Below are 225540 nucleotides of genomic sequence, written 5' to 3'. Positions count from 1 at the left end.
CATTGGCCACGGAACTCCGGCTTGCGTTTCTGCAGGAAGGCGCTGACGCCCTCGGCATAATCGGCGCTGCGGCCGGCGCGGCGCTGGCCGTCGCGTTCCAGGTCCAGCTGCCGGTCCAGGCTGTTGTCGGCGGCGGCCTGGATCAGCTGCTTGGTCAGGCCCAGGCCCAGCGTCGGCCCGGCCGCCAGCGTCTTGGCCAGCGCCATGGCCTCGTCCATCAGCTGGGCGTCGTCGACGGCCTTCCAGATCAGGCCCCAGTCGGCGGCCTTTGCGGCCGGCAGCGGCTCGGCGGTCAGCGCCAGCGCCTTGGCACGGGGCTCGCCCAGGATGCGGGACAGCGACCACGAACCGCCGGCATCCGGCACCAGCCCGATTTTCGAGAACGCCTGCACGAAGCGCGCCGATTGCGCCGCCAGCACGATATCGCAGGCCAGCGCGATATTGGCGCCGGCGCCCGCCGCCACGCCGTTCACCGCGCAGACCACCGGCTTTTCCAGCGCGCGGATCAGCCGGATCGTCGGGTTGTAATAGGTCTCCAGCGTCTGGCCCAGGTCCGGCGCCTCGGTCGCCTTGGACGGATCGCGGTCGCCCAGGTCCTGCCCGGCGCAGAAGCCGCGCCCGGCGCCGGTCAGCAGCACGGCACGCACCGCCGCGTCGTCATGGGCGCGCTTCAGCCCGGCGTGCAAGGCCAGGTGCATCTCCACATTGAAGGCATTCAGTTTCTCGGGGCGGTTCAGCGTCAGAACCAACACGCCATCGGCCAGGGCCGTCAGGACCGTTTCCGTCATGAGTTGCTCCCAGGCCCACTCCCTCCGGGCCTCTGAAAATTTTTGTTGCATAAACCGACCGGCCGGTCAATGATAAATCGGAGCAAGCGAGGGAGGACGCTTTGGACGAGCTTTTCGAACGCCATCGGGACATGCTGGATGCCGCGCTGGCGGCGGCCCGTTCGCGCGCGTTCTGGACGCCCTTCCCCGAGGTGCCGAGCGGCAAGGTCTATGGCGAATCTGCGCGCGAGGACGGCGCGGCGGCTTTCGCGGCCTTGCGTGATTCGCGGCTGGACCTGCCCGGCCATCCAGGCACGGACTGGATCGGGTCCGAGGTCTCGCCCTTTGGCGGCGCCTTGGGAATCACCTATCCGGCGGCGGATGCGGCGACGCTGATCGCCGCCGCGCAGGCCGCCGCCCCGGCGCTGGCCGAAGCCGCGCCCGAGACCCGCGTGGGCGTCTGCCTCGAGGCGCTGGCGCGGCTCAACCGCGACAGTTTCCTGATGGGGCATGCGGTAATGCACACCACCGGCCAGCCCTTTGCCATGGCATTCCAGGCGGGCGGGCCGCATGCCCAGGACCGGGGGTTGGAGGCCGTGGCGATGGCCTGGGACGAAATGACCCGATTCGCCCCCGCCGCGCGCTGGGAAAAGCCGCAGGGCAAGGCCGCGCCCATCGTGCTGGAAAAGCACTGGTCGCTGGTGCCGGCCGGGCTTTCGCTGGCCATCGGCTGCAATACCTTCCCGACCTGGAACAGCTATTCGGGCATTTTCGCCAGCCTCGCCACCGGCAATCCGGTGATCGTGAAGCCGCATCCGGCGGCGGTGCTGCCGCTGGCGCTGGCCGTGCGCACCCTGCGCGCGGTGCTGGCCGAGGCCGGGCTGCCCGCCGATTCGGTGCTGATGGCCGTGGACCGCAAGGGCGCCGAGATCACCACGCGGCTCGCCACCGATCCGGCGGTGCGGCTGATCGACTATACCGGCTCGGGCGCCTTCGGGGGCTGGCTGCGCAGCCACGCGACCCAGGCGCAGATCTTTGCCGAAGAGGCCGGGGTCAATACCGTCACCATTGCCGCGACGGACGATTTCGCCGGCATGTGCGCCAATCTGGCGTTCTCGCTGGCGCTCTATTCCGGCCAGATGTGCACGGCGCCGCAGAACATCTATGTGCCGGAAGCCGGCATCGACACCGACCAGGGCCGCAAGAGCTTCGACGAGGTCGGCCGCGCCCTGGCGGCGGCGGTGGACGCGCTGCTGTCGGACCCGGCCCGCGCCGCCGGGGTCTGCGGCGCCGTCGCCAACCCGGCCACGCTGGCCCGCATCGCCGAGACCCGCGGCCGCGGCCGCATCCTGCGCGATTCGGCGCCGCTGGGGCAGGGGCGCACCGCGACGCCGCTGCTGCTGGCGCTGAACGACGGCGACCCCTTGGCCGAGGAGGAATGCTTCGGCCCCATCGGTTTCGTCATCGCCGTGCCGGATGCCGATGCGGGCATCCGTCGCGCCGCCGACCTGGCCCGGCGCAAGGGCGCCATCACCGCCGCGCTTTACGACACCGACGAGAGCCGCATCGCCCGCGCCGCCCGCGCCTTTGCCGCGGCGGGCGTCAACCTGTCGGTGAACCTGACCGGCAATATCTTCGTCAACCAGTCGGCTGCCTTCAGCGACTTCCACGTCACCGGGGCCAACCCGGCCGGCAATGCCAGCCTGACCGATACCGCCTTCGTCGCCAACCGTTTTCGCCGCGCCATGTGGCGGCGGCCGGTGGCGGCCTGAACCAAGAATCTCTGGGAGGAGAAAACCATGAAGACGACCCTGAAGACGGCCGCCCCGGCCGCCCTGATCGCGCTTGGCCTGGCCACGGCCGCCAGCGCCGAATTGAAGATCGGCGCCTCGGTCTCGGCCACCGGCCCGGCCGCGTTCCTGGGCGACCCCGAGGCCAAGACGCTGGAAATGCTGGTCGAGGACCTGAACGCCAAGGGCGGCATCAATGGCGAGCCGGTCGAGCTGGTGCTGTATGACGACGGCGGCGACGCCAACAAGGCGCGCACCTTCGCCACCCGCCTGATCGAGGATGACGAGGTCCAGGCCATCATCGGCGGCACCACCACCGGCACCAGCATGTCGATCCTGGCCGTGGCCGAGGATGCCGAGGTGCCCTTCATCTCGCTGGCCGGCGCCATCGACATCATCCAGCCGGTCAAGCCCTGGACCTTCAAGACGCCGCATACCGACCGCATGGCCTGCCAGAAGATCTTCGAGGACATGCAAAAGCAGGGCATCGCCCGGATCGGCATGATTTCGGGCACCGACGGGTTCGGCGCCTCGATGCAGGCGCAATGCAAGGACGTGGTCGCGGATTACGGCATCGAGGTCGTCGCGGACGAGACCTATGATCCGAAGGACGCCGACATGACGGCGCAGCTGACCAAGATCAAGAACGCCGAGGGCGTGCAGGCGGTGCTGAACCCGGGCTTCGGCCAGGGCCCGTCCATCGTGACCCGCAACTACAAGCAGCTGGCGATCGACCTGCCGCTGTATCAGTCGCATGGCGTCGCCTCGGACGGGTTCATCGAGCTGGCGGGCGCGGATGCGGCCGAGGGCGTGCGCCTGCCCGGCACCGCGCTGCTGGTCGCCGCGCTGCTGGCCGAGGGCGATGCGCAAAAGCCGGTCGTGACCGCCTACAAGGCCGCCTACGAGGGCAAGTTCAAGCAGCCGGTCAGCACCTTCGGCGGCTATGCCCATGACGGCTTCGCGCTGCTCACCGACGCCGTGACCCGCGCCGGCTCGACCGAGCCGCAGGCGATCCGCGACGCGCTGGAGGCGACCAAGGCGCTGGCCGGCACCACCGGCATCTATACCATGACGCCCGAGGATCACCTGGGCCTCGACCTGTCGGCCTTCCGCATGCTGCAGGTCAAGGACGGCAAGTGGACCATCGCCCCGTAAGGCCGCCGCGGCCCCCGGCCGGGGGCCGTTCCCGCCCGACAAGGGTATAGCCAGCCTGAAAGCCTCATCATGTCTGAACTGTTGCAATTCCTGTTTTCGGGGCTGACGGTCGGCGCGGTCTATGCGCTTGTCGCCCTGGGTTTCACCATCATCTTCAACGCCTCGGGCGTGGTGAATTTCGCGCAGGGCGAATTCGTCATGCTGGGCGGCATGATCACCGTCTTTGCCCATGCCGCCGGCCTTCCGTTGCCCTTGGCCGCGCTGATCGCCATCGCGGTGACGGCGGGGGTGGGCGTGGCGCTGAACCAGCTGGCCATCGAGCCGGCGCGCGGCGCCCCGGTGGTGTCCTTGATCATCATCACCATCGGCGCCTCGATCTTCATCCGCGGCGCGGCGCAGCTGGTCTTCGACAAGCAGATCCACAGCTTCCCGGCCTTTTCGGGCACCGAGCCGATCCATGTGCTGGGCGCGACGATCCAGTCGCAAAGCCTGTGGGTGATCGGCGGCGCCTTCGCGGTCTTTGCCGGGCTGTGGCTGTTCTTCACCCGCACGCTGCTGGGCCGGGCGGTGCTGGCCACCTCGAACAACCGGCTGGCGGCGCAGCTCGTCGGCATCAACACCCGCTTCATCATGACGCTGAGCTTTGCGCTCTCGGCCGCCATCGGCGCCTTCGGCGGCGTGCTGGTGACGCCGATCACGCTGACCTCCTATGACGTCGGGCTGGCCTTGGCGCTCAAGGGCTTTGCCGGCGCCATGCTGGGCGGCATGGGCAATCCCAAGGGCGCCTTCGTCGGCGGGTTGATGCTGGGGCTGCTGGAATCGCTGACGGCGGGGTATCTCTCGTCGCAATACAAGGACGCGGCGGCCTTTGTCGTCATCCTGGCGGTGCTGTTCCTCATGCCGCAGGGCCTGTTCGGCCGCAAATCGACGGAGCGGGTGTGATGTCGCAGAAACATGCAACGCTCCTGGTGCTGGCGGCGCTGATCGCGCTGTCGCCGCTGTTCTTTCCCTCGGGCTATTACTACCGCATCGGTGCCTTGATGTTCGTCAACGCGCTGGCGGTGACCGGCATCGTCATCCTGACCGGATATGCCGGCCAGATCAGCCTGGGCCATGCCGGTTTCGCCGGTATCGGCGGCTATGCCTGTGCCTTGGCGCCGGTGCATTGGGGCCTGCCCCCGGCGCTGGCCGTGGTCCTGGGCGCGGCGATCTCGGCCGTGCTGGCCTGGCTCGTCGGCCGGCCGATCCTGCGGCTCAAGGGCTATTACCTGGGCGTGGCCTCGCTGGGCTTCGGCATCCTGGTCGCCATGGTGCTGAACAACGAACGCTGGCTGACCAAGGGCCCGGACGGGATCGAGGTGCCGGACCTGGGCCTGCGCGGGCTGTTGAAAGACGTGGGCCTGGACCTGTCGAACGGCGAGTTCTGGTATGGCCTGACCGGCATCGCGCTGCTGGTGGGGGCATGGCTGGCGCTGAACCTCTATCACAGCCCCACGGGCCGGGCGCTGCGCGCGCTGCATGGCTCCGAGGTCGCGGCCGGCACGGTGGGCATCGACGTGGCGCGGGTCAAGTTGCAGGCCTTCGTGATCTCGGCGGTCTATGCCTCGGTCGCGGGCTCGCTGCTGGCGCTGCAGAACAAGTTCATCACCCCCGATGTCGCGGGCTTCATGCACTCGATCGAGATGGTGACCATGGCGGTTCTGGGCGGCGTCGGCTCGGTCCCGGGCGCGGTGATCGGCGCCGGCATCCTGACGCTGCTGCCGCAGGTGCTGACGGTCTTCGCCGATTACGAACAGGTCATTCTGGGGCTGGTGATGATGCTGGTGATGATCTTCCTGCCGCAGGGGCTGGTGCCGTCCGTCCTGCGCAAGCTAAGGGGGAAGGACGAATGAGCCTGTTGGAAACCCAGGGCCTGGGCATCAGCTTCGGCGGGCTCAAGGCGGTGCAGGACGTCAGCTTCAAGGTCGAGCCGGGCGAAATCGTCTCGGTCATCGGTCCGAACGGCGCCGGCAAGACCACGCTGTTCAACATGATCTCGGGCGTCTACCAGCCCGGCGCGGGGCGGGTGGTGCTGGACGGCCAGGACGTGACCGGGATGGAGCCGTTCCGCCTGGCCGCGCGCGGCATGTCGCGCACCTTCCAGAACCTTCAGATCTTCCAGAACATGACGGTGCTGGAAAACGCGGCCTCCGGCTTTCACCTGCGCGAACGCGGGCCGGTGCTGGCCGACCTCTTGAACCTGCCCGGCGCCCGCCGCCGCGCCCGCGCGGCCGAGGCGGGCGCCCGCGCCCTGCTGGCCCGCGTGGGCCTGGAGCGGGCGGCCGACCGGCAGGCCGGCAACCTGTCCTATGGCTCGCTGAAGCGGCTGGAAATCGCCCGGGCGCTGGCCCTGCAGCCCAAGGTGCTGCTGCTGGACGAACCCGCCGCCGGCTGCAACGCCGTCGAGACCGAGGAGATCGACCGCCTGATCGCCGAGGTCGCCGCATCCGGCACCGCCATCCTGCTGGTCGAGCATGACATGAAGATGGTCATGCGCATCTCGAACCACATCGTCGTGCTGGACCATGGCGAAAAGATCGCCGAGGGCGCGCCGCTGGAGGTCAGCCGCAACCCGGCGGTCATCGCCGCCTATCTGGGAACCGAGGAGGCCACCCATGCTGACGGTTGAGGGGCTGCGCTCGCGCTATGGCCGCATCGAGGTGCTGCACGGCATCGACCTGGCGGTGGAATCGGGCGAGATCGTGACCGTGGTCGGCGCCAATGGCGCCGGCAAGACCACGCTGCTGCGCTGCCTGTCGGGGGTGCAGCCGGTCTCGGCCGGGGCCATCACCTTTCGCGGCGAGGGGCTGACCACGGTGCCGGCGCACCGCCGGCTGTCGCGCGGCCTGGCGCAATCGCCCGAGGGCCGGCAGATCTTTACCAACCTGACGGTCGAGGAGAACCTGCGGCTCGGCGCCTTCCTGTTCAGCGACGACCGGGTGGACAAGGACATGCAGGATGCCTTCGCCATGTTCCCGATCCTGCGGGAAAAGCGCAACCTGGCGGCGGGCGGGCTGTCAGGCGGCCAGCAGCAGATGCTGGCCATGGCGCGGGCGCTGATGGGCCGGCCGGCCTGCTTGCTTTTGGACGAGCCGTCGATGGGGCTGGCGCCGATCATCGTGCAACAGATCTTCGACGTGGTAAGCGGGCTCAAGGCGCTTGGCGTCACCGTGCTTCTGGTGGAACAGAACGCTTTCGGCGCCTTGAAGATCGCCGACCGCGGCTATGTGATGGAGACGGGCCGCATCACCATGACCCGCCCGGCCGCCGAACTGATCGCCGACCCGCGCATCCGCGAAGCCTATCTGGGGATTTGACCATGACTGTCGTCAGCATCGAAAAGCAGGGCGACATCGCCGTCGTCACCGTGGACAACCCGCCGGTCAACGCGCTGAGCCAGGCGCTGCGGCAGGGTCTTTGGGACGCGGCCGAGCGGCTCGACGCCGATCCCGGCGTGCGGGCGGTGGTGCTGGCCTGCGCCGGCCGCACCTTCATCGCCGGGGCGGATGTCACCGAATTCGGCAAGCCGCCGGTGCCGCCGCACCTGCCCGACCTGGTCGCCCGGATCGAGGCGGCCGCCAAGCCCTGGGTCGCAGCCATCCACGGCTCGGCCCTGGGCGGGGGGCTGGAGGTGGCGCTGGGGTGCCGGTTCCGCGTCGCCGCGGCCGAGGCCTCGCTGGGGCTGCCCGAGGTGACGCTTGGCATCGTCCCCGGCGCCGGCGGCACGGTCAGGACGCCGCGTCTGGTGGGCGTCGAGGCGGCGGTGGATCTGGTCACCACCGGCAAGCCGGTCCGCGCCGCCCGCGCCCAGGCGCTGGGGCTGGTCGATGCGGTGATCGAAGGCGATCTGCTGCCCGGCGCCCTGGCCTTTGCCGCCGAGGCGCTGACCCGGCCCTTGCCCGCGCCGCTGTCGTCGCGCGCGGTGACGCCGCCCGAGCCGGGCTTCTGGGACCGTGCCGAACCGGCCACGGCCAAGGCGGCCAAGGGCGCCGCCGCGCCGCTGCGCGCGCTGGCCTGCCTGCGCAAGGCGGCCGAGGCGTCCTTCGACCAGGCCATGGCCTTCGAACGCGAGACCTTCCTCGACCTGCGCGGCTCAACGCAGGCGGCGGCGCTGCGGCACGTGTTCTTCGCCGAACGCGCCGCGCCGCGTCCCGCCGCGCTGCGCGACGTCGCGCCGCTGCCTCTGGCCCGCGTCGCGGTGATCGGCGGCGGCACCATGGGCGCGGGCATCGTCGCCGCCCTGCGCGAGGCCGGCCTGCCCGTCGCCCTGATCGAGCGCGACGCCGAGGCCGTCGAGCGCGGGCTCGCCAATGTCGCATCCATCTTCGACGGCGCCGCCAAGCGCGGCAAGCTGACGCCCGAGCGGGCTGCGGCGCTGCGCCAGGGCGTGACCGGCAGCACCGACTACGCCACGCTGGCCGAGGCCGATCTGGTCATCGAGGCGGTGTTCGAGGACATCGCCGTCAAGCGCGCCGTCTTCGACCAGCTCGGCCGGGTCTGCCGGGCGGATGCGGTGCTGGCGACGAATACCTCCTATCTCGACCCGCGCCTGATCGCGGAAGGGCTGGCAAATCCCGGCCGCTTCATCGGGCTGCATTTCTTCAGCCCGGCCAATGTGATGAAACTGCTGGAAATCGTGCCAGTGCCCGAGACCGCGCCGCGCACGCTGGCGACCGGCTTTGCCCTGGCGCGGCTCTTGAAGAAGATCCCGGTGCAATCGGGCATCTGCGAGGGTTTCATCGGCAACCGCATCCTGAAACGCTATCGCGCCGCGGCCGAGGCGCTGGTGCGCAGGGGCGTGCCGATCGACCGGATCGACGCTGCGATGCGCGGCTACGGCTTCGCCATGGGGCCGTTCCAGGCGCAGGACCTGGGCGGGCTCGACATCGCCCATCTGCAACGCGAGGGTGCGCGCGCGGCCGGGCAGGATGTGCCCGAGACGCTGGGCGACATCCTGGTCCGCGCCGGCCGCAAGGGCCAGAAGACCGGCGGCGGCTGGTACGACTATGCGCCGGGCGAGCGTCAGCCGCAGGTCTCGCCCACGGTGGCGGCGCTGCTGGCGCCTGCCGTCACCCCCGGCGCCGCCATGACCGGGCCCGAGATCGCGGCGGCCCTGGTGGCCGAGATGGCCGCCGAGGGCCGCGCCATCCTGGCCGAGGGCATCGCCGAAAGCCCCGCCGCCATCGACCTGGTGGAAATCCACGGCTACGGCTTTCCGCGCTGGCGCGGCGGGCCGATGTTCGCAAGCGGGGCCTGATGCCGCCCGTGTAACGAAACATTGCTGGGCGGCGGTGCAGCAACATCGGGTTGCAAATCCGGCCCGCCCGGCAAGCATTCGTCACGCGGCGGACCTAAGCCGGACACGGGCGGGCGCTAGCCTTGGGCATCGAAACCCAAGGAGCCCCGCTGATGCAGCGATTCCCGATCAAGGCCGTGCTGGCCGCCAGCCTGCTCGCCCTGCTGAGCGCGCCGGTGGCCGTGCAGGCGCAAAAGGCCCAGCCCCAACCTCGGGCCGAGGCCCCGGTGCGCCATGCCCCCCATGCTGGCGGCCCGATGGCTCTGCCGATGCCGGCCCCGGGGCGGATGGCGGGCGGGCTTGACCTTGCCGCGCATCTGTCCGCCACCGAGACCTATCTTGGCATCACCCCTGAACAACAAGGGCCTTGGCGCGATTATTGCCAGGCGCTGATCGGCTTCATGCAGCCCGAACCGCCGCCCGGGCCCGATGCCGGCCAACTGATGGCCGAGCGCATGGCGCAGGCGGTGCTGGCCCGGGCCGACAAGGCGCAGGCGCTGCTGGTGGCGACCACCGCCCTGCGTGGCGCCTTGCAGCCCGAGCAACTGGCGCGGCTGGTCGAAAGCCAACCCGGGCCGCAGAGCCCCGAGCGGCCGGACCGCGCCGGCTGATCCCCTCGAATTTCCACGAAACCGAAAGGATAACGCGATGCGTCGTCTTCTGATGATGGGCGCCATGGCCGCCCTGGTCCTGTCCGCGCAGGGCGCCCTGGCCGAAAGCCGTCCCGAGGGCCAGCCGCCCGCATGCCGGCAGCAGGATCGCAAATGCCCCGCCCCGCCGCCGCAGGGCAAGCAGGCCGGGCCCGAGCACCGCCGCGAGGTCCGGAACGAGACCCGCCGCGATGGTCCCCCGGCGCCGCATGTCGGCGGGGATGCCCGCGCCGGCCGGCCCTGGACGCCGCCGCGCGACAGCCGCATGGCGAAGGCGCCCCGGGGGCAGGAATACCGCGTGATCGCCGACCATCTGGTGCTGGTGGACAAGAAAAGCCACCGCATTGTTTCGGTCGTCGCGCCGGTCCGGGCGCGCTGAAAGCACCGGGAACGCATCAATAAGGCGGCGGTCGGGATGCTCGGCCGCCGTTTTCCCATGCCGGGACCACGGGCCCGGCCCCGGTCGGTCGGGCTAGTCGGCGCAGAGCGCCGCGGCCCCGGCCTCCAGCGCCGCCATGGCCGCCTGCGGGTCCAGCAGCAGCAACAGCCCGCGCTTGCCGCCGTTGATCGCGACCTCGGGCGTGGTCAGGGCGGCGGCCTCGAACAGCACCGGCGCGGGGCGGCGCTGGCCGAAGGGGCTGATGCCGCCGGTGTGATAGCCGGTCAGCCGCTCGGCCTTGGCGGGCGGCATCATCGCCGCCGACTTGCCACCAAAGGCCGCGGCCACGCGCTTCATCGACAGCACCCGGTCGCCCGGCACCACGGTGCAGGCGGGCCGGCCGTCCACCTCGACCATGAGCGTCTTGAGCAGGCGCTCGGGCGGCAGGCCGATGGCTTCGGCCGCTTGCAGCGCCACCCGGTCCGAGCCGGGGTCATAGCGGTATTCGACCGGGCGAAAGCTGACGCCCTTGGCTTGCAGGAAGCGGGTCGCGGGGGTGGCGGTGCTCATGCCGGGGCCTCGGCGGCGGGCCGGCCAGCGGCGCGGATATTGAGATAGTTGCCGGCCAGGATCAGCGTCGAGCCGAGGACCACGGCCAGCCCGACCGGCTCGGCGTAAAGCAGCAGCCCGACCACGGCGATCACCGGCAGGCGCAGGAAGTCGAAGGGCATGACCAGCGTCGCCGGCGCCAGCCCCAGCGCCCTGGTGATGCAGAAATGCGCCCCGAGCCCGGTCAGGCCCAGCACCAGCACCCAGGGCGCCGCCGCCGCCGAGGGCAGGGCGATGCCGCCGTCGATGCCGGCGCAGGCCAGCCCCATCAGCGCCTGGCTGAGCGACATCCACCACAGGATGCAGGACGCCCCGGCCACGCCGGTCAGCATCTTGGTGCAGACATAGGTCAGCCCGAAGCCCACCGCCGCCAGCGCCGCCGCCCCGACTCCGACCAAGGCCCCGGCCGAGATCCCGGCCGCGCCCGGCTGCACGATCACCAGGATGCCAAGAAAACCCAGGCCCGCCGACAGCGCCCGCGCCCGCGTCAGGCGCTCGCCCAGAAGAAACGGCGCCAGGATCAGCACCCACAGGGGCGCGGTGAATTCCAGCGCAAAGACCTGCGCCAGCGGGATGGTGAACAGGGCGTGGAACCACAGGTTCTGCGCGACGAAATGCGTGACGTTGCGCGCCAGGTGCAGCCCGGGCCGGCGCAGGTTTACCGCACCCCAGTCGCCCCGCAGGCTCAGCACGGCGGCGATGATCGCCATCCCGATCAGCGAGCGCCAGGCCAGGATCTCGAACGTGTCGAGCTCACCCTGGACCATGCGCCCGGCCACGGCCATCAGCGTGAAGGCCGCGACCGCGCCCATCATCCAGGCGGCGGCCAGCAGCGGGCGGGATTCGGTCGTGGTCGGCATCGGCTTCGTCCTGTTGCGCCGCAAAGGGCTAGCGGATCGCCGCCCGGCCGGCAAGCCGCCGGCCTAGCGTTCCGACATGGCCGAGAAGCTGGCCGGATAGCGCCCGCCCGAGACGTTTTCGGGCGCAAAGGCGCGTTCCAGCGTCTCGCGCTCGGCCGCGGTCAGGGTGATGCCGGTTGCAGCGACGTTCTGCTCCAGGTTCGGGATGCGCTTGGCGCCGGGGATCGGCACGATGTCCTGGCCCTGCGCCAGCACCCAGGCCAGCGCCACCTGCGCCGCGCTGACGCCCTTGGCCTGGGCGACGCCCTCGACCACCGCGACCAGCTTGCGGTTCGTCTCGGCATGTTCGGGCTGGAAGCGCGGCAGGCGGCGGCGGAAATCGTCCTGGCCCAGGGTTTCGGTCTGCACCTGGCCGGTCAGGAAGCCGCGGCCCAGCGGGCTGAAGGGCACGAAGCCCACGCCCAGCTCGCGGCAGGCGGCCAGCACGCCGTTGGTTTCCACATCCCGCGTCCACAGCGAATATTCGCTTTGCAGCGCGGTGATCGGATGCGTGGCATGGGCGCGGCGCAGCGTCTCGGCCGAGACTTCGGACAGGCCGAGCGCGCGGACCTTCCCTTGGGCCACCAGTTCGGCCATGGCACCGACGGTGTCCTCGATCGGCACGGCCGGGTCGGCGCGGTGCAGGTAGTAAAGGTCGATCACATCGGTCTGCAGCCGCTTCAGCGAGGCCTCGGCCACGGCGCGGGCATTCTTCGGCGTGCCGTCGGTGCCGGTGATCTCGCCAAAGCCGTTGGCGTCGCGGCTGTAGGTGAAACCGAACTTGGTCGCGATCACCAGCCGGTCGCGGAACGGCTTCAGCGCCCGGCCCAGCAGGATCTCGTTGTGATGCACGCCATAGACCTCGGCGGTGTCGAAGAAGGTCACGCCCAGATCGACCGCGCGCTCCAACGTCGCGACCGAGGCGGATTCGTCCTGGTGGCCATAGGCCTGGCTCAGCCCCATGCAGCCCAGCCCGATGGCCGAGACCGTCAGCGTCGCGCCCAGTTTGCGCTGTTCCATAGCCTGCTCCTTGCATTGTCCGGGCGGCAGCATAGCCGCGCGCCCGGCACTTGCACAGGGTCAGGCGCGGGCGACCGCGCCATGCACCAGCCGGCCCTTGTGGAAGGTCGCGACCCGGGGCGAACGCCGCGCCACCGCCTCGGCCGAGCAGCTGCAATCGGCCAGCGCGAATTCCGCCGCGTCGCCTGGCCGGGGCCAGGCGCGGTTGCCGTCCTGGTCCAGCGGCAGCACGTCGCCGGTGGCGATGGCCAGCGCCCGGGTCAGGGCGAATTCGTCGCGCCCGCCATAGACCTGGGCCAGCAGGTTGGCCTTTTCCAGCATGTCGCCGGTGCCGAAGGGCGACCAGTGGTCGATAACGCTGTCGGTGCCCGACATCAGCGTCACGCCCTTCTCGCGCAGCCGGGGCAGCGGCATGACCAGCGACCCGATGGGCACGGTCGAGATCACCGTGACGTCATGCTCGGCCATGCGCTCGGCCAGCGGGTCCAGCTCGGCTTCGGGCAGGGTGGCCAGGGCAAAGGCGTGGCTGAGGTTCAGCTTGCCCTTCAGCTCGGGCGTGCGCGCGACCGTCTCGACCATGTAGCGGATCGCCTCGGCGCCGGCCGGGGTGGTTTCGTGGATATGGATGTCCACGCCCTTGCCGTGGTCCAGCGCGATGGCGAACATCGCATCGACCGAGGCCTTCATGTCGCCGTCGACATTGGTCGGATCCAGCCCGCCGACGAAATCGACGCCCAGGGCCATGGCCTCGCGCATCAGCCCCTCGACCTTGGAATGCAGCAGCCCGTGCTGCGGAAAGGCCACGATCTCGCAGTCGAAACGGTCGCGGTTCTTCTGCAGCGCGGCTTGCAGGTGCTCGAGGCTTTTCAGCCCGCTGACCGGGTCGATGTTGCAATGGCTGCGCACCATGGTGGTGCCCTGCGACAACAGCAGTTCGATCAGCGCCTCGGCCCGCTCCTGCGAGGTCGGCAGCAGTTTCGGCAGCAGCACCTCCTCGCGCGCGATCATGTCCATGATCGTCTTGCCCTGGCGCGGCAGCGGCGCCTGCCAGGGCCCGCCGTAGAAGGTCTTGTCCAGGTGGATATGCATGTCGCGAAAGGCCGGCAGCGCCAGCGCGCCGCCCGCCGAATAGCGCGGGACCGAGGCATCCAGCACGACATCCGCCGCGTGGATCGCGGCAATGGCGCCGTCGCGGATCTCCAGCGTGTAAAGCGCCGTGCGGGTGGCGGCGACATAGCCGCCCTCATGCGTGAAGCCGTCCTCGAGCCGGACCTCGGCCAGGTGGTAATGCGGGTCGTCGATGGCGGTCGCGGTGGCCTCGGGCGTGGCGGCCGCGGCGGTGCCGGCGCCCAGCAGGGACGAGACGGCAATCATTCCGCCGCCGGCGCCCAGGAAGGTGCGGCGGCTGGGGTGGGACAGGGGCTGCATGGGGATCTCCGGTCAGGAATCGGGTCGCCTCGCAGGATAGGGCCGGGGCATATCATCTGGAAATTAAATGTCGGCATGATAATCATTCGAAAGCCGAATGAGGAATCGATGCTCGATCCCCGCCTGCTGCGCGCCTTCGTCGCCATCGTCGAGACCGGCAGCTTCACCCGCGCCGCCGGCCAGTTGAACATGACGCAATCGACGATCAGCCAGCAGCTGTCGCGGCTGGAACAGGCCGCGGGCCAGCCGCTGGTCGCGCGCGAGGCGCGGCCGGTGCTGCCGACGCCGCAGGGCGAGCGGCTCTTGGGCTATGCCCGCCGCATCCTGGCGCTGCACGAGGCGGCGGCCGTGGCGCTTGGCGATCCCGCCGGCAGCAGCGCCCTGCGGCTGGGCCTGCCCGAGGACATCTTCAACCCGGCGATGTGCGACATCTTTCGCGATTTCACCGCGCGCTGCCCGCAGATCCGGCTGGACGTGACGGTGGGCCTTAGCCGCGAGCTGATGCGGCGCTATCGCGCGGGCGAGCTCGACATCGTCGTCGTCAAGGAACAGGCCGCCGCCCGCGACAGCCGCGCCAGCTTTGCCGAGGCGATGGGCTGGTTCGAAAGTGCGGCGCTGGCGCGGGACTGGGCCGATCCGGTGCCGCTGGTGGTGTTCCCGCCCGGCGGGCTTTACCGCGACGTGATGTTCCAGCGCATCGAACGCGAGGGTCGGCGCTGGTATGTCGCCTTTTCCGGCAGCAGCCTGCACAGCGTGCTGCTGGGCGTCGAGCGCGGGCTGGGCATCACCCTGCTGCCCCTGGCCGCGGCCGAAGGCGCCGGGCTGCGGCGCTGCGCCGCCTTCGGGACCGAGCCGGCCATGGTGGTGGCGCTTTACGCCTGGGAATCCGGCGGCGCGGCGGGCGATCTGGTGGCGCGCATGACCGATCTGCTGGAACGGCGCCACCGGCGCAGCCGGGCGATGCTTTGACTTCGTGTTCCGGCCTGCCCATATCCTTGCGCATGGGGCTTGGATATGCGGAGGACGAGCCATGCGCGGCGCAATCGCGAAAACCCTGGGATTGACGGTGATGCTGGCCATGGCCGCGCCAGTGGCGGCCCTGGCGGCGGGACCGGTCGGCGTGACCTATGTCGCGCCCGAGACGTTCCGGGACCGCGAGTTCCGACAGGCGCGCAGCCGCGCCTCGGCCCTGGCCGAGTTCGACTGCTGGTTTGCCGAACTGGGCGCGCGTTACCTGCCCAGCGGGCAGAGCCTGCGGATCGAGGTGCTGGAGATGGACCTTGCCGGCGATTTCGAGCCGTGGCGCACCGGCTGGCAGGACGTGCGCTTCCTGCGCGACACCACGCCGCCGCGCATCCGCATGCGCTGGCAGCTGGAACAGGGCGGCAAGGTGATCCGCCAGGGCGACGCGCGGCTTCACGACATGAACTACCTGTGGGACCCGCGCGGCAAGGGCGACAGCCGCCGCTTCGTCCATGACAAGCTGCTGATCCAGGACTGGTTCCGCAAGACCTTCGCCCCGGGGGTATCGGGATGAGCGGCGCCGACGGAATCGAGCTGGGCAAGGAGCCGGGCCGCTATGTCGCCCGCATTCCCGGTATCGCGGGCGAGGGCGAGATCACCTTCACCGCCGAAGCCCCGGGCGTCATCAGCGCCGACCATACCGGCGTTCCGGACAGCATGGCCGGCAAGGGCGTGGCGCGGGCGCTGCTGGACTTCATGCTGCAGGACGCGCGCGCGCACGGCTTTCGCATCGTCCCGCGCTGCCCCTTCGTGCGCGGCCAATATGCCCGGCATCCCGAATGGGCGCCGCTGTTCACCACGAAGCCCGGCGAGGACCCCTAGAGGCTGGCCGCGAAGCCGGCCAGATAGTCGCGCAACTGCCCGCGCGTCTTGTCGTCGGTCAGATTGCCCTGGTCGTCGAAGACGCTGCCCGCGCGCGACACCATCAGCCGGCCCTCGGTCCACAGCTGCGTCTTCAGCGTGCGCAGCACCGGCAGCCAGTGGCTCTGCGCCAGGATCGTGCCGAAACCGCCGGGCGAGGCGCCGATCAGCGCCACCGGCTTGCCGACGAACAGGCCCAGCCCCTCGCCGCGCGACATCCAGTCGATGGCGTTCTTGAACACGCCCGGCACGCCGTTGTTGTATTCCGGTGTCACCAGCAGCAGCCCGTCGGCGGCGGCAAGCTGGGCCTGAAGCGCCTGCACCGCGCCCGGCAGGCCCGAGGCGGCTTCCAGGTCGCCGTCGTAGAGCGGCACCTCGCGGATCGAGCCGATCTGGATGGTCGTGCCCTCGGGGGCGGCTTCCGCCGCGGCGCGCAGCAGTCCGCTGTTGAAGGAGGCGCGGCGCAGGCTGCCGCTGAGGCCGAGAATGGTCTTGGTCATGGCTGGTTTCCCCGTTCTTGCGTGGCGGCGATGCTGCCGCAGTCCGGCCGGCAGGGCCAGCGCCTTGGTCAGCGCCCCGGGAACCGGCGATTGTGCAGCAACGCTTGAAATAGCCTTGCGGTTTCTTTGCCTGCCCATCGCCGCCGGACCGGGTCAGGATGGGGCGCAGGCATGGGAGGAAGCGATGAAGGCGGAAGACGGCGACAGGGATGCGATGCGGGCCTTTCTGATGGACCTGCTGCTCAGCACGCCGCTGTTGCGGCCCGGGCGCGAGCATGAGACGGCGCGCGCCTATCAGGACCGGGCGGCGGTGGTGCATCCCGAGGTGGCGGGCGTGCTGCGCGAGGCCGCCCACCGCCTTTTGCACGGCTGAGGCGACAGGGAAAGGCCGGCGCGCCGTCTCCAGCACGCCGGCCCCGGGGGTTGGTCCTGGCGCCTTCAGTCGGCGCTGGCCTCGTTCAGTTGCAGGCCGGCGGGGGCCGGATGCAGGTCGCGGACCGGACGGGCCGCGCCGGTGGCCTCGCCGTTCAGGGCGCGGTCAAACTGCTCGCGGTCCAGCGCGCCTTCCCAGCGGCTGACGACGACGGTGGCGACGGCATTGCCGATGAAGTTGGTGATCGAGCGGCATTCCGACATGAAGCGGTCCACGCCCAGGATCAGCGCCATGCCGGCGACCGGCACCGTGGGCACCACCGACAGCGTCGCAGCCAGCGTGATGAAGCCCGCCCCGGTCACGCCCGCCGCGCCCTTCGAGGACAGCATGGCGACCAGCAGCAGCAGCACCTGCTGTTGCAGCGACAGGTCGGTGTTGGTGGCCTGGGCGATGAACAGCGCCGCCAGCGTCATGTAGATATTGGTGCCGTCCAGGTTGAAGCTGTAGCCGGTCGGCACGACCAGGCCGACGACCGAGCGCCTGCAGCCGGCCTTCTCCATCTTCTCCATCAGCGAAGGCAGCGCCGATTCCGAGGACGAGGTGCCCAGCACCAGCAGCAGTTCGGTCTTGAGATAGGAGATCAGCCGGAAGATCGAGAAGCCGTTCAGCAGGCAGACCGTGCCCAGGATCACCACGATGAACAGCGCCGCGGTCAGGTAGAAGGTGCCGACCAGCGCCGCCAGGTTCACCACCGAGGCGATGCCGTATTTGCCGATGGTGAAGGCGAAGGCGCCGAAGGCCCCGATGGGCGCGGCCTTCATCAGGATGTCCACCATGCGGAACACAGCATGGCTGATTGCCTCGAACAGCGCCACGACCGGCTTGCCCTTGTCGCCGATCAGGATCAGGCCGATGCCGAACAGGATGGCGATGAACAGCACCTGCAGGATGTTGCCCTCGACAAAGGCCGAGGTCATCGTGGTGGGGATGATGTCCATGATGAAGCCGGTCAGCGAGGTCTCATGCGCCTTGGCGGCATAGTCGGCGACCTTGCTGGCATCCAGCGTCGCCGGGTCGATGTTCATGCCGGCGCCGGGCTGGATGACGTTCGCGGTGATCAGCCCGACGATCAGCGCGAGCGTCGAGAAGGTCAGGAAATAGCCGAAGGCTTTGCCCACGACCGAACCCACGCCCCTGAGCGTGCCCATGCCCGCAAGGCCGGTGACGATGGTCAGGAAGATGACCGGGGCGATGATCATCTTGACCAGTTTAATGAAGGCGTCGCCCAGGGGCTTCAGCGCCTCGCCGGTCTGGGGATAGAAATGGCCGATCAGCGCGCCGGCCGCGATGGCGATCAGCACCTGGAAATACAGGTGGCGGTAGAACGGGCGCGGCGCGTGAACGACCGGCGCTGCCGAGGTGTCGATTTGCATGGGGCCTCCTCCGACCTGCGAATGACGGGTATGTGACAGCCATGATAAGGCGGCGGGCGCCGGCGCCCAAAAGCCGGGCGCATGACAGCAATGCGTTGTAATCATGGGTTTTTGGCGGCGTTCGGGGCCGCGATATGTGTGGTTTTCCGCACAGGCCCGCCGTGCTAGTGTGGAATTCCACACAAAGGCCGGGAGGAAGGCACGAATGGCTGATTCGGCGCGGATGCGGCGGCTGGCGCTGGTGCTTGCCGTTCTGGCGGGGGCGCTGGCGGTTCTGGCGCTGACCTTCGTCACGGTGCGCGACAATGCGCTGCGCGAGCTGCACCAGCAGCTCGAGGTGACGGCGCGCAGCCGGGTGCAGGCGCTGGAAAGCGTGCTCGCCAAGCAGCGGGCGGTGGCCGCGGTGCTGGCCGACGACAGCCTGATGCGGGACGCCCTGGCCGCGCCGGGCGCCGGGACCGTGGCGCGCGCCTCGCGCAAGCTGGAGCGGCTGCGCGCCGATACCGACAGCGCGGTGATCTATCTGCTGGACCGCGAGGGGCTGGCCATCGCCGCCTCGAACTGGGACCAGCCGGCCAGCTTCGTCGGCTCGAACTACGGCTTTCGCGACTATTTCAGCCAGGCCCTGCTGCGGGGCGAGGCGACGCAATTCGCGCTTGGCACGGTCAGCAAGCGGCCGGGCCTGTATCTGTCGCATGACGTGGCGGTGAACGGCCAGCCGCGCGGGGTCATCGTGGTCAAGGTCGAGTTCGACCGCACCGAGCAGAACTGGGCCCAGGCCGGCGAGCGGATCATGGTCACCGACGCGGCCGGGCAGGTGATCCTGTCCAGCCGGCCCGCGCTGCGCTTCGGTCCGCTGCCGGCGCAGGCGGCGGGCGAGGTCGGGGCCGAACTGCCGGTGCCGGGGGCGGATTGGCGGCTGGTGATCCGCGCGCCCTCGGCTCCGGCCGCCAAGGCGGCGGCGCTGGCGACCGGCACGGTGGGGTTCCTGCTGTCGCTGCTGCTGGGTGCCGGCATCTGGGCCGCGCGCGCCCGCACCCGCGCCGCCCGCCGCGCCGAGGCCGAGCGGCGCTACCGCGCCGACCTGGAGCGTGCCGTGGACGAACGCACCCGCGACCTGACCGCCGAGATGCGCGAGCGTCGCGCCGCCGAACAGCGGCTGGCGCAGTTGCAGGGCGAGATGGTCCAGGCCAACAAGCTGGCGACGCTGGGCCAGATCACCGCCGGCGTCGCGCATGAGGTGAACACGCCCTTGGCCACCATCCGCCTTCTGGCCGAGAACGGCCGCCAGATGCTGCCCGAGGGCGCGGCGCCGGATGTGGCGGGCAACCTGGACCAGATCCTGCGCATGTCCGACCGCATCGCCCAGATCACCACCGAGCTGCGCGGCTTTGCCCGCAAGGCCACCGGCGAGCTTGGGCCCGTGGCGCTGAAGGACGCGCTGGACGCCGCGCTGCTGCTGGTCGCCAGCCGCCGCCGGGCCGAGGGCATCCGCGTGCTGCTGCCGCAGATCCCGCCCGGCCTGACCGTGCGGGCCGAGCGGGTGCGGCTGGAGCAGATCCTCGTCAACCTGATCCAGAACGCGCAAGAGGCGCTCTCGGGCCGCCCGGACGCCGAATTGCGCATCGAGCTCGACCAGCAGCCCGACCGCGTGCGGCTGAGCATCCGCGACAACGGGCCGGGGCTGGCGCCCGGCATCGCGGCGACGCTGTTCACGCCCTTCGCCACCTCGAAACCCAGCGGGCTGGGGCTGGGGCTGGTGATCTCGCGCGAGATCGCCCGCGACTTCGGCGGCGAGCTGACCGCCGCGCCCTCCGAGCCGGGGCAGGGCGCCGCCTTTCACCTGGACCTGCCGAGGCTGCCATGACCGAAGCCCCGCTTGTCCGCCTGGTCGACGACGACCCCGATCTTCTGGCCGCGCAGGCGCAGGCGCTGAAGCTGGCCGGTTTCCGGGCCGAAACCTTCGACGACCCGGCCGAGGCGCTGCGCGGCCTTGGCCCCGACTGGCCCGGCGTGGTGCTGTCGGACGTGCGCATGCCGGGCATGGACGGGTTCCAGCTGTTCGAGCGCATCCATGCGCTGGATCCGGAACTGCCGGTGATCCTGCTGACCGGGCATGGCGACGTGCCGATGGCGGTCGCGGCGCTGAAGCAGGGCGTCTATGACTTCCTGACCAAGCCGATCGGCGGCGGCCCCCTGGCGGCGGCGCTGGCCCGAGCCGCATCCGCGCGGGCGCTGGTGCTGGAAAACCGCGCCCTGCGCGCCCGCCCCTCAGAAGAGCCTGCGACCGAGATCGGCCTTTCCGGCGCCTCGCCCGTCATGGTCCACCTGCGCGACAGCATCGCGCGGCTGGCCGAGCGGGGCGGCGACGTGCTGATCATCGGCCCCCAGGGCTCGGGCAAGCGCACGGCGGCGCGGGCGATCCACCGGCAAAGCCCGCGCCGGGGCCGCGCCTTCACCCGCATCACTTGCGCGGCGCTGGACGAGGCGCGGTTCGAGGCCGAGTTCATCGGCCAGGAGCCCGCTGGCTCGCGCCAGCCGCGCCAGCCCGGCAAGCTGGAAAAGACCCATCGCGGCACGCTGTTCCTGGACGAGATCGAGGCGCTGGCCCCGGCCCTGCAGGCCCGCTTGCAGGCGATCCTCGACGCGGGCGAGATCTGGCCTGCCGGCGCCGCGGCGCCGCGCCCGCTGGACCTGCGGCTGATCGCCTCGACCCGGGCCGACCTGGGCCAGATGGTCGAGGCCGGGACGTTCCGCGGCGATCTCTACTATCGCCTCTCGGCCGCGACCCTGCAGATGCCGGCGCTGGCGCAGCGGCGCGAGGACGTGGCGGCGCTGTTCCGGCAGTTCCTGTTGCAGGCCTGCCAGCGGCTGAACCTGCCGGTGGCGCCGGTGACGGGCGCGGTCAAGGCGCGGCTCGCCGGCTATGGCTGGCCGGGCAATCTCAGCGAATTGCAGCAATTCGCCGAAAGCCATGCGCTGGGGCTGTCCGCCTTCGACGGGGCGGGGGGCGATGCCGCGCCGCCGGGCCTGGCCGAGTTGGTCGCCGATTACGAGGCCGAGCTGATCCGCGACGCGCTGCGCATGGCCGAGGGCAACGCGACCCAGGCGATGGCGCGGCTGAAACTGCCGCGCAAGACCTTCTATGACAAGCTGACCCGGCACGGCATCCGGCCGGCCGATTTCCGCGCCGCCAGCGGCTGAAAATGACCAGCCCCACGGATTTTTCCGCGGGGCTGGTCAATGCGCCTGTGTCCAGACCGGACGAACTCGGGACCATGAAACGGCAAAGGCAAACACCGCCTTCTCCTCCTGCGGGTATCGCACCGGGGGAGGCGCGCGGAAATGGCCGTGTTTGCCTAGGCAATATTGCCTAGGGCGCCGCTGCAACGCCGCCGTGGCAAAAATGCCGGCCCGGCTGTTGCCGAGCGGGCTTCGGCTGTATGGAACACCGGCGCGGCGCCAGGCCGCGTTCCGGGATTCGGGGGCCCTTGGGCATGATCAGGACGCTCAGCGCGGGCGGCGGTCCGGCAACGGGCGGGCCGCGATGAAGAAATCGCTGGGCGCATCGCTGGCGCTGGGACTGGCGGGGCTGCAATTCCTCGCCATCCTGCTGGTGGTGTTTTCGTCCTATCTGACCTCCGAGCGGGCGCTGATCCGCCATGCCCGCGACCTTTTGCGCGACGTCGGCATCAACACCATCGAGCATTCGCGCGGCTTCCTCAGCCCGGCGCAGGGCGCGGCGGAGCTTGCGGCGCAGCTGGCGCAGAACAGCGTCATCGCCAGCGAGGATACGCCGCTGCTGGAGCAGCTCCTGTTCCAGCAGCTGAAGATCGCGCCGCAATTCGCCGGGCTCTATTACGGGCGCGAGGACGGCAGCTTCCTCTATGTCATGCGCACCCCCGGCGCGCGCGGCGATTTCCGCAGCAAGATCATCTCGGTCCGGGACGGCCAGCGCCGGGTCGAGTTCATCTGGCGCGACCACAACTTCACCCCGGTCGCCCGCAGCGAGGATCCCGCCGACCGCTATGACCCGCGCGAGCGGCCCTGGTATGTCAAGGCCAAGGCCGAGCGCGCGACGATCTGGACCGATCCCTATATCTTCTTCTCGTCGCACCAGCCGGGGATCACGCTGGCCGCGCCGGTGCAGCAGCCGGACGGCGGGTTGCGCGGCGTGGTGGGCGTCGACATCGAGATCAGCATGATCTCGGAATTCCTGGCGCGGCTGAACATCGGCCAGCACGGCCGGGCGCTGATCATCAACCGCAACGGCGACGTGATCGCCCATCCCGACAGCAGCCTGATCCGGGCGCGCAACGCCGACGGCAGCCTGCGCTTCGCCGCCATCAGCGAGATCGGCGACCCGATCGCCCGCGCCGCCTTCGGCCCCGCCGCGCTGGCCGGCGCCCTGCCGGTGGCGCAGGAGACGCCGGGCGAGTTCCTGCACGACGACGCCTCCTATGTCTCGACCATCATGCCGGTGATCAGCGACAAGCTGCCCTGGACCATCGCGGTCTATGCCCCCGAGGACGATTTCACCGGCGCGCTGAAGCGCAACCGCACGCTGAACATCTGGCTGGCGGCGCTGGTCGCGGGGCTGACCGGGCTCTTGGGGCTGGCGCTGGCCGACGCGATCTATCGCCCGGTGCGCGCCTTTGCCGTGCGCACCGCGCTGGTCTCGCAGGGCGAGCTGGACCCGGACGCGCCGCTGCCCAGGACCTACAAGGAGCTCGAGCGCGCCAATGACGCGCTGGTCCAGCAGATCGTGGCGCGGCGCAAGACCGAACGCGAATACGGCCAGACCTTCGACATGTCCTCGCGCGGGATGGCGCAGATCGCGCCCGACAGCGGCCGCTTCATCCGCGTGAACGCCAGCATCTGCCACATTACCGGCTACAGCGCCGCCGAGCTGTCGCGCATGCGGCTGTCTGACCTGGTCCACCCCGAGGACCCGACCTTCGTCGGCGCCTTCTTCCACAGCCCGGCCGGCGATTTCTCGGTCAACCGCGAGATGCGCTGCATCCGCAAGGACGGCAGCACCATCTGGATCACCCTGAACGAGATCCTGATCCGCGACGAAAGCGGCAAGCCGCTGCATTCGGTGCTGACCATGGACGACATCACCCAGGGCAAGCGCGCCGAGGCGCAGATCGTGCAGCTGAACCGCGACCTGTCGCACCTGGCGCGCGGCAATACCATGGGCGAGATGGCCGCGGGCCTGGCGCATGAGCTGAACCAGCCCTTGGCCGCCATCGCCCAGAACGCCGATACCGCGCTGCTGATCCTGGACCAGATGGCGGCCAAGGACCCCGAGCTGCGCGACGTCCTGATCGAGATCGAGGGCCAGTCGCTGCGCGCGGGCGAGATCATCCGCGCCCTGCGCAGCTTCATCAGCAAGGACGAGGGCGCCGCCACCAGCTTCGACCTGTCGGATCTGGTGCAGCAGACCCTGCACCTGATCCAGGCCGAGGCCGCCGAGGCGCGGGTGCTGGTGCAGATCGACCTGGCCCCCGGCCTGCCGCCGGTGCGCGCCAACCGCGTCCAGATCGCCCAGGTCATCGTCAACCTGCTGCGCAACGCCATCGAGGCGCTGGCCGACCATCCCGCCACCGACCGCCGCGTCCTGCTGGCCGCCCGGCGCGACGACGGGCAGGTGCGCATCAGCATCGAGGACACCGGCCCCGGCATCGCCCCCGGCATCAGCCTGTTTTCGCAGTTCGAGACCAGCAAGCCCGGCGGCATGGGCCTTGGCCTGTCGATCTGCCGCTCGATGCTGGCCGCGAACGGCGGCGCGCTGTGGCACGAAAGCCGGCCGAGCGGCGGCGCGCGCTTCGTCTTTACCCTGCCCGTCAGCCAGAAGCTGGCGTGATGGCCAGGCCCTCCCCCGGTATTCCGTTCTTGCAGGCAGGCCCGCCATGACCGATTCCCCGCTGACCGTCTTTCTGATCGACGACGACGAGGGCATCCGCCGCTCCTTGCAGCGGGCCCTGGAAAAACGCGGCTACGCGGTCGAAAGCCATGCCTCGGCCGCCTCGTTCCTGGCGGCCTATGATCCGGCGCGGCAGGGCTGCCTGCTGCTCGACTACGGCATGCCCGGGATGAACGGGCTTGAGCTGCAACGGCACCTGAACGTGCTTGGCGCGACCATTCCGGTGATCTTCATCACCGGCCATGGCGGCGTGCCGGAATCGGTGCAGGCGATCAAGGCCGGCGCCGTCGATTTCCTGGAAAAGCCGTTTCGCCAGGCGCATCTGGTCGAGCGCATCGAGACCGCCTTTGCCGTCGCCCGCGAAAGGCTGGACCTGCACGAGCAGGACCGCCGCCTGCGCGCCCGGTTCCAGAGCCTGACCGCGCGCGAGCTGGAAATCGTGCAGCGCATGATCGCCCGCCCCTCCGAGATCTCCAGCAAGGAACTGGCGGCGGCGCTCGGCATCAGCCCGCGCACGGTCGATCACCACCGCGCCCGCATCCTGGAAAAGATGAACGTGAAATCCGTGGCCGAGCTGATCGCGCTGGCGACGCGCTGAGCCTGGTCCCGGCCCGGCGCCCGGCGGTCAGCCCTCCAGCCCGTCCTGCACCCGGTTCCAGGCCTGGTCCATGTGCTCGCCGATGATGGCGGCCAGCCGGTCGGGATCGCGCGCCTCCAGCGCGGCGATCATCTCCTCGTGCTCGGCCACGGCGCCGGCCCATTTCTGCGGCCCCTCGTGGCCGATGAAGCGGATGCGCTTCAGCCGGGTCTGCAACAGCTGGTGCACGTCGGCCAGCGCGGCATTGTCCGCCAGCGCCACGATGGCGCTGTGGATGGCCTGGTTCAGCTTGTAATAGGCCAGCCGGTCGCCGCGCTGGTAACAGCCGATCATCTGGTCGTGCAGCGCCCGCACATGGGCGATGCCCGCGTCGCTGGCGGTGGCGCAGGCGGTGCGGCCGGCGTGCTGTTCCAGGGTGCGGATCACGTCGATCATGTCGCGCACCTCCTTGGCGGTGAATTTCTTCACCACGGCGCCGCGGCTGGGGATGAGCTCGATCAACCCCTCGCTGGCCAGGAACTTGATCGCCTCGCGCAGGGGCGTGCGCGACACGCCCAGGAAGGCGCCGACCTGGCCTTCGTTGATGCGCGTGCCCGGCGCCAGCTCGCCCTCGATGATCATGTCGCGCAGGCGGGTCAGGATGGCATCGTGCAGCGAATGCCGCTCGATCCGGTTCGGGGTCTCGGGCAATCCGGCGCTGCGGATGCGGGATTCCTCCACGATGGCTCTCCTTGCTAGCTTTCGTCATGGCTACGCATGGCCGGGGCGCAAGTCAATGACGTGCTCTGAATGCTGCATACAAAATAATTGCTGTGCGAACCACCATGCGCTAGGACAGGCGCAAGGGGATGATTCGAAAGGGGGGAGACATGGCGCAGCATGCCAAGGCCGCCGGCTGGACGGCCGAAAGCTGGCCGATCGCGGCGGCGATGATCCCGTTCCCGGCGGTGCTGCCGGACGGGCGGGCGATGCAGGACGGGGGGCCCGAGCTTTGGGCCGGGCCGCTGGGCCAGGTGGCCGCCGCCGGCTTCGGCGCGGTGGACCCGACCGATTCCTGGCTGCGGGTCGCCGACCTGGACCCGGCGCGCCGGGCGGATTTCGCGGCGCTGTGCCGCGACCTGGGGCTGGCGGTGCCGGCGATCTCGACCTCGCGGCGCAGCCTGATCGACGCCCGGCACGGCGCCGAATACCTCGCCTATGGCCATCGCGTCATCGACTGCGCGGCGGAACTGGGCGCGGGCCATGTCAGCTTCGGCTTCTTCGAGCCGCTGACCCCCGCGCAGCAGCAGGCGCTGTGGTTCTGGACCGAAGACGGGCCGCGCAACCCCGACGATCCGGCGATCTGGCGCCTGGCGGTCGAGCGCGTGCGCGAGCTCGCCGGCCATGCCGCGGCATGCGGCGTCAGCATCGCGCTGGAAATGTACGAGGACACCTATCTGGGCACCGCGCGCGATGCCGTGCGCTTCGTGACCGAGGTCGACCATCCCGCCGTCCGGCTGAACATCGACATCGGCAACCTGGTCCGCCTGCACCGCCCGGTCGAGCCCTGGGCCGAGATGATCCGGCTGTGTGCGCCCTTTGCCGGCTATTGGCACGTCAAGAACTATTACCGGATGGAGGACAGCCGCAGCGGCCTGGTCATGACCCATCCCGCGCCGCTGCTGGGCGGCACGATCAACTGGCGCGCGGCCATCGGGACGGCGCTGGACCTTGGCTTTTCGGCGCCCTTCCTGTGCGAACATTACGGCGGCGACGGGCTGGGCGTCTGCGCGCAGAACCGCGACTATATTCGCAGCATCCTTGCCGGCAGGAGGAACCATGACCAGGCTGTTTGACGATCCCGAGGAATTCGCCGCCACCGCGCTTGCGGGATTCTGCGCCGCGAACCGCGACCGCGTGCGCCCGGTGCCGCATGGCGCCCTGCGCGCCGCGCCCGGACCCCGCGGCAAGGTGGCGCTGCTGGTCGGCGGCGGCTCGGGCCATTACCCGGCCTTTCTGGGCTATGTCGGCGCGGGCCTGGCCGACGCGGCGGTGGCGGGCGACGTCTTCGCCTCGCCCTCGACCAGCGCCGTGGCCGGCGTGGCGCGGGCAGCGCATCGCGGCGGCGGCGTGATCCTGGGCTTTGGCAATTACGCCGGCGACGTGCTGAACTTCGGCGCCGCGGCCGAGCGGCTGCGGGCCGAGGGCATCGACGCCCGCATCCTGGCCGTGACCGACGACGTGGCCAGCGCCGGCCCGGCCGAGCGTGCGAAGCGCCGCGGCGTGGCGGGCGATCTGCTGGTCTTCAAGATCGCCGGTGCCGCCGCCGAAGCGGGGCTCGACATCGACGCGGTCGAGGCGGTGGCGCAGCGCGCCAATGCCGCCGCCGTTTCCTTCGGGGTCGCCTTCGACGGCTGCACCCTGCCGGGCCAGGCCGCGCCGCTGTTCCGGGTCGCCGAGGGCGGCGTCGCCCTGGGCCTTGGCATCCATGGCGAGCCGGGCATCCGCGAGGAACCGATGAAACCCGCCGCCGAGATCGCCCGCATGCTGCTGGCGCCCTTGCTGGCCGAGCGGCCGCAGGGCCATGCCGGCCGCGTCGCCGTGGTGCTGAACGGCTTGGGCCGCACCAAATACGAAGAGCTTTTCGTGCTCTGGCACCACATCGCGCGGCAACTCGAAGCCGAGGGGCTGGAGGTGGTCGACCCGGAGGTCGGCGAATTCGTCACCAGCCTCGACATGGCCGGCTGTTCGCTGTCGATCCTGTGGCTGGACGCGGAACTCGAGGCGTTCTGGCGCGCTCCGGCCGATGCCCCGGCCTTCCGCAAGGGCAATGTCGCGCCGGGCGAGGCCGTCGCCGAGGATGCCGCGCCGCAGGTCGCGCCGGCGCAGGGCATCGCGCCCGGCTCGGCCGAATCGCAAAAGGCCGGCGCCTGCATCGCCGGGCTTCTGGGCCGGCTGGCGCAGGCCCTGGCCGAGGCCGAGGAGATGCTGGGCCAGATCGACGCCCGGGCCGGTGATGGCGACCACGGGCAGGGCATGGCGCGCGGCTCCAAGGCCGCCGCGGCCGCTGCCGCCGAGGCGACGCGGGCCGGGGCCGGCGCCGCGACGGTGCTGGGGCTGGCGGGCGACGCCTGGGCTGATCGCGCCGGCGGCACCTCGGGCGCGCTCTGGGGCGTGGCCCTGCGCGGCTGGGGCGCGGCCTTGACCGATGCCGAGCCGGCCTCGGCCGCGCGTGTCGCCGAGGGGGCGCAGGCGGGCCTGGACGCGGTGCTGCGGCTGGGCGGCGCCCGGCCCGGCGACAAGACGCTGGTCGATGCCTTCGTGCCCTTCGTCCAGACGCTGCGCACGGCGGTCGAGGCCGGCACGCCGCTGGCCGACGCCTGGCAGCGCGCCGCCGACAGCGCCACCCAGGCGGCCGATGCCACGGCGCAGCTGCTGCCGAAACTGGGCCGCGCCCGCCCATTGGCCGAGCGCAGCCTGGGCCATCCCGACGCCGGCGCTGTCTCGCTGGCGCTTTGCGCGCGGGTCGTAGCCGAGGCGCTGCGCGAGGCCTGATCCGCCCCCTGCCAGACGGCTTGGCGGCGCCGGGGCGACACCGGCGCCGTTTGCTTTTGGCTAAGGTTAAGAAACTCGTGGACAGGGCTCAAAATTCTGTATACAGAATTCTAAATGTAAGCCGAGGGGGAGATTCGGACATGCGGATGGCACTGGCAATCGGGGATGCGGGCGGCGTCGGGCCGGAACTGGCCGCGAAGCTTCTGGCGCATCCTCAGATGCAGGACCGCGACATCGTGGTCGTCGGCGACGCGCGGGTGCTGCGCATGGGGGCCGAGTATGCCGGCGTGGCGCTGGACCTGCCGGTGCTGGCGGCCGATGCGCTGCAAGCCGAACTGCCCGCCGGCCGCGTCATCGTCGACCTGGCGAACTGCCCGGTCGAGGGGCGCAGCCTGGGCGCCTCGTCGCCGGAAGCCGGCGCGGCCTCGTTGCAGAACTTCGCCGCCGTCTTGCGGCTGGCGCAATCGGGCCTGGCCGATGCGGTGATGTTCACGCCCTTCAACAAGCATTCGATGCGGCTGGCGCGCCCGGCCTATGTCGACGAGATCGGCTTCATCGACGCCACGCTGGGCGCCGCCCGCAGCGGGCGCGAGTTCAACGTGCTGGACGAGGTCTGGAACGCCCGCGTCACCTCGCATATCCCGCTGCGCGAGGTCGCCTCGCGCCTGTCGGTCGAGCGTATCCTGGACAGCATCCGCCTGACCGTCGAGGTCATGGAGGGCGCCGGCAAGCCCAAGCCCCGCATCGGCGTCGCGGCGCTGAACCCGCATGCCGGCGACGGCCGCAACTTCGGCGACGAGGATGACGACATCATCGCCCCCGCCGTGGCCCGGGCCGCGGCCGAGGGGATCCGGGTCTCGGGCCCGATCCCGTCGGACACCGTATTCGTGCGGGCGACGCGCGGCGAATTCGACGCGGTGCTGACCATGTATCACGACCAGGGCCAGATCGCGATGAAGCTGATGGGCTTCGACCGCGGCGTGACGCTGATCGCGGGCTATGGCTTCCCGATCGTCACCCCGGCGCATGGCACCGCCTTCGACATCGCCGGCCAAGGCAAGGCCGACCTGGGCGCGACGCTGGCCGCCGCCCGGCTGGGCTTCGACCTGGCGAAACTGAACCCGCCCCGGCAGGGGCAGGCCGCCCTGTCCGCGGACTGGGCCACCGAAGCCGTGGCAGAAGCGGCGCGCGTTGCCGGCTGAGGAGCCCGGCGCAAAGATCTGTGGAGGAGGAACGACCATGAACCATCTCAAGACCGGAGCCATCGCGGCGCTGGCGCTGGCGGCAGCCTTGCCCGCAAGCGCCGAATGGGCGCCCGAGCGGCCGCAGGAATTCGTCGTCGCCTCGGGCGCCGGCGGCGGCACCGACAATTTCGCCCGCACCATCCAGGCGATCCTGACCCGCGACAAGCTGGTCGATGCGCCCATCGTGGTGCTGAACAAGGGCGCCGGCTCGGGCGCCGAGGCGTTCCTTTACGCCAAGCAGAACGCCGCCGACCCGAACAAGGTGATCTTCGGCACCAACAACGTCTACCTGCTGCCGCATATCGCCAAGCTGGCCTACAAGGCCGAGGACCTGCAGCCGGTCGCCGCGCTGGCGATGGACGAGTTCGTGGTCTGGGTCAAGGCCGACGCGCCCTATCAGACCGTGCTGGACCTGGTCGAGGCGGCCAAGGCCGAGCCCGGCAAGATCCCCTTCGGCGGCAGCCAGTCCAAGGACACCGACGAGACCCTGGTGGCCCTGATCGAGCAGACCACCGGCGCCGATTTCAAATACGTGCCCTTCAACGGCGGCGGCGAGGTCGGCGTGCAGCTGGCCGGCGGCCATGTCGCGGCCAATGTCAACAACCCGAACGAGAACCTGGGCCAGTGGCAGGCCGGCGCGGTGCGCCCGCTTTGCGTCTTCTCGCCGACCCGCATGGCCGAGAGCGCGCCGATCCACGACGGCAAGGGCTGGCAGGACATCCCGACCTGCAAGGAGCAGGGCCTGGCCATCGACAGCTACCAGATGCCGCGCACGGTCTGGCTGCCGGCCGGCGTGCCGGAAGAGGCCGTGGCCTTCTATCGCGACGCGCTGAAGAAGGTCGCCGAATCGCAGGACTGGAAGGACTACCTGGCCAAGACCTCGCAGACCGGCGCCTATCTGACCGGCGAGGAACTGTCGAAGTTCATCGCCGACAGCGAGACCCGCACGGTCGAGGTCTTCAAGGCCGAGGGCTGGTCCAAGGAGTGACAGGCTGACGCGGGCGCCGGCGGGGGATCCCCGGCCGGCGCCCCTCCATATCCGGACGGCAACCTGAGGGGGAGCGATGACCGTCAGACGTTTTCACGCCGAGATCGGCACCGCCATCGGCACCGGCGCCATCGGCGCGGCCGCGGTGATCGGCGCCACCGAGCTGGGCTATGGCTGGGAGGAAAGCGGCCCGCAATCGGGCTATTTCCCGTTCTATGTCGGGCTGATCCTGATCGCCGCCAGCCTGTGGAACCTGGTCGCCGCCTTCGTCAAGCATCGCCGCCCGGCGCTGGACGATGCCGGCATCGAGGAGCCGTTCCTGGACGGCGAGCGGCTCGCGCGGCTGGGCGGCTTCCTGGCTGCGATGCTGGCCTTTGTCGTCGCCACCCTGACGCTGGGCATCTATGTCGGCGCGACCGGCTACATCGCCTGGAACGCCTGGCGCAAGGGCGGCTATCGCGCGGCCGTGGCGCTGGCCATCGGGCTGGGCTTCGCCGCCGCGCTTTACGTCATCTTCGAGGTGATCTTCCTGATGCCGCTGCCGAAGGGGCCGATCGAGCCGCTTCTGGGCATCTACTGATAGGGGCGCGTCATGGGCAATTTCGATCTTCTGATGCATGGCTTCGGCGTCGCCATCACGCCGATGCACCTGCTGCTGATGGTGGTGGGCGTGCTTCTGGGCCTGGTCGTCGGCGTGCTGCCGGGGCTCGGGGCGCCGAACGGCGTCTCGTTGCTGATCCCGCTGACCTTCACGCTGGACCCGACCTCGGCCATCATCCTTTTGTCCTCGATGTATTGGGGCGCCCTGTTCGGCGGCTCGACCACCTCGATCCTGTTCAACATCCCGGGCGAGCCAAGCTCGGTCGCGACCACCTTCGACGGCTATCCCATGGCGCGCTCGGGGCAATCGACCCGGGCGCTGACGCTTGCCTTCATGTCGGCCGGCATCGGCGCGCTCCTGGGCGTGATCGTCATCACCCTGCTGGCCGGCTGGGCCTCGAACTTCGCGCTGCGCTTCGGCGCGCCGGAATATTTCGCGGTCTATTTCCTGGCCTTTGCCGCCTTCATCGGCATGGGCAGCGCCTCGCCGGTCAAGACGGTGGTGGCGCTGGCGACGGGGCTGCTGCTCGCCTCGGTCGGCATGGACAACGTGACCGGAGAGGTCCGCCTGACCTTCGGCTTTTCCGATCTTCTGGGCGGCATCAGCTTCCTTGTCGTGGTGATCGGCCTGTTCGGCATCGGCGAACTGCTGGCCACGGTGCAGGAGGGGCTGTCGTTCCGCGGCGTCTCGTCCCGCATCGACCTGCGCGACGTGCTGCGCACCATCGCCGAGCTGCCGCGCTATTGGGCGACCTCGGTGCGTTCCGGCCTGGTCGGCATCTGGATGGGCATCACGCCCGGCGGGCCGACGGCGGCATCCTTCATGTCCTACGGCATCGCGCGCCAGGCCTCGCGCAAGGGCCAGGCCTTCGGCACCGGCCGCCCCGAGGGCATCATCGCCCCCGAGACCGCCGACCACAGCGCCGGCACCTGCGCCATGCTGCCGATGCTGGCGCTTGGCGTGCCGTCCTCGGCCACGGCGGCGGTGATGATGGGAGGGCTGATGATCTGGGGCCTGACGCCCGGGCCGATGCTGTTCGCGACCAAGCCGGATTTCGTCTGGGGCCTGATCGCCAGCATGTATGTCTCGAACGTGATCGGGGTGATCCTGGTCCTGCTGACCGTGCCCATGTTCGCGGCGCTGCTGCGCATCCCGTTCTCGATCATCGGGCCGATGATCGTCGCGATCTGCTTCGTCGGCGGCTATACCGTCTCGAACGCCAGTTTCGATCTGTGGCTGGTGCTGCTCTTCGGCGTGGTCGGCTATCTGTTCACCCGGCTCGACTATCCGCTGGCGCCCCTGGTGCTGGCCATGGTGCTGGGCCACAAGGCCGAGAACGCCTTTCACCAGTCGATGATCCTGTCGGACGGCTCGCTGTCGGTGTTCTTCTCGAACACGCTGGTCAGCTCGATTATGGCGCTGGGGCTGGCGCTGCTGATCCTGCCGAAACTGCTGCACCTGGGCGGGCGCCTGCGTCGCCGCCAGCCGGTCGAATAAGGAAAGAGGGCCGCCATGAACCACCTGCGGATGTTCGCCGGGCGCGAGACGCGCCGCATCGAATGCGCCCTGATCGGCAGCGGCGGTTTCGGCCGCAGCTTCCTGTCGCAGGCGCGCCATGTGCGCGGCCTGTCCTGCCGGCTGGCCTTTGACCGCGACCCGGCCATTGCCGCCGCCGCCCTGGCCGCGACCGGTCATGACCGCGCCGAGATCGCGCAATGCGCCGACGCCGCGCAGATCCGTGCGGCCTGGGCGGCGGGCAAGCCCATCGCCGCCAGCAACCCCGAGCTCTTGGCCGAAGTGCCGGTCGAGGTGGTGCTGGAGGCGACCGGCAATCCCGAGGCCGGCGCCCGCCACGCCCGGTTGGCCATCGAGGCCGACAAGCATGTCGTCATGGTGACCAAGGAGACCGATAGCGTCGTCGGCCCGATCCTGGCGCGCATGGCGGCGGCGCGGGGCCGGGTGGTCTCGCCGGTCGACGGCGACCAGCCCAGCCTGCTGATCGGCCTTGCCACCTGGGCCGAGGTGGTCGGGCTGCGCCTGGTCGCGGCCGGCAAGTCCAGCGAATACGACTTCGTCTATGACCCGGCGACCCGGACCATCATCAGCAACGGTGTGACCGTGCCGGCGCCGGACTTCTGCGCCTGGACCCTGGCCGGCGACCGGCCTTGGCCCGAAGTCGCCGCCGGCCGCGCCAAGGCGGCTGCCGCCCTGCCGCAGCGCGCCGTGCCGGACCTGTGCGAGATGACGGTGGTCGCCAATGCGCTTGGTCTTGGCCCCGACCGGGCCGATCTGCACGCGCCCATCGCCCGCATCACCGAACTGGCCGATATCATGGCGCCGGCTGCCGACGGCGGCTTGCTGGCCAGGGCGCCGGCGCTCGACGTGTTCCACTGCCTGCGCCTGCCGGGCGAGCCCAGCTTTGCCGGCGGGGTCTTCGTCACCGTCGCCTGCGAGGACGACGAAAGCTGGGCCATGCTGCGCGACAAGGGCCATGTCGTGGCCCGGAACGGCCGCACCGCCATGATCGGCCTGCCGCGCCACCTGCTGGGGCTGGAAGCCGCCACCACCGTCTTCGAGGTCGCGCTGCTGGGCCAGTCCTCGGGCGTCGCGTCGCCGCGCCCGGTCATCGACCTGACCGCCCATGCCGACCGCGACCTGCCCGCCGGCACGCTGCTGGCGGCCGAGGGGCATCACCACTCGATCGCCCATGTCTCGGGCCGGATGACCCCGGCGGCGGCGCTGGCCGAAGACGCGCCGATCCCCTATTATCTGGCGGCGGGGCGCAGGCTCGCGCGCGATGTCGCGGCCGGCCAGCCGATCCGCTGCGCCGACGTGGCGCTGGACGAGGGGTCCGAGCTCTTGGCCTTGCGCCGGGCGCAGGACGCGCAGGACTGGAGCTAGGCCATGCTGCTGGGCTGTATCGGCGACGATTTCACCGGCTCGTCCGACCTGGGCAATACGCTGGTCAAGGCCGGCATGCGGACCGTGCAATATTGCGGCATCCCCGAGGTGCCGGCGGATCCCGCGGTCGAGGCCGGGGTGGTGGCGTTGAAGACCCGCTCGGTCCCGGCGGCCGAGGCGGTGCGCCAGTCGCTGGCGGCGCTGGACTGGCTGCGCGCCCAGGGCTGCCGGCAGTTCCTGTTCAAATATTGCTCGACCTTCGATTCGACGCCGCAGGGCAATATCGGCCCGGTGGCCGAGGCGCTGGCCGAGGCGCTTGGCGCCGATGCGGTGATCTTCTGCCCGGCCTTTCCGGCGGCGGGGCGCACGGTCTGGCAGGGCCACCTGTTCGTCGGCGACCGGCTGCTCAGCGAAAGCGGCATGGAGGCGCATCCGCTGACGCCGATGACCGACCCCGACCTGCGCCGCTGCCTGGCCGCGCAGGCGAGGTGCGGCGTCGGCCACCTGCCGGCCGCCACGGTCTGGCAGGGGGTGCCGGCGATCCGCGCGCGGCTGGCGGCCGAGGCCGGGGCCGGGCGGCCGCTGGTCATCGCCGATGCGATCCGCGACGCCGATCTGGTGGCGCTGGGTCAGGCGGCGGCCGATATGCCGCTGATCACCGGCGGCTCGGGCATCGCGCTGGGGCTGCCAGGAAACTTTGCCCGCGCCGGCCTGCTGGCCGGGGGGGCCGCCCCGTGGCAAGGCCAGCCGGGCCGGGCGGCGGCGCTGTCGGGTTCCTGCTCGCGCGCGACGCGGGGACAGGTGGCGCGGCATGTCGCGAGCGGTGCGCCGGCGCAGGAGATCGACCCCGAGGCGGTGCTCTCGGGCGCGGCAACCCCGCGGGCGGCGGCCGATTGGGCGCTGGCGCAGGAGGGATTGCCGCTGGTCTATTCCTCGGCCGATCCGCAGGCGGTGCGCGCGGTGCAGGACCGCCACGGCGGCGCCCGGGTCGCGGCCGCGCTGGAGGCCTTCATGGCCGAGACCGCGCGGCTCCTGGTCGCGGGCGGCGTGTCCCGGCTGATTACCGCCGGCGGCGAGACCTCGGGCGCGGTGGTCGAGGCGCTGGCCCCCGGCGCGCTGGAGATCGGCCCCGAGATCGCGCCCGGCGTGCCCGCGATGCGCGCCGGCGCGGGGCTGGTGCTGGCGCTGAAATCCGGCAATTTCGGCGCCGAGGACTTCTTTGCCGCCGCCGATTCCGTGCTGGCGGGCCGGGCATGAGCACGGATGCCCGCCTGCGCGAGCGGCTTTGCGACCTTGCCGCCTCGATGTTCGCGCGCGGGCTGACGGCGGGGTCCAGTGGCAATATCTCGGTCCGCACCCCGGATGGCGGCTTGCTGGTCAGCCCGACCGGCAGCAGCTTCGGCCGGCTCGATCCCGGCCGGCTGGCGCATTTCGACGCCTCGGGCCGGCAGGTCGGCGGCGATGCCCCGACCAAGGAAATGCCGCTGCACGCGGCCTTCTACCAGACCCGGGCGCGCACGGCGGCGGTGGTGCATCTGCACTCCTGCCATGCCGTGGCGCTGTCGGCGCTGCCCGAGGCGGATGCCGAGGATTTCCTGCCGCCGATCACCCCCTATGCGCTGATGCAGCTGGGCCGGGTGCGGCTCTTGCCCTATTTCCGCCCCGGCGACCCGGCCATGGGCGAGGCGGTGCGCGGCCTCGCCGGCCGCCGCTCGGCGGTGATGCTGGCCAATCACGGGCCGGTCGTCGCCGGGCTCGACCTCGAAGGCGCCTGCAATGCCATCGAGGAACTCGAGGCCACCGCCCGGCTGGCCCTGCTGTTGCGCGGCACCCGGCCGAACATGCTGGACACCGCCCAGGTCGCCGAACTGCTGCGCCTGCACGAGATCGCCTGGCAGGACTGACCTAATCATATCAAAATTGATATGGCGAATGGTGGTAATGTCATTTTATCATCATGTCGTCGCGGCGTTATCGTTCCGTCAGGCCGCCGTCGCAAGCCGGGGCCGATGCGGCGGCGCTGCGCCGCCGGGAGGGGGATGCAAGGCAATCGGATGCGCCGCCATGCGGACGTCTGACCACGCATGACCTGAGCCCGGCGCGGCCCTCGCATCCATCGCAAGCGCAAGGGGGATCGGCCCATGTTCCTGTCGCAAATCAGACTGCCCGACGGCAGCCGCGCCGTCGCCCTGCGGCACGAAACCGAGGCCCGGCTGGTGCCCGGCGCCACCGCGACCCGCGACCTGGCGCTGGACGCCATCGCCGCCGGCCGCAGCCTGGCCGACGAGGTCCAGGCGCGCGGCCAAGGCGCCCCGGTCGACCTAGGCGCCGCGCTGGCCGAGGGGCGGATGCTGCTGCCGCTGGACCATCCCGACCCGGCGCATCTGCACCTGACCGGGACGGGGCTGACGCATCTCGGCTCGGCCGCGACGCGCAATGCCATGCATGCCAAGCTGGACGGCGACGAGCTGACCGACAGCATGAAGATGTTCCGCATGGGCCTTGAAGGCGGCAAGCCCGGCACCGGCCAGGTCGGCGCGCAGCCCGAATGGTTCTACAAGGGCAACGGCCATGCCGCCGTGGCGCCCGGCGCGGCATTGGACAGCCCCGGCTTTGCGCTGGACGCGGGCGAAGAGCCGGAAATCGCCGGGCTTTATGTCATCGGCCCGGACGGCACGCCCTTCCGGCTGGGCTTCGCGCTGGGGAACGAGTTTTCCGACCACGTCACGGAACGCGGCAATTACCTGTGGCTGGCGCATTCCAAGCTGCGCCCGGCGAGCTATGGCCCCGAGCTGCGGCTGGGCGACCTGCCGCAGCATGTCGAGGGCACCAGCCGCGTCATCCGCGACGGCGCCGTGATCTGGGAAAAGCCGTTCCTGTCGGGCGAGGCGAACATGAGCCACAGCCTGGCCAACCTGGAACACCACCATTTCAAATACCCGCTGTTCCGCCAGCCGGGCGACGTGCATGTGCATTTCTTCGGCACGGCGACGCTGTCCTTTGCCGACGGCGTTTCGGCCCGGCCGAGCGACAGTTTCGAGATCAGTTGCGACGCCTTCGGCCTGCCGCTGAAAAACCCGCTGAGCCAACAGCCCAACGCATCGGCGCCGGTCGCCGTCTTTGCCCTCTGAGGTCGCCCATGTCCTTCAAACCCGCCCCCTGGCCCCGTCAGCTTCGTTCGCAGCACTGGTATGGCGGCACCTCGCGCGACACGATCTATCATCGCGGCTGGATGAAGAATCAGGGCTATCCGCACGACCTGTTCGACGGCCGCCCGGTGATCGGCATCCTGAACACCTGGTCGGACCTGACGCCCTGCAACGGCCACCTGCGCGAACTGGCGGAAAAGGTGAAGGCCGGGGTCTGGGAGGCCGGCGGCTTTCCGGTCGAGGTGCCGGTGTTCTCGGCGTCCGAGAACACCTTCCGGCCGACCGCGATGATGTTTCGCAACCTCGCCGCGCTGGCGATCGAGGAGACCATCCGGGGCCAGCCGATGGACGGCGCGGTGCTGCTGGTCGGCTGCGACAAGACCACGCCCAGCCTGCTGATGGCGGCGGCCTCGACCGACATTCCCTCGATCATCGTCACCGGCGGCCCGATGCTGAACGGCTATTTCCGGGGCGAGCGGGTGGGGTCCGGCACGCATCTGTGGAAGTTCAGCGAGGCGGTGAAGGCCGGCGAGATGACGCAGGAGGAGTTCCTGGAGGCCGAGGCGAGCATGTCCCGCTCATCCGGGACCTGCAACACCATGGGCACGGCCTCGACCATGGCCTCGATGGCCGAGGCGCTGGGGATGGCGCTGTCCGGGAATGCCGCGATCCCGGCGGTGGATTCGCGCCGCCGCGTCATGGCGCAGCTGTCGGGCCGGCGCATCGTGCAGATGGTCAAGGACGACCTGAAGCCCAGCGACATCCTGACCAGGCAGGCGTTCGAGAACGCGATCCGAACCAATGGCGCCATCGGCGGTTCGACCAATGCCGTGGTGCATCTGCTGGCGCTGGCCGGCCGGGTCGGAGTGGATCTGACGCTGGACGACTGGGACCGCTGCGGCCGCGACGTCAAGACCATCGTGAACCTGATGCCCTCGGGTCAATACCTGATGGAGGAGTTCTTCTATGCCGGCGGGTTGCCGGTGGTCATCAAGCGGCTGGGCGAGGCCGGGCAGCTTCACAAGGACGCGCTGACCGTCAGCGGCGCCACGATCTGGGACGAGGTCAAGGACGTGGTGAACTGGAACGAGGACGTGATCCTGCCCGCCGACCGGCCCCTGACCGACCAGGGCGGTATCGCCGTGCTGCGCGGCAACCTGGCGCTTAAGGGCGCGGTGCTGAAGCCCTCGGCCGCCAGCCCGCATCTGATGGTGCATCGCGGCCGTGCCGTCGTCTTCGAGGACATCGACGACTACAAGGCCAGGATCGAGGACGAGGCGCTGGACATCGACGAGACCTGCGTCATGGTGCTGAAGAACTGCGGCCCCAAGGGCTATCCCGGCATGGCCGAGGTCGGCAACATGGGCCTGCCGCCCAAGGTGCTGCGCAAGGGCATCACCGACATGGTGCGGATTTCCGACGCGCGCATGTCGGGCACCGCCTACGGCACCGTGGTCCTGCATACCTCGCCCGAGGCGGCGGCGGGCGGGCCGCTGGCCGTGGTGCGCGACGGCGACATGATCGAACTGGACGTGCCGAACCGCCGGCTGCACCTGGACATTTCCGACGCGGAGCTGGCGGCGCGGCTGGCGGCGTGGCAGCCGCTGCCCGATCAGCCGGCGAGCGGTTACGCCTGGCTGCATCAGGCGCATGTCATGGGCGCGGATACCGGCGCGGACCTGGATTTCCTGCGCGGCTGCCGTGGCAACCCGGTCGGAAAGGACAGCCACTGATGAAACTCGCGCTCGTCGGCATTGGCAAGATCGCGCTGGACCAGCACGTTCCGGCGCTGGTCTCCAGCCCGGACTGGGAACTGGCCGCGACGGTCAGCCGCCACGGCCGGGTCGATGGGGTCGAGGCTTTCCCGCGCATCGAGGACATGCTGGACGCCCGCCCCGACATCGGCGCGGTCAGTCTGTGCCTGCCGCCCGTGCCGCGCTTCGAGGCGGCGCAGGCGGTCTTGCGCGCCGGGCGGCACCTGATGCTGGAAAAACCGCCCGGCGCGACCTTGGCCGAGGTGCATATCCTGCGCGACCTGGCGCAGGCGCAGGGGGTGACGCTTTATGCCACCTGGCATTCGCGCATGGCCCATGCCGTTGCCGGTGCCAAGGCGTGGCTCGCCGATCGCGTGATCCACGAGGGCCGCATCACCTGGCGCGAGGACGTGCGCAAGTGGCATCCCGGCCAGGACTGGATCTTTCAGGCCGGCGGCATGGGCGTCTTCGACCCCGGCATCAACGCGCTGTCGATCCTGACCGAGATCCTGCCGATGCCGGTGCATCTGCGCGCGGCCGAGCTGGATTTCCCGGAGAACCGCCAGGCCCCCATCGCCGCGCGGCTGGCGCTGTCGGGCAACATCACCGCCGATTTCGACTTTCGCCAGCAGGGCCCGCAGACCTGGGACATGGAATTCGCGACCGATGCCGGCCGCCTCGCGCTGCGGCTGGGCGGCAATGTGCTGGAGATCGACGGCACCGAGGCCGGCGGGCAGGCCAGCATCATGGGCGAATACCCGGCGCTTTACGCGCGCATGGCGGAACTGGTGCGCAGGGGCGCCTCCGAGGTGGACCTGTCGCCGATGGTGCTGGTCGCGGACGCCTTTACCCTTGGCAGCCGCAATACCGTGGACGCATTTGACTTTTGAAGGAAAACCGATGGACTGGACACCGCAAGGCAAGCATCTGATCGCAGGCGAATGGGTCGGGGGCGAGGCGACATTCCGCTCGGCCCCCGCGCATGGCCCGGCGCATGGTTTCGCCAGCGGCACCGTCGATCTGGTGGAGCGCGCCTGCGCGGCGGCCGAGGAGGCGTTCTGGACCTATGGCTGGACCGCGCGCGAAGAACGCGCGGCTTTCCTCGACGCCATCGCCGACGAGATCGAGGCGCGGGCCGAGGCGATCACCGCCATCGGCACGCAGGAAACCGGCCTGCCCGAGGCCCGGCTGCAAGGCGAGCGTGGCCGCACCGTGGGCCAGTTGCGGCTGTTCGCGGATCATATCCGCAAGGGCGATTACCTGGATCGCCGCCACGACAAGGCGCTGCCGGACCGCCAGCCGCCGCGTCCCGACCTGCGGCTGATCCAGCGCCCGATCGGGCCGGTGGCGGTGTTCGGCGCCTCGAACTTTCCGCTGGCGTTTTCGACGGCGGGCGGCGACACCGCCTCGGCCCTGGCGGCGGGCTGCCCGGTGGTGGTCAAGGGCCACCCCGCCCATCCCGGCACCGGCGAGATCGTCGCCGAGGCCATCCTGGCCGCCATCCGCGCCACCGGCATGCCCGCCGGCACCTTCGGCTTCATCCACGGCGACCGGCACGAGACCGGCGCGGCGCTGGTGCAGCACCCGCTGATCCGCGCCGTGGGCTTCACCGGCAGCCTGGGCGGCGGCCGGGCGCTTTACGACCTGTGCGCCGCGCGGCCCGAGCCGATCCCCTTCTTCGGCGAACTCGGCAGCATCAACCCCTGTTTCGTGCTGCCCGAAGCCTTCGCGGCGCGCGGCGCGCAGATCGCGCGCGACTGGACCGCCAGCCTGACCATGGGCGCCGGGCAGTTCTGCACCAATCCGGGCCTTCTGGTGCTGCGCGCCGAGGATGCCGAGACCTTCACCGCCGCCGCCACCGAGGCGCTGGCAAACGCCCCGGAACAGGTCATGCTGACCGATGGCATCGCCGCCGCCTATCGCGCAGGCGCCGCCCGTATCGGAGCCCATGCCGCGCCGGTGCTGGCCTGCGACAGCCGGGGCCGCAATGCGCGGCCCGGCATCTACCGGACCAGCGCGCGGGATTTCCTGCACAGCCACGCCCTGGGGGAAGAGGTGTTCGGCCCGCTCGGCCTTGTCGTCACCACCAGTTCGGACGACGAGATGCTGGGCCTTGCCCGCGCGCTGGACGGCCAGCTGACCGCCACCTTGCAGATGGAGGCCGGCGACACCGCGCTGGCCCGCCGGCTGATGCCGATCCTGGAACGCAAGGCCGGCCGGGTGCTGGCCAATGGCTGGCCCACCGGGGTCGAGGTCGCCGACGCCATGGTGCATGGCGGGCCTTATCCGGCATCGACGAATTTCGGCGCCACCAGCGTCGGCACCCTGGCGATCCGCCGCTTCCTGCGGCCGGTCTGTTTCCAGAACCTGCCCGACGCGCTGCTGCCGGAGGACTTGCGGGGCTGAGAGGACAGCCCCGTAGAAAACGGTCATACAGGGAGGAAACCATGACCAGATTCCTGATGAGCACCGCCGCCGCTGCCGCGCTGGCGATCTCGGCCACGGCCGCCATGGCCGAGGGCGAAACTATCGGCTTTTCCCAGATCGGCTCGGAATCCGGCTGGCGCGCGGCCGAGACCACGTTGACCAAGACCCAGGCCGAGGAACGCGGCCTGAAGCTGCAATTCTCGGACGCGCAGCAGAAGCAGGAAAACCAGATCGCCGCGATCCGCTCCTTCATCGCGCAGGGCGTGGATGCGATCCTGCTGGCCCCGGTCGTCGCCACCGGCTGGGACGCCGTGCTGCAAGAAGCCAAGGAGGCCGAGATCCCGGTCGTGCTTCTGGACCGGCAGGTGGACAGCTCGGACGATCTTTACCTGACCGCCGTCGGCTCGAACCTGGTGCATGAGGGCGAGGTCGCCGGCAAATGGCTGGTCGATACCGTCGGCGACAAGGAATGCCGCGTGGTCGAGCTGCAGGGCACCACCGGCTCCAGCCCCGCCATCGACCGCAAGAAGGGCTTCGAGAACGCGCTGGCCGGGCACGACAACCTGAAGATCGTGCGCAGCCAGACCGGCGACTTCACCCGCGCCCAAGGCAAGGAGGTGATGGAGAGCTTCCTGCAGGCCGAGAACGGCGGCAAGGACATCTGCGCGCTCTATGCCCATAACGACGACATGGCGGTCGGCGCGATCCAGGCCATCAAGGAGGCCGGGCTGAAGCCGGGCACCGACATCCTGGTCGTGTCCATCGACGGCGTGCCGGACCTGTTCCAGGCCATGGCCAATGGCGAGGCGAATGCCACCGTCGAGCTGACGCCGAACATGGCCGGCCCGGCCTTCGACGCGCTCGCCGCCTATTGGAAGGACGGCACCCAGCCGGCGAAGTTCCTGCAGACCGAGTCGAAGCTCTACACGCAGGCCGACGATCCGGCCGGCGAATACGAGCGCCGCAAGGGCCTGGGCTACTGACAGCCGGCGGCCGGGCCGTCCATGCGGCGGCCCGGACCGAGCAAGGAGGGGCACGATGCTGCTGACCATCCGGTCTTTGACCAAGACATTCCCGGGAACGAAGGCGCTGGACGCGGTGGATTTCGACCTGGCCGCCGGCGAGGTCCACGCGCTGCTGGGCGAGAACGGCGCCGGCAAGTCCACGCTGATCAAATGCCTGACCGGCGCCTATCGCCGCGACGGCGGCACCATCACTCTGGACGGCGCGACCATCGACCCGCAATCCACGGTCGAGGCGCAGGAGCAGGGCATCGGCACCGTCTATCAAGAGGTGAACCTGCTGCCCAACCTGACCGTGGCGCAGAACCTGATGTTCGGCCGCGAGCCGCGCCGCTGGGGGCTGATCGACAGCCGCGCCCTGCGGGCCGGGGCGCGCGAGACGCTGCGGCCCTATGGCCTGGACATCGACGTGGACCGCGATCTGGGCAGCTATTCCGTCGCCATCCAGCAGATCGTCGCCATCGCCCGCGCCGTGGCGCTGTCGGGCAAGGTGCTGATCCTGGACGAGCCGACCGCCAGCCTGGATGCGGCCGAGGTGCGCATGGTCTTCGACGTGGTGCGGGGGCTGCGCGAGCGCGGTCTGGGCATCGTCTTCGTGTCGCATTTCCTCGACCAGGTGTTCGACCTGACCGACCGCGTGACCGTGCTGCGGAACGGCCGCAAGATCGTCACCGAGCGCACGGCCGAGCTGGACCGGGTGAAGCTGATCGAGCACATGCTGGGCCGCGCGCTGGAGCATGAGGTGGCCGAGCAGGCCGCCCGGACCGCCGCCGCCCGCCCGCCCCTGCTGGAATTCCGCGGCTTCGGCCGGCGCGGCGTGGTCGAGCCCTTCGATCTGACCGTGGGGCAGGGCGAGGTGGTGGGGCTGGCGGGCCTGCTGGGCTCGGGCCGGACCGAAAGCGCCGAGCTGATGTTCGGCGTGCGTCCCGCGCAATCGGGCGAGGCCAGCGACGGACAGTCCCGGCTGGACCTGTCCAGCCCGCGCGCCGCCATCGCCGAAGGCTTCGGCTTCGTCCCCGAGGAGCGCAAGACCGACGGCGTCGTCGCCGAACTGTCGATCCGCGAGAACATCATCCTGGGCCTGCAGGCCCGGCGCGGCTGGGCGCGCAGGATCCCACGCGCCGAGCAAAACCGCATCGCCGACGACTATATCAAGCGGCTCGACATCCGCACCTCGGGCCGGGAAAAGCCCATCGGCGAGCTGTCCGGCGGCAACCAGCAAAAGGCCATCCTCGCGCGCTGGCTGGCGATGAACCCGCGTTTCCTGATCCTGGACGAGCCGACGCGCGGCATCGACGTCGGCGCCCATGCCGAGATCCTGCGCCTGATCCGCGAGCTGACCCAGGCCGGCATGTCGATCCTGCTGGTCAGCAGCGAGATCGACGAGCTGGTGGCCAGCGCCGACCGGGTGATCGTGCTGCGCGACCGCCGCCATGTCGCGGAGCTGGCCGGCCCGCGCGTGACCGGGGCCGAGATCATGCGCGCCATTGCCGGCGGGGAGGTGGCGGCATGACCCTGCTGAAACGCATCGCCCCGCAACTGGTGGCGCTGGCGCTGCTGGTGGCGCTGGTGACGGTGTTCTATCCGGATTTCCTGAAGATCGGCATCAGCGGCGACCGGCTGGTCGGGCCGATGATCGACGTCTTGAAGCGCGGCGCGCCGGTGGCGCTCTTGGCGGTGGGCATGACGCTGGTCATCGCCACGCGCGGCATCGACCTGTCGGTCGGCACCACCATGGCGATCTGCGGCGCGGTCGCCGCATGGGCCGTGGCCGGCGGCTGGGGGCTGGTGCCCGCGCTGCTCTTGGCGCTGGCCGCCGGTGCGCTCGCGGGGCTGTGGAACGGGCTCCTGGTCGCCGTGGTCGGCATCCAGCCCTTCGTCGCCACGCTGATCCTGATGACCATGGGGCGCGGCATCGCGCAACTGATCACCGAGGGCCGCATCCTGACCTTCACCGACGCAGGCTTCGCCTTCTTCGGCTCGGGCAGCCTCTTGGGCCTGCCGGTGCCGGCCTGGCTGTGGCTGGCCTGCGGGTTGGGCATGGCGGCGCTGATGCGGCGCACCGCGCTTGGCCTGCTGGTCGAATCCATCGGCATCAACCGCCGCGCCAGCGCCCTGGCCGGGGTGAACGCCACGGTGCTGCTGATCGCGGTCTATGTCGTCTCGGGGCTTTGCGCGGCGCTGGCCGGGATCGTCGTCACCGCCGACATCCGCGGCGCCGACGCCAACAATGCCGGGCTGTGGCTGGAGCTTGACGCCATCCTGGCCGTGGTGATCGGCGGCAATTCCCTGCTGGGCGGGCGGTTCTCCATCATCGCCTCGCTCTTGGGCGCGCTCATCATCCAGACCATCGACACCGGCATCCTGCTGGCCGGGTTCCCGTCCGAATACAACCTGGTCATCAAGGCCGGGCTGGTGCTGGTGATCCTGGTGCTGCAATCGCCGCGCATCGCCGGGGAATGGCGGCTGTGGCGCGACAGCCACCGCGCCAGCCGCGAGGCCGCGCTGCAACGAGGAGCCGCGAAATGAACACCCGCGCCCTGCCGCTTTACGCGACCGTCGTGATCTTCCTGCTGGCCTATCTGCTGTGCTGGCTGCAATTCCCGAATATTCTGTCTACCCGGGTGGTGGGCAATCTGCTGACCGACAACGCCTATCTGGGCATCGTCGCGGTCGGCATGACGCTGGTGATCCTGTCGGGCGGCATCGACCTGTCGGTGGGCAGCGTCATCGCCTTTTCCGGCGTCTTCATCGCCGTGATCCTGCGCGAGACGTCGCTGCACCCGCTGGTCGTCTTCGCCCTGCTCTTGGCGCTGACCACGGCGTTCGGCGCGGCCATGGGCTTCCTGATCGACCGGCTGGCCATGCCCGCCTTCATCGTCACGCTGGCCGGCATGTTCCTGGCGCGCGGCGCGGCCTATATGCTGTCGATCGACTCGGTGCCGATCGCGCATCCCTTCTACAAGACCCTGCAATCGGCCTATTGGCTGATGCCCGGCAAGGGCCGGCTGACGCTGATCGGGGTCGTCATGCTGCTGACGGTGCTGGCGGGCATGGTCGTCGCCCACAAGACCCGCTTCGGTGCATCCGTCTATGCGCTTGGCGGCGGCGAGGCCACCGCGCGGCTGATGGGCGTGCGGCAGGGCCGCACCACCATGCTGGTCTATGCCTTTTCCGGGCTGATGGCGGGGCTCTCGGGCATCGTGTTTTCCATCTACACCGGCTCGGGCTATTCGCTGGCGACGGTGGGGACGGAGCTGACCGCCATCGCGGCGGTGGTGATCGGCGGCACGCTGCTGTCCGGGGGCGCGGGCTATATGTTCGGCACGCTGGTCGGCGTGCTGACCATGGGGCTGATCCAGACCTACATCGTCTTCGACGGCACGCTGTCGAGTTGGTGGACCAAGATCGTCATCGGCGTGCTGCTGCTGGTGTTCATCCTGCTGCAGAAGGGGCTGCTGAAACTGTCGCAATCCCGTCTGGCGTGATCGCGAAGGTTGCGGTTCCCGTCCGCTGCTTTCATAGTCGGCGCGGGCAGCGATGAGACGGCGGAATGGACGCAAGCGCGGAGGATGAAAAGACCAAGCCTCCCCGGCGGATGCTGCGGGAGGCCGCGCCGTCGGCGCTGTTCGCCGAGATCCCGCAGCTGGCCGAGCTGGTCAAGCTGCGCCCGCGCGAGGCCGAGGAGGGGTTGGCCTTCCTGCACCGGCTGCGCGCCTCGACCACACCGGAAGAGGCCGTGACCTTCACCGCCTTCGCCGCCCTGCCCAGCGTCGCGGCGGGCTGGGGCTATGAATGCCTGCGGCTGATGGCCGACCACCTGCAACCGCAGGAGCGCCCGGCGATGCAGCAGATCGCCGCCTGGCTGGCGCAGCCCAGCACCCGGCAGAGGCACGAGATCATGCGCACGGCGCTTTGGGCGCCGACCCGCAGCCCCTCGGTCCTGCTGGCGCTGGCGGTGGGTTGGTCCACGGGCACGCCGGCGCCGAACGATCCCGAACGCTCGGCCCCGCACAAGGCGCCGGTGGCGCTGAACAGTGCGGTGCTGTCCTGCCTTGCGCGGGCGGACCTGTCGCGGCGGTCGTTCTATCTTGCGCGTTTCCTGGATATGGCCGATGCGCTGTTTCGTGCCTATTGACAAGACATGACCCTGACCCTGCAAATCGAGAACTTCCATGTGCTGGACGACGGCGGCCCGGTCAGCGTCGCCGTGCCGCAGCGCGGGCTGCAGGTCGGGCGCCGCGCGGGCATGGACTGGGTGCTGCCCGATGCCAGCCGCCATATCTCGGGCCATCATTTCGACGTGGGGTTCGAGGAGGGGCGCTGGCTGCTGCGCGACCGCTCGACCAACGGCACCTTCCTGCAAGGCCATCGCCACCGGCTGGACGGGCCGCATGTCCTGCGCCACGGCGACCGCTTCCAGGTCGGGCAATATGTGGTGGTGGCGCTGTTCAACCAGCCGGAGGGTGCGCCGATGACGCCGGGCTCGCTGCCCGAGCATCGCGTGGACAGCCCGGTGGACGAGCCGGTGATCGACGACCCCTGGGCCTTGGCCCCGGCACCCGCGCCCATCGACGTGACGCCGCCCTCGGACATGCGGCGCGGCGCGGATTTCGCCAGCGACTTCATGGCCTTTCCCAGCCCTGCACCCGAAGCCGCCCCCGCGCCGGTGGCGCCCGCCCCGGCCCCTGCGCCCCCGGCCGAGGATCCGTCCGCCGTGCTGCGCGCCTTTTGCGAGGGTGCGGGCCTGCCGCCCGAGCTGGCGCGCAATGTCGCGGCCGAGGATCTGGCGCGGGCGCTTGGCCAAGCCCTGCGTGCCGTCGCGGGCCAGATCATGGCCGGCTTGCAGGACCGGGCGGCGGCGCGGCATTTCACCCGCTCGGCCGAGCGCACCATGCGCGGCGCCAGCGACAACAACCCGCTGAAATTCCTGCCCGATGCCGGCGAGGCGCTGGAGGCGCTGTTCCTGCGCCCGCGCGCCGGCTTCCTGACCGGGGCCGCCGGTTTCGACGCGGCGCTTGGCGACCTGCGCCGCCACCAGACCGCGCTGTTTGCCGCGCTGCAACCGGCGCTGCTGGGCCTGGTCGGCGATCTCGCGCCCGAGCGGATCGAGGGCGAGGTCAAGGGCGGCGGGCTGATGGGCAACCGCAAGGCCAAGGCCTGGGACGAATATGTCGCGCGCTGGGACGCCCGCACCGCCAGCGAGAACGGCATCCTGGACGAATTCCTGCGCTTGTTCGCCGAAGCCTATCGCAAGGCCCATGACGGTGGCGCGCCGTAACGAGAGGATTTCGCTTTGGCTGATTTCAACGTGCTGGAACCCGTGGCCGAACAGCCGCCCTGCGGACCCGACCTGGAGGCGCAGGAGGACGACGCCTTCCTCGACTATTACTACGAGGCGGAATCGCGCCTGCCCGAGCGTTACTTCATCCCCGGCAATCCCGGCGACCGGCGCGAGGACCGGCTGTTCGACCCGCGCTCGGTCGATCTGGCGGCCGAGACCGCGGCGATCCGGGCGCTGCTGGCGCGGTCGCGCGACCTGCGGCTGCTGAGCCTGCTCGCGCGGTTCCAGATCCTGGCCGGGCGGCTCGAGGATTTCACCGCCACGGTCGAGGACATGGCAGCGGCGCTGGCGCAATGGCCGGACGATCTGCATCCGCAGGGCAGCGCGCGCCGCGCCGCCATCGAGGCGCTGAACGCCCAGGCGACCGCGGTGATGCCGCTCATGCACCTCTCGGTGGTGCCGAACGGCGAAGTGACGTTGCGTCGCTATATGGTGGTGACCGGCAAGGCCAGCCCGCGCGAATCCGAGCAGGATCTGGCGGGCTCGGACTTCCTGGGCGCGCTGCGTTCGGACGCCAATCTGCGCGCGGTGACGCAGGTGCATGAGCGGCTGTCGCGGCTGCTGGACGCGCTGCACCGCATCGCGGCGCTGGCGGCGGGGCAGGGCTTCCGCCCCGACCTGGCCGCGCTGCGCGATGCGGCGGCCGAGATGCAGGGCATGATCGCCGCCGCCCGGCCCGAGCTGTCGCCCTGGCAGGCCGCGCCCGAACCCGAAGCGCCGCCCCCCGCCGCTGACCCGGCCGTCGCCGATGCGCCCGCGCCGCTGCCCGCCCCGCCGGCGGGCGAACGCCCGGTCCCCGACCGCGCCGCGGCCGAGGCGGCGCTGGACGCGGCGCGCGACTGGCTGGCGGCGCAGGAGCCCTCGTCCCCGGCGCTGATGCTGGTCGCGCAGGCCCGCGCGCTGATCGGCCGCCCGCTGGTCGAGGCGCTGGAGATGCTGATGCCGCAGCAGGCCGGCGCCGCGGTGTTGCGCATCGGCCAGGGCACGCCCTTCGCCCTGCCGATGGAGCGGCTGAAGGCGCTGACCCAGGCCGGGCTGGAAGGCCGCCCCGCGGCCGTGGCTGCGCCCGCCGCGCCGCCGCCGATCACCCGCCGCGCCGACCTGGTCGCCACGCTGCAAGGCGTCGAGGGCTATTTTGCCGCCCACGAACCGGCCAGCCCGGTGCCGTTGCTTCTGGCCAAGGCGCGTGACATGCTGCACAAGCGTTTTGACGCCATCGTGGCGGAATTGCTTGCCCAGGCGGGTTCCGGCGGGGAAACTTAGGGCAGTTTTGCGGAATTGACTCGCCGGGTGTTTTACAGTTTGCCTTGCGCAATGGAGGATTGATCTGATGGCTTCGGACAAGGCGACCGATTTTATCAAGCGCAACCGCCCGCCTCGGGTGAATATTTCCTACGAAGACCCCTATGACAGCGAGAAGATGGTCGAGCTGCCCTTCGTCATGGGCGTCATGGCCGACCTGTCGGGCAATGCCTCCGAGGTCGAGAAGCCCGAGATGGAAGAGCGCGACTTCGTCGACGTGACCGCCGCCACGCTGGACGACTACATGAAGAGCGTGGCTCCCGGTGCCAGCTTCAACGTCCAGAACAAGCTGGGCGGCGAGGGCCGGCTGGGCGTCTCGCTGACCTTCGAAAGCATGGACGACTTCAACCCGGCCGCCGTCGCGCGCCAGATCCCGGCGCTGAAGAAGCTGCTGGAGGCGCGCCAGCACCTGGCGAACCTGCAGCGCTACATGAACTCGAAGCCCAAGGCGCAGGAGCAGATCCGCAAGCTTCTGAACGACCCCGAACTGATGGCCGCCTTGGCCGAGCGCGAGACGTCGAAATCGGCCGAGGAAGAGGATAACTGATGGCGCAGAAACAGCAGGCCGAGGCCGCAGGCAGCCTGACCGGCCTTGACGAGTTCTCGGACATCCTGAAGCAGACCATCAAGCCGCGCACCGACGTCGCCGCGAAAGAGGTCGACAATGCCGTCGTGGCGCTGGTGCGCGAGGCGCTGGACGACGAGACCCTGATCGCCGAGGACGTGATCGACACCATCGACGCGATGCTGTCGAAGCTGGACCAGAAGCTGACCGAACAGTTGAACGAGGTCATCCACAACGAGGAATTCCAGAGGCTGGAATCGTCGTGGCGCGGGCTGGCCTATACGATCAACCATTCCGAGACCGACGCCTCGCTGCGCGTGAAGGTGATGAACGTCTCGAAGAAGGAACTGCAGCAGATGTTCCGGCGCTATCCCGGCGCCAAATGGGACAAGTCGCCGCTGAACATGCGCGTCTACGAGGCCGAGTTCGGCACGCTGGGCGGCAAGCCCTTCGGCGCGCTGATCGGAGACTTCTACTTCGACCATTCGACGGCCGATGTGGCGCTGCTGCGCGACATGTCCAAGATCGCCGCCGCGGCGCATGCGCCCTTCATCTCGGCCGCCGCGCCCGAGCTGCTGGGCATGGACAGCTGGACCGAGCTTGGCACGCCCCCCGACCTGTCGGAAATCTTCGACACGCCGGATTACGCCGCCTGGAACGGGCTGCGCGACAGCGAGAATTCGCGCTATGTCGCGTTGACCATGCCGCGCGTGCTGGCGCGCGAGCCCTACAGCCAGAACTCGAATTCCGTGGTCGAGGAGTTCAACTTCGAGGAAGAGACCGACGGCCACGCCGGTCAGAAATATTCCTGGATGAACGCCGCCCATGCGCTGGCGGTGAACATCAACCGCGCGCACAAGGAACATGGCTGGACCGTGCAGATCCGCGGCGTGCAGTCGGGCGGCGAGGTGCTGAACCTGCCCACGCACAACTTCGACACCGGCGACGGCTCGAAGGACCTGAAATGCCCGACCGAAGTGTCGATCACCGACCGCCGCGAGGCCGAGCTGTCGAAAGCCGGCATGATCGGCCTGATCCATCGCAAGCACACCGACAAGGCGGCGTTCATCGGGGCGCAGACGCTGTATCGGCCCAAGAAATACGTCGACGACCAGGCGACGGCCTCGGACAACATGTCCTCGCGGCTGCCCTATATCTTCGCGGTGTCACGCTTCAGTCACTATCTGAAGTGCATGGTGCGCGACAAGATCGGGCAAAGCCCGGACCGGCTGCAGCTGCAGACCCAGTTGCAGACCTGGATCAACAAATACGTCTCGGGCAACCCCGAGAGCGCGACCGAGCGCGAGAAGGCCAAGAAACCCTTGGCCGGTGCAAAGGTGGAAGTGGTGGAGGACGAGGAAAACCCCGGCTACTACATGGGGAAATTCTACCTGAAACCGCACTTCCAGCTGGAAGGCATGGATGTCGGCATGTCGCTGGTCTCCAAGCTGCCGAAAGGCAAGTAACCCATTGAGATGATTATTATAGCCAAGGAGTGATCGAATGGCTGTCGATATCTTTCTGAAACTTTCCAACAATATCAAGGGCGAGTCGCAGGACGACACCCACCGCGACGAGATCGACGTGCTGGCCTGGAACTGGGGCCTGACCCAGTCGGGCACCACCCATGTCGGTTCGGGCGGCGGCGGCGGCAAGGTCAACGTGCAGGATATTACCCTGACGAAATACGTCGACCTGGCCACCAACGACCTGATCAAGCGCTGCACCAACGGCGAGCACATCGAAAACGGCGAGCTGATCGTGCGCAAGTCGGGCGGCGCGGCGCCGGTCGAATATTTCCGCATCAAGATGGGCAAGATCATGATCACCAGCTATTCGACTGGTGGCGCCAAGGACGGTCTTGACCGCATCCAGGAAACCGTGACCCTGAACTTCCGCCAGTTCGAGGTGGCCTACACCCTGCAAGAGGACACCGGTGCCGCCGGCGCCGAGACCCTGGCCGGCTGGGACATCGCCGAGAACAAGGAGTGGAGCGCCTAAGCGCCCCCTTGCCAGCAATCGGGGACAGGGTCGGCCAAGCCGGCCCTGTTCCTTTGCGCGCCGGGCCTTTGCCCGGGCGCGCCGCAACCGGGGGCCGATGATGGCGCGTCGCTCTGATGCAGAGACCGGGCGCAGGGGCCTGCGCGAAATGTCGCTGATGCATATCTTTCGCGATTCCGCCCGCCGGCGCGATTCGCGCGACCCCGGCCGCCGCTATACCGAGGGCGAGCGCGACCTGACCCTGATGAGCCAGAAGCACCGCGAGGGCGCGAGCGAGGAATCCCTGCGCCGCAACCTGGTTCTGGACTTGGCCAGCCTGATGAACACCATCCGGCTGGACGTCTGCACCGACCTGTCCGACACGCCGCGCGTGCGCGATTCCGTCGTCAACCACGGCCTGCCCGACATGGACACGCTGTGGCGCGACCATCGCACGCCGATGGACCTGGCCCAGGCCATCCGCGAGGCGCTGATCCGCAACGAACCGCGCCTGCGCCCCGAGACGCTGGAGGTGCGGGTCGAGGATCTGGACCCCGGACCCGACCAGCGCGTCACCTTCGAGATCCTGGCCGAGATGATCTCGGACCCGACCGACATCGCGGTGCAGTTCCATGCCGAGGTCGACCCCGCCGCCGGCAAGATCGCCATGAAACGCATGCAGGCCGAGTCATGAGAAAAGCCTTCCGCGACGCCTATGAGCGCGAACTGGACATGCTCTACGAGCGCTCGGCCGAATTCGCCGAGGAATTCCCCGGCCTCGCCGAACGCCTGGGCGGCGTCATGCGCGAAAACATCGACCCGACCATCGCCGGCCTGCTGGAGGGCTCGGCCTTCCTGGCCGCCCGCGTGCAGCTGAAGCTGGACGAGGAGTTCCGCGACTTCACCACCGAACTGCTGGAGCAGATCTTTCCCGACGCGCTGGCGCCGATCCCCAGCTGCATGATCGTCGAGGCCGCGCCGCTGTCGCGCCGGAACGAGGGGCCGCAGGTCTTCAAGCGCGGCGAATACCTGGACGCGCGCTTTCGCGATGCCGAAAAGCGGGTGGCCTGCCGCTTCAGCCTGACCTCGGATCTTCTGGTGCTGCCGCTGGCGGTTGCGGGCCTGACCTATCACGATCAGACCACGACGCTGGGCGGCCTGGGCCAGGACCCCGACCCGGCGACCCGCGCCGGCCTGCAGATCGACCTTGCCCGCACCGATGGCGAGGCGATGGGGCTGAACGCGCCCGACGCGCTGACCTTTCACCTGACCGCCGACCATGTCCGCGCCATCGCCGCCTATGAGCAGATCCATTGCAACCTGACCCGCGTCTCGCTGCGCTGGCTGATGCCGAACGGCGATCCGGCCTTTTTGCGCCTGCGCGAGAGCCAGGTCGAGCAGATCGGCTTCGCGCGCGAGGAGCTGCTTTTCGACCGCGACGGCCGGCTGTTCGAAGGGTTCGCGATCCTGCGCGACTTCTTCGCCTTTCCGCGCAAGTTCATGGGCTTCCGCCTGACCGACATGCGCAGCGCGCTGTCGCGCATCCCGGTGGGCGAGGTGCAGCTGGTGCTGGAATTCGACCGCGCCAATGACGAGCTGGCGCGCCAGATCCAGCCGCGCGACATCCGGCTGAACTGCGCGCCGGCGATCAACCTGTTCGAGGAAAGCTCGAACCAGGTGCGGCTGGACGACAAGCGCCACGAATATGTCGTCACCCCGGATTCCAGCCCGATCACCCATTACGAAATCCAGCGCATCCTGCGCGTGCAGGCCAGCTATGGCACCGCGCATGACCGCGTCGATGTGCATCCGCTTTACGCCCTGCCGCAGGGCGGGGCGCCGCGCGCGGCCTATTACCACACCATCCGCCGCAAGCCGCGCCGCCTCACCGAGACCGAGCGCCGCACCGGCCAGCGCCACGACTATCGCGGCACCGAGAGTTTCATCGCCATCTACGAGCCGCCCGAGTCGGTCGTCGGCCGCCGGGCGCAGCGGCTGCATATCCGCGCGCTGTGCTCGAACCGGCACCTGCCGGCGGTGCTGCCGCTGGCCGGCTCGGACGATTTCGCCATGGTCTCGGACCAGGCGCTGTCCCTGACCTGCGTGAACGGCCCGACGCCACCGCGCGAGGCGATGACCGAGATCGAGCGCGGCGGCCCGCACCGCATGCGCCAGGGCGACGTCTATTGGCGGCTGATTTCCTATCTGTCGCTCAATCATTTCGGCCTCGACGACCGCTTCGGCCGCGACGGTGCCGCCAGCCTGCGCGAGATCCTGACGCTGTTCGCGGACGCCTCGGACCATGTGACCGAGGTGCAGATCGCCGGCCTGACCGGGCTGGCGGTGCGGCCGATCACCCGCTCGCTCCGCCGGCCCGAGGGGATCTTTCCGGCCCGTGGGCTGGAACTGGTGCTGAGCTTCGACGAAACCGCATTCGAGGGCAGCGGCATCATCCTGCTGGGCGCGGTTCTGGACCGCTTCCTGGCCGAATATGCCAGCATCAACAGCTTCACCCAGACGGTGATCGCCAGCCGCCAGCGCGGCATCCTCAAGCGCTTCCCGCCCCGCACCGGCATGGGGCCGCTGATATGACCGCGCCCGGCTTTCTGGCGCTGCTGCGCCGGCTGGAGCGCGAGGCGGTTGCCCGCCCGCGCATCGGCCGCAGCACAAGGCGCGCGCAGGACATCGCCGATATCGGCCAGGACCCGCGCCTGGCCTTCCCGGCCGAGGATCTGGCCGACGTCCAGACCGAAGGCCCCCGCCCGCGCATCCGCGCGCAATTCACCGGTTTCTTCGGCCCGCAAGGCGCGCTGCCGCTGAACACCACCGAAGAGGTGCTGCGCTGGCAGGACGCGGGCGAGGATGCCTTCGTCGCCTTCACCGACATGCTGTCGGCGCGGTTCTACCAGCTGTTCTTTCGCGCCTGGTCCGACGCCCATGCCATCACCCAGCACGACCGCCCCGACCAGGACCGCTTCCAGTCCTATGTCGGCGCGGTGGCGGGGATCGGCTCGCCCGCCTTTCGCCAGCACGACGATTTTCCCGACATCGCGCGCCTGCCGCTGGTGCCGGTCTTTGGCGGCCGGGTGCGCAGCGGCGTGCGGCTGCGGCAATTGCTCGGCGGCTATTTCGGCTTTCCGGTGACGGTGCAGGAACATGTCACCAGCTGGCTGGAATTCGAGCCGGACGAGCTGCGCGGCCTGGGCCGGGGCGGGGCGCTGGGGCGCGACAGCTACCTGGGCGCGCGGCTGCAATCGGTGAACGAAAAGATCTGCATCCGGCTGGACCTGCCCGATGCCCGGACCTATCGCAGCTTCCTGCCCGGCCAGCCGCGCCATGGCCAGCTGGCGGCGCTGGTCTATTGGTATCTGGGCAAGTGCCTGGACGTGGACCTGGCGCTGGCGCTGCCGGCCGACCGCATTCCCGCCGCCACCCTGGGCGGCGATGCCGCCATTGGTTGGCTCGCCGCCATGCGCCCCGAGGGCCTGCCCCAGAGCGGCGTCCCGATTGAAGTCGCCCGTTTCGCGCTTGGCCGCGATGCGGGCCAGCATTCCGCGAAAGGCCATTGATGACCGCGATCACCATCGAGAAATTCGCCGGCAAGATGAACCGGCTGGGCTATGAAGCCTTCCTTCAGGCGATGCGGCAGGCGCGCGGCGACGGCAACCGCAATGTCGAGCTGTCGCATTGGCTGTTCCACGCCGTCTCGCAACAGGACGGCGACATTTCCGTCACCCTGCGCGGGCTGGGGCTGGACCGGGGCCGCATGCTCAAGGATCTGGGCCGGGCCATGGACGGGCTGCAGAAGAACGTGACCGAGACCCCCGGCATATCGGAACGGCTGGCGGACGGGCTGAACCACGCCTGGACCTATGCCACGCTGTTCTTCGGCGAGGCGCAGATCCGCACCGGCCACCTGCTAGTCGCGCTGCTGAACGACCCGGTCCTGCGCCGCGAGATCGAGCAATATTCGCCCCTGTTCGCCGAGATGTCGGCCGAGCGCATCGGCTCCGAGGCGCGCAGCCTGTGGAAGGACTCGGAAGAGGAAAGCCTGCGCCCGATGGACGGCACCGGCATCGGCGCCGCGCCCGCCGGCCGCGAGGGCGCCGCGACTGCGCTGGGGCGGTTTTCCGTCGACATGACCGCGCAGGCCGCCGAGGGCAAGATGGACCCGGTGGTCGGCCGCGACGACGAGATCCGCCAGATCGTCGACGTGCTGATGCGGCGGCGCCAGAACAACCCGATCCTGACCGGCGAGGCCGGGGTCGGCAAGACCGCCGTGGTCGAGGGCTTTGCGCAGAAGCTCGCCTCGGGCGAGGTGCCGCAGGCCCTGCGCGGCATGCGGCTGCACATGCTCGACATCGGCGCCATGCAGGCCGGCGCCAGCATGAAGGGCGAGTTCGAGCAGCGCCTGCGCTCGGTCATCGACGAGGTGCAAAGCTCGGCCACGCCGATCATCCTGTTCATCGACGAGGCGCATACGCTGGTCGGCGCCGGCGGCGCGGCGGGCACGGGCGATGCCGCGAACCTGCTGAAGCCGGCGCTGGCGCGCGGCACGCTGCGCACCATCGGCGCGACGACCTGGGCCGAATACCGCAACTATTTCGAGAAGGACCCGGCGCTGACCCGGCGCTTTCAGCCGATTTCCGTGGACGAGCCCTCGGTCGAGGTCGCCTGCGCCATGATGCGCGGCTTGCTGGCGCCGATGCAGGCGCATCACAAGGTCCGCATCGCGGACGCGGCGCTGGAGGCGGCGGTGAAGCTGTCGGCGCGCTACCTGCCGGCGCGGCAGTTGCCGGACAAGGCGGTGTCGCTCTTGGATACCGCCTGTGCCCGCGTCGCGGTCAGCCAAAGCGCCGTGCCCGCCCGCATCGCCGACCTGCGCGCCGAGATCGCCGGGTTGGAAACCGAGATCGCCGCCCGCGAGGCCGAGCGCGACCTGGGCGAGGGCGATGCCGCCCGGCTGGACGAGGCGCGCGCGCGGCTGGACGACGCGCGTGCCAAGCTGGCCGATCTGGAAGCCGCCTTTGCCGACGAGAAAACGCTGGTCGAGCAGATCCTGGCCCTGCGCAAGACGCTGGCGGCCCGCGAGGGCGAGGATTTCGACGAGGACACCATCCGCGCCGAGCTGACCGGCGCCATGGACCAGCTGGGCCAGATCCACGCCGACGAACGCATGATCTGGCCGCATGTCGACGAGCAGGCGGTGGCGAGCGTCATCAGCGACTGGACCGGCATCCCCGCCGGCCGCATGGTCGCCGACGAATTGCAGGCGGTGCTGGGCCTGTCGGATCTGCTGCGCGCGCGGGTGATCGGCCAGGACCAGGGCTTGCGGATGATCGCGCGCCGGGTCGAAACCGCCCGCGCCGGTCTCGGCAACCCGGAAAAGCCCATCGGCGTCTTCATGCTCTGCGGCCCCTCGGGCGTCGGCAAGACCGAGACCGCTTTGGCTTTGGCCGAGGCGCTCTATGGCGGCGAACAGAACGTCATCACCATCAACATGTCCGAATTCCAGGAGGCGCATTCCGTTTCCCTGCTGAAGGGCGCCCCCCCGGGCTATGTCGGCTATGGCGAGGGCGGCCGGCTGACCGAGGCGGTGCGCCGCAAGCCCTATTCCGTGGTGCTGCTCGACGAGATGGAAAAGGCCCATCCCGACGTGCACGAGCTGTTCTTTCAGGTCTTCGACAAGGGGCGGATGGAGGACGGCAACGGCCGTCCGATCAACTTCCGCAACACGCTGATCCTGATGACCTCGAACGTCGGCACCGGCACGATCATGACCCTCGCCCCCGAGGGCAGCATCACCGACGAGGAAACGCTGGAAGCCAGCCTCAAGGAGGAGCTGCTGGGCACCTTCCCGCCGGCGCTGCTGGGCCGGATCGTCACCATCCCCTATGTGCCGCTGTCGGCCGAGGTGCTGGGCGGGATCAGCCGCCTGAAGCTGGGTTCGGTGGCGCGGCGCATGCGCGAAAGCCACGGCGCCAGCCTGACTTGGGACGATGCGGTCATCGACCATATCGTCGCCGCCTGCCGCGACCCGGACAGCGGCGGCCGGATGATCGACAATATCATCACCGATTCGATCCTGCCCGACCTGTCGCGGCAGGTGCTGTCGCGCATGGTCTCGGGCCAAGGCATGTCGGACGTGGCGATCCGCATCCGCGACGACGGCTTCGCCTATGATTTCGCGCGGACATAGACGCTGCTGACTCCGACCAGCGCCTCGGGTCCGACCTCGCGCGCGAGCCGCTCGAAGAAGGTCTCGGCCAGTTCGCCCGCGCCGGCGCTGACGCTGGCCGGACGGGCGGGGGTGGCGACCGCCAGCAGCAGCTGATGCGTGTCGCGCCCGGCGCCGTCGCGGGCGATGGGCAGGTCGAAGCGGATCTGCCCGCCGGCGCTGACCATGAAGCGGCGCAGGTCGTGGGTCACGCCATTGTCGTCGATCAACAGCAGCGTGACCTGCCGCCCGGCCCCGCCCGAGATGGTGCCGCGCAGGCTCGCGCCGCTGGCCACGTCCTGCGATTGCAGGTTGATGCCCAGCGGAAACACCGGATAGCGCGGATCGCGGCGGGCAAAAGCCAGCGCCGGGCATTGCCGGCGGTCGAGCAGCACCGCCTGGCCGTCAATGCCGGTTTCCAGCCCCTGCGTCAGTCCCCGCAGCAGGCCGGGGATCTGCGCGTCGTCGGCGGCCAGCAGGTTCAGCCGGATCCGCCCCTCGGCATCCAGCGCCGGCAGCGCCAGCAGGCAGGGCGCGGTCAGCTGGCTGCGGATGCGCTGGAACAGGGCGACCAGGCGCGGATCGGCGTCGGGACCGGTTTCGGCCCCGGCCTCGGGCTGCGGTTCGGGCTGGGGCGGCGCGGCCTCGCGGCCGGTCGGCAGGGCGTTGCTGGTCAGCACGGGCGAGGCGCCCTGCGGCACCGCCGGCGCCAGCGTGGGCTCCGTTTCGGTGTCGGGCTCGGGCGGCACCGGGGCGGTGATCGGGCGCAGAACCTCGGTCTCGGGGGCCAGCGTCGGCAGCGGCAGGGCGCTGACCTGGATCTGCGCCGGCGCCGGCGCCGGCTCCTGCCAGGGCAGGGCCGGGCGCCACAGGAACGCGCCCGCCGCCGCGCCATGCACCGCCAGCGACAGCGCCGCCGCGACCGCCCAGCCGCGCGCCATGGGCTGCTGGCCGATCACGGCGCGACATCCTTCCGCGTCACCAGCCGGATGTCGTGATCGACCAGTTCGGGACGGCGCAGGACCTGCATCAGCAGGCTCGACGGGGCCGCGCGGTCCATCAGCAGATGCACCGGCCCCGACACCGAGGCCAGCGCCGCCGGCAGCATCTCGGGCCGGATGGCGGCGCCGTCCAGCAGCCAATCCTGCGGCCCCCGGATCTCGAGCACCGGCGAGGGCAGGTCTTCGGCCGAAAGCGTGGTCGAGCGCGCCAGCTCCAGCGGCGTCTCGACCCGCGGCGCCTGGCCCGTCAGCAGGAAATAGAAGATCAGCAGCAGCACGATGTTCACGATCGACAGCGAACTGTCGACCTGCACCCGCCGCTCGCGGCGCGAGGGCAGGTGCAGGCTCATCCCGCGCCCCCCGGCGCTTCGGCGATCTGCACCGAGTCGATGCCGCGTGCCGAGAGGATTTCCAGCACCTGCACCAGGTCCTGCACCGGCACCGCGGGGCGCAGCACGATCAGCACGTTGCGCGTGCCCTGCGCCGCCAGCGCATCGGCCAGCGCCGCCACGCCGGGCAGGGCGAATTGCTGGCCCGAGGCGGTGATGCCGCCGGGGTTCAGCGTCCAGACGGCGGTGGCGCGCGCCTCGGTCAGGGTGGTGCCAGCCTGCGATGCCTCCTCGCCGGGCGCCACGCCACCGCCGCTGTCGCGCAGCGCGCCGCTGCGCAGCGGCAGCAGCGAATAGCTGACGAGGCTCGCCGAGACCATGAAGAAGATCAGGAGCTGGAACAGCACATCCGCCAGCGCCGTCATGGCGAAGAAGCCCCGCCGGCGCGGCCTGCGCGGCAGGTCGAGCCCGGGTGGCCGGATCGAGGGCCGCGCCACCTGCATGGCCTAGTGTCCGGGCCGCGCGATCCGGCCGTGGATCGCGGCCGAAACGGCCAGCTCGATGCCCTGGCGCTCGTCCTCGATCCGGCCCTCGAGCCAGGCCGAGACGAAATAGGCAACCAGCGCGATGGCAAGCCCGGCCGCCGTGGTGGTCAGCGCCGTCCAGATCCCGCCGGCGAGCAGCCGCGGGTCCGAGGTCTGCTGGCTCAGCGCCAGGTTGCCGAAAGCGTCGATCATGCCGATGACCGTGCCCAGAAGCCCCAGCATCGGCGCCATCTGCACCACGGCCTCCAGCAGGCGCATGCGGGCGCCCATCTGCACCAGCTCGGCCAGCGCGACCTGGCGCGCCAGTTCCTCGCCATAGCCGGGTTCCGAGGGGCGAGCGCGCAGGCCCGACATGGTGGCGCCCAGCACGCGGGCCAGCACGGTGCGGCCGGAATTGGCCTTCCTCTGCGCCTCGTCCGGGCGGCCGTTCAGCCAGTCGTCCAGGATCGCCTCGGCCAGGCGGTGGCCGCCGACGCCCATGCGGCGGAACTGCATCAGCTTGAAGATCACGACGGTCAGGGTCAGCACCGAAAGCCCCGCCAGCGCGGCAAAGACGATCCAGGTGACAAGCGGCAGGTCGGCGAACATTTACAATCCGAACTCGATTTCGCTGCGGTTCTGGGCATCGAGCCCGGTCAGGCAGGCCATGCGCTGGTCCGAGCCGTCCTCGGCCAGACATTCCGCCACGTCATTGACGACGATGCGGCCGATCCGGTCGCAGCCCTGGCCCGGCAGGGCAAATTGCGCGACCTTGGTCTTGCCGGCCAGCAGCGCGCCGAAGTCGAGGATAGGCAGCCCCTGCACCGCGCCCGCGCGGTCGAAGATCGCCACCTGCCAAGCGGCACGGGTCAGGCCGGTCGGCAGCGCATTGGTCGCGACCAGGGTCAGCTGGCAGCCGCCGTCCTCAGTGGTGACGGCGCCGTTCAGTTCCAGCAGCAGCGGCTTGGCGGCGGGGGCGTCCTGCTGCGCCAGGGCGGGCCCGGCCAGCACCGCCAGCAGCGCGGCCGCCCGCAAGCCAGGGCCCCGGCTTCGCGGAAAGGTTGCGCCCGCTGTCAGGATCGGTTTCATGCTGTTGAAACTCCTTTGCCCGACCCGGGCTGTAACATGGCTGAAAGCGGTGCTCAATCGGCGCTCGATCAACCCTGAATTGAAAATCCTGGCCCTGGGCGTGCTGGCCACACTCGGCCCGGCACCCGCATGGGCCGAGCTTCGGCTGTGCAATCAGTCCTTTGACGTGCTGAACGTGGCGCTGGCCCGGCCTTCGGGGCAGGATTTCGCCACCCGGGGCTGGTGGCGGGTGGCGCCGAACCAATGCGCGACGCTGGAACGCGAGCCGCTGCGCTCACGGTATTATTACATTTTCGCCGCCGATGTGTTCGGTAATGAAGTGCTGGCGGGGGCGATTCCGATGTGCGTGGCGCCGCGCCGATTCCAGATCGAGGGCCAGCGGGACTGCCTGCTGCGCGGCTATCTTGACGCCCGTTTCGCCGAGATCGACACTCAGGACCGCGCCGACTGGACGGTCTTCGCCACGCCAAGGCCGAATTGAGGCGGGGATGGGCAGGCGCGGGGCATATCTGGCGATGGTCGTGCTGGCGGGCTGGACGGCCCCGGCCGGCGCGCAGGGGCTGGTCATCACGCCCCTGCCCTCGGGCCAGGTGATCGAGGCGGTGGCGGCGCCGATGCCCACGCCCTTGCCCGACAGCGGGCCGCAGCCGCCCGCCCGTCCCGGCCTGCCGCAACCCTCGATCATCGTCGGCGACCTTGCCGTGCTGGCCGGCTTCGATCCGCGCGGGCCGCTGGGCCTGGCCTTCGAATCGCGCCAGGCGATCCGGCAGCGCGACGCCGGGCTTTTCGAGCGCCTGCTGGGCGACGGCGCCTTCGATCCCGATGCCGACCGTCTGGCCGAGGCGATCCAGACCGAATTGCGGCGCATGGTCTGCTATGCCGGCAGCATCGACGGCGCCTGGGGCTCGGGTTCGGCGGGGGCGGTGCGGCGCTGGTCGCAGGCGGCCGGCGCCGAGGCGGCCGAGCGTCCGGACACCGGCCTCTTCCGCGCCATCCTGCGCCGGGGCGAGCTGCGATGCCCTGCGCCGGCCACGGCCGCGACACAGCCCGCGGCCACGCCCCGCGCCGCCGCGGCGCGCTCTGCCCCGGCACGCGAAAGCCGCGCCGCGCCTTCGGCCAGCCGCGCCCAGCCGGCAACGCCGCGTCGTCAGCCTGCGCCGGCGCAGCAGCCCACGCCCAGCCGGCAGATCAACCCGTCTCTGATGGGTTCGGGCCTGTTCCGCTAGGCCATGACCGGGATCGACCCCCGTTTCCGCCAGATGGGCCAAGGGGCGCGCCGGCGCCGACGCCGGGGCCTTGCCCTGCGCGGCGCGCTGGCGGTGCTGGTGCTGGCGGCCTTCGGGGCCTGGCTGTGGCCCAGCCTGCAGCCGCGCCTGTCCGCCCTGCTGGCGTCCGAGCCGGCCATGGTGCGGGTCGAATCGCAATTCGACATCGCGCCCCTGGTGCGCGGCGACACCTTCACCGACATTCCCGGCGACCCGATCATCATCCCGCCGCCCGGCGACGGCGCCGAGGCCGAGACGCGCCGGCTGCCCGCACCGCCGGCGCTGGCCGCTTCGGGGCGGGTGCCGGGTCCGGCGGCGGGGGTGCGGCTTCTGGACAGCGCGCTGGTGCCGCAGGACCGGCAGCTGGTGGCGGCGCTGCCCTCGACGCGCGAGGAATTCGCGCTGTTCCAGGCCGAGCGCGGCCGCGAGCGGCTGATGAACGCCAGCCTTGCCGCGCCGGCCCAGGTCGATGCCAGCGCGGACGTGCTGTTCCTGCGCGACGCCGCCAGCCGGGCGCCCTTGTGGCGCGAGATGGTGCTGGAGACGGCGCGCGACACCACGGCCGCGGCGCTGCTTTCGGAAAACGGCTTCGATGCCGGGGCCGCGGCCCGGGTCGAGGAGCGCCTGCAAAGCCAGCTTGCGCTGGACGGCAAGCTGGCGCGCGGCACGGTGCTGGCGCTGCGCTGGCGGCCGCGCGACGGCGGGCGCGAGGTGATCCAGCTGTCGCTTTACGGGCCGCAGGGCTATCTCGGCTCGCTGGCGCTGTCGGCGGCGGGGCAGCTGGCGGCCTCGGCCGATGCCTGGGCCGACCAGCCGCTGATGCAGGACGCCATGGCGCGCGCCGGCGATGCCGCGCCGCCGCAGGGTCAGCAGCGGCTGCTGGACGTGATCTATTCCGCGGCGCTGCGCGGCGACGTGCCGCCCGCCGTCATCGGCGAAGCGCTGGCGCTGATGTCGCAGGTTTTCGACCTGGACGGCTTCGCCGATGCGCAGGACCGGCTGACATTGATCTATGCCGATGCCGCCGCCGAACGGCCGGGGGCGGTGTTGTTCGTCGGCGTCAGCGGGCCGTCGGGCGACAAGCCCTGCTATGTCGTGCCGGCGGCCGAGGGTTTCGAATGCTACGCCCCCGGCGCGCGGGTCCGGCGCGCGGAGGGGGCGGCGCTGCTGCAACCCGTGGGCGGTGTGCTGTCGCAGCGCTTCGTGCCGGGCGATGCGGCGGCCGGGCGCGGCCAGGTGATCTGGAGCGCACCGCAGGGCAGCCCGGTGCTGGCGGTCGCCGCCGGGCGGGTGTCGGTGCTTGGCGCGGGCCTGGTCGAGATCACCCATCCCGGCGGCTTGGTCAGCCGCTACCTTGGCCTTGCGCCCGAGGTGGCGCAGGGGGCGGAGCTGGCCCAGGGCGCCGTGATCGGCCGCGCCGGCCTGGCCCCGGGCCGGGCCGAGCCGGGGCTGGCGCTGCAACTGCTGCGCGACGGCACGCCGGTCGATCCGCTGCCGCTCCTGGGCGGCGGGGGCGAGGTGCTGGCCTCGGATTCCATCGAGACGCTGATCGGCCATATCATCCGGGTCGAAAGCGGCGGCGATGCGGCGGCGAAAAACCCGCGCTCGACCGCGACCGGGCTTGGCCAGTTCATCGAGAGCACCTGGCTGCGGATGATGCGCAGCTATCGCCCCGACCTGGTGGCGAGCCTGTCGCCGCGCGAGGTGCTGGACCTGCGGCTGGATGCGGCGCTGTCGCGGCAGATGGTGCGCCATCTCGCGCAGGAGAACGAGGCCTTCCTGCGCGCGCGCGGCCATGCCGTCTCGGCCGGGCGGCTGTATCTGGCGCATTTCCTGGGCCCGGGCGGCGCGGATATGGCGTTGCGCGCCGACCCGGCGCAATCGGTCGAAAGCGTCATGGGCGGCGCGGTGGTGGCGGCGAACCCCTTCCTGCGGCGCTGGACGGTGGCCGACCTGCGCGACTGGGCCGAGCGGCGCATGTCCGGCCCCGGCGGTGCGGTCGCGGCGGTCGAGACCGTGCCGGCCCGGCCGCTGACCGCCGCGCTGCGCGCCTTCGTGGCCGAGGTGGACCGGATGCGGCATCCCGGCCCCGGCTGAGCGCGAAAATCGCCGCAGGGGGCGGTTCGGGACTTGTGCAGGCCCGGCGGGCCAAAGTAACCCTGTTAAGCAGAGTTCCGTGCGTGCCACATTATTCCTTCGCAAAAAGTGAATTCAGATGCTGCCAGTTTTCATATCGGACATTTCCCTGCCGCTGCGGCGCTTCGCCCGCTCGCGCCTTTTCGCGACCACGGCGCTGATCTCGCTCGCCGCGCTGCCGGGGGCGGCACGGGCGGACATGGAACTGGACAATGACCGGCTGGGATGGGGCTGGTCCTCGATCAATCAGATCTGGCTGGACGAGGACGGCGACCACCAGGTGCTGCCGGCGACCGAAACGGGGGTGCTGGTCGGCGACTCGTCCACGCCGGAGTTGCGGATCTGGGGGCGGGTCGAAGCCGGCGGACTGCGGTTGAGCGGCGGCAATTTCCGGCTCCACAGCGGCACCCTGGCAGCAGGCGCGGCGACGTTGCAACTGGCTGCCGACGGCGGTTCGCGCCTGTTCATCGACTCGGATGTCGATGGCGATCTCGAAGTGTCGGGCAACGGCCAGATCGTGCTGCGCGGCGAAAGCGAGGGCGACATTTCGGTCATGACCGGTGGCTCGGTGCTGCTTCTGGGCGAATCCAGTGGTGACATCACCAATGCCGGCGAGGTGAACCTCAGCGCGGACCGGACGGGCAATATCGTCAACAATCGTCTGCTGGGCCTTGGCGGCCTTCTGGACGGCGACGTGACGAACAATTCCCGGGTGAACCTGCGCGGAGAGGTCGACGGGCAGTTCGACAATGCCGGCAATACCTATGTCGTCGGCAACAGCACCCTGCGCGACCTGACCAACACCGCGGCCGGCCTTGTCGAGGTGACCGAGGGCAATACGCTGCGGGTCAGCAATCTGGTCGAAAACGCCGGCCGCATCGCGGTCGCAGGCGATCTGCGCGCCGATATCGACAACCAGGCCGGCAGCCGCCTGACCATGACTGGCGGCACGATGACCGGCGATGTCGGCAATGACGGCACGATCGATGGCACCGGCACCATCGACGGCATCGTGACCAACGGCGGTCAGGTCAATACGGTCGGCGACCTGACGGTCGATGCGCTGGTCAATGACGGCCAGGTCAATGTCCGCACCGGCGACCGGCTGGCGATCGTGGAGGGCCCGCTTCTCAACAACGACCGGCTGACCGTCAACGGCAGCCTCAGCGGCGGGCTGGACAACAGCGCCACCGGCACGGTCAACATGGGCGCGAACGGCGCGATCTCGGGCGGGGTCGACAATGCCGGGACGATGAATATCGCGGGCCAGGTCGCGGGCCGGCTGACGAACGACAATATCCTGGCCACCTCGGGCGACGTCCGGGTCGGGCAGCTGACCAACAATGTCACCGGCACGATGACCGTCGGCGCCGGCCATGTCCTGACCGCCGACCAGCGCGTGGTGAACCGGGGCCAGGCCACGGTCGCCGGCACGATCGCGGGCGATTTGCTGAACGGGGCCGGCGCGACCACGGCGCTGAACGGCGGCAGCGTCACCGGCACGCTGGAAAACGACGGCGTGCTGAACGCGCGCGGTTCCGTGGGCACGCTCGACAACAACCAGACCCTGAACCTGACCGGCGACCTTCAGGTCGAGCGGCTGGACAATTCCGGCACCGCCACCGTCGACGCGGGCGAGACCGTGACCGCGACCCAGCGCATCGACAACAGCAGCGCGCTGAACATCGCCGGCACCGTGACCGTGAACGGCACCGCCGGCATCCAGAACAGCGCCAGCGGCACGGTCACGCTGGACGGCGCCGAGGTCAACGGCAACCTGACCAACCGCGGCACGCTGCTGGTCAATTCCTCGTCGCAGGTGAACGGCGACCTGACCAACCGCAACCAGCTGACGCTGGACGGCACCAATGGCAGCGTGACCCTGGGCGTGGACGGCATCTTCACCAACTCGGGCCGGGTGGACGGCACCAACGGCACCGAGGACACGCTGACCATCGTCGCCGACCTGTTCGCCAACGAGGGCGGCACGGTGAACAACGTCGACATCATCGGCGACCTGCTGAACCGCAGCACCGTCACCTATAGCGAGGATTCCTTCCTCGAGGGCAACCTGACCAACGATACCAGCGGCGACATCACCGTCTCGGCCGGGCTGGACATGCGCGGCCACGATCTCGACAACCGCGGCGACCTGCATGTCACCACCGATGCCGATTCCAGCGGCGCACTGAACAATGTCCGCGCCCTGACGAACGAGGGCACCCTTGCCATCGACGCCGGCACCACGGCCACGGCGCAGAGCGTGCGCAACCACGACGACGGGGTGATGGAGGTCGCGGGCACGCTGACCACGGCCACGGCGCTGGAGAACGAGGCCGAGCTGAACCTCTCGGGCCAGCTGACGGGCGACCTGGACAATTCGGGCACCACGACGCTAGCGGCGGGAACGGTGGCCGGATCGGTCACGAACAGCGGCAGCCTGCAAGGCGCCGGCACCATCACCGGCGGGGTGACGAACAGCGGCAGCATGGAGATGACCGGCACGGTCACCGGCACGGTCACCAATACCGGCACCCTGACCCAGGACGGCAGCCTGTCCGTGGCGGGGGTGGTGAACGACGAGGTGGTCGACATCACCTCGACCGGGGTGCTGACCGCGACCGGCGTGGTCGAGAACCGCGACCGCCTGACCGTCGCCGGCCGGCTGAACGGCATGGTGCAGAACCAGGCGAACGGCCGCCTGACGCTGAACGGCGGCACGGTCGACGGCCGGGTCGTCAACCTGGGCCAGACCTCGGGCAGCGGCACGATCACCGGCGCGCTGAGCAATGCCGGCAGCGCCACCCTGTCCGGGCGGGTCGGGGGAGAGGTGGAGAACGCGGCCACCGGCGTGCTGACCTCGCAGGGCCGGCTGAGCGTCGCCTCGGTGCAGAACGCGGGCCTCGTGGACGTGGCCGCGGGCAGCACGCTGCAATCGGACACGGCGGTGCAGAACGGCAACGAGCTGATCGTCTCGGGCCGGCTCGAGGCCGATGTAGTCAACCACGACAGCGCGACGCTGGACGGCGGCACCATCGCCGGCACGGTGACGAACGCGGGCACGCTGACCGGCAACGGCACCATCGCCGCGCTGGCCAACAACGGCACGGCCACGCTGGCCGGACGGGTGACGGGCGCCGTCACCAATGCCGGCACCCTGACCAGCAGCGGCACGCTGCGCGTCGGCTCGCTGGTCAATGACGAGGTGCTGAATGTCGCCGCCGGCAGCACGTTGCGCGGCGACGGCACCCTGGTCAACAACGACCGCGCCACGCTGGCCGGCCGGATCGAGGGCACGCTGAGCAACCGCGGCTCGGCCGTGCTGGCCGGGGGCACGCTGGCGGGGCGGCTGGAGAATGGCGGCACCCTGACCGGGACCGGCACCGTGACCGGCACGCTGGCCAATGCCGGCAATGCCACTATCGCGGGCCGGGTCGACCGGCTGGAAAACACCGGCACGCTGGCGCTGCAAGACGACCTGAGCGTCGCCACGCTGATCAATGACGAGCGGGTGACGGTCGGCGCGGGCCACCGCCTCAGCCTCGACGACGGCATGGTGAACAACGACCGGCTGAGCCTGGCCGGCACCCTGGACGGCTTCGTGGAAAACCACGGCACCGTGACGCTGGACGGCGGCACGGTCGAGGGCGACGTCGCCAGTGCCGGCACGCTGAACGGGCGCGGGCGCATCACCGGGCGGCTGGTCAACGACGGCACCCTGACGACCGGCGCCCGGCTGAACATCGGCCAGCTTTTCAACAACCAGACCATGTCGATCGCCGAGACGGGCGTGCTGACCTCGGCCGCGACGGTGCAGAACGCCGGCGGCCTGACCCTGGCCGGCCAACTGCAGGCCGATCTTGCGAACCGCGCCGGCGCCACCGCGACGCTGACAGGCGGCACCATCGCCGGCGATGTCGGCAACCTTGGCCGGCTGACCGGCACCGGCACCATCGCCGGCACGCTGGAGAACGCCGGCACGGCCACGCTGGGCGGCAGCGTCCAGTCGCTGCGCAACCTCCGGAACGGGCGGCTGGACGTGGCGGGCACGCTTTCGACCGACGAGTTCCTGAACGCGGGCACCGCCAGCATCGCCGCCGGCAGCCGGCTGACCATGGCCGACCCGGATGCGCAAGGGGCGCCGGTCGCGGCGCAGAACCTGGCCAGCGGCGCGCTGACCGTGGAAGGCACCCTGCAGGGCGCGCTGGTCAATGCCGGCACGCTGGCCGGTGCCGGCACCATCACCGGCCCGGTGCTGAACACCGGCAGCGCCGACTGGGCCGGCCGCATCCAGGGCACCGTTACCAACCGCGCCGACCTGACCCTGGCCGGCACCCTGGCCGGCGGGCTGGTGAACGAGGCCGGGACCTTCACCACCCGCGGCGGCGATGCCACCGTCTCGGGCGGCATGCGCAACGAATCAGGCGCGACGGCGCGCATCGTCGCCGGCAGCACGCTGACCGCAACGGGCGGCATCCTGAACCAGGCGGGCGGCAATTTCTTCCTGAACGGCCGGCTGACCGGCGATCTCGACAACCGCGGCACCCTGACCCAAGCGGGCACGCTGGACGGCTCGCTGGCGACCTCGGGCCGGGCGACGCTGGCCGGCACGGTCACGGGCGACCTGATTTATGACGGCGGCACGCTGGTCCTGCGCGACGGCGCCAGCATCGGCCGCGATTTCCGGCTGAATGCCGATTACACGCTCGGCGCCGGCAGCCAGGTCTCGGCGGCGCGCACCGTGGTCGGCTCCGGCACCACGCTGGCGCTGGCCGGCCTGCTGGACGGCGCGCTGCTGAACCAGGGCACGGTCGAGGTGGCGGGCAACCAGGCCCGTGTCTCGGGCGCGGTCACGAACAGCGGCACCCTCGACATGGCCGACAATTCGACCTCGGGCGTGCTGCGCGTCGGCGGCCTGAACGGCAGCGGCACCTATCGGCTGGACCTGAACCTGCGCACCATGACCGCCGACCGGATCGAGGTGCTGGGCGGCGCGGTGCATGGCAATTACCACCTGGATTTCGACCTGACCGACCGCGATACCGTGCCGCAGCGCGGGGCGCGGGTGACGCTGATCGACGTCGACGAAAGCTTCGGCAGCGCCAATGACTTCAACTATACCCGCAGCGACCTGCCGGCCGGGTCCGAACGCATCGTCTATTCGGTGCAGCGCGCCGGATCCGACCGCCAGGGCGACCTGGAGCTGGTCAGCCAGCTGAACCCGGCCATGGGCGCGATCTTCGGCAACGTGGCGCTGGTGCAGTCGCTGATCGGCTCGGTGGTGAACCGCCCGACCAGCCCCTTCGTCACCGCGCTCGCCTATGAGGACCAGGAAAAGCCCTGCGGCATCGGCAGCTGGGGCCGCGCCATCGGCGGCCACGCCACCGCCAGCGGCCGCACCGACAACGGCATCAGCAATGTCGAGACCGAGGTGAATGCCGATTACTACGGCCTTCAGGTCGGCACCGACCTGGCCTGTTTCGACAACCGCTTCGGCGGCTGGAACATGGCCTTCGGCGCGCTGGCCGGGATCAACCGCGGCTCGACCAGCCAGCCGGTCTATGCCATCGACCCCTCGAATTCGCAGGACCTAACCTCGATCCTGACCTCCTATACCTCGACCGATTTCGAGCAGCGCTATGCCGGGCTCTATGCCACCGCGACCAAGGGGCGGTTCCAGGCCGACCTGCAATACCGCATCGAGCGCACCGACTTCACCATCGAGAACAAGCCGCTGCCGGGCTATACCGGCCTGGGCCTGGACGAGACCGACTTCTCCTCGGACACCCAGACGCTCAGCGGCTCGATCAGCTACGGCTTCCCGATCGGGGACAGCGGCTGGGCGGTGCTGCCGACCATGGGCTTCGCCTGGTCGAAGCTCTCGACCGACTCGATCCGCTTCGACGAGGATTACACGCTGATCTTCAAGGACAGCACCCGCAAGATCGGTTTCGCCGGCGCCACCCTGGCCAAGACCTTCGTCGACAACGGCCGCAACACGGCGCTCTACGCCTTCGCGACCGGGACCTGGTACAAGGATTTCGCCGACCCGACGATCTCGCTTTTCGCCTCGGCCGAGAACACCGAGACGCTGACGACCGAGAACCTGGGTTCTTACGGCGAGCTCAGCCTGGGCGCCAACTGGATCAAGGTGATGGGACCCAAGGCGCGGGGCCGCCAGGTCAGCGCCGGGGCGCGCATCGACGCCCGGTTCGGCGACCAGCTGGACAGCGTCGGCGTCTCGGGCCAGTTCCGCTGGCAATTCTGACTGGTCACCCGGGCGGCGCGTCGCTAGTTTGGCCGCGCCGCCGCGGGAAGACACAACGAGAACGGGAGTTCGCTGACGCATGTCCTGGTTCAGCAAGGTCGCCTGGAAAGAGGGGCTGTTCCTGCAGCCCCAGCATCTGCAACAGGCCGACCGCTATCACGAGCATCTGGTCCAGGCCCGCACCCGGCTGATTACCCCCTATCCCTGGGGCGTGGGCGAGCTGGTGCTGGACCGCGACCAGGCGCAGCAGGGCATGATCGCACTGCGCGCCGTGGCCGGGATCATGCCCGACGGCACCCCCTTCGACGCGCCGGGCACCGGGCCGCTGCCGGTGCCGGTGCGGGTGCCGGACGACGCGGCCGGGCAATTCGTCTGGCTGACCCTGCCCGATTCCAGCCCCAACATGCGCGACGCCGCCCCTTATGAGGACGAGGGCGCGACGACCCGCTGGGGCATCGTGACCGAGACGGTCAGCGACAGCGCCTCATCCGCGCGGATCGAGCAGGTGCTGGAGCTGGCCGTGCCGCGGCTGGAGATCGCGATCCGCAAGACCCCGCGCCCCGGCTACCAGAACATCCGCCTGGCCCGCATCGCCGAGGTGCGCGACGGCGTGGTGACGCTGGACGAGACCTTTCCGCCGCCTTCGCTGGTCATCGGCGCGCATCCGCAGGTCATGGGCTACCTGACCCGGGTGATCGGCTGGATCGAGGCGCGGCTGGAAAGCCTGTCGCGCTATGCCACCGACCCCTCGGCCGGGGGCGGCTTGCAGGCCAGCGACTACCTGATGCTGATGGCGCTGAACCGGCAGATCGGCGTGTTGCGCCACCTGTCGCGGACCTTGGCCGTGCATCCCGAGCAGCTTTACCGCGAGCTGGTCTCGCTGGCGGGCGAGCTTGCCAGCTTCGACAGCGCCAGCCGGCACGCGCCGGATTACCCGGCCTATGACCACGAAAACCCCAAGGAAAGTTTCGGCGAGATCGTGGCCGATATCCAGCGCCTGCTGTCGCGCGACGTGGGCCGGGCGATCCGGCTGCCCTTGCAGCAGGTGCGGCAGAACTCCTATCTGGCGGCGGTGGCGGATCGCAACCTGTTCCGCGAGGCGACATTCATCATCGAGGTGGAAAGCGCCAAGCCGCTGTCGCAGGTGCAAATGCAGTTCCCCGAGCTTTGCAAGGTCGGGCCGAACACCCGCATGTCGGAAATCGTCAACAACAACCTGCCGGGCATCGCGTTGCAACATCTGCCGAACCCGCCGCGGCAGATCCGGGTGCTGTCCTCGAACGTCTATTTCCGGCTGGAGCGCAACTCGCCGCTGTGGCGTGAATTCTCGACCGCCACGGCCATCGGCATGCATTTCGCCGGCGACTGGCCGAACCTGAAACTGGAACTGTGGGCGGTGCCCGAGAGGTCGTGATGGCGGGCAAGGACGACGACGGCGACAAGACGGTCTTCGGCGGCCCGCTTCCGGGTCAGCGCCCGCAGGACTGGTCGCGGCCAGGGCCGGGTGGCGGCTCGGGCTCGCCCTTTGGTCAGCCGGCCGAGGGCCAGACTTGGATCGGCGGCCCGGCGCGCCCGGCAGCACAGCAGCCGGCCCCCGGCCATCAGGGCTATCCCGGTGGCTGGCAGCCGCCGGGGCAGGGCGGACACAGCCCCTTCGGGCCCGCCGATCCCGCGCAGATCGGGCGGGCGGCGGGACCGGACCAGCGCGGCTTCTTTCCCGACATCGCCACGCCGCAGCAGCCGAACCGCGTCGCCCCGCGCATCCCGCAAGCGCAGGCGATGCAGGTGCGCGATCTGGGCGCGGCCAGTTCGGCGAACCCGCTGATCGCCTCGGCCGCGCCTTTGCTGATCCTGCTGGGACGCCTGCGCACCGGCCTGGTCGAATTGCAGGTCGCGCCGCTGATGGAGCATGTCACGCGCGAAATCGACCGCTTCGAGCGCAATGCGCTCTCGCACGGCGTCAACCCGCATGAGGCGCTGGTGGCGAAATATGCGCTGTCCGGCACCGCGGACGACATCGTCCAGAACCTGCCCGGCGCCGACCGCGGCAACTGGCAGCAATATTCCATGGTCGCGCGGTTCTTCCACAAGCGCGATTCCGGCGTCGGCTTCTTCCAGGAGGCCGAAAAGGCGCTCTATGCCCCGGCGCAGAACTACAACCTGCTGGAGCTGATGCTGGTCTGCCTGTCCCTGGGCTTCGAGGGCCAGTTCCGCACCATGCCGAACGGCGCGGCAGAGCTGTCGCGCATCCGCAGCGCCATCTATGAAAGCCTGCGCCGGGTGAATCCACGGCCGGACGAGGATATTTCCGTAATGTGGGTGCCGGTGGTGCAGGGCAGGGCGCGCCGCTTCGGCGCTATCCCGGTGCCGGCGGTGGCGGGCATCGCCGCCGTGGCGCTGGTCGCAGCATTCGCGACCCTGCTGACGCTGATCAACCGCGACGCCGCCGTCGCGGCCGAGGACCTGCGCGGCGTGGCGCTGGACGCGCCGGCTATCCAGATCGACCGCACCCCGGGCGAGGTCTATGTGGCCGAGATCCCGCAGCTGCAACGCATCCGCGACGCTTTCGCGGCCGAAATCGCGGACGGCCGCGTCGGCGTCGAGGCCAAGGGCGACTATATCGCCATCCGGGTCGGCAACCTGCAACTGTTCGATCTGGGCTCGGTCACGGTGAAGCCGGGCTTCGCCGATCTGGCCACCCGCATCGCCGAGGTGCTGAACGCCGAACCCGGCCCGATCTTGATCGAGGGCCATACCGACAACGTGCCCGTTTCGGGCCGCGGCCGGTTCAAGGACAATTACCAGATCTCGGCCGCCCGGGCCGAGGGCGTGGCCGAGGTGCTGAAGCCGCTGCTGAAAGACCCCGCCCGTATCACCACCGAAGGCCGGGGCGAAGACGATCCCGTCGCCGACAATGCCAAGCCCGAGGGCCAGGCCGCCAACCGCCGGGTCGAGATCATGCTGGCGCGCGAGGGCACCTATGACGCCCCCGCCGCGCAGGAGGCCGCGAATTGAGACTGCTAGGCATCTACGTCCCGACCCCGCGCTGGAGCAAGCATGGCTGGTGGCGCTGGACCGTCACCCTGCTGGGCATCGCGGCGCTGTGCGCGGCGGTCTGGATCGGCGGGCCAATGACGGGATGGGGGCCCCTGGCCTCGGTATTCTGGCGGGGGCTGATCGTCGGGCTGATCCTGGCCGCGACGCTGACGGTCCTGCTGGTGCGCTGGCGCCGCCGCGTCCGCGCCGCCCGCGCCATCGAGCAGGCGCTGGTCCCGGCCGAGCCCGAGGGCGACGGCAAGGCGCTGGCCGAGAAGATGTCCGAAGCCCTGGCGGTGCTGAAGAAATCCGGCGGCGCGGCCTCGCTCTACGACCTGCCCTGGTATGTCATCATCGGCCCGCCCGGCGCCGGCAAGACCACGGCGCTGGCGAATTCCGGTCTGGATTTCCCGCTGGCGCAGACCCAGGCGATCAGCGGCTTCGGCGGCACAAGGAACATGGATTTCTGGTTTGCCGAGGATGCGGTGCTGATCGACACCGCCGGCCGCTATACCACGCAGGACAGCGACAAGGTCGCCGACAAGGCCAGCTGGGACGCCTTCCTGGACCTGCTGAAACGCACCCGCCCGAACCGGCCGGTCAACGGCGTGATCCTGTCCTTCTCGGTCGAGGACATGATGCAGCAGGACGCCGCCACGCTGCAATCCCATGCCGAGACGGTGCGCGCCCGGCTGGCGGAACTGCATGAGCATCTGAAGATCGATTTCCCGGTCTATGTGATGTTCACCAAGGCCGACCTGATCGCCGGTTTCCGCGAATATTTCAGCAGCTTCAGCCTGAACCGCCGCAAGCTGGTCTGGGGCGTGACCTTCCAGACCGCCGACCGCAAGGCGATCACGCATGAGGCGGTGCCGGCCGAGTTCGACCGCCTGGTCTCGCGCCTGTCGGACGAGATCATCGACCGGCTGTCCGAGGAACCCGACGGCGTCGCCCGCATCGCCATCTTCGGCCTGCCGGGCCAGATGGCCCTGCTGCGCGACAGTGTGGCCGCCTTCCTGCGCCGTGTGTTCGAGCCGACGCGCTACAAGACCAACGCCATCCTGCGCGGCTTCTACTTCACCTCGGGCACGCAAGAGGGCACGCCCATCGACCAGGTGCTGGGCGCGATCCAGGAGCCGGGCATGGGCATCGGATCAGGCTTCATGTCCGGGCGCGGCAAAAGCTTCTTCATCCACGACCTGCTGCGCGGCGTGGTGTTCCCGGAACAGGGCTGGGTCTCGCATGACCGCAAGGCGGTGCGGCGGGCCTTCGTGCTGCGCAGCGTGGCCTTGGCCGCCATCGCCGTGGTGACGCTGGGCGCCGGCACCGCCATCGGCGTCAGCTACTGGAAGAATCGCGAGCTGGTGCGCACCGCCGAGGCCGAGACCACCAACTGGCGCCGCGCGGCCGCCGAGGAATTGCAGCGCGACGTGATCGACGACCCGGACCTGACGCCGGTGCTGCCGCTGCTGAACGACCTGGCCTCGATGCCCGCCGGCTATGGCGACAGCGAGGAGCCCAGCCTGTGGGAGGGCTTCGGCCTCAGCCAGCGCGACCGGCTGAACAAGGTCGCGACCGACAGCTATTCCAATGCGCTGGAGCGGATGCTGCGCCCGCGGCTGATCCTGGACCTGGAACGGCGGATGCCCGAGATCATCGCCTCGGGCGAGATGACCGAGATCTATCGCGCGCTGAAGGTCTATCTGCTGCTCGGCAAGCAGGGCGAGACCACCGACGACCCGGCCATCGAGGCCTGGTTCGCGCAAAGCTGGCGGCAGGATTATCCCGGCCGCGCGGGCCTTGAGATGATCGACCAGCTTTCCGGGCACCTGAAGGCCATGCTGGCGCTGGACGACCGCCGCGACTTGCTGGTGACGCTGGACCAGACCACGGTGGACAAGGCCCGCGCGGCGATCTCGCAGCTGCCGCTGGACGAGCAGGCCTATGCCATCATCAAGGACGGCGCCGTGACCGCCGGCCTGCCCGACTGGGCGCTGGTGCAGGCGGCGGGCGGCCAAGCCGCGACGCAGGTCTTTGCCGCCCGCGACGGCAGCGACATCGCGGCCATGACCGTGCCGGGGCTTTACACCTACGAAGGCTTCTGGAGCTATTTCTACGATCAACTCGCCGTGGTGGGCGAGGAATTGCGCCGCGACCAATGGGTGCTGGGCGATTACGCCAATTCCGACGAGATCGAGGGCCGGCTGGCGCGGCTGGACCGCGACCTGCTGGACCGTTACCGCGCCGAATTCATCGCCGCCTGGGGCAAGGTTCTGGACAACCTGACGCTGGCCTCGATGGTCGCCGACAAGCCGCAATATGCCGCGCTGGGGACGGCGGCGCAGGCGCAGAATTCGCCCATCCTGGAACTGGTCAAGTCGGTCGCCGACCAGACCCAGCTGACCCGCGAATACGAGCAGCTGGAGGGCGAACTGCCCGAGGCGCAGGCCCAGGCCGAGGCCGAGGGCAGCACGGCGGGCGGCATCGGCGATGCGCTGGCCTCGCGCATCCAGTCGCGCTCGTCCGGGGTGCAGCGCATTCTGATGGACGCGGCGATGCGCAAGCAAGGCAAGGCCGCGCGCCGCGCCGGCGCCGGGGCCGAGGAGGAGACCAACAGCGTCACCGCCCCCATCGAGGCCATCGCGAAAGCCTTCGAGAACTGGCAGCTGCTGGTCGCGGGCGAGCCGGGCAAGCGGCCGATCGACACGCTGCTGGGCAACCTGGGCGCGGTCTGGGAAAACCTGCGCCTGGCCGAGCACAACCCCGACCAATCGGCCGCCGCGCTGCCGACGCTGCTGAATTCGCTGACGCAATACAATTCGCAGCTGCCCGACCCGCTGGCGCGCATGGTGACCAAGGCCGAGGGCGATTTCCGCTCGGGCGCCTCGGATGCCTCGATCGAGGTGATGAACCGGGCGCTGACCGACCGCATCACCTTCATGTGCCGCGACACCATCGCGCCCGCCTATCCCTTCGGCAGCGGCGCGCGCAGCCTGTCCATCGACAATTTCGCCCGCTTCTTCGGACCGGGCGGCGAGATGGACAAGTATTTCACCGAATACCTGGAACCCTATGTCGAGCGCACCCCCGAGGGGCTGACCTGGCGCGCCGACAAGGAGGTCGCGCAGCGCCTGTCCACCGCCACCCTGCGCCAGTTCGAGCGTGCCGAGCGCATCCGCCGCGCCTTCTTCGCCGGCGGCGGCACCAGCCCTTCGGTCGAGATCACCGTGGCCCAGGTCGATGCGCATCCGACCGTGCGCTCGGCGATCCTGGCGATCAACGACACCGTGGTCGAGACCGCGACCGGCTCGATGCCGCGCACCGTGGTCTGGCCGGGGGCGGGCAAGTCCACCATCCTGCAACTGTCGCCGCCCTTGGAGCGCGACTCGGTGCTGCGGTTCGAGGGCAGTTCCTGGACCTTCATGCAGTTCCTGTCTGCCGCCCGCTACAAGGAGCAGCGCGGCGACACGCTGCGCGCCACCTTCATGCTGGGCGGGCGCAACATCACCTATGACTTCACCATCAACGCGGTGGCGAACCCCTTCACCATGCCCGAGATCAAGGATTTCCAATGCCCGCAGAGCATCGACTGACCGCCGGTGCGGCAGGGCTTTACGGCAAGCATCCGGGCTTCGGCGATTTCATCTCGGCCGGGCTGGCCGAGGGCTGGCCGGGTTTCGCGGACTGGGTGCAGGCGGGCTTGGGGGAATGGCGCGAGGCGCAGGGGCCGGACTGGCAGGCGCGCTTCGATGCGGCGCCGGTGGTGCGGTTCTGGATCGGCCCGGCGCTGACCGGGGCGGGGCAGGCGCTGCGCGGCGTCATGGCGCCGTCGCGCGACCGCAGCGGCCGGCGCTTTCCGCTGGCCCTGGCGCAGGCGGGCGGGGCGCCCCCGGTGCTGGAGCCAGGCCAGGATTTCCACGACGCGGCCGAGGCGGCGCTGGCCGGCCTGCTGGCCGCCGACAGCTTCGATCCGCGCGCGGCGGTCGCCGCACTGGCGCTGCCCGCGCCCGGTCCGCCGGTGCCGGACTGGCCCGGCTTCTGGGCCGCCAATCCGGCGCTGTCGCCCGAACGGCTGCTGGCGCAGCTGGCCATGGCCGACCATGCGCATGCCACGGCCGGGCGCAGCTATTGGTGGTTCGGCGCCGGGGACGGCCCGTCGGGCGCCGCCTGTTGCCAGGGCTGGCCGGGCGTGGCCGAGCTGGGCTGGCTGATCGCCCGCGCGGCACCGGACGAGGTCGGGGCATGATCGAGATGAACACGAATTTCCGCTATGATTTCGCCGCCTTGACCGACCGGGGCTGCCTGCGCGACCAGAACGAGGACAGCGTCATCGCCCTGCCCGAATTCGGGCTCTGGGCCGTCGCGGACGGCATGGGCGGCCATGCGGCGGGCGAGATCGCCAGCGGCATGATCGTCGAGGAGCTGGCCTCGACCGGCGTTGCGGTCAGCGCCCAGGACCAGCGCGCGCGCGTCATTGCCCGCATCGACCGCGCCAATCGCCGCATCCTCGACCACGCCGGCCGGAACGGCGCGCGCGGCGCCGGCTCGACCGTGGCGGCGCTGCTGTTGCACGAGGGCGAGCTGGCCTGCGTCTGGGCCGGCGACAGCCGGGTCTATCTGCTGCGCGACGGCCGGCTGACGAGGCTGACCCGTGACCACAGCGAGGTGGCGCTGCTGATCGCCGCCGGCCAGATGACCGAGGACGAGGCCCGCGCCTCGTCGCGCCGCAATGTCATCACCCGGGCCATCGGCGTCGGCGACCCTGCCGCGCCCGAAGTGGTGACCGGGCTCGCCATGGACCGCGACCGCTTCCTGATCTGCTCGGACGGGCTGACCGAGCATTTCGAAGATGCCGAGATCGCCCGGCTGCTGGGCCAGGCCGGCCGTGCCGCCAGCGTCGCCGAAGCGCTGATCCGCGAGACCCTGGCGCGGGGCGCGCGCGACAATGTCAGCGTGATCGTGGTCGATTGCCAGGCGCCGCCCGCCCCGGCCGAGGAGCTGGACTGACCATGTCCGACCCGGACCCCGACCCCGACGCCCCCCGTCCCGCGCCGCCCGACGCGACGGTGATGGCCTCGGCCGCCGATCCCACGGTGATCGGCGCCGGCGCGGCCACGCCCGAGCCGCGGCTGGTCCAGCCCGGCACGCTGATCAACAACAATTACCGCATCCTCGGCCTGGTCAGCGCCGGCGGCATGGGCGAGGTCTATCGCGCCGAGAACGTCTTCACCGGCGACCCGGTGGCGGTGAAGGTCATCCTGCCCGGCCTCGCCGACGACAAGGCGGTGCTGGAAATGTTCCGGCGCGAGGCGCGGGTGCTGGTGCAGCTGCGCGACGATTCCATCGTGCGCTATCACAACTTCGTCCTCGACCCCGGGCTGGGCCGCTATTGCCTGATCATGGAATTCGTCGAGGGCCGGCACCTGGGCGCGCGGCTGAAGACCGACGGCGCGCTGTCCGAACCCGAGGTGCTGGTGCTGATGCGCCGCATCGGTGCCGGGCTGATGCGCGCCCATGACAGCGGCGTCACCCACCGCGACCTGTCGCCGGACAACGTGATCCTGCGCGACGACCGCATCGCTGAGGCGGTGCTGATCGACTTCGGCATCGCCCGCTCGACCGAGCTGGGCGACGGGCTGGCCGGGCGCTTTGCCGGCAAGTTCAAGTATATCGCCCCCGAACAGCTGGGCCATTGGGGCGGCGAGATCGGCCCGCGCACCGATGTCTATGGCCTGGCGCTGCTGATCGCCGCCGTGGCGCGCGGCAAGCCGCTGGACATGGGCGATTCCGTGGTCTCGGCCTCTGCCCTGCGCGGCGCCATTCCGGACCTGTCCGGCATCTCGCACCGGCTGTTCCCGCTGCTCCAGCACATGCTGGAACCCGACCCGGCGCTGCGGCCCGCCGACATGGGCGCGGTGCTGGCGATGCTCGACGACCCTTCGCGCATCCCCTCGCGCTATCGCCTGCCGCTGTGGCAGGACGGCGCCGCCGAGCCGCTGGCCGAGGCCCAAGCCCAGGCCAGCGTGGTGACCGGCTCGGGCCTGGGCTCCAGCCTCAGCGGGCCGGCGCATTCCGCCAGTCCCTTCGGCGCGGCCCCGCCGCCGCCCGCCGAAGCGCGGCCGGTGCCGCCCGCACCCGAGTCGCGGCGCTGGCCGCTGATCGGCGGCGCGGCGCTGCTGCTGGCGGGGATCGCCGGCCTTGGCTGGGTAATGCTGGACCCGGGCGAGCCCGCCGTCGCGCCGCCCGACGCCCCGGCCGCGACGCCGGCCGGGCTGCCGCCGCGCGACCCCTCGACGCGCGAGGGCTTCCTGGCCGAGCAGGCGCTGCCGGCCTGCGCGACGGTCGAGCGCATCACCGCCGGTCCCAATGCCGGCCAGCTGCAATTCATCGGCCCGGGCGACCTGCAACCGGCGCCGGTGGTCGCGGCCTATGGCAGCCGCTTCGGGGTCAGCCCCTCGGTCCAGCAGGCGACGGCCAGCGCGGCGCAATGCCCGGCGCTGGACTTCCTGCGCGAGATCTCGGGCCGCCCGGCGCCGCCCCTGCTGTTGCGGGCCGAGGCCAGCGCCGGCGACCAGCAGCTGCAGATCCGCGGCGCGGTCGAGGCGGGCCGGGACCGCAACCTGTGGCTGTGGATCGTGCCGCCCACGGGCGAGGTCTATGACCTGTCGGCGCAGCTGGCCGCGCCGGGCGAGGGCGCGCGCGACTTCGGCTTCGCGCTGTCCTTGGGCGGGCAGGCGCCCGGCACCTATCTGCTGGTGGCGCTGGCGACCGAGGCGCCGCTGGCGGCGGTCGCGGCCGCGCCCTCGGGTGCGCCGGCGGCGCAGCTGCTGCCCCGGGTGCTGGAGGAACTGCGCGCCGGCGGCCAGGCCGCCGCGGTCGCGGTGCAGCCGATCATGGCGCCCTGAACGGCTCAGCGCCCGGCCCGGCGCGTGGTCAGCAGCAGGCTGGTCTCCGAGGTCACCACGCCCTCGAGATTGCGGATCCGGCGCAGCACCTCGTCCAGTTCCGCCAGCGATTCCGTGGCCAGCTCCACGATCATGTCCCAGCGGCCGTTGGTGGCATGCACCGCCATCACCGCCGGCATGCCGGTCAGCCGCGCGGTGATGCGGTCGCTGCCGCGCCCCTCGATCCCGATCATCATCAGCCCGCGCACCGGCGCCTCGGACACATCCGCGCGGGTCAGCACGATGAAGCCCGCGATCTCGCCCGCCGCCTTCAGCCGCTCGAGCCGGCTGCGCACCGTGGCGCGGCTGACCCGCAGCCGCTCGGCCAGCTCGGAAATCGGCGCCCGCCCGTCGCGGCGCAGCTCGGCGATCAGCCCGTGGTCGAGATCGTCCATAATGGTGGCCTTACCTGCCAGTTTGGTTGAACTTCTGTGCAAATTAGCCAAAGATCCGGTTGAAGTCACCACCAGGCGGCAGGAATTTCCGTCAAAGAAGGAGAGCGGAATGAGCAGAATTTCCCTTGTCGGCGCGCCCATCGACTCTGGCCAGCGCCGCCGCGGTTGCCTGATGGGGCCGGCCGCCTATCGCGTCGCCGGCATCGAGCGGGTGCTGGCCGAACTGGGCCACGCGGTCACGGATCTGGGCGATGTTTCGCTGGCCGGCCTGCCGCAGGCCGAATGCCCGAACCCCGCCGTGGACCAGCTGCCCGAGACCCTGGCCTGGACCGCCGCCCTGCGCGAGCGGGTGGCAGGCGTGCTGGGCGCCGGCGGCATGCCGGTGGTGCTGGGCGGCGATCACAGCCTGGCGCTGGGGTCGGTCGCGGGGGCGGCGGAACATGCCGCCGCGGCCTCGCGTCCGCTGTTCCTTTTATGGCTGGACGCGCATAGCGATTTCCACACGCCGCTGACCACCGAATCCGGCAACCTGCACGGCACGCCCGTCGCCTATATCGCCGGCCGGCCGGGTTTCGAGGCCTTTCCGCCCTTTCCGGCGCCGGTGCCGCAGCAGAATATCTGCATGTTCGGCATCCGCTCGGTCGACGAGGCCGAACTGGCCGCGCTGCGCGAAACCGACATCATCGTCAACGACATGCGCGTGCTGGACGAACGCGGCATCGTCGCGCCCTTGCGCGAATTCCTCGACCGGGTGCGGGCCGAGAACGGCATGCTGCACGTGTCGCTGGACGTCGATTTCCTCGATCCGTCCATCGCGCCGGCCGTCGGCACCACCGTCCCCGGCGGCACCACCTTCCGCGAGGCGCATCTGGTCTGCGAACTTCTGCACGAATCCGGGCTGATGACCTCGCTGGACCTGGTCGAGCTGAATCCCTTCCTGGACGATCGCGGCCGCACGGCGCGGCTGATGGTGGACTTGGCCGGCTCGCTTTTCGGCCGCCGGGTCTTTGACCGTCCTACCCGCAGCTTTCACTGAGTATCCAAATGCTGAAACCCTCCGAAACCGCCTATGTCCCCTTCGTCAGCGTCGAGAACATGATGCGGCTGGTGCTGTATGTCGGCGTCGAAAAGATGCTGGCCGAGCTGGCCGCCGAGATCGAGCGCGACTTTGCCCGCTGGCCCTTGTTCGACAAGACGCCCCGCGTCGCCAGCCATTCCGATATCGGCGTCATCGAGCTGATGCCGACCTCGGACGGCGAGACCTATGGTTTCAAATACGTCAACGGCCATCCCTCGAACACCCGGCAGGGCTTGCAGACGGTGACGGCCTTCGGGCTTCTGGCCGATGTGGCGACCGGCTATCCGCTGATGCTGTCGGAAATGACCATCCTGACCGCGCTGCGCACGGCAGCGACCAGTGCCATGGCGGCGAAATGGCTGGCGCCCCAGGGCGCGACCACCATGGCGATGATCGGCAATGGCGCGCAGGCCGAATTCCAGGCCCTGGGATTCAAGGCGATCTGCGGCATCGCCGAGGTGCGGCTCTATGACATCGACCCTGCGGCGACGGCGAAATGCGCCCGCAACCTTGCCGGCCGCGGGCTGAAGGTCGTGGCCTGCCGATCGGCCGAAGAGGCGATCATGGGCGCGCAGATCGTCACCACCTGCACCGCCGACAAGCAATATGCCACCATCCTGACCGACAACATGGTCGGCAGCGGCATCCATATCAACGCGGTCGGCGGCGACTGCCCCGGCAAGACCGAGCTGCACCGCGACATTCTTCTGCGCGCCGGCATCTTCGTCGAATACCCGCCGCAGACCCGGATCGAGGGCGAGATCCAGCAGCTTTCCCCCGACCACCCGGTCACCGAACTGTGGCAGGTCATCGCCGGGCAGGCGCAGGGCCGCACGGATGCGCGCCAGATCACGCTTTTCGACAGCGTCGGCTTCGCCATCGAGGATTTCTCGGCACTGCGCTATGTCCATTCGCGGCTGAAGGAATCGGGCCTGTTCCAGCGGCTCGACATGATCGCCGACCCGGACGATCCGCGCGATCTTTTCGGCATGATCCTGCGGGCCGAGGCGGCCAAGGCCGCCTGAGGCGCTTGCGGCCCCGTCCATGGGGCCGCTAAACGCGCCCCATCATGTCCCCGGAGGTTTCCATGACGCCCGTTTTCCCCGGCATCCGCATCGACGCGGCCGAGCTTCGGCTGGTGCGCCTGCCCCTGCTGACGCCTTTCGTCATCTCGACCGGCACCATGACGGAAAAGCTGTTCCCGCTGCTGGTGCTGCGCGGCGAAGGGCTGGAAGGCTACGCCGAGGGCGTCATGGACCCGCTGCCCGACTATCTGGAAGAAACCCTGCCCGGATCGCTGGCCTTTCTGCGCCAGGCGGTGCTGCCGCAGCTGGTGGGCCGCCGTTTCGACAGCCCGGCGGCGCTGGCGGCGCTGCTGGACCCCTGGCGCGGGCATCGCATGGCCAAGGCCATGGTGGAAATGGCGCTGTGGGACCTGTGGGCCAAGGCGCTGAATCTGCCCTTGTCGGCGGCGCTTGGCGGCGTGCGCGATGCGGTCGAGGTCGGCGTCAGCCTTGGCATCGCCGACATTCCGACCACGCTCGACCGGGTGCGGGTTGCGGTGGAGGCCGGCTATCGCCGCGTCAAGCTGAAGATCAAGCGCGGCCATGACACGGCCTTGCTGGCGGCCGTCCGGGCGGAATTCCCCGACACAAAGCTGACCGTGGACGCCAATACCGATTACCGGCTGGGCGGCCTGCCGCTGTTGAAATCCATGGACGCCTTCGGCCTCGACTATATCGAGCAGCCGCTGGCCTATGACGACATCCACGACCATGCCCGCCTGCAGGCGCAGATGCTGACGGCGATCTGTCTCGATGAAAGCATCCGCTCGGCCACCGATGCACGGCGGGCGCTGGTCGCGGATGCGGCGCGGGTCGTCAACATCAAGGTCGGGCGCGTCGGCGGCTTTGGCCAGGCCCGCGCCATCCACGACCTTTGTGCGGCCTTCGACGTGCCGGTCTGGTGCGGCGGCATGCTGGAATCCGGCATCGGCCGGGCGCAGAACATCCACCTGGCGAGCCTGCCGAATTTCACCAAGCCGGGCGATACCTCCTCCGCCAGCCGCTATTTCCGCCGCGACATCGTCGAGCAGCCGCTGGAGGCCGAGGCCGGGCTGATGGCCGTGCCGCGTCACGGGCCGGGCCTGGGCGTCACGCTGGACCGCGCCTATCTCGCCCAGGTCAGCGACGCGCCCGAGGTGTTTGCCGCATGACGGTGGCGATCCGCGAACTCGACGGGCTGGCCGAGCTGAAACGCTCCGAGGATCTGCAACGCGCAGTCTGGGGTCAGGGCGACCCGGCCGACAACGCCGACCTGATGCTGGCGATCCAGCACGAGGGCGGGCTGGTCGCCGGCGCCTTCGACGGCGCGGACATGCTGGGCTTTCTCTTCGCCTTTCCCTCGGCCACGCCGGGGGTGCAGCATTCGCACCGGCTGGCGGTGCTGCGCCGGGCGCGCGGGCTGCGGCTGGGGGTGCGGTTGAAATGGTTCCAGCGCGACTGGTGCCTCAAGCGCGGCATCCGGCTCGTGCGCTGGACCTATGACCCGCTGCGCGCGGTCAATGCCGGGCTGAACGTGGCGGCGCTGGGGGGCGTCTCGACCACCTATCTGCCGGATTACTACGGCGCGATGGAGGGGATCAATGCCGGACTGCCCTCGGACCGGCTGATGCTGGACTGGCAGCTCAGCAGCCCCGGCGTGGCCGCCCGCGCCGAAGGGGCCGCCGCGCCCGCGCCCTTCGTGCAGCGCCGCGTGCCGATCCCGCGCGACCTGGACGCGCTGCTGCGCGCGGCGCCCGACCAGGCGCTGGCGGCACGCATGGAACTGCGCGCCGCGCTGACCGAAGGTTTCGCCGCCGGCTTGGGCATCATCGGTTTCGATACGGAAAAGGCGGAATATTGGCTGGGCTGAGGCCCGGCGCCGCGAGGACAAGGAGGGAGGAACAGATGGCCGAGATGCCAAGCCTAGGACAGCGCCTGATGCGGCGAAAGCCGGTCGAGCAATTCGTGATCCAGTCGCAGGCGCATGGCGGCGAATTGCGCCGCAGCATCACGCTGTTCCAGCTGACCATGTTCGGCGTCGGCGCCACCATCGGCACCGGCATCTTCTTCGTCCTGGCCGAGCAGGTGCCGGTCGCGGGGCCGGCGGTGCTGGTCTCGTTCCTGATCGCGGGCCTGGCCGCCGGGCTGACCGCGCTTTGCTATGCCGAGATGAGCTCGATGATCCCGGTCTCGGGCTCCAGCTACTCCTATGCCTATGCCACCCTGGGCGAGGGGCTGGCCTTCATGGTCGCGGCCTGCCTGGTGATGGAATACGGCGTCTCGGCCGGCGCGGTCGCGGTCGGGTGGAGCGAATATCTGCACAATCTCCTGATGATCACCACCGGGCTGGAACTGCCCCGCGCGCTGCTGCACGCGCCCCTGGTGGCCGAGGGCTATGCGCTGCATTTCGGCGGCGACGGCATTATCAACCTGCCGGCGGCGATCCTGGTGTTCCTGTGCTGCATCCTGCTGACGCGCGGCTCGCGGGAATCGGCGCGGGCCAATGCCATCATGGTGCTGGTCAAGCTGGGCGTGCTGGCGCTGTTCATCGCCATCGCCTTCTCGGCCTATGATCCGCAGAACATGGCGCCCTTTGCCCCGCATGGCTTTGCCGGCGTCAGCGCCGCGGCGGGATCGATCTTCTTCACCTTCGTCGGGCTGGACGCGGTCTCGACCGCCGGCGAAGAGGTCGAGAACCCGCGCCGCAACCTGCCCTTGGCGATCATCCTGGCGCTGGTGATCGTCATCAGCTTCTATCTGCTGGTGGCGCTGGCGGCACTGGGTGCCCAGCCGCAGGCCGCCTTCGAGGGGCAGGAGGCCGGGCTGTCGGTGATCCTGCAGAACGTCACCGGCTCGGCCATCCCCTCGGTGATCCTGTCGGCGGGGGCGGTGGTCTCGGTCTTTTCGGTGACGCTGGTGGTGCTTTACGGCCAGACCCGCGTGCTTTTCGCCATGTCGCGCGACGGCATGCTGCCGCCGATCTTTTCGCGGGTGAACCCGCATACGCTGACGCCGACCGCAAACACCGTCATCGTGGCCTGCTGCGTCGCGGCCATCGCGGCCTTCCTGCCCTCGGCGGTGCTGTGGGACCTGACCTCGATGGGCACGCTGGTCGCCTTTACCGTGGTTTCGGCCGGGGTCATCATCCTGCGCTATCAGCGGCCCGACGCGCATCGCGGCTTTCGCGTGCCGCTGTTCCCGCTGCTGCCGATCCTCAGCATCGTCTCGTGCCTCTACCTGATCTCCAGCCTGTCCTCGATCGTCTTCAAGCTGACGGCGATCTGGGCGGTGCTGGCGGCGGTGCTGTACCTGACCTACTCGGCGCGCAATTCGGCGTTGGAGCGGGGCGGCGACGCCGTGATGGATGCCGCGGAATGAAGACGTTCCTGGTCGGTCACTCGGCGGACAAGGGCGGGGCCGAGGCGCTGCGGCTGGCCGCCACGCTGGCACGGGCGGGGGGCGGGCGGGTGGTCGCGGCGGTGATCCTGCCGCAGACCTGGGACCACCCCTCGCCGGCTATGGTCGACGCGGAATATGCCGCCTTCCTGGAGCGCCATGCCGCGCGCACCCTGGCTGCCGCGCGGGCGGCAATGCCGCCGGACGTGCCGGCGGAATACCTGGCGCGGCACGGCGCCTCGACCGCCGCCGGGCTGCTGGCGCTGGCCGAGGAGACCGATGCCGACGCCATCGTGCTGGGTTCGTCGCGCAAGGCGCCGATGGCGCGCTTCCAGGAAGGCGTCGTCGCCAGCGAGATCCTGCGCAGCGCCCAGGTGCCGGTGGCGCTGGCGCCGCGCGGCTATGACGCGCTGTCGGGCGGCGTGTCGCGGGTGACCTGCGCGCTGTCCGCCTCGGAGCATTCCATCGCCCTGGCCCGGCGCGCCGGCCAGATCGCGGCGGGGTTCCACGCGGCCCTGCGGCTGGCCACCTTCATCGTGCGCGACCGACAGATGTATCCCAGCGATGCGGGCTATGACGCCGAGAACCTGGTCGCGAACCAGTTCCGCCGCCAGGCCCATGCCCTGCACGACCGCATCCGCACCGACTGGCCGGACGAGGCCTTGCCGGAGTGCGTTCTGGGCGACGGGCGCAACTGGCGCCAGGCGGTCGGCGCGCTGGACTGGCGGCCGGACGAGCTGCTGGTGATCGGCTCCAGCGGGCTGGGCGGGCTGATGCGGGTCTTTGTCGGCTCGAACTCGGGCAAGATCCTGCGCCACGCCCCGGTGCCGCGCCTGATCGTGCCAAGGCTGACGGCCTGAGCATCGGCCATCACGCCGGCGTGAGCTTCTGCTGGGCCGGGCCAGACGCTGCTGCGCTATGGCAGTCATGGTGCAATCGGGCCTGGACATGGCCGGCGTCAGCCGCGACGGTGGCCTGGCGTGTCGTCGGCTTCGCGCAATCGGGCAGCATGCAGATGGACGCGGTGCAGGACGACCGCATCTATCTGGCGCCCAGCCTGACAAGCCCTGCGAACCGACCAAGGCCGAGCAATACGAGATCGGGGTGAAATACCAGCCGCCGGGCTCGGACGCGCTGCTGACCGTCCGGGCCTATCGCATCGCGCAGCAGAACCTGCTGACCACCGACCCCGAGCACCCGGATTTCTCGCGCCAGACCGGCGAGGTGCGTATGCTCTGCGCAACGACGCGCTGCCGGCCGCCGACCTGTCGCTGGGCTATGACTTCGGCGTCCGCAACCCGGCGCTGGAGGGGCTGAAGCTCGACCACCGCCCGGAACCTGGGCGCGGGCGAACAGACGCAATGCACGGCCTGGGCCGATCACTCGGCCGCCGGGGCCTTGACCGGACGGCGCACGGTCGGACGGCGCACCAGCGGCTCCTGGCTGCGCTCGGCCGCGCGCTGGACGGCGGCATCGAATTCCTCGGGCGTCGCATCCTGCCACAGGCCGGCGTCGGCGATCAGGCCCAGCTCGGCCAGGCGCTGCGCCAGGCGCGGCTGGTCGAGCTCGCCCCAGGTGACATGGTTCGCGATCTTTTGCCGCTCGGGCATCCAGTCGGCGACCAGTTCGTCGATGACTTCGGGCCGGCGGCCGGTGAAGCCGGCAAGATGCTCGACGATATGGTGATAGGCGGGATGGTTGCGGCGCAGGATGATGCAGGCCTGCTGGTCGGGATTGGCGACGAAGCCCAGCATGTGGAAGGCCGAGCTGTCCAGCCCGACGATGCGCCTGGCGCCCTTGAAGATCGACAGCTGCTCGCGGATCGACAGTTTCTCGGGGTAGACCGGGGTATAGCCCTGGGCGATCAGGTTGTCCTCGACCAGCTGCTCGTTGATGATGCCGCCCTTGCCGCCGAAGCGGGTGCGCGAGACATAGACGTTTTCCAGCCCGCCCGGCTCGATCGGGGCGAAGGCGTCGCGGATGAAGCTGCGGAATTCCTCGGTCCCGGCCGAGATCCGCCCCAGGCCGAAGCCCTGGCCGGCGACGACCAGTTCTTCCACCCGCGTCGGTTCGCGCAGGATGCGGACCGGCAGGTCGGGCAGGGTCAGCTCGATCAGCTCCTTCTGGTAGGAGACGAAGTCGCGCAGCCGGCTGTGGCGCGGGGTGAAGATGACGCTTTCCACGCCCTCGGCGCGCGCGGCCCAGAGCCGCGACAGGGTCTCGACCAGGAAATGGCCGAAATGGCCGAAATAGATCCCGGCCCAGAGATGCCGCCCGGCCAGCGTGGTGGTGGGCTCGGGCGCCTGGGTCAGCGGCAGCGTCACCCGGGCGCCGTCGCGCCAGGTCGTGGCCTCGGCCACGTCGCCGTCGCACCAGACGCCGGGGATGTCCTGATGCGTCTCGGCCGGGCAGACCAAGGCGTTGCGCAGGTTCAGGATCTGCCGCGACCAGCCGCCGTCGGGAAGGGGTTCGTGAATCATGTTCAGCTCTGCAAAGGGTCACGTCAGGGTGATGGCCCTTCAGACCATGTGCCGCCGTCCGAAGCAAGCCGCGCCGCTGCTGGCCTGGCGATCCGCCATGGCGGAAACCGTTCCGGTTCGGGGCGGGGTATCGCGGCAAAGCCGTGATCATTTCCCGCGATCGGGCATTTCTGGAATGCTGTTCCGCGCCGCCGCCTTCGCGGCGCCGGCCAAGCCCCGTTAACCAGCCCGGCGGTTTTCGCGGCGGCGCGGTTTCGCGGCCACGTTTCGGGCCACCGCCCCCGTCTGTGGCACGGGCGGCGGGGTATTTCGAAAACGGAAAGCCGCGGACCGGGGCGTCAACTGAGGTGGAAGTTCTGCTCGACCACCGCCTCCATCGAGACATGGCTGGAGGTGCTGTTCACATGCGGCAGGGTCGAGATCTTTTCCGCGAGGATCCGGCGGAAATGCGCCATGTCGCGCGAGCGGATCTTGAGCAGATAGTCGAAGCCGCCGGCGATCATGTAGCACTCCTCGACCTCGGGGATGGCGCGGGCGGCGGTGTTGAACTGCTGCAGCGCCGCCTCGCGCGTGTCGTTCATCCGCACCTCGAGATAGGTCACGTTGGTCAGGCCCAGCTTCATCGGCGACAGGATGGCACGATAGCCGGTGATCAGGCCGATCTCCTCGAGATGCCGGATGCGCAGCGCGACGGGCGTCTTCGACAGGCCGACCTTGCGCGCCAGTTCCGCCACCGGGATGCGCGCGTTCTGCGTCAATTCGGCCAGGATCCTGCGATCCACGGCGTCGAGTGCATGATCCATCCTGAAACCTGCCCCAAAAATGTTCTCTTCGCCTAGCAGATAGCATGACTTCGGACGCATCGACCAGCATCCTTGTGGTAAACCACGCGCATCGGATCAAGGAGATCGGCATGTCCTCTGTCAGCCCCCGGGTGTTTTCCCGCCAAGCCAAATTCGCGGACGAATCCGCGCTGCTCGAGGGGCTGGTCGCGCAGGCGGGGCTGGACGCCGGCCAGCGCGCCGCCATCACCCGCCGCGCCGCCGATCTGGTGCGCCGCATCCGGGCCGAGGCCAAGCCTTCGATGATGGAGCATTTCCTGGCCGAATACGGGCTGTCGACGCGCGAGGGCGTGGCGCTGATGTGCCTGGCCGAAGCCATGCTGCGCGTCCCCGACCGCCAGACCATCGACGCGCTGATCGAGGACAAGATCGCGCCCTCGGACTGGGGCAAGCACCTGGGCGAGGCGACCTCGTCGCTGGTCAACGCCTCGACCTGGGCCCTGATGCTGACCGGCAAGGTGCTGGACGACGACCAGGCCGGCACCTTGCGCCGCATGGTGCGCCGGCTGGGCGAGCCGGTGATCCGTTCCGCCGTCGGCCGCGCCATGAAGGAGATGGGCCGGCAGTTCGTGCTGGGCCAGACCATCGACGACGCGCTGGTCCGCGCCCGCAAGCGCGAGGCGCAGGGCTTCACCTACAGCTACGACATGCTGGGCGAGGCGGCGATGACCGGGGCGGACGCCGCGCGCTATGACCGCGCCTATGCCGATGCCATCGCCTCGATCGCCAGGGCCTGCGACAAGGGCTCGGTCGAGGCCAATCCGGGCATCTCGATCAAGCTCTCGGCGCTGCATCCGCGCTATGAGGTGGCGCAGGAAGCGCGCGTCATGGCCGAACTGGTGCCGGTGGTGCTGCGGCTGGCGCAACAGGCCAAGGCCGGCGGCATGGGCATGAACATCGACGCCGAGGAGCAGGACCGGCTGGTCCTGTCCTTGAAGGTCATCGAGGCGGTGCTGTCGGACCCCTCGCTCGCCGGCTGGGACGGCTTCGGCGTGGTGGTGCAGGCCTATGGCAAGCGCGCCGGGCAGGTGATCGACTGGCTGCATGCGCTGGCCACCCGGCTGGACCGCCGCATCATGGTGCGGCTGGTCAAGGGCGCCTATTGGGACAGCGAGATCAAGCGCGCCCAGGTCGAGGGCCTGCCGGGCTTTCCGCTGTTCACCAGCAAGGTCGCGACCGACGTCAGCTATATCGCCAATGCCCGCAAGCTGATCGGCTATGCCGACCGGATCTATCCGCAATTCGCCACCCATAACGCCCAGACCGTCGCCGCAATCCTGGAGATGGCGGGCGACATCCGCTTCGAGTTCCAGCGCCTGCATGGCATGGGCGAGCGGCTGCACGACATCGTGCTGCGCGACTATAACGGCCGCTGCCGGATCTATGCGCCGGTCGGCGCGCATCGCGACCTTCTGGCCTATCTGGTGCGCCGCCTGCTGGAGAACGGCGCGAACAGCAGCTTCGTGAACCAGATCGTCGACGAATCGATCACGCCCGAGGAGGTCGCCCGCGACCCCTTCGACGCGCTGGCCGAGGCGCGCCCGCCGCGCGGCCTGCTGGCGCCCGCTGCACTTTACGGCGACGAGCGGCCGAACTCGCAGGGCTTCGATCTGTCGGACGAAGAGGTGCTGGCGGCGATCTTTGCCGCCCGCGACGGCGCCATTCCGGATGCGCAGCCGCTGACGGTCCGCGAAGCCTCGGGACAGGTGCAGGACGTGCTGAACCCGGCGACGGGCGAGGCCATCGCGCAGGTGCTGATGGTCGATGCCGCGACCGCGACGCGGGCCATCGACGATGCCCGGGTCTGGGAGGCGCCGGCGTCCGAGCGTGCCGCCGTCCTGCGCCGCGCCGCCGATCTTTACGAGGCAAACGCCGGTCCGATTCTGGGCGTGCTGGCGCGCGAGGCCGGCAAGTCGCTGGCCGATGCCGTGGCCGAGCTGCGCGAGGCCGTGGATTTCCTGCGCTATTACGCCGCCGAGGGCGAGGCGAGCCCGCAGGGCCCGCGCGGCATTATCGGCGCGATCAGCCCGTGGAACTTTCCGCTGGCGATCTTCTCGGGCCAGATCGCGGCGGCGCTGATGGCGGGCAATGCCGTCATCGCCAAGCCCGCCGAGGCGACGCCGATCATCGCCATGCTGGGGGTCCAGCTGCTGCACCAGGCCGGCGTGCCGGCGGCGGCGCTGCAACTGCTGCCCGGCGCCGGCCGCGTGGTCGGCGCGGTGCTGAGCGCCGACCCGCGCATGGCGGGGCTGGTCTTTACCGGCTCGACCGCGACGGCGCAGACCATTGCGCGCAGCATGGCGGCGAACCTCGCCCCCGGCACGCCGCTGGTCGCGGAAACCGGCGGGCTGAACGCCATGGTGGTCGATTCCACCGCGCTGCCCGAGCAGGCGGTGCGCGACATCGTCAACGGCGCCTTCCGCAGCGCCGGCCAGCGCTGCTCGGCGCTGCGCTGCCTTTACGTGCAGGAGGATATCGCGCCGCATCTGATCGAGATGATCAAGGGCGCCATGGACGAGCTGGTCGTGGGCGATCCGTGGGATCTGGCGAGTGATGTCGGCCCGGTGATCGACCCGGCGGCGCAACGCGGCATCCTCGACTATGTCGCCGCCCGGCAGGACCGGGTGCTGCATCGGCTGGCGGCGCCGGAGCGCGGCTTCTTCGTCGCCCCGACGCTGATCGGGGTGCGCGGCATCGCCGATCTAGAACGCGAGGTCTTCGGCCCGGTGCTGCATGTCGCGACCTTCAAGGGCGACGAGTTGCCCAAGGTCATCGCCGACATCAACGCCCGCGGCTTCGGCCTGACCTTCGGCCTGCACACCCGCATCGACAGCCGCGTGCAGGAGGTCTCGGACGCGATCCACGTCGGCAATATCTATGTCAACCGCAACCAGATCGGCGCCGTGGTCGGCAGCCAGCCCTTTGGCGGCGAGGGGCTGTCGGGCACCGGACCCAAGGCCGGCGGGCCGCGCTATGTGCCGCGCTTCTTCGCGCCGCAGCCGCCGGCCGCCATCGGCATGGAATGGAAGGGCCCGGCGGATGAGACCCGCCTGCGCGCCGCGCTGGCCTCGGCCGCGCCGCGCCGCATCGAAGAGCGGCTGATGCCGGGCCCGACCGGAGAGCTGAACCGCCTTTCGGCCCACAGCCGCGCGCCGGTGCTGTGCCTGGGTCCGGGCCGGGCGGCGGTGGCGGCGCAGGTCACCGCGGTCGAGCGGCTGGGCGGCAATGCCGTCGCCGTCGACGGCGCGTTGCCGGCCGCGTCGCTGACCGGGCTTCAGGGCATCTCGGCGGTGCTGTGGTGGGGCGACGCCGCGCATGGCCGCGCCTATGCCGAGGCGCTGGCGGCGCGCGAGGGCGAGATCGTGCCGCTGATCGCGGCGATGCCCGACCTGGCCCATGTCGCGCATGAGCGCCACCTCTGCGTCGATACCACGGCGGCGGGGGGCAACGCGGCGCTGCTGGCGGGCTGACACGGCACGGGCGGCCCGGTTTTTCCGGTGCCGCTCGCCGGCCGACCGGGCTATGCTCGGCGGCAGGCAGAGCAAGGGCGGCGCGCATGGACAGATTCCGCATGCAGATCACCGGCCAGTGCCATTGCGGCGCGGTCGGCTATCGCGCCGTGATCGACCCCGAGGCGGTGTCGATCTGCCATTGCACCGATTGCCAGCGGCTGACCGGCTCGGCCTTTCGGCTGACGGTCCGGGCCCGGGCGCAGGATTTCACCCTGACCGGGACGGCGCCCCGCTGCTATCTCAAGCACGGCGACAGCGGCGCCAAGCGGTTCCAGTATTTCTGCGGCGACTGCGGCGCGCCGATCTATACCACGGGCGAGGGCGAGGCCGCGCAGATCGTCGGCATCCGCGCCGGGACCATCGATCAGCGCGCGCAACTGGTGCCGCGATCCCAGATCTGGGGCCGATCCCGGCTGCCCTGGCTGGAGCAGCTGAACGCCATTCCCTGCAACGACAGGGAATAGCGTCCGGCACGCCTCAGGCGCCGGCCGAGACCGAAATCGCGCGTTTCAGCGACAGCTGCCCGACCGGACGGCCCTGGGCGTCCTCGACCCCTAGCGCCTGCACGCCGCGGCCCATCATGTCGCGCAGCGCCTCGGTCAGGGTCACGTCGGCGCGGATCGTCGCCTCGGGCGTGGTGCCGTTCAGCGGCTCCATCACCGAGCCGACCTGGACCACCTTGCCGCGATCGACGTGCTGGACGAAATTCGTCACGTAATCGTCGGCCGGGTTCAGCACGATATCCTGCCCGGTGCCCTGCTGGATCACCGAACCGTCGCGCAGCAGCGCGATGCGGTCGCCGATGCGCAGCGCCTCATCGAGGTCGTGGGTGATGAAGACGATGGTCTTGCGCACTTCCTTCTGCAGGTCCAAAAGCACCGTCTGCATGTCATAGCGGATCAGCGGGTCCAGCGCCGAATAGGCCTCGTCCATCAACAGGATCGGCGCGTCATTGGCCAGCGCACGCGCCAGGCCCACCCGCTGCTGCATGCCGCCCGACAGCTGCGCCGGATATTTTGCCTCGAAGCCCTTCAGCCCGACGCGCTCGATCCAGCGCATCGAGACCTTGTTGCGGGCCGCGGAATCGAGGCCCTGCACCTCGAGCCCGTAGCCCACGTTGTCCAGCACGGTGCGATGCGGCAGCAACGCGAATTTCTGGAACACCATGGCGGTCTTGTGGCGGCGAAAGGCGCGCAGCTCGTCCGGGGACATCTTCACCACGTCCTGGCCCTCGACCAGAATCTGGCCCGCCGTGGGGTCGATCAGCCGGTTGATGTGGCGGATCAGCGTCGACTTGCCCGAGCCTGACAGCCCCATCACCACCTGGATGGCGCCTGCGGGGATGCTGATGTTGATGTCGCGCAGGCCCAGCACATGGCGGTGCTTCTCGTTCAGCTCCTGCTTGGTCATGCCGCGGTTGACCGCGTCGATGAACGTGGCGCCGCGCGGGCCGAAGATCTTGAACAGGTTCCGGATCTCGATGCCGATGGGATCAGACATGGCTGCCTCCGCGATGCTTTTGCAGCCGGTGGCCCCAGGCCTGGCTGATGCGGTCGAACAGGATGGCGATGCCGACGATGGCCAGGCCGTTGAACAGCCCGAGCGTGAAATACTGGTTCGAGATCGCCTTCAGCACCGGCTGGCCCAGGCCCTGCACGCCGATCATCGAGGCGATGACGACCATGGCCAGCGCCATCATGATGGTCTGGTTGATGCCCGCCATGATGGTGGGCAGCGCCAGCGGCAGCTCGGCCTTGACCAGGCGCTGCCATTTCGAGGAACCGAAGGCGTCGGCGGCCTCCAGCACCTCGCCATCGACCTGGCGGATGCCGAGATTGGTCAGGCGGATCATCGGCGGGATGGCATAGATCACCACCGCGATCAGCCCCGGCACCTTGCCGATGCCCAGAAGCATGACCACCGGGATCAGGTAGACGAAGCTGGGCATGGTCTGCATCACGTCGAGGATCGGGTTCACGAAGGCCTGCACCCGGTCCGAGCGCGACATCAGGATGCCGATCGGCAGCCCGACCGCGATGGCCAAGAGCGTCGAGGTCAGGATCATCGAGATGGTCTTCATCGTATCGGCCCACATGCCGAAGATGCCGATCAGGCACAGGGTCACGATGCTGGCGATGACGATCTTGAGGCTGCGGCTGGCGAACCAGGCAATGGCGGCGACCACGGCCAGGATGATCGGCCAGGGGGTGTTGGTCAGCAGGTTCTCGGACCAGATCAGGAACACGCGCAGCGGCTCGAACAGGCCCTCGATGGCGTCGCCGTAGCTGCGGGTGAAAGAGCGGAAGCCATCGTCGATGACCTTCTTCAGATCACGGAGGAAACCGTCATCCAGCTGGGGAAACTCGTTGAACCAAGCCATGGCGACCTTTCGATGGGGGGCTAGGACGAAGAAGGCGCGGGACCGCCGGGGCGGCCCCGCGCGGGGCTCAAAGCGCCGCCTTGATCTTTTCGGCCGCTTCCGGGCTGACCCATTCGGTCCACATCTCGGGGTGGTCCTTGAGGAACTGGCGCGCGCCATCCTCGCCCGTGGCCTGGTTGTCGGTCATCCACGCCATCAGCTGGTTCACGGTGTCATTGGTCCAGCTGCGCTTCTTGAAATAGTCCAGCACGCCCGCGTCGGTCTTGTCGGCAAAATCCTTCGAGACCAGGGTGAAGACGTTGTCGCGCGGGAAGGCGTTCGGCTTCGGGTCGGTGCATTCCGCGACCGAGGTGCAGCGCTTCCATTCCGCCATGTCGTTCGGCACGCCGAAATCGACCGGCACCATGTCGTATTTGCCCAGCATCGAGGTCGGCGACCAGTAGAAGCCCAGCCACGGCGCCTTCTGCTCATAGGCCCGGGCCATCGAGCCGTCGAGCCCGGCCGCCGAGCCGGTGTCGACCAGGGTGAAGCCCTTGCCCTCGACGTCGAAGGCCTTGGCGAGCTGCGTGGTGATGATGGTGCCGCCCCAGCCCTGCGGGCCGTTGTAGATCGCGCCCTTCGACGGATCCTCGGGCGCCGGGAACAGCTCGGGGTGGGCGAGGATCTCCTCGATCTTGTTCAGGTTCGGATGTTCGTCCAGCATGTAGCGCGGGATGTACCAGCCCTGCTGGCCGCCGTCCGACAGCGAGCGCGCCATCTCGACGATCTTGCCGTCCTTCAGCCCGCCGGCGACGACTTCGGGCACCAGGTCGACCCAGGCTTCCGGCACCACCTCGGGCTGGCCCTTCTCGACCAGCGAGGTGATGGCCGGCACGGTGTCGCTGGTGGTGATGTCGACGCTGCAACCATAGCCGTTGTTCAGGATGAACTGGTCGAGGTTGGCCAGCACCTCGGCGCTTTGCCAGTTCATGCTGGCGATGGTGAACGAGCCGCAATCGGCCTGCGCCATGGTCGAGAACCCTGCCGCCGGGATGGCGGCGGCGATGGCGAATGCAAGTTTTTTCATTGTTTTTTCTCCCTGTGGCGGCTTGGCTGAGGATCCCCGCGACGCTGCCGCCAGCGCGCCGGGCTCTGGCTATGGGGCTAGGTCGGAGCGGGCGCGACCAGGCGGCGGGCCTTTTCCGTGGCGACTTCAAGCGCGCGCGCGACCGCCTGCGGGAAGCCGGCGGCCTCGGCGGCCTCGATCCCGGCGGCGGTGGTGCCGCGATAGTCGCGATAGGCCGCGACCAGTTCGACCGCGCGCTGCGGCCGGCCCGCCAGCATGGCGGCGCCGCCGCAGACCGCGGCCTCGACCGCGCGCCAGGTGACGGTTTCCGGCACGCCATGGCCGGTCATGAAATCCGCCATGGCCATGGCCATCAGCGCCGGATAGGCGGCGCCCGAGCCGGGCAGGGCGGTCATCAGGTCGATCTGCGCCTCGGCCGGCAGTTCGTCGGTGGTGCCGATGGCGCCCAGGATGCGGCGCACGGCCTCGCGATCCTCGGGGGTGACGCCCGGCGCGGCCCAGAAGGGCGAATAGGAATGGCCGCTTTCGGCGGCGGCATTGGGCATGGCGCGCACGATCCGCCCGCCCGAGGCCGCCAGCAGATCGGCGCCGACCCCGGCCATGAAGGACAGGACCAGCTTGCCTGGCGCCTGCAGCGCCAGGCCGTGCCAGTCCTCGGGGCGGACGGAAACCACGATGACATCCGACAGCGCCGCCAGTTCGGCGACATCGGCGGCCCAATGCGGACGGTGGCCGTGATAGTCGGCGCGCGGACCGCTGCGATTGAGCAGCACCAGCGCCTCGGCCGGGACTACCCGGCCGGACAGCAGGTGCTGCCCAAGGGCCGATCCCAGCCATCCCGTCGCGCCGATGATCCCCACACGCATGTCGTCGATTCCCCGATCTCTGCCAGCTTGCCCCACTTGGCTAACAGATTCGCGCCATATCTGGCAAGAAAATGTTCATGATTGTCTTGTCAGAGTTCATCGCAGACCTTTCCATGGTCATGCAAGAACGGAATCGCGACGATCCTGCACATATCCCCGCCAGATTGCGTTTTCGGAACGATCCTCAGGCAAGGATGCCGCAAAACTACCCCCAATAGGGATGATTTGCGACCCTTTCTTGTAATTTTGCGCCATGCGCGGCGCCCGGGCCGGCCGTCAGCGGCGAAAGCGGGCGGTGAAACGGGCCATTTCGCGCGGCTCGGGCAACTCGTCGGCATAGATCTTGACATAGGTAGGGATGCGGGCCAGCCGGGTCTCGATGTCCTCTTCCGCCTGCATCGAGATATAGCCGATCTGCACCAGATAGATGGTGCGGGCGCGGATGTCGGCCTCGTCCGGGGCGATGCCCCATTTCGCCAGCATCTGCGTCAGCGCCGCGAGCCGGGCCAGGTCAGCGGCCTTGATCCGCGCCGCCACGTTCTCGTCCTGCAGCGACCAGCTGCGCACCGCGAATTCCAGCCGCGAATCGAAGACGCCCGGCGCCAGGAAGCAGGTCAGGACGTTCAGCATCGCCTCGGCCCGGGTCTCGGCATATTGCGTGGTCGAATCGATCAGCGGCCGTGTCGTGCGCAGTTCCCAGCCGTCGAGCAGGGCGGACAGCAGCGCCTCGCGATCCTCGAAGAACCAGTAGAAGCTGGTGCGCGACAGGTTCAGCCGCTTGGCCAGCGGCAGGATCTTGACCGCGTCGATGCCGCTTTCGATCAGCGCCTGATAGCCGGCTTCCAGCCAACCCTCGCGCGACCCTCGCCAGCCCGTTTCGGATGCGTTCGCCTGATCCATGACACTGCTTAGGACGCGCGCGACAACCGAGCAAGGTAAATGTGCAATTTGCGGCGCTTTCGGTTCACCGATGATTTTTTAATTGACACAAGTGAACATTTTCGGATTTTCTCGGGAACAGCACTCCACCCTTCACAGGCAGAGCCATGTCGAACGATCCCCTTCTGCAGCCGTTCCAGCTGAAGCACCTGACGCTTCGCAACCGGATCATGATCACCAGCCACGAGCCGGCCTATCCCGAGGACGGCATGCCCAAGGACCGCTATCGCGCCTATCACGTCGAGCGCGCCAAGGCCGGGGTGGCGCTGACCATGACGGCGGGCTCGGCCTCGGTCTCGCGCGACAGCCCGCCGGTGTTCAACAACATCCTGGCCTGGAAGGACGAGGTCGTCGGCTGGATGAAGCAGCTGGCCGACGAATGCCACGACCACGGCTGCGCGGTGATGATCCAGCTGACCCACCTGGGCCGGCGCACGCGCTGGGACAAGGCGGACTGGCTGCCCGTCGTCTCGCCCAGCCACGAACGCGAGGCGGCGCACCGTTCGTTCCCGAAGAAGATGGAGGACTGGGACATCGCCCGCATCATCGGCGATTATGTCGATGCGGCCGAGCGGATGAAGGCCGCGGGCCTGGACGGGCTGGAATTGCAGGCCTATGGCCACCTGATGGACCAGTTCTGGTCGCCGCTGACCAATGACCTGGACGGCCCCTATGGCGGCAGCCTGGACAACCGGCTGCGCTTTACCTTCGACATCCTGAAGGGCATCCGCGAACGCTGCGGCGAGGATTTCCTGCTGGGCGTGCGCTATACCGGCGACGAATGCCTGCCCGGCGGTTTTGGCGCCGAAGAGGGCATTGCCATCTCGCAAAAGCTCAAGGACAGCGGCCTGGTCGATTTCCTGAACGTGGTGCGCGGCCATATCGACACCGATGCCGGGCTGACCGACGTGATCCCGGTGCAGGGCATGCGCAACGCGCCGCACCTGGAATTCGCCGGCCAGATCCGCAAGGCCACGAATTTCCCGACCTTCCACGCCGCCAAGATCCCCGACGTGCCGACGGCGCGCCACGCCATCGCCGCCGGGCTGGTCGACATGGTCGGCATGACCCGCGCCCACATGGCCGACCCGCATCTGGTGCGCAAGGTCGTCGAGGGCCGCGAGGACGATATCCGCCCCTGCGTCGGCGCGAACTATTGCCTCGACCGCATCTATCAGGGCGGGCTGGCCTTCTGCCTGCACAACGCGGCGACGGGCCGCGAGGAGACCATGCCGCAGACCATCCCGCCGGCCGCGGTGAAAAAGCGCATCACCGTGGTCGGCGCCGGTCCGGGCGGCATGGAAGCTGCCCGCGTCGCCGCCGAGCGCGGCCACGCGGTCACCGTCTTCGAGGCCGCCGACCAGCCCGGCGGGCAGATCCGCCTGACCGCGCTGCAAGAGCGCCGGCGCGAGATGATCTCGATCATCGCCTGGCGCCAGGCCATGTGCGAAAAGCACGGCGTCACCTTCAACTTCAACACCTTCGCCGATGTCTCTGATGTGCTCGCGACCCAACCGGACGAGGTCATCGTCGCCACCGGCGGACTGCCGCATACCGAGGTTCTGCGGGCCGGCAACGAGCTGGTCTGCTCGGCCTGGGACATCCTGTCGGGCGACGTGAAGCCGGGCCAGAACGTGCTCGTTTATGACGACGCCGGCGACCATGCCGCGCTGCAAGCCGCCGACCTGATCGCCGCGACCGGGGCGAAGGTCGAGATCGTCACCCCGGACCGCAGCTTCTCGCCCGAGGTCATGGCGATGAACCTGGTGCCCTATATGCGCAGCCTGCAAAAGCGCGACACCACCTTCACCGTCACCTGGCGGCTGCAATCGGTCGCGCGCGAGGGCAATCGGCTGCGCGCCACGCTGGGCAGCGATTACGGCGGCGTCACCCGCGACCGGCTGGTCGACCAGGTGGTGGTGAACCACGGCATCCGGCCGCTGGACGAGCTGTATTTCGACCTCAAGCCACAATCCTCGAACCTGGGCGAGGTGGATTACGAGGCGCTGACCACCGGCGGCTTGCAGGATGTCCGCAAAAACCCCGAGGGCAAGTTCCGGCTGTTCCGCATCGGCGACGCGGTGGCGGCGCGCAATACCCATGCCGCGATCTACGACGCCTTGCGGCTGGTCAAGGATCTGTAATCGAACGGGACACGGAAAGGGCACGGAATGGAACGACCGCAGGAATTGCAGGATTTCCTGGACATCGCCTTGCCTGCCATGCAGGCGCGGGCAGTCGGTGCGCAGTCGCGGGCCTCGCTGGCCTGGATCGCCAAGGCCGCGGCCACGCCTGCCGCGCCCGGCGCGGCGCCGGCCAGCCAGCCGGTGGTCGAGCGGGTGCTGGAGCCTGCGCTGCACCGCCCGGTCGATCAGGCCGATCTCGCGGCGCTGCTGGCGGCGTTGCGGGCGCTGGCGCCGCGGCTCTGCTGGCGCCGGCGCAGCGGCGATGCCACCGCCGGTCCCGGCTTCGACGAGGGCCACGCCAATGCCATGCTGCTGGGGCCGGGCGGGATCGAGGACCGCCACGACCTGTGGATCGGGCTCAGCCTGCTGGCGCCGGGCATCCGCTATCCCGACCACCAGCACGCGCCCGAGGAAACCTATCTCGTGCTCTCGCCCGGCGATTTCTGGCAGGAAGGCGGCGACTGGTTCCAGCCCGGCGTCGGCGGCAGCTTCTACAATCCGCCGAACATCCTGCATGCCATGAAGGCCGGGGACGAGCCGCTGCTGGCGCTCTGGGCGCTGCGGCCGGAACGCGAGGCGGCCTCGCGCAAGCCGCGGCTTGCAGCGCCCTGAACCGCGGCCGGTCGCGCGCGACCGGCTCGGCAGTCTTGAAGGTGGCGGTCAGGTTCAGCGCCGCCGCCGGCCCTGCGCATCGAGCGACAGTCGGGCCCCCGCGTTCGACCCGCTGGTCGATGACGGCATGGGCGCTGTAGCTCGGGCAGCCTTGCCATCACCGCTTGGGAGTCGGTGACGGTCGGGCCCTTGAGCGCCACGGGTTTGCCGGCCGCGATGTGCGAGGGTTCCTGGTCCGGCTCGGCTTGCGCGCGGGGCCCGGGGGGCTTTGCCCCCCGCGTTTCGTGCACCCCTCGACGGGGTGCGCGAAACGCTCCCCCCAGGATATTTCGGCAAGAAAGAAGCCGGCCGGTCAGGACGCCTTGCGGGTGCCGGGCATCTCGATGTTGATTTCCAGGCTCGACAGGTCGTCGCTGCGTTCCAGCTTGATGTCGACCGCATCGCCGTCGACATCCATGTGGCGGCGCACCACCTCGAGGATGTCGCGCTGCAGAAGCGGCAGGAAGTCGGGGCCGGAATTGCTGGTGCGTTCATGCGCGAGCAGGATCTGCAGCCGCTCCTTGGCGGTCTGCGCCGAACTGGGCTTGCGCGGGCGGAGTGAGAAACCGAACATCTCAGGCCGTCCGTCCCAGCAGCCGCTGGAAGAAGCCGCGCCGCTGTTCGCCGGGGGTCGCCCGCATCTCGATCTGTTCGCCGACCAGGCGGCCGACCGCGTCCAGATAGGCCTTGCCGGCCGGCGATTTCTCGTCCAGCGACACCGGTGTGCCCTCGTTCGAGGCCTTCAGCACCGAGGTGCTTTCCGGGATGATGCCCAGAAGCGGGATGGCCAGGATTTCCAGCACATCCTGCACGCTCATCATCTCGCCATTGGCCGAGCGGGCCGGATCGAATCGGGTCAGCAGCAGCTGCGCCTTGACCGCGCTGTCGTCGCCCTTTTCCGCCAGGAAGGTCTTGGAGTTCAACAGCCCCAGCACCCGGTCGCTGTCGCGCACCGAGGACACTTCGGGGTTGGTCACCACCACCGCCTCGTCGGCGTAATACATCGCCAGATGCGCGCCGCGCTCGATGCCCGCCGGGCTGTCGCAGATGATATAGTCGAATTCCTCGCGCAGCTCGTCCAGCACCGCCTTGACGCCCTCGGTCGTCAGCGCATCCTTGTCGCGGGTCTGCGAGGTCGGCAGGACGTAGAGGTTCTCCAGCCGGCGGTCTTTGATCAGCGCCTGCTTCAGCTTGGCGTCGCCCTGGATCACGTTGATGAAGTCGAAGACCACGCGGCGTTCGCAGCCCATGATCATGTCGAGATTGCGCAGGCCCACGTCGAAGTCGATCACGACCGTCTTTTTGCCGCGTGCGGCCAGCGCGGCGGCGATGGCGGCCGAGGTGGTCGTCTTGCCGACGCCGCCCTTGCCCGAGGTGACAACGATAACCTTGCTCACGAGCGTTTCCTTTCGATCATGGTCATTTCAGCGATTCGATGCGCAGCTTCTCGCCATCCAGCCAGACCTGCACATTGTCGCGGGGGGTGTCGGGACCCAGATTCTCGCTGGTGCGGTAGAGGCCGGCGATGGCCAGCAGCTCGGCATCGAGCGCGTGGCAGAAGATGCGGGCCGAGGTGTCGCCATTGACGCCGGCCAGCGCCCGGCCGCGCAGCCGGCCATAGATGTGGATATTGCCGCTGGCGATGACCTCGGCGCCCGAGCTGACCGAGCCGACGATCACCAGGTCGCCGCGGTCGGCGAAGATCATCTGGCCCGAGCGCACCGGCTGCGTCACCATCCTGGTGGGCTGCGGCGCCTCGCGCACGGGGGCCGGCGCCTCGGGGCGGCTGCCCTGGCGGCTGACGCGGTCCAGGGGCACGTCGCGCCCGCCGGCCAGCGAGATCAGCCCCGCGGCCCGCGCCGCCGCGGCCTGCGCCGCCGTGCCGCTCTGGATGCCGAAGACCGACAGGTTGCGCGCCCGCAGGTCGTCGGTCAGGCGCAGGATCTCATCGACGCTTTCCAGCCCTTCGGCCTGTTCCAAGTCGATGACCAGCGGCGCATTGTCGAAGAACAGCGGCACCTGCGCCAGCCGCGCGTCCAGCGCGTCGAAGAAACCGGCGTCGGGGCGGCCCGACAGATGCAGCGCCACGGCCGTGAAGAAGCGGCCGCGGATCTGGATAGGCTTCAGGGTCGCGACTTTCCGCGTCGCGCTCTTGCCGGGGTGCATTCTGTTCTGCTCGGGCTATGGTCGATTCTGGCTGCGCGCTTGTCCGGCGCGCTTAGGGCTGCCTTCCTAATACGTCGCGGCGGCTGCGTCCATGCGCAACTGCCGCGCCGCGCGATTTCGGCAGAGACACGCCGTCCGGCCCGGGTGCATGGGCGGGAAACCGTCCCCTCTTGCCTTCATGGCCGCTTCTGCCGTCACCTGATCCGAAACCGGCAGGAAGGAATCGCCGCCATGTCTGGCAAGACCCGGAAATATGTCATCGTCCCCGAGGACAACGTCTTCAACGAAGGCATGGAGACCGCGAGCTTCCGGCTGTTTCGCAGCATGCACCAGCGGCTGTTCGGGGGCCGGGGCGCCAGCATCGCCAGCAGCGCCGCGCAGGGGGCCGAGGCGGGCGACCTGTCGCCGACGCGGCCGCCCTTGCGCATCCTCGAGACCGAGGCGGGCCGCATCCGGCTGATCGATTCCATCGGCGAGGATGAGGCCTCGCTGGTCCGCATGACGCCCGAACAGGCGTTCATCCTGCAGCGCGCCTATCCCGGGCTGCGCATCCGGCCCGAACTGCGGCTTTACCCGCTGCGCTTCGGCCAGGTGAACATCATCCGCCAGCAGGCCAAGCCCACCGCCTTCCGCTCGGAAAAGGAACTGGCGCTGCGCTGCGTCGATGCCGCCAGCGGCAAGCCCATCGCCGGGGCGCAGGTCGTGGTGGTGCTGAACCGGCGCCGGGGCTTCGGCATCTCGGACGTGCGCACCGATGCGCAGGGCTGTTTCCGCACCGCGCTGCCGGCCGGGCAGACCCGCATCGACGCCATCATCTGCGCGCCGCTGGCCGGCTATTGGCCGGGCGGGGTGCAGGATGTCGAGGTCGCGCCCCAGGGCGTCACCGAGGTCGAGCTGCCGGTGCCGCCCATCGCCGACGACTTTCCCGATGCGCTGGCCCGCATGGTGGCGCCGTCGGGCAAGGGCGACGGCGAGGGCATCAAGGTCGCGGTCATCGACACCGGGGTCGACCCGGCGCCGGGGCTGAACCTGGTCAAGGGGCTGAACACCACCGGCACCGAGCCGGCGGACGAATGGTTCGGCAATGGCACCGGCCACGGCACCCATGTCGCCGGCATCATCGCCCGCGTCGCGCCCAAGGTGGCGCTGCACGCCTATCGCGTCTTCGAAAAGGGCGACGGCGGCGCCAGCGAATTCGCCATCGCCCGCGCCATCCGCCAGGCGGTCGAGGACGGCTGCGACATCATCAACATGAGCCTGGGCCAGTCCTCCGAGCCGATCTCGATCTCGCGCGAGGTGCGGCGGGCGCGGGCGCTTGGCGTGGTCTGCGTCGCGGCGACCGGCAACGACGGCATGGCGCCGGTGTCCTATCCGGCGCGCTCGGCGGCCGTGCTGGGCGTTTCGGCCGGCGGCGTGCTGGACGCCTGGCCCGAGGGGGCGATCACCGCGCGCAACATCGCCGCCGATCCCGCCCCGGTGGGCGAGCGTTTCTTTGCATCTTTCAGCAATATCGGCCCAGAGGTGGACTTTATCGGGCCGGGCGTTGGTATTATATCTTGGGTCGACGACACGTCGAAAGGGGTGATGGACGGCACCTCGATGGCCTGCCCGGCGGTGGCGGGCCTGATCGCGCGGTTGCTGTCCCGGACCCCCGGGCTGCTGTCGGCCGAGCGCAACCAGCAACGCTCGGACGACATCATCCGGATGGCGAACGAACATGCCCGGCCGATCGGATTCGGCAAGGAATATGAAGGCGCTGGACTGATCGAATAGGTTTTGGCGATGGCTATGGAAAACAAGCGCAACGAATGTTTCGTGCTGGTCTATTCCGACGACCGCGACCCCTCGCGCGAGGAAACGGCCGAGGTTCTGGACCAGTTGCGACCGCTGCCGGCCGAGGAGGTGATTCCCGGCACGATTCGCGTCACCGGCCCGCGGCGCGAGGTGGAACGCTGCACCGGGCCGCTGGCGCATTGGAAGCTGTCACGCGAAAAGGTGTTCCGGCTGAACCCGCCCTACAAGGCGATGCGCTGACCGGCGCGGCGCCGGAAAAATCCCCACGGTCAAAAGACTTGCGGCAAGCCCCGCCTGCCGCCTAACATCGGCCGGCCGGTGCCGTCCTGCCCGGTCCGCGCCGGGGTAGAGGCCGGCTTGGGGGAATCGTATCGTGACGAGTGCCGAGTCCAAGGCGGGAATGCGCGCGCAGCGAGAGATGGTCTCGCTGATGACGGCGCGGGTGCGCGACGCCGCGCTGCGCAAGCCGCATTTCGCCGATGCCGGCACCGACCTGGTGACGCTGTGCCGCGAGATGGCCGCGCGCGGCATCGCCGATGCGCTGGTCCGCGACGGCGACCGGCTGGGCATCTTTACCGCGACCGACCTGGTGGCGGCGCTGGCCGGCGACCGGCCGCCCTCGGCGCTGACGGTGGGCGCGTTCACGCATTTCGACCCCTGGTCGGTGCAGGCGGGCGACCCGCTTTACGACGCCATGCTGTTGATGCTGCGCCACCGCATCCACCGCCTCTTGGTGCGAGAAGGCAGCGAGGTGGTCGGCATCCTGAGCCAGCTCGAGCTGATGGGTTTCCTTGCCAGCCATTCGCACCTGATCGCGGCCGAGGTGGCCCAGGCCGGGGCCATCCCCGATCTCGCCCATGCCGCGGGCCAGGTCGAGGGGCTGATCCGCGTCCTGCATGGCGACGGCGTGCGCATCGAGATCATCGCGGCGCTGGTCGGCGGGCTGAACCGGCAGATCTTTCGCCGGCTGTGGGAATTGCTGGCCCCCGAGGCGCTGCGCGCCAATTCCTGCCTGATCGTCATGGGCAGCGAGGGCCGATCCGAGCAGATCATCCGCACCGACCAGGACAATGCGCTGATCCTGCGCGACGGCTTCGATTTCCCGGGGCTCGACCGCATCACCGAAAGCTTCACCGAGGCGCTGATCGGCTTCGGCTATCCGCCCTGTCCCGGCGGCATCATGCTGAGCCGGCCCTTGTGGTGCCAAAGCGTCCAGGGCTTCGGCGCCGCGCTTTACGACTGGGTGCATGGCAGCGACCCCGAGGGGGCGATGAACCTGGCGATCTTCCTCGATGCGGCGGTGGTGGCGGGGGACGCCGAGCTGCTGGCGCAACTGCGCGCGCGGCTGCGCCGCATCCTGACCGGCGGTGACGGCTTCCATGCCCGCTTCGCCGCGGCGATCCAGCAGTTCGGCAGCACCGCGCAGGGCGGCTGGTGGCGGCGCCTGCCGGGCCTGCGCGGCCCCGAGGCGGCCGAGATCGACCTGAAGAAGCTGGGCATCTTCCCGGTCGTGCACGGAGTCCGGGCGCTGGCGCTGGAATATGGCCTGAGCGCGCAGCCCACGGCCGAGCGGCTGCGGCAACTGGCCGAGGCGGGCCGCATCGACGCCGGGCTGGCGCGCGACCTGACCGATGCGCTGCATTGCATGATGGGGCTGAAGCTCGCCTCGAACCTGGGCCAGATCGCGGCGGGACGTGCACCCGACAACACCATCCGCCCGGCGGGCCTGGGCACGCTGGACCGCCAGGCGTTGCGCGATTCGCTGAACATCGTGCGCGATTTCAAGGCCTGGCTGACGCAGCACTATCGGCTGGACGCGCTGTGAACCGGCGCGACGGCCCGCCCGCCCGGCTGTTGGTGGCGCTGTGCGGCGCGGGGGTGCTGGCGCTGAACTTTCCGCTGCTGCTGATCTTCGACAAGCCGGTGACGGTGCTGGGCCTGCCGCTGCTGCCGGTGGCGCTGTTCGCGATCTGGGCGCTGCTGGTCGGGCTGCTGGCGCTGGTCTCGGGCCGGGATGGCGGCGAATGATCGCGCCGGGCACCGTGCTGGCCGCATCCTTCGGCTATCTGCTGCTGCTGGTCGCGGTCGCGGCCTGGGGCGACCGGCGGGCCGGGCAGGGCCGCTCGCTGGGCGGCAACGGGCTGGTCTATGCGCTGTCCTGGGGGGTCTATTGCTCGGCCTGGACCTATTTCGGCAGCGTCGGCCGCGCGGCCACGGCCGGGGTCTGGTTCCTGCCGATCTATCTTGGCCCGATGCTGGCCATGGCGCTGGCCTGGCTGGTGCTGCGCAAGATGGTGCGCATCGCGCAAAGCTATCGCATCACCTCGATCGCCGATTTCATCGCCAGCCGCTATGGCAAGAGCCCGGGCCTGGCGGCGCTGGTCACCATCATCACCGTCGTCGGCATCCTGCCCTACATCGCCCTGCAGTTGAAGGCGGTCTCGGTCGGCTATGACGTGCTGACCGGCCATGCCGGCGCCCAAGGCGCGCCGTGGTGGCGCGACGGCACGCTTTACATGGCGCTGTCGCTGGCGGGCTTCGCCGTGGTTTTCGGCACCCGCCACCTGGACCTGTCCGAGCGGCACGAGGGCATGGTCGCCGCCATCGCCTTTGAATCGGCGGTGAAGCTGGTGGCCTTCCTGGCGGTCGGGGTCTTCGTGACCTGGGGGCTGTTCGACGGCATGGGCGACATCTGGGCCCGCGCCCGGGAGCATCCGCAGATCGGCGCGCTGCTATCCCTGGGCGGGCCGGGGTTCACCGGCTTTGCCGGGGCGCAATGGTTCGCGCTGACGCTTCTGTCGGCGCTGTCGGTGCTGCTGCTGCCGCGCCAGTTCCAGATGATGGTCGTGGAATGCGGGAACGAGCGGCAGATCCTGCGCGCCTCGTGGCTGTTCCCGGCCTATCTGCTGGCGATCAACCTGTTCGTGCTGCCCATCGCCATCGGCGGCATGCTGATCCTCGGCGACGGCGGGGCAGGGGCGGAAAGCTATGTCATGACCCTGCCGCTGGCCCAAGGCGCGCCCTGGCTCGCGCTCTTCGTCTATATCGGCGGGCTCTCGGCCGCGACCGGCATGATCGTGGTCGAGACCGTGGCCATCTCGACCATGGTCTGCAACGACCTGGTCATGCCCGCGCTGTTGCGCCGGGGCCGGCTGGGCGCGGGGCAGGACCTGACCCGGCTGCTGCTGAACATCCGCCGCGCCGCCATCCTGGCGGTCGTGCTGCTGGGCTATCTCTATTTCCGCATCGCGGGCGAGGCCTATGCGCTGGTCTCGATCGGCCTCATCAGCTTTGCCGCCGTGGCGCAATTCGCCCCGGCGCTTCTGGGCGGGATGTATTGGCAGGGCGGCACCCGCGCCGGCGCCTTCGCCGGGCTGATCGGCGGCACGCTGGTCTGGGCCTGGACGCTGATGCTGCCCTCGGTCGCGAAATCGGGCTGGATCCCGGCGGGGTTCCTCGACGGGCCGCCGGGGCTCGCGTTCCTGGCGCCGGGCAGCCTGTTCGGCCTGACCGGCTTCGACGAGCTGACCCATGCGCTGTTCTGGAGCCTCCTGGTCAATGTCGGGCTTTACGTGGGCGTGTCGCTGGCCAGCCGCCCCTCGGTGCGCGAGGCGAGCCAGGCGGTGCTGTTCGTCGACGTGTTCCGGCGCGGCGCGGACGGGCCGGTGTTCTGGCGCGGCCGGGCGCGGACCCAGGACCTGTGCCAGCTCGCCACCCGCTTCCTGGGCCCGGCCCGGGCCGAGGCGCTGTTTGCCGACCACGAACGCGAGACCGGCGCGCTGACCCCCGACGCAAGGCTGGTGGACCGGGTCGAGCGCCAGATCGCCGGCGCCATCGGCACCGCCTCGGCCCGCGTCATGGTCGCCTCGGTCGCGCAAGAGGAGCCGCTGGGCACCGCCGACGTGCTGGAAATCCTCGACGAGGCCTCGCAGGTGCGCAGCCATGCCCGGGCGCTGGAACTCGCGACCGAGGAACTGCGCGCGGCCAATGAAAAGCTGCTGAGCCTCGACCAGCTCAAGGACGATTTCATGTCCTCGGTCACGCATGAGCTGCGCACGCCGCTGACCACGATCCGCGGCCTGGCCGAGCTGCTGATCGACACGCCCGACATCGACGAGGCGCAGCGACAGGAATTCACGGCCATCATCCTGACCGAGAGCGAGCGGCTCAGCCGGCTGGTCAACCAGGTGCTGGACCTGGCCAAGATCGAGGCCGGCATGGCCGAATGGCACAGCGCGCCGATCGACATGGCGGCGCTGATCCGGGGCGCGGTGCAAAGCAGCATGGGCCTGTTCCGCGACCGCGGGGTGGCGGTGGAGCTGGACCTGCCCGAGGTGCCGCCGGTCATGGGCGATGCCGACCGGCTGGTGCAGGTCATGGTCAACCTGCTGTCGAACGCGGCGAAATTCGCACCCGCGCCGGGCGGCCGGGTCCGCGTCTCGCTGCGGCAGACGGGCGAGGCGCTGGAGGTGCGGGTCGCCGACAACGGCCCGGGCGTGCCCCTGGCCGACCAGGCGGCGGTGTTCGAGAAGTTCCGCCAGGTGGGCGATGCGGCGACGCGGCCGCCGGGGACGGGGCTCGGGCTTCCTATCAGCAAGCAGATCGTGGATAATCTGGGCGGGAGGATGTGGCTGGAGTCGGAACCGGGCCGGGGCGCCTGTTTCGCCTTCAGCCTGCCGCTTCGCCATCGGGAGGGGGTGGATGGTGACACGGGTATTGATCGCGGATGACGAGCCGAACATCGTCCTGACCCTGTCCTTCATGCTGAAACGCGAGGGCTACGAGGTGCTGACCGTCCCCGACGGCGTGCAGGCGCTGGCGGCGATCCGGGCCGAGCGCCCGGCCCTGGTGCTGCTCGACGGCGCCATGCCGGGCATGACCGGCTTCGAGGTCTGCGAGGCGGTGCGGGCGGACCCCGAGGTCGCGGGCACGCCGATCCTGATGCTGACCGCCAAGGGGCGCGAGACCGACATCGCCCGCGGCATCGGCGCCGGGGCCGACGCCTATGTCACCAAGCCCTTCTCGACCCGCGAGCTGATCGTGAAGATCCGCGAGATGCTGGCATGAGGCTGGAGCGGGGCCAGTGGCTGGCCGCGCTGGCGCCGGGGCTGGCGCTGGCGGCGTGGTCCGGCGCGGGCTTGCTGATCTGGCGCGCGGCGCGGCCCGAGGCGCTGGCACAGGCGCTGGCGGGGCAGGGCGCGTTGCTGCTGGGCTGGCTTGCGCTTGGTGCGGCCGGGGCCGGCTGGCTGGCGCTGTCGCTGCACGACCGGCTGGTGCGGGCGCCGCGACGGCTGGCCGATGCGGCGGCGAACCTGGCCGAGAACCCGGCCGCGCCGCTGCTGGACGACCCAAGCCCGCTGGCGCAGGCGGTGAACCGGCTGGCCGGCCGCAGCCGCGCCTTGCAGGCCGACATGGAGCGGCTGGTCGCCGAGGCCAGCCGCAAGGTCGCGCAGGAACGCGACCAGCTGGGCGCGCTGATGGCGGAATTGCAGCAAAGCGTCGTGGTCTGCACGCTGGACGGCCGCATCCTGCTGTATAACGAACGCGCCCGGACGCTGTTCCAGCGGCTGTCCGACGCGCCGCAGATCGCCGGCGGGGCGGACCTGATCGGGCTTGGCCGCTCGATCCATGCCGTGATCGACCGCCCGCTGATCGAGCATGCGCGCGAGACGGTCGAGCGGCAGCTGGCGCGCGGCGAACCGGCGGGGGCGGCGCGCTTCGTCACCACCACCGGGGCGGGGCATCTGTTGCAGGTGCTCTGGGCGCCGGTGCGGGCCGAGGCCGCGCTGACCGGCTATGTGCTGCTTCTGGACGACATCACCGAGGAACAGGCGGCGCAATCGCGCCGCGACCAGCGGTTGAATGCGCTGACCGAGGCCAGCCGCGCCTCGCTGGCGAATATGCAGACGGCGCTGGACATGCTGGACTATCCCGACCTGCAACCGGCCGAGCGCGACAGCTTCCAGCAGGTGGTCCGCGACGAGGTGCAGGCCATGGCGGCGCGCCTGGCCGAGCTGACACAGGGCGGGGCGGATGCGCAGGCGCGCTGGCCCTTGCAGGACATGCTGGGCGCCGACCTGCTGGCGGCGGCGGCCGGGCATCTGCGTGCCGGTTCAGGCCGCGCGCCCGCGGTCGAGGAGCCGGCCCCCGAGCTGTGGCTGCGCGTGGACAGTTTCGCCCTGGTGCATGCCCTGGGCGATCTGGCGGCGCCCTTGCCCGAAGGGGTGGCGCCGGGGCTGCGGCTGGCCGAGGCGGCGACGCCGGGCTGGGCGCATCTGGACCTGAGCTGGCCGCAGGACGCCGCGCCGGCCGAGGGCTTTGCCGGGGTCCGCGCCTCGGCCCGCGCCGTGGCCGAGCGCCACGGCGGCGAGCTGTGGCTGGAACACGACCGCGCCGCGGGCCGGTCGTTCTTTCGCTTTCTTCTGCCGATGGCCCAGGGCCGGCGCGAGGCGGCGGGCGATCCGCGGCCCGAATTCTATGACTTCGACCTGTTCGGCGCCGATGCGGCCGGCCATGCGCTGGACGACAGCCGGCTGGAGCAGCTGGCCTATACGGTCTTCGACACCGAGACGACCGGGCTCGACCCCGCCGGCGGCGACGAGATCATCCAGATCGGCGCGGTTCGGGTGCTGAACGGCAAGATCCTGCACGGCGAGGGCTTCGACCAGCTGGTGGACCCCGGCCGCTCGATCCCCGAGGCCGGCATCCCCTATCACGGCATCCGCCCCGAGATGGTGCGGGGCCAGCCCCGCATCGCCGAAGTGCTGCCGGCCTTTCACGCCTATGCCGCGGGCACGGTGCTGGTCGGCCATAACGTCGCCTTCGACATGCGCTTCCTGCAATTGAAAGAGGCGGCGACCGGGCTGCGCTTCGACCAGCCGGTGCTGGATACGCTGCTGCTGGCGAGCATCGCCCAGCCGCACGAGCCCTCGCAATCGCTGGAGGCCATTGCCGCGCGGCTGGGGGTCACGATCGCCGGGCGCCACAATGCCGCCGGCGATGCGCTGGCGACGGCGCAGGTGTTCTTGGCGCTGCTGCCCCTGCTGAAGGCGCGCGGCATCGTCACGCTGGGCGAGGCGCGGGCGGCGGCCGAGACATCCTATTACGCGCGGCTGCGATATTAGCCGTCGGCGCCGGGGCGCTGCCCCGGGCCCCGGGGTATTTGGAGAGCAAAGAAGCGCCGAAGCGATCAGCCTTGGGTGTCGAGGGGCAGGCGGATCTGGATGCGCAACCCGCCTTCGGCGCGGTTGCCGAGCTCCAGCGTGCCGCCATGCGCGGCGATCACGTCTTGGGCGATCGAGAGGCCGAGGCCGGTGCCGCCCGTGGCCGGGTTGCGGCTGGCCTCGCCGCGCACGAAGGGTTCGGTGACGCGCGGCAGCAGCGCGGGCGGGATGCCGGGGCCTTCGTCCTCGATGCGGATCAGCGCCGCGTTCGGGCCGCGCTTCAGGCTGACCCGGGCCGGGCCGGCATAGCGGCGGGCGTTGTCGAGAAGATTGCGGATGGCGCGGCGGATGGCGACCGGGCGCAGCGGCAGCACCAGCGGGCCGGCGCCGGTGTAGCGCGCCTGGCTTTCGGCGCAGAGCTGCGCCAGGGTCGCGTCGAGGTCGACGGGTTGCAGCGGCTCGGCGCCGCGCCGGGCCGAGGCGGCATGCATTAGCCCGTCGGCCATCACCGCCATTTCGTCGAGGACGCGGATCATGTCCTGGCGCTGTTCGTCGCCTTCCAGCATCTCGGCGCGGATGCGCAGGCCGGTGATCGGGGTGCGCATGTCATGGGCGAGGGCGGCGAGCATGCGCATGCGTTCGGCCTCGAAGCCGGCGATGCGGCGCTGCATGTCGTTGAAGGCCAGCGCCGCCTCGCGCAGCTCGCTCGCGCCGCATTCGGTGACGCGGGCGCTGCGGTCGCCGCGGCCGGCGGCGCGGGCAGCCTCGGCAAGGGCGCTGAGCGGGCGGGTCATCCGCCGCACGAACACGAGCCCCACGGCCAGCGTGCCCAGCAGCGAGGCGAGCAGCGGCGCGAAGAAGCCCTGCTTCCATTGCCAGGCATCATGCGCCGGCAGCGGATAGACCAGGGCGTTCAGCCATTGCCCGGCATCGACGCCGCGCTCCAGCCGGACCGAGACCAGCATCAGCGCCGCGCGTTCCTGGCCAGCCGGCTGGGGGGTGCTTTCGTGGATGCGGATCAGCCGGCCCGGCAGTTCGGCCGCGAGGTCGGCTTCGTGGTCGGGCAGGCGCGTGGTCTCGCTGAGGTCGGGCGGCTGCGGCGCCACCCAGAAGCGGGTGAAGCCGGTGCTGCTGGTGCCGGGCAGCAGCCGCGCCGTGGCAAGGTCCGCGGTCTCCAGCGCCGCGACCAGCGCGTGCAGGCGATGCGCGTCGCCCTGCAGGCGGATGGCGCGGTCGAAGGCCGATCCCTCGCGCGCCATGACCCAGGCGGCGATCAGGTTGGCGCCGAGCAGCGCCGCGATGAGCAAGAGCGAGAAGCGCGCCGCAAGCCCGCCGGGCCAGAGCCGGCTCATGCCAGCGGCTCGACTTCGGCGGCCAGCCGGTAGCCGCCGCCCCATTCGGTGACGATCAGCTGCGGCAGGCGCGGATTGGCCTCGATCTTGTGGCGCAGCCGGCTGACGGTATTGTCCACCGCGCGGTCATAGGCCCGCATCTCGCGTCCCGCCAGCAGGTCGAGAAGCCGCATCCGCGACAGCACCTGGCCGGGATGGTCGAGAAACAGCGACAGGAGCCGGTTCTCGCCCGAGGTCAGCGCCACCTCCTGGCCCGAGGGCAGGGTGACGGTGGCGCGGCCGGCCTCGTGCACCAGTCCGGCAAAGCGGCGCCGGGTCAGGGCGGGGGCGGGCAGTTCGGGCGGCACCCGGCGCAGGACGGCATGGATGCGGGCCAGCAATTCGCGCGGGTCGAAGGGCTTGGTGACGTAATCGTCGGCGCCGAGGTCGAGGCCCTGGATGCGATCCTCTTGCGCGGTGCGGGCGGTCAGCAGGATGACCGGCAGGCGCCGGCTTTGCACCAGGTCGCGGCAGAGGCTGAGCCCGTCCTCGCCCGGCATCATCACGTCGATGATCGCCAGATGCACCGGGTCATGGTCGAGCGCCGCCCGCGCCTCGGCGGCATCGGCGGCCAGGCGGATGCGAAAGCCGTTGCGGCGCAGATACTGGCCCAGCGGCTCGCGGATGTCGCGGGCGTCGTCGACGATCAGGATGCGCGGTTCAAGCGTGTCGGTCATCGGCATTCGGCGGAAACGGCGGCGCAGGGGCGCGCCGCCGATCCATATCAGAAGGTCGAGGTCAGCGACAGGTAGAAGGCGCGGCCCGGTTCGTTGAAGGTATTGGCCCCGGCGCTGACGCCGCTGCCTTCGCGCAGCACCCGCTCGTCGAAGATATTGGTGACGCCGGCGCCCATGCGGGCATTGTCCGTCAGCTGGTAGTTGAAGCCCAGGTTGACGATCGTATAGGGGTCGCGCGCCTTGGGGTTTTCCACCGGATCCAGCGTCGTCGGACTGTAGGTCGGCGATTCGATCTTGCCGTAATGGGTCAGCGAGGGTGTGACCGTCAGCTTTTCGGTGGCCTGCCAGTCCAGCGCGGCGTTGACGGTGTATTTCGGCACCAGGCTCAGCGGGTCGCCGGTCTCCTTATTCTCGGACTTCGCCATATAGGTGAAGTTGGTATTGAAGGTCAGGGTTGGGGTGATTTCCTTGCTCAAGTTACCCTCGACCCCGGCCACGACCGCCTTGGGAATGTTGATCCACTGGAAATATTGCGCGCGATTGCCGCTGCCGGTGTCGAAGCTGCCGAGCGGCTCCAGGCTGGCCTGGATCTTGTCGCGGTAATCGTTGTGGAAGGCGGTCAGCGTGCCCGACAGGCCCTGGCCCGCGTCATAGGCGATGCCGATTTCGGCATTGAGGCTGGTTTCCGGGTCGAGGTCGGCGTTGCCGACCACATAGCAGCCGCTGCCCAGGCTGGGATAGGCTGCCGGGCAGCCGTTGCCACGGGTGTAATAGACGTAGTTCGGATTCAGCTGGTACAGGTTCGGCGCCTTGAAGGCCCGCGCCACGCCGACCTTCATCGTCCAGGCGTCGTCGAATTTGTAGCTGACGTTGAGGCTGGGGCTGGCGTTGAAACCGAAGGTATCGCCATGGTCCAGCCGCAGCCCCGGCGTCACCGTCAGCTTGTCGGTCCAGTAGATGTTCGCCTCGGCATAGAGCCCGGCGGTCAGTTGGGTCATCTTGGCGTCGCGCGCCTCGGGGTCGCTGATCGTGCCGGGGATCGCGCCGTCGTTCACGGTCTGCCGGTTCGAGATCGGGTCGACCAGTTGCTCGTGGCGCAGCTCGGCGCCCAGCGTCAGGCTGGTCTCGCGGCCCGAGAACTGCATGGGCAGGATCAGCTCGGACTTGGCGGTGATGTTTTCCAGTTCGATGGTGCCGCGCTCGGTGTCCACGATCGAACCCTCCGGGCCGCCGGCGGTGCCTTCCAGGTTGCGGGTGTTGTCGGTGCGCTCGTATTGCAGATAGCTGCGCGCGGTGCCGAAATCGTAGTCGCCGCGATGCGTGACCGAGAAGGTCTTGCGCAGCATGCTATTGGTTTCCTTGCCGTAAAGCGAGGTCAGCACCTCGTTCACCGAGGAGTTCTGCCGGTCGCCGGCGAAGAGGTTGCCCTGGCGGCTGAAACCGGCCTCGAAGTCGATGACGTTCGAGGCATCGAGCTGCCAGCTGAGCAGCGCGGTCACGTCCTTGTTCACCACGCCCTCGACCCCGGCGGCCGGGCAGGCGACGGTTTCCTCGGTGCCGGCCTCGGTGTCGTAGTCGCAGGTCGAATCGTCGATCACGCCGTTGATGAGCGGGTCATCGGCTTCCGACTTGGCGTAGTTGCCAGTCAGCCGGAAGGTCAGGTTTTCGCCCAGCGGCCGGGCGAACAGGAAGTTCGCGCGGTAATTGCCGCCCTCCAGGCTGCTTTCGGGCGAATTGACATAGGTGCCGAAGCTCAGCGTCGGCTCGGTCGGGCGCTTGGTGATGATATTGACCACGCCGCCCGCCGCGCCCGAACCGTAACGCGCCGCCGCCGGGCCGCGGATGACCTCGATGCGCTCGATCATCTCGGCCGGCACCCAATTGCTGTCGCCGCGCGAGTCGCGCTCGCCCGAGCGGCCCATGCGCACGGCGTTGCGCGACAGCACGGGCTTGCCGTCGATCAGGATCAGGGTGTTTTCCGGCCCCATGCCGCGCAGGTCGATCTGGCGCTGGTTGCCGCGCTGCCCGGTGGCCGAAGAGCCGGTTAGGTTCACGCCCGGCATCTTGCGCACGATTTCGGCAATGTCATTGACCGGCGGGGCATCCTGGATGTCCTCAGCCGTCACGGTCGAGGTGCCGAGGGCCTGCTTGCCCTGTTCCTCGGCCGAAAGCACCACCGTTTCAAGGACGATGGTTTCATCGGGATTGGTGGCGTCTTGGGCCAGGGCCGCGCCGGCAAGGACCGGCAGCGACATCAGCAGACAGATTGCGGTGCCCGTGGCCGGGCGCGGGAAAGGCGTCGCCATCGCATGTTCCTGTGAAAGGGTTCGGGGAATGGCTGGCGCGCGCGCGGGCTAGGCCCGCTTCAAGCATTTGTGAAGCCGGGCAGCAATGCGCGGTGTGGGATTATTGTGTCGCGAAATGTCGCAAATCGACCGGATCGCCGGGCTTCACCGCCGCTGCCGGGGGTTTCACACCCCCGGACCCCCGTGGGATATTTGGACACAAAAGAGAATGCCAATGAGGCGCGCGGGAGTAAGATGGCGGCCCAGAGGAGGGGCGGGGCATGACCGGATTGCCAGGCACGGCCGAGCTGGAAACGCATCGGGTGGTGAACCAGCCGGCGCCGGCCGGGGATGTCGATCCCTGGCAGGATGATCCTATGCTGCACCGGGCGCTGCGCGGGCAGGGCGCCGCGCTGGAGGATCTGGCGCGCTATGGCGCCGGCCTGGGCGCGGCGGGGATGCGCGATGCCGCCCGCGACGCCGAGCGTCATCCGCCCGAGCTGCGCCTGTTCGACAGCGGCGGCCGGCGGCTGGACGAGGTGCATTTCCATCCGGCCTATCACCGGTTCATGCGCTTGTCGGTCGGCGCCGGCTATCACTCGATCGCCTGGGAGGGCGGGCCCGCCGCCCATGCGCGTCATGCCGCGATGGTCTATCTGGCCAGCCAGGTCGAGCCAGGCCATTGCTGCCCGCTGACCATGACGCATGCGGCGCAGCCGGTGATCGCCGCCTCGGGCCTGCCCGCGGACTGGCGGCGGGGGATGATGTCGCGCGACTATGATCCCTCGATCCGGCCGGCGGCCGCCAAGGCGGGTATCACCCTGGGCATGGCGATGACCGAAAAGCAGGGCGGATCGGACCTGCGCGCCACGCAGACCCAGGCCCGGCGCGACGGCGCGGCCTGGCGGCTGACCGGGCACAAATGGTTCTGCTCGGCTCCGATGTCCGACGGCTTCCTGACCCTGGCCCAGGCGCCGGACGGCCTGACCTGCTTCCTGGTGCCGCGCTGGCTGGAGCAGGAGCGCAACGGCATCCAGTTGCAGCGGCTGAAGGACAAGCTGGGCAATCGCGCCAATGCCTCGGCCGAGATCGAATATCGCGAGGCGCTGGCCTGGCAACTGGGCGAGGCGGGCGACGGCATCCGCACGATCCTCGAGATGGTGCATCACACGCGGCTCGACACGGCCATGGCCCCGGTCGGCTTGATGCGGGCCGCGCTGCGCGAGGCGCATCGCTGGATCTCGCAGCGCAGCGCCTTCCAGCGCCGGCTGATCGACCAGCCGCTGATGCGGGCGGTGCTGGCGGATCTGGTGCTGGATTGGGCCGGTTGCCTGGCGCTGGGGCTGGGCGTGGCGGCGGCCAGCGAGGGCGGGCATGACCGCGCCTTGGCCCGCATCGGCGTGGCGCTGGCGAAATACCTGGCCAACAAGCTGTGCCCGCTGGTGGTCGCCGAGGCGATGGAGATGCTGGGCGGCATGGGCTATGTCGAGGATACGCCGCTACCGATGCTGTATCGCGAGGCGCCGCTGAACGGCATCTGGGAGGGTTCGGGCAATGTGATCTGCCTGGACGCGCTGCGCAGCCTGTCGCGCGAGCCCTTGGCGGCCGAGTCGCTTGCGGCTCGCCTGGATGCGGTGATCGGGCTGGAGCCGGGCTACGATACCGCGCTGGCGGCGCATCGCGCGCGCTGGCCCGGCCTGCCGCCCGAGGCCGAGGCGCGCTGGTTCGTCGAGGAGGCGGCGCTGCTTCTGGCTACGGCGAATTTGCTGGACTCGCATGAGCCGGCCGTGGCGACAAGTTTCGTGGAAACGCGCCTGACCGGCAGGCGCGGTCGGTTCATCGGCGCCTTGCCGGTCTCGGCCGCGGAGCAGGCTTTGGGCGGCGCGTTTGGTGAATAGATTACATAAATCTAATTATCATTTATTTCCGGTTGTGCGATGTCTGTCGGATATCGAACAACTGAAATAATGGCCATTCGGCCCCCTTTTTTAACCATTATACAACCATTTAATGGCCACTGGCGTGGTTCATTTCGGATTATATAGTTGATTTCAATCGTCTATGAGAATCCGGTCAGACGACACCTGCGGTCGTGAACCGTCGCTGAGGCCCCAAGCCGGCCCGTTGACCGTCTGCCCGCGGCCCGGCAAGGTCGCCACCACCCCATCCGGAGCGATGGAACGGCCTGAGGGTCGACGGATCTCCGGAGTTTCCTGACCACCAGGTTTCCGCCGGAAAGCGCCGCTTTTCCGAACGGCAGAGCCATGTCTCGAAGGCCCACGCGATGTCGCAACATGAAACCAGCCGGGGTCATGCCGGCTCCGCTCAGAGCGGATTTCCGGTGCAAGATGCCCTGGCATGATCACCGCCCTGCCCTGTCCGCATTCACGCGCACGCCCGCTGAGGCCGAACTTCTGCTGCGCGGCCTGATCTTCCCCGGCGCCTGATCGCCATTCTCCCCAACACGACTTGTCCGGCCGGGGCTCCCTCGGCCGATGGCCCCCTCATGCCCGGAGTATTCCCATGTCCCGCATCCCCTGCATCGAGGCCCGCTTCTTCAGCGCGAACGAAGGCCGCATAGAACTGGAAACCCGCTTTATGCAGCATCTGCGCAAGCTGCGCTGCAGGAAGATTCCCCCAGACCTTCTGGCCCCACCCGACGAGGTCGACGCTCCAGACAAGGTCTCGGACCCGGATCTGATGGGTATCGTCAGGTTCGGCAATGACGACGAGTCCCGCATCAAGCGTCGGGTCAAGCGCATCCTGGAATGTCGCAAGAACGCGTGGCTTGCCATGGCTCTTGGGAAAGAAAGGCTCGAGCCGTGCCATCTGCGCGTCCGTCAGCCAGAAAAGATTGCTCATCCCTCCTTGCGGAGCCTGAATTGTCACCAAGACGGACGGAACCCGGATTGCCTGTGCATCCGTCCCACCGCCTGGGTTGGCGGTAAGTTCGGCCGGCAGATGCCCCGGATCGCGGCACAGGCACGCGCTGGCCGCTTCGCCGATGACGTCCGCCTGCTGACGGACGCGGATCTCGATCCGGTGGAACTGCATAACGCCCGGCTGCTTCATGGCGTCCGTGTGGGCGATCCTGTGGCTGACGAGGCTGCGGCGCGGGTTTTGGCCGAGATGACCGGCATGGCCTCCCTTTCCGATCTCACCGCCATGACCGGTTGCGGTGCCGGAGGCTTCCGCGCCCTGCTGCAGCTTATCCGGTGGGGCAACTGCGCCCCCTCTACCTCGAACGTATTACCTCGGCCACTGTGGCCTACAAGGGGAGCAACCTCTGATGCATATGCATGATCTCAGCTTTGACGCCGACCGCCACCATTATGCCTTCGGCAAATATGACCGCATCACCATTGAAGGCCTAACCTACCGCACCTCTCTTTATGGCCGGAATGAAGAGGGCTGGCTGCTGGAACTGGATGATGGTTCCGGCCGGTGCAGCAGCTTCACCCATCAGGAACTGAGCCGCCTGAGGGCGATGCGGCGTATCCGGGTCGAGCACAATTTCCATGCGCCCGAGAGCGCCAGACAGCGTCTTCTTACCGGAGGCACGCTGCTCTCGGAGCTGCCGTCAAAACCTGCGGCCCGGCTGACCAAGAAGCACGCCTATGTCGAGGCCTTCCTTGAGATGGAGCGTGAAAACCTCATCAACCGCACCGATGCGGCCATCGAGGCCAACAGGTTCCAGTTGCGTGGCCGTGCCATGGACTATGCAACGCAGTTCCAGGGCGGGGCAGGCACACAGCAGTCGCTGGATTTCAGCAAATGCCCGGCACCGCGCAGCTTGCGCCGGTGGCTCGCGGAGCACCGGAAAGCCGGGGTCAGCGGTCTTGTCGATGCCATGAACCGGCGCGGCAACCGCAACCGCCTGATGGGCCCTGAGCAGAATGCCCTGATGATGCGCGAGGTCCGGCGCCATGCCAGCGAAGACCGGCCGAGCATGAAGACGATCCACGACAATGTCAGCACCGCCTTTGATGCGCGCAACGAGGAGCGAGTGGCAAAGGGTCTGCACCCCTTCCCCATTCCCAGTTACGAGACCGTGCGGCGGGCGACCCACATGCTTGATCCGTTCGAGGTCGCGGTCGCCCGTGACGGGGTCGAGAAGGCGCGCAAAAATTCATGCCGGTCGGTGAGGGTCTGCGCCTGACTCGCCCGCTCGGGCGGGTGGAAATCGATGAAAACACCATCAACGTCATCTCGCTGACGGAGTCCTGGGGGCTGCGGAGCCTGCTGACCGAAGAGGAGCGGAAAATCCTCGGCCTGGATGGCAGCAAGGCGCGGTGGTTCGTGACCGTCGCCATCTGTGCCACGACGCGCTGCATTCTTGGCATGGCCTTTTCACGTTCGGCCAAGGAAAAGGCCTCTCTGCAGGTGCTGCAGATGATCCTGCGCGACAAGGGGAAGCGGGCCGATGCCGCCGGTTCCCTCGGGTCCTGGGATATGCATGGCACCCCGATCCTGATCGTCACCGACAATGGCGCGGCGTTCAAGTCCGAGCTTTTCCGGACGGCCTGCGCGGATCTGGGCATCACCACGCTGCGGGCCCCTGCCGGGCTGCCTCAGATGCGGGCCCGCAACGAGCGCTTCTTCCACAGCCTGAACACCGGCCTGCTGCCCCGCCTGCCGGGCCGCACCTTCGGCAGTATTCGCGAAAAGGGGGACGCCGACCCGGAGGCGCGCGCCGCGCTGACCTTCGATGATCTGGCGTTCTGCCTGGTGCGCTGGATCGTCGATATCTATCACAATACCTCGCATGCCGGTCTGGGCGGGGAAACGCCGCTTCATTGCTTGCGCCGGCTGACCGCTGAATGGGGTGTGCAGCCTCCGCCCGATATGGGGCTGCATCGCGTCATCTTCGGTGAGCGGCTGCCCCGCAAACTGTCCCGGGAGGGCGTGACCGTGATGGGCCTGCGCTATCATTCCGAGGCGCTGGCACGGCTGATGACCAACCGGAAGAGCGCAATGTCGAGGTCCGCTGGCATCCCGATGATATCGGCACGGTGACCGTCTATGCCGGAAAACAGAAGTTCGAGGTTGGCACGGTCCTGCCCGGTTTCGACGGTGTGTCTGCCGGCCAATGGGTCGCTGCGACCCGGGAACTGAAGGCCGCAAATGCCGGTCGAAAATCCTATGACCGCAAGATGATCCATGCCGCGATCACGGCGATCGAAGGGCGCAGCACCGCTGCGACCCGGATGGCCGAACTTCTGGTCGACGAATGGACCCCGGAGCGGATCGGGCATTTGGAAGCCAGCCTCTGTATCGGTTTCAATGCGGGCGGTGACAAACCCGCACAGCCCGCGGCCGCTGACGGCATCGGTTCTTCGATTCCCGACCCCGAAGTGCGTGCCCCGCGCCCGCGGGCCGTCCCGGTCACCGGCCCTGCCCCGCGAATCCCGACCTTCCTGACTCGACCCCCGTAACGCAACCCTGGTCCATTACGGAGTAACCCATGCCCAATCCTGCTGAAGCCGCCCGTATCCTTCAGAAATTGCGCAAGCTCCGCGTCGATACGCCAAGGGATACCGCATTCACCACCCATCTCGACTGGCTGTTGTGCCGGGATGAGGCGGGCAACCTTCTGCCCGCGCCACAGCGATTTTCTGCGGGACGCGAGACCCGCGGCGTGATGGTGGTGGATGGCGCCGGCGGCGGAAAGACCACGCTGATCTCCCGCGCCCTGGAACGGCACCCGGTTCTGTCCGGAGCAACGGGGCGGCATTATCTTGATGCCAGCGTGCCCAGCCCCGCCACCTTCAAGAGCATGGCCGGTGTGCTGTTGCAGCGCAGCGGTTACCCGGTGATCACGGGCAACCGCGAAGGCTGGGGCCTTTGGGAAACTCTTCGGGGTAGGCTCAAGGATCAGGGTATTATTGTTCTGTGGATCGACGAGGCCCATAACCTGTTTTGTGCCGACCGCCATCTGATCCTGCGCGTTCTCAAGTCCCTGATGCAGGGGGACGAGGCGGTCATCCCGATCCTGTCCGGCACCGAGAGGTTGCATGAGATCGTCCGTTCCGATCCTCAGGTCCAGCGTCGGCTTTCGACGCTGATCCTTCCGCCGGTTTCGGAAGCGTCGGACGGGGCAAGCTTCTCTGGGTGATCCGGGAATATTGCCGGATCGCGGGGCTTGAGCCGCCGCTTGACGGTGATCTGATCCCGCGCCTGTTCCATGGGGCGCGCTATCGCTTTGGCCGCTGCATCGAAACTCTGGTCGGCGTGATCGAGTTTGCCTGGAGGCGCAGGCATCCCGTCTGGACATCGCCCATTTTGCGGCATTCTGGCGATGCAGGAAGCTGCCCGCTTGGCGGGAATGTCTTCCTTGCCCCGGACTGGCCGCAGATCGATCCCGACCGGAACGAGACCAATGACCCACCGGTCCGCGCGCGGACCCGGCGGCGGGCATGAACATGGCCCGCCTCTTTCCCCCGCTGCCGATCCGGACGGACGAAACCCATTGGTCCTGGGCGGCCCGCATGGCCGCTTTCCATATCCGCGGTCCCATCGGAACCTTCCTGCGTGATCTCGGCCTTGATCCCTATCTGCTGTCCATCGGCGATCCGGATGAGCTGGCCCACCTGTGCGCGATTGCCGGGCAGGATCCGGAACCGGTGCTGCGCAATACCGTGACGCAGAACAACCGCCGGAGCTGGCGCCTCGGGGGAAGAAGCGTTGACCGACAGCCTGTGCCCGCAGCAGGAGCTGCGCTTTTGTCCGGCCTGTCTGGCCGAGGACGATACGGCCGCCATGGTGGCGGCAGGTCAGGATATTGCCATTCACCGGCGCGAAAGGCTGGTCTGGCGAATGAAGCCGATCCGTTCCTGCCTGAAACACAGGCTGCCGTTGATCCGCCGGGATCGGCCTGACCAGGTGGTTGGGAAAGGCGTCTTCGCCGGCAGCGTGCCAGAAACCGCCTTTGACGACCTTTCCGCCCAGGATCAGTATACCGCATCGGCCTGCGGCTGGACCTGTGTCGTCAACGGGGAAGCAGGCATTCGTCGCGCCTTGCAAATCCTTCAGGCCGGGTTGACCCCAAGCGGTCCCCATGCCGCATCAAGAAGTGGGGAGCTTTCGGGCGGTTGCTCGACGAGCTCCGGCCTCCCCTCCCGAGCAATCCGCTCCGCAGAATCTTCGAAGAGCATTTCGCCAGCATTGTCGGAAGCTGACCCACAACCACGGTCAGGCTTCGCTCTACCACCTCTGCCACTCATCCGTTTGCCAATCAGGCCGCCCTCGGGCGGCCTTTTTCTTTGGCTGAGGCGCAAGTTTCGATGGTCACGAATTGCGTGGAAAATGGCCAAACCCCGAAAACGCGCGATTCATGAATTACACGAAATCAGCGAGTTAGATGTGATGGCCCGGCGCGAGTTGCCATTATTTCAGTGGTTCGACATCGGACCTGCGAAATATTCAGGGCCATTTGACTTGGCTATGAGAAATTTTCTCTCCGCCGTCGCGAGTTAGACGTTCAGTCATTTAAAAACATAGTGGATGCTTTTAATGCTGTGGCCCTGCTCCGCCGCCCGAGGCCGAGACACGACCCGTTGTCCTGCGAGACGCTGCCCGACAAGGTCGCGTCAATCCGTTCCGAAGCGATGGCGCGGTCTGACGACTGCCGGATTTCCTGAGTTTCCGAATCCTCACGATGCCGCCGCAAAGTGCCGCTTTGCGCACAGAGGGCCGCGACTCGAAGGTAGTCACGCTGCCGCAACATGAAGTTCATCCAGGCTGCAGCGGTCTCGCGCAAAGCAGTTAGGTCGGAACGATTCCGGGCTCGTGCGGATCCTGGCATCACCACGATGCGGGCGCTTGCGGGGCTGGCGCAGATGCGTGCCCGGACGGTTCCTTCCATAGCCCCAGCGCCGGTCTGCTGCCCCGTCTTCCGGGTCAAACCTTCGGCAGCATTCGGGAAAAGGATGATGCCGAACCGGAAGCGCGTGCCGCGCCGACTTTCGACGATCTTGCCTTCTGTCCGGTGCGCTGGATCCTCGGCATCTAGCGCAATATCCCTCGTCGCCGGCGCCGGCTGGCCGCTGAAAGCAGCCCCATCCGGCAAGGACACGCACCGCGCGATCTTCGGCGAGCGCGCGTCGCGCAAGCTCTCCAAGGGGCTGTGCTGGCATGCGCTATCACTCCGGGGCGCTCGCGCGCTGATGACAGCAAGCAGGAACGAAGGTTCGCTGGCATCCGGATGACATCGGCAGCGACCATCGACGCCGGCAAGCAGAAATGCGGGGCTGGCGCGGTCCTGCCGGGCTTCGACGGCATTTCATGGAATACGGTAGGCGCGGCAGGCACCTGCGGCGCCGATGCTTGCCGAGGCATATGTGGTCATCGCTTGATGGACCAGCTTCGGGCCGACTGCCGGGATGGCGGCGCAGGTCACCTATGTCTCGGGCGCGCTGCTGATCGGCACCGGCGCCAGATCCTTCAGAAAGCCGCGCGCCCAAGCCTCGATCGGGTTGGCGCGCAGGACCGCCATCATCGCGGCATGGCGCTCGCGGCGTTCGTCCTGCGGCATGGTCAGGGCGCTGGCCAGGGCCTCGGCCACCTCCTCGATGTCATGCGGGTTGACGATCAGCGCCGCCGAAAGCTCTGCCGCCGCCCCGGCGAAGCGTGACAGGATCAGCACGCCCGGGTCCTGCGGGTCCTGCGCCGCGACATATTCCTTGGCCACCAGGTTCATGCCGTCGCGCAGCGGCGTCACCAGCCCGACCCGCGACATGCGATAGAGCCCGGCCAGCAAGGTCTGGCTGAAGGCGCGGTTGATATAGCGCACCGGCACCCAGTCCAGGTTGCCATAGGCCGCGTTCAGCCGGCCGGCGCGCTCGGCGACCTCTTGCCGGATGCGTTCATAGCCCTCGATCCCGGCACGCGAGGCCGGGGTGATCTGCATGTATCCCAGCTTGCCATGCAGCTCGGGGTGGCTGGCCAGCAGCTGCTCGAAGGCGCGCAGCCGCTCGGGCAGGCCCTTGGAATAGTCCAGCCGGTCCACGCCGATCACATGGTCGCGGGCACCGAAACGCTGGTGCAGCTCGCGGATGCGCGGCAGATCGCGCGCCCGCGCGGCCCGGGCGGCAAAACCCGCCGTGTCGATCGAGATCGGATAGGCGCCGATGCGGGTGTCGCGCGGCGGGGCGAACTCGAGCCGGTCGCGGGCGCCCTCCAGCGCGTCGCGCAGGTTGGCGGTATCGGTCGGGGTCTGCAGGCCGACCAGGTCATGGGCCAGCATCGCCGACAGGAAGCGGCGCGAGCGCGGCAGCGCCCGGAACAGGTCCCGCGCCGGCCAGGGGATGTGGTGGAAATAGCCGATGCGGTTTTGCACCCCGCGCCGGCGCAGCTCGGCCGCCAGCGGGATCAGGTGATAGTCGTGCACCCAGATCAGGTCGTCGGGCCGCAACAGCCCGACCAGCGCATCGGCAAAGCGGCCGTTCACCTGCTGGTAGCACTCCATGTCGTCGCGGGTATAGTCGAGCAGGTCGGCGCGATAATGGCACAGCGGCCAGAGCACGCTGTTCGAGATGCCTTCGTAATAGCCCTTGACCTCGGCCGGGGTCAGATCCAGCGCGGCAAAGGTGACCTCGCCGGCCTGGCTGAGGGCGACCGGGCCCGGCGTTTCCGCCGTGCGCCCCGACCAGCCCAGCCACAGCCCGCCCCGGTCCTTCAGCGCCGCTTCCAGCGCGACGGCAAGCCCGCCGGCCGCGACGCCCTTGCCGCGTGCGGGCAATCGGTTCGAAACGACGACAAGGCGGCTCATACGACGTCTTCCCATTTGCGCGACAGCTTGATCGCGGCGTTGATCAGCCCGACCATGGAATAGGTCTGCGGGAAATTGCCCCAGAGCGTGCGGCTGGCGACATGCACATCCTCGGACAGAAGCCCCAGGGCGGTGCGTTGTTCCAGCACCGCGGCGAAAATCTCGCGCGCCTCGTCATGGCGGCCCAGCCGGACCAGCGCGTCGATCAGCCAGAAGGTGCAGGCGGTGAAGGCGGTCTCGGGCGTGCCGAAATCGTCGGGCGCGCGATAGCGGAACAGGTGGTGGCCCTGGCGCAGCTGCGCCTCGCAGGCGGCGACGGTGGCCTGGTAGCGCGGGTTCTCGCCGGTGCAGTAGCCGACCTCGGGCATCAGAAGCAGGCTCGCATCCAGGTCCGCGCCGCCGAAGGCCGAGACATAGGCCCCGACCGTGTCGTTCCAGCCCTGGCTCTCGATCGCCTGGCGCATGGCGTCGGCATGGGCGCCCCAGGCGGCGGCGCGTTGCGGCAGGCCCAGATGCGCCGCGATCCGCGCCAGCCGGTCGCAGGCGCCCCAGCACATCAGCACCGAATGGGTGTGGACGCTTTCGCGGGTGCGGAACTCCCACAGTCCGGCATCCGGGGTGTTCCAGCGCGCCACCGCCTGCCGGCCCAGCACCTCCAGCCGCTCGAACAACTCGACCCCGCCGAGCCGCGGCAGGCGCTGGTCGAAAAAGCACTGGCTGACCGCCAGGATCACCGAGCCATAGCCGTCGTTCTGCACCTGCGCATAAGCGGCGTTGCCGCAGCGCACCGGGCCGTTGCCATCATAGCCCAGAAGCGCCGGGCAGGTCTCTTCGTCCAGCACCCGCTCGTGGCCAAGGCCAAACAGCGGCTGCATATAGCCGTCGGGCGTGCCGGTGGCGAGGTTCAGCACATAGGCGAGGTAATCCTCCATCGTCTTGGTGACGCCCAGGCTGTTCAGCGCCTTGACGGTGAAGAAGCTGTCGCGCAGCCAGCAGAAGCGGTAATCCCAGTTGCGCTGCGTATCGGCATATTCCGGGATCGAGGTGGTCAGCGCCGCGACGATGGCGCCGGTTTCCTCGTATTCGCACAGCTTCAGCGTGATGGCGGCGCGGATCACCACCTCCTGATAATCCGGCGGGATCGACAGCGCCCGCACCCAGTCCAGCCAATAGGCCTCGGTCCGTTCCAGGAAGGCGGCGGCGATGACATGGGGCCCGTCGCTCAGCGGCTCGTCGGGGCCCAGCAGGAAGGCATGCGGACGGTCCAGCAGGAAGGGCGTCTCGTTCAGCACGAATTCCACCGGCGCCGAGGTGGTCAGCCGCAGCGCCTGCTGGTCCAGGTCATAGCGCAGGTGGTTGGAGCCGCGCATGACCCGGGCGGCATGGGCGCCATAGCCGTGGCGCGGGCACAGGCGCACGGTGATGCGCGGCGTGCCGGCCAGCGGCTCGACGATGCGCACCAGCGTGCGGCCGCGGAACATCCGGCCGCGATCCGGGAAGCGGGGCAGGAAATCGGTGATCTTCAGGCGGTTGCCCTGGTCGTCCTCCTGGATCGTCTCGAGGATGGCGGTATGGCCGCGATAGCTTTGCCGGGTGCGCGCCAGCCCGTCGCAGCGGATCGACCACAGCCCGCTATCGGGACCGGATTGCGGCTCGAGCAGCCGGCAGAACACCGGGTCGCCGTCGAAGCGCGGCAGGCACATCCAGGTCACGTCGCCAAGCGCGTTCAGCAGCGCGGCGGTCGCGGCATTGCCGATCAGGCCGAGTTCCAGCGAGGGGGCAGGCATCGGGATCATTCGAGGCTCCGTCTTATCCAAAGGGCAAGGGCGGCCGGCCCGGCCAGGCGCAGGTCGCAAGGCAGGTCGCGTTCGCCGACGGCCACGGCCAGCCCCCCGGCCTGCCGCGCCGCCCGCAGCATGGGAATGTCGGTCAGGTCGTCGCCGAAGGCGACCGGGCGGCGGCCGCGAAACGGCGGGTGCGCCATGAAGCGGCGCAGCGCATCGCCCTTGTCATGGCCCCGGGGGCGGATCTCGACCACGCATTTGCCGGGTTGCAGCACCCAGCCCGGGCCAAGCGCCGTGACGGCCTGCTCGGCGGCCAGGGTCAGGGCCGGCTCGGCCGCGGGCGCCAGGCGCCAGTGCAGCGCCAGCGCCGGGCCCTTGTCCTCGAGCCGCGCGCCGGGATGGCGAGCGACGATGGCGGCGAGGCTGTCGCGCAACCCGTCCAGCGCGCCCGCCAGCGCGGCAAGGTCGGGGGTGTCGCCGTCGATCTCCCAGCCGTGCAGCCCGGCCAGGGGAATGCCCGCGGGCAGATAGCGGGCCAGGTCGGCGCGGCGCCGACCGCTCAGCGCGGCGACGGCGCCGCCGCTGCGCTGCCAGAGCCGCAGCAGGTCGGCGCGCAGGCCCTGGTCCAGCACCACATCTTCGGCGCGCGGCGCGATCTCGGCCAGGGTGCCGTCGAAATCGAAGAAAAAACCGTGGCTTCGAGGGTCCGGCATCGCCTCGCCCGCTGTGCTGTAATCCGTCAACCCCTGCCCCTTCCTGCCGCCGCCGGCGCGCGCTGCATGGCGCGGCCGGACGCGGGATCGCGGCCCCTGCCCCGCCGTGGCGCGGAGCCGACCGCTGCTCCATTAAGGCCCGGAGGCGGCGCAAGGTTCCGTGATCGGCGCGCGGTCAGGGACATGAAGCGGGCCGGCACGCCTGTCGCGGGGATGCCGTCGCGCCGGCATGCGGCGCGACGGCCGGTGTCAGAACCTGTGCACCAGGGTCAGGGTGGCATTGCGGCCCCGGCCGATGAAATTGCCGTAGCCCGGGCTGGCGATGGCCGAGTAATACTGCTTGTCGAACAGGTTGTTGACGTTCAGCTGCACCGCCGTCGCCTCGGTCAGCTCATAGCGTGCCATCACGTCGGCCACCGCGAATCCGCCCTGGCGCATGGCATAGGGCGCACCGCCGGAATCGAACGAGCCGTCCGGATTGTCCTGATAGGTCCGGCTTTGATAGCGCAGCGCGCCGCCGACCGTCAGCCCCTCCAGCGCGCCGGCCAGGCGATAGGTGGTGTTCAGCTTGACCAGATGCAGCGGCGCCGTGCCGGTGTTGTAGCGCTGGCCCGCGTCCTCGCCTTCCTCGTATTCGGCATGGGCATAGGTATAGCTCGCCGCGACGTTCCAGCGATCGCTGACCGCGCCCGACAGCTCGAACTCCGCGCCGCGGGTGCGGATCAGCCCGGCGTTGATCGAGCAGCCGGTGCCGGGGCCGCCGCAGCCCGTATTGTCCGGGTCGTCCTCGGCCAGGCCGTCCTGGTCGGTCTGGAAGGCGGCGGCGGCAAAGGTCAGGCCGCCGTCCAGCAGCGCCGCCTTGGCGCCGATCTCGAAGTTCTTGCCATAGACCGGGTCGATCAGCCCGTCGACGCCCAGGGCGCTCTGCGGGGTGAAGATCCCGGTATAGCTGCCATAGACGGTCCAGGTGTCGTTCACGTCATAGACCAGCCCGACATAGGGCGTGACCTCGGCATCGACCTTGTAGCCGTCGCTGGAATTGCTGCCGGCATAGCCGCTTTGGTTCTGCGCCTCATACCAGGACACCCGGGCGCCGGTGATCAGCTTGACGTTCTCGGCCAGGCTCCAGCGGGCCGAGCCGTAGAGGCCGTAGTTCCGCGACACCATGTCGCCGAAATAGGTCACGTCGTTCGGTCCCGGATAGGGATGCTCGTTCGGATCGGCGACCGAGGGATCGGCAATGACATAGGTATAGGGGTTCTTGCCGTCATAGCGGGTGCGGTCGCGGTTGCCGTTCACGCCGAAGACCAGGTCATGCTCGCGCCCGAACAGCGTGACCTTGCCCGACAGGCGCAGGTCGCCCGAGTTGGTCTGGCTGACATAATGGAACAGCGCCCCGTCGCGATACAGCGTGCCGTCGGTGTCATACCACATATAGGACGACAACATGTCCACCATGCCGTTCGACCGGCGCAGCTTGGCCGTCAGCTCCCAGCCGTTGTCGAACTCATGCCGCAGGTCCAGATAGCCGACGGTCTGCTCGCGGTCGGAATATTCCCATTCCGCCGCCGAGGCGGTGTGGGAATCGAAATCGTAGAAGCTGCCGTCGCGCGCGGTCCAGACGCCGCCCCAGGAATAGCCGTCGATCTTTTCCTTGCCATGGCTCAGCGCCGCGCTGATCGTGGTGCTGTCGGTCAGGTCGTATTCCAGCACGCCGTAAAGCAGCCCGCGCTCGTCGGTCATGTAGTCGCGGAAGCCGTTGCCGGCCAGGGCCGAGGCGACGAAGCGGCCGCGCAGCCGGCCGTCGGCCGTGATCGGCCCCGAGGTGTCATAGGTCAGCCGCCCGTTGCCAAAGCTGGACGCCTCGACCTCGACCGAGCTTTGCCGCTCGGCCGTGGGCATCTTGCGCACCAGGTTGATCGAGGCCGAAGGGCTCCCGGTCCCCTCCAGCAGGCCGGTGGCGCCGCGCACGACCTCGACGCGGTCGAACATCGCCATGTCTTCCTGCGGGTTCACGTCGCGGGAATAGTAATGCACATAGTTCGGCACGCCGTCGAACTGCTGGTTCTCGACCGCCGAGCCGCGGGCGTAGAAGATCCAGCGGAATTCGCCGTTGCCCTGCTGCGCGGTCAGGCCCGGCGTCCAGTCCACGACCTGGTTCAAGGTGGTGATGCCCTGGTCCTGCATCTGCTGGCTGGTCATCACCGAGACCGATTGCGGCGTTTCCCTGGCCGACAGGTCAAGGCCAGCCGCCGTGCCCGAGGCGGCCTGGGTGGTATAGCGGCCGGTGCCCTCGGTCGCGGCATCGCCGCTGAGGGTGACGGTGTCCAGCACCACGGGCGCATCCGGCGCCGCCTCGCTGTCCTGGGCCAAGGCGGCCGGGGCGGCCAGTGCCCCCACAAGGGCCAGCGCCAAAGGGCTGGCGCAGCCGGCAAGCTGCCGGCGGATCGGGTTCGCGTCCATGAAACTACTCCTGGCGGGGTGCGCCATGCTCAGGCACGCCCCGGAAATATCGAGCGGCTGGCTTGGCCGAGGCGTCAGGGTCGCGGCTGGCTTGGTTTCTTCCCTAACCGATGCATGACCGGCGCCGTCAACGATTCCCGTGGAGGGGCAGCGCGCCAGGCCGTCGCCTTTGCCCCCGCTGTGGCACGAATGTGACAGACCCCGCACCCAGCCGGGCGCGGGCCCGAGCGTTGCGCGGGGCGCCATACGGTACTGCCGGTGCGCATCAGCCGAAGCTCAGGCCAGAAGCAGCGTTTCCAGCTGGCTCAGCGCGACGAAGGGAAAGGCGCGGGCCAGGTTCTCGGCAAAGACCGGCTGCTCGAGCACCCTCAACCCGTTGCCGCGACGCGGCACCTCGGGCCGGGAATCGTGGCCTTCGAGCTTCAGTTGCAGCGAGCCCAGGAAACGCGGGTCGAGCAGACAGGGAAAGCGCCGCATCAGCGCGTAATGGCCGAAGGAATAGATCGTCTGCGCCGGCGATCGCGGCCGCACCGCCGCGCCGGCCGAATGGAAGGGGCGGTCGATCTCGTAGCGCGCCGGCTCGGCGCCGGCATAGTTGCTGACCAGAAGCCCGCGGGGCATGCTGAAGGCAAAGACGTCGTATTGCCGGCCCGCCTCGGCGGCGCGATGCAGGGCGGCGGTGTATTCGATGCCCAGGCAGTCGTCGTCGTCCAGCCGGAACTGCACCAGCCGGTGCCGCCCGCCTTCCGAGATTTGGGCCAGCAGCGGCGCCAGCGCCTCGTTCACCGTCGGCTGGTCCGAGACCAGCAGGTGGATGCGGCCATCGGCGGCGCAAAGCCGTTCCAGCCGCGCGCGATAGACCTGCGGCATCGCCGGCGAGGTCAGCACGATGAAATGGAAATCGGGATGGCGCTGCGCCTTGATCGAGGCCAGCGTCAGCGCCTCGAAGCTGCGAAAGCGCTGCTCCAGCCGCTCGGGCTGATACAGCGTCTCGGCGACCTTGCGGCGCGCCTCGGCCTCGGCCTCGGAGCCGTGCCCGGTGCCGGAATAGATGGCCCAGTCGCCCCGGCCCAGGAAGGAAAAGCGGCAGATCCCGACGATAAGGTCAGCCATGGCCAGCCTCCCTGCCCCGCTGCGCGCCGACCGGAAAAAGTCGCGCGCTGTTGCCTTTGGCCGCCGGCGCCGCAGCGAAGGAAAGCCGAGCCCGGAACGGGGCCGTTGCCTGGAAAGAAACCACCATCTGAAACCACCTTCGCATGGCAATGGATCAACAGAAGACGGCCCCTTGACACGGGCCGCCACTGGAAAACTCTCTTATGCATAGCGGGGGATGGCCGCGCAGGCAAGCGCTGGCAAGGACCTGATCTGGCAGCAGAAGTTGCCGCAGGCCGGCGCGTTCCGGAAGCGACCGGGCATCGTGGGATCCCCGGCCGCCAAGACAGCGCACTCGTTACTGTTAAACCCGGCCCCGACAAAAATGCCGCAGCCAAGTTGATTAATCACGCAGGATGCGGGTTGCGAAATTTCCGATTAGGTCATCTGCTGCTGCCGGAAAAGCAACACGGAGAAACGTCCATGGTGAAGCAATCGGCAACAGCAGAGGAACCCGCGCTTCCGGTCAGCCGCGGGCAGGCGCTGTCCCCTGCCCTGCTGGCGCGGATTTTCTACCAGGCGTCGCTGGTTCACTTCAACGCGGTGGCCGAGCACCTGTCGGTGCGCGAGGCGTCGCGGCGCCTGAACATCGCCGCTTCGGCGGTGTCGCGGCAGATCAGCCAGCTGGAATTCGCCCTGGGGGTCGAGCTTTTCGTGCGCGACCGCCGCCGACGCCTGACGCTCTCGCCCGCCGGCGAGATCCTCTATGGCCATACCCGCAATCTCGGCAACATCCTCGACAGCGCCGTGGACGAGCTGGAGCTGCTGCGCGGGCTCAAGACCGGCACGGTGCGGATCGCCACGGTGGAAAGCATCGGCATCGCCTTCCTGCCCGAGATCATCTCGGAATTCGGCCGCCGCTATCCGGGCCTGCAACTGGAGGTGGCGATGGTTTCCGGGGCCGAGGTGATCGAGCGGCTGATCGACGAGCGGGCCGAGGTCGGCTTCGGCTTTCCCACCGACGCGCATCCGCAGATCGCCGTCGCCCTGCACCGCGACGTGCATATCGGCGCCATGATCCGCCACGACCATCCGCTGGCCGACAGCCGCGGTCCGGTCAGCCTGGCCGAATGCCTGGCCCATCCGATGGCCATCGCGAATTCCGAGATCTCGATCCGCAGGATCGTCGATCCGTTCCTGCTGCAGGCGACCCAGACCCTGCCGCCCATGGTCGAGGTCGATTCCATCCGCATGCTGGTCGAACTGGCGCTGACCGGGCGCTATGTCTCGATCACCACGCCCATCGGCGCCCAGACCGACATCGCCGAGGGCCGGCTGGTGTTCCGGCCGCTGTCCGAGGAGGGCCTGCCCGCGAACCGCTTTGGCGTCATGCTGCGCGGCGGCGGCACGCTGCCGCTCGCCGCCGCGGTGTTCCTGGACTATGCCCGCAACCAGTTCTTGCGGATCGAACTGCCCGGCGCGGTCCTGCCCGAGGGCGACGAGGGATAATCGCCCTCTGGCCGGGACGGATCGCGGCCGGCAGGGCCGCGATTCTCGTCGTGAAGCGGCCTCGGCAGCCGCCCGGACAGGTTCAGAACCGCAGCGCCGTGGTCAGGAAGAAGCTGCGCCCGGGTTCTGGATAGCCCTCGACCAGCGCATGGTCGCGGTCAAAGAGGTTGCGCACGCCGAACAGCACCTCGGCCTGCTCGCTGGCGGCCCAGGCGAAATCCAGGTTCGCCAGCGCGAAGCCGCCCATGCGGGTATAGGCGATGGCCGCCGGATCCTCGGGCTGGATCGCGCTTTCCGACAGGCGCGCGCTCGACACCTGCACCGAGGGCGAGACCGTCAGCACCGGCGTGGCCTGCCAGTCCAGCCGCACAAAGGCGTTGTGGCGCGGCGTGTCGGTCGGCCGATAGTCGGCGCGCAGCGGATCGGTGATCGAACGATGCAGCCAGGTATAGTTCGCCACCAGCACCAGGCTGTCGGCCAGCGGCCAGTTCGCCGCGACCTCGAAACCCTTGTAGACGCCGTCGCCGACGTTGCGGCTCTGGGTGATCTGGTCGCCCTCTTCGTCCAGCGCGCCGGTCGGGACCGACTGGATCATGTCCTTGACCTTGCTGTAGAACAGCGCCGCGTCCACGGTCGCGGGGCCGATGTCGCCGCTGTAGCCCAGCTCGGCATTCAGCGCGCGTTCCGATTCCAGGTCCGGGTTCGGCACCGCCGTCCCGAAGCGGGTGCTGTAGCGGTCGAAAAGCGTCGGGAACCGGGTGCGCGAGGACAGGCTGGCGTGATATTCGCCCATAGCCCCCGGCTGCCAGATCGCCGCCAGCTGCCAGTTCAGCGCGTCCGAGGATCCCGTCGGCAGGCCGGCGTCATCCTCGGTCCGGTCGGCTTCCAGCACGCGGGCCCTGTCATAGCTGAGGCCCGCGACCACGCGCAGATCCTCGCGCGCCTGCCAGGTATCCTCCAGCGCGACGGACCAGGTTTCCTCGGTGCTGATCTCGGCCGGATCGGGACTGCCGCCCAGGCCCGGGCGCGAGAACTGGATCGATTCATGCTTGTCGCGGCGGAAATGCGCGGCGCTGCGCAGGCTGTGCTCGCCGATGTCGGCCCCACCCTCCAGGCTCAGGCCCCAGGAGCGGTCCTTGTAGCGGCTGTCGAAGGCGCGGCGCTCGGTCTGGGCGCTGTGGGTGTAATCGTCCCAGGCCGAGAGCAGGTTGTCGAAGCGGTTGTAATAGGCCTTGGTCTTGACATAGCCGGCGCCGAGTTCCGTATGCGAATAGAAGGCCAGGCTGTCGATGTCCCATTCCGGCCAGGTCCAGTCGCGCTGCCAGCTCTGGCCCTCGCCCGGCTCGTCGGTCAGGCCGCGGATCGGCTGGTCGATGTTATAGGGAGCGTTCTTCTGCCCGGTCTGGCGGGTATAGCTCAGCACGTATTCGTCACTCGCGTTCGGCGTCCAGCCGGCCTTGAGGTTCAGCCGCGAATCCTCGCTGTCGGAATAGTCGCGCAGGCCGGCGCCCTGCTGCGGGCGCGGCTCATAGTCGCGCGACAGATAGAAGCCGTCGCTGTCGCGCCGCAGATAGCTGCCTTGCAGCCAGAACCGGTCGCGCTTCACGCCCAGCGACACATAGCCGCTGCGGCCCGAGATGTCGCCGCGATTGCCGGCCTCGACCCCCAGCCGGGCCTCGCCCTCGAAGGGCCGCGTGGGCTGGCGCGTGACCAGGTTGATGGCGCCGCCCATGCCGCCCGGGCCGTTCAGCACCGAGACATAGCCCTTTTGCACCTGGATCTCGGCCAGGTCTGGGGTCAGGAAACGGCCATAGTCCAGCCGGTTGTCGGCCGGCAGATAGACCCGGATGCCGTCGATCGACAGCGGCGCCTGGAAGCGGTCGAAGCCGCGCACGAAGACCAGCCGCTCGTTGCGGCTGCCGCCGGTATTGCCGACCTCGACTCCCGGCACCACGGCCAGCGCATCGTCCAGCGTCAGCCGGTTCTGCCGCGCAACCTGCTCGGCGGGAACGGTGCTGGCGGTGCCGCCCTGCGCATCGGCCTTGCCGGTCAGCACCACCGTGCCCAGCGTGAAGACCGGGCTGGCCGGTGCGGGCTCTTGCGCCATGCCCGTGTCGGGCTCTTGCGCCGCGCCCGTGTCGGGCTGTTGTGCCATGCCGGTCCCGGGCACCAGCCCGAGCAAAGCCAGGGCGAAAAGCCCCCTCATGTGAAACCCCATCGCTTCCTCTCGCGAATCGTTATGCTTAACAAAACATAACGTAACCGGGCGGGATGGCCATAGCCCGCGCGGTGTCGCATCCCCGGGTCGTGTCCGCCGCGCCACGCGGCGCTTGCCAGCGCCACCCGTTATGTTCCATCATCCATAACGTCGCGGGAATCAGCGCCGAAGGGGGAACCACCATGGACATCCGCTATGTCTGCTCCGAGGAGGAGTTCAGGACCGACAGCGTGCTGAGCGCGGCGGCCGAACGTGCGACGGCGCTTGGCATCGCGCTGGCCGGCACCGTGCAGCCGGTCGACCCCGAGGTGCCGCGCGGCCATTGCGACATCGTGCTGGCGCTGCTGCCAGATGGCGAGCGGCGCGGCATCAGCGTCGACATGCCGCCCGAGGTGCCCGGCTGCCGGCTGGACCCCGAGGCGCTGGAGGCCGCCGTCGCCGTCGTCGAAAGCCGCCTGCCCGGCGCACAGGCGCTGGTCGTGAACAAGTTCGGCAAGCAGGAGGCGGCGGGCCGCGGCCTGGTCGGCGCCATCGGCGAGGCCTGCGCAAAGGGCCTGCCGGTGCTGGTCGGCGTCGCCCCGCAATGGCGCGAGGCCTTCCTGGCCTTCGCCGAGGACAGGGCCCAGCCGCTGCCGGCCGAGGCCGAGGCGATTGTCGCATGGTTGCGGCAGACCTGCGCAGCCAGGGCCGACTGACCTGCAACCCTCTGGAAAGGAACTGCCATGAAACTCAGCGCAAGAAACGTCCTGCCCGGCACCGTGACCGAGATCGTGACCGGCGCCGTGACCAGCCATGTCCGCATCGACCTGGGCGGCAGCGTGGTCACCGCCTCGATCACCAATGACGCGGTCAAGGAACTGGGGCTCAAGGTCGGCAGCCGCGCCTCGGCCGTGATCAAGGCCTCGGACGTGATGGTCGGCGTGGATGAATGACGCCGACGCAGACGCGCTGAGGCCGCATGAGCAGGCCGTCGGCACGCCGCAGGGCTTTGACGCCGGGCTGTGGTTCATCGGGCGCATCCGCACCCCCTGGACCCGGCGCGGCGACTGCCCGCATCGCGGCGATGCCGAAGCCGGCCCGCCGTGCCGGATCGAGCTGTTCGACCCCTGGGGGCCGGCGCTGACCGGGATCGAGGCCCAGGAGCGCCTGCAGATCCTGTACTGGATGGACCAGGCGCGCCGCGATCTGGTGCTGCAAAATCCCAAGTTCGGCGGCCGCGCGACGGGCACCTTCGCGCTGCGCTCTCCGGTGCGGCCCAACCCGGTGGCCTCGTCGGTCGTCCGGCTCATCGAGGTGCAGGGGCCGGTGCTGACCGTGCGCGGGCTCGACTGCCTCGACGGCACCCCGCTCATCGACATCAAGGCAGCGTTCGGAGCCCTCGCATGATCCGCCTGACCCGCCGGAGCCTCGCCGGCCTGATCCTCGCGCTGGTGGCGGCCGGCCCGGCGCTGGCGCTGGACGCGGCGCGTTTCACCGATGCGACCGGGCGCGCGGTCGCGGTCCCGGCCAAGCCGGCGCGGGTCTTTGCCGCCGGACCGCCGGCCGCGACCCTGCTTTACGCGCTGAAGCCGCAGGCGATGGTCGGCTGGGTCCGGCCGCTGAAGCCGCAGGACCTGCCCTTCCTGCGCCCCGAGGCTGCCGGCCTGCCGACCCTCGGCCGCCTGACCGGCAGGGGCGACACGCTGAACCTCGAGGTGCTTCTGTCCACCCGGCCCGAGCTGATCATCGATTACGGCACGGTGAATGCGACCTATGCCGACCTGGCGGCGCGGGTCCAGGACCAGGCCGGCGTGCCCTATGTGCTGGTCGACGGCGGCTTCGCGCAGATGCCGTAGGCGATCCGGCAGATGGCCGGCGCGCTCGGCGTGCCCGAGCGTGGCGAGGCGCTGGCCCGCTATGCCGAGACCACGCTGGCCGACCTGGACGCCATGCTGGCCGGCATTCCCGAAACGGCGCGGCCCCGGGTCTATTTCGCGCGCGGCCCCGAGGGCACCGAAACCGCCGGCCCCAGGTCGATCAATGCCGAGGTCATCGCCCGCGTCGGCGCCCGCAACGTCGCCCAGACCGACAGCGACGGCCTGGCCAATGTCTCGCCCGAGCAGGTGCAGGCCTGGGCGCCCGATGTCATCATTGCCGTCGATCCGGATTTCGCCGCCAATGTCGCCACGATGCCGGAATGGCAGGGCATTCCGGCGGTGGCGCAGGGCCGGGTCTACCTGGCGCCGGCCGCGCCCTTCGGCTTCATCGACGCGCCGCCCTCGGTCAACCGGCTGGCCGGGGTGATCTGGCTGTCGCACAAGCTGTATCCCCAGGCCGCCAAGGGCGATCTGCACGGCCGGATCGCCGATTTCTACGAGCTCTTCTATGGGCCGCGACCCGATACCGCCGCTGTCTCGGCGCTGCTGGGTGACTGAGCGCAGCCTGCTGCCGCTGCTGCTGCCGGGGCTGGCGGCGGCGGTGTTGCTGGGCGTGGCGCTTGGCCCCTACGGCCTGCCGCCGGGCCGGATCCTGGCGATCCTCGGCGGCGACCGCTCGGACCCGCAGGCGGTCACGGTGCTTCTGAACATCCGCATGCCGCGCGTGCTGGCCGCCGCCTTGGTCGGCGCGGCGCTGGCCACCGCCGGCGCGGCTTATCAGACGGTGTTCCGCAACCCGCTGGTCTCGCCCGACATCCTGGGGGTTTCGGCCGGGGCGGGCTTCGGGGCGGTGCTGGGGATCCTGCTGGGCCTGCCGGTCATCGCGATCCAGATGCTGGGCTTCGGCACCGGGCTTGCCACGGTCGGGCTGGTGCTGGCGCTGAGCCTCGCGCTGCGCGGCACGGGCCAGGTGCTGGTCATGGTGCTGTGCGGCATCGCCGTCGGCGCACTGGCCGGGGCCGGCATCGCGCTGGTCAAGCTGCTGGCCGACCCCGAGCAGCAATTGCCCGCGATCACCTTCTGGCTGATGGGCAGCCTGGCCGGCATCAAGCGCCCCGACATCGCCGCCGCCCTGCCCGCCGTGCTGGCCGGCCTGCTGCCGCTGCTGGCGCTGCGCTGGCGCATCGGGCTCTTGGCGATGGGCGAGGACGAGGCCCGCGCCATGGGCATTCCCGCCGGCCGGCTGCGGCTTCTGGTCATCGCCTGCGCCACGCTGATGACCGCGGCCGCCGTCGCCATGGCCGGGGTGATCGGCTGGGTCGGGCTGATGGTGCCGCATACGGCGCGGCTCCTGACCGGGCCGCGCTTCGACCGGCTGCTGCCGGCCTCGGTGCTGATCGGGGCGGGCTTCATGGTGCTGGTCGACACCGCCGCCCGCAGCATCGCCCAGATCGAGGTGCCGCTGGGCATCCTGACCGCCGTGCTGGGCGCGCCGATCTTCGTCGGCCTGCTGGCGCGCGGCGCGCGGGGGTGGAGCGAATGATGCCGCTGCTGGCCGCCCGCGACCTGGCCGTGGGCCATGGCGAACGGGTGCTGATCCGGGGCGTGGATTTCCGGCTCGCGCCCGGACGGGTGCTTTGCGTGCTGGGGCCGAACGGCGCCGGCAAGACGACGCTGTTCCGCACGCTGCTGGGGCTGATCCCGGCGGCCTCGGGCCAGGTGCTGCTGGGCGCCGATCCGATCGACCGGCTGTCGCGCCGGCAGATCGCGGCGCGGCTTGCGCATGTGCCGCAGGCGCTGGCCAATCCCTTTGCCTTCACCGCGCGCGACATCGTCTTGATGGGCGCCGCCGCCCGGCTGGGCGCATTCGCCCGCCCCGGCAGGCCCGAGACCGCCCGCGCCATGGCCGCGATGCAGGATCTGGGCATCGCCGATCTGGCGACGGCCGATCTGGCGCTTCTGTCGGGCGGGCAGCGCCAGCTGGTGCTGATCGCCCGGGCGCTGGCGCAGGACGCGGCGGCGTTGGTCATGGACGAGCCGACCGCCAGCCTCGACTTCGCCAACCGCCGCCAGGTCGGCCAGGCGATCCGCCGCCTTGCCGGGAACGGACGCGGGGTGATCCTGTCCAGCCACGACCCCGACCATGCCGCGGCGCTGGCCGACGAGGTGCTGCTGGTGAACCGCGCCGGCGTCCTGGCCCTGGGCCCGGCGCCCGAGGTGATGACGGCGGCAAACCTGTCGCGGCTCTACGGCATCGCCATAGGCCGCACCGAGACCGCGGACGGACGGCTGCATTTCCACTGAGATTGTCCCCGCATGCCGTGGCGCGGGGGCCGATCAGCCGCTTTTCCGGCGCGGTGCCGGCTTTTTCCCCGCCGGGGCCTTGCGCGAGGAGGACGTCTTCTTCGCCACCCCCGCGCTTTCGCGCAGCGCCGTCATCAGGTCCACGACATTCTCGCGCGGGGCGGGTTTCCGGGGGGTGATCTTGCGGCCCTCGATCCGGGCCTTGACCAGCTCGGCCAGCGCCGCGTCATAGCGGTCGTCGAAGCCCGAGATGTCGAATTCGCCCATCTTGGTCTTGATGATATGCTCGGCCAGCTCCAGCATCTCGCCCTTGATGCGCCGGGCGGGAATGTCGCGGAACACCTCGGCGGCGGGGCGCACCTCGTGGTCGAAGTTCAGCGTCGTCGCGATCATGCCGGCATCGTCGGCGCGGATCAGCACCGTGCGCACGCGCCGAAACAGCACCGCCCGCGCCAGCGCCGCCACCTTGCGGCGCGCCATGCCCTCGCGGATCAGGGCAAAGGCCTCCTGCGCGGCCCGGTCGGCCGGGGTCAGGTAATAGGGCCGGTCGAAATAGGTGTCGTCGATGTCCTGGCAGGCGATGAAATCCGACACCGCCAGGGTCTTGTCGCTTTCCGGCACCGCCGCCGCGATCTCGTCGGGGTCCAGCACGACATATTCGCCGCTGGCCAGCGCATAGCCCTTGACCTGATCCTCGCTTTCGACGGGCTTGCCGCTCTCGGCGTCGACGAACTGGCGCCGGACCCGGTTGCCGGTGGCGCGGTTCAGGGTGTGAAAGCCGATCCGCTCGGAGGTGGAGGCCGCCGTGTGCAACGCCACCGCGCAGCTCAGCTCGGCGATCTGCAACCGGCCTTTCCAGACTGCCCGAGGGGCCATGGCTCGCATCCTCCGCATCCGCCTGGGGCCAACGCCCGGCCGCGGTCCGGGTTCCGCGCGACCCGCACCCGGGATCACGGCAGCGTGACGGAACATCCCGGCCCCGGGACGGTTCCCCTTGCCTACCCCACAGGAAAGGAGCGATCGGAATGGACCACAGCCATCACATCCGCCTGCAGGAGCAGGAACTGACCCCGGACACGCTGACCGGCGCCACGATCTATGGCCCGGGCGACGAAAAGATCGGCCATGTCGCGCATGTCCACGGCAATGGCCGCGAGGCGCAGGTCATCATCGACGTCGGCGGCTTCCTGGGCATCGGCGCCAAGCCGGTGGGCATCCTGGCGCGAGAGCTCGATTTCATGCGGGACACCGAGGGCACCGTGCATGCGGTGACACGCTGGACCAAGGACGAGTTGAAGGCCCTGCCCGAGCATCACCACTGATCGAAAACGGAGGATAAGGCCATGGGCGAGAAATTCGACCCGAAGGAAGAGAACGAAAAGTTCAACGTCCAGCAGAAGGCCCAGGCCTTGAAGATGGGCAATGCCGATCCGGCGCTGAACCCCGGCCGGATGCGCCGCCCCGACGAAGAGGCGAATGCCGGCGGCCAGAACCGCGAGGCGGGCGACCGCAAGGCCCGGCAGAACGACCGCGCCACCAACGGCGGGGAATAACGCCATGCCCGCCAAGTCCAAGGCCCAGCAAAAGGCCGCCGGCGCCGCGCTGTCCGCCAAGCGCGGCGACACCGCCAAGGGCGAGCTGCACGAGGCATCGCGGCAGATGTATGACTCGATGTCCGAGAAGGAGCTGGAAGAACTCGCCAGCACCAAGCGCAAGGGCAAGCCCGAGCACAAGGATTGACACCGGCGGCGGGGCGGACGGTCCCGCCCTGCGGGAACAAACCCCGGCGCCGGCCGTTGAATGGATCATTGCGAGCAGAAAGGGAGCATCCCGCATGGCACGCTCCGATCCATCCCGGGGACGCTGAGCATGGCGCTGGAAACCTATCGCGAGAAGCGCGATTTCACCGCCACGCCCGAACCGCGCGGCGGCCGGCGCCGCAAGACGGGCCAGGCCTTCGTGATCCAGAAGCATGCCGCGCGCCGTCTGCATTACGATTTCCGGCTGGAACTGGACGGCGTGCTGAAAAGCTGGGCCGTCGCCAAGGGGCCCAGCCTGGTCCCCGGCGAAAAGCGCCTGGCCGTGCATGTCGAGGATCACCCGCTGGAATACGGCGATTTCGAGGGCACGATACCCAAGGGCGAATACGGCGGCGGCACCGTGATCCTGTGGGATCGCGGCAGCTGGACCCCGATCGGCGACCCGCACCAGGGCTATGCCAAGGGGCATATGGAATTCTCGCTCGAGGGCGAAAAGCTGCATGGCCGCTGGCACCTGATCCGCATGCGCGGCAAGCCCCGCGAAAAGCGCGAGAACTGGCTGCTGATCAAGGGCGAGGACGATTTTGCCCGGCCCGAGGACGCCCCCGACATCCTTGACGAGCGCCCGGAGTCGGTCAAGACCGGCCGCCAGATCGCCGATGTCGCCGGCGAGGCGCCGGGCTGGTCCTCGAAAACCGGGCGCATCCGCAAGACGGCCAAACCCGCCGCCAATCCTCCAGCCAGACCCGAGCCGGCGCCGGAAGCCGCGCCCCCGGATCTGGACCTGGCCGCCGTCAAGGGCGCGCGCAAGGCGGCGATGCCGGACTTCGTGCCGCCGATGCTCGCCACGCTGGTCGTGAAGGCGCCCAGCGGCGAACGCTGGCTGCACGAGATCAAGTTCGACGGCTACCGCCTGCAAGCCCGCGTCCAGGCCGGGCGGGTCAAGCTCTTGACCCGCAGCGGGCTGGACTGGACCTCGCGCTTCGGCAAGGCGCTGCCGGCGGCGCTGGCCGGCCTGCCCTTGGGCGAGGCGGCGATCGACGGCGAGCTGGTGGTCGAAACCGACGCCGGCGCCTCGGATTTCTCGGCCCTGCAGGCGGATCTCAGCGCCGAGCGCACGGACCGCTTCGCCTTCTACGCCTTCGACCTGATGTATCTGGACGGCTATGACCTGACCGCCGTGCCGCTGATCCAGCGCAAGGCGCTGCTGGCGCCGCTGCTGGGCGCGGACGGCGGGCTTGTCCGCTTCAGCGGCCATCTTCAGGAAAGCGGCGCGATGGTGCTGCGCCACGCCTGCCGGCTCAGCCTGGAAGGCATCGTCTCGAAGCTGGCCGACAGCCCCTATCGCGCCGGGCGCGGCAAGGCCTGGGTCAAGTCGAAATGCTCGGCCCGGCAGGAATTCGTCATCGCCGGCTATGTGCCGTCGTCGGTGTCGCGCAAGGCCATCGGCTCGCTGATCCTGGGCGTCTATGACGGCGGCCAGCTCGACCATGTCGGCCGGGTCGGCACCGGCTTTTCCGCCGCCGTGGCCGAGGACCTGTTCCAGCGCCTCGAACGGCTGCGCATCCCCGAAAGCCCCTTCGCCGCGCGCCTGACCGCCGAGGAAGCGCGCCAGGCCCGCTTCGTCCGCCCCGAACTGGTGGCGGAGGTCGAGTTCCGCGCCTGGACGGCCGATGGCCACCTGCGCCACGCCTCGTTCCGCGGATTGCGCGAGGACAAGCCGCCCGAGGAGATCATGCGCGAAGCCAAGCCCACCGCCAAGCCGCCGGCCCCGCAGCGCCGCCGGGTGCGGCTGACCCATCCCGACCGCGTCTATTGGCCCGACGAGGGCATCACCAAGGAGGGGCTGGCCGATTATTACGCCGAGGTCTGGCGCCAGATCGCGCCCTGGATCACCGGCCGGCCGCTGGCGCTGCTGCGCTGCCCGAACGGCATCGCGGGCGAGAAGTTCTTCCAGAAACACGCCTGGAAGGGCATCAGCCCGCATGTCCTGCAAGTGCAGGATCCCCAGGATCCAAAGGGCGAGCCGCTGATCGCCATCGAGGATCTGGACGGGCTGATGGGCCTGGTGCAATCCGCGGCGCTGGAGATCCATCCCTGGGGCTCGACCCTGGCCGACTGGGAGCGGCCGGACCTCATCAACATGGACCTCGACCCGGGCGAGGACGTGTCCTGGTCCGCGGTGATCGCCGCCGCGCGGGCCTTGCGCCAGCGGCTGAACGATCTGGGCCTTGCGGCCTTCGTCAAGACCTCGGGCGGCAAGGGGCTGCATGTCGTGGCACCGCTGAAGCCCAAGGCGGAATGGCCGGCGGTCAAGGCCTTTACCAAGGCCATGGCCGATGCGATGGCGGCCGATGAGCCCGCGCTTTACGTCTCGACCATCAGCAAGGCCAAGCGGCGCGGCAAGATCCTGATCGACTATCTGCGCAACCAGCGCGGCGCGACCGCCGTCGCGGCCTATTCCACGCGCGCCCGGCCCGGCGCCGCCGTCTCGGCCCCGCTGGGCTGGGAGGAACTGGACGAGCTGCCCGGCCCGGCCTGGTTCACGCTTCAGAACATGCCGACCCGCCTGGCGCAGCTTTCGGCCGATCCCTGGGACGGCTTTCGCGCCGCCGCAGCGCCCTTGCCCAAGGCGCGCTAGCGGCCCTTGGGCTTCCTTTCCGCCGCGATGCTTTTCTTCAGCGCATCCATGATGTCGACGACATTGCTGCGCGGCGCGGGCTTCTCGGCGGCGGGCTTGGCGCTGCGCTTGCGGGCCTTGGTCTTGGCGGCGATGATCTCCAGCAGCTTGTCCTGCACCGGATCGGCGACCATGGCCGGATCCCAGGCCGTGGTGCGGTCGTCGATCAGCCGCGTCACCAGCTTCAGCGCCGCCGGATCGACCTTGCCGGGTTCGATGCCTGCGAAATAATCCGCCTCGGGCCGCACCTCGTCGCCATAGCGCAGGGTCCAGAGCACGATGCCCTTGTCGCGCGGCTCGAGCAGCACGGCACGCTCGCGCCGATAAAGCACCAGCCGCGCGATGCCGACCGTGGCGGTCGCCGCCATGGCGTCGCGGATCACGCAAAAGGCTTCTTCGCCGATGGCATCGTCCGGGGTCAGGTAATGCGGCTTGTCATACCAGATCCAGCCGATGGAATCCGCGGGCACGAACATCTCGATGTCGATGGTGCGGGTGCTTTCCAGGGCCAGCGAGGCGATCTCGTCCGCCTCCAGCATGACATATTCGTCCTCGCCCCGGGGATAGCCGCTGACCTGGTCCTCGTCCGCCACCGGCTTGCCGGTCCCGGCATCGACATAGCGGCTGGCGATGCGATGGCCGGTCCTGGCGTTCAGGGTATGGAACCGCACCTTCTCGCCCTCGCTGGTGGCGGGGGTCATCGCCACCGGGCAGGTGACGAGCGAGAGCTTCAGATAGCCCTTCCAGAACGAACGCGGCGCCATCGGGTTTTCCTGCGTGGGGGCGGTTTGGGATCAACGGCGAAGGCCGCGCAATGTTCCCGCCCGGGCCATCGCGTCAGCGTCCAGAGGGTCCGCAGGCGGGCGGCGCGCCCAATCCGCCCAGCCTGCGGATTTCGGCCACGATCTCGGCCACGCCCTCGCCGGTGCGCAACGAGCAGAAGCGCACCGGACGCCCGCCCCGCTGCCGCGCCGCGTCGCGGGCCATGCGGTCGCGGTCGCAGCCCACCGCCTCGGCGATGTCGATCTTGTTCACCACCAGCAGGTCCGAGCGCGTGACCCCCGGCCCGCCCTTGCGCGGAATGTCGTCGCCCATGCCGCAATCGATCTGATAGACGGTCAGGTCGGCCAGCTCGGGCGAGAAGGTGGCCGACAGGTTGTCGCCGCCGGATTCGATCAGCACCACGTCCAGATCGGGAAAGCAGCGGCGCAGATCCTCGACCGCCGCCAGGTTGATCGAGCAATCCTCGCGGATCGCGGTATGCGGGCAGCCGCCGGTCTCGACGCCGCGGATGCGCTCGATCGGCAGCGCCTGCACGCGCATCAGGTATTCGGCATCCTCCCGCGTATAGATGTCGTTGGTGATCGCCGCGACCGAGAGGTCTTGCGACAAGGCCCGGCACAGGGCCTCGGTCAGGCGGGTCTTGCCCGCGCCGACCGGGCCGCCGATGCCGATGCGCAGGGGGCCGTTCGGGCTGGTCATGTGCGATAGATCCTTGGCTGATGGGTTTCGTGGCGGATGGCGCACAGGTCGCCGCGAAAGGCGCAGCCGCCCAGGTCGTCCAGCGTCGCGGCCTGCGCCTCGGCCGCGATGTCGCGGATCAGCGGCATCAGGGCCGACAGCACGCGCTGGCCGTCGGTCGGACCGATGGGCACGGATTTGACGCAGGCCGTGACCAGGTTGGCGGCAAAGGCCTGCAGGAAGATCGCCAGCGTTTCGGGCAGCGCAACCCCCGCGCGGGCCGCCGCCTGCCCCAGGACGACCGGATAGGGCGCCGCCGGCAAGGGCCCGTCGATGGCCGAGGCGGTGCGGGCGAAGCTGGCCCCCTGCTCAAGGGTTTCGCGCCGCCGCTCGGCACAGCCCGACAGGGCCAGCGCCAGGTCGGCGACATCCTCGCCCCGCCAGGCATGGGCCAGCAGGATGGCGTCGTTGCGGCCGGCGCCGTGGCGCAGAAGATCCGCCAGCCAGCCCTGCACGTCCTGCGCATCGGCCAGCCAGCCATCGGCGATGGCCTGCTCGATGCCATGGGAATAGGCGAAGCTGCCGACCGGATAGGCCGGGGACAGCCAGGCGAACAGGCGCTGCAGCCCGGCGATCTCAGCCATGATGGTGATGGTGGTGCCCGGGCCCATGCGCGTGGCCGTGATCATGGCCCATCACCTGCGCCGGACCATAGGCGCCGCCCTCGGGCGTGAAGGGGCGGCGCGCCTCGGCCACGGTCGCACCAAGGCCGAGCAGCATCGCGCGCAGCACGTGATCGGCGCGAATGACCAAGTGGAACGGCTCGATCTGGCAGGGCGTGTGGCGATTGCCGATATGCCAGGCCAGGCGCGGCAGGTCGCCGGTGACGATCAAGACGGGTTCCTCGGCGGCGGCGATCTCGATCAGCCCGGCGTCGGTTTCCAGGGCATCGCCATGCGCCAGCGCCGTTACCTTCGGCAGGTCCACCAGCAGATCAGTGCCAAGGGCGGTGCGCAGCAATTTGCGGCGCAGGACGCGCGCGTCGTAATCCAGTTCGACCCGGTCGATGGGGCGGCCGGCAAACGGGGCGCGAAGGACGGATGTGGCTTTCATCTTCAGAACAGGAAATAGCGTTGCGCCATCGGCAGGGACTCGGCCGGCTGGCAGGTCAGAAGTTCGCCATCGGCGCGAACCTCATAGGTCTCGGGATCGACGGTGATCTCGGGCGTCGCATCGTTCAGCACCATGTCGGCCTTGCCGATGCCTCGGGTGCCCTGGACGGCGATCCTGTCCTTGGCCAGCCCCAGATCATCCAGTTCCGCGTCGCGGCTGACGAAGATCGCCGCGCTGCGTTCGACCGAGCGGCCGAATGCCCCGAACATCGGCCGCGAATGCACCGGCTGCGGCGTCGGGATCGAGGCGTTGGGATCGCCCATCTGCGCCATGGCGATGGTGCCGCCCAGCAGCACCATCTCCGGCTTCACCCCGAAGAACGCCGGGTTCCACAGCACCAGGTCGGCCCGCTTGCCGGGCGCGACCGAGCCGATCTCATGGCTCAGCCCATGCGCCACGGCCGGGTTGATGGTATATTTCGCGATATAGCGGCGGACGCGGAAATTGTCGGCCGGCCCCTCGCCCAGCTTGCCCCTTTGCTGGCGCATCTTGTGGGCGGTCTGCCAGGTCCGGATCAGCACCTCGCCCACCCGGCCCATCGCCTGGCTGTCGGACGAGATGATCGACATCGCGCCCAGGTCGTGCAGGATGTCCTCGGCCGCGATGGTCTCGCGCCGGATGCGCGATTCGGCAAAGGCGATGTCCTCGGGGATGGAACGGTCCAGGTGATGGCAGACCATCAGCATGTCCAGATGTTCTTCCATCGTATTGACGGTGAAGGGCCGCGTCGGGTTGGTCGAGGAGGGGATGACATTCGCCAGCCCCGCGACCCGGATGATGTCGGGCGCATGGCCGCCGCCCGCCCCTTCGGTGTGAAAGGCGTGGATGGTGCGGCCGGCGATGGCGGCGATGGTGTCCTCGACAAAGCCGGATTCGTTCAGCGTGTCGGTATGGATCATCACCTGCACGTCCATGCGGTCGGCGACCGACAGGCAGCAGTCGATGGCGGCGGGCGTGGTGCCCCAGTCCTCGTGCAGCTTCAGCGCGCAGGCCCCGGCGCGGACCTGTTCCTCCAGCGCGGCGGGCAGCGCGGCATTGCCCTTGCCGGCAAAGGCCAGGTTCATCGGCAAGGCATCGGCGGCCTGCATCATGCGGCCGATATGCCAGGGGCCGGGGGTGCAGGTCGTGGCCAGCGTGCCATGCGCCGGGCCGGTGCCGCCGCCCAGCATGGTGGTGATGCCCGAATGCAGCGCGTCGTCGATCTGCTGCGGGCAGATGAAATGGATATGCGCGTCCATGGCGCCCGCGGTCAGGATGCGGCCCTCGCCCGCGATGATCTCGGTGCCGGGGCCGATCAGCACGTCGACGCCGGGCTGGATGTCGGGATTTCCCGCCTTGCCGATTGCGGCGATGCGGCCGCCCTTCAGCCCCACATCCGCCTTGTAGATGCCCGAGGCATCGACGATCAGCGCATTGGTGATCACCGTGTCCATCGCGCCCTCGGCCCGGCTTTTCTGCGACTGGCCCATGCCGTCGCGGATGACCTTGCCGCCGCCGAACTTCACCTCTTCGCCATAGGTGGTCAGGTCGCGTTCGACCTCGATGATCAGGTCGGTATCGGCCAGCCGCACCCGGTCGCCGGTGGTCGGGCCATAGATCGCGGCATAGTCGGCACGGGACAGGGTTGCGGGCATCAAAGCTCTCCCATCACGCCGGCGCGGAAACCGTAGACCCGGCGCGCCCCGGAAAACGGGATCAGGGCCACGTCGCGGGTCTGGCCCGGCTCGAAGCGGATCGCCGTGCCCGAGGCAATGTCGAGCCGCATGCCGCGGGCCGCCGCGCGGTCGAAATCCAGCGCCGGGTTGGTCTCGGCAAAGTGGTAATGACTGCCGACCTGCACCGGGCGGTCGCCGGTATTGGCGACGGTCAGGGTGACGGCGCTGCGGCCCGCGTTCAGCACGATCTCGCCCGCGGCGGCGATGATCTCGCCGGGGATCAGGGGGCCGCGCGTCATCCCTGCACCGCCGCGACCACGAGCCCCGCCGCGGCGGTCGCGGCCCCCAGCCAGCGCACCAGCGCCAGCCGTCCCAGCGCGATGCCGGCCAGGTGCAGCGCGCCGGTGGCGAGCGCGAAGCCCGCCACATAGGCCGCAAACCCGTGGCCCGGCCCCTCGGCGCCATGGGCATAGCCGTGCATCACCCCGAAGACCGCCACCACGGGCAGCACCAGATGCACCGGCGGCCGCAGCGCCAGGGCGACGGCGGCCCCGACAAGGATGCTCGAGGCCAGGATCATCGGTTCGACCAGCGGCAGCGCCAGATGCGCCGCACCCAGCGCGCCGCCCGCGATCATCGCCGAGACGAAGGCCAGCGGCAGCGCCCAGACCGCCCGCCCGCCCAGGCTTGCCGCCCACAGGCCGATCGCCACCATGGCCAGCAGGTGATCGCTGCCGCCCAAAGGGTGGGCAAGGCCCGCCGCGAAGGGCGCCCCGGTCACATGGCCGGGATGGGCGAGGGCCGCGCCGGGCAGCGCCAGCGGCAAAAGGACGGCAAGGGTTTTCCGCATGGGCATGGCTTTCCTCAGCGAATGGGGTGGTGGACGGTCACCAGCTTGGTGCCGTCGGGGAATGTCGCCTCGACCTGGATTTCGGGGATCATGGCGGGCACGCCCTCCATGCAATCCTCGGCGCGCAGGATCTCGGCGCCGTGCGACATCAGCTCGGCCACGCTGCGCCCGTCGCGCGCGCCCTCGACCACGGCGTCGGTGATCAGGGCGACGGCCTCGGGATGGTTCAGCCTGAGGCCGCGCGCCTTGCGGTTGCGCGCGACGATCGCGGCCATGGCGACCAGCAGCTTGTCCTTTTCGCGGGGGGTCAGGTTCATCGGAGCCTCAGAGTTGCCAGACGCGCGGCGGCGGTCCCGCGCGGAAATGCCGGATCATCGGGATCAGCGCAGCCCGCAGCGCCTGCGAGCTGGGCGCCAGGAAGCGCGCGACCAGCATCCCCGGCAGCGCCGTGACGCCGGCCACGGCGCCCTCGGGCACCAGGGCGCGGGCCGTCTCGCAGGCGTCTTCGGCCGCCGCGGCGACCAGGACCAGGGTCGCGCTGGCGCCGATCCCGGCCAGGGTCGCGTCGCTGGCGGGCATCGCGTCCAGCCGCACCGCCTCAGCATGGATCAGGCGCTGGTCGCGCCAGATCCGCCACTGGTCGCGCAGGCTGACATGGCGCAGCGTCTCTCCATGCGCCGCGCGCCCGAAGACAAGGCTTTCCAGCGCCAGCAGCGTGGCGCCCGCCGCCATCCGCACGCTGAGCCGCCGCGCCAGGGACGAGCCTTCGTAAAGGATGGTTTCCTGCGGCAGCCAGTCAAGCCGCGCACCCTGTGCCAGCGTCAGCTCGTTGTCGACCTGCCCTGCCCCGCCCGCGCTGCGATAGACCCGCTCGGCGGCCTGCGTGGTCAAGGTCAGCGCCTCGTCGCGGCCGGCCTCGATCCGGACCGCCAGGCGGTCGCCGCCGGTAATGCCGCCCGCGGTGTTCACCACCACCGCCTCGGCGCGGCCGCGCGGCAGCAGGATCTTCATGCAGCCCTGCTGATGCAGCCGCAGCAGCCGGCCCCCGGCCTGCGCAAGATGAACTGCCCCGAAACTGCGCGGAAGCGCCTGGACAGGATTGGGCTGGTCGCATGCCATGAGCCGATCCCGAATTTGCCTGCCCCGACCAGGACCGGAATACCGCCGGGGGTCAATCGGCGGCGCGGCAGGGGCGACGGCCCGCGCCGGGTCCGCGGGCGGAACTGCCTGATTTCAAGCTAGGCTGCGCAATTTTTGATCTTTCGCGAAACGCGCGGCCAATAGGGCGCGCGCGCATGATGCGCAGGTGCTGAAGGCCGGCGCGCCGACCGGGCCGGCTGTTCGGCGCCGCAATCCGGCCGGCGAACCTTTCATGCCGCCGGACCGCCATATCCCAACTCGGCCGAGACCTGGCCGGCGCAAAGCGTCACCGGAGCGATCAGCTCCTCCAATCTTTCGTCCGACATGTAATGCACCGAGCTTGCGGCGCTGAGACCGGCAACGATGGTGCCCCGGGCGTCGCGGATCGGGGCGGCGACGCAACTGATGCCGACCTCGTTCTCTTCGCGCTCGATCGCGAATCCCTTGTCGCGGAAGTCGGCCAGCCTGGCCCTGAAGATATCCCAGTCCAGAAAGCCGGGGGGGACGATGGGGCTGGCCAGGGCATCCTCGCGCGCCAGGTCGTAAAGCCGCCGCCATTCCGCCTCGGGCGAGTCGAACAGCTGGACCTTGCCCGTGCCCGTCGTCGCCATCGGCTTCTGCAGCCCGACATGCGAGCGCATCTCGAGCCCCTTGGTGCCGGGGATCTTGTCCACATAGACGATATTGTCGCCCTCGCGGATGCTCAGGTGGATCGAGGCGCCGGTCTCGCGCGCCAGCCGCTCGATATGCGGCCGCGCGCAGCTGGTCAGGGGCATCTGCTCCAGCGCGGCGTTGCCCAGGCTGATGAGCGCCGGCCCCAGCACATAGCCCCGGCCGTCGATCTGGCGCAGGTAGCTGTGCTGCAGCAGAAAGCTGACCAGGCGATGCGTCGTGCTGCGCCCGGTCCCGACATGGCGCCCGATCGAGGCGAGATCGGATTGACCGGCCCGGACCGCCTCCAGGACCGCGAAAACCCGCGACAGCGATTGAGTACCAGCCTTGGTGTTCTCGGCGTCCATATCCATCCTCGGTCAGATCATTTCCCATATTATGGCACAAGAACTCACTATTTGAAAGAATTTTATGATTCTCGCTTGACATGGGATTTACTCCCATAATATGAAACGCTGACTGCGCCGGGAGACGCAGCGAACAATCGGATATGGGAGGCGACCGTGATTCCGTTGCCAGCAATCAGCCCGGCCAGGCCGGGACCGGATGGGCCATGCCTATCCAGACAGCTACGCGCGCCATACCTGATGGCGTCCTGCGGGATGTGCGGGTGCCAGGCGCATGACCTATAAATTCGACTTCAGCTTTCTCGCGGAATACTGGCCCGAGCTGCTCCGGGGCCTGATCCAGACCGCGCAGCTTTCGATCCTGTCGATCCTCTTCGGCTTCCTGCTGGGCACCTTGCTTGCCGTCGGCCGCACGGCGCAAAGCAAGCTGCTGCGCCGCATCTGCGCCGTCTATGTCGAGGCGATCCGCAATACGCCGCTGCTGGTGCAGATGTTCATGATCTATTTCGGGCTGGCCTCGGTGGGCTTCAAGCTGTCGGCCGAGTTCTGCGCCGTGCTGGCCATCGTCATCAACGTCAGCTCCTATACCTGCGAGATCATGCGCGCCGGCATCGAATCGGTGAGGAAGGGCCAGCGCGAGGCCTCGGACTGCCTAGGCCTGAGTTGGCTGCAATCGCTGTTCCTGGTGGTGCTGCCGCCGGCGACCGAGCGGGTCTATCCGGCGCTGGTCAGCCAGTTCATCCTGATCATGCTGGCCACCAGCCTGGTGTCGCAGATCTCGGCCGAGGAACTGACCTCGACCGCGGCACGCATCGACTCGATGACCTTCCGCTCCTTCGAAATCTACACCGTGGTCGCCCTGATCTACATCGGCCTGGCCTTCGTCTTTCGGCTGGGGTTCTGGGCGCTGTCGCGGCTGGTCTTCCCGCGCCTGCGCCGCCTCGGCACCCCGCTTTAGGAGAGAGTGATGCTGACGACGTTCCAAATGCAGGCGCTGCTGATCGCCGCCGCCTGGACGGCCGGGCTGTCGCTGATCGCCTTCGTCTTCGGCGGCGCGGTCGGGCTTCTGGTCGCGGTGATGCGGGTCTCGGCCAACCGGGCGCTGCGCGCGATCGCCTTCGTCTATATCCAGCTCGTGCAGGGCACGCCGCTGCTGGTAATGATGATGCTGTCCTTCTTCGGGCTTTCGATCCTGGGCTTCAGCCTGACGCCCTTCACCGCCGCCAGCTTCGCCATGGTGATCTATTCCAGCGCCTATTTCGGCGAGATCTGGCGCGGCGGCATCCTCGCGGTGCCGAAGACCCAGTGGGAGGCCGCCGAGTGCCTGGCGCTGCATCCGGTCCAGCGGTTCTGGCTGGTCATCATCCCGCAGGGGCTGCGCATCTCGACCCCGCCGACGGTCGGCTTCATGGTCCAGATCGTGAAGAACACCTCGCTGGCCTCGGTGATCGGCGTCGCCGAACTGACCTATACCAGCAAGCTCATCAACAATTCGACGTTCCAGCCGTTCATCATCTTCAGCGTCGTCGCCGTGCTCTATTTCTGCATGTGCTACCCGCTGGCCTGGTGGAGCCGCAAACTCGAGGACAAACTGAATGTCACCCATCGTTAAACTGAACAACGTCTCCAAAAGCTTCGGCAGCCTGAATGTCCTGCAGGGCGTGTCCTTCGACGTCGCTCCGGGCAGCGTGGTCGCCATCATCGGCCGCAGCGGATCGGGGAAAAGCACGGCGCTGCGCTGCATCAACGGGCTGGAAAAGATCAACAGCGGCGAGATCACCGTCTGCAATCACCACCTGCACCACGACGTGACCCGGTCCCAGCTGCGCGCCCTGCACCTGGACGTGGGCATCGTCTTCCAGAGCTACAATCTGTTCCCGCACCTGACCGTCGGCCAGAACATCATGCTGGCGCCGCGCTGGGTCCGCAAGCAATCCAAGGCCGAGGCCCGCGACCATGCGGCCGAGGTGCTGCGCAAGGTCGGACTGGCCGAAAAGTTCGACGCCTATCCCGAGCAGCTGTCCGGCGGCCAGCAGCAGCGGGTGGCCATCGCGCGCTCGCTGGCGATGGAGCCGAAGCTGATGCTGTTCGACGAGGTGACCTCGGCGCTGGACCCGGAACTGACCCGGTGAGGTGCTGAAGGTGATGGAGGGCCTGGCCCGGGACGGCATGACCATGGTGCTGGTCACCCACGAGATGGCCTTCGCCCGGGGCGTGGCCGACAAGATCGTCTTCATGCACCAGGGCCGGGTCTGGGAAGAGGGCGGCGGCGCGATGCTGTCCGCGCCGCAGACGCCCGAACTGCGCCAGTTCGTCGGCAACGGCCTGTGACCTTCGGCTGATACTCAACCGGCATTCGACGGCGGCCAGCGGCGGCCGGCGCTTGCCCCATCCTGCATTCATGGGAGGAAAGACATGACCATTCGCAACCTGGCGCTTGCCGCCTTGACCGCGGTCGGCCTGGCCGCCGCCCTGCCCGCCGGCGCCGACACGCTGGCCGATATCCGCGACCGCGGCATCATCAACATCGGCGTCGATATCGGCCAGGCGCCCTTCGGCATGGTGGACGGTTCGATGAACCAGACCGGCTCGGACGTCGACACCGCCCGCAAGCTGGCCGAGGACCTGGGCGTCAAGCTGAACGTCGTCTCGGTCGCGCCGGCCAACCGCATCCCCTTCCTGCTGACCGGCAAGGTCGATGTCGTCGTCGCCAGCTTCTCGATCACCGAGGAGCGCAAGAAGCAGGTCGATTTCTCGAAGCCCTATGCGGTCAGCGAGGTCGTCGTGGCCACCACCGGCGGGCTGAAGCTCTCGGGCCCGGCCGACCTGGCGGGCCATGAGGTCGCGGTCACCCGCGCCTCGACCAACGACACGCTGATCACCGATGCCATCACGGCCGGCGACGTCAAAGCGACCATCGTGCGCTACGACGACAACGCCATGACCACCAATGCCGTGCTCAGCGGCCAGCACGACGTCTATGTCGTGGCGAAATCGCTGCTGGTGCCGATCAACGAGGCCAATCCCTCGCGCAAGATCGAGCCGCAATTCGTGCTGCGCACCTATCCGCTGGCCATCGGCCTGCGCAAGGACGAGCCGGCGCTGAAGGAATGGCTGGACAGCTGGGTCGCCGACAATCTCGCCAACGGCAAGCTGAACGAGATCTACCAGACCTATCACCTGTCGTCGCTGCCCGACGTGATCCCCGAGGAATGATCGGGGACGGACGGTGACGACCTTCATGACCCAGAATACAGGAAACATGGTGATGAAAGCGAAGACGATCCGGCTGCATCCCGACGATGACGTCGTTATCGCCCTTGAACCCCTCGCAGCGGGTTCGCGCATCGCGGCCGAAGGGCTGGAGCTGCGCGAACCCATCCCGGCCGGCCACAAGATCGCCACGCGCGACATTCCGGCCCAGGGACCGATCCGGCGCTACAACCAGGTGATCGGCCTGGCGACGCAGCCCATCCGGGCCGGGCAGCATGTGCATGTCCAGAACGTGATGATGGCCAGCGTCGAGAATGACTATGCCATCGGCGCCGACGCCGCGCCGACCGAATACGCCGACCCGCCGGCCAGCTTCATGGGCATCCGGCGCGCCGACGGCCGCGTGGCGACGCGGAACTACATCGGCATCATGACCAGCGTGAACTGCTCGGCCCGCGTCGCCCGCGCCATCGCCGACCATTTCCGCCGCGACATCCGCCCCGACGCGCTGGCGGATTACCCCAATATCGACGGCGTCGTCGCGCTGACCCACGGCTTCGGCTGCGGCATCGACGCGCAAAGCGAGGGCATGGCGATCATCCGCCGCACCCTCTCGGGCTATGCCGTGCATCCGAATTTCGCCGCGGTGATCTTCGTCGGCCTGGGCTGCGAGGCGAACCAGATCGGCGACATCCTGGCCTCGCGCGGGCTGGCCGAAAGCGCCACCCTGCACAGCTATACCATCCAGGATGTCGGCGGCACCACCAACGCCATCCGGCAGGGGATCGAGCTGGTGAATTCGCTGCTGCCGGACCTGAATGAGGTCAGGCGCGAGCCGGTGCCGGCGTCGCATCTGACCGTGGGCCTGCAATGCGGCGGCTCGGACGGCTATTCCGGCATTTCGGCCAATCCGGCACTGGGCGCGGCCGTGGACCTGCTGGTCCGCAACGGCGGCACCGCCATCCTTTCGGAAACGCCCGAGGTCTATGGCGCCGAGCATCTGCTGACCCGCCGCGCGGCCTCGCCCGAGGTGGCGCGGAAGCTGATCGCGCGCATCGACTGGTGGAAGGACTATTGCGCCAAGAACGGCGCCGAGATGAACAACAACCCCTCGGCCGGCAACAAGGCCGGCGGGCTGACCACGATCCTGGAAAAATCGCTGGGCGCCGTCGCCAAGGCCGGCACCACCAACCTGACCGAGGTTTACGAATATGCCGAGCCGGTGACGCAGCACGGTTTCGTCTTCATGGATTCGCCCGGCTTCGACCCGATCTCGGCCACCGGGCAGGTCGCCTCCGGGGCGAACCTGATCTGCTTCACCACCGGGCGCGGCTCGGCTTTCGGCTGCATGCCGACGCCATCGCTGAAGCTGGCGACGAACTCGGCCACCTGGCGGCGGCAGCAGGACGACATGGACATCGACTGCGGCGTGATCCTGGAGGGCCGCGCCACCATCGAGGAGGTCGGCCGGCAGATCTTCGAGCGGATGCTGTCCTGCGCCTCGGGCGAGCCGTCGAAAAGCGAGATCCACGGCTATGGCCAGGACGAATTCGTGCCCTGGCAGATCGCTGTCGTCACCTGATCCGCAACCCCGCAAGCAGGGCTGAATCATGGCCATTCACAGCACCCCCCGTTTCGCGGCGGTCGATTGGGGCACCAGCAGCTTCCGCGCCTGGCTTGTCGATGCGGCCGGCCGGGTCCTTGCCGAACGCCGCAGCGCCCAAGGCATGACCGTGGCCCGCGAGACGGGCTTTCGCGAAATCCTCGACGGCCATCTGGCCGCGATGCAGGCCCCCGAGGGGCTGGGCACCGTCATCTGCGGCATGGCCGGCGCGCGCCAGGGCTGGGTCGAGGCCGGCTATCTCGACTGCCCCGCCGCCCTGGACGATCTGGCGACGCGCGCCATCCGCGTCGCGCATCCGGCCCGCGACATCCGCATCCTGCCCGGCGTGGCACAGCGCGACGCCGATCATCCCGACGTCATCCGGGGCGAGGAAACCCAACTTCTGGGCCTTGCGCGCGACGACGAGGCGCTGACGGTGGTGATGCCCGGCACGCATTCGAAATGGGTGCGGCTTCAGGGGACGGTGCTGGCCGGTTTCTCGACGCATATGACCGGCGAAATTTTCCAGGCCCTGACCAGCGCGACGCTGCTGAAACACGCGGTCGAGGGCGCCCAAGGCCGGCGCGTCCACGCCGCCTTCCGGGCCGGGGTCGCCGAGACCTTCGCCGCGCCGGCCGGCTGGTCCAGCCGGTTGTTCGAGGTGCGCGGCCGGCAATTGCTGTTCGGGGCCGATGCCGATGCCGCGCGGGACCGGATTTCCGGCATCCTGATCGGCGCCGAGATCGCGGCCGGGTTGGCGCAGGGGACCGGCGGATCGCCCGTCCGCATCCTCGCCTCGGGCCGGCTCGCCGATCTTTACATCGAGGCTTTCGAGCTGCTCGGCATTGCCTTCGCCGTCGAGGACGCCGACCGGGCGGTCCTTGCCGGCCTGACCCTCGCCGCCGGCCGGATCTGGCCATGACCACGCAAACCGGAGTGCCGCCCATGCCCTTTCCTGCCCTGTCCCTGCCCATCGTCGCCATCCTGCGCGGCATCCGTCCCGACGAGGCCGAGGCCGTCACCCAGGAACTGCTGGATGCCGGCCTGCAGGCCATCGAGGTGCCGCTGAACTCGCCCGACGCCTTCCGCTCGATCGAGATCGCGGCGCGGCTGGCGCCGGAGGGCGTGCTGATCGGCGCCGGCACCGTCACCCGCGCCGAAGAGGTCGCGCGCCTGCATGACGCCGGCGGTCGGCTGCTGGTCTCGCCCAATATCGACGACGACGTGATGAAGGCGGCCGTCGGCTTCGGCATGGTGACGATGCCCGGCGTCCTGACCCCGACCGAGGCGCTGCGGGCGCTGCGGCTGGGCGCCTCGGCGCTGAAGTTATTCCCGGCCAGCGTGCTGGGCCCGTCCGGGATCGCGGCGATCCGCGCCATCCTGCCGCCCGATACCACCATCGCGGCGGTGGGCGGCGTCGGCGAAGAGAATTTCGCCCGCTATCTCGCGGCGGGCGTCTCGGCCTTCGGGATCGGCTCGAACCTGTTCCGCCCCGGCCTGTCGGCCGGCGAGGTCGGCACACGCGCGCGCCGCATCATAGCGGCTTACCAGGCCGCCGCGCGCAACGGCTGAGGCGGCGCTTTGCCCGACGGCCACATCCAGTTCAGCTTCCGCCCGGAATGGAGAATTACATGAAGGCGCTTATCATCGAGAAGGAAGGCCATACGGTCATCGGCGAGATCGCCGTGCCCGAGATGGGGCCGAAGGACGTTCGGGTGCGGGTGCGCCATGTCGGGCTCTGCGGCACGGATTTCAATTCCTGGCGCGGGCTCAACCCGCTGGTGACCCTGCCGCGCGTGCCCGGCCATGAGATCGGCGGCGAGATCATCGAGGCGGGCGCGGAAGTTCCGGCCGAATACGCCGCCAGCCGCCGGGTGGTGGTGGTGCCCTATACCAATTGCGGCGAATGCTCGTCCTGCCGCAAGGGCCGGCTCAACGCCTGCCGCTACAACAAGACGCTGGGCGTGCAGCAGCAGGGCGGCCTGACGCCCGAGATCGTCGTGCCGGCGGAAAAGATCATCCTGAACGACACCCTGGCGCCGCAGCACTTGGCGCTGGTCGAACCCCTCGCGGTCGGCTTCCATGCCGTCGCGCGCGGCCAGGTCGGCGCCGACGATACGGTGGTGGTGCTGGGCTGCGGCATGATCGGCATGGGCGTGCTGATCGGCGCGGTGGCGCGAGGTGCCCGGGTCGTCGCCGTGGACATGAGCGCGCAGAAGCTGGACCTGGCCCGCCAGTTCGGCGCGGCGGTCACGCTGAACCCGGCCGAGCAGGACGTCGAGGCCTCCGTCGCGGAACTGACCGGCGGCCTGGGCGCGGACGTGGTTTTCGAGGCGGTGGGCACGCCCGCCACCTTCACCCAATGCATCACGCTGGCGGGTTATGCCGGGCGCGTGGTCTATGTCGGCTATTCCAAGGCGCCGGTCAGCTACGACACCGCCTTCTTCAATCTCAAGGAACTGGACATCCTGGGCTCGCGCAATGCGACGATGCAGGATTTCCGCGACGTGATCGCCCATCTCGAAAAGATCGGCGGCAGCGCGGACCTGCTGATCTCGAAGACCTTCCCCTTCTCGCAGGCGGATCAGGCATTCCCCTATTGGAACGACAATCGCGACAATCTCAAGGTGATGGTGGCACTATGAACGACAGCTTCAAGCGGGCTTTCAGCCTGGAGGGCAAGCGCGCGCTGGTGACGGGCGGCGGCTCCGGCCTGGGCGAGGCGATGGCCGCCGCCATGGCCGCCGCCGGCGCCGAAGTCATCCTGGTCGGCCGCCGCAGGGACGTGCTGGAACAGGCGGCCGGCCGCATCCCCGGCGCCAAGGTCGAGACCGTGGACCTGGCCGACATCGCCGCGCTCGACGCGGCCGCGAAGGCGATCCTGGAGCGGCACGGCAAGATCGACATCCTGGTGAACAACGCCGGGAACACGATCCGCAAGCCGTTCCTTGAGACGACCCATCAGGACATCGACGCGGTCGTGGACGTGCATCTGCGCGGCGCGCTGGAGTTCTCGCGCCCGATCATCGCCCGGCAGGCGGAAACCGGCGGCGGCGCGGTCATCTTCACCGCCTCGATGGCCTCCTACATGGGGCTGCCCTATGTGATGGGCTACACGGTCGCCAAGACCGCGCTGCTGGGCGTCGTGCGCGCGCTTTCGGCCGAGTTCGCCGGCCAGAACGTGCGGGTGAACGGCATCGCGCCGGGCTGGATCGACACGCCGCTGTATCGCGGGGCGACCGGCGCCGATCCGGCGCGCAAGGCCAAGGCGCTTGGCCGGATCCAGATGGGCCGCATCGGCGAGGTCGAGGATGTCGGCTGGACCTGCGTCTTCCTGGCCTCGGACGCCGCCGCCTATATCACCGGCCAGACGGTGGCCGTGGACGGCGGGGCACTGGCCGGGTTCTGACCTTCGGGCTTGGCGGGCGGCTGGCGAGGTCGCCCTTCACCCTGCCCTTCTCGGGGCAGGGCCGCCGCCGACCTAGGGGAAAAGCAGCGCCCCGGCCCCGCCGGCCGCAATGCCTGCCCCGATCACGCGGCAGACAGCGGGGCGATGCGCCAGCAGCCCAAGAGCAAGCCCGCCGCCATGCAGCAAGAGCGTGCTCAAGACGAAGCCCGTCGCGTAAAGCGCCAGATGTCCCGAGGCCGGCATCTCGGCGCCATGGGCACGGCCATGGAAGGCGGCAAAGCCCGCCACCACCAGCCCCGCCAGCCAGACCGGAGGCCGCAGCGCCAGCAGCAGGGCGACGCCGATCACCACCGACGAGGCCGCGATGCCCGCCTCGACCATGGGCAGCGCCAGCCCGAGGCGGCCGGCGACGCCGCCCGCGACCATGGCCAGCGGAAAGGCCGCCAGCAGGACCGGCGCGGCGCCGGCGCCCAGCGTGGCGGCCCACAGGCCGACCGCCACCATCGCCGCGACATGGTCCCAACCAAGCAGCGGATGCATCAGCCCCGAGATGAAACCGCCATCCGGCAAAGGACCGCCATGCGCCAGGGCGGCGCCGGGCCAGAAAAGCAGCAGGGGCACCGCGGCCAGGCGCAGCGCCGCGCCAGCCGTCTTGCAAGACAAGAGCCGCATCAGGCGATACCCCGTTCCCTGACGGCGGCGTAACCGCCATCGACATCGGCGACATTGGTGAAGCCCAGCCCGGCCAGCGTCTGGACCACCGGACCCGAGCCATTGACCGAGCCGCAGAAGACGACGATGCGCGCGTCGCGCGGCACCGCGGCCAGCGGTCCGGAAAACACCGGCTCGACCAGAGGCTTGGGCAGGATCAGCGCGCCGGCGATCTCGCCGTTCTCGGCCCGGCCCTTGGGCGCGCGGACGTCGATCAGCAGGTCGATCCCGGCCAGATCGGCGGGCAGTTCGGCGGCGGAAATGCGGTTGGACATGGTGTCTCCTTCAGGTTTTCGGGGCTGCGTGGATCGGATCGACCCAATAGACGGATTCGGGCGGCTCGACCGGATCGACATCGGTGATATTGACCACCACCGCCTCATTGTCCGAGCGGACCAGGACGCATTCCAGCACCTGCTCGGGATCGGCGTTGATCTCCTGATGCGGGACATAAGGCGGCACATAGATGAAATCGCCGGGGCCGGCGTCGGCGACGAATTCCAGCCGCTCGCCCCAGCGCAGCCGCGCCTTGCCGCGCAGGACATAGATCACGCTTTCCAGCGCGCCGTGGTGATGCACGCCGGTCTTGGCATCGGGCTCGATGGCGACGGTGCCGGCCCAGATCCGCTGCGCACCGACCCGGGCATGGTTGATCGCGGCCTCCCGGAACATGCCCGGGGTCTGCGCGGTATTGGCGTCCAACTGGTCGCCCTTGATCACCCGCACGCCGTCGTATTTCCAGCGCGGCGCCGCGTCGCGGTCGTGGTCGTGGTCGTGGCCGTGATCGTGGCCGTGATGATGGCCGTGGTCATGGGGCATCTGCCTCTCCTTGCTTTTTCGTTGCTGCGCCGCGCCTCGCGCGCGACGCACCGATGCCCCGGCCCCGCCGTGAAGCCGCCGCCGCTCAATGCACCGCCCCGTGCTGGGCGGAGCCGTGCCGGACGCCCAGCCAGTCCAGCAGGCTGCCGCGGATGCGGGCGAAGTCCGGATCGGCCACGTCGCGCGGCCGGGCCAGCGCGATCTCCTGGTGATGGGCGATGACGCCGTCGCGCATGACCAGCACCCGGTCGGCCAGCAGGATCGCCTCTTCGACGTCATGGGTAACCAGCAGCACGGCGCAACCGTGGCGCTGCCACAGCTCGGCCACCAGGGCCTGCGCCTTGATCCGGGTCAGCGCGTCCAAGGCCGCGAAGGGCTCGTCGAGCAGCAGCAGGTCGGGATCGCGCACCAGGGCGCGGGCCAGCGCGGCGCGCTGCGCCTCGCCGCCGGACAGCACCTTGGGCCACTGGTCGGCGCGATGGCCGATGCCGACCTCGGCCAGCGCCCGCTCGGCCAGCCGGCGATGCGGCCGCCCCGGCAGGCCCAGCAGGACATTGTGCCAGACCCGTTTCCACGGCATCAGCCGCGGCGCCTGGAACGCGATGGCGCGGCGGGCGGGCACCACCACCTCGCCCTGGAAGTCGGGGGCGAGATCGCCCAGGATGCGCAGCAGCGTGGACTTGCCGCAGCCCGAGGCGCCCAGCAGCGCGACGAACTCGCCCGGCCGGATGGTCAGGTCCAGGTTGTCGATCACCCGCCGGTCGCCGAAGCTGCGGCTCAATCCGCGCACATCGACGGCGGCGGCGGTGTTCAGGCTCCGGTGAAGCTGGGTCGCCATGCCAGGAAGATCCTTTCAAGCGTGCGCACGACCAGATCGACCACAAGGCCGAGCAGGGCATAGACCACAAGGCAGACCACGATCACGTCGGTCTGGAAGAATTCGCGGGCATTGGCCATCAGATAGCCCACCCCCGCCGTGGCGTTGATCTGTTCGCCAAAGACCAGCGCCAGCCAGGCGATGCCCAGCGAATAGCGCAGGCCGACCAGCGCATTCGGCAGGGCGCCGGGCAGGATGACATGCCAGACCAGCCCCCAGCGCGACAGGCCAAGGGTGCGCCCGGCCTCGACCAGCGACTGGTCGACGCCGCGGATGCCGGCATAGACGTTCAGATACAGCGGAAAGGCCGTGGCCAGCGCGATCAGCGCCACCTTGGGCGCCTCGCCGATGCCGAACCAGATGATCAAGAGCGGGATCAGCGCCACGTTCGGGACCGTGCGCAGCATCTGCATCGGCGCATCGACCAGATCCTCGCCCAGCCGGGTCAGGCCCGCGATCACCGCCAGCGCCACGCCGATGCTGCCGCCGATGGCAAGCCCGGTCATCGCGCGCCGCAGCGACACCAGGATGGCGTCCTGCAATTCGCCGGTCCGGATCAGCTTGGCCGCGCTTTCCAGCACCGTGGCCGGCCCGGCCAGCACCTCGGACGGCAGCACGCCGCTGACCGAGGCCAGGTGCCACAGCGCCACCAGCGCCACCGGCCCCGAGGCGCGGCGCAGCCAGCTCGGCAGCTGCCGCGGCCGCGCCGAGGCCGGGGTCAGCCGCACCAACCTCTCGGGTGCCGCCGGCGCCTGGCTGGGCCGCGATGCGACGCGCAGGCTTGGGATTTCGGTGAGGCGCGCAGGCCCAGGCTGTCCCAAGTCGGCACGATCTCGACACCCTTGGCACCGATCGCCACCAGGAACTGGCCGACGCGCGGCTCGGCCTCGTCGGTGCGGGCCCAGACGATGCCCCAGCGCAAGCCCTCGCTGCCGGTCGAATAGATCTTGCTGCCCGAAAGCCGCCAGCCATCGCCGCTGCGCCGCGCCGTGGTCGCGGGCAGGCCGCCGCGCAGGGGCGTGCCCAGGTCCGGCTCGACCCGCAGCGCATTGATCAGCGCGCCCTCCTCGACGGCCGAGCGCATGACCGCCCCGGCCAGGTGACGCGGCCAGCGCCCGTCATCCAGCAGCGCGAGATGGGCGTATTGCATGACCAGGATCAGCGCCACCGCCGGATCGCCGCGGCCGATCTCGGCGATGACGCGGGCGGTCAGTTCCAGCCCCGCGCCCCTGCCGCCCTGCGCGCGCGGCGCGGTCAGCGCCAGCAGCCCCGCGCCATGCAGCGCCTCGATCTGGCGCAAGGGAAAGGCGCCTTGGCGGTCGTCCTGCGCGGCCAGGGTGCCGAAGCTATCGGCCAGCGCGCGGCGATCCCGACTTCGGCGGGTTCCGTGGTGATCCTGCCCTGCAGCATCGCAATTCCCTTCATTAAAAACGATAACAATAGTCGTAATTAATGGGCCGGGCGATGCTAAAGATTGACCGAAAAATGGCATAATCTTCTCCAACATGCCGCTCGGGAGAGGTGGCCGCAGTTCTGTGCCCGCCGCAGGCGCTGGATGAGGCCGCCCCGTGGCGATGCGGTGTCTCGCGCTGCAATGGCTGCCCGATGCCGGATCACCGGGGTCGGCGCTTATCCATGCACATCGGCGACGACGCGCGTGCGCGAGATGCATCGGCAAAAGCCCGTGAAGCGGCCATTCCGGGTCATCGCCCGCGTCTCCAAGTTCGACACGATGCCGACCCATCTCGCCGGCTATCCCCAGCCGGCCTGGAACAGCCTGCCCAAGGGCCGCGTCCCCTGCCCTCTTCGCCATGCCCGGCATGGCGGGCTGGCATTTCAACCGGAACCGCCAAGCGCCGCCGCCGGCGCCGCCTGGCTTATCGTTCCAGCAGCGACTGGATATGCAGCATCAGGCTGTCCATCAGCTCCGAGTTCAACGCCTCGCCCTCCAGGTGCAGGATATGCCCCTTGCTGTCGGTGGCGCGGTGAATAGTGATGCCGCTCGAGATGCGCAGGGTCTTGTCGTCGATCCAGCCATAGCGCAACGGCGCCGTGGTCCGGGGCCGGCCGCCCCGGCGGGCATCGCGCGGGGCCTCGTCCAGGCTGCGGATCACCGGCTCGATGACCGACCATTCGGCATCGGCATGGTCCGGGGCATGGCGCGACAGCGCGTCCCGCAGCGGCGTCTCGGCCCCTCGGCGCAGCGCCATCGCCAGTTGCAGCCCGCGCCGTTCGGTCAGGCCTTCGGGAAATTGCAGCATGTCGCCCAATTCCTCGAAGATCAGCGCGAAAGAGCGGATCTTGGATCGCTTGGCCTTGGAGCCGCTGGCGAACAGCCACTCGACCGCCTCCTCGGTATTGGCAAAGGCGCCCTGGCCGGCGGCGATGACCGCGATGCGGCCACGTTCGAAATGGCTCAACTCCTCGCGGACCTCATTCTCCTCGATCATCGAGACGAAGGCGCCACCGCTGGAGGCGCGGGGACGGATCAAGCCACGGATATTGCTGTATTTTTCCGCCTGGGTCAGCTCCCTCAGCCCCCGCACCGCCAGCAGGCGGCGATAGCCCGAAAGCAGCCCGTAGCGCTGGCCCGCCCTGCCCGGCTTTTCCAGTTCGAAGACCTCGATCGGCAACCGCAGTCCATGCGCCGCGGTGGACTGGCGCAACTCCAAGATCGCCTCCTCGCTCGTCGTCAAGCGGTCGCGGATCATGGCCGCCTCGTCGATCTGGTCCAGCGGCAGCTCGACCATCAGCAGGCCTGCAAGGGGATGGCATAGTCGCCCGCGCTCAGGGCATCGCCTGCCTCCGGGGCGCCTTGCAGAAAGGCCAGCGTGCCGCCGCGGGCGGTCAGCGCTCCGCGCGCCAGATACAGGCACCCTGCCCGGTCCGCATGTGGCACCTTGGCGCTGTCGAGCCCAAGCCGGCCCTTCAGCATGGGTCAGACCCTTTGCGGCGGGCGCAGCAGCAGCATGCCATAGCCAGAGCTGCGATGCCGGCCGATCCCGCCAGCAGATCGGCAAAGCCGGCGGGATCGATCACGGTCAGCGTTTCCTGGATGATCGCGTCGGGACCGTCCAGGGCCCGGCCTCGCGCGGGCGGGCGCTGTCGTCGCGCAGGGCCTCGGCCAGAAAGGCGTCGATCTCGGCGCCCTTGGCAAAGGCCGTGCCGGTGATGGCCGAAGCCAATCGCATCACCGGGCGCAAGCGCAAGTCAAAGCCCAGCCGCTGCCCGTCGCGCCAGCCATCGGCCGGGGCGCGGCAGCGAGCGCAAACTGTCCAGCGCCACCACTCCGGCGTGCGATGGGCCGATCACCGCGGCAGCATCGCGGCGCAGCGCCTCGGCCGGTGGGCGGCATAGGCATAAAGCGTGCCCGTCTGGGCGCGCGGCGCCACCAGCAGGCGGAAGGGTTGCAGCGCGGCGGGGCCGAACACCTCGGCCATCCGCGCCGTCGATCCGGTCGAGCGCATGCGGATCGTCCGCCAGCCGCCAATGCCGCTTGAGGCATTGCGAGCTGACGCGGGTGCGCAGATGCCCGCCATAGGGCAGGCGCTTGGCCAGCCCGGCATCGTCGCGGTCCAGCAGCACGGCAGTATAGGGGGCCAGGAAATGGGCCTGCAGGAAAGGGGGGTCAGTCATCGGTATCCTCGGGCTTTTGTTCGGATCGGCGGTCAAGCCGGGCGTAATAGTCGCGCGCAAGATCGCGCCCATCCTCACGCAGGACGGCCCAGGCCGAGTTGGGCGCGTCGATGCAGGGTTGCTGGCGGGCCAGGGCGCGGATGGCGCGCTCGATGGCTTCCAGCCGCGCCGGACCGCGCGCGGCCAGCAGCCGGGCCAGGCGCTGTTCCGACAGGGCGGCCTCGTCCAGCCGCGCCGTTTCCGCGCCGCCATCGGCCAGCACGGCGCCGAATTTCCGCCCGGCCCGGTGCCGGGCCTCGGTCGCGCTGGCGGGGGTCAGCAGCGCCAACAGCTTGGTGATGCGGCGCCATTTGTCTTCTTCGCCGAGGGTGATGCCGTGGCGGGTGACCAGGCGCCAGAAGAATGCGCTGCCCCCGGGGCCCATGCGGCGGGCTGCGGCCCGTTCGCCGCTGTCGGCAGCAACAAGGGCGGCGGCGATGGCGCACGCGCAGGTGTCCACGGAGTCTAGGCTCAGGCATGTTCGACCTCTGTCATGTCGGATTCCCTGAAGATCGCGGCGATGCCCCGGTTCAGCGCCGCCCTGCCCCGTGCCACGGCCCGCGGCCGCATGATCGAGGCGCAGAGGGTGCCCGGCGCGGCACGTTCGAACTCGGCCCGCGCCGCCGAGGCCAAGTCGCGCATCAGCCGCGTGTGGACGACATTCCGGCCGCCAGTTCGACCGCCTCGCTGCCCAGCATGGTCTTTCTGACCGCCTTGGGCACCGGGATGACCCGCGACTTGAAGCCGTCCGTCTTGGAATTGCCGAGGGCAAAGGCCTCGGCGATCAGCAGCATGTCGGCCGCCCCTTCGTCCCGCCCGGCTCGGCCAGCAGGGGACGACCCCAGGTGCCGCTGAAATGGAGTTCGCAAATCAGCTTGTAGGTCCAGCCCCGCTCGCCCAGCGTCAGCGCCTTGGTCTCAGAGACATGGACCGGCGCCCAGGGGTCGCCGGTCATGCCCTTGGACGCCTTGGCCTCGACCAGGCCAGCGCCAGCAAGCCCGCAAAATGATGGGCCAGCCGCGGAACCGGCTCGGGTGGGGCGGCCGCGGCAATTTCGGGACATCGCCCGCCCCATCTGGCGCTCGGACGCTTTCCAGCTGTAATCGATGGGATCGTTGAACGCCGCCGTCGCCCAGCTTTCGGGCGGTTCAGCGATGGGCTGCCCGTGATGGGCGAACAGCACCTTGAACCATTCCTCGATCCCAGGCCAGCGGACGATATGCACGGCGTTGCCATCCAGGCAATCGTCAGGCTCCTCCTGCTTCAACCAGCGCCATCCGCAGCGCAGGTGATCGCGCGGCGTGATGCCATGGCCGGCCGGCCAGCCCTTGGCCTGAAAGGCGGGTGCCAGCTTGCCGGCAACAGCAACAGCTCGTGTGTCACGGCGGCGACATCCGCGCTGTGATGAATCAAGTGGTGGCTATCACCCGCCGGCAGGTCGAGCTTTCCCCAAGGTTCGCGCATGGAAAATCCTTTGACCAGCAGGCAGACCGTTCACAGCTGTGAACTTTGCAAGGAAATATTGCCGATCATTTTAACCGCCGAGAATTCGCCCTGCGGCCTTCGCTGAAAGACCCCCAGATAGGCCGCGGGCGTGTGAATCTGGTCAAACCATTGCAGCATCGGCTGCTGCGATCTTGCCCATATGCCTTGCCGCCTGGTGCCAGACAGCATCGCAATTCCCATCATCGGGCGCAACCTTTCAGCGCTCCTTACCAGCGCCATCCAGTCACTGACTGGTCCCCAGCAAGACCTGCGCCGCAGCGACGTGCAATCCGCCCGGCCCCGACAAGCCGGGACAGATGACGCCGCATGGTTGAGCAGGGGCATGCCGTTCAGCCGTGCAAAGCGTCGCATTGGAGGGAAGGCAATCAGCTTCTCCGGATCGTCAAGCCGGGCTTCGGCGTGGAACTGAGAAGCACGGCCGGATCGCGGTCCGAAAGCGAGAAACGGGTCCTTGCGATGGCCAGATCGCGCAAGACGTCCCATTTATCGACGGGATGGACTTGCAGTGCCACACCGATTGACCACCTTGGACGTGCTAAGATCGAACGGGTCTCGTGCGGCACAAGCTTCGAAACCTTCTTTAGCTTGTCCGCGCCTCCTGTAGGATTTCCGACTGCTCTCTTCAGCGCCTCTTGTAGCGGGCGTGAAGCTCTTCAAGGGCGGCGCCGGCATGGTCCAGAAGCCAGTCCGCCCAATCCTGATCCTTGGTCTGCACCTCCAGCCGCAAACCGTCCCGGGTTCGGGTCAGCTTCGCGGTGCTGTCCTTGTCCAGCGCCAGCCGGCGCGTCTCGCGTCGTGGACCGGGCAGCGTCACCGCCTTACGTAAACGAAGGCTTACCGCATCGAACGCAGCAACCGAGGGATCGGCAGCGTCCGGCCGCGCCTGGCTGCGGGCGCGCTGCGCCAGTTCCGCCAGCTCCGGGACGGGCAGGGCGGCGGCTTGCAGGTCCTTGGCCATCGCCTCCCAACGCGGCCGCCCGACGCCATGTGCCGGGCCGATGGCCGAGGCGAGCTCGCGCCCCACCGCCCGCGCCACGGAAAGCGCCATGGAAACGGCGGATTTCGTCATGTTCAGCACCTCGGCGACCTCGGTCTGGTTGCCGAAGCCGCTTTCCGCCAACTCCTGGGCAAACAGCGCCTTCTCGATGAAGCTCAGGTCGCGGCGACCCGTGTTTTCAGAGGCCTGGGCCACGACTGCCGCGTGATCGTCCAGAGCGGCGATCATGGCGCGCACCTTGCCCACTTGGCTTGATCCGCGCACCGCCTCAAGCCGCCTGCGGCCATAGACCAGCAGGTAATGATCCGGACGCGCCGGGTCGCGGCGCACGAGGATCGGCACGGTCTGACCCACCGCCTCGATCGAGGCGCGCAAATCGGCCACATCCGCCGGCTCCAGCCGGTCGGCGCTGCGCTCGTCGGTGATCGACCCGGGGTCCAGATCCCAGATCCGATGCGTATCGACCGCATCGCGCGCCGAGCGCAATGCCCGGTTCGCCATCATGGGTGCTGCCGGTGCGGCGCCGGTCATGTTGTCCAGCATCGACATGCGGCGTTTCTTGCCTTCGCTCATCCGCGCCTCCAGGTCTTTTGGATCAGGGCTGCAATCTCATCGTTCACCGCATTCAGGCTTTCCACCGCGCGGTCATAGGTCGAGCGGGTAAAGGCGCTGCGGTCCACTTCGTAAAGCGTCTGCTTGGTCAGGCCGGCATCGGAAATCGCGGTGGATTTCAGCATCGGCGCGTTCAGCACGTTGTCGCCGTACATCGTGCGCAAAAAGGCCACGATGCGATTCTGCGGCGCGTCCGAGGGCTCATAGCGGGTCAGCAGGTAGCGCATCCAGTCATGCGACATGTCGGCGCCGCTGTCGGCGATCACGTCCATCAGATCGGCGGTCATGCGCAGGAACTGGCTCATCGACATCACGTCCAGCATCTCGGGGTGGATGGTGACCAGCACGCCGGTCGCGGCCGACAGCGCCGACATGGTCAGAAAACCCAGTTGCGGCGGACAGTCGATCACCACCACGTCATAATCGGCATCGACCTGCGCAAGCGCATCGCGCACCCGGAAAAAGAACAGCCCGGCATTGCCCTGGGCCAGCGCACGAGGCGTTTCGTGCTCGAACTCCATCAGCTCGAGATTGCCGGGAATCAGGTCCAGGCCGGGGATATAGGTCTTGCGGATAACCGCCTGGATCGGCGCCGGATCGTCATAGCGGATCGCGTCGTAAAGCGTGCCCCCGTCGGGTAGGTCGAATTCGGGCTGCACCCCGTGCAGTGCCGTCATCGAGGCCTGCGGGTCCAGGTCGATGGCCAGCACGCGATAGCCGGTCAGCGCCAGCCGCTGCGCCAGATGCGCCGCGGTCGTGGTCTTGCCGGATCCGCCCTTGAAGTTCATCACGCCGATGATCTGCAGATGGTCGCCTTCGCGCCGGCCGGGCAGATAATCTCCGGGCTTTCGGGCGGTCTTTTCAAGCAGTTGCCGCAGGTCGTGCAGATCCTGCACCGAATAGAGCCGGCGGTTGCCGGCCGTGGTTTCGGGCGAGGGGCCCTTGCCATCCAGATGCAGCTTGCGCAGGTAGCTGTCGTTCACCCCCAACAGCGCGGCCGCCTCGCCCGAGGTGAACTTGCGCATCTGCTTGGTGGCATCGGGCGGGAACAGCGATTCCCGTTGGGCGTGAAGCTGCTTGGCCAGCGCCTCGGAATGTTGCCTGATGACCGCGTTCAGGTCCTCGGCAAAAAGGTCTGTCATCTGCCCGCTCCGCGTGTTCACGCTTTTTATCGTTTGAATGGCGTTTTTCGTGAATATCTAGCAAGTCCACGCGACTCGCAAGCTTTCTTATACGCTCAGCGTATATGTCCGCGCTTTCCAGCGGATTGGAAATCGCGCCTTCCGGCGCGGGGCGCGAGCTTGGTTTTCAACATATTGGAAATCGCTTGTGCTGGTCCGGCTGCGGCGCGGCGGTGGACGGGCAGGCGGCCGCAAGCCTTGCCTACGATCCGCGCTGGCAAACGGCGCAGGGTGCGTACCCCATTTCTCTGACCATGCCACTGTCGCGTCGCAACCACGCGCCGGAACGGGTGCATCCCTGGCTGGCCAACCTGCTGCCCGAAGAAAGCCAGCTGGCCACATTGGCGCGCCGCCTAGGCGCGCGCGGCGATACCATCGCGATCCTGCACGAGATCGGTGGCGACACGGCCGGCGCACTGTCCTTTGGCGCACCGTCATTCGCGCGGAATGGGCTGCCGTTGACCCGGCGCTACGCCACCGACGATCCGGCCCTGGCGCTGGCGCGGCATTTCGACGACCGGCGCCGACGCCCCTTCCTGATCGGCGCGGCAATCCGGATATCGACGGTATCGACGAGAACCAAGCCTATTGCCTGGCCCTTGCCGCTGCGATCGGTCTCGAGGCCGCGCAGGCCAGCATCGCGAGGGCAGGGGACCGCACCGCCCTTGTCGTCGCGCGCTATGACCACGCCCTGCGCCGCGACGGCACGATCCGGCGCCCGCATCAGGAGGACCTGGCCTAGGCGCTTGCCGTGCCGCCCGAGAACAAGTACGAACGCGGTACGCTGCGCGGCCCTTCGCTCAATGATCTGCTGACCGTCGGCGACCCGAAGTGGAGCGCGGCATTCGCCAGCGCGGGCGGGGCCCATCACCCGCTCGCCCAGCTTGCCCTTGCGGCCGACGGTATTCATCACCTCGCGCAGCAGGGTGTATTTGTAGACCACTCCGAGGTGACGTGTTGTTGCAGACGACGATGAACACCGGCGGGACGCCGATCCGTACATCTTCCCGCAGCTCGAAGGTCTTTTCGTAATGGCCATAAAGTGGACCCAGCGCCAAAAGCAGTTCCGGCGGCAGGCTGAGCGGATCCAGCGTCTTGCCGCTCGAGCGCCCTTCCTGGAAGCTTCTTTCCGATATGGTCCCAGAGGTGCGACCGGCACACGCGGCAGCCTGACGATGCCGCATTCGAACGCGTCCATGAGGGAAGGTCGCTCATCGTCCAGGGGAACAGCGTGCCCTCGACATAACCCGATCCGCGCAGGAAAAAGGGCGTGGCCGACAGGACATAGAACAGCGACACGCCCAGCTTGCGCTTGACGGTCTCGAGCCCCGAGATCCACTCCGCGCGGCCTCGTCCTGCTCCTTGGCCTCGGCCTTTCGTCGCTCTTCAGATCGGCCCGATCTCGCCATTGGCGGTGAACCCTTTCGATTGGCCTTCGCCCAGGCCCTGGGGCAGGTCGGGAAATTCGCGCAGCACGCGGCGAAAATCCGCCGCCGGCACCGGGATCAGATAGCGGCACACCTCCCAGGTGGAGAAGCGGCGCAGCCGCTTGCGGCCGTCGGGGGCATAGCCGCGCGCGGCCAGGTCCTGGCGGCCGCGGGCGGCGAAGGCGGCGGCCTTGGCGAAGCGCGCGGTGTCGACCGGCTCGGAGAGGCCTTCCGCCGCCTTGGCGGGGTCGATGGTGAAATAGGGCGGAAGGGGGTCCTTGCCTGGCATCTCGTTTCCCCTGCGATATACTGCTTCGATCGGTGTTTTGGCCGATCTATCGCACATGAGCCGGCAAAAGTGAATCGCAGATGCCGGTTTCGCTGCGAAACCCCGCCGAAAATGCGGGTGGCGCTGCCGGAATGGCGGATCTTGAAAATTTTTATTTTTATTCAATGCTTTATGTTTTATCAGGCGGGCGACCGGATCGTGACGATGGCCGCGCCGCGTGCCGGCGATGGACCCGCTCAGCCCGGCGGCGCCGTGGTCTCACGCAGCATCAGCTGCGGTTCCAGCCGGGTGACGGCGGCGACCTCGTGGCCGGCGATGGCGGCCAGCACCACCTGCGCGGCCTTGCGGCCGAGGTCGCGCTTGGGCTGGCGGATCGTGGTCAGCGCCGGCAGCAGATGCGAGGCCAGCTCGATATCGTCGAAGCCGACCACCGACACGTCCCGCGGCACCCGCTGCCCGGCGCGGCCGAGGTCGGCGATGAAGGCGCAGGCCATCTCGTCCGAAAAGGCGAAGACGGCGCCGGGACGCTCGGCCGGCGGCAGCGCGAGCCAGTGCCGCGCCGCCGCCTGCCCGGCCTGCAACGAGAAATCGCCCGGAAACAGCGTCAGCCGCAGGTCCTGCGCCGCGTCTCGCGTGCCGGCGAGCCGGGCCTGGTGCAACACATTCGCCGGCGGCCCGCCGATCACGCCGATATGGCGATGCCCCAGCGCGCGCAGATGCGTCACCGCCAGCGCCGCGCCGCGCTGGTTGTCCAGCACCACGCGGGGCAGGGCGGCATCCTCGATCCATTCGCAGGCCAGCACCACCGGCGGCCGGTCCGGGCCCGGCGCCAGCTGCGCGGCCGAGGCGCGCCCGTCCAGCAGGATGATGCCGTCGGCGCGCGACGGGTCGAGGAAACGCCGCAGCGTGGCGGGCAGGCTGCCCTGGTCCTGCGTGTCCGCGACCAGGAGGTCATAGCCCGCCGCCGCCAGCTCGCGCCCCATGCCGTCGAGGATCTTGGCGAAGAACGGGTTGCCGAGGTTCGGCACCAGCGCCACCACGCAGCCGGTGCGGCCCTTGCGCAGGTTGCGGGCGGCGTGGTTCATCCGGTAGCCGCTGCGGTCCAGCGCCTGGGCCACGGCCAGCCGGGTGGCTTCGGCGACCATGTCGGGATGGGACAGCACCCGGCTGACGGTCGCGGTCGAAACCCCCGCCATCCGTGCCACATCCGACAGCCTGACCCGGCCCTGCGGCCCCGCGTGATTGTCCATCGCGTCAGGCTAGGCGCTTGCCCAAGCCGCCGCAAGAAAATGTTTGCAATCGATTGCAGGCCGGTGCAGCCTGAAGGGCGGGAGAGAGGGGCGATCATGCAGACCATCAAGGGGCCGGCACTGTTCCTGGCGCAGTTCATCGGCGATGCCGCGCCCTTCGACAGCTGGGACGGCATCACCCGCTGGGCGGCCGGCCTGGGCTATGCCGGCGTGCAGGTGCCGGTGGGTGACGCCCGCATCCTGGACCTGGACCGCGCCGCCGAATCGCAGGGCTATCGCGACGAATTCCTGGGCATCGCCGCGCAGAACGGCGTCGCGGTGACCGAGCTTTCGGCGCATCTGGAGGGCCAGCTGGTCGCGGTGCATCCGGCCTATGACGCGGGCTTCGATGCCTTCGCGCCGCCGGCGCTGCGCGGCAAGCCCCGGGCGCGGCAGGAATGGGCGGTGGCGCGGGTCGCCCGCGCCATCCGGGTCAGCCGGCTGCTGGGTCTCGACCGCATGGCGGTGTTCTCGGGCGCGCTGGCCTGGCCCTATCTCTATCCCTGGCCGCAGCGCGCGCCGGGGCTGGTCGAGGCGGCCTTCGACACGCTGGCGGCGCGCTGGCGCCCGCTGCTGGACCTGGCCGAGGATGAGGGCATCGACATCTGCTATGAGATCCACCCGGGCGAGGATCTGCATGACGGCGTGAGCTTCGAGATGTTCCTGGACCGCCTGGGCCAGCACCCGCGCGCGAACCTGCTCTACGACCCGTCGCATTACGTGTTGCAACAGCTTGATTACCTTCAGCATATCGACATCTATCACGACCGCATCCGCATGTTCCACGTCAAGGATGCCGAGTTCAACCCGACCGGGCGGCAGGGCGTCTATGGCGGGTTCCAGCCCTGGGCGCAGCGCGCCGGGCGCTTCCGCAGCCCGGGCGACGGGCAGGTGGATTTCAAGGGCGTGTTCTCGAAGCTGACGCAATACGGCTTCGACGGCTGGGCGGTGGTGGAATGGGAATGCGCGCTGAAGCACCCCGAGGACGGCGCCCGCGAAGGCGCGCGTTTCGTGCGCGACCACATCATCCGGGTGACGCCGCATGCCTTCGACGATTTCGCGGCCAGCGCGGTGGACCGCGCCGCCATCGACAGGGCGCTGGGGCTATGACGCGCATCCGGCTGGGCATGGTCGGGGGCGGGCAGGGGGCCTTCATCGGCGGCGTCCACCGCATCGCCGCGCGGATGGACGGGCAGTTCGAACTGGTCGCCGGGGCGCTGTCCTCGGACCCCGACCGGGCGCAGGCCAGCGCGGACGGGCTGGGCATCCGCAGCTATGCCGATTTCGCCGAGATGGCGCGGGCCGAGGCGGCGCGGCCGGACGGGGTCGAGGCGGTGGCCATCGTCACCCCGAACCACATGCATGCCGCCCCCGCCGTGGCCTTTCTGGAGGCCGGCATCCATGTCATCTGCGACAAGCCGCTGGCGGCGACGCCCGCGCAGGCGGCAGCCATCGCCGCGGCCGCGCGGGCCAGCCGGGCGCGGTTCTTCCTGACGCATAATTATTGCGCGCTGCCGATGGTGCGCGAGGCGCGGGCGCTGGTGGCCGAGGGCGCGCTGGGGCAGCTGCGGCTGGTGCAGGCGGACTATCTGCAAGGCTGGCTGGCCGATGCGGCGCAGGGCAAGCAGGCGGAATGGCGCACCGATCCGGCCCGCGCCGGCGCAGGCGCCCTGGGCGATATCGGCACCCATGCCTGGCAGCTGGCGGCTTTCGTGACCGGCGAGGTGCCGGTGCAGGTTTCGGCGGATCTGTCCAGCATGGTGCCGGGCCGCATGGTCGATGACGACGCGCGGGTGGCGCTGCGCTATGCCTCGGGGGCCAAGGGCGGGCTCTGGGCCAGCCAGGTCGCGGTCGGGCAGGAGAACGGGCTGTCGCTGCGGGTCTTCGGCAGCGAGGCGGCGCTGGAATGGCGGTTGCAGGACTGCGAGCGGCTGCTGCTGACCCGCAAGGACGGGCCGGCGCGCATCCTGACCCGGGCGCAGGACCGCGGCGCATCCTCGCGCACGCCGCCGGGCCACCCCGAGGGCTATCTGGAGGGGTTCGCCAATCTTTACAGCGACATCGCGCGGATCATCCGGGGCGATGACGGCCCGGCCGACCGGGTGCCGGGGCTGGCGGACGGGCTGTCCGGCATGGCGTTCATCGCCGCCGCCCAGGCCTCGGCCGCGCAGGGCGGCGCCTGGGTCGAGGTGGCGCCATGAGCGTGCTGGCGCTGGAAAATGTCGGCAAGAGCTTCGGCCCGGTCACGGTGCTGCACGGAATCGACATCGCGCTGGAACCGGGCGAGGTGCATGCGCTGATCGGCGAGAACGGCGCCGGCAAGTCCACCATCATGAAGCTGCTGGGCGGGTTCCTGGACCCGACCTCGGGGCAGGTGCTGCTGGACGGCCGGCCGGTGCGCTTTGCCAGCGGCCCCGAGGCCGAGGCGCAGGGCATCGTGGTCATCCACCAGGAATTCAACCTGGCCCGCGACCTGACGGTGGCCGCCAATGTCTTCCTGGGGCGCGAGCCCGGCGGCTGGCGGCTGGATCACGCGGCCATGCGGCAGGCGACGGCGGCGCTGCTGAAACGCCTCGACAGCCCGATTTCGCCCGACGCGCTGGTCGGCGATCTGTCGGTGCCGGACCGGCAGATGGTCGAGATCGCCAAGGCGCTGTCCCGAAACGCCCGCGTGCTGATCATGGACGAGCCGAGCGCAGTCCTGACCCATCGCGAGGTCGGCGCGCTTTACGCGCAGATCGAGCGGCTGCGGGCCGAGGGCGTGGCGGTGCTTTACTGCTCGCACCGGCTGGACGAGGTGGCGCATCTGGCCGACCGCATCACCGTCCTGCGCGACGGCCGCGTCGTGCGCCGGGCGCTGCGGGGCGAGCTGACGCAGGACGGCATGGCCACGGCCATGGTCGGGCGCGAGTTGCAGGATTTCTATCCGCCGAAAGGCCGGCCCGGCGACGAGATCGCGCTGGAGGTCCGCGGCCTGTCGGTGCCGGGCCGGGTGCATGACGTCAGCCTGAGCCTGCGCCGGGGCGAGGTGCTGGGGCTGGCCGGGCTGGTCGGCTCGGGCCGGACCGAGCTGGCCGAGGGCATCGCCGGGCTGCGCCCGGCCAGCGGCGAGATCCGCATCGACGGGCGGCCGGTCGGCATCCGCTCGGCCGGCGACGGCTTTGCCAACGGGCTGGCCTATCTGACCGAGGACCGCAAGGAGGCCGGGCTGCTTTTGGAAAAGCCGCTGCGCGAGAACCTGACGCTGGCGGCGCTGGAGCGTTTCGGCCGCTGGCGCATCGACCGCCGCGCCGAAGAGGCGGCGCTGGACCGCGCCACGCAGGATTTCGACATCCGCGCCCCGCGCCGCGACATGGTGGCGGGCAAGCTGTCGGGCGGGAACCAGCAGAAGCTCTTGCTGGCCAAGACCATGCTGACCGATCCGCGCATCCTGATCATCGACGAGCCGACGCGCGGCATCGACGTCGGCACGAAAAGCCAGATCTATGCCTTCATCCGCCAGCTGGCGGGGCAGGGGCTGAGCGTCATGGTGATTTCCAGCGAGATGCCCGAGGTGATCGGCCTGGCCGACCGGGTGCTGGTCATGCGCGAGGGCCGGCTGGCCGGCGAATTGCAGGGCGCGGCCCTGACCGAGGACAATATCGTGCGCCTGGCCATGGGCGTGAGCGAGGCGGCATGAGAAAGATCGACTTCCACACCCTGGGCCCGCTGATCGCGCTGATCGCGCTGGTCGTGCTGGGGGCCAGCCTGAACAGCGCCTTCCTGGCGCCGGCGAACATCACCAACGTGCTGGCGCGCTCGGCCTTCATCGGCATGATCGCGGTGGGCATGACCTTCGTGATCACGGCGGGCGGGCTGGACCTGTCCGTGGGCTCGATGGCGGCCTTCCTGGCCGGGATCACCATCATCGCCATGAACGTGCTGGTGCCGGCCTTGGGCACGCATTGGGGCACCATCCTGATCGGCATGGGGGTGGCGGTGCTGGGCGGGCTGGCCGCCGGATACCTGAACGGCGCGCTGGTGACCAAGGCGCGGATCGAGCCCTTCATCGTCACCCTGGGCACCATGGGCATCTTTCGCAGCCTGGTGACCTGGCTGGCCGATGGCGGCACGCTGTCCCTGGATTACGCGCTGCGGACGCTGTATCGCCCGGTCTATTACGGCGGCATCGGCTGGATCACCTGGCCGATCATCTGCTTTGCCCTGGTCGCCCTGCTGGGCGAATGGATGATGCGCCATTCCCGTTTCGGCCGCCATGTCGAGGCCATCGGCTCGAACGACCGGGTGGCGCGCTATTCCGCCATCGACGTGAACCGGGTGCGGCTCTTGACCTATGTCCTCTTGGGCCTGCTGGTCGGGCTGGCGGTGGTGCTTTACGTGCCGCGGCTGGGCTCGGCCTCGGGCTCGACCGGCGTGTTGTGGGAGCTTGAGGCCATCGCCGCCGTCATCATCGGCGGCACGGCGCTGAAGGGCGGGCGCGGCCGGGTCTGGGGCACGGTGATGGGCGTGCTGATCCTGTCGCTGATCGACAACATCCTGAATCTGGCGAACCTGGTCAGTCCCTATCTGAACGGGGCGATCCAAGGCGTCATCATCGTTCTTGCTGTCGTGTTGCAGCGGGAAAAACATGCCGCCGGCGAGCGGTGACCTCTGGGAGGAGAAAGACATGAAACGCAGAAGCCTGATGCAGGGCGCCGCCGTGGCGGGGCTGCTGGCGATGACCTGGGGCAGCGCGGCGCTGGCGCAGGAGGGCGAGAAGACGGTGATCGGCGTCGCCATCCCTTCGGCCACGCATGGCTTCATGGGCGGGCTGAACTGGCACGCGCAGGACACGATCAAGCGGCTGGGCGCGGCCTATCCGAACCTGGAATTCGTGCTGTCCACCTCGGGCGACAGCGCCAAGCAGGTCAATGACATCGAGGACATGATGGCCACGCGCGACATCGACGCGCTGGTCGTGCTGCCCTTTGAATCCGAGCCGCTGACCGCGCCGGTCAAGGCGGTAAAGGACGCGGGCAAGTTCGTAACCGTGGTGGATCGTGGCCTGTCGCAGGAGGGGATCGAGGACCTGTATGTCGCCGGCGACAACACCGCCTTCGGCCGGGTCGCGGGCGAATATTTCAAGGCGAACCTGAAGCCCGGCGCCAAGATCGTCGTGCTGCGCGGCATCCCGACCACGCTGGACAACGAGCGGGTCGAGGCCTTCCAGAAGGCGCTGGACGGGTCCGAGATCGAGATCCTGGACATGCAGCACGGCAACTGGAACCGCGACGACGCCTTCAACGTCATGCAGGACTATCTGGCGAAATACCCGCAGATCGACGCGGTCTGGGCGGCGGACGACGACATGGCGGTCGGCGTGCTGGAAGCCATCGCCGCCGCCAACCGCCAGGACCAGATGTGGGTGATCGGCGGCGCCGGCATGAAGGAGATCGTCAAGCGCATCATGGACGGCGACAAGCAGCTGCCGGTGAACGTGACCTATCCGCCGGCGCTGATCTCCTCGGCCATCGAGATGACGGCGCTGCATTTCGTCTCGAACGCGCCGATGACGGGGCGGTTCATCATCGGCAGCCAGCTGATCACGCCCGAGAACGCCGAGAAGTTCTATTACCCTGACAGCCCGTTCTGATCTCAGGCGGGCTGGCGCGCCAGCAGCGCGCGCAGTTCGGGCCGGCACGAGCCGCAGCTGGTGCCGGCCCCCAGGGCCTCGCCGATAGCCTCGACCGAGGCGAGGCCGTCCCTGATGCCGTCGAGGATGGTGTTCACGCCGACGCCCAGGCAGGCGCAGACCACGGCGCCCCCGTCGGGGCGGTCGCCGCCGGGCCGGCCGGCCAGCAGGCCGGGCTCGCAGGGGTTGCCAAGCGCCGCGGCCAGGTGGCTGCGCGACAGGGCGACGGGGCCGGGCGCGACGAACAGCGCCGCCTGCACCCTTCCGCGCCGCGCGAAGGCCAGCCGCAGGATGCCGCGGCTGTCGTCGCGCAGGACCTGCGGCGGGTCGTCCAGCCCGAACAGGCGCTGCGCGGCTTGCGCCCAGTCCTCGGGCGGCGCGGTCCCGGCCAGCTCGGCCTGGAAGCCGTCGGGCAGGGTGGCGCTGGCCCAATAGTCGCAATCGGGCGCCATGGCGCGGGTCGAGACGGCGAAGCCGTACCAGGCCGCCGGGAACGGCCGGATCGCGACCGCGGCGGATTTCAGCGCCGGCTGGCCCGAGACCGGATCGGCCAGCCCCGGCACCAGCGCGTCGATCCGCCCCGAGGGCGCGGTCTCGCCGGTCCAGTGCATCGGCGCGAAGGGATGGCCGGGCGCCACGCGGTCGGTCACCAGCACGCGCAGGATGGCGCGGCCCAGCGGATTGGCGATCTCGGCCAGGGTGGCGGGTTCCAGGCCCAGGCGGGCGGCATCCTGCGGGTGCAGTTCGAGGAAGGGCTCGGCCAGGTGGCGCGACAGCCGCGGCGCGCGGCCGCTGCGGGTCATGGTGTGCCAATGGTCGCGCACCCGGCCGGTGTTCAGGCGAAAGGGATGCCCGGGGTCCGGCGCGGGCAGGGCTGGGGTCACGGCGACCATGCGCGCCCGGCCGTCCGGGTGGTGGAAGCGCCCGTCGCCGAAGAAGCGCCCGCCGCGCTTCTGCGCCGATTGCGGCCAGAGGAAGGGCTGCATCGCCTCATAGGCGTCGGGCGTGATGCCGGCATGGTCCGAGATGTCGAAATCGCTGCCCAGAGCCCCCGCCACGCCCGAAAGCGCCGCGTGCTCGGCAAAGACCTCGGCCGGGCCTTGCCAGGCGAAAGCCGCGCCCCAGCCCATGCGCGCCGCCACATCGGCCAGGATGCGCCAGTCGTCGCGGGCCTGGCCCGGGGCGGGCAGGGCGCGGCGCTGGCGGCTGATGCGGCGTTCGGAATTCGTCACCGTGCCGTCCTTTTCGCCCCAGCCGGTGGCGGGCAGCAGCACATGCGCCAGCCGCGCCGTGTCGGTGGTCGCGAACAGGTCCGAGACCACGGTGAAGGCGCAGCCGGCGATGGCGCGGGCCACGCGGTCCGCCTCGGGCATGGTGACGGCGGGGTTGGTGCAGATGATCCACAGCGCCTTGATGCGCCCGGCCTCGACGGCGCGGAACAGGTCCACGGCCTTGAGGCCCGGCTTCTCGGCCATGCGCGGGGCGGCCCAGAAGCCCTGCACCGCGGCGCGATGCGCGGGGTTTTCCAGCGCGAGGTGGCAGGCCAGCATGTTCGCGAGGCCGCCGACCTCGCGCCCGCCCATGGCGTTCGGCTGGCCGGTGACGCTGAACGGGCCCATGCCGGGCCGGCCGATGCGGCCGGTGGCAAGGTGGCAGTTCAGGATCGCGTTCACCTTGTCGGTGCCCGAGTCGGACTGGTTGATGCCCTGGGAATAGACGGTGACGACGCGCGCGCTACCGCACCACAGGTCAAGGAAGCGTTGCAGGGCGCTGTGCGGCAGGCCGGTGGCGGCCGGGGTGGTGGCACGGGCGGCGGCCAGCGCCTCGGCCAGGCCCGCAGGGTCGGCGGCAACCAGGCCGCGCCGGTCGATATCCGCCAGCAGCAGGTTGAACAGCGCCGCATCCGCACCCGGCGCGATGGCGAGATGCAGGTCGGCGATGTCGCAGGTGGCGGTGCGGCGCGGGTCGATGACGACGACCCGCGTGCCCCGCGCCGCGCGCGCCGCCGCCAGCCGCTGGAACAGCACCGGATGGCACCAGGCCAGGTTCGAGCCGACCAGCACCACGGTATCGGCCTGTTCCAGGTCCTCGTAGAGCCCGGGCACGGTGTCGCTGCCGAAGGCCCGCCTGTGGCCCGCGACCGAGGAGGCCATGCAGAGCCGCGAGTTCGTGTCGATATTGGCGCTGCCGATGAAGCCCTTCATCAGCTTGTTCGCGACATAGTAATCCTCGGTCAGCAGTTGCCCCGAGACATACATCGCCACGGAATCCGGGCCATGCGCGGCGATGGTGTCGGAAAAGCGGCGCGCGACCAGGTCCAGCGCCGCGTCCCAGCCGGCCTCGCGCCCGTGGATGCGCGGCGCCAGCAACCGGCCGTCCAGCGCCACGGTCTCGCCAAGCGCGGCGCCCTTGACGCAGAGCCGGCCGAAATTCGCCGGATGCTCGGGGTCGCCGGCGATGCCGAGACCGCCCAGCCCGTCCGGCGTCGCCAAGACGCCGCAGCCGACGCCGCAATAGGCGCAGGTGGTGCGGATGGCGGGGCGGGGCGCTGCCATGTTCATGGCGTCACTCGGCCGCGACGGCAGGCGCTTGCGGCGCCGGCTGACGGTCCAGTTCGGGCCGGGTCTTGTGATGCGTGGCATAGATCACCCCTCCGACGAAGGTGATGCCGCCGACCATGTTGCCGATGACGGTCGGGATCTCGTTCCAGATCATGTAGTCGGCGATGGTGAAATTGCCGCCCAGGAGCAGCCCGGCCGGGAACAGGAACATGTTCACGATGGAATGTTCGAACCCCATGTAGAAGAACACCAGGATCGGCATCCACATCGCCATGATCTTGCCCGAGACGCTGGTCGACATCATCGCCGCCACCACGCCGGTCGAGACCATCCAGTTGCACATGACGGCGCGCACGAACAGCGTCAGCATCCCGGCCGCGCCATGGGCGGCATAGCCGAGCGTGCGGCCCTCGCCGATATGGCCGATCCTTTCGCCGACGGCGTTCGGGGCCTCGGACCAGCCGAAGGTGACGATGATCGCCATGAACAGCGCCACGGTGAAGGCGCCGGCGAAATTGCCGGCAAAGACCAGCCCCCAGTTGCGCAGCATGCCGCGCAGGGTGACGCCGCGGCGCCGGTCGATCAGCGCCAGCGGCACCAGGGTGAAGACGCCGGTGAGCAGGTCGAAGCCCAGAAGGTAGAGCATGCAGAAGCCGACCGGGAACAGCAGCGCGCCCAGCAGCGGCTCGCCGGTGTTGACGGTCACGGTCACGGCGAAGGCGGCCGACAGCGCCAGGATGGCGCCGGCCATATAGGCGCGGATCAGCGTGTCGCGCGCGGACATGGCCTCGCCGGCGTCGATCATCTTGCGGGCAAAGTCGGCGGGGGGAACATAGGACATGGGCTGGCTCCTCAGGCGGCGTTGCGGGAACGGATCAGGCTGGCGTCGATCAGGACGCGGCCCTGGTCGACGCGGACGGGATGGGTGCGGACCCGGCCCTGGTCGGCGCCCTGCGCGGCGCCGGTGTTCAGGTCGAAGACCCAGTTGTGCAGCGGGCAGGTGACCGAGCTGCCGTGCACGATGCCTTCGGACAGCGGGCCGCCCTTGTGCGGGCAGCGGTCGTCCAGCGCGAAGACCCGGTCGTCCATGGTGCGGAACACCGCGACGCAGCCCTGCGCGGTCCTGACCAGCCGCGCGCCCTGGCGGGGGATGTCGTCCAGCGCGCCGATGTCGATGAACAGGGTCATTCCGCGGCCTCCAGCGTCAGGTCGGCAAGGGGCGCCCAGCGGGGCGTCTCGGTCGGGGTGGAAAGTTCGGCCCAGGGATCGCGGCGATAGACCGACTGGCTGATCTCGAAGCGCTCGACCAAGGCGGCGCGGGTGGCCGGGTCGTCGATCTGCGCCTTGATCCAGTCGAGCCCGACCTTGCCCATCCATTTCCAGAGCCGGTCGAGATAGCGCGCGTTTTCGCGGTAAAGCTGGGTCACGGCCAGGATGATCGCGACCGCCTCGTCCTCGGACGGGGTCGAGGCCAGGGCGACGGTTTCCTTGACCTCCATCCCGGCGGCGCCGCCGATCGAGATGTTGTAGCCCGAGTCGACGCAGACCACGCCGATGTCCTTGCAGGTCGCCTCGGCGCAGTTGCGCGGGCAGCCCGAGACGCCCAGCTTCAGCTTGTGCGGCGTCCAGGACCCCCACATCAGCTTTTCCAGCTTGATGCCGAGGCCGGTCGAATCCTGCGTGCCGACGCGGCAGAATTCCTTGCCGACGCAGGTTTTGACGGTGCGCAGTCCCTTGGAATAGGCGGCGCCCGAAACCATGCCGGCCGCGTTCAGGTCGTTCCACATATGCGGCAGGTCCTCCTTGCGCACGCCCAGCAGGTCGATGCGCTGGCCGCCGGTGACCTTGACCATGGGGACGTTGTATTTCTCGGCCGCGTCGGCGATGGCGCGCAGCTCGGCCGGCGTGGTGACGCCGCCCCACATGCGCGGCACCACGGAATAGGTGCCGTCCTTCTGGATATTGGCGTGGTTCCTTTCGTTGACGAAACGCGACTGGCGGTCGTCCCGGTATTCAAGGGGCCATTCCGCCAGCAGGTAATAGTTCAGCGCCGGGCGGCAGGAATGGCAGCCGCCCACGGACTTCCAGCCCAGTTCCTGCATCACGGCGGGGATCGACTTCAGCCCCATGCTGCGGATCAGGCGGCGCACGTCCTCGTGGCTGTGGTCGGTGCATTTGCACAGGCCGGCCGGCGTCTCGGCCACCGCGCCGCCAAGCGCCAGCGCCATGACCTGCTGCACGAGCCCGGTGCAGGTGCCGCAGGAGGCGCTGGCCTTGGTGCAGCTTCGCATCGCGTCGAGCGTATGGGCGCCGCCCTGCGCGGCGGCCATGATGGTGCCCTTGCAGACGCCGTTGCAGCCGCAGATCTCCGCCTCAGGCGGCAAGGCTGCAACGGCCGCCATAGGGTCCGGTGTGGCGCCCCCCTGGAAGGCCGGGCCGAAGATCAGCGTCTCGCGCATCGGGCCGATGTCGGTGCCGTCCTTCATCAGCCCGTAGAACCAGCTGCCGTCGACGGTATCGCCATACATGACCACGCCGGTGATGCGGTCGTTTTCCAGCACCAGCCGCTTGTAGATGCCGCGGCCGGGATCGCGGAAGACGATGTCCTCGCGGCCCTCGGCTTCGGCGAAATCGCCGGCGCTGAACAGGTCGCAGCCGGTGACCTTCAGCTTGGTCGCGGTCTGGACCGGGGCGAAGACCGCCGCCTCGCCCATCAGCGTCCGGGCCAACACCTTGGCCTGGTCGTAAAGCGGCGCGACCAGGCCGAAAAGCTGGCCGCGATGCTCGACGCATTCGCCGAGCGCGAAGATATGCGGGTCGCTGGTGCGCAGGGCGTCGTCGACGACGATGCCGCGCTCGACCTCCAGATGCGCGTCATTGGCCAGCCGGGTCTCGGGGCGGATGCCGACGGCCATGCAGACCAGATCGGCGGGATAGACGGTGCCGTCTTCCAGCAGCACCGCCTCGGCGCGGTCATGGCCCAGAATCGCCTTGGTCGCGCCCTTGCAATGCACGGTGATGCCGCGCTTTTCCAGATCGCGTTGCAGCAGGTAGCCGGCGGCGGGATCAAGCTGGCGCTCCATCAGGTGGCCCATCAGGTGGATGACGGTGACGCGGGCGCCGCGCGCCGCCATCCCCGCCGCCGCCTCGAGGCCCAGAAGCCCGCCGCCGATCACCACGGCGTCCTTGCCTTCGGTCGCCATCATCGCCTGCGTGTCCTCGAGGTCGCGATAGGCGACCACGCCGGGCAGGTCCTTGCCGGGCACCGGGATGATGAAGGGCGCCGAGCCGGTGGCGATGACCAGCGCGTCATATTCGGCGCTGGAGCGGTTGGAATGCACCACGCGGCCCGCGCGGTCGATGCGGACCACCGGCTCGCCGAAGCGGCAGGTGACGCCATGCGCGGCATACCAGTCGGCATCGTGGGTGACGATCTGCTCATAGGTCTTTTCGCCCGACAGCACCGGCGACAGCATCAGCCGGTTGTAGTTGCCGCGCGGCTCGGCGTTGAACAGGGTGACGTCCCAGGCGTCGGGGGCGGCGTCGAAAAGCTGTTCCAGCATCCGGCCCGAAGCCATGCCGGCACCGATGATGACGAGTTTTTTCTTCATGGCGGACCTCAGGCGGTTTGCAGGGCGGGTTGCAGGCGGCGGATCGAGGCGTGCATCCACAGAAGGCAGGCCGCGACCAGCAGGAACAGCACGGCAAAGCAGCTGGACCACAGCCCGGTCTGGTCCTTGAGCCAGCCGAAGAGCAGCGGCAGGGCAAAGCCGCCGAGGCCGCCGATCATGCCGACGAGCCCGCCGACGGCGCCGACATTGCCGGGATAATAGCTGGGGATGTGCTTGTAGACGGCAGCCTTGCCCAAGCTCATGAAGAAGCCCAGAGTGAAGATCGTGACCAGGAAGCCGGCGACCGGCAGGCCGGGCAGCAGGGTCAGGATCGCGGTCGCGGCCAGCGAAACGGCGAAGGTCGCATACATCACCCGCCGCGCCCCGATCCGGTCCGACAGGTGGCCGCCATAGGCGCGAAACACCGAGGCCGGGATGGAATAGGCGGCGCCGATCATGCCGGCGGTGCGGATGTCGAAGCCATAGACGCCGATCAGGTAATGCGGCAGCCACAGCGCCAGCGCGACGAAGGCGCCGAAGCTGAAGAAGTAATAGGCCGCGAAGCGCCAGACCTGCAGGGTCTTCAGCGGCGCGAACTCGGCGCGCAGACTGCGCAGGGGCAGGCTGCCCTGACGCCGGGCGGCGGTCAGCGGGTCGTCCCTGGAGAAGACCCAGAACAGGATCGCGGTCAGCGCCAGCGCCGCGGCCCAGACCTGCGCCGTCGCCTGCCAGCCCCAGGCCAGCATGACGAAGGGGGCCGCGAACTTGGTCACGGCGGCCCCGACATTGCCGACGCCGAAGATCCCCAGCGCGGTGCCCTGCCGATCGGCGGCGTAGAAGCGCGAGACATAGGCCACGCCGACGGCGAAGCTGCCGCCGGCCAGACCGACGCCAAGCGCCGCCAGCAGCATCTGCGGATAGCTGTCGGCCCAGCTCAGCAGCCAGGTCGCGGCGGCGGCGGCCAGCATGGTCAGCGTATAGACCGCGCGGCCGCCGACGCGGTCGGCGGCGACGCCAAGCGCGACCCGCACCAGCGAGCCGCTGAGGATGGGGATGCCGACCAAGAGGCCGAACTGGGTTTCGGTCAAGGAAAGCTGCTGCTTGATCTGGATGCCGATGATGGAAAAGATCGTCCAGACCGCGAAACAGACGGTAAAGGCCGCGGTCGAGAGGCAAAGCGCGCGGCCGGAATCGGGATGGGTCGGGGGCATGGCGGACATGGGTGCTCCGATGGCGAAACTGGGTTCAGTGGCTGTCGGAAAGCGGCGCAGGCAGGCAAGGACGCTGTCCCGTGGGACAGAAGGCAAACCGCAGCGGATCGCTTTCGGAAGGTTGCCGCATCGTTGCGAGCGGGCCGGTGGCGCGCCATTGCGCCGGGCCATGTCCAAGGAATTGCCGGAGTGGCGCAATGATGCAAGCGTGGCGGTGCAGCCCTGGCCGGATTTCGTGGTCGCTGCGTTGCAGCGCATGAATTTCATGCGGCTGCGGCGGCGAATGCCTGCAAATCGGTCAGTTCCGGGATGGCAGTGGCGGTTCGAAGGTGAAGCCGTCGAAGAAGCCGTCGGCGCGCAGAATCATCTGGCCCTTTTCCGCCGGCACCACGCGGTCCTCGGCCAGCGCGCCCTCGATCCGGGCCGAGGCACCGGGCAGCGCCGCGCCGGCCGGGCGCAGGTGCTGGCGATAAAGGTCGGTGCGGAAATGCCGCATCGCCGTCAGCATCGCGGGCGTCTCGGCCAGGCCGTGGCGGCGGGCGATGCGGCCGGCGATCAGCGCGGCGATGCTTTTCCACGGGAAGCTGGCCGCGCCGGCGTGGAAGGCGACGAAATCCGGCGCCGCGCGCATATGACCCGCGGCCGAAATCATCATCCGGCCCGTCAAACCGCGCTCGGCCAGCACCGGCGGCAGGTCCAGGTATTCGGCGCGCGACAGGATCTCGGCGGCGGTGCCGCGATGTTCGGGCGCGTCCAGCCAGCGCCCGGCCCGCCACAGCGCCCGCATCAGGGCGCCGGTCTCGTCGGGGCGGGTCTCGGCGAAGTCGCGGCGCAGCACCAGGCCCTTTTCCGGCGGCGCGCGCCAGATCGCGGTGCCCGGCAGCAGCAGGGCCGCGACGCCGCGCTCGACCGCGACGCTGGCCCAGGGCTCGCCCACGCAGAAGGCGTCGACCTCGCCCGAGGCCATGGCATCGGCCATCATCGGCGGCGGCAGGGTGACCAGCTCGACCGCAGCCGGGGCGAAACCGCTGGCGTTCAGCCACAGGCTGGTCAGTTCGAGCTGGGTCGAGAAGGGGAAGGGCACGCCGACCCGCAGCCGGCCCGCCACCACGGCACGCAGCGCGCGGCCCGCAGCGCCGGCATCGCGAAAGGCGAAATCATGGCCGGCGTCGCGCAGCCGCGCTTCCAGTGTGCGGTTGACGGCGATGGCCTGGCCGCCATGCGACAGGAACATCACCAGGTCCATCGCCGGCAGCGCCGGACCCAGCCCCAGCGCCTGGCCCAAGGGCATCGGCACCAGCATATGCGCCGCATCGACCAGCCCGGCGCCCAGCATGTCGCGGACCTGCGCCCAGGCGCCGAAGGCCTGCAGCTCCAGCGCCAGCCCCTCCTCGGCGGCGAATCCCAGTTCGCGGGCCATCACCAGCGGCGCGGCGTCGATCAGCGGCAGATAGCCCAGGCGCAAGCGTTTCATCGGCCCAGAAGCCCCGCCGCCATGACCAGCTGCTGCGCGATCTCGGCCATGCGCTTGCCCTGGTCCATCGCCGTCTTGCGCAAGAGCGCATAGGCGGCTTCCTCGTTGATGCCGCGCGCCGACATCAGGATCGCCTTGGCGCGGTCGATGACCTTGCGTTCCTCGAGCGCGGCGCGGGTCGCGGCCAGTTCGGCGCGCATCTGCTGGAAGACGTTGAAGCGGGCGATGGCGGCGTCGAGGATCGGCTTGATGCGTTCGGGGCGCAAGCCGTCGACAACATAGGCCGAGATCCCGGCCTCGATGGCGGCGCGGGTCAGGGGCTCGTCCGAGCGGTCGACGAAGACCGCGACCGGACGTTCGGACGGGCCCGAGGCCAGCGCCAGCTCCTCGAGGATGTCGCGCGAGGGGTTGGCGATGTCGATCAGCACGACGTCGGGGCGCAGCTCGGTCACCTGCCGCGCCAGGCCGGATTGCTCGGCGATGATGCGGATGTCGTGATCGCCGGCGGCGCGCAGGCCCTCGGCGATGGGCCGCGCGCGGTCCGGGTCGGGTTCGACGACGACGATGACGAGCTTCTGCTGCATGGCGGCCCTGCTGTTCGTCCCGCGCTGGCACGGCGCCGGGCGCGGGGCAAGCCGCGCCGATCCCGGGCAGCGGCCGGTCCCGGCATTGCCCGGTTTGCGGGCATCCGGCGCGCGCTTCTGCCTGCGCGGCAGCCGGGCGCGGGATCGCAGCCGGTTAAGCCCTTGGTCGCAGAAACGCCCGTCGGGGTTTGATCTGGCGCGCGCCCGGGTCAACCTTCCCGTCAGGGAGAGCGAACATGTCACATATGGATCACGTCGATGCGCAGGCCGTGACGCATCTGGCGGCCAGCGTCGCGCAGGGGCTGGTCGGGCACGAACGGCTGGCCGAGCGGCTGGTGATCGCGCTTTTGGCCGGCGGCCATGTCCTGCTGGAGGGGCCGCCCGGCATCGCCAAGACCCGCGCCGTCAAGCGGCTGGCGGACTGCCTGTCGGGCAGCCATGCCCGCATCCAGGCGACGCCGGACCTGCTGCCGTCGGACCTGACCGGCACGCAGGTCTATCGCGCCGGCAGCGGCGGCTTCGACTTCGTGCCCGGCCCGATCTTTCATTCGCTGGTGCTGGTGGACGAGATCAACCGCGCCCCGCCCAAGGTGCAATCCGCCCTGCTGGAGGCGATGGCCGAGCACCAGGTCACCACCAGCGGCGTCACCCGGCCGCTGCCCGATCCCTTCATGGTCGTGGCCACGCAAAACCCGATCGAGCACGAGGGCACCTTCCCGCTGCCCGAGGCGCAGATGGACCGCTTCCTGTTGCACCTGCGGCTGGAGCTGCCCGATGCCGGAGCCGAGCGCGGCATCCTGGACCTGGTCGAGGCCGAGGGGCTGGCGCCCGAGCCCGGCCCGATGCAGCGCATCTCGGACGGGCAGATCCGGGCGGCGCGGCAGCAGGTGGCGGCGGTGCATCTGGCGCCGGTGCTCAAGGATTTCATCGTGCGGCTGGTGATGGCGACGCGGCCGGGCGGGGCGGTGCATGAATGGGTCGAGCACCCGGTCTCGCCGCGCGGCACGCTGGCCCTGGCGGCGGCGGTGCGGGCGCGGGCCTGGATGCAGGGCCGCGACCACGGCCTGCCCGAGGACGCCGAGGAACTGGCCGAGGACGCGCTGGCGCACCGGCTGATCCCCAGCTGGCGCGCCCAGGGCGAGGGGCGCAGCGGCCGCAGCCTGATCGCCGATGCCCTGCGCGCGGTGCGGCCGTGGTAGGGTTGCCGGCCGTGCTGGACCGGCCGGGCCTGCGGCTGACGGCGGCCGAGCTGATGGCGCTGCGCCCGCCGGCGCGGATGCAGCGCCAGCGTCCGGCCAGCCGCCGCCCCGGCGCCATCCCGGCGCGGGTGGCGGGACAGGGCATGGACCTGCGCGAGATCCGCGCCTTTGCCGAGGGCGACGACCTGCGCCGCATCGACCCGGCCGCCACTGCGCGCACCGGGCAGTTGCACGTCCGCAGCTTTCACGAGGATCGCGACGACAGCACGCTGCTGATCGCCGATTTCCGCCCCGCCATGCTGTGGGGCACCGGCACGGCGCTGCGCTCGGTCCGGGCGGCGCGGCATCTGGCGCTGCTGGGCTGGCGGGCGGTCGGGCGCGGCGGCTCGGTCGGGCTGCTGGTGCTGGGCGCCGGCACAGCCCTGGCGCTGAACCCGGCCGGGGGCGTGGCGCAGATGCAGGCCGTGGCGCTGGCCATGGCGCGCGGCCATGACGCGGCGTTGCTGGGACGGGTCGCCGGGGGCGGCGATGCCCCGGCGCTGGCCCCGGCGCTGGCTCAGGCCATGCGCATGCTGGCGCCGGGCGGGCGCGTCCATCTGGCGACGGGCCCCGAGGGGCCGGCCGGCGCCGATGCCGCCCTGCGCCGCCTGGCGCAAAGCCGGCGGTTCGAGCTGCATCTGGTGCTGGACCCGGCCGAGACCGCCCCGCCCGCCGCCGCGCTGGCGGTCAGCGACGGCAGCCACAGCCGCCACGGCCGGCTGTCGCGCCATGATCCGCAACCGCTGCTGGCGCATCTGCGTGCCTTGGGCGCGCATCCCCGATTGGTGACGGACGATGACGCCGGCTGAGCTGGTGGCGCAACTGGCGCCCTCGCGCCTGCCGCCGACCATGCAGGCGCCGGGCTGGCCGGAATACCTGGCGCTGTTCGGGCTGGGCCTGCTGGCCGGGCTGGTGCTGGCATGGCTCTTGTCGCCGCTGCTGGGCCGGCGGGTGTCGCGGGCCGAGCGGATCCGGCGCACCCGGGGCCTGCCCGCCGGCGAAAGGCTGCTGGCCATCGCCCGCATCTGCGGCGGCCTGCCGGCGGCGCTGCGCCCGGCGGCCTATGGCGCCGCCCCGCCGCCGCCCGACGCCGAGATCGAGCGCATCGCCAGGCGAGGTCGCTGATGGGTTTCGCCTTTCCGCTGGCCTTGGTCTTGCTGCCCCTGCCGCTGCTGATGCGGCTTTTGCCGCCGCGCGCGGCGCAGGGCGGGCTGCTGGTGCCGGCGCATGTGCTTGCCGGCACCACGGGCGGCGCGGCGCGGCGCGGCTGGATGCTGGCGGCGCTGGCCTGGGCGTTGATGGTTCTGGCGCTGGCCGGGCCGCAGATGCAGCGGCAATCGGCGCTGCTGCCGGCCTCGGGGCGCGACATCGTGCTGGCGCTGGACCTGTCGGGCAGCATGGAGAAACAGGATTTCAGCCTGGACGGCCAGCCGGTGTCGCGGCTGGAAGCGGTCAAGCGGGTCGCCTCGGGCTTTGTCGCGGCACGCAAGGGCGACCGGATCGGGCTGGTGGTCTTCGGCGACCGCGCCTATGTCGCGCAGCCGGTGACCTTCGACGTCGAGGCCGTGGCCCGCGCCATCGACGAGGCGCAGATCGGCATTTCCGGCCGCGCCACCGCGATCTCGGACGGGCTGGGCCTGGCGATGCGGCGGCTGATGGACAGCGATGCGCCCACGCGGGTGGTGGTGCTGCTCTCGGACGGGGTCGCGACCTCGGGCAAGGTCGGCGCGGTCGATGCGGCGCGGCTGGCGGCGACGCATGGCATCCGCGTCCACACCATCGCGCTGGGTCCCGACGACCTGGAAACCCGGCCGAAGTCGCGCGACGCGGTGGATGCCCGCATGCTGCGCGAGATGGCCGAGGCCTCGGGCGGGACCAGCTTCCGGGTGCGCGGCATGGAGGATCTGCGCGCCATGGCCGCGACGCTGGACCGGCTGGAGCCGAACCCGGCCGAGCGCCCGCCGCTGCGCTTCTGGCAATCGCTCTGGGCCTGGCCCGCGGCGCTGGCGCTGGCGCTGCTCGCGCTGATCGGATGGAGGCGCGGATGATCCTGCTGCGCCCCTGGTGGCTTGCGGTCCTGCCGCTGCTGGTGCTGGCGGCGTGGCTGCGCTGGCGGCGCGGGCCGGATGCCGGCGGCTGGCAGGCGGTGCTGGCGCAGCCGATGCTGGCGGGGCTCGCGGCGCTTGGCCTGATCCGTGCCGCGCCGGGCTGGCTGCGGCTGCTGCCCTGGGCCGGCGGGCTGGCGCTGGCGCTGGGTCTGGCCGGGCCCGCGGTGCCGCGCGCCGATGCGCCGGTCTTTGCGCAAAGCGACGCGGTGGTGATCGCGATGGACCTGTCGGATTCGGTCCTGCGCGGCGGGCTGGCCGATGCGCAGGCGGGCGCCGCGCAGGTCATGGCGGCGCTGCCGGGCCGCCCGGTCGGGCTGATCCTCTATGCGGGCGAGGCCTATACCGCCGCCGCGCCCACCGCCGATCCGCGCGTGCTGGAAAGCCTGCTGGCGGTCCTGGACCGCGACACCATGCCCGACAAGAGCAGCAATCCCGCCGCCGCGCTGGCGCTGGCCGGGCAGATGCTGGCGGGGCTGGCGCGGGGCGATCTGGTACTGATCTCGGACGGCGGCGGCGTCGATGCGGCGGCCGAGGCCGAGGCGCAGCGGCTGCACGCCGCGGGGGTGCAGGTGCAGGCGCTCAGCGTCGCGGGCGATCCCGCCGCCGATGCCGGGGCACTGACGCGGATCGCGCGCCGGGTGGTGCCGGCGACGGCGCCGGGGCCGGTGGTGGCGGCGCTGGCGCGCTCGGCACTGGGGGACGATCCGGCGCTGCGGGCGCTGCAATACCGCGACCTTGGCCCCTGGATCGCGGCGCTGGCGCTGCTGCCGCTGCTCTGGCAGTTCCGGAGGCAGGCATGAGGCGGCTTCTCGCCCCCGCCGTCGCGCTGGCGCTGCTGGCGCTGGCCGGGCCGCAGGCGCTGGGGCGGGTGGCACTGTGGGCCGGGCTGCCGGGCCTTGCCGCCCCGCTGCTGCCCGACCCGGCCGAGCGCGGCGTGGCGCTGTATCGCGCCGGCGCCTATCCGGCCGCCGATGCGGCCTTTGCCGCGGCCGGGCGGACCCAGACCTATAACCGCGGCCTGAGCTTGGCCGCCACCGGGGAATATGCGCTGGCGCGGGCCTATTTCGACGCGGTGCTGTTCGCCAATCCCGCCGATGCCGAGGCGCGCCGCAACCGCGAGGCGGTCAATGCGCTGATCCCGCCCGAGCGCGGCGACAGCAGCGTGCCCGGCCGCATCGCCGGCGCCGGCGGGCTGGGACCGGCCGGCCCGACCGAGACCACGACCTCGGGCGTGCTGATGATCAACTGGAAGCGCGACGTCGAGGCCCGCGGCATCGCCGCCAGCGACGAGTGGCTCGCGACGCTGGCCGACGATCCGGGCGAGTTCCTGCGCCTGCGGCTCAAGGCGGAATACGACCGCCGCGCCGCGCTTGGCCTGATCCGCCCAGCCGAGGGCGAGCCATGGTGAGGCTGGTGCTTCTGCTGCTGCTCATCGCCGCGCCGGCCGCCGCGCAGGACCGGCTGCGCATCGAACTGCCCGAGGTCCACCCGGTGGTGGGCGAGATGATCCGCCTGACCGTGCGCGGGGAATATACCGGCTTCGTGGCGCTGGAGGAGATGACCTTCCCGGATTCGCCGGCCTATGACTGGATGCAGCTTCTGCCCGACGACTGGCGGCAGGAGCGGGTGAATGGCCTGCCGCGCCAGGTCTTCGAGCGCCAGATCGCGCTTATTCCGCGCCGGCCCGGCAACCTGGTCATCGGTCCGGTCACGCATCACCTGACCAAGGCCGATGGCGCGGCCCGCAGCGTGGTCGATGTGACCGCCCCGGCGGTCTCGGTCGCCGTGGCGCCCTATCCGGCGCCGGGGCTGCCGCTGGCGGCGCGCAACCTGAAGGTCACGGACGAGCTGTCGGACGATCCGGCGCGGATCCGCGACAACCAGACCATCCGCCGCCGCATCACCATCACCGCCGAGGACACCATGGCGCATCTGCTGCCGACGCGCCCCGACCTGCGCGAAGCCTGGCTGATCAGCTTCACCGCGCCCGAGATCCGCGAGACCCGGCTGACCGAGCGCGGCCCGTTGGCCTTCGTGCAATGGGAATGGAGCCTGCGGCCGATCACCGGCGAACAGGGCACGCTGCCTCCGATCCGGTTTTCCTGGTTCGACCTGGCCAAGCGCGAGCTGCGCGGCGCGATCACCCAGCCGATCATCTTCGGCTATGGCTATGTCGGGGCGAATGTCGGCGGCGGCGCCCGGCTGACCGGCCCGTGGCTGGGCGGGGCCGCCGCCCTGGCCGGGCTGGCCGTGGCGCTGGCCTGGGCGCTGCGCGGCCAGGGACTGCGGGCGCCGGATTGGCGGCGCTGGCTGCCGAATCCGCATGCGGCGGCGCTGCGCCAGGCGGCGGCCGCCGGCGATCTGCTGGCGCTGCGCCACGCCGCCCGCGCCTATGCCGACCATGCCCGCCGCGCCGGCCGGCCGGTCGATCCGACGGCGCTGGAGCGGCTGGACCGGGCGATCTTCTCGCCCGAGGCAGGCGGTTTCGACACGGCGGCTTTCCTGCGCCAGATCCGCAAAGGTTAGCCGGCGGCTTTTGCCGTTTACAAGAACATTTCGCGAACATACCATGCCGCTATGGCACGGCGAACCCTGCAGCAGAAGCTGGCGATTCTTTCGGATGCGGCGAAATACGACGCCTCCTGCGCGTCGAGCGGCACCACGCGGCGCGATGCGCGCCAGGGCGGCATCGGCTCGGCCGGCGGCACCGGCATCTGCCACGCCTATACGCCGGACGGGCGCTGCGTCAGCCTGTTGAAGATCCTGATGACGAATTTCTGCATCTACGACTGCGCCTATTGCGTGAACCGGGTCAGCAGCAATGTCGAGCGTGCCCGCTTCTCACCCGAGGAAGTCGTCGGCCTGACGCTGGAATTCTATCGCCGCAACATGATCGAGGGGCTGTTTTTGTCCTCGGGCATCATCCGCAGCCCGGACCAGACCATGGGCGACATGGTCCGCATCGCGCGGATGCTGCGGGTCGAGCACGGCTTTCGCGGCTATATCCACCTGAAGACCATCCCCGAGGCGGCGCCCGAGCTGGTGGCCGAGGCCGGGCTGCTGGCCGACCGGCTGTCGGTCAATATCGAGCTGCCGCAGGACCAGAGCCTGCGCCGGCTGGCGCCGGAAAAGCGGCCCGAGACGATCCGCGCCGCCATGGCCGACATGCGGCTGGCGCGCGAGGCGGCGGGCGAGTCCTCGTTTCGCGGCAAGCGCCCGCCGCGCTTTGCCCCGGCCGGGCAATCGACGCAGATGATCGTCGGCGCCGACGCGACGCCCGACCGCGAGATCCTGCGCACTTCGGCCCGGCTTTACGCGGGCTATGACCTGAAGCGGGTATATTACTCGGCCTTCAGCCCGATCCCGGATGCCTCGGCCACGCTGCCGCTGGTCAAGCCGCCGCTGATGCGGGAACACCGGCTGTATCAGGCCGATTGGCTGATGCGCTTCTATGGCTTCGACGCCGAGGAGATCGGCGCGGCACGGCCGGACGGCAACCTGGACCTGGCGCTGGACCCCAAGCTTGCCTGGGCCCTGGCGCATCGCGGCGACTTTCCGCTGGACGTGGCGCGGGCCTCGCGCGAGCAATTGCTGCGCGTGCCGGGCTTCGGCACCCGCACCGTCGCCCGCATCCTTGCGGCGCGGCGCAACGGGCCGCTGCGCTATGGCGACCTGTTGCGCATGGGGGCGGTGATGTCGAAGGCGCGGCCCTTCGTCACCCTGCCCGACTGGCAACCCGGCGCGCTGACCGACAGCGCCGGGCTGCGCGCGCGTTTCGCGCCGGCGCCCGAACAATTGTCGCTGTTCGGATGATGCGGGTCGAGCTGCCGCGTTTCGACCGGCTTGACGCCTGGCGCGCGGCCGCCCGCCGGCTGGCCAGCGCCCGCATCGAACCGGGCGCCGTGACCTGGGCCGAGGCCGGGGCGGCGCCGGATCTGTTCGGCGCCGAACCGCTGCCGCCGCCGGGGGACCATCCGGTCCGCGCCACGCCCGATTTCCTGGCGCTGTGCCGGCAGGTCGGATTCCACGGCGATCCGCAACGCTGGAGCCTGCTTTATACGGCGCTGCTGCGGGTGCAGGATCAGCGCGACCTGCTGGACAATCCCGTCGATCCGCTGGTGATGCGCTTGCAGGCGCTGGCACGGTCTGTGCGGCGCGACATTCACAAGATGCACGCCTTCCTGCGCTTTCACGAGCTGCCGGCGACCGGCCCGCGCCGCCGCTTCGCCGCCTGGTTCGAGCCGGAGCACCCGATCCTGCAAGCGGTCACGCCCTTCTTCGCCCGCCGCTTCGCCGACATGGACTGGCGCATCGTCACCCCCGAGGGCGTGGCGCATTTCGACGGCGCGCTGCGGTTTTCCGACCCGGTGCCGCGCCCCGACCTGCCGCCCGACGCCAGCCATGCGCTGTGGCAGACCTATTTCGCCAATATCTTCAACCCGGCGCGGATCAAGACCAGGGCGATGCGGTCGGAGATGCCGCTGAAATACTGGAAGAACCTGCCCGAAACCCGGCTGGTGCCGCAGATGCTGGCCGATGCGCCGCGCCGCGTCGCGGCCATGGCGGCGGCGGGGGCGAGCGAGGCGCCGGGCTTTGCCGCCAAGGTCACGGCCCGGCTGCGGCTGCCGACGGATGAGACCGCACCCGCGACTTTGGAACAGGCCGGCGCGCAAGCCGCGGCCTGCCAACGCTGCGATCTGTGCCACGCCGCGACCCGCACCGTCTGGGGCGAGGGCGATCCCGAAGCCGCGCTGATGATCGTCGGCGAGGCGCCGGGCGATCACGAGGACCTGCGCGGCCGCCCCTTCGTCGGCCCCGCCGGGCAGCTTTTGCGCACGGTGCTGGCTGAGGTCGGGCTGGACCCGGACCGGGCCTGGCTGACCAATGCCGTCAAGCATTTCAAATTCGCGCCGCAGGGCAAGCGGCGTCTGCACCGCAACCCCTCGGCTGCGGAAATCGATCATTGCCGCTGGTGGCTGAACCAGGAGCGGCGGCTGATCGCGCCGCGGCTGACCGTCGCCCTGGGCGCCAGCGCCGCGCTGGCGCTGACCGGGCGCAAGGCGCCGCTGACCGCGCGGCGCGGCAGCGTCGAGCCGGCGCTGGACGGCGGGCCGGTGCTGCTGACCTGGCACCCGAGCCTGATCCTGCGCCTGCCCGCCGCCGAGGCCCGCGCGGCGCGCAGCGACTTCGCCGCCGACCTCGCGCAGGCGGCGGCGATGCTGGGGTCTCAGGCCAGGTCGCGCAGCTTGGGTTCGCGCGACCAGTAGCGGCGCTTGGCCATCTCGGGCAGGTCGGCATAGGCGCCGACGCCCTCGCCATCCTGGATGCCGGCGCGATCCAGGATCACCTGCGAGCCCTTGCAATGGCCGATGGCCTTGAGATGGGCGTGGGCATCCATGACGAAGGACAGCGCCGCAGCGTCGCTGGCCAGGCGCTGTGCCTCCTCCGGCGCCAGGATCATGCCGACGGCGTCGAACAGCACCGAGGGCGAGCCCGCCAGCTGGCCGTCCGCCGCACGCTCGCCGCCGGTCAGCTGCAGCGGCCCGACCTTGGGGGCGATGGTGAAGACGGTGCCGCCCTCGGCCTCGATCCGCGCGATGAGGTCGTCGATGGCGGCGGCGTCCGAGCCCTCGCCAAACAGCAGCCCGACCTTGCGGCCCTGCAAGGTCTCGTGCCAGTTCTTCTGGATCGACAGCGCGTCGGACGGCGGCAGATCCACCGGCGCGCGGAACGGCTCCGCGGCTGCGGGCAGGTCGATGGCAAGCCCCTTGGCGACGCGGCTGGCCAGTTGCTCGTCGACATTGCGCAGGTGGCTGACCACGCGGCTGCGGACATGGCCCAGCACCACCTTGGACAGTTCGAACACGAAGGCCGAGGCGATATGCGCCTGTTCGTTTGCCGTCTGCGAGCGCCAGAACAGCCGCGGCTGGCTGTAATGATCGCCGAAGCTCTCGGCGCGGATGCGCAGCTTCTGGCCCTCGACCTCTTGCGGGACGGTGGTGAAGACCTGGCCATTGGCGCGCGGCCCGGTCACCTCGCCGGCCTGGTCGAGGCTGTTCGGCTCGTAATTGGCGCGGCCCTTGGGCACCTGGGTCTGCATCATGCCGTCGCGCATCATGTTGGCATAGGGGCATTTCGGCGTATTCACCGGGATCTGGTGGAAATTCGTCGTGCCCAGCCGCGACTTCTGCGTGTCGAGATAGGAAAACAGCCGCCCCTGCAGCAGCGGGTCGTCGGTGAAGTCGATCCCCGGCACGACGTTCGAGGGCATGAAGGCCACCTGTTCGGTCTCGGCGAAGAAATTGTCGGGGTTGCGGTCCAGCACCAGCCGGCCGACCACGCGCAGCGGCACCACCTCCTCGGGGATGATCTTGGTCGCGTCGAGCACGTCATAGGGCAGGCTGTCGGCCAGTTCCTGGTCGAAGATCTGCACCCCCAGGTCCCATTCCGGAAAGTCGCCGGCCTCGATCGCCTCATGCAGGTCGCGGCGGTGATAGTCGTTGTCGGCGCCCTGCAGCTTGGCGCTTTCGTCCCAGACCAGCGACTGCACCCCCAGCCGCGGCTTCCAGTGGAACTTGACGAATTGCGCCTGGCCCTGCGCATTCACCAGCTTGAAGGTGTGGATGCCGAAGCCCTGCATCATGCGGAAGCTGCGCGGGATGGCGCGGTCGGACATGGCCCAGATCACCGTGTGCAGCGTTTCGGGCATCAGCGAGACGAAGTCCCAGAAGGTGTCATGCGCCGTCGCGGCCTGGGGATAGCCGCGGTCGGCCTCCATCTTGACCGAATGCACCAGGTCGGGGAATTTCAGCGCGTCCTGGATGAAGAAGACCGGGATATTGTTGCCCACCAGGTCCCAATTGCCTTGGTCGGTGTAGAATTTCACCGCGAAGCCGCGGACGTCGCGCGGCGTGTCGACCGAGCCCGCGCCCCCGGCCACGGTCGAGAAGCGCACGAAGACCGGCGTGCGCTTGCCCATTTCGGAAAGCAGGCTGGCGCGGGTCAGCTCGGGGATCGGGTCGGTGCATTCGAAATAGCCATGCGCGCCCGAGCCGCGGGCGTGGACGATGCGCTCGGGGATGCGTTCGTGGTCGAAGTGGAAGATCTTCTCGCGCAGCAGGAAGTCCTCGAGCAGCGTCGGGCCGCGCGCGCCGGCGCGCAGGCTGTTCTGGTTGTCCGCGACCGGGATGCCGTGGTTGGTGGTCAGCCCGCTGCCGATCTGCTGCGTCTCGCCGCCGGTGCCGCGGGTGGTGTCATAGGAGTTCTCAGCCATCTGTCCTGCCTTTGAAGGGTGGGTGCGGCCATGGCGCAGCCGGGGCCAGCCGCCGATGCGGGGCCAACGTCCGCGGGCGGGCAGGGTTCCTCGCGATGCGGCTCAGAGCTCGTCGAAAGCGGCCAGCGCCTTGGCGGCATAGACGGTCCCGGGGCCGCCGGACATCTCGATGGCCACGGCCAGCACCTCGAGGAGCTCGGCCCGGTCGGCGCCCTGGGTCTTGGCCTCGCTGGCGTGAAAGACCACGCAATCCTCGCAGCCGCGGCCGATGGCGACGGCGAGCGCGATCATCTCCTTCATCGCCAGGGCGATCCGGCCCTAGCGGCCGGCGGCGGTCATCAGCCCGCGAAAGGCGGACATGGTCTTGGGGTCGGCCTTGTAGAGCGCGGCGGCGCGGGCGTTCATCTCGGACAGTTTCTGCTTCGCGGTCATGTCGGCACCATGCTGGGTTTGATGCTGCCATTTAAGCCGAGCCTGACTGAGGGGAAGCTCGGTGGTGTGGAGGACGGGCCAAAAGGCGCGCTTCGGAGAGGCCGGGGTGTCAAAGGGCCGACAGTTCATATCCGCAAAATGCATGCTTTATGCGGATCACTGACAGTACCCGTTTCTGGCTCCCTAAAAATTGCCAATTGGCAATTTCTAGAGCGGGTTCTTTTCGGCATAGCTGCGGAAGAAGGCGAGATAGGCGCGGTCGGGGTCCTTGGCCGGCTCCTTGCGGGCGCTCCATTCCCGCCATTCGCTTTCGACGAAATAGATATCGTAGCCGGGGTGGCGCAGGCGGGCGGTTTCATAGGTCGCGGTCTGCAAGGCCGGCCCGCGCGATTCCAGCCAGCCGGGCCGGGGGCGGCTCTCAGTGGCGGGGCGAACCTCCTCGGTGCGGCCTTCGGCCTTGACCCGGCGCCCGACCTTCGAGAATTGCAGGGCGCGATCTGCCGCGCCGCTGGCATCGCCATCCTTGCGCCACCAGCGCATCTCGACATGGGTCACGGCGCGGCCGGTCTTGATCGGCAGGATCTCGACGAGGAAGTCCGAAAGCGCATTCACCTCGGCCACCGCCGGGTCGATGGCGCGCAGCTTCAGGTTCGACCAGGACGAAAGCTTACCTTTCGGGACGCCCATGATGCCGCGCAGGGCCTCCAGCGTGAAGCGCTCCGATGCCTTCCAGCGCAGGTTGCCGCGTTTTTGCACCATCTCGTAAAGCGTTAGCGCGTATTTCGAGGACAGCGCGAACATCACCTCGCGCTGCAGCCGGGCAAAGACCTGGCTGTTGCGGATGATCTTGCGCAGCCGCGCCGGGATCTCATACTCCAGCAAGCCGTCGCTGCGGCCGCTTTCCAGGTTGCCGCCCAGCAGCTGCACGCGCTCGATGGCGGGCTCTCCGTCCCAAATCACCGCCACCTTGACGATGGCAGACATCAGCCGCTCCAGGCTTTCGCCGACGCGGTCGTTGGAATTGTGGCTGCCGCGCAGGGTGGATTTGGAAATTACATGGGTCACCGGCTTGTCGATCGCCTCCCAGGCATTCTCGAGCAGCTGGTTATAGATGCGGCGGTCGTTCAGGGTCAGCGGCGTGACCTCGATCAGATCGACCAATTCGCCCGGCTTCACCAGGCTATCGGCGTTCGGTCGCGCCTCCACCGTGCGGATCCGGGTCTCAGCCATGTTCCCCTACATCAAAGACCTTACTTTTGTATTCGAGAGAACGTAAGCTTTCAAGCGTCGGGGTGGACGGCGGGGCGGGCGAACCCAAAAAGTAAGCGCCAACCGCACGGGCCGCCAGCAGGTGATTCGCAGCCGCTTGCTTTTGCTGGTCTTTTTCCCGAGCAAATCGCCGCATTCGCCGCCACCCGAAATGTAAGGTAACACCGCATCCCCGATTGTAAGCCATGGCCACCCGATCCGTAAGCGCCGCCATCCCGAAAAGAATCGCAAACCATCCCGAATCGTAAGTCTCGGAGAGAATATCGCAGCATTTCCAAGGTCTAGGTGGGAATGAATCCTGAATCTGATGAATCTGAACCCAGCGAGTGGTTTTTATCCACAAGATCAGGATTGCCGGATGGCCACCGCACCGCGAAAGACTTACAAATGGGGATGGCTTGCACCGGAGGGTTACGGAAAGGCTTGGGTCTTTCCGGGCAACTTGCGGCGCTGACAGCGCGCCTGCCCGGCTATCGCTTTCTGCGAAACATCGTCCCAAAAACCGAACTTTACGCCTCCGGGCGTTTCGGCCATAGTGCGGCAACCCGAGTAGCAAAGTCATCCCATGAATCCCGCGATTTCCCCCGTTACCCTGGACGAATTGGCCGTGCTGAGCCAGCGCGCCTCGACCGTCATCGAACGCCTGCGCGAGCGCGTTTTCGCGCCCGGCACGCAGAAGCAGCTCGACCTGCTGTTCAACGTGCGCACCGCGGCCGAGATGGTCGGCCGCTCGGAAAAGGCGATCCGCGACGCCGAAGCCGACGGCCGCCTGCCCGAGCCGACCAAGGATGCCGCCACCAATCGCCGCAACGGCTATACCCTGGCCGAGGTCAACCGCATGCGCGAGGTCTTTGGCACCATGCCGCACCGCGCGCCCGAAGATGCGCCGCTGGTCATGGCGGTGCAGAATTTCAAGGGCGGTGTCGGGAAATCGACCGTGGTGGTGCATCTGGCGCAGTATTTCGCGCTGAAGGGCTATCGGGTCTGCGTCATCGACTGCGATTCGCAAGCCTCGACCACGGCGGTTTTCGGGCTGAATCCCGATGTTGACGTGGATGAGGAAGAGGACACGCTCTATCCCTTCCTGCAGCACGGCGGGCCGAAATCGCTGCATTATGCTCTGCGCGCGACCTATTGGCCCGGCATTGCGCTGATCCCGGCGAACTTGGGACTCTACGATGCCGAATATGAATTCGCGGCACGCATGGCGCGCGATCCGACCTTCATCCTGGACCGGCTGCGCGAGGGTGTCGCCTCGATCGCCGACCAGTTCGACATCATGCTGCTGGACCCGCCGCCCGCACTTGGCATGCTGTCGCTGTCGGTGCTGCGGGCGGCCAATGCGCTGCTGATCCCGGCGCCGCCGAACAATATCGACTTCGCCTCGACCGCGCATTTCCTGAAGATGATGGAATCGACCCTGGCCGAACTGGCCCGGCACGGCGGCGCGCGGGAATACAGCTTCGTCAAGATCCTGACGTCCAAGATGAACGACCAGAAATCGGCGCATCAGGCGATCAAGCGCATGATGGACGCGGTGTTTCCGCAGGACATGCTGAACGCCGCGCTGAAGGATTCGGCCGAGATCGACAACGCCACCGCCAACCTGATGACCGTCTACGAGCTGACCGGCCCCGCTACGCGGACCGAGACGCACAAGCGCTGCCGCGCCTATCTGGACGCCGTGGGCCGCGAGGTCGAGTTGCTGATCCGCAAGACCTGGCCCAGCCATCACCGCCAATTGCGCAAGGAGGGCCTGCTGTGAGCAAGCGCCATGATGCGATCTTCGACGACGTGCTGAAGGACCTGTCGGCGCCGGCCGCCAGCGACAAGGCCGGCGCGCGCTTCCTGAAACGCAGCAACGCGCTGGCCGAGAGCGGCGAGCGCGAAGAGAAGGTGCTGCGCTGGGTCGACCCCGCCATTTGCGTGATGTGGACCCGGCACAACCGCGCCTATGACCTGCTGAACGAGGACAACTGCCGCGACCTGATCGACAGCCTGAAGGCGCAGGGCCAGCAGGAATTCCCGGCCATCGTGCGCAAGCTGCCGGCAGGGCAGGGCGCGGAATACGAGGTGATCTGCGGCGCGCGGCGGCATTTCGCCATCAGCTGGCTGCGGGCGAACAACTACGCGCAGTTCCGCTATCTGGTCGAGGTGCGCGACCTGACCGATGAAGAGGCCTTCCGCCTGGCCGATATCGAGAACCGCGACCGCGCCGATCTCAGCGATTACGAACGGGCGCGCGACTATCTCCAGGCGCTCGACATCTATTACGGCGGCAAGCAGAAGACGATGGCGGCGCGGCTCGAGGTGTCCGAGGCCTGGCTCTCGCGCTATCTGCATCTGGCCCGGCTGCCGCAACCGATCCTCGATGCCTGGCCGCGCCTGACCGAGATCAAAGAGCTGCACGCCCGCAGCGTCCGGCCGCTGCTGCAGGATGCCGAGGAGAAGGTGCTGGCCGAGGCCCGCGCCATCGCCGCGGAGCAGGCGCGCGCGCGGGCAGGGCAGGGCGCCCATGTGCCAGTGCCCCGTGTGCTGGCGCGGCTGAAAGAGGCGGCGCATGGCGCCGCGCCCGCGGCCGAGAAGCAGGTCCAGGGGCCGTTGGCCGTCGAACGGCGCGGCAAGAAGATCCGGCTGGAGTTCCCGGACACCCTGTCCGAGGCGGATCTGCGGGCCGCGCTGGACCACTTCCTTGCCGAACATTTCCGGCAATAAACCGGATTGCCAATTGGCAATTTCCGGAACAATGCAGGAACATAGCCGGAAAGACCCGCGCCGATCCCGGGACCGTCGCAGGCTTCCGTTACTTTTTGGGTGGGGTGCAATCCGGGGAAACGACCGGCTGCAAGGTGCCGAGCAATTGCAGCATCAACCCCTGCGGCCCCTGCGCGACATGGGCCACGACGCCAAAGCAGCGGGCCAGATTTTCCGGTGTCAGCACCGCTTCGGGGCTGCCGTCGGCCATGATCCGGCCCTGATGCAGCAGAACCAACCGCGTGCAGTGCCGGGCCGCCAGCCCCAGGTCGTGCAGCGAGGCCAGCACCGCCCGGCCCTGGTCCGCAAGGCGACGGAACAGCCGCATGACCTCGATCTGCGCCGCCGGGTCCAGGCCGGCGATGGGCTCGTCCGCGACCAGCAGCGGCGTGTCCTGCGCCAAGGCGCGGGCCAGCAGCGCCCGGGCCTGTTCGCCGCCCGAAAGCTGCGTGGCCGGGCGGTCGCGCAGCGGCAGAAGCGACAGCGCCGAAAGCGCGGCCTCGACGGCGGCGTGGTCGGTCTCGCCCGCGGCATCGGGATGGGCGATCCGCCCCAGCGCCACCAGCGTCTCGACCGAGACCGGCCAGGCAATCTCGCGCCCCTGTGGCATGAAGGCCGCCGCCCGCGCCCGCAGCCGCGCCGGCAATGCGGCGAGCGAGCTGTGCCCCTCGGCCGGCAGCAGCCCCAGGGCGGCGCGCAGCAGCGTGGTCTTGCCGGCGCCGTTCGGGCCCAGCAGGCCGACGAATTCGCCCGGCGCGACGGTCAGGTCGATGCCTTCGATCACCGTCCGGCCGTGACGGCGGCAGGCCAGGGCAGAAAGCGCCAGCGTCATGCCTGCCCCCGGGTCTTGAGGATCAGGTGCAGGAACAGCGGTGCCCCGACCAGCGCGGTCAGCACGCCCAGCTTCAGGTCCTGCGCGGGCAGGATCAGCCGCACCGCGATGTCGGCCGCCAGCACCATCGCCGCCCCGCCAAGCGCCGAGGCGACGAGCAGCCGCGACGGCCGCGCGCCCGCCGCACGGCGCAAGAGATGCGGCACCACCAGCCCGACGAAGCCGATGGACCCCGCCACCGCCGTCGCCCCGGCGATCAGCGCCGCGCAGCCCAGCACCAGCCGCAGCCGCAACCGGCCCAGGTCGATGCCGCTGGATGCCGCCGCATCCTCGCCCAGCGTCAGCGCATCCAGCGCCCGGCCGGTGGTCAGCAGCAGCCCGGCGCCCGGCAGGGTCAGCGCCGCCGCGATCCCGACATGCGGCATGGCGCGGTCGGCCAGAGAGCCCATCATCCAGAAGGTTATCTCATTGGCGGCAAAGGGATTCGGCGACAGGTTCAGCACCAGCGCGGTGCCGGCCCCCGCCAGCGCCGAAATGGCGATGCCGGCCAGGATCAGCGACAGCGTGCCGCCGCGCGGCCCAGCCAGCGCCAGCATGGCCAGCACCGACAGCGCGGCCCCCGCCAAGGCCGCCAGCGGCAGGCCCAGGGGCACCGCCGCCGCCAGCCCGGTCTGGATCGCCAGCACCCCGCCCAGGCTTGCCGAGGCCGAGGTGCCGATCAGCCCCGGCTCGGCCAGCGGATTGCGCAGGAAACCCTGCATGGCTGCCCCAGCCAGCCCCAGCGCCGCGCCGACCAGCAGGCCCAGAGCCGCGCGGGGCAGGCGGATCTCGCGCATGACCAGCCCCAGCATGTCGTCGCCCCGGACCAGCGCGGCAAGGCTTGGGCCAATCCCGGCCCCGGCCGGCCCGGTCAGCAGCGAGCCCGCAAACAGCGCCGCGACCAGCAGGCCAAGCAGGCCCAGCAAGACGGCGGGGCGCATCATCGCCGAACCCCGGCGGCGGCGGGCAGGTTGGCCACGGCGCGCAGGATGCGCGGGTTGCCGCAGATCCAGTCCGGGTCGGCCATCACCGCCGCCGGCCTGTCGCGCAGCAGCGCGCGCAGGGCCGGGTGGTCCAGCATGTCCTGCGCGCGGGCGTGGCCGGCATAGCGGCGGCCCAGGATCACCAGGTCGGGCCGGGCCAGCAGCAGCGCCTCCAGCGGCAGGGTGCCGCCCGGGCCAAGGCCCAGCTCGTCGGCGATATTGGCATAGCCCGCCAGCGCGACGATCTGCCCCGCCAGGCTGTCGCTGCCCAGCGTATAGCCGTTCACGGCATAGATCGCGGCGCGCGGCCGCGGCTCGGGCGCCGGCGGCAGGCGGGCCAGGTCGGCGTCGAACCGCGCCAGCACGGCATCCGCCTCGGCCTCGCGGCCCAGAACCTGGCCCATGCGGGCGATATTGCCGCGAATGCCGGCGATGTCGCTTTCGGGTTGGAACACCTCGACCGGGACGCCGACCCGGCGCAGCAACGAAAGGGTGGTGGGCGGGGTCCAGGTGCCGGCCAGCACCAGGTCGGGCTTCAGCAGGAAGATCTCTTCGGCCAGGCCGTTATTCGCCGGCAGGGCCGCTGCCGCCTCGGCCATGCCCGAGGAGAGCGGGTCGCGCGCCAGATAGGAAACCGAGACAAGCTGTCCCGGCGCCGCCAGCAGCATGGCAAGCTGGTCGGTGCAAAGGTTGATCGAGACGACCCGGCGCGGCGCTTCCGCCGCGACGGGGTGGGCAAGGCAGGCAAGGAGGCCGGCCAGAAGCCAGCGCGCTACCATCGCGCCTGCAACCCGGCATAGGCGGTGCGGCCCTGGCCGTAATAGCCCCATGCCTCGGAATGGTCCTTGTCGAACAGGTTCTCGACCCGGCCGTGCAGCCGGACGTTTTCGGTCAGGTCATAATGCGCGGCAAGGTTGACGGTGGCGAATTCCGGCAGTTCGGTGGTGGCCGGCGTATCGGGCCAGGCGGTGTTGTACCATTCCTCGTCGTAGCTGCCCGCGACATAGCGCAGTTCCGCCGACAGGCCGCCGCGGCCGGCCGCGAAATCCGCCTGTCCGCGCAGGTTGACCTGATGCCGGGGCACGCGCGCGACGCGGCTGCCATCCTGCTGGCGCGCGTCGGTATAGGTATAGTCGGCGCCGATGCGGATCGCGTCCGTCACCTGCATGGCCGTGGTGACCTCGAAGCCCTTGCGCGTGCTGGTGCCGTTAAGGTTCACTGAGGTCTCGCCCGAGCCGGTGATCAGATCCTCGACATCGCTGTGGAAGATGGTCGCGCCCAGCGTGCCCCGCCCGCCGGCATAGGACAGATCGGCGCCCAGCTCGTAGCCAAGGCTGCGTTCGGGGCGCAGGTCCGGGTTGCCCGCGTAAGAGCCGGGGATATAGCCGAATTGCTGGAACATGTCAGGATTGACCACGGCCCGGCCCGCCGCCGCGCGCAGGCGGATGTCCTGGCCCGGCACCTGCCAGCCGGCCGACAGGTTCCACGAGGTCGCGTCCTTGAAGCCGTCGTTCAGGTCGCGGCGGATGCCGGCCTGCAGGTCGATGTCCGGGTCGAGATTGCCCAGATATTCCAGCGCCAACGCGGTCGTGTCGCGTTCATAGATTCCGCCGGGCGCATAGGAGCTGCGATAGGTTTCGCGTTCGGTGGCGGCGCTGAAATTCAGGCGATGGCGGGTGCTGGCCAGATCGGCGCCGTCGATGGCCCAGCTGCCCAGATATTGCACGCCGCGGCGGCGGGCAGCGTCGTCATAGTCATAGGCGCCGTCGTTCAGGAACAGGGTGTCCTGATTGGTGCCCGAAACGGTCAGCCGGTTGGACAGCCGCCCGTCCAGCGCCTGCGCCTCGATCCAGAGCGTTCCGAAGACCTCGTTCCGGTCGGCGGTCAGCGGTGCGTCGATCAGGTAGTCGTCGGGGGTGGGCACCGGCACGAAGCTGCCAAGGTCATAGCCGTATTCCTGCCAGCTGCGGCGCAGGGCGAAGCCTGCGCTGACGCTTTCGGTCAGGTCATAGCGGCCGCGCAGCCCGATCGTGTCGCGGTCGTTGAAATCGCGGTCGCCGCCGGAGCGCGAGGCATCCTCGCCCTCGACATGGCGCGATTCCAGCGACAGCACCAGTTCGCTGCGCGCGTCCGAATAGCTGACATGGCCGTTGGCCGCGCGGGTGCCCAGCCCGCCGATCTCGACCCCGCCGCCATAGCGGAATCCCGCCCCGCGCGCGCGCCGCGTGGTGATCGAGACGACGCCCGCGGCCGCGTTCGAGCCGTAGATCGCCGATTGCGGGCCGCGCAGCACCTCGATCCGGTCGATATCGGCGGCGGTCATGCCCGAAAAGGTATAGTCGCCGGAGGCCGGAGAGTTCGCCTTGACCCCGTCGATCAGCACGAGGACGTGGCCGGGTTCGCTGCCGCGGATGCGCAGCTTGGTCAGCGTCTCGCCGGTCGAGGTGACGGCCACGCCCGGCACGCTGCGCAGCGCGTCCTGCACGGTGGCGAGGCCGCGCGCCTCGATCTCCTCGGCGGTCAGCACGGTCGAGGCGCGGCCATAGGCATCGCTGGCGATGGGGCTGAGGCCGGCCGACAGGATCACGGGATCCAGGATGACGGCCTCCTGCGCCGCCGCGACGGCCGGCACCAGCGCCGCCGCCAGAGTCATTATGGAAGCTCGGGTCCGAAACATGCCTTGACCTTTCCGGGCACGGGCCGCAGCCCGCGGGTTGCAGAACTGCCCTTCGAACAGGCCGATCGGCCCGCCCGCCGGGGGGTGAGCGTCACCTCTGCGGAACGGCCGCTTTCCCGGTGCGCCCCGCGCCGGGAATGGGTGAACGCCTCGGCAGGTCTCCTGACTCGCGGATCGTCGCTTCGGCCGGCCTTCCCGGGAGCGTCCCAGTGGCATCGTCGACCGTTGCTCGCCGCCTACAGTTGCGGGGGCAGTGCCGGATTGGCCCAAGGGGCGTGCCGGCTTCCCTTTTCATCCGGCAAGGCGCCGGAACCGAAGCAGCCACCTGTTCGCGCGACCAGGCCCCGGCTGTCAAGGGGTCTGGCCCGGCCCGCATGCGGCGGCGGCCGTGGTTTTCACGCCGGAGCCGAACGAAAAAGGCGCCGGACCCGCCGGCGCCCTGTCATTTTGCCGCAGGGGATCAGGCCAGCCGCTGCCGCAAGCCCGGGTCACGGGCCAGCGACCCTTGCACGAGCTGGCCGAAGATCAGCCCGATCCCGGCCCAGAGCATTGCCACGATCACCAGCGACACGCTGCGGAACTGCCAGAGCAGGTCGCCCGGAAAGCCGGCCGGCACCTCGTTGATGGCGGGCAGGACGAGGCCGGCGACGACCACCAGGACCAGATAGGCCAGCCCGCCCAGGATGCCGGCGCGCCAGCGGTCGCGGCCGCTGCGCGCCACTGCCACCGCGATCACCATGGCGATGAGCGACAGCGCCATCATGGCAAAGAACATCTGCGTGCGCAGGCCGATGGTCTCGCCATGACCCACGGCGGGCGGGTTGGCCGGGTATTTCAGGAAGGGCACCAGCACGACCGAGACATAGCCCAGCACCGCCATCACCCCCGCCGTCGCCCGCGCGCCCAGATGCGAGAACCGGCCCTGCACGAAGGCGAAGACCAGCGCGAAAAGCCCGCCCAGGCCGGCGCCGAACACCGCCATGCCGGTCAGCAGGCCGATGCCGGCCTGGGTGGCGCGGCTGATGCCCTCGCCCACGCCATGGGAATGGGAATGGCCGGCGGGTTCGGGCTCGGCCGTGGCAGCGGCGGTCGGCGCGTCGTGGCCGTGGTCATGAGCGTGTTCGGGGGCGGCGGGCGCGCCCGCTTCCTCCAGCGCGATGGCGGCGGCGACCGGCGGCTCGCCCCAGACCTTGCCGACGCCAAAGGCCAGCACACCCGCGATCAGCCCGGCAATCATGCCGAGCACCAGATAACGTCCTGTCATGGGGGCTGCTCCTCAGTGGCAGGGAAAGCCGAGAAGGTGGCGCGCGTCATGCACGAATTCATGCACGCCGGTGCCGTCGAGAAGCGCGACCGCGCCCTGTTCGGTGCTGACGAAATACAGCGCCAGCAGCATGACCAGCCCGGCGAAGATCGCCCAGGGCGCCCATTCGCCCAAGGGAATCGGGCGGCTGCGGAAATCGTCTGTGGCTTCGGTATAGGCCATCGCAATGCTCCTTCGGATACGCGTCCGGTTGGGATGTTGACATGCCCGGGCTCGGGGTCTGACTTCCGCCCCTGATGGGCGCGGTTACAGTGGCGCGACCGTGCCGGAGTTCCACCGGCTTCCCGCGACTGGGCAATGCCGGGCAAGCTGCGCTGCAGAGCGGCAAATGTCAAAGCAAACTTGCGCCCGCCCGGCGCCGCGGCCAATCTGGCGCCATGGCAAGCCGCATCCTGCTGATCTGTTCGCTGGCCCCGGCGCGGCCGGTGTTTCCGGGTGACGATCTCGCGCTGCCCGGCCCGCATCCCCGGCCGGGTCCGGCCCGCGTGTCGCCCCTGCGCCGCGCGGTGCAGACGGCCGAGGCTATGGGCCTGGCTGCGCGACCCGACCCGGCGCTGGCCGAGATGGACTATGGCGCCTGGGCCGGGCAGTCCCCCGAGCAGGTGCTGGCCCAGGACCCCCAGGGTTTCGCCCGCTGGCAGGACGACCCCCATGCGGCGCCGCATGGCGGCGAGAGCTTCGCCGCCGTGGTCGAGCGCATGGCCCGCTGGTTGCAGGACCGGGCGCAGGGGGGCGACAACCTGCTGGCCGTGACCCATCCGGCCCCGATCCAGGCGGCGCTGGTGCATGTGCTGGGCGCGCCGCTGGCCGCCGCCCGCGCCATCGGCGTCCGGCCGCTGTCGCGCATGCAGCTGACCCATGACGGCCGGCGCTGGTCGCTGCTGCTCTTGCCCTGAAGCCGGCCGGCGCGGGTGCCCTTTCGCCTTGCGGCTTCCTGCGCTATGGGGGCGCGTCGGGCCCGTTCCGCCGGCCGCGACGCCTCCCTTGACTATCTGCGGACAAGAACCATGACACATATCCATTCGGGTGCTGCCGCGAGCCGGCAGAAACCCCTGAACTCGCCCGTTCAGGTGCTGACGGCCAGCCTGATCGGCACCACCATCGAATTCTTCGATTTCTACGTCTACGCGACCGCGGCGGTGCTGATCTTCCCGACGCTGTTCTTCCCGTCCTCGGACCCGATGACGGCGCTGCTGGCGTCATTCGCCACCTTCTCGATCGCCTTCTTCGCGCGGCCCTTCGGCGCCGTGGTCTTCGGCCATTTCGGCGACCGCATCGGCCGCAAGGTCACGCTGGTCGCGGCGCTGCTGACCATGGGCATCTCCACCGTCATCATCGGGCTGCTGCCCAGCTATGCCCAGATCGGGGTCTGGGCGCCGCTGCTCTTGGCGCTGTGCCGGTTCGGCCAGGGCTTCGGCCTGGGCGGGGAATGGGGCGGCGCGGTGCTGCTTGCGACCGAGAACGCGCCCCCCGGCAAGCGCAGCTGGTATGGCATGTTCCCGCAGCTGGGCGCGCCGCTGGGGCTGTTCCTGTCCTCGGGCTTCTTCTGGGCCATGCTGCATTTCATCAGCCAGGAGGATCTGCTGGCCTGGGGCTGGCGGCTGCCCTTCCTGTCGTCGATCTTCCTGATCGTGATCGGGCTCTGGGTGCGGCTGTCGATCACCGAAACGCCGGAATTCGCCCGCGCCATCGCCAAGGAAGAGCGCGTCTCGGTCCCCGTGGCCGAGGTCTTTCGCAACCACAAGCGCAGCCTGTTCCTGGGCACTTTCGTCGCGCTGGTGACCTTCGTGCTGTTCTACATCTGCTCGGCCTGGCTGCTGTCCTATAACGTCAAGGTGTTGCAGATCCCGTTCAAGGACGCGCTGGCGATGCAGATCTTCGGCTCGGTCGTCTTCGGCATCGCCATCCCCATCGCCGGCAAGGCCGCCGACCGGATCGGGCGCTATGGCTTCCTGATCGGCGTGACGGTGGCCATCGCCGCCTTCTCGTTCCTGCTGGCGCCGCTGATGCAGGGCGATGCGCAGAACGAGGGCTCGATCTATCTGTTCATCACCCTGGGCATGTTCCTGATGGGGCTGACCTATGGCGTGATTGGCGCGGCGCTGGCCGCGCCCTTCCCGACGCGGGTGCGCTATACCGGGGCCTCGATCACCTTCAACTTCGCCGGCATCTTCGGCGCCTCGCTGGCGCCCTATGCCGCGACCTGGTTGCAGACGCATCACGGCATGGCCTCGGTCGGCTATTACCTGCTGGCGGCGGCGGTCATCACGCTGCTCTGCATCCTGGCCTCGGGCCGCGACCAGGTCTGAGCCTTTGGCCAGCGCAACCGGACGGGCGGCCGCCGCGGCCGCCCGTTTGCGTTTCGGCGGCGGATGCGGTTTATGCGAGGCATGACGCCCGAGGAACTGATCCGCAGTATTCTGGCCGGGACCGAGCTGCGCTCGGCCTCGTTCATCGTCACCGTTTATGGCGATGTCGTGGTGCCGCGCGGCGGCGTGTTGTGGACCGGCACGCTGATCGAGATCTGCGACCGCGTCGGCATCAGCGAATCGCTGGTGCGCACCGCCGTCTCGCGCCTGGTGGCGGCCAAGCGGCTTTGCGGCGAACGGGCCGGTCGGCGCAGCTATTACCGGCTGGACGCCTCGGCCGGGCAGGAGTTCCAGCGCGCGGCGGCGCTGCTCTATGCGCCCGACCCGCCGGCGCGTGGCTGGCAGATCCTGCACGCCCCCGACCTGCCCGAGGACCAGGCCCGCCACCTGCGGCTGGGCCAGATGGCGCCCGGCGTCTTCATCCGCCCGGACCGCGGCCAGCCGGTGCCGCCGGGCGCGCTGGTCTTTCCGGCTGGCGATCCGCAGCCGCTGGCCGAGGTGGCGCGCTATTGGAACCTGTCTGCCTTGCAGGCGCGCTATCGCGACATGCTGGCGCGGTTCTCGCCGGTCGAAACCGCCGACCCGCTGCCGGACGAGACCGCGCTGGTGATCCGGCTTCTGCTGGTCGAGACCTATCGCCATGTCCTCTTGCGCGATCCGCGCCTGCCGGCCCAGGCGCTGCCGGGGGATTGGCAGGGCGGGGCGGCGCGCGCGCTGTTCGACCGGCTCTATGCCCGGCTGACTCCGGGCGCCGAGCGCCACATCGCCGCCCGGTTCGAGGGCGTCGACGGTCCGCTGCCGGCCCAGACCGCGCTGACCCAAGCCCGGCTGGTCGGAATGGCCTGATTTTTGCCAGTCTTTCCAGAGCTTTGAATGGGCATGCGACAAAACATCACAGAAAGCCGCAAGTTTTGCTTTATCTGTGATGTTTGCCGCGCTATAAGCTGACCAATCGGTCGGCGAATTGGGAGAATCGCCGGTCTTTCACGAACACAAAGGAAAGCGGGATGCAGGAAGCCTTCATCTGCGACGCGGTGCGCACCCCCATCGGACGCTATGCCGGCGCGCTGGCCCAGGTCCGGGCCGACGATCTGGCGGCGGTGCCGCTGAAGGCGCTGATGGCGCGCAATCCGGGCGTGGACTGGGCGGCCGTCGATGACCTGATCTATGGCTGCGCCAACCAGGCGGGCGAGGACAACCGCAACGTCGGCCGTATGGCCGTGCTGCTGGCCGGCCTGCCCATCGGCGTGCCCGGGACCACGGTGAACCGGCTCTGCGGTTCGGGCATGGACGCGATCGGCATGGCGGCCCGGGCGATCAAGGCGGGCGATTGCGATTTCGTCATCGCCGGCGGGGTCGAGAGCATGACCCGCGCCCCCTTCGTCATGCCCAAGGCGGAAAGCGCATTTTCCCGCTCGAACGCGGTCTATGACACCACCATCGGCTGGCGCTTCGTCAACCCGGCGCTGAAGGCGCAGTTCGGCATCGACTCGATGCCGCAGACCGCCGACAACGTGGCCGCCGATTTCGGTATCAGCCGCGCCGACCAGGACGCCTTTGCCGCCCGCTCGCAGGCCCGCTGGGAGGCGGCGCAGGCGGCCGGGGTCTTTGCCGACGAGATCGTGCCGGTGACCATCCCGCAGAAGAAGGGCGAGCCCATCGTCTTCGACACCGACGAGCATCCGCGACCCGGCACCACGGCGGAAACGCTGGCGCGGCTCAAGGGCGTCAACGGTCCCGACCTGACGGTGACGGCCGGCAATGCCTCGGGCGTGAACGACGGCGCGGCGGCGCTGGCGATCCTCTCGGGCCCGGCGGCGCAGGCGCAGGGCCTGACCCCCAAGGCCCGCATCGTCGCCATGGCGGCGGCGGGGGTCGAGCCGCGCATCATGGGCATCGGCCCGTCGCCGGCGGCGAAAAAGGTGCTGGCACGCGCGGGCATGACCATCCAGCAGATGGATCTGATAGAATTGAACGAGGCCTTCGCCAGTCAGGCGCTTGCGACTCTGCGCGACCTGGGCCTGCCGGATGACGCCGCGCATGTGAATCCGAACGGCGGCGCCATCGCGATGGGCCATCCGCTGGGCATGTCCGGCGCCCGGCTGGTGACGACCGCCATGTATCAGCTGCACCGCAGCGGTGGCCGCTACGCGCTTTGCACCATGTGCATCGGCGTGGGGCAGGGCATCGCCATCATCATCGAACGTGTCTGAGGAGGCCCGCCAATGTATGCCCAGCTTGTGAAATCCGAAGGCAGCAAGACCCGCGACGAGATGACCCCCGAGGAGCTTGCCTTCCAGGACCGCATCGACCGCGGCGAAAAGATCGAGCCCAAGGAATGGATGCCCGAGGGCTATCGCAAGACGCTGATCCGCCAGATCGGCCAGCATGCGCATAGCGAGATCGTGGGCCAACTGCCCGAGGGCAACTGGATCACCCGCGCGCCGACGCTGGAGCGCAAGGCGATTCTGCTGGCCAAGGTGCAGGACGAGGCCGGGCACGGGCTTTACCTTTACAGCGCCGCCGAGACGCTGGGCGTCAGCCGCGACGAGCTGATGGAACTGCTGCATGCCGGCAAGATGAAATATTCCTCGATCTTCAACTATCCGACGCTGACCTGGGCCGACATGGGCGCGGTCGGCTGGCTGGTCGACGGCGCGGCGATCATGAACCAGGTGCCGCTGCAACGGACCAGCTACGGTCCCTATTCCCGCGCCATGATCCGCATCTGCAAGGAGGAAAGCTTCCACCAGCGCCAGGGCTACGCCATCATGATGAAGATGGCGCAGGGCACGCCGGCGCAGAAGCGCATGGCGCAGGATGCGCTGAACCGGCTCTGGTACCCCTCGCTGATGATGTTCGGGCCTTCGGACAAGGACTCGGTCCATTCCGCGCAGTCGATGGCGTGGAAGATCAAGATGAACACCAATGACGAACTGCGGCAGAAATTCGTCGACCAGACTGTGCCGCAGGCGGAATACCTGGGGCTGACCGTGCCCGACCCGGATCTGAAATGGAACGAGGAGAAGGGCGGCTACGATTTCAGCGAGCCGGACTGGTCCGAATTCTACGATGTGCTGGCCGGCAACGGGCCCTGCAACAAGGATCGCCTGGGCGCCCGCGTCAAGGCCTGGGACGACGGCGCCTGGTTCCGCGAGGCGCTGGTCGCCCATGCCGAGAAGGCCGCGGCTCGCCGCGCCATCGCCGCCGAATAACCCGCGCCGAATAACCCGCCAGGAACATGCGGCCCCCGCGCCGCGACCAAGTAAGGGAGAACACCATGTCCAAGGAATGGCCGCTCTGGGAGGTCTTCATCCGGGGCCAGCACGGGCTGAACCACCGCCACGTCGGCAGCCTGCACGCGCCCGACGCAGAAATGGCGATCCTGAACGCCCGCGACGTCTATACCCGCAGGAATGAAGGCGTCTCGATCTGGGTCGTGCCCTCGGCGCAGATCACCGCGTCGAGCCCGTCCGAGAAAGGCCCGCTGTTCGAGCCCTCGAACAGCAAGGTCTATCGCCACCCGACCTTCTTCGACATCCCGGACGAAGTGGGGCATATGTGATGCCCTCGCTGCCCGACATGAACACGCCCGAAGTGGCGGAACTGGCCCGCATGCAAGGCGCGCATGCCCACCCCCCGGTGCCCGCCCCCGACGCCGGCGAACAGGCGCTGTTCGAATGCCTGCTGCGCATCGGGGATTCGACCCTGATCCTGGGCCATCGCGTCTCGGAATGGTGCGGCCATTCCCCGGCGCTGGAAGAGGATATCGCGCTGGCCAACGTTGCGCTGGACCTGATCGGCCAGACCCAGAACTGGCTGGCGCTCGCCGCCGAGGTCGAGGGCCAGGACCGCAGCGCCGACGACCTCGCCTATCTGCGCGACGCCTGGGATTTCCGCAACCTGCTGCTGGTCGAGCGCCCGAACGGCGATTTCGGCCATACGCTGATGCGGCAGTTCCTGTTCGACGCCTGGCACCATGAATTCCTGAAGGGCGCCGCGGCTTCGACCGACCCGCGCGTGGCGGAAATCGCCGCCAAGGCGGCGAAAGAGGTGGCCTATCACCTGGAACGGTCCTCGGACCTGATCGTGCGGCTGGGCGACGGCACCGCGGAAAGCCACCAGCGCATGACCGCTGCCGTCGAGGCGCTGTGGTCCTATACCGGCGAAATGTTCCTGGCCGACGCCAAGGACGCCGAGATTGCCGCGCGGGGTATCCTGCCCGATCCGGCCAGCCTGCGCGAGCCCTGGCTGGCGACGATCGGCGCGGTCTTCGCCGAGGCGACGCTGGCGCTGCCCGACAGCGCCTTTGCGCACAAGGGCGGCAAGCAGGGCATCCATACCGAGCATCTGGGCTATATCCTGGCCGAGATGCAGTTCCTGCAACGCGCCTATCCGGGCGCGAGCTGGTAACATGGCAGCCCCCAGCGTCGCACAGGTCTGGGACTGGCTGGCCGAGGTGCCGGACCCCGAAATCCCGGTGCTCAGCCTGACCGACCTGGGCATCATCCGGGACGTGGCCTGGCAGGATGACACGCTGGTCGTCAAGGTGACGCCGACCTATTCCGGCTGCCCGGCGACCAGCATCATCAACCTGGACATCGAGACCGCGCTGCGCGGCCACGGCATCGACAAGCTGCGGCTGGAACGGCAGATGTCGCCGCCCTGGACCACCGACTGGATCACGCCCGAGGGCCGCGACAAGCTGCGCGGCTATGGCATCGCACCGCCGGTGGACGGCACCGCGGCGGACGGGGTGCTGGCGGGCCGGATCGCCCGGCTGGGCGGCCACAACCTGACCATCGTCTGCCCGCGCTGCGGCAGCACCAATACGGAAAAGATCAGCCAGTTCGGCTCGACCCCCTGCAAGGCGAGCTATCGCTGCAAGGACTGCCTGGAACCATTCGACTATTTCAAATGCCTGTAAGGGCTTGGGAAGGATACCCAAAATGGCACGCTTCCACCCGCTGAAAGTGACCGACGTGCGCCGCGACACCCGCGACGCCGTGGTCGCGACCCTGGCCCCGCGCGACGAGGACCGGGCGCTGTTCGACTTTACCCAAGGGCAATACCTGACCCTGCGCCGCGACTTCGACGGCGAGGAACTGCGCCGGTCCTATTCGATCTGCTCGGGCGTCGACGACGGCTGCCTGCGCGTCGGCATCAAGCGCGTCGATGGCGGCGCCTTCAGCACCTGGGCCAACGAGAACCTGGCGCCGGGCGTGGAAATCGACGCCATGCCGCCGATGGGCAAGTTCCATACCCAGACCGACCCCGCGGCCGAGCGGCAATATCTGGGCGTGGCGGCGGGCTCGGGCATCACGCCCTTGCTGTCGATCATCAAGACCGTGCTGGCGCGCGAGCCCCGCTCGCAGTTCACGCTGGTCTATGCCAACCGCCAGATCAACTCGATCATGTTCCGCGAGGAGCTCGAGGACCTGAAGAACCTCTACCTTGGCCGCTTCTCGGTGGTGCATATCCTCAAGGCCGAGGCGCAGGAGATCGACCTGTTCACCGGCCGCATCGACGAAGGCAAGATGGCGGCGCTGTTCCAGCACTGGATCGACCCGACCGCGCTCGACACCGCCTTCATCTGCGGCCCCGAGGGGCTGATGCTGGCCGTGGCCGCCAGCTTGCGCGAACACGGGATGCGCGACGACCAGATCAAGTTCGAGCTGTTCGCCAGCAGCCAGCCCGGCCGCGCCAAGGCCCGCGCCGTGTCGCAGCAGGCGGCGACGCAGGGCAATGGCACCGCCGCCACGGTGACGCTGGACGGCGCCACGCGCAATTTCCAGATGCCGCGCGAGGGCGAGACGATCCTGGAAGCCGCCATCGCCAACCACATGGACGCGCCCTATTCCTGCAAGGCCGGGGTCTGCTCGACCTGCCGCTGCAAGGTGCTGGAGGGCGAGGTGGAAATGGCCATCAACCACGCGCTGGAGGATTACGAGGTCCGCGCCGGCTATGTCCTGTCCTGCCAGGCCTATCCGATCAGCGACCGCGTGGTCGTCACCTATGACGAATGAGGCAGCCATGACCCAGACCATGAACCTTGACGACTATCTCGCGCAGGGCGGCGTGCTGACCTCGCCCGGCAACGTGCCGCCGCGCTATCGCGGCGAACTCCTGCGGCTGATGTCCAGTTTCGTTGACAGCGAGCTGGCGGCCTCGGCCGGCTTCGCCGATGCGATCAACTTCGCCCCGGCGATCAAGGAGCGTATCGCCGCCAGCCGGATCACGCTGGAAAAGGCCGACCATGCCGAGCGCGTGCTGGCGGTCATGGCGGATTTCGGCACCGACAGCCGCCGCTATCAGCAAAGCCACGACTGGGCCGCCCGCGTCGACCGCGAGGCCGACATCGGCGCCGCCCGGCGCGAGGGCGACATGCGCCTGTCGGTGTTCCACTACCCGATCGCGGGCTGGGCCGACGCGGTGGTGATGAACGTGCTGCAGGGCCTCGCGGCCGGCGTGCAGATGACCGAGCTGACCCGCGTCTCCTACGCGCCGCTGGCCGAGGTTTTCCGCGAGATCGCCCCGCGCGAGGCGCGCCACGCGGGACTGGGCCTGGAAGGCCTGGCCGCGCTGGCCGAAAGCGACCGCGACGGGGTGCAGGCGAGCCTGGCCTATTGGCACCCGCGCGTGGCGGCGGGCTTCGGCGCCGCCCATTCCGCGCGCTATGAGACGCTGCGCCGCTTTGGCCTGCGCCACCAGCCGAACGAGGATCTGCTGGCCCGCTGGGAAACGCTGGTGGCCGAGCATCTGGCCGCATTCGGCCTTTGATTTCAGGGGCGCGGCCATCCGCGCCCCGTTGCGAACAGGATTGGAAGGAAACGCGATGACCACGCTGCGCCGTTTGGAAAGCTATGTCTGCGGCGGCTGGACGCCGGGCGCCAAGGAAGGCCAGACCCTGCTGGATGCCGCGACCGGGGCGCCGGTGGCGCTGATCGACTCGACGGGCCTCGATTTCGCGGCGGTGCTGCAGCATGGCCGGGCCGCGGGCGCCAGCCTGCGCACCATGACCTTCCACGAACGCGCCGGCATGTTGAAGGCCCTGGGCCTGGCCCTGATGGCGCGGAAAGAGGAGTTCTACGCCGAAAGCCTGCACACCGGCGCCACCCGCGCCGACGGCTGGGTCGATATCGAGGGCGGCATTGGCACCATGCTGGCCTTTGCCTCCAAGGGCCGGCGCGAACTGCCCAACGCCCGCGTGCTGACCGACGGCGAAGTCGAGGTGCTGTCGAAAGACGGCAGCTTCGTCGCCCAGCACATCCTGTCGCCGTTGGAAGGGGTGGCGGTCCATATCAACGCCTTCAACTTCCCGATCTGGGGCATGCTGGAGAAAATCGCGCCGACGCTGCTGGCCGGCCTGCCCTGCGTGGTGAAGCCGGCGAGCCAGACCGCCTATCTGACCGAGCTTTGCGTGCGCCGCATCATCGACACCGGACTTTTGCCCGAGGGGGCGCTGCAACTGATCTGCGGCTCGGTCGGCGACCTTCTGGACCATGTCGGCGAACAGGACGCCGTGACCTTCACCGGCTCGGCCTGGACCGGCCGCAAGCTGAAGACCCATCCGGCGGTGGTGGCCAATTCCGTGCGCTTCACCATGGAGGCCGACAGCCTCAACGCCTCGATCCTTGGCCCCGACGCGGTGCCGGGCACCGCCGAATTCGACCTGTTCGTGCGCGAGGTCGCGCGCGAGATGACCACCAAGGCCGGGCAGAAATGCACCGCCATCCGCCGCGTCATCGCCCCCCGCGCGCAGGTGCAGGCGCTGGTCGCGGCGCTGCGCGAACGGCTGGACAAGACGGCGCTGGGTCTGCCGGGCGACGAGGGCACGCGCATGGGGCCGCTCGCCAGCCTCGACCAGCGGGCCGAGGTACGCGAACGCATCCGCGACCTGCAAGCCGTGGCCGAGATCGTCGCGGGCGATCCCGACGCGGTGCGCGTGAGTTCGGGCGATTCCGAGCGCGGCGCTTTCCTGAACCCGGTGCTGATGTATGCCGATGCGCCCAAGGCCGCCGCGGCGGTGCATGAGGTCGAGGCATTCGGCCCGGTCTCGACCGTGATGCCCTATGACGACCTGGACGAGGCGGTGGCGCTGGCGCGGATGGGACGGGGCTCGCTGGTCAGCTCGGTCTTCACCGGCGACGAGACGGTCGCGGAAAAGCTGGTGCTGGGCGCGGCGCCCTGGCATGGAAGGGTGCTGATCGGCAGCGCCGAGACGGCGAAAAGCTCGACCGGGCATGGCTCGCCCCTGGCGCCCTTGGTCCATGGCGGGCCGGGCCGCGCCGGTGGCGGCGAGGAAATGGGCGGCATCCGCGGCGTCAAGCATTACATGCAGCGCACGGCGGTGCAGGGCGCGCCGCGCCTGCTGTCCGCGGTCACCGGCCGCTGGATCGAAGGTGCGCCGACCCGCTCGGGCGAGCATCCGTTCCGCAAGTCGCTGGCCGAATTGCGCATCGGCGACCAGCTGGTGACCGCCACCCGCACCATCACGCTGGAGGATGTCGAGCATTTCGCGCATTTCACCGGCGACACCTTCTATGCCCATATGGACCAGGCGGCGGCGCGGGCGAACCCGTTCTTCGACGACCGGGTGGCGCATGGCTATCTGATCGCCAGTTTCGCGGCGGGGCTGTTCGTGGAACCCAATCCCGGTCCGGTGCTGGCGAATTACGGCGTGGACAACCTGCGTTTCCTGTCCCCGGTCTATTTCGGCGACAGCCTGCAGGTGCGGCTGACCTGCAAGGAGATCAACCCGCGCGAAAACGCCCAGCATGGCGAGGTGCGCTGGGATTGCCGGGTGACGAACCAGCGTGGCGAGGTGGTGGCGCAATATGACGTGCTGACCATGGTGGCCAAGACCTGGCCGCTGGCGTCCGAGGCCGCCGCCTGAGCGTCGCGGCCATTCCCATTTCGCGATCGAGCCCCCACATAGGGGGACGATCGCAATTGAAGGAGGCCGCGATGAACGCAAGGACCAGGGAAGAGGCGCTGGCCAGCCTGACGCCGGAACAATACCGCGTGACACAGCAGAACGGCACCGAACGGCCGTTCAGCGGCGAATACGACCACCATTTCGAACCCGGCATCTATGTCGACGTGGTCTCGGGCGAGCCGCTGTTCGCCTCGTCGGCGAAATACAACTCGGGCTGCGGCTGGCCGGCCTTCACCGCGCCCATCGTGGCCGGGAACGTGCGCGAATTGCGCGACGTCTCGCATGGCATGATCCGCACCGAGGTCCGCTCGGCCCAGGGCGACAGCCATCTGGGCCATGTCTTCAACGACGGGCCCAGCGACCGGGGCGGGCTGCGCTATTGCATCAACTCGGCCTCGCTGCGCTTCGTGCCGCGCGACCGGATGCAGGCCGAGGGCTATGGCGACTACCTGGACCAGGTGGAGGACGCGCAATGACCGAGACGGCAATCCTGGCCGGCGGCTGCTTCTGGGGCATGCAGGAGCTGATCCGCAAGCTGCCCGGCGTGGTCTCGACCCGCGTCGGCTATACCGGCGGCGACGTGGCGAATGCCACTTACCGCAACCATGGCAATCATGCCGAGGCCATCGAGATCACCTTCGACCCGGCCCGGACCAGCTATCGCAAGATCCTCGAGTTCTTCTTCCAGATCCACGACCCGACCACGCCCGACCGCCAGGGCAACGACTTGGGCCCCAGCTATCGTTCGGGGATCTACCATACCTCGGACGAGCAGCGCCGGATCGCCGAGGAGACTATCGTCGATGTCGATGCCTCGCGCCTGTGGCCAGGCAAGGTGGTGACCGAGGTGAGGCCCGCCGGGGATTTCTGGCAGGCCGAGCCCGAGCACCAGGATTACCTGCAACGCCATCCCGCGGGCTATACCTGCCATTTCGCCCGGCCGAACTGGGTGCTGCCGCGTAGGCAGGCGGCCGAGTAGGGCCTGCGGCGCCGCTGCCGGGGGCTTTCTGCCCCCGGACCCCCGAGGGTATTTCGGGAGCAAAGAAATCAGGCGGTGTCGAACGGGGCGACGCCGGGCTCGTCCTTGAGCGTCTTCAGCACGATTTCGGAACGCACCTGGGCGACCTGCGGATGCGGCAGTAGCTGGCCATGGACGAAATCGGCGAAGCTTTCCAGGTCGCGGACGCGCAGGTCCAGCACGTAATCCGCATCGCCCGAAACCGAGAAGGCCGAGCGGATCGCCGGCTGGCTGGTGACGAAGCGGGCGAAGTCGTCCTCCTTGCGCTGGCCGTGGCTCGACAGGTTGACGCGGATGATGGCGCGCAGCCCGAAGCCCAGCTTCGCGGCGCTGAGCCTGGCGGCGTAGCCCTCGATCACGCCCGCCTGTTCCAGCGCCGCCCGCCGGCGCGAGCATTGCGAGGCCGAGAGGTTGACCACGTCGGCCAGGGCGGCATTGGTCATGGCGCCGTCGCGCTGCAAGGCGATGAGAATCGCGATGTCGAACCGATCCAGCTGCATTTCATGCACCACCCTGCGATCTGATGCGCTTTTCGTGCAAATCCTTGCCGGATAGCCGGCGCTTTGCAAGCCCGTTGCAGCCCGGCGGTGGCATGATGGACCCAGGAACGCACTGAACAGGACGAAGACCATGGGCCCTTTTCCGCATGACGCCCCCCGGGCGAGCATCAGCGCCGCCAATCCCGCCGGCACCGATGGGTTCGAGTTCGTCGAATTCGCCCATCCCGAGCCGGGCCGGCTGGACCTGATCTTTCGCCAGATGGGCTTCGTGCCGGTGGCGAAGCACCGGCGCAAGGACATCACGCTCTATCGCCAGGGCGACATCAACTACCTGCTGAATGCCGATCCCGACAGCCATGCAGCGGGGTTCGTCGCCGAACACGGCCCCTGCGCGCCGGCGATGGCCTGGCGCGTGGTCGATGCGCAGCTGGCCCTGGCCCGTGCGCTGGAACTGGGCGCGACCGAATACACCGGCCCCGGCAAGTCGATCGAGGCGCCGGCGGTGCATGGCATCGGCGGTTCGCTTCTGTATTTCATCGACCGCTACGGCAAGACGGGCAGCGCCTATGACGGCGATTTCGACTGGCTGGGCGAGGCCGATCCGCGGCCCGAGGGCTTCGGCTTCTACTATCTCGACCACCTTACGCACAACGTGATCCGCGGCAATATGGACACCTGGTATCGCTTCTATCACGACACGTTCAATTTCCGCGAGATCCGCTTCTTCGACATCAAGGGCAAGCAGACCGGGCTGGTCAGCCGGGCGCTGACCTCGCCCGACGGCAAGATCCGCATCCCGATCAACGAATCGACCGACGATCACAGCCAGATCGAGGAATACCTGCGGCGCTACAAGGGCGAGGGCATCCAGCATATCGCCATCGGCAGCGAGGACATCTATGCCGGCACCGACCGCATCCATGCCGCCGGGATGAAGTTCATGCCCGGGCCGCCCGACACCTATTACGAGATGTCGCACGACCGGGTCAAAGACCACGGCGAGCCGCTGGACCGGCTGCGCAAGCATGGCATCCTGATCGACGGCGAAGGCGTGGTCGGCGGCGGCGAGACCCGCATCCTGCTGCAGATCTTTTCCCGCACGGTGATCGGGCCGATCTTCTTCGAGTTCATCCAGCGCAAGGGCGACGACGGCTTCGGCGAGGGCAATTTCCGCGCGCTGTTCGAATCGATCGAGGCCGATCAGATCCGGCGCGGCGTGCTGTCGGCGGCCAAATAGCCGCCGCCCGGGCCGGCTTAACAAAGGCTAGCCGCCGCTGCGGGGAACCCGTATGCGCTCCAGCCGTTTCTTCGGCAACGGCAGGAGGATGCAATGACCCATACCGACGACCAAAGCCGCGACTTCTGGGACCGGCTCGACGATATCAATTCGGGCATGCTGGGGCTGGTCCAGGATCCCCGGCTGGTGCCGATGTCGCATTACGCCGAGCCCGAGACCGGCACGCTGTGGTTCATCACCGCCAAGGGCACCGACCTTGCGCAGGCGGTCGCGGGGGGCCCGGCCCCGGCGCTGCATGTCGTCACCGAGGAATCGGCGGGCCTGTTCGCCCGGATCGAGGGGACGCTGTCGCTCTCGGACGACCGTGCCAAGCTCGACGAACTGTGGAACGCCGTCGCCGCCAGCTGGTTCGAGGACGGCAAGCAGGATCCCGATATCCAGCTGATGCGGCTGGACCTGACGGCGGCCGAGGTCTGGCTGACCGGCGGCAACCTGCGCTTTCTCTATGAAATCGCCAAGTCCAAGATCACCGGCAGCCAGCCCGACATGGGTCGGCATTTCGCTCTGAGCTTCTGACCGCCTCAGTTCAGCAGCATGACCTGCACATCGGCGACATTGGTCCCGGTGGCGCCGGTCAGCAGCAGGTCTCCGGCGGCGGCCAGCGCGGCATGGCTGTCGTTGTCGGCCAGAAGCGCCTGCGCATCGGCGCCGGCCGCTGCGATCCGGGCCATGGTCCCGCCATCGACCACGCCGCCGGCGGCATCGGTCGGCCCGTCGCGGCCGTCGGTGCCGCCGCTCAGAAAGACCCAGTCGCCGCGCTGGCCCTGCATGGCATCCGCGACGCGCAACGCCAGTTCCTGGTTGCGTCCGCCCTTGCCGTTGCCGCGCAGGGTCACCGTAGTCTCGCCGCCGAAGATCAGCGCGGTCGGGCGGTCGGGCGGCGCCTCGCGCGCGGCCTGCACGATCAGCGCCGCCGCCTCGGCCACGTCGCCCTCCAGCCGATCCGAGACGATACGCGCCGCCCAGCCCGGCGCCACCACGTCCCGCATCGCATGCAGCGATTGCTCGTTGCTGCCGATCAGGTGATTCTCGGCCGCGGGCAGGGGCGCCGCGCTGTCGGGCGCGTCCAGGACCTGGCGCACCGCGTCGGGCAGGCGGTCCCAGATTCCGTTGTCCTGCAACAGCTTGCGCGCCTGCGCCCGGTTGCCCAGCGGCGCCGAGGTCGGGCCCGAGGCGACCGCGCCCAGCTCGTTGCCGATCACGTCCGACAGGATCAGCCCGGTCACCGGCGCCGGCGCGGCATGGCGCAGGAAGCCGCCGCCCTTCAATTCGGACAGCTGCTGGCGGATCAGGTTCATCGCGGTGATGTCGAGCCCGCTGGCCAGCAGCAGCCGGTTCACCGCCTGCTTGTCCTCCAGCGTCAGGGGCGCGCGCGGCGCCGGGATCAGCGCCGAGCCGCCGCCCGAGATCAGCGCCAGCACCCGGTCGCCCGGGCCGGCGCCGTCCAGCGCCGCCAGGATCTCGCGCCCCGCCCGCAGCCCGGCCTCGTTCGGGACCGGATGGCTGGCGGTCAGGACGCGGGCACCGGGAATATCGGTCCCGTTCCCCTCATGCGTGACGGCCAGCGCGATGCGGGCATCGGGCAGATGCGCCATCGCCTCGGCCAGCATGGCGGGGGCGGCCTTGCCGACGGCGACCAGGATG

213 protein-coding genes, 5 pseudogenes and 2 riboswitches (1 of these 220 only partly in view) are annotated in these 225540 nt (G+C 69.4%); of the genes and pseudogenes, 133 read left to right on the top strand and 85 right to left on the bottom strand.

Features of this window, described 5'->3' with window-relative positions; translation table 11 throughout:
- Positions 1-788: the 5' portion of a 2-(1,2-epoxy-1,2-dihydrophenyl)acetyl-CoA isomerase PaaG gene (paaG, locus tag E3D03_RS01080; RefSeq protein ID WP_263565429.1), read on the bottom strand. 1 nt of this gene lie to the left of the window's left edge; the window shows 788 of its 789 coding nt (coding positions 1-788); it begins with the start codon at positions 786-788; its stop codon straddles the left edge of the window (only 2 of its three bases are visible, at positions 1-2).
- A 101-nt stretch (positions 789-889) separates the two neighbouring features.
- Between paaG and paaN the strand changes: the two genes are divergently transcribed.
- The 9 genes from paaN to E3D03_RS01035 all read left to right on the top strand — a co-directional run bounded on the left by paaN (position 890) and on the right by E3D03_RS01035 (position 10076).
- Entirely contained in the window at positions 890-2539 is a 1650-nt protein-coding gene (gene paaN, locus E3D03_RS01075; protein WP_263565428.1) for a phenylacetic acid degradation protein PaaN, read from the top strand.
- Between the two features lie 27 nt (positions 2540-2566).
- Complete coding sequence (locus E3D03_RS01070; protein WP_263565427.1) at positions 2567-3712, top strand: ABC transporter substrate-binding protein; 1146 nt, start codon at positions 2567-2569, stop codon at positions 3710-3712.
- A gap of 69 nt (positions 3713-3781) precedes the next feature.
- Entirely contained in the window at positions 3782-4654 is an 873-nt protein-coding gene (locus tag E3D03_RS01065; protein ID WP_263565426.1) for a branched-chain amino acid ABC transporter permease, read from the top strand.
- Positions 4654-5604, top strand: coding sequence for a branched-chain amino acid ABC transporter permease (locus tag E3D03_RS01060; protein ID WP_263565425.1), 951 nt, complete (start codon positions 4654-4656; stop codon positions 5602-5604). Before E3D03_RS01065 ends, E3D03_RS01060 begins: the two co-directional genes overlap by 1 nt.
- On the top strand, positions 5601-6380 hold the full coding sequence (locus tag E3D03_RS01055) for an ABC transporter ATP-binding protein (protein WP_263565424.1): 780 nt from the start codon (positions 5601-5603) through the stop codon (positions 6378-6380). The genes E3D03_RS01060 and E3D03_RS01055 overlap by 4 nt, the downstream gene beginning before the upstream one ends.
- Entirely contained in the window at positions 6367-7068 is a 702-nt protein-coding gene (locus E3D03_RS01050) for an ABC transporter ATP-binding protein (RefSeq protein WP_263565423.1), read from the top strand. The genes E3D03_RS01055 and E3D03_RS01050 overlap by 14 nt, the downstream gene beginning before the upstream one ends.
- Positions 7069-7070: 2 nt before the next feature.
- A complete protein-coding gene (locus E3D03_RS01045) occupies positions 7071-9008 on the top strand; it encodes a 3-hydroxyacyl-CoA dehydrogenase NAD-binding domain-containing protein (RefSeq protein WP_263565422.1) in 1938 nt (645 codons plus the stop codon).
- A 152-nt stretch (positions 9009-9160) separates the two neighbouring features.
- On the top strand, positions 9161-9658 hold the full coding sequence (locus tag E3D03_RS01040; protein WP_263565421.1) for a hypothetical protein: 498 nt from the start codon (positions 9161-9163) through the stop codon (positions 9656-9658).
- A gap of 37 nt (positions 9659-9695) precedes the next feature.
- Positions 9696-10076: a hypothetical protein gene (locus E3D03_RS01035; protein ID WP_263565420.1), complete on the top strand. Its 381-nt coding sequence runs from the start codon at positions 9696-9698 to the stop codon at positions 10074-10076.
- A gap of 93 nt (positions 10077-10169) precedes the next feature.
- Here E3D03_RS01035 and E3D03_RS01030 read toward each other — a convergent pair whose 3' ends face one another.
- The 4 genes from E3D03_RS01030 to E3D03_RS01015 all read right to left on the bottom strand — a co-directional run bounded on the left by E3D03_RS01030 (position 10170) and on the right by E3D03_RS01015 (position 14032).
- Positions 10170-10646, bottom strand: coding sequence for an aminoacyl-tRNA deacylase (locus E3D03_RS01030; RefSeq protein WP_263565419.1), 477 nt, complete (start codon positions 10644-10646; stop codon positions 10170-10172).
- Positions 10643-11545 (bottom strand): DMT family transporter, encoded by a 903-nt coding sequence (locus E3D03_RS01025; RefSeq protein ID WP_263565418.1) that lies wholly within the window; start codon positions 11543-11545, stop codon positions 10643-10645. Before E3D03_RS01025 ends, E3D03_RS01030 begins: the two co-directional genes overlap by 4 nt.
- 63 nt (positions 11546-11608) lie before the next feature.
- Complete coding sequence (locus E3D03_RS01020; protein WP_263565417.1) at positions 11609-12604, bottom strand: aldo/keto reductase; 996 nt, start codon at positions 12602-12604, stop codon at positions 11609-11611.
- Positions 12605-12664: 60 nt separating this feature from the next.
- Positions 12665-14032: an amidohydrolase family protein gene (locus E3D03_RS01015; protein WP_263565416.1), complete on the bottom strand. Its 1368-nt coding sequence runs from the start codon at positions 14030-14032 to the stop codon at positions 12665-12667.
- 108 nt (positions 14033-14140) lie between these two features.
- Between E3D03_RS01015 and E3D03_RS01010 the strand changes: the two genes are divergently transcribed.
- The 3 genes from E3D03_RS01010 (at position 14141) to E3D03_RS01000 (ending at position 15877) form a co-directional block, all read left to right on the top strand.
- Complete coding sequence (locus tag E3D03_RS01010) at positions 14141-15001, top strand: LysR family transcriptional regulator (RefSeq protein ID WP_263565415.1); 861 nt, start codon at positions 14141-14143, stop codon at positions 14999-15001.
- Between the two features lie 61 nt (positions 15002-15062).
- Positions 15063-15569 (top strand): DUF3016 domain-containing protein, encoded by a 507-nt coding sequence (locus E3D03_RS01005; RefSeq protein WP_263565414.1) that lies wholly within the window; start codon positions 15063-15065, stop codon positions 15567-15569.
- The gene (locus tag E3D03_RS01000; RefSeq protein WP_263565413.1) at positions 15566-15877 is read left to right on the top strand and encodes a GNAT family N-acetyltransferase; all 312 of its coding nucleotides are present in this window, start codon (positions 15566-15568) and stop codon (positions 15875-15877) included. The genes E3D03_RS01005 and E3D03_RS01000 overlap by 4 nt, the downstream gene beginning before the upstream one ends.
- Here the strand turns inward: E3D03_RS01000 and E3D03_RS00995 are convergent.
- Positions 15874-16416, bottom strand: a complete 543-nt coding sequence (locus E3D03_RS00995) for an NADPH-dependent FMN reductase (protein ID WP_263565412.1) — start codon at positions 16414-16416, stop codon at positions 15874-15876. The two genes, E3D03_RS01000 and E3D03_RS00995, sit on opposite strands and share 4 nt — an antisense overlap.
- A gap of 184 nt (positions 16417-16600) precedes the next feature.
- On the opposite strand from E3D03_RS00995, the gene E3D03_RS00990 reads away from it, so the two are divergent.
- Entirely contained in the window at positions 16601-16789 is a 189-nt protein-coding gene (locus E3D03_RS00990) for a hypothetical protein (protein ID WP_062563901.1), read from the top strand.
- Positions 16790-16854: 65 nt separating this feature from the next.
- Here the strand turns inward: E3D03_RS00990 and E3D03_RS00985 are convergent, their stop codons facing one another.
- A complete protein-coding gene (locus tag E3D03_RS00985) occupies positions 16855-18222 on the bottom strand; it encodes a dicarboxylate/amino acid:cation symporter (protein ID WP_263565411.1) in 1368 nt (455 codons plus the stop codon).
- A 205-nt stretch (positions 18223-18427) separates the two neighbouring features.
- On the opposite strand from E3D03_RS00985, the gene E3D03_RS00980 reads away from it, so the two are divergent.
- From E3D03_RS00980 to E3D03_RS00965, 4 genes are all read left to right on the top strand, one after another.
- Entirely contained in the window at positions 18428-20089 is a 1662-nt protein-coding gene (locus E3D03_RS00980) for an ATP-binding protein (RefSeq protein WP_263565410.1), read from the top strand.
- Complete coding sequence (locus E3D03_RS00975; RefSeq protein WP_263565409.1) at positions 20086-21426, top strand: sigma-54-dependent transcriptional regulator; 1341 nt, start codon at positions 20086-20088, stop codon at positions 21424-21426. Before E3D03_RS00980 ends, E3D03_RS00975 begins: the two co-directional genes overlap by 4 nt.
- Positions 21427-21769: 343 nt before the next feature.
- Positions 21770-24091, top strand: a complete 2322-nt coding sequence (locus E3D03_RS00970) for an ATP-binding protein (protein WP_263565408.1) — start codon at positions 21770-21772, stop codon at positions 24089-24091.
- A 46-nt stretch (positions 24092-24137) separates the two neighbouring features.
- On the top strand, positions 24138-24749 hold the full coding sequence (locus tag E3D03_RS00965; protein WP_062563906.1) for a response regulator transcription factor: 612 nt from the start codon (positions 24138-24140) through the stop codon (positions 24747-24749).
- 27 nt (positions 24750-24776) lie between these two features.
- On the opposite strand, the gene E3D03_RS00960 is transcribed toward E3D03_RS00965, so the two are convergent.
- Complete coding sequence (locus tag E3D03_RS00960) at positions 24777-25469, bottom strand: GntR family transcriptional regulator (protein ID WP_062563907.1); 693 nt, start codon at positions 25467-25469, stop codon at positions 24777-24779.
- A 149-nt stretch (positions 25470-25618) separates the two neighbouring features.
- Between E3D03_RS00960 and E3D03_RS00955 the strand changes: the two genes are divergently transcribed.
- The 27 genes from E3D03_RS00955 (at position 25619) to tssH (ending at position 57759) form a co-directional block, all read left to right on the top strand.
- On the top strand, positions 25619-26584 hold the full coding sequence (locus E3D03_RS00955; protein WP_263565407.1) for a sugar phosphate isomerase/epimerase family protein: 966 nt from the start codon (positions 25619-25621) through the stop codon (positions 26582-26584).
- A complete protein-coding gene (locus tag E3D03_RS00950) occupies positions 26568-28283 on the top strand; it encodes a dihydroxyacetone kinase family protein (RefSeq protein WP_263565406.1) in 1716 nt (571 codons plus the stop codon). The genes E3D03_RS00955 and E3D03_RS00950 overlap by 17 nt, the downstream gene beginning before the upstream one ends.
- Positions 28284-28429: 146 nt before the next feature.
- On the top strand, positions 28430-29485 hold the full coding sequence (locus E3D03_RS00945; RefSeq protein WP_263565405.1) for a 4-hydroxythreonine-4-phosphate dehydrogenase PdxA: 1056 nt from the start codon (positions 28430-28432) through the stop codon (positions 29483-29485).
- Positions 29486-29522: 37 nt separating this feature from the next.
- Positions 29523-30515: a tripartite tricarboxylate transporter substrate binding protein gene (locus E3D03_RS00940; protein WP_263565404.1), complete on the top strand. Its 993-nt coding sequence runs from the start codon at positions 29523-29525 to the stop codon at positions 30513-30515.
- A gap of 76 nt (positions 30516-30591) precedes the next feature.
- Positions 30592-31095, top strand: coding sequence for a tripartite tricarboxylate transporter TctB family protein (locus E3D03_RS00935; RefSeq protein ID WP_263565403.1), 504 nt, complete (start codon positions 30592-30594; stop codon positions 31093-31095).
- 12 nt (positions 31096-31107) lie between these two features.
- Positions 31108-32613, top strand: a complete 1506-nt coding sequence (locus tag E3D03_RS00930) for a tripartite tricarboxylate transporter permease (RefSeq protein WP_062563913.1) — start codon at positions 31108-31110, stop codon at positions 32611-32613.
- Between the two features lie 15 nt (positions 32614-32628).
- Entirely contained in the window at positions 32629-34017 is a 1389-nt protein-coding gene (locus tag E3D03_RS00925) for an NAD(P)H-dependent oxidoreductase (protein WP_263565402.1), read from the top strand.
- A gap of 3 nt (positions 34018-34020) precedes the next feature.
- The gene (otnK, locus tag E3D03_RS00920; protein WP_263565401.1) at positions 34021-35274 is read left to right on the top strand and encodes a 3-oxo-tetronate kinase; all 1254 of its coding nucleotides are present in this window, start codon (positions 34021-34023) and stop codon (positions 35272-35274) included.
- Positions 35271-35921 carry an aldolase gene (locus E3D03_RS00915; RefSeq protein ID WP_263565400.1) on the top strand — a complete coding sequence of 217 codons (651 nt, stop codon included), beginning with the start codon at positions 35271-35273 and terminating at the stop codon, positions 35919-35921. The genes otnK and E3D03_RS00915 overlap by 4 nt, the downstream gene beginning before the upstream one ends.
- Before the next feature lie 237 nt (positions 35922-36158).
- On the top strand, positions 36159-37148 hold the full coding sequence (gene araD1, locus E3D03_RS00910) for an AraD1 family protein (protein WP_263565399.1): 990 nt from the start codon (positions 36159-36161) through the stop codon (positions 37146-37148).
- 8 nt (positions 37149-37156) lie between these two features.
- On the top strand, positions 37157-38899 hold the full coding sequence (araD, locus tag E3D03_RS00905; RefSeq protein ID WP_263565398.1) for an L-arabinonate dehydratase: 1743 nt from the start codon (positions 37157-37159) through the stop codon (positions 38897-38899).
- On the top strand, positions 38899-39810 hold the full coding sequence (locus tag E3D03_RS00900) for a Gfo/Idh/MocA family protein (protein ID WP_263565397.1): 912 nt from the start codon (positions 38899-38901) through the stop codon (positions 39808-39810). The genes araD and E3D03_RS00900 overlap by 1 nt, the downstream gene beginning before the upstream one ends.
- 10 nt (positions 39811-39820) lie before the next feature.
- Positions 39821-41326 (top strand): aldehyde dehydrogenase (NADP(+)), encoded by a 1506-nt coding sequence (locus tag E3D03_RS00895; protein ID WP_263565396.1) that lies wholly within the window; start codon positions 39821-39823, stop codon positions 41324-41326.
- A 41-nt stretch (positions 41327-41367) separates the two neighbouring features.
- Entirely contained in the window at positions 41368-42330 is a 963-nt protein-coding gene (gene ytfQ, locus E3D03_RS00890) for a galactofuranose ABC transporter, galactofuranose-binding protein YtfQ (RefSeq protein WP_230377342.1), read from the top strand.
- A 55-nt stretch (positions 42331-42385) separates the two neighbouring features.
- Positions 42386-43882, top strand: coding sequence for a sugar ABC transporter ATP-binding protein (locus E3D03_RS00885; protein WP_263565395.1), 1497 nt, complete (start codon positions 42386-42388; stop codon positions 43880-43882).
- The gene (locus E3D03_RS00880) at positions 43879-44898 is read left to right on the top strand and encodes an ABC transporter permease (protein WP_263565394.1); all 1020 of its coding nucleotides are present in this window, start codon (positions 43879-43881) and stop codon (positions 44896-44898) included. Before E3D03_RS00885 ends, E3D03_RS00880 begins: the two co-directional genes overlap by 4 nt.
- Entirely contained in the window at positions 44895-45857 is a 963-nt protein-coding gene (gene yjfF / locus E3D03_RS00875; protein WP_263565393.1) for a galactofuranose ABC transporter, permease protein YjfF, read from the top strand. Before E3D03_RS00880 ends, yjfF begins: the two co-directional genes overlap by 4 nt.
- A gap of 65 nt (positions 45858-45922) precedes the next feature.
- Positions 45923-46507 (top strand): DUF6931 family protein, encoded by a 585-nt coding sequence (locus E3D03_RS00870; protein ID WP_263565392.1) that lies wholly within the window; start codon positions 45923-45925, stop codon positions 46505-46507.
- A gap of 6 nt (positions 46508-46513) precedes the next feature.
- A complete protein-coding gene (gene tagH, locus E3D03_RS00865; RefSeq protein ID WP_263565391.1) occupies positions 46514-47650 on the top strand; it encodes a type VI secretion system-associated FHA domain protein TagH in 1137 nt (378 codons plus the stop codon).
- 15 nt (positions 47651-47665) lie between these two features.
- A complete protein-coding gene (locus E3D03_RS00860) occupies positions 47666-48976 on the top strand; it encodes a type VI secretion system ImpA family N-terminal domain-containing protein (RefSeq protein WP_263565390.1) in 1311 nt (436 codons plus the stop codon).
- A 67-nt stretch (positions 48977-49043) separates the two neighbouring features.
- Positions 49044-49562, top strand: a complete 519-nt coding sequence (gene tssB, locus E3D03_RS00855) for a type VI secretion system contractile sheath small subunit (protein ID WP_018001533.1) — start codon at positions 49044-49046, stop codon at positions 49560-49562.
- Complete coding sequence (gene tssC, locus E3D03_RS00850; protein WP_263565389.1) at positions 49562-51046, top strand: type VI secretion system contractile sheath large subunit; 1485 nt, start codon at positions 49562-49564, stop codon at positions 51044-51046. Before tssB ends, tssC begins: the two co-directional genes overlap by 1 nt.
- 37 nt (positions 51047-51083) lie before the next feature.
- Positions 51084-51581: an Hcp family type VI secretion system effector gene (locus E3D03_RS00845; protein WP_263565388.1), complete on the top strand. Its 498-nt coding sequence runs from the start codon at positions 51084-51086 to the stop codon at positions 51579-51581.
- A 100-nt stretch (positions 51582-51681) separates the two neighbouring features.
- Positions 51682-52254, top strand: coding sequence for a type VI secretion system baseplate subunit TssE (tssE, locus tag E3D03_RS00840; RefSeq protein ID WP_263565387.1), 573 nt, complete (start codon positions 51682-51684; stop codon positions 52252-52254).
- Positions 52251-54152, top strand: a complete 1902-nt coding sequence (gene tssF / locus E3D03_RS00835) for a type VI secretion system baseplate subunit TssF (RefSeq protein WP_263565386.1) — start codon at positions 52251-52253, stop codon at positions 54150-54152. Before tssE ends, tssF begins: the two co-directional genes overlap by 4 nt.
- On the top strand, positions 54149-55129 hold the full coding sequence (gene tssG / locus E3D03_RS00830) for a type VI secretion system baseplate subunit TssG (RefSeq protein ID WP_263565385.1): 981 nt from the start codon (positions 54149-54151) through the stop codon (positions 55127-55129). Before tssF ends, tssG begins: the two co-directional genes overlap by 4 nt.
- The gene (gene tssH, locus E3D03_RS00825; protein ID WP_263565384.1) at positions 55129-57759 is read left to right on the top strand and encodes a type VI secretion system ATPase TssH; all 2631 of its coding nucleotides are present in this window, start codon (positions 55129-55131) and stop codon (positions 57757-57759) included. The genes tssG and tssH overlap by 1 nt, the downstream gene beginning before the upstream one ends.
- On the opposite strand, the gene E3D03_RS00820 is transcribed toward tssH, so the two are convergent.
- Genes E3D03_RS00820 through E3D03_RS00800 form a run of 5 tightly spaced genes read right to left on the bottom strand, consistent with a single transcriptional unit; the run spans position 57738 to position 60666 of the window.
- Positions 57738-58736 carry a hypothetical protein gene (locus tag E3D03_RS00820; RefSeq protein ID WP_263565383.1) on the bottom strand — a complete coding sequence of 333 codons (999 nt, stop codon included), beginning with the start codon at positions 58734-58736 and terminating at the stop codon, positions 57738-57740. The two genes, tssH and E3D03_RS00820, sit on opposite strands and share 22 nt — an antisense overlap.
- On the bottom strand, positions 58733-59128 hold the full coding sequence (locus tag E3D03_RS00815) for an ExbD/TolR family protein (protein WP_263565382.1): 396 nt from the start codon (positions 59126-59128) through the stop codon (positions 58733-58735). The genes E3D03_RS00820 and E3D03_RS00815 overlap by 4 nt, the downstream gene beginning before the upstream one ends.
- Positions 59125-59610: an ExbD/TolR family protein gene (locus tag E3D03_RS00810; RefSeq protein WP_263565381.1), complete on the bottom strand. Its 486-nt coding sequence runs from the start codon at positions 59608-59610 to the stop codon at positions 59125-59127. The genes E3D03_RS00815 and E3D03_RS00810 overlap by 4 nt, the downstream gene beginning before the upstream one ends.
- Before the next feature lie 3 nt (positions 59611-59613).
- The gene (locus E3D03_RS00805) at positions 59614-60240 is read right to left on the bottom strand and encodes a MotA/TolQ/ExbB proton channel family protein (protein ID WP_263565380.1); all 627 of its coding nucleotides are present in this window, start codon (positions 60238-60240) and stop codon (positions 59614-59616) included.
- Positions 60241-60666 carry a hypothetical protein gene (locus E3D03_RS00800; protein ID WP_263565379.1) on the bottom strand — a complete coding sequence of 142 codons (426 nt, stop codon included), beginning with the start codon at positions 60664-60666 and terminating at the stop codon, positions 60241-60243. It abuts the gene before it with no gap.
- A gap of 52 nt (positions 60667-60718) precedes the next feature.
- On the opposite strand from E3D03_RS00800, the gene E3D03_RS00795 reads away from it, so the two are divergent.
- The 10 genes from E3D03_RS00795 to E3D03_RS00750 all read left to right on the top strand — a co-directional run bounded on the left by E3D03_RS00795 (position 60719) and on the right by E3D03_RS00750 (position 80330).
- Positions 60719-61201 carry a DUF1036 domain-containing protein gene (locus E3D03_RS00795; RefSeq protein WP_263565378.1) on the top strand — a complete coding sequence of 161 codons (483 nt, stop codon included), beginning with the start codon at positions 60719-60721 and terminating at the stop codon, positions 61199-61201.
- Positions 61202-61208: 7 nt separating this feature from the next.
- Positions 61209-61946, top strand: a complete 738-nt coding sequence (locus E3D03_RS00790; protein ID WP_263565377.1) for a hypothetical protein — start codon at positions 61209-61211, stop codon at positions 61944-61946.
- Positions 61947-61949: 3 nt separating this feature from the next.
- Entirely contained in the window at positions 61950-64082 is a 2133-nt protein-coding gene (locus E3D03_RS00785) for a M23 family metallopeptidase (RefSeq protein ID WP_263565376.1), read from the top strand.
- 118 nt (positions 64083-64200) lie between these two features.
- The gene (locus E3D03_RS00780; protein ID WP_263565375.1) at positions 64201-70389 is read left to right on the top strand and encodes a hypothetical protein; all 6189 of its coding nucleotides are present in this window, start codon (positions 64201-64203) and stop codon (positions 70387-70389) included.
- A gap of 79 nt (positions 70390-70468) precedes the next feature.
- The gene (tssK, locus tag E3D03_RS00775; protein WP_263565374.1) at positions 70469-71803 is read left to right on the top strand and encodes a type VI secretion system baseplate subunit TssK; all 1335 of its coding nucleotides are present in this window, start codon (positions 70469-70471) and stop codon (positions 71801-71803) included.
- Positions 71803-73404 (top strand): type VI secretion system protein TssL, long form, encoded by a 1602-nt coding sequence (gene tssL, locus E3D03_RS00770; RefSeq protein ID WP_263565373.1) that lies wholly within the window; start codon positions 71803-71805, stop codon positions 73402-73404. The genes tssK and tssL overlap by 1 nt, the downstream gene beginning before the upstream one ends.
- On the top strand, positions 73401-77018 hold the full coding sequence (tssM, locus tag E3D03_RS00765; protein WP_263565372.1) for a type VI secretion system membrane subunit TssM: 3618 nt from the start codon (positions 73401-73403) through the stop codon (positions 77016-77018). Before tssL ends, tssM begins: the two co-directional genes overlap by 4 nt.
- Positions 76997-77671: a type VI secretion system-associated protein TagF gene (gene tagF / locus E3D03_RS00760; protein WP_263565371.1), complete on the top strand. Its 675-nt coding sequence runs from the start codon at positions 76997-76999 to the stop codon at positions 77669-77671. The genes tssM and tagF overlap by 22 nt, the downstream gene beginning before the upstream one ends.
- Positions 77668-78432: a PP2C family protein-serine/threonine phosphatase gene (locus tag E3D03_RS00755; protein WP_263565370.1), complete on the top strand. Its 765-nt coding sequence runs from the start codon at positions 77668-77670 to the stop codon at positions 78430-78432. Before tagF ends, E3D03_RS00755 begins: the two co-directional genes overlap by 4 nt.
- A gap of 2 nt (positions 78433-78434) precedes the next feature.
- Positions 78435-80330 (top strand): serine/threonine-protein kinase, encoded by a 1896-nt coding sequence (locus tag E3D03_RS00750; protein WP_263565369.1) that lies wholly within the window; start codon positions 78435-78437, stop codon positions 80328-80330.
- A gap of 5 nt (positions 80331-80335) precedes the next feature.
- Here E3D03_RS00750 and E3D03_RS00745 read toward each other — a convergent pair whose 3' ends face one another.
- Entirely contained in the window at positions 80336-80764 is a 429-nt protein-coding gene (locus E3D03_RS00745; RefSeq protein ID WP_062563948.1) for an Lrp/AsnC family transcriptional regulator, read from the bottom strand.
- 109 nt (positions 80765-80873) lie between these two features.
- Here E3D03_RS00745 and rocF point away from each other — a divergent pair, with 109 nt between their 5' ends.
- From rocF to E3D03_RS00710, 7 genes are all read left to right on the top strand, one after another.
- Complete coding sequence (gene rocF / locus E3D03_RS00740) at positions 80874-81800, top strand: arginase (RefSeq protein ID WP_062563949.1); 927 nt, start codon at positions 80874-80876, stop codon at positions 81798-81800.
- An 8-nt stretch (positions 81801-81808) separates the two neighbouring features.
- On the top strand, positions 81809-82867 hold the full coding sequence (locus E3D03_RS00735; protein WP_263565368.1) for an ornithine cyclodeaminase: 1059 nt from the start codon (positions 81809-81811) through the stop codon (positions 82865-82867).
- Positions 82868-82929: 62 nt separating this feature from the next.
- A complete protein-coding gene (menC, locus tag E3D03_RS00730; protein WP_263565367.1) occupies positions 82930-84057 on the top strand; it encodes an o-succinylbenzoate synthase in 1128 nt (375 codons plus the stop codon).
- Entirely contained in the window at positions 84054-84755 is a 702-nt protein-coding gene (locus E3D03_RS00725) for a GNAT family N-acetyltransferase (protein ID WP_263565366.1), read from the top strand. Before menC ends, E3D03_RS00725 begins: the two co-directional genes overlap by 4 nt.
- A gap of 35 nt (positions 84756-84790) precedes the next feature.
- Positions 84791-86263 carry an amino acid permease gene (locus E3D03_RS00720; protein WP_263565365.1) on the top strand — a complete coding sequence of 491 codons (1473 nt, stop codon included), beginning with the start codon at positions 84791-84793 and terminating at the stop codon, positions 86261-86263.
- Entirely contained in the window at positions 86260-87141 is an 882-nt protein-coding gene (locus E3D03_RS00715) for a universal stress protein (protein ID WP_263565364.1), read from the top strand. The genes E3D03_RS00720 and E3D03_RS00715 overlap by 4 nt, the downstream gene beginning before the upstream one ends.
- Positions 87142-87199: 58 nt before the next feature.
- Positions 87200-87598 carry a TonB-dependent receptor domain-containing protein gene (locus E3D03_RS00710; protein ID WP_263565363.1) on the top strand — a complete coding sequence of 133 codons (399 nt, stop codon included), beginning with the start codon at positions 87200-87202 and terminating at the stop codon, positions 87596-87598.
- A 62-nt stretch (positions 87599-87660) separates the two neighbouring features.
- On the opposite strand, the gene E3D03_RS00705 is transcribed toward E3D03_RS00710, so the two are convergent.
- Both E3D03_RS00705 and E3D03_RS00700 read right to left on the bottom strand, forming a co-directional pair.
- Positions 87661-88761: a glycosyltransferase family 61 protein gene (locus E3D03_RS00705; protein WP_263565362.1), complete on the bottom strand. Its 1101-nt coding sequence runs from the start codon at positions 88759-88761 to the stop codon at positions 87661-87663.
- Between the two features lie 338 nt (positions 88762-89099).
- Complete coding sequence (locus E3D03_RS00700) at positions 89100-89564, bottom strand: Lrp/AsnC family transcriptional regulator (protein ID WP_062563957.1); 465 nt, start codon at positions 89562-89564, stop codon at positions 89100-89102.
- A gap of 110 nt (positions 89565-89674) precedes the next feature.
- Between E3D03_RS00700 and putA the strand changes: the two genes are divergently transcribed.
- Both putA and E3D03_RS00690 read left to right on the top strand, forming a co-directional pair.
- Positions 89675-93073 carry a bifunctional proline dehydrogenase/L-glutamate gamma-semialdehyde dehydrogenase PutA gene (gene putA / locus E3D03_RS00695; RefSeq protein WP_263565459.1) on the top strand — a complete coding sequence of 1133 codons (3399 nt, stop codon included), beginning with the start codon at positions 89675-89677 and terminating at the stop codon, positions 93071-93073.
- Positions 93074-93159: 86 nt separating this feature from the next.
- Entirely contained in the window at positions 93160-93579 is a 420-nt protein-coding gene (locus E3D03_RS00690) for a GFA family protein (protein WP_263565361.1), read from the top strand.
- Positions 93580-93592: 13 nt separating this feature from the next.
- Here E3D03_RS00690 and E3D03_RS00685 read toward each other — a convergent pair whose 3' ends face one another.
- The 5 genes from E3D03_RS00685 to E3D03_RS00665 all read right to left on the bottom strand — a co-directional run bounded on the left by E3D03_RS00685 (position 93593) and on the right by E3D03_RS00665 (position 98327).
- Entirely contained in the window at positions 93593-94615 is a 1023-nt protein-coding gene (locus tag E3D03_RS00685) for a glycine betaine/L-proline ABC transporter ATP-binding protein (protein ID WP_263565360.1), read from the bottom strand.
- Entirely contained in the window at positions 94608-95495 is an 888-nt protein-coding gene (locus E3D03_RS00680) for an ABC transporter permease (RefSeq protein WP_062563960.1), read from the bottom strand. The genes E3D03_RS00685 and E3D03_RS00680 overlap by 8 nt, the downstream gene beginning before the upstream one ends.
- Positions 95496-95562: 67 nt before the next feature.
- Positions 95563-96561 carry an ABC transporter substrate-binding protein gene (locus E3D03_RS00675; RefSeq protein WP_062563961.1) on the bottom strand — a complete coding sequence of 333 codons (999 nt, stop codon included), beginning with the start codon at positions 96559-96561 and terminating at the stop codon, positions 95563-95565.
- A 77-nt stretch (positions 96562-96638) separates the two neighbouring features.
- Entirely contained in the window at positions 96639-97427 is a 789-nt protein-coding gene (locus tag E3D03_RS00670; protein ID WP_263565359.1) for a pyrroline-5-carboxylate reductase family protein, read from the bottom strand.
- 276 nt (positions 97428-97703) lie between these two features.
- On the bottom strand, positions 97704-98327 hold the full coding sequence (locus E3D03_RS00665) for a TetR/AcrR family transcriptional regulator (RefSeq protein ID WP_263565358.1): 624 nt from the start codon (positions 98325-98327) through the stop codon (positions 97704-97706).
- A gap of 146 nt (positions 98328-98473) precedes the next feature.
- Here E3D03_RS00665 and hpbA point away from each other — a divergent pair, with 146 nt between their 5' ends.
- Together hpbA and E3D03_RS00655 are read left to right on the top strand one after the other, a co-directional pair.
- Complete coding sequence (gene hpbA, locus E3D03_RS00660; protein ID WP_263565357.1) at positions 98474-100510, top strand: N-methyl-L-proline N-demethylase HpbA; 2037 nt, start codon at positions 98474-98476, stop codon at positions 100508-100510.
- A gap of 27 nt (positions 100511-100537) precedes the next feature.
- Complete coding sequence (locus E3D03_RS00655; protein WP_263565356.1) at positions 100538-101164, top strand: dimethylsulfoniopropionate lyase; 627 nt, start codon at positions 100538-100540, stop codon at positions 101162-101164.
- A 352-nt stretch (positions 101165-101516) separates the two neighbouring features.
- Here the strand turns inward: E3D03_RS00655 and minE are convergent, their stop codons facing one another.
- Genes minE through minC form a run of 3 tightly spaced genes read right to left on the bottom strand, consistent with a single transcriptional unit; the run spans position 101517 to position 103369 of the window.
- On the bottom strand, positions 101517-101777 hold the full coding sequence (gene minE / locus E3D03_RS00650; RefSeq protein ID WP_263565355.1) for a cell division topological specificity factor MinE: 261 nt from the start codon (positions 101775-101777) through the stop codon (positions 101517-101519).
- A gap of 1 nt (position 101778) precedes the next feature.
- Positions 101779-102600 carry a septum site-determining protein MinD gene (gene minD / locus E3D03_RS00645; protein ID WP_263565354.1) on the bottom strand — a complete coding sequence of 274 codons (822 nt, stop codon included), beginning with the start codon at positions 102598-102600 and terminating at the stop codon, positions 101779-101781.
- 22 nt (positions 102601-102622) lie between these two features.
- Positions 102623-103369, bottom strand: coding sequence for a septum site-determining protein MinC (gene minC, locus E3D03_RS00640; protein ID WP_263565353.1), 747 nt, complete (start codon positions 103367-103369; stop codon positions 102623-102625).
- A gap of 231 nt (positions 103370-103600) precedes the next feature.
- Here minC and E3D03_RS00635 point away from each other — a divergent pair, with 231 nt between their 5' ends.
- The 7 genes from E3D03_RS00635 (at position 103601) to E3D03_RS00605 (ending at position 112287) form a co-directional block, all read left to right on the top strand.
- Positions 103601-105142: a S8 family serine peptidase gene (locus E3D03_RS00635; RefSeq protein WP_263565352.1), complete on the top strand. Its 1542-nt coding sequence runs from the start codon at positions 103601-103603 to the stop codon at positions 105140-105142.
- Positions 105143-105151: 9 nt separating this feature from the next.
- Positions 105152-105403: a hypothetical protein gene (locus E3D03_RS00630; RefSeq protein ID WP_156429268.1), complete on the top strand. Its 252-nt coding sequence runs from the start codon at positions 105152-105154 to the stop codon at positions 105401-105403.
- A gap of 160 nt (positions 105404-105563) precedes the next feature.
- A complete protein-coding gene (locus tag E3D03_RS00625) occupies positions 105564-106988 on the top strand; it encodes a putative nucleotidyltransferase substrate binding domain-containing protein (protein WP_263565351.1) in 1425 nt (474 codons plus the stop codon).
- Positions 106985-107191 carry a hypothetical protein gene (locus E3D03_RS00620; protein ID WP_018001488.1) on the top strand — a complete coding sequence of 69 codons (207 nt, stop codon included), beginning with the start codon at positions 106985-106987 and terminating at the stop codon, positions 107189-107191. Before E3D03_RS00625 ends, E3D03_RS00620 begins: the two co-directional genes overlap by 4 nt.
- On the top strand, positions 107188-109893 hold the full coding sequence (locus tag E3D03_RS00615) for a sensor histidine kinase (RefSeq protein WP_263565350.1): 2706 nt from the start codon (positions 107188-107190) through the stop codon (positions 109891-109893). The genes E3D03_RS00620 and E3D03_RS00615 overlap by 4 nt, the downstream gene beginning before the upstream one ends.
- Positions 109865-110230: a response regulator transcription factor gene (locus E3D03_RS00610; RefSeq protein ID WP_062564063.1), complete on the top strand. Its 366-nt coding sequence runs from the start codon at positions 109865-109867 to the stop codon at positions 110228-110230. The genes E3D03_RS00615 and E3D03_RS00610 overlap by 29 nt, the downstream gene beginning before the upstream one ends.
- A complete protein-coding gene (locus E3D03_RS00605; RefSeq protein WP_263565349.1) occupies positions 110227-112287 on the top strand; it encodes an exonuclease domain-containing protein in 2061 nt (686 codons plus the stop codon). The genes E3D03_RS00610 and E3D03_RS00605 overlap by 4 nt, the downstream gene beginning before the upstream one ends.
- Before the next feature lie 65 nt (positions 112288-112352).
- Here the strand turns inward: E3D03_RS00605 and E3D03_RS00600 are convergent, their stop codons facing one another.
- The 3 genes from E3D03_RS00600 to E3D03_RS00590 are packed head-to-tail and all read right to left on the bottom strand — an operon-like array spanning position 112353 to position 116700.
- Positions 112353-113678 carry an ATP-binding protein gene (locus E3D03_RS00600; RefSeq protein WP_263565348.1) on the bottom strand — a complete coding sequence of 442 codons (1326 nt, stop codon included), beginning with the start codon at positions 113676-113678 and terminating at the stop codon, positions 112353-112355.
- Positions 113675-114394 carry a response regulator gene (locus tag E3D03_RS00595; protein ID WP_263565347.1) on the bottom strand — a complete coding sequence of 240 codons (720 nt, stop codon included), beginning with the start codon at positions 114392-114394 and terminating at the stop codon, positions 113675-113677. Before E3D03_RS00595 ends, E3D03_RS00600 begins: the two co-directional genes overlap by 4 nt.
- A 47-nt stretch (positions 114395-114441) precedes the next feature.
- Positions 114442-116700: a FepA family TonB-dependent siderophore receptor gene (locus E3D03_RS00590; RefSeq protein ID WP_263565346.1), complete on the bottom strand. Its 2259-nt coding sequence runs from the start codon at positions 116698-116700 to the stop codon at positions 114442-114444.
- 260 nt (positions 116701-116960) lie between these two features.
- On the opposite strand from E3D03_RS00590, the gene E3D03_RS00585 reads away from it, so the two are divergent.
- Positions 116961-118577: an acyl-CoA dehydrogenase family protein gene (locus tag E3D03_RS00585; RefSeq protein ID WP_263565345.1), complete on the top strand. Its 1617-nt coding sequence runs from the start codon at positions 116961-116963 to the stop codon at positions 118575-118577.
- An 880-nt stretch (positions 118578-119457) separates the two neighbouring features.
- Here the strand turns inward: E3D03_RS00585 and E3D03_RS00580 are convergent.
- A pseudogene (locus E3D03_RS00580) lies at positions 119458-119541 on the bottom strand (IS5/IS1182 family transposase); the annotation flags it as partial.
- A 427-nt stretch (positions 119542-119968) separates the two neighbouring features.
- Here E3D03_RS00580 and E3D03_RS00575 point away from each other — a divergent pair.
- The 6 genes from E3D03_RS00575 (at position 119969) to E3D03_RS00550 (ending at position 124155) form a co-directional block, all read left to right on the top strand.
- Positions 119969-120838 (top strand): hypothetical protein, encoded by an 870-nt coding sequence (locus E3D03_RS00575; protein WP_263565344.1) that lies wholly within the window; start codon positions 119969-119971, stop codon positions 120836-120838.
- Positions 120811-121695, top strand: coding sequence for a DDE-type integrase/transposase/recombinase (locus E3D03_RS00570; RefSeq protein WP_263565343.1), 885 nt, complete (start codon positions 120811-120813; stop codon positions 121693-121695). Before E3D03_RS00575 ends, E3D03_RS00570 begins: the two co-directional genes overlap by 28 nt.
- Positions 121692-122114 (top strand): hypothetical protein, encoded by a 423-nt coding sequence (locus E3D03_RS00565; RefSeq protein WP_263565342.1) that lies wholly within the window; start codon positions 121692-121694, stop codon positions 122112-122114. The genes E3D03_RS00570 and E3D03_RS00565 overlap by 4 nt, the downstream gene beginning before the upstream one ends.
- 29 nt (positions 122115-122143) lie before the next feature.
- On the top strand, positions 122144-122794 hold the full coding sequence (locus E3D03_RS00560; RefSeq protein ID WP_263565341.1) for a TniB family NTP-binding protein: 651 nt from the start codon (positions 122144-122146) through the stop codon (positions 122792-122794).
- Complete coding sequence (locus tag E3D03_RS00555) at positions 122791-123099, top strand: hypothetical protein (RefSeq protein WP_263565340.1); 309 nt, start codon at positions 122791-122793, stop codon at positions 123097-123099. Before E3D03_RS00560 ends, E3D03_RS00555 begins: the two co-directional genes overlap by 4 nt.
- Positions 123100-123363: 264 nt before the next feature.
- Positions 123364-124155, top strand: a complete 792-nt coding sequence (locus tag E3D03_RS00550; protein ID WP_263565339.1) for a TniQ family protein — start codon at positions 123364-123366, stop codon at positions 124153-124155.
- A 4-nt stretch (positions 124156-124159) separates the two neighbouring features.
- Here E3D03_RS00550 and E3D03_RS00545 read toward each other — a convergent pair whose 3' ends face one another.
- From E3D03_RS00545 to E3D03_RS00520, 6 genes are all read right to left on the bottom strand, one after another.
- Positions 124160-124798 carry a hypothetical protein gene (locus E3D03_RS00545; RefSeq protein WP_263565338.1) on the bottom strand — a complete coding sequence of 213 codons (639 nt, stop codon included), beginning with the start codon at positions 124796-124798 and terminating at the stop codon, positions 124160-124162.
- 279 nt (positions 124799-125077) lie between these two features.
- Positions 125078-126448 carry a trehalose-6-phosphate synthase gene (locus E3D03_RS00540; RefSeq protein WP_263565337.1) on the bottom strand — a complete coding sequence of 457 codons (1371 nt, stop codon included), beginning with the start codon at positions 126446-126448 and terminating at the stop codon, positions 125078-125080.
- Positions 126445-128244, bottom strand: a complete 1800-nt coding sequence (locus E3D03_RS00535) for a glycoside hydrolase family 15 protein (protein ID WP_062563980.1) — start codon at positions 128242-128244, stop codon at positions 126445-126447. The genes E3D03_RS00540 and E3D03_RS00535 overlap by 4 nt, the downstream gene beginning before the upstream one ends.
- Positions 128241-128975 (bottom strand): trehalose-phosphatase, encoded by a 735-nt coding sequence (gene otsB / locus E3D03_RS00530; protein ID WP_062563981.1) that lies wholly within the window; start codon positions 128973-128975, stop codon positions 128241-128243. The genes E3D03_RS00535 and otsB overlap by 4 nt, the downstream gene beginning before the upstream one ends.
- A gap of 219 nt (positions 128976-129194) precedes the next feature.
- Positions 129195-131408, bottom strand: a complete 2214-nt coding sequence (locus tag E3D03_RS00525; RefSeq protein WP_263565336.1) for a TonB-dependent siderophore receptor — start codon at positions 131406-131408, stop codon at positions 129195-129197.
- A gap of 276 nt (positions 131409-131684) precedes the next feature.
- Positions 131685-132521, bottom strand: a complete 837-nt coding sequence (locus tag E3D03_RS00520) for a putative rhamnosyl transferase (RefSeq protein WP_263565335.1) — start codon at positions 132519-132521, stop codon at positions 131685-131687.
- A gap of 462 nt (positions 132522-132983) precedes the next feature.
- Here E3D03_RS00520 and E3D03_RS00515 point away from each other — a divergent pair, with 462 nt between their 5' ends.
- Positions 132984-134009 (top strand): LysR family transcriptional regulator, encoded by a 1026-nt coding sequence (locus E3D03_RS00515; protein WP_263565334.1) that lies wholly within the window; start codon positions 132984-132986, stop codon positions 134007-134009.
- A gap of 82 nt (positions 134010-134091) precedes the next feature.
- Here E3D03_RS00515 and E3D03_RS00510 read toward each other — a convergent pair whose 3' ends face one another.
- Positions 134092-136215, bottom strand: a complete 2124-nt coding sequence (locus E3D03_RS00510; protein ID WP_263565333.1) for a TonB-dependent receptor plug domain-containing protein — start codon at positions 136213-136215, stop codon at positions 134092-134094.
- Between the two features lie 194 nt (positions 136216-136409).
- On the opposite strand from E3D03_RS00510, the gene E3D03_RS00505 reads away from it, so the two are divergent.
- From E3D03_RS00505 to E3D03_RS00475, 7 genes are read left to right on the top strand one after another with little or no spacing between them, the layout of a single operon-like run.
- Positions 136410-136922, top strand: a complete 513-nt coding sequence (locus E3D03_RS00505; protein ID WP_263565332.1) for a DUF2478 domain-containing protein — start codon at positions 136410-136412, stop codon at positions 136920-136922.
- Between the two features lie 27 nt (positions 136923-136949).
- Positions 136950-137159, top strand: coding sequence for a molybdopterin-binding protein (locus E3D03_RS00500; RefSeq protein ID WP_062563986.1), 210 nt, complete (start codon positions 136950-136952; stop codon positions 137157-137159).
- Positions 137152-137613, top strand: a complete 462-nt coding sequence (gene tsaA, locus E3D03_RS00495) for a tRNA (N6-threonylcarbamoyladenosine(37)-N6)-methyltransferase TrmO (protein WP_263565331.1) — start codon at positions 137152-137154, stop codon at positions 137611-137613. The genes E3D03_RS00500 and tsaA overlap by 8 nt, the downstream gene beginning before the upstream one ends.
- Positions 137610-138062 (top strand): hypothetical protein, encoded by a 453-nt coding sequence (locus E3D03_RS00490; protein ID WP_263565330.1) that lies wholly within the window; start codon positions 137610-137612, stop codon positions 138060-138062. The genes tsaA and E3D03_RS00490 overlap by 4 nt, the downstream gene beginning before the upstream one ends.
- A gap of 12 nt (positions 138063-138074) precedes the next feature.
- Complete coding sequence (locus E3D03_RS00485) at positions 138075-138641, top strand: ABC transporter substrate-binding protein (protein ID WP_263565329.1); 567 nt, start codon at positions 138075-138077, stop codon at positions 138639-138641.
- Positions 138634-139626 carry a FecCD family ABC transporter permease gene (locus tag E3D03_RS00480; RefSeq protein ID WP_411969772.1) on the top strand — a complete coding sequence of 331 codons (993 nt, stop codon included), beginning with the start codon at positions 138634-138636 and terminating at the stop codon, positions 139624-139626. Before E3D03_RS00485 ends, E3D03_RS00480 begins: the two co-directional genes overlap by 8 nt.
- A complete protein-coding gene (locus tag E3D03_RS00475) occupies positions 139626-140387 on the top strand; it encodes an ABC transporter ATP-binding protein (protein ID WP_263565327.1) in 762 nt (253 codons plus the stop codon). Before E3D03_RS00480 ends, E3D03_RS00475 begins: the two co-directional genes overlap by 1 nt.
- Before the next feature lie 33 nt (positions 140388-140420).
- Here the strand turns inward: E3D03_RS00475 and E3D03_RS00470 are convergent, their stop codons facing one another.
- Positions 140421-141263, bottom strand: a complete 843-nt coding sequence (locus E3D03_RS00470; RefSeq protein ID WP_263565326.1) for a Ku protein — start codon at positions 141261-141263, stop codon at positions 140421-140423.
- A gap of 149 nt (positions 141264-141412) precedes the next feature.
- Between E3D03_RS00470 and E3D03_RS00465 the strand changes: the two genes are divergently transcribed.
- The 4 genes from E3D03_RS00465 to ligD all read left to right on the top strand — a co-directional run bounded on the left by E3D03_RS00465 (position 141413) and on the right by ligD (position 144788).
- Positions 141413-141709 (top strand): hypothetical protein, encoded by a 297-nt coding sequence (locus E3D03_RS00465; RefSeq protein ID WP_062563991.1) that lies wholly within the window; start codon positions 141413-141415, stop codon positions 141707-141709.
- A gap of 21 nt (positions 141710-141730) precedes the next feature.
- The gene (locus tag E3D03_RS00460) at positions 141731-141940 is read left to right on the top strand and encodes a hypothetical protein (RefSeq protein ID WP_018001463.1); all 210 of its coding nucleotides are present in this window, start codon (positions 141731-141733) and stop codon (positions 141938-141940) included.
- Between the two features lie 4 nt (positions 141941-141944).
- Positions 141945-142127, top strand: coding sequence for a DUF3008 family protein (locus E3D03_RS00455; RefSeq protein WP_062563992.1), 183 nt, complete (start codon positions 141945-141947; stop codon positions 142125-142127).
- A gap of 129 nt (positions 142128-142256) precedes the next feature.
- Complete coding sequence (ligD, locus tag E3D03_RS00450; RefSeq protein WP_263565325.1) at positions 142257-144788, top strand: DNA ligase D; 2532 nt, start codon at positions 142257-142259, stop codon at positions 144786-144788.
- Here the strand turns inward: ligD and E3D03_RS00445 are convergent.
- From E3D03_RS00445 to E3D03_RS00400, 10 genes are all read right to left on the bottom strand, one after another.
- Positions 144785-145591 carry a Ku protein gene (locus E3D03_RS00445; RefSeq protein WP_263565324.1) on the bottom strand — a complete coding sequence of 269 codons (807 nt, stop codon included), beginning with the start codon at positions 145589-145591 and terminating at the stop codon, positions 144785-144787. The genes ligD and E3D03_RS00445 overlap by 4 nt on opposite strands.
- A gap of 73 nt (positions 145592-145664) precedes the next feature.
- A complete protein-coding gene (gene ureG / locus E3D03_RS00440; protein ID WP_263565323.1) occupies positions 145665-146309 on the bottom strand; it encodes an urease accessory protein UreG in 645 nt (214 codons plus the stop codon).
- Positions 146306-146932, bottom strand: coding sequence for an urease accessory protein UreF (locus E3D03_RS00435; protein ID WP_263565458.1), 627 nt, complete (start codon positions 146930-146932; stop codon positions 146306-146308). The genes ureG and E3D03_RS00435 overlap by 4 nt, the downstream gene beginning before the upstream one ends.
- Positions 146925-147401, bottom strand: a complete 477-nt coding sequence (locus E3D03_RS00430) for an urease accessory protein UreE (protein WP_263565322.1) — start codon at positions 147399-147401, stop codon at positions 146925-146927. The genes E3D03_RS00435 and E3D03_RS00430 overlap by 8 nt, the downstream gene beginning before the upstream one ends.
- Before the next feature lie 2 nt (positions 147402-147403).
- Entirely contained in the window at positions 147404-149095 is a 1692-nt protein-coding gene (ureC, locus tag E3D03_RS00425; RefSeq protein ID WP_263565321.1) for an urease subunit alpha, read from the bottom strand.
- Positions 149095-149400 carry an urease subunit beta gene (locus tag E3D03_RS00420; RefSeq protein ID WP_062564067.1) on the bottom strand — a complete coding sequence of 102 codons (306 nt, stop codon included), beginning with the start codon at positions 149398-149400 and terminating at the stop codon, positions 149095-149097. Before E3D03_RS00420 ends, ureC begins: the two co-directional genes overlap by 1 nt.
- Before the next feature lie 11 nt (positions 149401-149411).
- On the bottom strand, positions 149412-149972 hold the full coding sequence (locus E3D03_RS00415) for a HupE/UreJ family protein (RefSeq protein ID WP_263565320.1): 561 nt from the start codon (positions 149970-149972) through the stop codon (positions 149412-149414).
- Positions 149973-149980: 8 nt separating this feature from the next.
- Positions 149981-150283 (bottom strand): urease subunit gamma, encoded by a 303-nt coding sequence (locus E3D03_RS00410; RefSeq protein ID WP_062563999.1) that lies wholly within the window; start codon positions 150281-150283, stop codon positions 149981-149983.
- 7 nt (positions 150284-150290) lie between these two features.
- Positions 150291-150977, bottom strand: coding sequence for an urease accessory protein UreD (locus E3D03_RS00405; protein ID WP_263565319.1), 687 nt, complete (start codon positions 150975-150977; stop codon positions 150291-150293).
- Positions 150978-151336: 359 nt separating this feature from the next.
- Positions 151337-152131 (bottom strand): IclR family transcriptional regulator, encoded by a 795-nt coding sequence (locus E3D03_RS00400; protein WP_263565318.1) that lies wholly within the window; start codon positions 152129-152131, stop codon positions 151337-151339.
- Positions 152132-152399: 268 nt separating this feature from the next.
- Here E3D03_RS00400 and E3D03_RS00395 point away from each other — a divergent pair, with 268 nt between their 5' ends.
- The 9 genes and pseudogenes from E3D03_RS00395 (at position 152400) to E3D03_RS00355 (ending at position 160350) form a co-directional block, all read left to right on the top strand.
- Positions 152400-153083 carry an amino acid ABC transporter permease gene (locus E3D03_RS00395; protein WP_263565317.1) on the top strand — a complete coding sequence of 228 codons (684 nt, stop codon included), beginning with the start codon at positions 152400-152402 and terminating at the stop codon, positions 153081-153083.
- Positions 153084-153092: 9 nt separating this feature from the next.
- Positions 153093-153737, top strand: coding sequence for an amino acid ABC transporter permease (locus E3D03_RS00390; protein WP_263565316.1), 645 nt, complete (start codon positions 153093-153095; stop codon positions 153735-153737).
- Positions 153721-154456 (top strand): annotated as a pseudogene (locus E3D03_RS00385) (amino acid ABC transporter ATP-binding protein). The gene E3D03_RS00390 and the pseudogene E3D03_RS00385 overlap by 17 nt, the downstream one beginning before the upstream one ends.
- Before the next feature lie 84 nt (positions 154457-154540).
- A complete protein-coding gene (locus E3D03_RS00380) occupies positions 154541-155341 on the top strand; it encodes a transporter substrate-binding domain-containing protein (protein ID WP_263565315.1) in 801 nt (266 codons plus the stop codon).
- A 52-nt stretch (positions 155342-155393) separates the two neighbouring features.
- Positions 155394-156920 (top strand): UxaA family hydrolase, encoded by a 1527-nt coding sequence (locus tag E3D03_RS00375; protein WP_263565314.1) that lies wholly within the window; start codon positions 155394-155396, stop codon positions 156918-156920.
- A 28-nt stretch (positions 156921-156948) separates the two neighbouring features.
- On the top strand, positions 156949-157863 hold the full coding sequence (locus E3D03_RS00370) for a 2-dehydro-3-deoxygalactonokinase (RefSeq protein WP_263565313.1): 915 nt from the start codon (positions 156949-156951) through the stop codon (positions 157861-157863).
- The gene (locus E3D03_RS00365; RefSeq protein WP_263565312.1) at positions 157860-158513 is read left to right on the top strand and encodes a 2-dehydro-3-deoxy-6-phosphogalactonate aldolase; all 654 of its coding nucleotides are present in this window, start codon (positions 157860-157862) and stop codon (positions 158511-158513) included. Before E3D03_RS00370 ends, E3D03_RS00365 begins: the two co-directional genes overlap by 4 nt.
- Positions 158514-158572: 59 nt before the next feature.
- A complete protein-coding gene (locus tag E3D03_RS00360) occupies positions 158573-159586 on the top strand; it encodes a zinc-binding alcohol dehydrogenase family protein (RefSeq protein ID WP_263565311.1) in 1014 nt (337 codons plus the stop codon).
- Positions 159583-160350 (top strand): SDR family NAD(P)-dependent oxidoreductase, encoded by a 768-nt coding sequence (locus E3D03_RS00355; RefSeq protein WP_263565310.1) that lies wholly within the window; start codon positions 159583-159585, stop codon positions 160348-160350. Before E3D03_RS00360 ends, E3D03_RS00355 begins: the two co-directional genes overlap by 4 nt.
- 72 nt (positions 160351-160422) lie before the next feature.
- On the opposite strand, the gene E3D03_RS00350 is transcribed toward E3D03_RS00355, so the two are convergent.
- From E3D03_RS00350 to E3D03_RS00325, 6 genes are all read right to left on the bottom strand, one after another.
- A complete protein-coding gene (locus tag E3D03_RS00350; protein WP_263565309.1) occupies positions 160423-161022 on the bottom strand; it encodes a HupE/UreJ family protein in 600 nt (199 codons plus the stop codon).
- On the bottom strand, positions 161022-161336 hold the full coding sequence (locus E3D03_RS00345; protein ID WP_263565308.1) for a rhodanese-like domain-containing protein: 315 nt from the start codon (positions 161334-161336) through the stop codon (positions 161022-161024). The genes E3D03_RS00350 and E3D03_RS00345 overlap by 1 nt, the downstream gene beginning before the upstream one ends.
- Positions 161337-161346: 10 nt before the next feature.
- Positions 161347-161880 carry a cupin domain-containing protein gene (locus E3D03_RS00340; RefSeq protein ID WP_263565307.1) on the bottom strand — a complete coding sequence of 178 codons (534 nt, stop codon included), beginning with the start codon at positions 161878-161880 and terminating at the stop codon, positions 161347-161349.
- 85 nt (positions 161881-161965) lie between these two features.
- A complete protein-coding gene (locus E3D03_RS00335) occupies positions 161966-162718 on the bottom strand; it encodes an ABC transporter ATP-binding protein (protein ID WP_263565306.1) in 753 nt (250 codons plus the stop codon).
- Complete coding sequence (locus E3D03_RS00330) at positions 162691-163485, bottom strand: ABC transporter permease subunit (RefSeq protein WP_263565305.1); 795 nt, start codon at positions 163483-163485, stop codon at positions 162691-162693. Before E3D03_RS00330 ends, E3D03_RS00335 begins: the two co-directional genes overlap by 28 nt.
- Positions 163476-164093 (bottom strand): acyl-CoA dehydrogenase family protein, encoded by a 618-nt coding sequence (locus tag E3D03_RS00325; protein WP_263565457.1) that lies wholly within the window; start codon positions 164091-164093, stop codon positions 163476-163478. Before E3D03_RS00325 ends, E3D03_RS00330 begins: the two co-directional genes overlap by 10 nt.
- Here E3D03_RS00325 and E3D03_RS00320 point away from each other — a divergent pair.
- Entirely contained in the window at positions 164070-164210 is a 141-nt protein-coding gene (locus E3D03_RS00320; protein ID WP_263565460.1) for a hypothetical protein, read from the top strand. The two genes, E3D03_RS00325 and E3D03_RS00320, sit on opposite strands and share 24 nt — an antisense overlap.
- Positions 164211-164634: 424 nt before the next feature.
- Here the strand turns inward: E3D03_RS00320 and E3D03_RS00315 are convergent, their stop codons facing one another.
- The 11 genes from E3D03_RS00315 to repA form a co-directional block, all read right to left on the bottom strand.
- Entirely contained in the window at positions 164635-165507 is an 873-nt protein-coding gene (locus E3D03_RS00315) for a ParB N-terminal domain-containing protein (protein ID WP_263565304.1), read from the bottom strand.
- On the bottom strand, positions 165507-165692 hold the full coding sequence (locus E3D03_RS00310; RefSeq protein WP_263565303.1) for a hypothetical protein: 186 nt from the start codon (positions 165690-165692) through the stop codon (positions 165507-165509). Before E3D03_RS00310 ends, E3D03_RS00315 begins: the two co-directional genes overlap by 1 nt.
- Before the next feature lie 106 nt (positions 165693-165798).
- The gene (locus tag E3D03_RS00305) at positions 165799-165942 is read right to left on the bottom strand and encodes a hypothetical protein (protein WP_263565302.1); all 144 of its coding nucleotides are present in this window, start codon (positions 165940-165942) and stop codon (positions 165799-165801) included.
- A 25-nt stretch (positions 165943-165967) separates the two neighbouring features.
- Entirely contained in the window at positions 165968-166393 is a 426-nt protein-coding gene (locus E3D03_RS00300) for a type I-E CRISPR-associated protein Cas7/Cse4/CasC (protein ID WP_263565301.1), read from the bottom strand.
- Positions 166386-166892 carry a hypothetical protein gene (locus E3D03_RS00295; protein WP_263565300.1) on the bottom strand — a complete coding sequence of 169 codons (507 nt, stop codon included), beginning with the start codon at positions 166890-166892 and terminating at the stop codon, positions 166386-166388. The genes E3D03_RS00300 and E3D03_RS00295 overlap by 8 nt, the downstream gene beginning before the upstream one ends.
- Before the next feature lie 11 nt (positions 166893-166903).
- Complete coding sequence (locus E3D03_RS00290) at positions 166904-167074, bottom strand: hypothetical protein (RefSeq protein WP_263565299.1); 171 nt, start codon at positions 167072-167074, stop codon at positions 166904-166906.
- Positions 167074-167226 (bottom strand): hypothetical protein, encoded by a 153-nt coding sequence (locus E3D03_RS00285; protein WP_263565298.1) that lies wholly within the window; start codon positions 167224-167226, stop codon positions 167074-167076. The genes E3D03_RS00290 and E3D03_RS00285 overlap by 1 nt, the downstream gene beginning before the upstream one ends.
- Positions 167217-167783 (bottom strand): hypothetical protein, encoded by a 567-nt coding sequence (locus tag E3D03_RS00280; protein WP_411969775.1) that lies wholly within the window; start codon positions 167781-167783, stop codon positions 167217-167219. Before E3D03_RS00280 ends, E3D03_RS00285 begins: the two co-directional genes overlap by 10 nt.
- A 143-nt stretch (positions 167784-167926) precedes the next feature.
- Positions 167927-168121: a hypothetical protein gene (locus tag E3D03_RS00275; RefSeq protein ID WP_263565296.1), complete on the bottom strand. Its 195-nt coding sequence runs from the start codon at positions 168119-168121 to the stop codon at positions 167927-167929.
- A 439-nt stretch (positions 168122-168560) separates the two neighbouring features.
- Positions 168561-169508 (bottom strand): plasmid partitioning protein RepB, encoded by a 948-nt coding sequence (gene repB, locus E3D03_RS00270; protein ID WP_263565295.1) that lies wholly within the window; start codon positions 169506-169508, stop codon positions 168561-168563.
- Entirely contained in the window at positions 169505-170689 is a 1185-nt protein-coding gene (gene repA / locus E3D03_RS00265; protein ID WP_263565294.1) for a plasmid partitioning protein RepA, read from the bottom strand. The genes repB and repA overlap by 4 nt, the downstream gene beginning before the upstream one ends.
- Before the next feature lie 104 nt (positions 170690-170793).
- Here repA and E3D03_RS21365 point away from each other — a divergent pair.
- Positions 170794-171141, top strand: a pseudogene (locus E3D03_RS21365) (HipA N-terminal domain-containing protein); the annotation flags it as partial.
- Positions 171142-171197: 56 nt separating this feature from the next.
- Here E3D03_RS21365 and E3D03_RS00260 read toward each other — a convergent pair.
- From E3D03_RS00260 to E3D03_RS00250, 4 genes and pseudogenes are all read right to left on the bottom strand, one after another.
- Positions 171198-171671: a hypothetical protein gene (locus E3D03_RS00260; RefSeq protein ID WP_263565293.1), complete on the bottom strand. Its 474-nt coding sequence runs from the start codon at positions 171669-171671 to the stop codon at positions 171198-171200.
- 7 nt (positions 171672-171678) lie between these two features.
- A pseudogene (locus E3D03_RS21360) lies at positions 171679-172104 on the bottom strand (restriction endonuclease); the annotation flags it as partial.
- Between the two features lie 37 nt (positions 172105-172141).
- A pseudogene (locus tag E3D03_RS00255) lies at positions 172142-172444 on the bottom strand (ATPase); the annotation flags it as partial.
- A gap of 236 nt (positions 172445-172680) precedes the next feature.
- On the bottom strand, positions 172681-173694 hold the full coding sequence (locus E3D03_RS00250; RefSeq protein WP_263565292.1) for a LacI family DNA-binding transcriptional regulator: 1014 nt from the start codon (positions 173692-173694) through the stop codon (positions 172681-172683).
- A 96-nt stretch (positions 173695-173790) separates the two neighbouring features.
- Between E3D03_RS00250 and E3D03_RS00245 the strand changes: the two genes are divergently transcribed.
- Genes E3D03_RS00245 through E3D03_RS00225 form a run of 5 tightly spaced genes read left to right on the top strand, consistent with a single transcriptional unit; the run spans position 173791 to position 179365 of the window.
- A complete protein-coding gene (locus tag E3D03_RS00245) occupies positions 173791-174843 on the top strand; it encodes a sugar phosphate isomerase/epimerase family protein (RefSeq protein WP_263565291.1) in 1053 nt (350 codons plus the stop codon).
- A complete protein-coding gene (locus E3D03_RS00240; RefSeq protein ID WP_263565290.1) occupies positions 174840-175934 on the top strand; it encodes a Gfo/Idh/MocA family protein in 1095 nt (364 codons plus the stop codon). The genes E3D03_RS00245 and E3D03_RS00240 overlap by 4 nt, the downstream gene beginning before the upstream one ends.
- The gene (locus E3D03_RS00235) at positions 175931-177412 is read left to right on the top strand and encodes a sugar ABC transporter ATP-binding protein (protein ID WP_263565289.1); all 1482 of its coding nucleotides are present in this window, start codon (positions 175931-175933) and stop codon (positions 177410-177412) included. The genes E3D03_RS00240 and E3D03_RS00235 overlap by 4 nt, the downstream gene beginning before the upstream one ends.
- A complete protein-coding gene (locus tag E3D03_RS00230; protein WP_263565288.1) occupies positions 177409-178380 on the top strand; it encodes an ABC transporter permease in 972 nt (323 codons plus the stop codon). The genes E3D03_RS00235 and E3D03_RS00230 overlap by 4 nt, the downstream gene beginning before the upstream one ends.
- A gap of 19 nt (positions 178381-178399) precedes the next feature.
- Positions 178400-179365 carry an ABC transporter substrate-binding protein gene (locus E3D03_RS00225; protein WP_263565287.1) on the top strand — a complete coding sequence of 322 codons (966 nt, stop codon included), beginning with the start codon at positions 178400-178402 and terminating at the stop codon, positions 179363-179365.
- A 2-nt stretch (positions 179366-179367) separates the two neighbouring features.
- Here the strand turns inward: E3D03_RS00225 and E3D03_RS00220 are convergent, their stop codons facing one another.
- The 7 genes from E3D03_RS00220 to E3D03_RS00190 form a co-directional block, all read right to left on the bottom strand.
- Positions 179368-181965 (bottom strand): nitrate reductase, encoded by a 2598-nt coding sequence (locus E3D03_RS00220; RefSeq protein ID WP_263565456.1) that lies wholly within the window; start codon positions 181963-181965, stop codon positions 179368-179370.
- A gap of 4 nt (positions 181966-181969) precedes the next feature.
- Positions 181970-182806: a formate/nitrite transporter family protein gene (locus E3D03_RS00215; RefSeq protein WP_263565286.1), complete on the bottom strand. Its 837-nt coding sequence runs from the start codon at positions 182804-182806 to the stop codon at positions 181970-181972.
- A gap of 11 nt (positions 182807-182817) precedes the next feature.
- Positions 182818-183153, bottom strand: a complete 336-nt coding sequence (gene nirD, locus E3D03_RS00210; protein ID WP_263565285.1) for a nitrite reductase small subunit NirD — start codon at positions 183151-183153, stop codon at positions 182818-182820.
- The gene (nirB, locus tag E3D03_RS00205) at positions 183150-185576 is read right to left on the bottom strand and encodes a nitrite reductase large subunit NirB (RefSeq protein WP_263565284.1); all 2427 of its coding nucleotides are present in this window, start codon (positions 185574-185576) and stop codon (positions 183150-183152) included. The genes nirD and nirB overlap by 4 nt, the downstream gene beginning before the upstream one ends.
- Before the next feature lie 8 nt (positions 185577-185584).
- Positions 185585-186796: an MFS transporter gene (locus tag E3D03_RS00200; RefSeq protein WP_263565283.1), complete on the bottom strand. Its 1212-nt coding sequence runs from the start codon at positions 186794-186796 to the stop codon at positions 185585-185587.
- A 289-nt stretch (positions 186797-187085) separates the two neighbouring features.
- Complete coding sequence (locus tag E3D03_RS00195) at positions 187086-188261, bottom strand: ABC transporter substrate-binding protein (protein WP_263565282.1); 1176 nt, start codon at positions 188259-188261, stop codon at positions 187086-187088.
- Positions 188258-188845 (bottom strand): ANTAR domain-containing response regulator, encoded by a 588-nt coding sequence (locus E3D03_RS00190; RefSeq protein WP_062564022.1) that lies wholly within the window; start codon positions 188843-188845, stop codon positions 188258-188260. Before E3D03_RS00190 ends, E3D03_RS00195 begins: the two co-directional genes overlap by 4 nt.
- Positions 188846-189081: 236 nt before the next feature.
- Between E3D03_RS00190 and E3D03_RS00185 the strand changes: the two genes are divergently transcribed.
- From E3D03_RS00185 to E3D03_RS00145, 9 genes are read left to right on the top strand one after another with little or no spacing between them, the layout of a single operon-like run.
- On the top strand, positions 189082-190044 hold the full coding sequence (locus E3D03_RS00185; protein WP_026155584.1) for an AAA family ATPase: 963 nt from the start codon (positions 189082-189084) through the stop codon (positions 190042-190044).
- Entirely contained in the window at positions 190038-190892 is an 855-nt protein-coding gene (locus E3D03_RS00180) for a DUF58 domain-containing protein (RefSeq protein WP_263565281.1), read from the top strand. The genes E3D03_RS00185 and E3D03_RS00180 overlap by 7 nt, the downstream gene beginning before the upstream one ends.
- Positions 190879-191208 carry a hypothetical protein gene (locus E3D03_RS00175; protein WP_263565280.1) on the top strand — a complete coding sequence of 110 codons (330 nt, stop codon included), beginning with the start codon at positions 190879-190881 and terminating at the stop codon, positions 191206-191208. Before E3D03_RS00180 ends, E3D03_RS00175 begins: the two co-directional genes overlap by 14 nt.
- Positions 191208-192131: a VWA domain-containing protein gene (locus E3D03_RS00170; RefSeq protein WP_263565279.1), complete on the top strand. Its 924-nt coding sequence runs from the start codon at positions 191208-191210 to the stop codon at positions 192129-192131. The genes E3D03_RS00175 and E3D03_RS00170 overlap by 1 nt, the downstream gene beginning before the upstream one ends.
- On the top strand, positions 192128-192991 hold the full coding sequence (locus E3D03_RS00165; protein ID WP_263565278.1) for a vWA domain-containing protein: 864 nt from the start codon (positions 192128-192130) through the stop codon (positions 192989-192991). Before E3D03_RS00170 ends, E3D03_RS00165 begins: the two co-directional genes overlap by 4 nt.
- Positions 192988-193599 (top strand): hypothetical protein, encoded by a 612-nt coding sequence (locus tag E3D03_RS00160; protein ID WP_062564025.1) that lies wholly within the window; start codon positions 192988-192990, stop codon positions 193597-193599. The genes E3D03_RS00165 and E3D03_RS00160 overlap by 4 nt, the downstream gene beginning before the upstream one ends.
- Positions 193593-194717, top strand: coding sequence for a hypothetical protein (locus tag E3D03_RS00155; protein WP_263565277.1), 1125 nt, complete (start codon positions 193593-193595; stop codon positions 194715-194717). Before E3D03_RS00160 ends, E3D03_RS00155 begins: the two co-directional genes overlap by 7 nt.
- A gap of 51 nt (positions 194718-194768) precedes the next feature.
- On the top strand, positions 194769-196004 hold the full coding sequence (locus tag E3D03_RS00150; protein WP_263565276.1) for a putative DNA modification/repair radical SAM protein: 1236 nt from the start codon (positions 194769-194771) through the stop codon (positions 196002-196004).
- Positions 196001-197458, top strand: a complete 1458-nt coding sequence (locus tag E3D03_RS00145) for a UdgX family uracil-DNA binding protein (RefSeq protein WP_411969770.1) — start codon at positions 196001-196003, stop codon at positions 197456-197458. Before E3D03_RS00150 ends, E3D03_RS00145 begins: the two co-directional genes overlap by 4 nt.
- Here E3D03_RS00145 and E3D03_RS00140 read toward each other — a convergent pair.
- The 3 genes from E3D03_RS00140 to E3D03_RS00130 form a co-directional block, all read right to left on the bottom strand.
- Positions 197419-199464, bottom strand: coding sequence for a catalase (locus E3D03_RS00140; protein ID WP_263565274.1), 2046 nt, complete (start codon positions 199462-199464; stop codon positions 197419-197421). The genes E3D03_RS00145 and E3D03_RS00140 overlap by 40 nt on opposite strands.
- A gap of 102 nt (positions 199465-199566) precedes the next feature.
- A complete protein-coding gene (locus E3D03_RS00135) occupies positions 199567-199764 on the bottom strand; it encodes a carboxymuconolactone decarboxylase family protein (RefSeq protein WP_263565273.1) in 198 nt (65 codons plus the stop codon).
- A gap of 339 nt (positions 199765-200103) precedes the next feature.
- Positions 200104-201126, bottom strand: coding sequence for a replication initiation protein (locus tag E3D03_RS00130; RefSeq protein ID WP_263565272.1), 1023 nt, complete (start codon positions 201124-201126; stop codon positions 200104-200106).
- A 604-nt stretch (positions 201127-201730) separates the two neighbouring features.
- Here E3D03_RS00130 and E3D03_RS00125 point away from each other — a divergent pair.
- Positions 201731-202930: an AAA family ATPase gene (locus tag E3D03_RS00125; RefSeq protein WP_263565271.1), complete on the top strand. Its 1200-nt coding sequence runs from the start codon at positions 201731-201733 to the stop codon at positions 202928-202930.
- Complete coding sequence (locus tag E3D03_RS00120; protein ID WP_263565270.1) at positions 202927-203880, top strand: ParB/RepB/Spo0J family partition protein; 954 nt, start codon at positions 202927-202929, stop codon at positions 203878-203880. The genes E3D03_RS00125 and E3D03_RS00120 overlap by 4 nt, the downstream gene beginning before the upstream one ends.
- An 88-nt stretch (positions 203881-203968) precedes the next feature.
- Here the strand turns inward: E3D03_RS00120 and E3D03_RS00115 are convergent, their stop codons facing one another.
- The 6 genes from E3D03_RS00115 to E3D03_RS00090 form a co-directional block, all read right to left on the bottom strand.
- A complete protein-coding gene (locus E3D03_RS00115; RefSeq protein WP_263565269.1) occupies positions 203969-204751 on the bottom strand; it encodes an ABC transporter ATP-binding protein in 783 nt (260 codons plus the stop codon).
- Positions 204748-205731: a FecCD family ABC transporter permease gene (locus tag E3D03_RS00110; RefSeq protein ID WP_263565455.1), complete on the bottom strand. Its 984-nt coding sequence runs from the start codon at positions 205729-205731 to the stop codon at positions 204748-204750. Before E3D03_RS00110 ends, E3D03_RS00115 begins: the two co-directional genes overlap by 4 nt.
- Positions 205731-206552, bottom strand: coding sequence for an ABC transporter substrate-binding protein (locus E3D03_RS00105; protein WP_263565268.1), 822 nt, complete (start codon positions 206550-206552; stop codon positions 205731-205733). The genes E3D03_RS00110 and E3D03_RS00105 overlap by 1 nt, the downstream gene beginning before the upstream one ends.
- On the bottom strand, positions 206546-208426 hold the full coding sequence (locus tag E3D03_RS00100) for a TonB-dependent receptor plug domain-containing protein (protein WP_263565267.1): 1881 nt from the start codon (positions 208424-208426) through the stop codon (positions 206546-206548). Before E3D03_RS00100 ends, E3D03_RS00105 begins: the two co-directional genes overlap by 7 nt.
- 158 nt (positions 208427-208584) lie before the next feature.
- Positions 208585-208782, bottom strand: a riboswitch (cobalamin riboswitch).
- Between the two features lie 128 nt (positions 208783-208910).
- Positions 208911-209714 carry a CbtA family protein gene (locus E3D03_RS00095; RefSeq protein WP_263565266.1) on the bottom strand — a complete coding sequence of 268 codons (804 nt, stop codon included), beginning with the start codon at positions 209712-209714 and terminating at the stop codon, positions 208911-208913.
- A 12-nt stretch (positions 209715-209726) separates the two neighbouring features.
- Positions 209727-209936 carry a CbtB domain-containing protein gene (locus E3D03_RS00090; RefSeq protein ID WP_018001696.1) on the bottom strand — a complete coding sequence of 70 codons (210 nt, stop codon included), beginning with the start codon at positions 209934-209936 and terminating at the stop codon, positions 209727-209729.
- Between the two features lie 55 nt (positions 209937-209991).
- Positions 209992-210060, bottom strand: a riboswitch (cobalamin riboswitch).
- A gap of 91 nt (positions 210061-210151) precedes the next feature.
- Between E3D03_RS00090 and E3D03_RS00085 the strand changes: the two genes are divergently transcribed.
- The 13 genes from E3D03_RS00085 (at position 210152) to msrA (ending at position 222060) form a co-directional block, all read left to right on the top strand.
- Positions 210152-210670 carry a histidine phosphatase family protein gene (locus tag E3D03_RS00085; RefSeq protein WP_263565265.1) on the top strand — a complete coding sequence of 173 codons (519 nt, stop codon included), beginning with the start codon at positions 210152-210154 and terminating at the stop codon, positions 210668-210670.
- Between the two features lie 111 nt (positions 210671-210781).
- Positions 210782-212083 (top strand): MFS transporter, encoded by a 1302-nt coding sequence (locus tag E3D03_RS00080; RefSeq protein ID WP_062564040.1) that lies wholly within the window; start codon positions 210782-210784, stop codon positions 212081-212083.
- 72 nt (positions 212084-212155) lie between these two features.
- Positions 212156-212989, top strand: coding sequence for a PaaX family transcriptional regulator C-terminal domain-containing protein (locus E3D03_RS00075; RefSeq protein WP_263565264.1), 834 nt, complete (start codon positions 212156-212158; stop codon positions 212987-212989).
- A 161-nt stretch (positions 212990-213150) separates the two neighbouring features.
- Entirely contained in the window at positions 213151-214356 is a 1206-nt protein-coding gene (gene pcaF, locus E3D03_RS00070) for a 3-oxoadipyl-CoA thiolase (RefSeq protein ID WP_263565263.1), read from the top strand.
- Positions 214357-214368: 12 nt separating this feature from the next.
- Positions 214369-215358: a 1,2-phenylacetyl-CoA epoxidase subunit PaaA gene (gene paaA, locus E3D03_RS00065; RefSeq protein ID WP_263565262.1), complete on the top strand. Its 990-nt coding sequence runs from the start codon at positions 214369-214371 to the stop codon at positions 215356-215358.
- A 65-nt stretch (positions 215359-215423) separates the two neighbouring features.
- Positions 215424-215708: a 1,2-phenylacetyl-CoA epoxidase subunit PaaB gene (paaB, locus tag E3D03_RS00060; RefSeq protein WP_018001690.1), complete on the top strand. Its 285-nt coding sequence runs from the start codon at positions 215424-215426 to the stop codon at positions 215706-215708.
- Positions 215708-216556, top strand: a complete 849-nt coding sequence (gene paaC / locus E3D03_RS00055) for a 1,2-phenylacetyl-CoA epoxidase subunit PaaC (protein ID WP_263565261.1) — start codon at positions 215708-215710, stop codon at positions 216554-216556. The genes paaB and paaC overlap by 1 nt, the downstream gene beginning before the upstream one ends.
- Before the next feature lies 1 nt (position 216557).
- Positions 216558-217070: a 1,2-phenylacetyl-CoA epoxidase subunit PaaD gene (paaD, locus tag E3D03_RS00050; RefSeq protein WP_263565260.1), complete on the top strand. Its 513-nt coding sequence runs from the start codon at positions 216558-216560 to the stop codon at positions 217068-217070.
- Positions 217071-217092: 22 nt separating this feature from the next.
- Complete coding sequence (paaE, locus tag E3D03_RS00045; RefSeq protein ID WP_263565259.1) at positions 217093-218169, top strand: 1,2-phenylacetyl-CoA epoxidase subunit PaaE; 1077 nt, start codon at positions 217093-217095, stop codon at positions 218167-218169.
- Positions 218170-218176: 7 nt separating this feature from the next.
- The gene (locus E3D03_RS00040; RefSeq protein ID WP_263565258.1) at positions 218177-218923 is read left to right on the top strand and encodes a Phenylacetic acid catabolic protein; all 747 of its coding nucleotides are present in this window, start codon (positions 218177-218179) and stop codon (positions 218921-218923) included.
- 55 nt (positions 218924-218978) lie between these two features.
- On the top strand, positions 218979-221039 hold the full coding sequence (gene paaZ / locus E3D03_RS00035) for a phenylacetic acid degradation bifunctional protein PaaZ (protein WP_263565257.1): 2061 nt from the start codon (positions 218979-218981) through the stop codon (positions 221037-221039).
- A gap of 71 nt (positions 221040-221110) precedes the next feature.
- Positions 221111-221557, top strand: coding sequence for a peptide-methionine (R)-S-oxide reductase MsrB (gene msrB / locus E3D03_RS00030; RefSeq protein WP_062564048.1), 447 nt, complete (start codon positions 221111-221113; stop codon positions 221555-221557).
- Positions 221554-222060 (top strand): peptide-methionine (S)-S-oxide reductase MsrA, encoded by a 507-nt coding sequence (gene msrA, locus E3D03_RS00025; RefSeq protein ID WP_263565256.1) that lies wholly within the window; start codon positions 221554-221556, stop codon positions 222058-222060. Before msrB ends, msrA begins: the two co-directional genes overlap by 4 nt.
- Before the next feature lie 68 nt (positions 222061-222128).
- On the opposite strand, the gene E3D03_RS00020 is transcribed toward msrA, so the two are convergent.
- Entirely contained in the window at positions 222129-222599 is a 471-nt protein-coding gene (locus tag E3D03_RS00020; protein ID WP_263565255.1) for an Lrp/AsnC family transcriptional regulator, read from the bottom strand.
- Positions 222600-222729: 130 nt separating this feature from the next.
- Between E3D03_RS00020 and hppD the strand changes: the two genes are divergently transcribed.
- Both hppD and E3D03_RS00010 read left to right on the top strand, forming a co-directional pair.
- Positions 222730-223836, top strand: coding sequence for a 4-hydroxyphenylpyruvate dioxygenase (gene hppD / locus E3D03_RS00015; protein ID WP_263565254.1), 1107 nt, complete (start codon positions 222730-222732; stop codon positions 223834-223836).
- A gap of 93 nt (positions 223837-223929) precedes the next feature.
- Positions 223930-224412 carry a pyridoxamine 5'-phosphate oxidase family protein gene (locus E3D03_RS00010; RefSeq protein WP_263565253.1) on the top strand — a complete coding sequence of 161 codons (483 nt, stop codon included), beginning with the start codon at positions 223930-223932 and terminating at the stop codon, positions 224410-224412.
- A gap of 5 nt (positions 224413-224417) precedes the next feature.
- Here the strand turns inward: E3D03_RS00010 and E3D03_RS00005 are convergent.
- The coding region (locus E3D03_RS00005) for a glycerate kinase (RefSeq protein ID WP_263565252.1) at positions 224418-225540 on the bottom strand (1123 nt) is incomplete at its 5' end.

Origin of the sequence: Paracoccus sp. DMF (assembly GCF_004407025.1) — a bacterium.
Lineage (GTDB): Bacteria > Pseudomonadota > Alphaproteobacteria > Rhodobacterales > Rhodobacteraceae > Paracoccus > Paracoccus aminovorans_B.
This window is presented reverse-complemented; position numbering and strand designations above follow the sequence as displayed.

Bases quoted from the DNA above. Each gene is read 5' to 3' on its own strand.
- E3D03_RS00600 (WP_263565348.1), bottom strand. From the start codon at position 113,678: ATGAGCCGGCTCTGGCCCGGCGGGCTTGCGGCGCGCTTCTCGCTCTTG.
- E3D03_RS00845 (WP_263565388.1), top strand. From the start codon at position 51,084: ATGGCTGTCGATATCTTTCTGAAACTTTCCAACAATATCAAGGGCGAG.
- E3D03_RS00945 (WP_263565405.1), top strand. From the start codon at position 28,430: ATGGCACTGGCAATCGGGGATGCGGGCGGCGTCGGGCCGGAACTGGCC.
- E3D03_RS00575 (WP_263565344.1), top strand. From the start codon at position 119,969: ATGCATATGCATGATCTCAGCTTTGACGCCGACCGCCACCATTATGCC.
- E3D03_RS00535 (WP_062563980.1), bottom strand. From the start codon at position 128,244: ATGATCCCGATGCCTGCCCCCTCGCTGGAACTCGGCCTGATCGGCAAT.
- E3D03_RS00485 (WP_263565329.1), top strand. From the start codon at position 138,075: ATGGCCGGCGCGCTCGGCGTGCCCGAGCGTGGCGAGGCGCTGGCCCGC.
- E3D03_RS00130 (WP_263565272.1), bottom strand. From the start codon at position 201,126: ATGGCTGAGACCCGGATCCGCACGGTGGAGGCGCGACCGAACGCCGAT.
- E3D03_RS00310 (WP_263565303.1), bottom strand. From the start codon at position 165,692: ATGCTGAAGGGCCGGCTTGGGCTCGACAGCGCCAAGGTGCCACATGCG.
- E3D03_RS00985 (WP_263565411.1), bottom strand. From the start codon at position 18,222: ATGCAAATCGACACCTCGGCAGCGCCGGTCGTTCACGCGCCGCGCCCG.
- E3D03_RS01070 (WP_263565427.1), top strand. From the start codon at position 2,567: ATGAAGACGACCCTGAAGACGGCCGCCCCGGCCGCCCTGATCGCGCTT.
- E3D03_RS01030 (WP_263565419.1), bottom strand. From the start codon at position 10,646: ATGAGCACCGCCACCCCCGCGACCCGCTTCCTGCAAGCCAAGGGCGTC.
- E3D03_RS00250 (WP_263565292.1), bottom strand. From the start codon at position 173,694: ATGGACAATCACGCGGGGCCGCAGGGCCGGGTCAGGCTGTCGGATGTG.
- E3D03_RS00930 (WP_062563913.1), top strand. From the start codon at position 31,108: ATGGGCAATTTCGATCTTCTGATGCATGGCTTCGGCGTCGCCATCACG.
- E3D03_RS00560 (WP_263565341.1), top strand. From the start codon at position 122,144: ATGCCCAATCCTGCTGAAGCCGCCCGTATCCTTCAGAAATTGCGCAAG.
- E3D03_RS01060 (WP_263565425.1), top strand. From the start codon at position 4,654: ATGTCGCAGAAACATGCAACGCTCCTGGTGCTGGCGGCGCTGATCGCG.
- E3D03_RS00370 (WP_263565313.1), top strand. From the start codon at position 156,949: ATGGCCATTCACAGCACCCCCCGTTTCGCGGCGGTCGATTGGGGCACC.
- E3D03_RS00870 (WP_263565392.1), top strand. From the start codon at position 45,923: ATGGACGCAAGCGCGGAGGATGAAAAGACCAAGCCTCCCCGGCGGATG.
- E3D03_RS00240 (WP_263565290.1), top strand. From the start codon at position 174,840: ATGACGCGCATCCGGCTGGGCATGGTCGGGGGCGGGCAGGGGGCCTTC.
- paaC (WP_263565261.1), top strand. From the start codon at position 215,708: ATGCCCTCGCTGCCCGACATGAACACGCCCGAAGTGGCGGAACTGGCC.
- E3D03_RS00170 (WP_263565279.1), top strand. From the start codon at position 191,208: ATGGGTTTCGCCTTTCCGCTGGCCTTGGTCTTGCTGCCCCTGCCGCTG.
- hppD (WP_263565254.1), top strand. From the start codon at position 222,730: ATGGGCCCTTTTCCGCATGACGCCCCCCGGGCGAGCATCAGCGCCGCC.
- E3D03_RS00470 (WP_263565326.1), bottom strand. From the start codon at position 141,263: ATGGCCCCTCGGGCAGTCTGGAAAGGCCGGTTGCAGATCGCCGAGCTG.
- E3D03_RS00135 (WP_263565273.1), bottom strand. From the start codon at position 199,764: ATGAAGGAGATGATCGCGCTCGCCGTCGCCATCGGCCGCGGCTGCGAG.
- otnK (WP_263565401.1), top strand. From the start codon at position 34,021: ATGCTGCTGGGCTGTATCGGCGACGATTTCACCGGCTCGTCCGACCTG.
- E3D03_RS00520 (WP_263565335.1), bottom strand. From the start codon at position 132,521: ATGGCTGACCTTATCGTCGGGATCTGCCGCTTTTCCTTCCTGGGCCGG.
- E3D03_RS00780 (WP_263565375.1), top strand. From the start codon at position 64,201: ATGCTGCCAGTTTTCATATCGGACATTTCCCTGCCGCTGCGGCGCTTC.
- tssC (WP_263565389.1), top strand. From the start codon at position 49,562: ATGGCGCAGAAACAGCAGGCCGAGGCCGCAGGCAGCCTGACCGGCCTT.
- E3D03_RS00215 (WP_263565286.1), bottom strand. From the start codon at position 182,806: ATGTCCTATGTTCCCCCCGCCGACTTTGCCCGCAAGATGATCGACGCC.
- E3D03_RS00405 (WP_263565319.1), bottom strand. From the start codon at position 150,977: ATGAAGATCCTGCTGCCGCGCGGCCGCGCCGAGGCGGTGGTGGTGAAC.
- nirD (WP_263565285.1), bottom strand. From the start codon at position 183,153: ATGACCCTGTTCATCGACATCGGCGCGCTGGACGACATCCCCCGCCAG.
- msrB (WP_062564048.1), top strand. From the start codon at position 221,111: ATGAACGCAAGGACCAGGGAAGAGGCGCTGGCCAGCCTGACGCCGGAA.
- E3D03_RS00475 (WP_263565327.1), top strand. From the start codon at position 139,626: ATGCCGCTGCTGGCCGCCCGCGACCTGGCCGTGGGCCATGGCGAACGG.
- tssF (WP_263565386.1), top strand. From the start codon at position 52,251: ATGAGAAAAGCCTTCCGCGACGCCTATGAGCGCGAACTGGACATGCTC.
- E3D03_RS00635 (WP_263565352.1), top strand. From the start codon at position 103,601: ATGTCTGGCAAGACCCGGAAATATGTCATCGTCCCCGAGGACAACGTC.
- tssL (WP_263565373.1), top strand. From the start codon at position 71,803: ATGGCGGGCAAGGACGACGACGGCGACAAGACGGTCTTCGGCGGCCCG.
- E3D03_RS00885 (WP_263565395.1), top strand. From the start codon at position 42,386: ATGCTGCTGACCATCCGGTCTTTGACCAAGACATTCCCGGGAACGAAG.
- E3D03_RS00995 (WP_263565412.1), bottom strand. From the start codon at position 16,416: ATGACCAAGACCATTCTCGGCCTCAGCGGCAGCCTGCGCCGCGCCTCC.
- araD1 (WP_263565399.1), top strand. From the start codon at position 36,159: ATGTTCCTGTCGCAAATCAGACTGCCCGACGGCAGCCGCGCCGTCGCC.
- E3D03_RS00895 (WP_263565396.1), top strand. From the start codon at position 39,821: ATGGACTGGACACCGCAAGGCAAGCATCTGATCGCAGGCGAATGGGTC.
- E3D03_RS00350 (WP_263565309.1), bottom strand. From the start codon at position 161,022: ATGCGGCTCTTGTCTTGCAAGACGGCTGGCGCGGCGCTGCGCCTGGCC.
- tagH (WP_263565391.1), top strand. From the start codon at position 46,514: ATGACCCTGACCCTGCAAATCGAGAACTTCCATGTGCTGGACGACGGC.
- E3D03_RS00235 (WP_263565289.1), top strand. From the start codon at position 175,931: ATGAGCGTGCTGGCGCTGGAAAATGTCGGCAAGAGCTTCGGCCCGGTC.
- E3D03_RS00360 (WP_263565311.1), top strand. From the start codon at position 158,573: ATGAAGGCGCTTATCATCGAGAAGGAAGGCCATACGGTCATCGGCGAG.
- E3D03_RS00155 (WP_263565277.1), top strand. From the start codon at position 193,593: ATGGTGAGGCTGGTGCTTCTGCTGCTGCTCATCGCCGCGCCGGCCGCC.
- E3D03_RS00615 (WP_263565350.1), top strand. From the start codon at position 107,188: ATGATCGCGCCGGGCACCGTGCTGGCCGCATCCTTCGGCTATCTGCTG.
- E3D03_RS00965 (WP_062563906.1), top strand. From the start codon at position 24,138: ATGACCGATTCCCCGCTGACCGTCTTTCTGATCGACGACGACGAGGGC.
- msrA (WP_263565256.1), top strand. From the start codon at position 221,554: ATGACCGAGACGGCAATCCTGGCCGGCGGCTGCTTCTGGGGCATGCAG.
- E3D03_RS00490 (WP_263565330.1), top strand. From the start codon at position 137,610: ATGATCCGCCTGACCCGCCGGAGCCTCGCCGGCCTGATCCTCGCGCTG.
- E3D03_RS00150 (WP_263565276.1), top strand. From the start codon at position 194,769: ATGGCACGGCGAACCCTGCAGCAGAAGCTGGCGATTCTTTCGGATGCG.
- E3D03_RS00390 (WP_263565316.1), top strand. From the start codon at position 153,093: ATGCTGACGACGTTCCAAATGCAGGCGCTGCTGATCGCCGCCGCCTGG.
- E3D03_RS00245 (WP_263565291.1), top strand. From the start codon at position 173,791: ATGCAGACCATCAAGGGGCCGGCACTGTTCCTGGCGCAGTTCATCGGC.
- E3D03_RS00595 (WP_263565347.1), bottom strand. From the start codon at position 114,394: ATGACCGACACGCTTGAACCGCGCATCCTGATCGTCGACGACGCCCGC.
- E3D03_RS00430 (WP_263565322.1), bottom strand. From the start codon at position 147,401: ATGAAAGCCACATCCGTCCTTCGCGCCCCGTTTGCCGGCCGCCCCATC.
- E3D03_RS00100 (WP_263565267.1), bottom strand. From the start codon at position 208,426: ATGACTCTGGCGGCGGCGCTGGTGCCGGCCGTCGCGGCGGCGCAGGAG.
- E3D03_RS00225 (WP_263565287.1), top strand. From the start codon at position 178,400: ATGAAACGCAGAAGCCTGATGCAGGGCGCCGCCGTGGCGGGGCTGCTG.
- E3D03_RS00145 (WP_411969770.1), top strand. From the start codon at position 196,001: ATGATGCGGGTCGAGCTGCCGCGTTTCGACCGGCTTGACGCCTGGCGC.
- E3D03_RS00080 (WP_062564040.1), top strand. From the start codon at position 210,782: ATGACACATATCCATTCGGGTGCTGCCGCGAGCCGGCAGAAACCCCTG.
- E3D03_RS00160 (WP_062564025.1), top strand. From the start codon at position 192,988: ATGAGGCGGCTTCTCGCCCCCGCCGTCGCGCTGGCGCTGCTGGCGCTG.
- E3D03_RS00085 (WP_263565265.1), top strand. From the start codon at position 210,152: ATGGCAAGCCGCATCCTGCTGATCTGTTCGCTGGCCCCGGCGCGGCCG.
- E3D03_RS00335 (WP_263565306.1), bottom strand. From the start codon at position 162,718: ATGGCGACCCAGCTTCACCGGAGCCTGAACACCGCCGCCGCCGTCGAT.
- E3D03_RS00465 (WP_062563991.1), top strand. From the start codon at position 141,413: ATGGACCACAGCCATCACATCCGCCTGCAGGAGCAGGAACTGACCCCG.
- paaD (WP_263565260.1), top strand. From the start codon at position 216,558: ATGGCAGCCCCCAGCGTCGCACAGGTCTGGGACTGGCTGGCCGAGGTG.
- E3D03_RS00395 (WP_263565317.1), top strand. From the start codon at position 152,400: ATGACCTATAAATTCGACTTCAGCTTTCTCGCGGAATACTGGCCCGAG.
- E3D03_RS01015 (WP_263565416.1), bottom strand. From the start codon at position 14,032: ATGCAGCCCCTGTCCCACCCCAGCCGCCGCACCTTCCTGGGCGCCGGC.
- E3D03_RS00935 (WP_263565403.1), top strand. From the start codon at position 30,592: ATGACCGTCAGACGTTTTCACGCCGAGATCGGCACCGCCATCGGCACC.
- yjfF (WP_263565393.1), top strand. From the start codon at position 44,895: ATGAACACCCGCGCCCTGCCGCTTTACGCGACCGTCGTGATCTTCCTG.
- E3D03_RS00110 (WP_263565455.1), bottom strand. From the start codon at position 205,731: ATGCGCCCCGCCGTCTTGCTGGGCCTGCTTGGCCTGCTGGTCGCGGCG.
- putA (WP_263565459.1), top strand. From the start codon at position 89,675: ATGTCCTCTGTCAGCCCCCGGGTGTTTTCCCGCCAAGCCAAATTCGCG.
- paaB (WP_018001690.1), top strand. From the start codon at position 215,424: ATGTCCAAGGAATGGCCGCTCTGGGAGGTCTTCATCCGGGGCCAGCAC.
- E3D03_RS00815 (WP_263565382.1), bottom strand. From the start codon at position 59,128: ATGAGCCTGCACCTGCCCTCGCGCCGCGAGCGGCGGGTGCAGGTCGAC.
- E3D03_RS00105 (WP_263565268.1), bottom strand. From the start codon at position 206,552: ATGGTAGCGCGCTGGCTTCTGGCCGGCCTCCTTGCCTGCCTTGCCCAC.
- tagF (WP_263565371.1), top strand. From the start codon at position 76,997: ATGCCCGCAGAGCATCGACTGACCGCCGGTGCGGCAGGGCTTTACGGC.
- E3D03_RS00220 (WP_263565456.1), bottom strand. From the start codon at position 181,965: ATGAACATGGCAGCGCCCCGCCCCGCCATCCGCACCACCTGCGCCTAT.
- E3D03_RS00980 (WP_263565410.1), top strand. From the start codon at position 18,428: ATGGCTGATTCGGCGCGGATGCGGCGGCTGGCGCTGGTGCTTGCCGTT.
- E3D03_RS00690 (WP_263565361.1), top strand. From the start codon at position 93,160: ATGGACAGATTCCGCATGCAGATCACCGGCCAGTGCCATTGCGGCGCG.
- E3D03_RS00340 (WP_263565307.1), bottom strand. From the start codon at position 161,880: ATGCCCCATGACCACGGCCATCATCACGGCCACGATCACGGCCACGAC.
- E3D03_RS00095 (WP_263565266.1), bottom strand. From the start codon at position 209,714: ATGACAGGACGTTATCTGGTGCTCGGCATGATTGCCGGGCTGATCGCG.
- E3D03_RS00925 (WP_263565402.1), top strand. From the start codon at position 32,629: ATGAACCACCTGCGGATGTTCGCCGGGCGCGAGACGCGCCGCATCGAA.
- E3D03_RS00020 (WP_263565255.1), bottom strand. From the start codon at position 222,599: ATGCAGCTGGATCGGTTCGACATCGCGATTCTCATCGCCTTGCAGCGC.
- E3D03_RS00725 (WP_263565366.1), top strand. From the start codon at position 84,054: ATGACGGTGGCGATCCGCGAACTCGACGGGCTGGCCGAGCTGAAACGC.
- E3D03_RS00705 (WP_263565362.1), bottom strand. From the start codon at position 88,761: ATGATTCACGAACCCCTTCCCGACGGCGGCTGGTCGCGGCAGATCCTG.
- araD (WP_263565398.1), top strand. From the start codon at position 37,157: ATGTCCTTCAAACCCGCCCCCTGGCCCCGTCAGCTTCGTTCGCAGCAC.
- E3D03_RS00460 (WP_018001463.1), top strand. From the start codon at position 141,731: ATGGGCGAGAAATTCGACCCGAAGGAAGAGAACGAAAAGTTCAACGTC.
- ureC (WP_263565321.1), bottom strand. From the start codon at position 149,095: ATGCCCGCAACCCTGTCCCGTGCCGACTATGCCGCGATCTATGGCCCG.
- tssG (WP_263565385.1), top strand. From the start codon at position 54,149: ATGACCGCGCCCGGCTTTCTGGCGCTGCTGCGCCGGCTGGAGCGCGAG.
- E3D03_RS00655 (WP_263565356.1), top strand. From the start codon at position 100,538: ATGGAACGACCGCAGGAATTGCAGGATTTCCTGGACATCGCCTTGCCT.
- E3D03_RS00540 (WP_263565337.1), bottom strand. From the start codon at position 126,448: ATGAGCCGCCTTGTCGTCGTTTCGAACCGATTGCCCGCACGCGGCAAG.
- E3D03_RS00410 (WP_062563999.1), bottom strand. From the start codon at position 150,283: ATGAACCTGACCCCCCGCGAAAAGGACAAGCTGCTGGTCGCCATGGCC.
- E3D03_RS00940 (WP_263565404.1), top strand. From the start codon at position 29,523: ATGAACCATCTCAAGACCGGAGCCATCGCGGCGCTGGCGCTGGCGGCA.
- hpbA (WP_263565357.1), top strand. From the start codon at position 98,474: ATGTCGAACGATCCCCTTCTGCAGCCGTTCCAGCTGAAGCACCTGACG.
- E3D03_RS00790 (WP_263565377.1), top strand. From the start codon at position 61,209: ATGGGCAGGCGCGGGGCATATCTGGCGATGGTCGTGCTGGCGGGCTGG.
- E3D03_RS00040 (WP_263565258.1), top strand. From the start codon at position 218,177: ATGACCCAGACCATGAACCTTGACGACTATCTCGCGCAGGGCGGCGTG.
- E3D03_RS00115 (WP_263565269.1), bottom strand. From the start codon at position 204,751: ATGACGCTGGCGCTTTCTGCCCTGGCCTGCCGCCGTCACGGCCGGACG.
- E3D03_RS01000 (WP_263565413.1), top strand. From the start codon at position 15,566: ATGAGCGGCGCCGACGGAATCGAGCTGGGCAAGGAGCCGGGCCGCTAT.
- minC (WP_263565353.1), bottom strand. From the start codon at position 103,369: ATGCACCCCGGCAAGAGCGCGACGCGGAAAGTCGCGACCCTGAAGCCT.
- E3D03_RS00900 (WP_263565397.1), top strand. From the start codon at position 38,899: ATGAAACTCGCGCTCGTCGGCATTGGCAAGATCGCGCTGGACCAGCAC.
- tsaA (WP_263565331.1), top strand. From the start codon at position 137,152: ATGAATGACGCCGACGCAGACGCGCTGAGGCCGCATGAGCAGGCCGTC.
- E3D03_RS00415 (WP_263565320.1), bottom strand. From the start codon at position 149,972: ATGCCCATGCGGAAAACCCTTGCCGTCCTTTTGCCGCTGGCGCTGCCC.
- E3D03_RS00525 (WP_263565336.1), bottom strand. From the start codon at position 131,408: ATGGACGCGAACCCGATCCGCCGGCAGCTTGCCGGCTGCGCCAGCCCT.
- E3D03_RS00200 (WP_263565283.1), bottom strand. From the start codon at position 186,796: ATGTCCGCCATGCCCCCGACCCATCCCGATTCCGGCCGCGCGCTTTGC.
- E3D03_RS00375 (WP_263565314.1), top strand. From the start codon at position 155,394: ATGAAAGCGAAGACGATCCGGCTGCATCCCGACGATGACGTCGTTATC.
- ureG (WP_263565323.1), bottom strand. From the start codon at position 146,309: ATGACCAGCCCGAACGGCCCCCTGCGCATCGGCATCGGCGGCCCGGTC.
- E3D03_RS00745 (WP_062563948.1), bottom strand. From the start codon at position 80,764: ATGGACGATCTCGACCACGGGCTGATCGCCGAGCTGCGCCGCGACGGG.
- E3D03_RS00805 (WP_263565380.1), bottom strand. From the start codon at position 60,240: ATGTTCGCCGACCTGCCGCTTGTCACCTGGATCGTCTTTGCCGCGCTG.
- E3D03_RS01005 (WP_263565414.1), top strand. From the start codon at position 15,063: ATGCGCGGCGCAATCGCGAAAACCCTGGGATTGACGGTGATGCTGGCC.
- E3D03_RS00185 (WP_026155584.1), top strand. From the start codon at position 189,082: ATGTCACATATGGATCACGTCGATGCGCAGGCCGTGACGCATCTGGCG.
- E3D03_RS01040 (WP_263565421.1), top strand. From the start codon at position 9,161: ATGCAGCGATTCCCGATCAAGGCCGTGCTGGCCGCCAGCCTGCTCGCC.
- rocF (WP_062563949.1), top strand. From the start codon at position 80,874: ATGAGCAGAATTTCCCTTGTCGGCGCGCCCATCGACTCTGGCCAGCGC.
- E3D03_RS00125 (WP_263565271.1), top strand. From the start codon at position 201,731: ATGAATCCCGCGATTTCCCCCGTTACCCTGGACGAATTGGCCGTGCTG.
- E3D03_RS00435 (WP_263565458.1), bottom strand. From the start codon at position 146,932: ATGGCTGAGATCGCCGGGCTGCAGCGCCTGTTCGCCTGGCTGTCCCCG.
- E3D03_RS00720 (WP_263565365.1), top strand. From the start codon at position 84,791: ATGGCCGAGATGCCAAGCCTAGGACAGCGCCTGATGCGGCGAAAGCCG.
- E3D03_RS00795 (WP_263565378.1), top strand. From the start codon at position 60,719: ATGCTGTTGAAACTCCTTTGCCCGACCCGGGCTGTAACATGGCTGAAA.
- repB (WP_263565295.1), bottom strand. From the start codon at position 169,508: ATGAGCGAAGGCAAGAAACGCCGCATGTCGATGCTGGACAACATGACC.
- minE (WP_263565355.1), bottom strand. From the start codon at position 101,777: ATGTTCGGTTTCTCACTCCGCCCGCGCAAGCCCAGTTCGGCGCAGACC.
- E3D03_RS00810 (WP_263565381.1), bottom strand. From the start codon at position 59,610: ATGCAGGTGGCGCGGCCCTCGATCCGGCCACCCGGGCTCGACCTGCCG.
- E3D03_RS00140 (WP_263565274.1), bottom strand. From the start codon at position 199,464: ATGGCTGAGAACTCCTATGACACCACCCGCGGCACCGGCGGCGAGACG.
- E3D03_RS00275 (WP_263565296.1), bottom strand. From the start codon at position 168,121: ATGATGGGAATTGCGATGCTGTCTGGCACCAGGCGGCAAGGCATATGG.
- E3D03_RS00075 (WP_263565264.1), top strand. From the start codon at position 212,156: ATGCGAGGCATGACGCCCGAGGAACTGATCCGCAGTATTCTGGCCGGG.
- E3D03_RS00380 (WP_263565315.1), top strand. From the start codon at position 154,541: ATGACCATTCGCAACCTGGCGCTTGCCGCCTTGACCGCGGTCGGCCTG.
- E3D03_RS00710 (WP_263565363.1), top strand. From the start codon at position 87,200: ATGGCAGTCATGGTGCAATCGGGCCTGGACATGGCCGGCGTCAGCCGC.
- E3D03_RS01045 (WP_263565422.1), top strand. From the start codon at position 7,071: ATGACTGTCGTCAGCATCGAAAAGCAGGGCGACATCGCCGTCGTCACC.
- E3D03_RS01065 (WP_263565426.1), top strand. From the start codon at position 3,782: ATGTCTGAACTGTTGCAATTCCTGTTTTCGGGGCTGACGGTCGGCGCG.
- menC (WP_263565367.1), top strand. From the start codon at position 82,930: ATGACGCCCGTTTTCCCCGGCATCCGCATCGACGCGGCCGAGCTTCGG.
- E3D03_RS00590 (WP_263565346.1), bottom strand. From the start codon at position 116,700: ATGGCGACGCCTTTCCCGCGCCCGGCCACGGGCACCGCAATCTGTCTG.
- E3D03_RS00630 (WP_156429268.1), top strand. From the start codon at position 105,152: ATGGCTATGGAAAACAAGCGCAACGAATGTTTCGTGCTGGTCTATTCC.
- E3D03_RS01055 (WP_263565424.1), top strand. From the start codon at position 5,601: ATGAGCCTGTTGGAAACCCAGGGCCTGGGCATCAGCTTCGGCGGGCTC.
- E3D03_RS00315 (WP_263565304.1), bottom strand. From the start codon at position 165,507: ATGGTCGAGCTGCCGCTGGACCAGATCGACGAGGCGGCCATGATCCGC.
- E3D03_RS01035 (WP_263565420.1), top strand. From the start codon at position 9,696: ATGCGTCGTCTTCTGATGATGGGCGCCATGGCCGCCCTGGTCCTGTCC.
- E3D03_RS01020 (WP_263565417.1), bottom strand. From the start codon at position 12,604: ATGGAACAGCGCAAACTGGGCGCGACGCTGACGGTCTCGGCCATCGGG.
- tssE (WP_263565387.1), top strand. From the start codon at position 51,682: ATGGCGCGTCGCTCTGATGCAGAGACCGGGCGCAGGGGCCTGCGCGAA.
- E3D03_RS00290 (WP_263565299.1), bottom strand. From the start codon at position 167,074: ATGCGCGACTTGGCCTCGGCGGCGCGGGCCGAGTTCGAACGTGCCGCG.
- paaA (WP_263565262.1), top strand. From the start codon at position 214,369: ATGTATGCCCAGCTTGTGAAATCCGAAGGCAGCAAGACCCGCGACGAG.
- ligD (WP_263565325.1), top strand. From the start codon at position 142,257: ATGGCGCTGGAAACCTATCGCGAGAAGCGCGATTTCACCGCCACGCCC.
- E3D03_RS00735 (WP_263565368.1), top strand. From the start codon at position 81,809: ATGCTGAAACCCTCCGAAACCGCCTATGTCCCCTTCGTCAGCGTCGAG.
- E3D03_RS00750 (WP_263565369.1), top strand. From the start codon at position 78,435: ATGTCCGACCCGGACCCCGACCCCGACGCCCCCCGTCCCGCGCCGCCC.
- E3D03_RS00190 (WP_062564022.1), bottom strand. From the start codon at position 188,845: ATGCAGCAGAAGCTCGTCATCGTCGTCGTCGAACCCGACCCGGACCGC.
- E3D03_RS00990 (WP_062563901.1), top strand. From the start codon at position 16,601: ATGAAGGCGGAAGACGGCGACAGGGATGCGATGCGGGCCTTTCTGATG.
- paaZ (WP_263565257.1), top strand. From the start codon at position 218,979: ATGACCACGCTGCGCCGTTTGGAAAGCTATGTCTGCGGCGGCTGGACG.
- E3D03_RS00585 (WP_263565345.1), top strand. From the start codon at position 116,961: ATGACCGGATTGCCAGGCACGGCCGAGCTGGAAACGCATCGGGTGGTG.
- nirB (WP_263565284.1), bottom strand. From the start codon at position 185,576: ATGAAGAAAAAACTCGTCATCATCGGTGCCGGCATGGCTTCGGGCCGG.
- E3D03_RS00665 (WP_263565358.1), bottom strand. From the start codon at position 98,327: ATGGATCAGGCGAACGCATCCGAAACGGGCTGGCGAGGGTCGCGCGAG.
- E3D03_RS00515 (WP_263565334.1), top strand. From the start codon at position 132,984: ATGGTGAAGCAATCGGCAACAGCAGAGGAACCCGCGCTTCCGGTCAGC.
- E3D03_RS00165 (WP_263565278.1), top strand. From the start codon at position 192,128: ATGATCCTGCTGCGCCCCTGGTGGCTTGCGGTCCTGCCGCTGCTGGTG.
- E3D03_RS00365 (WP_263565312.1), top strand. From the start codon at position 157,860: ATGACCACGCAAACCGGAGTGCCGCCCATGCCCTTTCCTGCCCTGTCC.
- E3D03_RS00455 (WP_062563992.1), top strand. From the start codon at position 141,945: ATGCCCGCCAAGTCCAAGGCCCAGCAAAAGGCCGCCGGCGCCGCGCTG.
- E3D03_RS00500 (WP_062563986.1), top strand. From the start codon at position 136,950: ATGAAACTCAGCGCAAGAAACGTCCTGCCCGGCACCGTGACCGAGATC.
- pcaF (WP_263565263.1), top strand. From the start codon at position 213,151: ATGCAGGAAGCCTTCATCTGCGACGCGGTGCGCACCCCCATCGGACGC.
- E3D03_RS00950 (WP_263565406.1), top strand. From the start codon at position 26,568: ATGACCAGGCTGTTTGACGATCCCGAGGAATTCGCCGCCACCGCGCTT.
- E3D03_RS00605 (WP_263565349.1), top strand. From the start codon at position 110,227: ATGAGGCTGGAGCGGGGCCAGTGGCTGGCCGCGCTGGCGCCGGGGCTG.
- ytfQ (WP_230377342.1), top strand. From the start codon at position 41,368: ATGACCAGATTCCTGATGAGCACCGCCGCCGCTGCCGCGCTGGCGATC.
- E3D03_RS00010 (WP_263565253.1), top strand. From the start codon at position 223,930: ATGACCCATACCGACGACCAAAGCCGCGACTTCTGGGACCGGCTCGAC.
- E3D03_RS00670 (WP_263565359.1), bottom strand. From the start codon at position 97,427: ATGCGTGTGGGGATCATCGGCGCGACGGGATGGCTGGGATCGGCCCTT.
- E3D03_RS00975 (WP_263565409.1), top strand. From the start codon at position 20,086: ATGACCGAAGCCCCGCTTGTCCGCCTGGTCGACGACGACCCCGATCTT.
- E3D03_RS00685 (WP_263565360.1), bottom strand. From the start codon at position 94,615: ATGTCTGATCCCATCGGCATCGAGATCCGGAACCTGTTCAAGATCTTC.
- E3D03_RS00880 (WP_263565394.1), top strand. From the start codon at position 43,879: ATGACCCTGCTGAAACGCATCGCCCCGCAACTGGTGGCGCTGGCGCTG.
- E3D03_RS00970 (WP_263565408.1), top strand. From the start codon at position 21,770: ATGAAGAAATCGCTGGGCGCATCGCTGGCGCTGGGACTGGCGGGGCTG.
- tssH (WP_263565384.1), top strand. From the start codon at position 55,129: ATGACCGCGATCACCATCGAGAAATTCGCCGGCAAGATGAACCGGCTG.
- E3D03_RS00195 (WP_263565282.1), bottom strand. From the start codon at position 188,261: ATGAAACGCTTGCGCCTGGGCTATCTGCCGCTGATCGACGCCGCGCCG.
- tssK (WP_263565374.1), top strand. From the start codon at position 70,469: ATGTCCTGGTTCAGCAAGGTCGCCTGGAAAGAGGGGCTGTTCCTGCAG.
- E3D03_RS00700 (WP_062563957.1), bottom strand. From the start codon at position 89,564: ATGGATCATGCACTCGACGCCGTGGATCGCAGGATCCTGGCCGAATTG.
- E3D03_RS00755 (WP_263565370.1), top strand. From the start codon at position 77,668: ATGATCGAGATGAACACGAATTTCCGCTATGATTTCGCCGCCTTGACC.
- paaE (WP_263565259.1), top strand. From the start codon at position 217,093: ATGGCACGCTTCCACCCGCTGAAAGTGACCGACGTGCGCCGCGACACC.
- E3D03_RS00675 (WP_062563961.1), bottom strand. From the start codon at position 96,561: ATGAAAAAACTTGCATTCGCCATCGCCGCCGCCATCCCGGCGGCAGGG.
- repA (WP_263565294.1), bottom strand. From the start codon at position 170,689: ATGACAGACCTTTTTGCCGAGGACCTGAACGCGGTCATCAGGCAACAT.
- E3D03_RS00400 (WP_263565318.1), bottom strand. From the start codon at position 152,131: ATGGATATGGACGCCGAGAACACCAAGGCTGGTACTCAATCGCTGTCG.
- E3D03_RS00230 (WP_263565288.1), top strand. From the start codon at position 177,409: ATGAGAAAGATCGACTTCCACACCCTGGGCCCGCTGATCGCGCTGATC.
- E3D03_RS01050 (WP_263565423.1), top strand. From the start codon at position 6,367: ATGCTGACGGTTGAGGGGCTGCGCTCGCGCTATGGCCGCATCGAGGTG.
- E3D03_RS00510 (WP_263565333.1), bottom strand. From the start codon at position 136,215: ATGAGGGGGCTTTTCGCCCTGGCTTTGCTCGGGCTGGTGCCCGGGACC.
- E3D03_RS00505 (WP_263565332.1), top strand. From the start codon at position 136,410: ATGGACATCCGCTATGTCTGCTCCGAGGAGGAGTTCAGGACCGACAGC.
- E3D03_RS00680 (WP_062563960.1), bottom strand. From the start codon at position 95,495: ATGGCTTGGTTCAACGAGTTTCCCCAGCTGGATGACGGTTTCCTCCGT.
- tssB (WP_018001533.1), top strand. From the start codon at position 49,044: ATGGCTTCGGACAAGGCGACCGATTTTATCAAGCGCAACCGCCCGCCT.
- E3D03_RS00445 (WP_263565324.1), bottom strand. From the start codon at position 145,591: ATGGCGCCGCGTTCGTTCTGGAAGGGCTATCTGAAGCTCTCGCTCGTC.
- E3D03_RS01010 (WP_263565415.1), top strand. From the start codon at position 14,141: ATGCTCGATCCCCGCCTGCTGCGCGCCTTCGTCGCCATCGTCGAGACC.
- E3D03_RS00625 (WP_263565351.1), top strand. From the start codon at position 105,564: ATGCGCGCGCAGCGAGAGATGGTCTCGCTGATGACGGCGCGGGTGCGC.
- E3D03_RS00955 (WP_263565407.1), top strand. From the start codon at position 25,619: ATGGCGCAGCATGCCAAGGCCGCCGGCTGGACGGCCGAAAGCTGGCCG.
- E3D03_RS00175 (WP_263565280.1), top strand. From the start codon at position 190,879: ATGACGCCGGCTGAGCTGGTGGCGCAACTGGCGCCCTCGCGCCTGCCG.
- E3D03_RS00915 (WP_263565400.1), top strand. From the start codon at position 35,271: ATGAGCACGGATGCCCGCCTGCGCGAGCGGCTTTGCGACCTTGCCGCC.
- E3D03_RS00090 (WP_018001696.1), bottom strand. From the start codon at position 209,936: ATGGCCTATACCGAAGCCACAGACGATTTCCGCAGCCGCCCGATTCCC.
- E3D03_RS01025 (WP_263565418.1), bottom strand. From the start codon at position 11,545: ATGCCGACCACGACCGAATCCCGCCCGCTGCTGGCCGCCGCCTGGATG.
- E3D03_RS00355 (WP_263565310.1), top strand. From the start codon at position 159,583: ATGAACGACAGCTTCAAGCGGGCTTTCAGCCTGGAGGGCAAGCGCGCG.
- E3D03_RS00715 (WP_263565364.1), top strand. From the start codon at position 86,260: ATGAAGACGTTCCTGGTCGGTCACTCGGCGGACAAGGGCGGGGCCGAG.
- E3D03_RS00285 (WP_263565298.1), bottom strand. From the start codon at position 167,226: ATGCTGCTGATCGCCGAGGCCTTTGCCCTCGGCAATTCCAAGACGGAC.
- E3D03_RS00345 (WP_263565308.1), bottom strand. From the start codon at position 161,336: ATGTCCAACCGCATTTCCGCCGCCGAACTGCCCGCCGATCTGGCCGGG.
- E3D03_RS00300 (WP_263565301.1), bottom strand. From the start codon at position 166,393: ATGACTGACCCCCCTTTCCTGCAGGCCCATTTCCTGGCCCCCTATACT.
- E3D03_RS00785 (WP_263565376.1), top strand. From the start codon at position 61,950: ATGACCGGGATCGACCCCCGTTTCCGCCAGATGGGCCAAGGGGCGCGC.
- E3D03_RS00570 (WP_263565343.1), top strand. From the start codon at position 120,811: ATGCCGGTCGGTGAGGGTCTGCGCCTGACTCGCCCGCTCGGGCGGGTG.
- E3D03_RS00610 (WP_062564063.1), top strand. From the start codon at position 109,865: ATGGTGACACGGGTATTGATCGCGGATGACGAGCCGAACATCGTCCTG.